Below are 230,686 nucleotides of genomic sequence, written 5' to 3' on the forward strand. Positions count from 1 at the left end.
GCCCGCACGCTGGCGGACCTAGCCAAACAGGAAAGAATTGGTACAGCACAAATTGCCGAAGCGTTGGCTTACCGGAATCTAGACAGACGCCAGGCAAGCGTTCATACACATTAAAAGCTCTTTACGCCCTCTAAATCTCGAATATACCGCCAGAGTGAATTCTCATTGCTACAGCGCCATCAGCTGTATATTGCACTGATATTTGACAGGTCAAAAACTATAGTTATCATGGTAACTATATTATACGCTGCTGAGTTAACCTTATGAATAATCACCTATTCATTATTGCCAGAATTTTCCCCAAGACAGAATTCTTTGCGCAAGCCAAACAGGCCATCTTATCCATAGTGCCAAATACTCTCGAAGAGGAGGGCTGCCTGCAGTTCGCAGTGCACCAGGATGGGGAATGCCTATTTTTATACGAGGAGTGGCGCAGCCAGGAAGACTTAGAAAAGCATTACACCATGCCCTATATCGCTCCGATATTCGAAGCCTATCAAGAGTGGCTAAAAGAGCCGGTGGAGATCAATAAGCTCAAGAGACTGGCCTAATGTTTTTCCTCAAAGATCTTCCCTCGCAACAAATGATTGAGGGATATGCCAAACGTTTTTCAGTAAAAGATCCCACAGCCGTTCAGGGCGCACTTACCATGATGCGGGATGCAAGCCTACTTTTACGAGAGCTGGAGAGCTATTTTACTGAGCACGGAACCTCCCAGCTGCGTTTCCTAGTAATGATTGTTATCGACCGGGAGCCACAAAGAGACAGCTTACTAGCTTCAGAAATTGCAGAACGAATTGATGTTTCTCGGCCGGTAATGACACGAACCTTGAAAAGTATGGTGGAAGATGAGCTTATCGCTATGGAAGCAGATTCCAGTGATGGCCGAGCAAAATGTATAACACTCACTAAGAATGGAAAAAAATTTTTACAGAAAATTTTGCCTGGGTATTTTAAGACAATTTCCAAATTTATGGAGGAACTGAAAAAATGAAGGGACCGATAGTACACGCCCTGTGCATATGGGCATTGGTTTATCCCATTGTTACTCTATTACTTCTGGGGATACAGGCACTGGAATTGCAAATTGCAATTGGTTTAAAGGCTTTAATAATGACCGCCATTCTGGTCCCACTAATGTATTTCTATCTTGTACCAAAGGTACATCGCTTGTTAGAAGCAAATTAAAAAAAAGGGCATATTAAAATGGAGAAAACATACCCCAGCTTGGCAATCAAGCTGGGTATTTTTTAACAAATCTAGAACCCCAAAAATATTACACCCGAATAAAATTTATTACCTATCATTAATTGAAATCATTGACTAACATTTTCCCCTGCTTCACGCCAATGTAAATCTTATCGAGAAAACCTAAATCCTCTAGAGGATTGCCCTCCAACACTAAGAAGCTACCCTCAGCACCTTCAGCAAAGGTGCCTAAATTTCGCTCCGGAAACATCCACTTCGGAGTATCCATGGTCAAGGATTTAAGTAATACTTCTCTCGGTGTAATATCTAGAGAGTCCAAGTAGCGCATTTCACGAAGTACCGTACCGGAAAAATTATCACTCCCCATTAATAAAGATACGCCAGCATTACGTAAACGGGTAAGATTATCTCTCTGAATCTTCTGTATCTCACTCAATTCACCTTCTGAGTATTTGTGTCCAGTGGGCACACTAGCTGTTGCAATCAACTTTGTACCCTGCTCAGCAGCTAAAGCTATAGCAGTATCGCTCAAAACATAGTCCTGAATATCGAAGCCTTCGTTTCTGGCAATTCTATATCCGGGCAAATGACCCAAAACATCGACACCGGCTTTTATCGCTACCATAGCATCGTGGGCTGTATCTACATGGGCTACCACTGGAATTCCAGATTGGTGAGCACGCTCGACAATAATCGGCACCAATTTCGGATTTAGGCCATTAACGCCAAGATACTTCTTATCTCCGTGGCGCTCTTCGAAATTCTCACTGCCAACGAGAACAATTTTGAGAAATCTTGGCGATTTTTTTATAATTCCAGGCCAAACTCGGTCAAGATCTGACAAACTGTCAACGATTAGCAAGCTACTTCTACCATCCTGAATCTCTTTCTCAGTGGGGTTTGATCGATCCTTAAAATAAAAAGCAATCGGGTGACCATCCGAAGCAGTCATGCAATCTGACGCATACAAAACATCCATGGTATCTATACTACTGAACTGCGCCTTAATTTTCTCACCAAAGCTGCACATCTGCACGCTATAAAAAACTCCAGATTTGATCTGCAGAGGCCCAAAATTCTTGATACCCCAAGGGTTTTGTAGATTGTGATTATGTCCTTCAGCATAAGGCGGCACTACATACTTTCCACTGGCATCAAAGGTATAATCAACTTTTTGTGGTTTGGTCTTAGTCAAAGAGCCATTCTCGTCAACAAACCAAGTAGCTTCCTTAAAATCCGTCCCATCAAACCATTTACCTCCCACCACGGCATATGTAGTTTCACAAAAAGCTTTCTGAGAAAAAATAATTAAAAACACCCCATATAAAAAACGACCAATAAAATTTACTGAAACACCTTCAAATGATTTTGCTTTAAACATTATTAACTGCTAACTCTATTCATATGAGAACAATTCGAATTAATTTATTTTAAATAACTCATATTATTTACAACAAAAAAAGCATTACTTCTAACTATTTACGTAGTTGTTGTTCAAATTTTTCCGAAGCTGCATCGGAATATCCTTTACAGCCCACTCTTACTTTTCTGGTAATAGTATCCTGGAATACCCACCCACTTGCAGCCGGGTGAGGCGTAATGAGTAAATCACAAGGTAAATCGCGCACACGGGCGAAGCTTGTGCGGAAGTCCTCAACGATATTGGGGTAGCGGCTATTATCAATCAGTTGATAACCCGGCGCTGTAAGGCTATCCACATAAGCGATATCTGTAGCTTTACCATCAACTGCATCTTCCCAGGTCCAGGCCATACTGCCCGGTGTATGACCTGGGATAAAATGTACACGTAAACGCAAATTTCCCAGAACCACTTGCTCGCCATCATGCAGAATACGGTCTGTCTTTACTGGGGGATATAAAAGTTCGTCGGCAAAGTGAATATCATTGGCACCACCGCGAGCCATCAGCACTGCCGACTCGGCATTGGTTACTATCTGGGCACCAGTAACGCGTTTTAGCTCGGCTAAGGAACCTACGTGGTCTGCATGGGCCTGACTATGTAAGATTAATTTGAGATCCGTGGGGGCGACTCCCAATCTCCGCATATTCTCCAATAAATGTTCAGCCGTCTGCTCCATGCCACCATCAATTAGAATCGATCCCTCTTTGCCTTTTAATAACAGTGAGGTAATTCCCTCTGTACCTATTTGCCAGGTATTATCTGCTATTTTAAGAGGCGCTACTGGCTGGCGCCAGGATTCTGGCACTTTGTAGTTTTCCAGTTGCGGCAATACTGAGAAATTTTCTGCCATCGTGGTACTGGCGTAAACTGTCATTACTATCGCGGCTAGTTTGGTTCTTATATTCATCAATTGCTCTCTATTTTCTTTACACCGGATATACATCTGGGTGCTCCATTAAGTAAGGTATTTTCTATCCATCTAGCAACTCGTTCAAAAACCTCTCTTCGGTGATTCACACCATCGGTATCTGTCATATAGTGATCGTAACCGGGATACTCCCAATAAGATAATTCACATCGCCCCGCGCTTGTATAAGCATCACGCGCTGCACGGCCGGAGCTGACAGGAGAGGACTTATCTTCTGTACCCTGAATCAATAAGACAGGGACATGGCTATCTAATAAGTCATTGACTGGTACCCGATCGACAACATCCGCCCACCAGCGCATAGAATTCCCCCCCCAGACTTCTACACTTTCAGGATTCGTCCGTGCGTAAGCGAGTTTGGCATCGACTTCTGTCGCTACGTGAGGAGGAACCAAGGACTTAAGTACCTCTGCAAAAGATTGCCCAAGCCCACTAGAGAAAACTACAGCCGCATCTGGATTTAATTTGGGGGCCAAACGGGCAACAACATCACCGCCCTCTGAGCCACCAAAGAGTACCAGCTTGCCATTCCACCAGTCAGAACCTTTTAACTCATCAACAATTTGCACAACATCCCGGGTGCGCTGCTCAACGGTATGGTTCGTCACATAAGCCTGTGAGCAATCTTTAAATTGGTCATTGGGCCCATCCGCATGGGTAACCCCGTATTTCTCTACCAATAGCACGGCAAATTTTGGGGCAATCTTCTTAACTTGTTGTACTGTCTTATTCTTAATGGCAGGAAGACAACCTGAGCCCTGAGCGATCAGTAACAAGCCGTGAGACTCGCTGTGGGCAGGAAATTCTAGAGACCAATAAAGGGTTGAGGTATCCGGACGTTTACTCGTATTTTTTATGAACTCCGCATGAGCCATTGGCAAACTGATTAACAGCAGAATATTTATAAGGACAACTTTTATTGCCTTTAATCGAAACAGATTCATCATAAAACACCTCCATTTGCTTTTGTTTCTTATGTTTATTGAGATTGCTGTTTATGACGCAAGTCCATTAAATAGGTTCCATTGAATAGCTTAAAGACTATCTATAATTTTAATTTAAACCACTTAATAGGATTTTCCGCCTATCTGCTCCCACCAGGTATCAAACGAGAGCCGATACAAACAGTGAGGCCGCAGGGGGCTGTTTTTCGGTACCAGTGGATGGTCAAAGATTGAGGCGTCACGACTCATACCCAGGCCATGCATCATTCTTTGTGAAGGAAGATTTTGTAATGCGGTACACCCCACTACCTCAGTAAGATTTAATTGTTCGAATGCTACTGCAAAGACAGCCTTGGCCGCTTCACTGGCATACCCCCGCCCCCAAAAATCCCTAATGAAGCGGCAACCAAGTACCACACTTGGAGAGAAAGGCAACTCAGCCGAAGCATGTTTAATACCAGCGAAACCAATAAATTGTCCATTCTCTTTCAATTCCACCGCCCAGTACCCCCACCCGTATTCATCGATATGTTCCTTAAGGGTATTTAGTAGTTTATTACTTTTAGTTCGGTTCAGAGTGCAGGGAAAGAACCGCATAACCCGAGTATCTGCATTTAAATGAGCAAAATCACCACGATCCTCTTCTCGCCATTGGCGAAGGACTAATCGCTTTGAATCAGGCTGAATCAATCTGGCCATTGTCTGAGTAGCTACGCGCTGAGAAAATTCCTGGTAACACCTATACCCTTAAGACCATTTTGAAGTAATGAAAGTCCAGTCAACTAAAAAATGATTAACTTAAATTTGGCGAACTTTTTCTGCCTTCATACAGCATCAAATGGACTAAAAGAAATGCAAACCGTTCTATAGGTGTATGTATTTCTTTCCAGCAGAACATACACACCCTAAGAAACATCTGATTGTGGGAAAATTTACCAGGGAATCACTCAATATTCATGATGCCCCTGGCTTTCAGAATGGTTCTCGATAAGGCGCGGCTTCGCAGGGAGGACCTTGAGGCCGCAAATGAATACGAAACTAATCAGGGGCCCCTTTTTCAGCAAAAGAGCCCCCAGAGTTGACAAATTATTTGATTGAATGCCCTCTAGACCATTCATCAGCATTGATACGATATAAACAATGTTTTAACAAAGGGCTTTCGGTTGGAACCTGCGGATGTTCAAAGACAAGAGAATCCCGCCGCATGCCCAGCCGCTCCATCACCCGCTGGGAGCGAAGATTCTGAAGCGGCGTAAAAGAAACAACTTCACTCAGGCTAAGAGTATTAAAAGCTACATCCAAAGATGCTTTTGCGGCTTCACTGGCATAACCTTTTCCCCAATAAGGGAAGGCCAAGCGCCAGCCAATCTCTACCGCCGGTGCGAAAGGCAAATCTTCAGTCACATTTTTCATGCCGACAAATCCGAGAAACTCTTCGGTCTCTCTCAGCTCCAAGGCCCAAAAGCCCCAGCCGTACTTCTCAATATGCGTAATACTGCGATCCACACCGGCGTCACTCTGCTGTCGCGTCAGCAATGAGGGGAAGAACTCCATCACCCTTGGGTCGGCATTCATTTCGGCAAATATAGGCTTATCTTCATCTCGCCACTGGCGCAGCTGCAAGCGTTCGGTCATGGGTTGTATTAATTCAGGCATGGAATATTCGCTATTCAATATTTTGCTTCTGCTGAAAACCTTTAGAAGGTGCAACCATAAAATCGCACTGTTCCAGCCATTTTCGCTGCCCTGGATAAGCCGCTTCCTCAAAACCCAATTTCTGGTAGAGAGTCCGTGCCGCTAGATTAGTACGCAGGACAAATAAAGAGCACTCGATTGCATCCAGGGCTCTGGCTCCTGTTTGTGCAAGCTGTACTACCAGCGCACGCCCTAATCCGGCTCCGCGATGTTTAGGAGTGACAATTAAGCGACTTAGGTGGCAGCGGCCCAGGTGTTGGTAATACTGCCCAAAAGCCAGCACATCACCGCTGCTGTCCTGAAGTGCGTAGCTGGGTAACTCCGGCCAACGGCAATCCTCCAAGAAGGACCTCCCCTCGAACGGAAACCTGAAATCAGGACCACCCCACTGTTGGCACTGCTCCCTATCAGGTAGCCAAGACATCAATGTTGGGAGTTGCCACTCTTCCATTGGCTTCAGCCTCAAATTTTCCATGGCAATTCCCCTTAAAATTACTTGCAACTCTTTGCCAGCCATCGATCTAACTGATCGGCAAAAGCTTTGCGGTCTGCCTGACTAAGGGCCGGTGGTCCGCCGGTATGTACGCCGCTGGAGCGCAGGGTATCCATAAAGTCCCGCATATTCAGACGCGCGCGGATATTGGCTTTGGTATAGCGCTCCCCACGGGGATTAAGGGCTTCAGCACCCTTGTCGATCACCTCTGCTGCCAGTGGGATATCGCTAGTAATAATCAGGTCCCCTGCCTCGCAGCGCTGCACTATCTCGTTATCCGCCACATCAAAACCGGCTGTCACTTGCACGGAGCGGATATAGCGCGACGGCGGCACCCGTACCGCTTGGTTGGCCACCAACGTCAGTTCTGTGGCTGTGCGCTCAGCGGCGCGAAACAGGATTTCCTTGATGGCTACCGGGCAGGCGTCAGCATCGACCCAGAGTTTTGTCATGGCTCTACAACCTCTTCGAGCGTATCGGGCGGTGCACCCTCATCGCATTTCTTGCAATTGAGCTGGAATCCCAGCATGGACTCGCGCCCTTGTTCAGTGATCACCCAGGGCCGGTTGGTCCAGGGAGGATTGTGGCGTACATGTTGAAAGTGGCCACAGGCGAGCTCCGCCACCCAGTGATCCTCTTCATCCAGGTGGTAGCCGGCGATGGGTTGTTGCATGGGGTTACACAAGCAGGGAGTAAGGCGCAGTTATAGCCAATCCCAAGGGCAAAGTATACGTGTGGCCGGTGGTTCGCACTGGTACTGGGATGATTCGAGCCAAGACTGCTAGAATCTCCCGCTTTTCCGCGACGCGAAGATGCAGCCCCATCTATGACCCAGCTCAATCCCCGCCAATCCGAAGCCGTGAAGTATGTCGATGGCCCCTGCCTGGTGCTGGCCGGTGCCGGCTCCGGCAAAACCAGCGTAATCACCCGCAAGATCGCCTACCTGATCGAGCAGTGTGGCTACGCCGCGCGCAATATCGCCGCCCTCACCTTCACCAACAAGGCGGCACGGGAGATGAAAGAGCGGGTCAGCAAACTGCTGGCGGGCCCGGATGGCAAGCGCTCCAAGGCGAGTCACGGTCTCACCGTATCCACCTTTCACAACCTTGGGCTGAATATCCTGCGTAAGGAATACCGCGCCGCCGGCTTCAAGCCCGGCTTCTCCATCTTCGATGCGGAAGACGCCCGCGCCCTGATCAAGGAGCTGATGCTCAGGGATGGCGACCTGGATACAGACCTCTTGGATCGGGTACAGAACCAGATCTCCAATTGGAAGAACGATATGCTCACCCCGCGCAGTGCCCTAGAGCAGGCACAGAGCCCCGGTGAGCAGGCCATCGCGGTTGCCTACGATCGCTACTGTGAAGCCCTCAAGGCCTACAATGCCGTCGACTTCGACGACCTGATCCTGCTGCCGGTACAGTTGTTCGACAAAGATCCAGAGTTGCTGCAACGCTGGCGCAAGAAGATTCGCTACCTGCTGGTGGACGAATATCAGGACACCAACAACTCCCAGTACCTGCTGGTGAAGCTGCTGGTGGGCGGGCGCGGCGGCCTCACAGTGGTGGGAGACGATGACCAGTCTATCTACGCCTGGCGCGGCGCGCGCCCGGAAAATATGAGTGCGCTGAAGACCGACTTCCCCAACCTTCGCCTGATCAAACTGGAGCAGAACTACCGCTCCACCAGCCGCATACTGAAAGTGGCCAACCACCTGATCGCCCACAACCCCCACGAATTCGACAAAGCATTGTGGTCCGATCGCGGCCTGGGTGAGGAGATCCGCGTGCTCAAAGTGGCCAATGAAAATGAGGAAGCGGAGCGGGTCGCCAACGAGATATTTCTGCAGAAGAGCCGTCGCGGCTGCAAGTTTATGGATTTTGCCGTGCTCTATCGCGGCAACCACCAAGCGCGCCTGATTGAAATGAAACTGCAGGAACATCAGGTTCCCTACCAGATGTCCGGCGGTACTTCCTTCTTCGCCCGCGCTGAAATCAAGGATGTGATGGCCTACCTGCGCCTGTTGGTGAATCCGGATGATGACAACGCATTCCTGCGCATTATCAATACCCCGCGTCGCCAAATAGGCACCAGCAGCCTGGAAGCCCTGGGCAACTACGCCAAGGGCCGCGAGATCTCTATGTTCAAAGCCTGCTCGGAATTCGGCTTTAAGGAGCATATTAACGAGCAGGGCTACGAGCGCCTGAATCGCTTTGCCGTGTGGCTCGAAGGGGTGCAGCGCAACTGTCGCGATACCACCACCAATGGTGCCCTGCGCGAGATGCTGGAGGATATCGACTACGCCGGCTGGCTCTCGCAAAACGCCAGTAGCGAGAAAGTGGCCGAAAAGCGCATGGAGAATGTGTTCTGGCTTCTGGAGAGCCTCAACAAGATTATGGAGGGCACGGACGATGAGCTGGAGCAGGATATCCGTCTGGAACAGGCCATCTCCAAACTGATCCTGCGGGATATGCTGGAGCGCCAGGAAGAAGAGGAAGCCACCGATAAGGTCAGCCTTATGACCCTGCACGCCGCCAAGGGCCTGGAATTCCCCCACGTGTTTATGATCGGTATGGAAGAGAACTTACTTCCCCACCGCAACAGTATTGAAGACGACAATATCGAAGAGGAGCGCCGCCTCACCTACGTAGGCATTACCCGCGCCCAACGCACCCTCACCATGACCCTAGCGGGCAAGCGCAAACAGTTCGGCGAAACCCAGGACACCACACCCAGCCGCTTTATTGACGAATTGCCGGAAGAAGATGTGTTGCTGGAAGGATTTGGTAAGGCGACGCCGGAGCAGAATCAGGCGAAGGGAGAGGAAACTTTGGGGTCTTTGTTGAGTATGTTTGATTGAGGCTGCAAATGCAGCCTCAACTTCAATGACTAAAAGCACTATTGGGAAATAATCACCATGGAGCCCGTTTTCTGATCAATTTCCACCACACTATTTGGAACATTCGTTATCCCAAACAAGCGATCTCCATATTCAGCAAAACCTGATATCAAAATTGATACATTTGTTCCTGCATATGGCTTCTTTACTAACTGACTAGTTTTCAGGTTATATTCAAAATACCCTGTGTACTTATCTCTCGGAATAAATAACAGCCGCTCTTTGTCTTCGCTGAGGAAAATATGCTGGATATGCGGAACATTTGACCACTGATCCTCACTGGCTAAAATTTTTCTATCCCCAGTATTTAAATCAACCTCATATAAAGTGGTAATTGCTCCAGTTTGATGTCCTAATGCATAAACAACCCCTGCATCAAAATTTGTTTCAATGTCACGCAGCCCATTCCAATCAGGACCAGAGCCAGCGCCCAAAAAACTACTAGATAAAATAGATTTTGTGCCCGTATTAACATCAACTTTAAGCAAATAATCCATATCATTAATAACAACAGCCGTTACGCCTTCAGGATCAACATCAATCGCATTTGATAATTTAATTACATTGCAACACCCAACGTCAGAACTAATAAAAACTTTTCTATCCCCAGTTGTAGCATCAACTTCTTTGAACGAATCATCGCCATAGTCAGCCACAAAAATTCGGCCACCACTTGTAATAGTTACATCTCTTAAATCAGAAAACTCCGGGCCAGATCCAGTATTTGGTCCGGATAAAATTTCTCGGTCTCCACTATCAATATTAATTGATAACAATTTTCCACCAAAATCAGACCATATCGAAGAGTCGTGAACAATTAGGCGATTTAAAAAAGTATCGTATCTGATAGTTTTCTCAGCATTACCTGCTAATGCTGGACCTTGACCACGATAGCCAGAGGATACTTGTTTAAGTGATTTTTCTTTTAGATTAATACTATATAAGTGGCCAGAACTGTAAGACAGTATATATGCCAAATCATTTTTATGATCAATTTGCAAACCAGAAGTTAGGAAATCTGCAAAAACATCTTCCTCTATCATCTGGTCAAAAATTTTTTCGATCTTTTGTTTAGCCAAATCAAAGCTATATAAATTCTCAGCCCCCTTAGGGGTCAATTCAGACTTGGCTAATAGATATAATTTTGATTCTCTGGAATGAGAGTCAACAGATATGACCTCTGTAATCTTTTCATCAGACTCATACAAGTTAGAAAGCAGCGTACGATCACCTGTATCCTTATTTACTTGAATTAGGTCAGAACCAGAAATTGCGTAAATTAACTGATTATTTACTACAATCAATGCATCAGGATTTAACTCAGGGCCAGCACCCTTATCAAAATTAGATACAGTTTCAAAAACTCCTGTACTCGGATCAAAGGATTGGATACGACCATCTGCCCAATAAAGCTTCCCTGATATAGGATCAATATCAAGAGCAGAAGTATAGGAGCTTCCTGCATAAAATTGCTGTAATACCTCTCCAGTCTGGTGAGATAACTCAACTAAATTATCGCCAGCCATTCCATATAATTTATTTCTCTCCGGATCAAATACCAGATGACTAACGGTCAATTCCAAGTTGGGGTACAATTCAAATTCAAATTTAGTGTCATCTATTTTGGTAAGCCTTGGCCCTGCAAATAAAATGCCACCGTTTACATCAATAGATAAGGCACGGAATGCTCGCTGAGAATTCCCCTGATGTGCATTAACAACTAAAGAGTCCAACTCTGTTTCATTTCCATCAACATCAACTACTATCACTGAAAATTCTGTATTTTTTCCTGTAATAGATACTGGTAGCTGCCAATTTTGAAAGTCATCAGATGTTTCCGCAAGTACTCCATTTACATATACAGCCTCAACACCCCGATTATCTGTAGCAGTTCCACGAATTATTAATAATGGCTCATATACCCATGTATCTTGTAATTTTGGAAATTCAATTTCTGCACTTGGAGCAACCTCATCCGCTCGGGTAGTGACCTCAAAACTATCACTGACACCACCTATTGTTAGCTCTGCGGACGCCTCTGCGCTCAAATCAGACGATGATAAAATACGAACCCGAAATTCATCTTCATTGGAGATTTTTCCTGCCGCGGCCGTAAACCCTCCATTATTAATTGAATACTCCCCGCCCTCTATTTCAATTGAAGTTTCGCTATTAATACCCTCAACAACGATCGCTTCTGAAACAACAAGCGTATTTCTTTTAGCATTAACAACATCTACAAAGGAGAATGCATCAGGTGTCGTGTCGGAGACTTCAGTCTTAGTGTCTGAATTACCTCCTCCCCCACCTCCTCCACCACTACAAGCGGCCAATACAAACGATAGAGCAGCAAAAGAGAAGAGTTTCCCCAGCTTCATGCGTAATTTCCTTGAGTTGTTGTATACATCTAACTTACAGGCAGGCGCGGATAATACAGAGTTATTACGTGAGTAGGGATTAAATGCCTAATTACGGCTTATTACAGTTACTATTGCAGCTTATCTGACACTGAATTTTCTTATAGTCATTTAAGACAAGTTATATCATTTGGCTTTATACGACATTCGATAAGCTTATTTGAAGGTCCAGGTGTTAGCTGGAAATGACCGAAAGAAAAAAGCCGATTAGAGGAAGGTAGGTTTTGCTTAGGAGAGAAATAAAAAAGGCCGCTTAAAATGCGGCCTTATCTATAGCGACTAAACAGCTTACTTACTGTTATCCACCATATAATCAACCGCAGCCTTCACTTCGTCATCGCTACAATCCATACACAGGCCCTTAGGCGGCATGGCATTAATACCATTGATGGCATTGGTGTAAAGAGTGTCCATGCCCTTGGCAATACGCGGTGCCCAGGCAGCGGTATCACCAAACTTAGGCGCGCCCGCTATACCGGCCGCGTGACAGGTAGTACAGCTCTTATTGTAGATATCTTCACCACTGCGGGCACCACCACTGGCAGCTTCCGGAGCAGCCGCTACTGCCGCCGCACACTCCTCGCCCTTCATACAGGTCTCACCCGCCGGAGCGATACGCTGCTCAATGTCCTGATCAACAGACTGGGCCACTGCCGCAGCCGCACTGACGGCCAGTGCCGCCACAATACCCAAAATGCTCTTCATGCTATTCCCCCAAAGGGCCGAAGTGAGTTGGCCCGTAGACTATCGATTTACTGCCGCAAACTTCCACGCCGCGCATTATAAGCACTGTGCCGCCCCCTGCCAAAGCCTGTGTAGAAGCGCCATAAGTCCTTTCACCCGCCCCCACCCTTCTGTATAATCCGCCTCCCATTGGCACAGATAGCCAAAACCGCCCGTAGCTCAGCTGGATAGAGCGTCGCCCTCCGGAGGCGAAGGTCAGAGGTTCGAATCCTCTCGGGCGGGCCATATACAAAGAAGCCCGCTTATGCGGGCTTCTTTGTATATGGCTCACTCCCAGGTTTTGTTCGAACTCAGGTTCGACTCGGAGGCAGCGAAGCTGCCGCAGAGCAGCGAGCCCAAAGGGCGAAGCTCATCCTCTCGCACACTCCCCGCTTATGCGGGCTTCTTTGTATATGGCTCACTCCCAGGCTTTGTTCGAACTCAGGTTCGACTCGGAGGCAGCAAAGCTGCCGTAGAGCAGCGAGCCCAAAGGGCGCAGCTAATCCTCACGCACACCACCCGCTTATGCGGGCTTTCTTGTATATGGCTCACTCCCAGGCTTCGTTCGAACTCAGGTTCGACTCGGAGGCAGCAAAGCTGCCGCAGAGCAGCGAGCCCAAAGGGCACAGCTAATCCTCACGCACACCGCTCTCTTATGCGGGCTTTCTTATATATGGCTCACTCCCAGGCTTTGTTCAAACTCAGGTTCGACTCGGAGGCAGCAAAGCTGCCGTAGAGCAGCGAGCCCAAAGGGCAAAGCTAATCCCCTCTGATTACATCAGCTTCAGACAAATTTTCTTAGATAGACATATATCGGCTCAGGCCAGCCAAAAAAGTCTATTAGCAGCCCTACCCCAACGGCACCCCCAAAGGCTCAATCACCACTTGCTCCCCAGCTTCTACACTGCCGCTATCCCGCGCTAAAACGATAAAGCAGTTAGCAACAGCCAGACCGGAAAGAATATGGCTCCCTTGGGTGCCAACCGGCTCCACCACCAATGCCCCACTTTCATCGCTGCGGTAAACTCCCCGCTGGAAATCGGTACGGCCGGGCTTTTTCTTTAGGGGTTTTAACAGTTTTGCCTGTAAGGTCTGCGGGCCAGTCCACTGATCGCCTTTCATCACACTCAGGGCCGGCACGGCCAGTTGGTAAAAAGTAACCAAAGCGGAAACCGGATTGCCGGGTAGGCCAAAGAAAGGGGTTCCCTGTAGGAAACCAAAAGCGAAAGGTTTACCTGGCTTCATCGCCACTTTCCAGAAGCCGATCTCTCCCAATTCTTCCAGCACTTCGCGGGTGTAATCCGCTTCGCCAACGGAGACACCACCGGAAGTAATAATGGCATCGGCCTCTTGGGAAGCACGTTGCAAGGCATTGGTGATGGCCTGTTTGTTATCGGGCAAAATACCCAAGTCCAAAATTTCCAGATCCAACTTATTGAGAGCAGCCAATAGAGCGATGCGGTTACTATCGTAGATATCGCCTTCACCTAGGGCTTCGCCGGGCTGACGCAGTTCATCGCCAGTAGAGAAAAGGGCAATGACTGGTTTGCGCACTACTGCCACTGTGCCAACACCGGCAGCGGCGAGCAGGGCAATATGGGGAACGCTGATGCGCTCTCCAGCCTTAAGCAGGCTAGCTCCTTCGGCCACATCTTCACCGCAGCGGCGAATATGATCTCCAGCGCGAACTTCACTGTTTATATGTATCGACTCTTCCTGGGCATCGACATTTTCCTGCATCACAATCGTATCCGCACCGACGGGTACTGCAGCTCCCGTCATAATGCGCACGCAAGTGCCCGGGTTCACCACACCGTCAAAAGGTGCACCGGCAAAAGATTTGCCGATCAGCTCTAACGGCAAGCCGCTGGCCAAGTCTTCAAAGCGCAGGGCGTAACCGTCCATCGCGGAGTTGTCGCAGGGCGGTAGGTTAACGGTGGAGAAAACATCCTCAGCCAATACTCGACCGGCGGCTTGTGCCAGGGGCAAAGTCTCAGTGCCACTGATTGGACTCAGTGCTTCGAGAAGTTTTTCGCGGGCACTTTCTATGGGCATCAGACCCGGTTGGCTACAGCAGTCGATAGTGGGCATAGAGAATTTCTCTTACTTCAGTCCTTTGCGGTGAGGGCAGATTGATCAGTGGTTTCGATCCTGGAAATCAGGGCGCCTTTGATTGACCATCCACACAGCGGCTTCCACACGGGAACGCATCCCCAATTTCTTTAATAAGTGTTTAACGTGCACCTTCACTGTTGCATCACTAATATCTAATTCGCGAGCAATTAATTTGTTGCTCAGGCCATCGGCGATTAATTGCAGTATCTGGTATTCACGGCTTGTGAGAGAGGAGAGGATATCCGCTCCCGAGTTATCCGGTTTGCGCAGTGCCGAGGCGAGAATTTCTGTGAGACGCTGGCTGATTGCAAGCTTGCCATGAGTAGCCAGAATAACTTGTTCAAGAATATCCTCGGGCTCCATATCCTTGAGCAGGTAGCCATCGGCACCGGCGCGGATACAAGACACCACGTCGGCATTATTATCAGAAACGGTGAGTATCACGATACGCGAGGAGACATCTGCAGCGCGCATTGCGCGCAGTGTGTCCAGCCCATCCATACCGCGCATATTCAGGTCCAGCAGAATAAGGTCCGGCTCGTGTTGCTTGGCCAGCACCAACGCTTCCTCTCCACTACTGGCCTCGGCCACCAGCTCCAGGCCGGGCTCCATTGCAAATAATTGTTTAAGGCCTTTGCGAAATAGCGGGTGGTCATCGACCATCATTACCGTAGCAGAAGAAATCATAGAGAGCCCCGCTTCAATTTGAAAATTGGTTTAAATCTGTACAGTGACTTTACCATAGCGTCCCACCTCGGCACTTACCCCCTAAGAGGTAGCTATTACTCCAGGGCAAAAGGGTTACTTCCTGTTGGTAATTGAGTAGGCTCAAACCCCGGCCCATAGTGGCTGTACGAATCATTTCGAGGAGGAGTGGCCGCCGTGTCTGACATCTACGAGTGGGCCCCGGAGGACAGCAAATTCTGGCAGTCCAAGGGCAAGAAAATCGCAAACCGGAATTTGTGGATATCCATTCCCAGTTTGCTGTGCGGCTTCGCCGTGTGGCTCTACTGGGGCATTATTACCGTTCAAATGCTCAACCTTGGCTTCCCCATTGCCAAAGCCGATCTGTTTACCCTAATGGCCATCGCCGGCCTCACCGGCGCTACCCTTCGAATACCCAGTAGTTTCTTTATTCGATTGTTCGGTGGGCGCAACACCATTGTATTTACCACAGCCCTGTTGATGATCCCCGCACTCGGCACCGGCATCGCCCTGCAGAGCAAGGAGACTCCACTGTGGGTATTCCAATTGCTGGCGCTGCTGTCTGGTATCGGCGGTGGTAACTTCGCCTCTTCCATGTCCAATATCAGCTTCTTTTTCCCCAAGGAAAAGCAGGGGTTGGCGCTTGGCCTGAATGCAGGCCTGGGTAACTTCGGTGTTACCACTATGCAGATCCTGGTACCGCTATTTATGACCTTCGGTGCCTTCGGCGCTGCTGGCGGCGACCCCATGATTCTGGTGAGCAGCTCTGGCTCACTGATAGGCAAGATACCGGCCGGTTCTGAAGCGTGGATTCAAAATGCCGGTTTTGTATGGTTGCTGTTCCTGATTCCGCTGGCCTTTGTGGGTTGGTTCGGCATGAACAACCTGCGCACCGACGAAGTCACCCCAGATGTGGGCAGCTCTATCGGCGCGATGATGAAGATGACCATGATGTTGGGAATCGGCCTCTTCACCGCAATCACAGGCCTGTGGCTGCTGCTTCCCGAAGCGGCCAATGGTTCAGGCTGGGGCGTGCCCAAGGAAATCGTGCTGGTGCTGGTAATCACTGCCACCGTGTTCGGTTTGAAACTGCTGCCCGGTGAGATCAGAACTAGCCTGCAACGCCAATACCGTATCTTCAACAACAAGCACACCTGGGTAATGAGTGTGATTTACACCATGACCTTCGGCAGCTTTATCGGTTTCGCGGCAGCCTTCCCCCTGGCTATCAAAGTGATCTTCGGGTACAGCCACGTGATGGTGGACGGGGTTATGACTCACGATACCATCAACAACAATGGCCCCAGCGCCCTGATGTACGCCTGGATGGGTCCGTTTATCGGCGCCCTGATTCGCCCGGTGGGTGGTTGGATCTCCGACCGTATCGGCGGAGCCCTGGTTACCCAAATCTGTGCCGCAATCATGGTGGCTAGTGCCCTGGGTGTGGCCTATTACATGAAAGCCGCCTACGGCTCAGCCACGCCGGAAGAGTTCTTCCTGCCCTTCTTCCTGCTGTTCCTGGTGCTGTTCGCCGCTACCGGTATCGGCAATGGCTCTACCTTCCGCACCATCGCCATGGTGTTCCCGAAAGAGCAGGCGGGTCCGGTATTGGGATGGACCTCAGCAGTTGCCGCCTACGGTGCCTTCTATATTCCCAAGGTCTTCGGCGAGCAGATCAAAGCCACTACCCCGGAATACGCCCTGGCAGGCATTGCCATCTTCTACGCGGTTTGCCTGGTGGTTAACTACTGGTTCTACCTGCGTAAAAACGGGGAGTTCTATAACCCTTAATTCAGTTTCACTCACGGGATACCGTTGCTTCGGGGAGGTTTTTACCTCCCCTTTTTTATGATGCACTGGTGGAGAAGCGATACCTTTTTCTACAGCCATTTCCCTCAGCCATTTTAAACCTCCATATTCCGCAGAAGTTTTCAGTACAAGATTATTCAAAGAGAAATAAGAGGCTTACAAACCAGCAAGACTACCGGCCTTAAACTGGGCAAAGTAGGTAGTGCCTTCACGCAGTTCTAGGCGCTCGCAGGAGAGACGGGAAATATCTGCGTAGAACACCTGATCAGCAGCAGCTAACTGTAGACGAATGCGGCCATCAGTAAGCTTCTGCTTTGCAACTAAGGTTATCGGCAGGCAATTGAGGATACTGGACAGGCCCGGCTTCTCTACACTGAGGCTGATATCTCCAGCTTCCAGCAGAAAAGCGGCGGTATCACCTTTGCGATAATGGCCTGCCACCCTATCTGCAAAGATGGAAATCCCACCTAAATCCAAAGTCAGCAAACCATCGCTTAGGGCTTCCACCCGCGCTTCAATCCGGCTGCGACAACTATCCCCTACGCCGTGGCTATCCAGGCGCTGGGCAACTTCAGGTAAAGGAAGTGGCGCGGACAAATTGGCAGAATCCATCCACAAACAGCGCTGGGCTAGCAGCTGGATTTCATCAAAGTCGTGACTGGTCCAGATTACCAGCGCCGGATATCGAGCCCAGAAATCCCGCAGGGTCGGCAATAGGCGCCGCAGTACTTGGGCGCAGTCAACCGCTGAAAGCGGCTCATCAAATAATTGCAGCGGCGCATTGTTAAAAAGCTGGCGTAATACAGCCACACGCTGCGCTTCTCCGCCAGACAATAGCTCTACCGGCTGATGGAGTAGCGGTTCAATACCAAAAGCCTTTAGCAGCCGACCACACTCTTCCTCGGGCAGTGGCTTGCGGCTGTAACGGCGGGCCAGTGCCAGGTTATCTGCCACCGACTGGCCGGCAAACAGTCGGCTATCCTGAAAGCCCAAAGAAAGCGTTCTCTTGTGGGTAGCCAGGGCGCGGCGTCCGCGCTGCCAAACTGTATTGGCAAACGTGATATTGCCACGGCAATGGCGCTGGCCAGCCAGGGCTGCCAACAATGTACTCTTGCCGCTGCCGGAGGGGCCGGTAAGACCAAAAATCCCAGAGGCAGGCAGCTCTAATTGCCAGGGAGCCGCAGCGTTAAGCGAAGTCACCAGCCCTGCAACACTCAGTCCGCTGGAATCAGAAGTGGTAGACGCAGTACCGAATAGGGGTAAGGTGATTTCCATTAGCCCAGCACCCCCATTACCGGTTTAGCCTGCTCGTTGTTTGATCCGCGCGGGGCCAAACTATGTCCCAGCCAACGGGCAGCGAGTAGCAGTACGGTAGTAATTCCCATCAACATCAAAGCCAGCCGGTGCGCCGCACCGTATTCCATCGCCTCCACATGCTGATAAAGAGCGATAGAAACCACCTGGGTCTCACCGGGAATAGCGCCACCAATCATCAACACTACCCCGAACTCACCCAGGGTATGGGCAAACGTTAAAGCGCAGGCACTCACAATAGCGGCGCGACTCGCCGGCAAAAGAACTTTTAATAATGCCGCCCAGGGCGGTATACCCAGTGCTGCGGCAGCCTGGGTCAGGCGCTGACCATTGGCATTAAACGCGGCCAACAGCGGCTGCACCATAAACGGCAGGGAATAAATCACTGACGCAAACACCAGGCCAGTGAAGGAAAACACCAAGGGGCCATCAAAAAGTTGTGACAACCACTGCCCGGGCGCATAGTTAGGGGAAAATAAAAGCAGTAAATAAAAACCCAACACCGTGGGTGGCAGTACCAGCGGCAGGGTAATTAATACCTCGATACCGTGGCGCCAGCGGCTCTGCCATTGACTCAATTTCCAGGCCAGGGGCACGCCGATAATAAACAGCAGTAAGGTAGTTAAGCCGGCCAATTTTAAAGTTAGCCACAGGGCCTGCCAGTCGGCAGCGGCGATATTCATAAGCCACTCCCTCCATCTCTACTTCGATATTGAGTTGGCAAAACACCGTAACCCAGGTGGTGCAGTTGCGCCTGCACTTCCCCTGAACGCAAATACTCAGCGAGGGACTGCGCCTCTTTAGGTCGACGGCTCTGGGTGGGAATCAGCAGCTGCTGTTCAATGGGTTTATACAAATGCTGCGGCAGCAGCCAGTAGTTGTCACGGCCGGCTGCTTGCATCTGGCTGGCGGCGACAAAGCCCAGCTGCGCATTGCCGGAATCCAGCATTAAATAGGCTTGGCCGGCATTGTGGGCCCGGGCTAATTGAGTTTGTTTTTTCTTCCACAAATCCAGGCTTTGCAGCGCCTGCCGGGCGGCAGTGCCGAAGGGTGCTACTTTCGGATCGGCTAATACAATTTTATCGGGCCAGGTTTGCAGTAGCTTTTCGATATTCGATTCCGATTTTGGGTGCCAGAGAGCCAGTAAACCCAGGGCGTAAGTCTGGCGACTGCTACCCAGTGCCCCACCTTGCTTTTCCAGCAGTTCGGGACGCTCACGATCGGCGGACAGGAATAAATCGAAGGGCGCGCGGTGCGCTATTTGTTGGTAGAGCACCCCAGTGCTGCCGCTACTGATTTGCACCACACAGACATGGCGACGCTCAAATTCCGGCAGCACTTCCTCCAGTGCCGGGCGGAAGCTGGCCGCTACCGCCACCCGCAAGGTGCAGTTATCCGCATTAACCGGTAGCGCGATGGCCACCAGTAAAGCGGATAGCAGCAGGCTCAGCCGGCAGACCACTTTTCCATCTCCGCAGCATCGCTGGCCCGGGCTTCAACCCAGCGCTCTGAAGGTTTACCGGACTCATCCGCAACCGCTTCGCGCTTCCAGAAAGGCGCCTCAGTTTTGAGGCGATCCATGATGTATTGGCAGGCGACAAAGGCAGCCTGGCGGTGGGGGCTGGTAACACCGACAAAAACAATTTCATCGTTGATCTGCATGGGGCCAACACGGTGGACGATAGTCACACGCCCCAGGGACCAGCGATCGCGGGCATCATTGATAATCCGCTGCAGGCTTTTTTCGGTCATGCCCGGATAGTGCTCCAGGGCCAGGCCGCAGACATCACTACCGGCATTGAAGTCCCGCACCGAACCCACAAACAGGGCGCAGGCACCATCGCCACTGTTGCCTTGCAGCGCAGTATATTCAGCCGCTACGTCGAGGGGCGTTTCACAGACTTCAATACGATCAACGGCTGTCATATTGGCACCACTAGCCGCCGGTAACCGGCGGGAAAAATGCAACTTCATCCCCGGCCTTCACCTGGGCTCCGGTTTCTGCCAGCTCCTGGTTCAGGGCCATACGAATATCATCCCTTTGCAGGTGCGAACTCCAGTCCGGGTGTTGGTCACATAGGGTTTTGCGAAGATCATCGAGACTGCCGGAAAAGTCCTCCAGGGTAGTCTCGCCCATGCCCAATTGCTGGCGCAGACGCGCAAAAAACAGAACCTTTACCATCGCTTTACACCTCTGAAATTTTTACGCCTTGTCCGCAGCATCGCCGCGCCAGTGGCCGCGCTTACCGCCGGTTTTTTGCAGCAGGCGGGTCGGGCCGATTTCCATCGCCGGGTCCACGGCTTTGCACATATCGTAAATGGTCAGCGCCGCTACCGAAGCCGCGGTTAACGCTTCCATTTCCACCCCGGTACGCCCGGCCAGGCGGCAGAAAGCGGTGATATGCACACTGTGTTTTTCCGGCTGCAATTCGAAATCCACCGCTACTTTGGTCAACGCCAGTGGATGGCACAGGGGAATTAAATCCGAGGTTTTCTTCGCGGCCTGGATGCCGGCGATACGAGCTACAGAAAGCACATCGCCTTTTTTGTGCGCCCCTTGGCTAAGCAGTGCAAAAGCCTCTGCACTCATACAAATGCTGCTCTCAGCCAGGGCGCTGCGGTCAGTGATGTCCTTCTCGGTAACATCCACCATGCTGGCTTCGCCGCGCTGGTTTAAATGGGTTAATTGGCTCACAAATTACCCCCGGCTCTCGCAGGGCGCGCTGGCAAAGCGCACATGAGGGATAAAGTTACAGGGCTTGTGCCGGGCATCCAGCTGCTCCAGCAATATGCCTTCCCAAGCCGTGCGGCAGGCTCCGGTGGAACCAGGCATACAACATATCAGTGTGCGATTCGCCAGGCCGGCGAGCGCGCGGGATTGCACGGTGGAGCTGCCGATATCCCCCAGGGAAATATGGCGGAACAGCTCGCCGAAGCCGTCGACGGTCTTGTCGAACAGCGGGCTCAGAGCTTCCGGCGTGGAGTCGCGATCGGTAAAACCGGTACCGCCGGTCACCAATACCACCTGCACTTTGGGATCGGCAATCCAGGCGGAGACCACCGCGCGCATCTGGTAAACATCGTCCGGGGTAATGCGCTTATCCGCGAGCTGATGGCCGGCAGTTTTGAGGGCTTCCACCAGGTACTGGCCAGAGGTATCAGTCTGCTCGTTGCGGGTATCGGATACGGTAAGTACCGCGATATTGAGCGGTACAAATTCTTTGCTAGCGTGTGCGGACATAATCAGTGGTCTCTCAAAAAACTGTTTTCTGGAGTTTTATCCGGCGTACTCAAGCCGAGATAATCTGCCGGCGTATTGATATTGCGATGCCAATCGCCGGCACTTTTTATGGGTATGGATTTGGCCCCCAGGTGACGCAGCAGCGCGCCGACAGAATTGCGCGCACTGCCCTCAACGGCACGGCGCAAATAATCCAGGCAGTCGCCATTTAAAGGCAGCCACAGGGGAAAAAAGAAGTTTTCAAAATAACAGGGCCGGCCACTTGCCTGCCCCTCTGTCAATAACTCTGCGAGGTGCTCCCGCCCAAGCAAGGGCATATCTACCGGGATTACCAGGGCCGCGTCAGCACCGGTTGCCAGGGCTACCGAATAAAGGCCGCCCAGTGGGCCCCGCTCTGGCACCAGGTCTTCAATCGCTCCAGGGCGGGCGCCGCTGGTGACGACTTTTGCCAGCGGAAGCTCACTCAACAATGCCTCAGCATGCTGCAAGAAATTGCCCTGTTGGGGGTGGGCCAGCAGGGCCTTGTCGCGGCCCATCCGGCTGGAGCGGCCGCCGGCCAGCACCACGCCGATTGTCGATTTACTAACAAGAGCCCTGGCCATAACCCTAGCCCCCCAGCATCGCCAGGTTGCGGGTAGCGCCGGTAAAACCTTCGTGCAGTTGGTGGCCTGCGGTTTTATCCACAATCAACTCACGGATATGGGCTGCCAGCGCTTCGCTATCGCCGGCGGCAATGATTTCGCGCATATCAAAGCCCTGGTCGGCAAACAGGCACAGGTGTAGCTTGCCCTGGGCCGATACCCGCAGGCGGTTGCAGCTTGCGCAGAAGTCTTTGCCGTAAGGGGTAATCAGGCCGATACGGCCGGCGTAATCCGGGTGGAAATACTCCCGCGCCGGACCGGCATCGCGGGTGCGGATCACCTGCTCCCAACCTTCCCGCAGCAACAGGGTTTCTATATCGCCACCGGAGACATGGTTGCTGGCGAAGAACTCGCGGTTATCGCCGGTGCGCATCAATTCAATAAAGCGCAGGGTCACCGGAGTCTCACGAACCCAGGCGAGGAAGTTATCCAGCTCGGCCAGGTTGTACTGGCGCATCAGCACTGCGTTGACCTTGGTATCGATACCCAAGGCCAGAGCACGATCCAGGCCTGCTAAGGCTTTATCCAGGCGATTGTGGCCGGTGATATGGTGGAATTGAGCCGGGTCGAGGCTGTCGATACTGACATTCACCTGATCCAAGCCGGCGCGGTGCCAGTCGTCTATCTGACTGGGCAGGCGGTAACCGTTGGTGGTAATGGCTAAGCGGCGAATCTTATCGCTAGCGCGCACGGCTTCGAGCAGCGGCACCAGATCTTTGCGCAGGGAGGGCTCTCCGCCGGTAAGGCGTACCTTTTCCGTACCCAGGGAAGCGAAAGCGCGCACCAATGTGCCCACCTCAGCCACTGAGAGAGGATTTTCCCCTTCCAGGGAACGTCCGCAACCGATGCCCTCGGGCAGGCAGTAGTTGCAGCGGTAATTGCAGATGTCCGTCACGGACAGGCGCAGGTAGTAAAACCTACGGCCAAAATTGTCTTGTAACATTAAACGCCTTTCCAATTTCGGGAGGCCGCGCAGTTTCCCGCTAGACCCTGGTGGCCGGTACGGCCACGGTCCCGGCACCTTGCAACGTCAATAAAAAACGGCGCTGTTTAGGTAGCGGGACTCGGTGTTTAAACTGATGTCAGTGTATCAAGCTGGTTAATTTATGCTTGGGGCAAAGGTGGTACTCCTTAGGTACTCACAGTGATGCCAACCGGTAAGGGAAATAACATCACAAAATAGAAATTCAGTAGGCAGAATGGCTAAAAACCGAAAAATACCCCTAAAGAAATTCTTCGGTTTTTATAAGTAAAACCCCGGCCAGAGCCGGGGCCTCGCTATGGAGCGGCTTTATTTAATTAAAAATTGGCAGTAACCATTAACCAGAACTTGTCGGTATCCACGTTGTGATCGTCAGCCTGGTAAGAGGCGTATTTCACCAGTGCAGAAATATCCTCTGTCAGCTTGCGGCCGTAGCTGATATTCCACTCATGGCCATAATTTGCGGAACCTTCATTCGCATCAAAATTGTGATAAGCCATATTCAACTTGCCACCCACAAGTTTCATAGCACCGCTGATATACATATCTTCAATGCCTTCGCCTGGAGTCACCAAGAACTGGTCGGTGAAACCTTGGAATTTATGCAGGGTAGCCAGCGGCGTTTTGAAACCAACGCCATTATCAGAACCCAGTACTTCATAACCGAGTTTTGCGGTTACCGGGCCCAGGTCTGCGCCAACTTCCGCCAGATAGTAGTCGGCATTGTAGTCGAAGGGGTTGTCCCCGGTATCGTCCTGGCGCGCATAGCTTAGATTAGCTTTTACAGGGCCAAAACTTCCTTTGTAATCCACCCCATAGGTGCGGCTGGAATTATTCACGAAATTTTCTAAATCCAGGCTGTAAACAAAACCGCTGACTTTATGGTTTTCGGCCACCGGGTAGCTGGCATGGAGTAGCTGGATATTGCCTTCAAATTCGGCGCCGGCGCTATCTTCACCAAAAACCCGGTTTACGTTGTACACGTAGCTGTAGTCCAGCTGCAGGCTGTCGGCGCTGCCATACTGATAGCGTATGCCGTCGTAAGTCTGCTCGTTCTGCCTCCAGCCAACACCGCCAACAAAGCGCTGGCCATCGAGGTTAATACGCTGGCGACCAGCAGTAATTATGGAATTTTCTCCGTTATAACGGATATAGGCCTGGTTAACCTCTGTGCCATCTGGATCGGCCACTACCGGGTAATTAGTTTTACCATTGACGGTGGAGTTGTAATTGTCGTTACCGACTGCAGTAACATCGTCCATCTCAAGAAAACCACTGAAGCCGCGGTAGCTGCCGCTGCGCCAGTTGAGGCGGGTTCTCAGAGTGGACGCGAGTGCATCCCCATTAATACCATCCTGGTCATAATCTTCCTGGTCGACGATCTCTACGCGATAACGCAGATTCAACCCGACTTCACCGGATTTAAGCGCGTCGACAAGAGTGGCATTTTCACCATCCTGCGCAGCGGCCTGCAATGCGACTGTGCTGCAGGCCCCCAACAGTAAAGCACCGAAAATTTTGGGAAATCTGGAAATGGTCATTACGCTTTTCCTTTGCAACAACGGAGTGACAGTGACAAATTACAATTTTTCAGACGTGGTTGAAACCACAGTTTTTCTCGGTAGAAAAAATAAATACTTCCTACCCTTTACACACACATAATTCCATTTTGGTAGTGGGCGCTACCTATCTGGCAAAGCCGCAGAGTTACTCGTATCCTCATGCAAAAAATTATTTTGCCTGGCAAAGGCCAAACGCTGTTGATATTGCTCCCTCTGGATTGCCAGATACATTACCAACATACAAACTGCCAGCACGCCGTAGAGCAACATAAATGCCGCACTGTGAATACCCACTAAATCCTGTGCGATACCAAACAGGACCGGCAGAGTAAAACCGCCCAGCGCACCGATTGTGGCTACAGTGCCACCGACACTGCCCATATGTGCCGGAAAATTATCGTGTAGCGCCTTGTAAACTGAAGCGCGACCAAACCCCTGGGCAATACCAATCACCAGCAACAGCAGGGTAAACAACTCAATGCCCACCTCGATATTTAGATGCACATCCCGTTCCACCCCGTGAATCGTCATACTGGTTGGGGGGTAACTGAGAAAAAACAGGCATACCAAGCAGGTCCAGAACACACTCCAATTCACCGTGCGCGCACCATAGCGATCTGCAAACCAGCCACCCAGCGCACGCAGCGAACTGGACAGGGCCACAAACAGCAGGGTCAGCGCCATCGCCACCTGGGTGCTGACTTCATACACCGCCAGGTAGTAATTCGGCAACCACAGTAAAAGTGCGAGAAAGCTGCCGAAGACAAAATAATAATAGAGCCCATAACGCCACACCTTGATCTGCATCAGTGGCCTTAGATGGTGCTGAATTTTTGCCTTGTTACGACTGCGCATATAGCGGGTTTCTTCAGGTGCACAAAATTCGAATAACACCACCATAAGCAAAATACCAACCGCATAAATCGGCCCAATCCATTCTCGCCCCAGCCAATTCTGGATCGCTGGCGCCAGGGCCAGGGTAATCGCCGCCCCGGCATTGCCTGCACCAAAAATGCCCATCGCGGTGCCCTGCTGCCTCCTTTCGAACCACGGAGTGATATAGCGAATACCCAACACAAAGGAGACCCCGGAAATCCCCAACCACAAACCGGCCAGTAGATGCTCACCGTAACTCTCGATATAGGGCAAGAGTAAAAGCACCGGCAGCAGCAATAGCATTTGCAGGAGGATAAGTTTTTTTGCCGAGAAATATTCCACCAACAAGCCGGCGGGAAAACGCAGTAACGCACCGCTCAGGATCGGCGCGGCCAGTAAGATGCCGTACTCTGTGGCTGAGAGGTCTAGCTGCCCGCGGACTTCCACTCCAAGCACCGCATAGAGTGTCCACACGGAAAAGTTCGCAGCAAACATGGCCGAAGCAAATATCAGCACACGCCCGGCGAGTTGCTGGGTATATTGCACCGCGGGCTTCTCCTATTTTTTCAGTTTTCGGGAAGGTTATTTGGTCACCACATCGGCTGCCCGATCAATACGCACCGGCTGCGCCGCCACGAACGGATTAAAAACAGCAGTATTGGTAAAGGCCACCTGCCAGCAAGATGCATAAAAACTCCGGTAATCACAATTACTCCCAAAAACTCTTCGCTCGCAAGCCGATTTTTTATGGCTACTCAACAAGGGGTAAACCTTATTCAATAGGCAGCAGCTCCCCTTAAAAGGCACTACCCCAAATGGGCTAACACTAAGCAGCAAAGCCTTTATTCAGTACCCAACTACCCCCTTTGTGCACTTTCCCTGTAGCGCTGCTCAAATACTATCGGCCATGACCCTATCCACCTCTAAATTTCTGAGAAGCCGGAGAAAATAGTCATGAGTCAATCCAGCGGCCTCAATTTATTTAATTGGGGCGATCCCAAAATAAAGACGCTGCACGTTACCTGGTTTGCGTTTTTCCTGACTTTCGTGGTGTGGTTCTCCCACGCTCCGCTGATGGTCTTTATCAAGGAAGCGTTCGACCTCACCAGCCAGCAGGTAAAAGCCCTATTAATCCTCAATGTGGCACTCACCATCCCCGCCCGAATCATTATCGGTATGCTGGTGGATAAATTGGGGCCGCGCCTGGTGTACAGCGGGCTGCTGATGACCTCATCTTTGATCTGTTTGGGCTTCGCCACCGCAGACAGTTATGAATCCTTGGCCCTGTTCCGCTTCCTGCTGGGATTTGTGGGTGCCGGCTTTGTCATTGGTATCCGCATGGTGGGTGAATGGTTCCCAGCCAAACAAGTTGGCCTGGCAGAAGGTATTTACGGCGGCTGGGGGAATTTCGGTTCTGCTGCCGGTGCCATGACCCTGCCCACCATCGCCCTGCTGTTCGGCGGTGAAGACGGCTGGCGCTATGCCCTGGGCCTCACCGGCATCATCGCCGGCCTGTACGGCATCATCTACTACCGCGTTGCCCGCAACACCCCTAAAGGCTCCACTTACTTCAAGCCGAAAAAGAGCGGCGGCCTGGAAGTGACCAGCAAGCGGGATTTCTACTTCTACCTGCTGATGAATGTGCCCATGTACCTGGCACTGGCAGCGCTGGCTTACAAACTGTCTCCCAGCGGCGTAGCCCTGCTGAGCCAGAATGCCACCTACGTGATGTGGGGACTGCTGGTAGTGCTGTTCGCCTTCCAGACCCGCATGATCTGGAATGTAAACAAAGACCACCTACGCGAAGGTGTGCCCGAGCTGGAGAAATACAACTTCAAGCAGGTAGCCATCCTCGACCTGGCCTACTTCGTCACCTTCGGCTCAGAGCTGGCCGTGGTTTCTATGCTGCCCCTGTTCTTCCTGGAAACCTTTGAAGGATTGAGCCCGGTGAAGGCCGGCCTGCTCGCCTCTGGCTTCGCCTTTATGAACCTGGTGGCTCGCCCAACCGGTGGATACTTCTCTGACAAACTGGGACGCCGCCGCAGCCTGATGTTCCTGATCGGCGGCCTGGCAGTGGGTTACTTTGTACTGAGCCAGATCAACGGCGGCTGGTGGATTCCCGCTGCGGTAGTGGCCACCATGTGCTGCTCTTTCTTCGTGCAGGCCGGTGAGGGTGCCGTATTCGCCGTCGTACCCCTGGTGAAGCGTCGCATGACCGGGCAGATCGCCGGTATGGCCGGAGCCTACGGCAACGTGGGTGCGGTTACTTTCCTTACCGCCCTGTCTTATGTCAGCTACAGCCAGTTCTTCCTGATTATCTGCGGCGCAGCAGCGGTGATCTTCTTCGCCTGCCTGTTCCTGGAAGAGCCCAAAGGCAATATCGCCGAAGTGCTACCGGATGGCACAGTGCAGCTGATCAGCGTGGAGTGATCGGAAAGGGTGATCTTAAAGCAGTTATCCAGCAACAAACGCAAAGGAGGGCCAATGGCCCTTCTTTGTTTTTCGCCGTTGGTCTGAGGGGACGAAAAGAGAGTGGAGAAAGCTGTGAGCGAAACCAATTCCGGGGTGCAAACAGAAACCGAGGCAAACCCCGAAGCCCAGACACCGCGATTGAGCCACGGCCTCTGTACCAGTGCCGGCATCAAACCGCAGAATGAAGATGCCGCAATCTATCACTGGCCAGCCAGCCCACACTTACAGGAATACCTGGGCGCAGTCGCCGCACTGGCAGACGGGGTCAGCTCTGCCGAAGCAGGCGCCCTCGCCAGCCACACCGCCACCGAGCAGTTTGTGCGGGACTATTACAAGGTGCCGGATACCTGGTCTGTCGCCCACGCCGGACAGAAAATCCTCGCCTCCATTAACAGCAAGCTATACCGCAAGAGCCACGACTTTCCCCAACAGGAAAAGGGCTTCCTCTGCACCTTCTCTGCCCTGATTTTTAAATCCCGCACCGCCCACTATTTTCATATCGGCGACAGCCGTATCTATCACCTGCGCGGTGACAACCTTAAATGCCTCACCCGAGACCACAACATCACCCTGGCCCACCGCCAACAGATGCTATCCCGCGCGCTGGGCATGGATACCGGCCTGCAAGTGGATTACGGCCAGCTCAGCCTGGCTAAGGACGATGTACTGCTGATTACCAGTGACGGCGTGCACGACTTTATCAAACAGGATTTACTGCGGGAGCTGTTGGCAGAGTCCCAACTAAGCGAACAGGAAACAGCGGAAACCCTGGTGCGCCTCGCCGAGGAAAACGGAAGTGACGATAACCTCTCCGCATTAGTGGTAAAGGTAAAAGCATTGCCACAAACCACCCTGGACGATTACAGCCGCCAGCTTACCCGCCTGCCCTTCCCGCCGGAGTTGGAACCGGGCATGGTATTGGATGGTTACCAGGTGGAACGGGAGCTGTTCTCCTCCCAGCGCAGCCAACTGTACCTGGTGCGCGACAGTGCCACCGGGGAAATCCTGGTAATGAAAACCCCCTCAGTAAATTACGAGGACGATATCCACTATATCGACCGCTTTATTCAGGAAGAGTGGATAGGCCTGCGTATTCGCAGCCCCCAGGTAGTGCGCCTGCACCGGCAGACCCGCCCGCGCACCGCGCTCTATTACCTGATGGAGTATGTGCAGGGCAGCACCCTGGAGCAATGGATCACCAATAACCGCTTTCCCAAACCCGCAGAGGCGTTTCGACTCCTTAAGGAGATTGCCACCGGACTACAGGCCTTCCACGATCAGGAAACCATTCACCAGGATTTGCGCCCGGCCAATATCATGATCGACGGCGACGGGCGGGTGAAAATTATCGACTTCGGCTCAGTCTATGTAGCCGGCAGTGCCGAGATTTTCCGCCCCCTGGAACACCCGGAAGCGCTAGGCACCGCCAGCTATTCCGACCCCCACTATATCCTCGGGCACAACAGCGGTATTCGCGGCGATGTCTATGCTCTCGCCACCATTGCCTACGAAATGTTTACCGGAGAACTGCCCTACGGCGAAGAAATCGAGAACTGCCGCTCCCACGCCGACTTCGAACGCCTGCGCTACCGCACCGCCAGCCAGTTTAATCCGGTAGTCCCCATATGGTTCGACCGCGCCCTGGAACGGGGATGCAGTATCGACCTGGAACAGCGCTATTCCACGCTGACTGAATTTATGCGCGACCTGGCCAACCCTAACCCCGATTACCTAAGGGAAGATCCTACTGAGAAAGGGGATGCGTCTTTGTTTTGGAAGATTCTTTGTGGGATTTGGGTGGCTACTTTATTGGCGGTGGCAGCGTTGTTTTCGTCAAGTGCTTAAGAGCAGGGATTTTCGGTGCAATAGTTCCTGTTTGCGAATATGCTGACCCAGAATAGCTATAGATTGTTATGGTTTAGCCGATGGTTTTGGACGGATAGCATCCATCACACTTTCTTTATGCTGTTTTTATCTACAGCACAGCATTTGACGATTTCTTTTGTTGTCAACGCCAAAGATTAAGAACAGCTTCGTATATCCATAGTAATGGATGCGCTAACTTATTGATTTTTAATGATTTGAGCCTTTATTCAAAAAAACAAAATATCGAGACATATTGTAATCAAAAAATATCTGCTTGATTAGTTCTGTGCCAATTCTGACTAAAAAGCTAATTTAAATTTTTCTTCTTTTTAGAGTGCTCCCCCGTTCTTCGAATATGTTAACAAGTGATATGCTGCTTCTTTTGCGTACTCTTTTTTAAGGCCAAGATATACCGACTTTTAAATTTAAGGGAGAAATGTTTTGTCAGATTTGATCGAGCTAGAAGACTTGGTACCGGCCATTAAGTCACCTTATAAAGTGACTAAGAGCATATTGGGCACCACAACAAAAGTAATGTCGGATAAGTTTGTGTGCTCTCCAAGAGAGCTCAATATATTATTCGACAAATTTAGGGAAAAAATTGGCTATTTTAAACCAACAAAGATTGGATTCCAATATCTTATAAGTTTTACTGATAAGACCCATTATGAAAATACCGACTTAACCTTGCTTGAATCAAACTTGGCAAGCAGCGGTAAAAGTACTGATAAGATTATTTTGAATTGGATTGTTGTACATGATCATGATGGGAATGAAAATGAACTTTCAATCACAGTACGAATATCAAACCCGATAAATCCTTTCGTAATGCTCCAAGCCATTTTATCTCAAACACCCGATGATATTGACAGCCTAGAAATGGAAACAGGCTCCGTATCTGTTTCGGTAAATGGGGCAACACAAACGGCTTCGGAAGAAATTTTTGAGCTAGTCGGTAGATGGGTAGATAGCTGCCCTCAACCACAAAGTATTACAAAAATTAACACATTGATAAATCAACACAAAAGTAAGATTGAAGCAATAAATACATGGATATTGCCTATATTTTACTCTATAGCTTGCTTCTTATTTCTTAGGCAGCTTCAATCTCAAGATGCAATTGCATATGCATTTATAATGCTTTGTGGTTTTATAGTTATTCGATCAATAACTGGGAAATTTAATGAAATGATTTATCGCTGGTGTAGAATGAGTCACCTGTTTAGTTTATTCATGCTTACGGGTGGTGATCAAAACCAGCAAACTAAGTTCTTAGCAGACGCGACGAACAGTACGGTAAAACTTGTTGCATCTGTGCTCGCCTCTTTTATGGTGAATGTAGCAGCAGGATTTTTTGTCGCAGAAACTTTAATTTCATAACAAGTAAAAGCACACGAAGTTAAACAGCTAATTAGCTATAGTTTTGACTTAGGTGCTTTAATTGTTCCATAGTCGCGACCAGGTTATCAACGACTCCCATTCCCCAATGCCCGTTCCTTTTGCAAACGTATATATATTTCTTCGCGGTGAACGGGTAGGGATTTCGGAGCACGTATCCCTATCTTCACCTGATTACCCTTGACGTCTAATACTGTGATTGAAACATTGGCTCCAATCCTTAAGTTTTCACCAGTCCGGCGCTTTAAAATCAACATAATTATTTCCTACTGATAGTCAAACCATGGGTAAACCTTCTCTGGTGGAAGGCTGCGAAAGTAAATTTTTGAGGAAATACGGGGTGGTGCACGGGAACGGTAGGCATAGAAGAAGAAAAGGCAGGCACAACGCTTCCACTGCTTGGGGAGTCGCTCCAAGCCGCTGAATGTACTCCACTTTATTGAAGACGAGCGGGTTTCTAGCGTATGATCCATATAGCCATCTTGATACTCTGATTATCAATTTGGTCAGCTGGCCCCTGGTGTTGCTGCACCTTGGGTCAGCGCCTTTTACTGTCTTTTACATCACGCTACCGTTCTCCTTTGAGAAGATGGTTCTTTAGAAAACTCTTAGATGTCTTGATTCTCTCGAATCCCTTTGGTCTTTGGCCATCGGCCTTCAAAAGGCCACTCAATTCCGGCCAAAATACCAATAAATATCAATCGATTTTACGCAGCTTTGACACTAAAACAAACTGAATAAATTCCAATAAGATCATTTTTGTGCCTATATTTTCGCTTATTTATGCTGACGAAAATCCAAGCTATTCATAAAAATAGCAACTTAAATTGGTACTCTTTACAGATCCTCTAGTTGAAAATAAAAAATAATAGATCGATCATTATCGACACACTTTCAGCGATGACAGCAACCCTTTCATCCGCTACATAAAGACTGCCTCAGGTACGATAGTTCTTATTTTTAATATATTTACCCAGAATATGCTGGGTGATAGGTTTTCTGGTTACGGCAAACTTAATTGTTGAGATATATATAAAATCGGTATAATGCAACATTCTTTTAAATACGTTGCTGGCTTCACAAGAGGTATCAAATATATGAATAAAATCATTGCAATACTGGCGTCCATCGCTATTACATCATGCGCTAGCAATTCTGATGTTACAAACTTTCAAAGCAAAGGAAACTTAGAAGCGTCTAAGCCAGCTGCCTGTGTGGATATTAACTCGCTCCAGGCCAGTCAAAATCCTGCTGATATATTTTCTGGCATGAAGAAATGCCTAAACTCTGGAAATTATTCAGATGCAGCAAAAATGTATTACGCTGCCATGACTTATGGAATTTATGATACCAAAAGAGTTAGTGACCAAACAGCACATCAAAGCATCATTGTTCTTCGCATGAATACATTAAGCGGCCTTTCGGAGGAACAGCTTTCTCTTCTCCAATCAGAAATAAATACAATCTTGGAAAGTAATGAGCAAGTATGTGAAGCTTTGCGCACACGGGGGCTACCGACATACCATCCAACATATATGATCCAGCATGGTATTGGTGCTTTTACAGGTAATCAAGCCAATAACGGCCTCATTGAAAACTTTGATAGTCAATCAGCCTGGTCTGAGGCTATTGATAAAACAGTTAAGTGTAAACAAAGCTAATAAATACATAGTATTTATTTTATTTAGGGGTAAATAATGAAAAAAACAGTATTTCTATTGATAATACTTTTCTGTCAATTAAGTTTTGCTGACGAATTGTTAAGTGAAGATGAGTTTGTTGAACGTTATATCAAGGCTGTTCAAAAAAAGGTTATGGGTATTAAAGCTGAGAAAAAAGATCAGCTAGAAGTCCACTTCGAAAACAATGATGGTGAAGAGCAGGTTTCTTTTTTAAATAACGCCTATATTTCTTATACTAATAGCCCTGAATCACTTGAAGATATTATTAAACAATATGCTGGAAGCTTAGAGGAGTTGTTCCAACCAAAAGAAATTAATTTTGGCAAGACACAAATATTCCCAGTCATCAAAAATAGAGATTATATTAGTCAAGTAGAGGCAATGTTTAGAGAAAAAGGTAGCGATGCTCCTTTTCCCTTTTACTTTGAACAGTTAAATGAAGAGCTTTATGTCCTCTATGTATTTGATACTGAAACCTCAATGAGATATATCTCTCAAAAAGATATAGATAAACTACAGATTAAAAACGAAGAGTTACGCACCCTAGCTAAGGAAAACTTACGGAACTCCATTGAATTGCAAATACAAGGCAATCCTGCCTCTTTTTCGATGTTACTGGCAGGTGGAAATTATGAAGCCTCACTCATACTTTATGACAGCCTATGGAATAAAGAACAGTTTCCCGTAAAGGGAGATATTGTTGTTTATATTCCATCTAGAGATTTGGTAATAGTAACTGGATCAGAAGATGCTGAAGGCCTAAAGCAAGTAAGAAACATAGTTTATGACCCTGAGAACGAGTGGCCTCATATAGTTTCAGAGAAAGGTTTTGTTCGCAAGGGTGATACTTGGGAAGTATTGAGCCTTTAACAAGCTGATGTAGTGGAATTAAATTAGCTTTCATCTTTTATTGCTTGGAAAGGTGAAAGCTTGTTTTTCCACTAGGAAAAGATGATATCTATATATGAATAATACATGGAAGTCTGCCAAAGAGGCATGGATAAAAAACGGTATTGAAGGTCAACTTAAGCTACTTGAAAACCGCAGGAAGCGCTCTGGGGAATGATCAAAATCATTTCTTTAAAATGGCAGCAGCGTTGGCTGAACCTTCGTTTCGCAGCTTTGCTGTTCCGTTTCGGACCATATTTACGATCTTATAAGTAAAGGGATGATCGTGGAAGACTCTAGATTTTGGTATCTGGTAGAAAGCGTAACAAAGCGAGTATCTGATATTGAGGAAGTTTTTGATAGATTAGTTGAGGATGTAAGCAAGCTCACTCCTAATGAAATTATTGCATTCAAAAAAAAGCAGTGCGAACTAAATGACCTCACATACCGTTGGGATATTTGGGCTGTGGCATATATCTTAAATGGTGGCTGTTCCGATGATGGTTTTACTTACTTCAGAGCTGGCTTGATACTTGGAGGACGCGAGAAGTTTGAAGCAGCACTAATAAATCCTGAATCTCTGGCCGATTGGCTACCTGAAGACTTCGAAGCTGAGGACTTCATGTATATAGCTAATGATGCCTACGAGAAGGTCACAGGAGAGGAGTTTCCTTATGACCGCCTTACTTCTGAAGGCAGAGATGATCCCTTTGGCGAAGCGTGGGATGAGGACGATTTACCCAAGCTATACCCAGCTTTGTGCGATAAGTATTTTTGATAGAAATACTTAATACTGAAAGATTTTTCCCATCCCTTGGGTATGTTGTTGCCATTTTGTTGGCACGAAGCTATCAATAAAAAGCAGCCGTTAAATGATGGATTTATGTGTAATTAGGAAAATCTTTCCATGAAATGGAGCAAGCTTAAATCTCTAGTTGAAGAAAAATTTTCTCCATCTTTAGATGGCCGCATTTCAATTTGCAGCACCAGATAAGGTAATTATACATTTTAATCAAACTTATTTTGACTACACTGTGAGCATCAAATGGAAAAGCGCAAAAAATTACTTTGGTTTAGCCTTCTTACTGTCTCTCTAATTGGAATCGGATTCATACTTGGCATGTTTGGCAGTGCCCTAAAGCCTCCAGCAAATGCTGGTGAACTATCTCCTAGTATTGATATAGCTGACCTGGAGCCGGGTGAAATACTTACTCGGGATGTAAATTATGAGGTGGGAGGGAAGTGGGGCTTTAGATACATAATTTATAAAAACTATGAGTCCGAAATCACAGTTTTTGGCGTTCCCCTCAGAGAAGGCATGGTAAATATGCCAGATATAAAGTGGTGGAGGTGGGGCACAGAATGTAGGAATTTTGGGCCGACCATGAAAAACGGTAAGGTAGTCCCACAAAGCCAGTTCAAATGTCATGATCACGAATTAAATACTTGGTTCGCCAAAGAAAATGTCTGGGATCTTGATGGTAATAACCTCGGCAAATATACAGAAGACATGGAAAGAGTAAGATTTTCAATAAAAGGTTTTGACCTTTTACTACATATGTATTATTAGAAAATAAATCTACCCAGTCTGTCATAGAGCTTTTTAATGTCTGACCCGCTTCATTATGCGAGAAGTACATTTAAAAACTAATATGGGAAGAACAAATTATTTAGTATATAGACTTAGTATCGCGATGCTATGTGGGTTCATCTCATATTTGCTGGTAGCGACCTTTCCAGCTCTTATTACCCTAGAACTAGCAAATTTTTATAGAACACTGGGGATGTATTTCCTTTATACAGCTGTTGCTCAATTAGCAGGGTTGTTATTTGTGATATTTGGGAGCAAACAATTACTGAATATCGCAAATATGGTTTTAACCTTGATCTGTTTTATACCTGTAATAATTTACTTTATAAAAATAGCTCCAGATGGTCTAAACCAATAAAATTGGTACGATCGAACCTTTTCTGCTGAACAATTGTCGCTTTGTTGCTATAGAACTTACTGTAGGCCTTGAGTATTCCATTGGGTAGGCAAAGGTACTATTATCCAAATAGATCCTGTTAACGGTTGTACATAATGAAAGCAAAATTACAAGAATTAATTAATGATAAACCCATAGAGCAAAGCTCTCATTATCTTCTGAGTCAAGAATTAGAGTTCGATTTTTTTAAGTCCATTTCAACATTCGCTATGGCATTTATAGGCGGTATTGTTACTCTCAAAACCGCTCTTGGTATTGATACACCCATTACTGAAGGATTCACTTTCTCTTTGGTCGTCGCCATAATATCAGCTCTATGTGCCTTTCACGCACAACATGAATTAATTAGTGACCTACGTAACGGTCGAACACCCAGTAAAGTAAAACAGCTGTTCAGGTTTTTTCCAGGACCTATCCTCCTTGGAGTGGCTATCGGATCGGCCTTTACCTATTTCGAAAGCTCATTGCACTAACAGTATTAACTTTATAATTTGTTTAAGCACTCTGGCCTCTAAACGAGTAATTAGGATAGGGGTACGGAGAATCTGCTGTATTCCCATCCCTTGAATTTGTGGTAGCTGCTATATTGGAACGAAACAATCAATTGCACAACAGCCGTGAACTGATGATTTCATGTGTAAGTAGGAATATCCCCCAATGAAATGGAGTAAGCTTAAATCCCTTGTTGAAGAAAAATTTTCTCCATCTTTGGGTGGCCGTATTTCAATCAACAGTACCAGATATGGAAACTGTTCATGTGGCCATGCCTGGTTGACTCTTGATAAGGCGGTAATAGCAAACTTCTGTACAATGGCCTTTTGGAATAGAGCGAATGGTAATTTCTATCGAAAAGATAACCGGTGGGTAACAGATTCCGATGTGCCTGAGCACGTAAGTGAAAAGCAGAAAATATCTTATGGTGAGATGGAATATGGAGAATTATCTCGACAAGATGCCTATCAAGCTTGCTGGGAATTCGTTCATACCCTCAAAATTGATGAAGCTATAAACTCCGAGAATCCATTGATTCAATCCCTAGCCACACTAGATAAGCGCTTAGGAAAACGTAGGCTTATAGAAATAGACACTTCGACTTTACACCCACTAGCAAAAAAATTGTTGGCCATAAGGTTGGAATCAGAGGGATTAAGGATTACGGTTTGCACATAAGACATATGTTTCAACGTTATTCTAAAGATTTCAATTCCCTTGTTACGCATGAAATAATTGTTGAATACTAGGATAGATGTGTGAAAAACCTAGGTTCATCCCAGGGTCTCGGATCTCATTTATAATGAGAGAATGACATTACTCGTAAACGCCCGATACTTACGATTGACAAGGATGTAATACGGTCCTTCACATAGGATCACCTTCTTAATTTGCTGTCGTTCATGAGTCTCTATGGTAGAGTTTCTAAAAAATGCTTAAGTTAAGACAGTTTGATAAGTCTGATATTGATTCACTAATGTTGTACCTTAATGATAATGAGGTAACGCAATATATAACAGATGCCATACCTCAACCTTATACGGTGAGTGATGCTCGTTGGTGGGTTGAAAATAGTGAGAATTCAAGCCTAATAAAAGCGATCGAGTACAATGGAGAGCTTGTAGGATGTATATCGGCTAAGGTAGGTGAATTTGAATATAGCTGCGGCGCTGAACTGGGTTACTGGATTGGAAGGAAATTCTGGAGCAGTGGAATTGCTACTGAGGCAGTTGGAGTCTTTACGGATATGCTTTTTAAATATACAGATCTCGTCCGGTTATTTGTTTCTGTAGTTTCCATGAATGGTGCATCTATTAGAGTCCTAGAGAAAAATGGCTATTTGTATGAAGGTACTCTTCGAAAAGCTTCATGTAAAAATGGCCAATACTTCGACGAATATTTATATTCAAAAATTAATGAATGAGGATACTTGAAGTCAAGATCAAAGGTTCATTATATGGCTCACCCCTTCACCACACGCTATACACTTTGACTGAGTTCTTGCATAAGTTTGCATGCTTCGATTGCCAGGTTGCCTTTAAGCGGCAAGCTATTGAGGATGCATCATCTGGCTCAGCACATCAGTCTGATTCGAACATCATCCATAAGTGTCCAAATCGCGGTCCTCTTTACTGCCACCCGGATACCAAAAGTTTAAGCTGACCCACTTGCGCATCACAGAGCGTTGACCCAAAGCCGCTATAATCAAACTCGCGGGATAGGCTCCGCCAAGTTTGTAATATTTTTTGCGAGCTGCATGACAGCTGGGTCAACCTTAGCGTTAGACAGTGGTAGATGTCTGTCCATGCGTTCGACCACAATCGGACGCGAACGGAGAAGAATCGAAAATGAATAGTGAACAGGCCGAAGCGTTTCTGGATGAGATGGCCAAAGCGGTATGTGATCCAAACGCTGATTCTAAGGTCACCGACCGCTACTTTACCGAAGACTTCGTGCAGGTTATCGACGACACAACGATTGGGCGATCGCAACTCGATTCGCGTATCAATTTGCTCCGAATGGAGTACTCGGCCGTCAGGTTCGATTACCTTTCCGTAATTGGTGAGGGCGATCGGATAGCTGATATGCATCTAGTGCGCGCGAAGGCGAAAGATGGCCAACAGCTCACAATCAAGGTAATCAGCCTGTACACGCTAAGAGACGGTCGGATCTCTCGCGCCGAATCCCTTAGCCGCCTTATCGAAGGGAATCCGGAGGACCTGCAATTACTCGTGCGTGGCGAGTGAGCCGATAGGCCGGCGCGGATCTCGGTTTCACTGGAGACGATAACGCAAACCGCCTCCGGGTATCGTTTTGGCGAAGTCCGCCGGCGTCCTCTCGAATTGCTTAATCATCTTAAGAGTCGCCCAGAGATTCATGGTCATCAAAGGCAACACCCAAGTGCAGACCGAGGTGCCGCTGTGTTCAACCATTTTTTATCCCCTCGATGGTAGTTAGTGGGTTGGGCCTTCTTATGAGTCAGCAGCCATGCTGACAGCTTCATATCAGCAGGTTACACAGATCTCCCCTGATAAGGGTGTGACTTTCACCACACAATTTCATCATTTACTCTACCCATTAGATCACATGGCTTCAGTGCCCTTGACCACCTCGCCTCTAGGCTAAGCATTAAGTGATGTTTCTATTCGGTAATTTGTAGTTTTTCAGTGGCCCCCTCCCCCTAAGATCTCACCATTTTGCAGTTGCCATTCACTGGTAGTTAGCATTTAATGGAGTGCCATTAAATGATGATCTTTCTACAGGGTAGTTTCACCCTATTAGTTCACGCCTATGCTGGGCGTACCAAGTGCATGCAATCTGATCTGCGGTTGCTGTCAGCTTTTTTGTCAAAACCCTGACAAAAAGATGCCAGTAGCCTCCGGCAATTGAGACGAGCGTATCTTTCATCGTAATTGGCGCTAATTATTATGCTCTTTAAGGGATCGTGTAAATGTAAGCGTTGGCGGGTTGAGGTTCAGTTAGCTGGACCGATCGAAGGTTTGAATCCGCGCATTTGCGATTGTAATTATTGCCAAGCCAACCCGTCACTTATTATTAGTGATCCGAATATGTCAGTGGTTTTCATTGGTGATGGGATTTTAACTAAACAAAATGGTGATCAGCTTGCTAATTTCTACCATTGTAAAGCTTGTAATGAACTGCTAGCCGTAGGCTGCAATATAAATGGTCGGCTTCGCGGAGCAATAAATTCCAATTTATTGCAAGACGTGAATCAACTTGGCAACCCTATTCAAATTCAGCCAAGACTGTTGAGTGCCGCTGAAAAGCTTGAACGTTGGGATAAGTTGTGGGGTGTTCTTAATGGGTTTTGAAACTTAAAATGTTAAGGCTTTCGGACGCTTTGGTCCGCAGCATGAGGCTTTATGAGTCAGGGAGAAAAAAACAGCGCCGATAACGCCTTGGCATTTATACAGGAACTGATATGACTAGGTCTGATAAGTTCTGGGATAGAAAAGCAGAGGAGTATGCTAGGAGCCCTATTTCTGACGAGGCAAGTTATCAGAAGAAGCTCTCAGATACCCAGAAATTCTTTACGCCTGATATGAATATTTTGGAGTTTGGTTGCGGAACAGGAACTACAGCGATTTGCCACGCTCCACATGTGCAACATATTGAAGCGGTAGATATCTCTGAAAATATGCTTGAGATTGGTCGAACTAAGGCCAGGGAAGCCTGCATCGATAATATTAGATTTACCAGAGGTACATTAACCGAATTCAATGCTGAGTCTGCAAGTTTTGATGCAGTATTGGGTTTAAATGTTATTCACTTATTACCAGATAGAAGAGATGTTTTGGCAGAAGCTGCTAGAATCCTCAAGCCTGGTGGCGTTTTCGTGAGTAGTACCGTTTGTATGGGTAATTCCTATATACGGTTTATTAAGCTCTTAGCACCTCTGGGAAAATTTATGGGCATAATGCCCGATGTCTTCATCCTAACAAAAGTAAAATTAGAGAAAGAAATTCAAGACGCTGGTTTTACCATTGAAGTTCTATGGCAGCATGGAATGCATAATATGGTAGTTTTCATTATTGCGCGTAAAATATGAATGATCTTTCTAAAACTTCGTTATGTCTCCAGAAATACAAACCATACTTAGATACTTAACAGTGAGGATACTCAAATGAAAACAAATGCAGTTTGTTGGTTTGAAATTTATGTAAATGATATGGTTCGTGCAAAGTCATTTTATGAAGCTGTTCTCAAGCAGGAGTTAACTCGACTAGACAATCCTGACGAAGTAAAAGACTTCCCTCAACCCGAGATGTGGGCATTCCCAATGAAACAAGAGCCGGGTGCAAGTGGAGCAATTTGTAAAATGGAGGGTGTTGAAGCTGGAGGTAATAGCACTCTAGCGTATTTTGATAGCGAAGATTGTTCTGTTGAACTGGCCAGAGTTGAGCCAGCAGGTGGGAAGGTAGTAGTGCCTAAAATGTCTATTGGAGAGCACGGTTTTATCGCAATAGCGCAAGATACCGAAGGAAATAATATCGGTTTTCATTCAATGAAATAGCTAGCTCTCACCAGCAATCATTAATTCACATAACTGGTTACTTAAATATCGTACATTGACTTCATCAAGGCACTAAGTTGTGCTCAAATTAAGCCGGCTTACCCTATAGATGAAATTAAAATTAGCGTGGAATAGCTAAGGCTAGCAATTTTGTGCAGTTAACGTTTTTGGCTAGCCTTACCAAAGTATCCCAATACCATCCCGCATCCAAAGTACAACTGACAAAGCCGTTACAGACTAAAGAACCATTTATCACAGTGCAAGAGGATGAGTTTTGAAAGGATTTATAATTCTGACCTCCACTTTATTTCTACTCACCAGCTCTATCGCTTTATCAAGTAGCATTAGTGTGCAAAAAGTTTCTGAACACCTACATATCTTGAGTGGAAAAGAGTACGGAACGAATATTGGCTTAATAGCAATTGAAAATGGATTGGTACTCATTGATCCTATGCCAGGAAATAATCAGTTAAGTGCGTTAGATCAAGAAATTCGGTCAATTTACGATAAGTCTATCTCCTTCATCTTAAACACACACGCGCATTCCGACCACACAGGTGGAAATGCGCACTTTAAAAAGCAAGGTGGAAAACTGATAGAGAGCAGCTTCAATTTAGATGAACTCACTCACATTAAAGTCAAGTCTCATACAACAATCGACAATATTTATTACCATAAGGAAAGTAATTCTATATTTGTCGGTGATGTATTCGATACCAGCTGGCACCCAACATTTTATGCTGGTGGAATTAAAGGTTTTAATGAAGCCATTGAGGCCATTTTAAATCTGGGTGATGATCAGAGCTTGATAATACCGGGGCATGGCGCTCCAGCAAACAAGCCATCTTTGCTTGAATTCAGGAAAAATACTTTTACATGGATAAATAAAATTCAAGAGCTTCATCAAAAGGGATTGGGTGTGGAACAAATAATGATTGATACACAAGTTAAGGATATTTTGGAAAAGTTCAATATAAATAATAAATCCCCATTCCTACCCCAAAAAGCTTATAAAAGATTTATAGAAAGAACTATTTCAGTGATTAATGAAGAAAAAAATAGATAACAAGGAGGCTTATTAGTATAAGCTCATTTTAACGCTATTCTTTTTATATCGGAGAAAGAACTACTACAGCAAGGCCTTATTGATTTATGAAAGTTGCAATTTCATTTTTACTACTTATTTTATCCACATTTTGTCATGCTGAAAACATCACTCCTTGCTCAGAAAATCTTCAGCGCATTGAGGGATATGACCCTAAATATCCAATTAGAGAGTACCGACGACCTGTAGATGGCTGGGTAGTGCTAACTGCCCTGCTTAATCCTGATGGAATTTTGCAAGATATTGAAATTTTAGAGTCAGAGCCGGATAACTTATTTGATCGATCTGCTGTAAAAGCAGTAAGAAGCTGGAAATTTGACTGGTCAGGAAGCTGGTGTAAATATAAGACTAGATTACGCTTTAAATTCAATGGCTAACGGTTTACGTCTAGGTTGCCCATCAATACACTAGTATAAACCATGAAAAGATATGGCTACAAATTTACCAAGGATGATGGTGGTCTTTCCAGATTAAGCGGACTTAGATTCTTTATCGGGCTGTGTGCTTTTTTCAGCACAATTACCAGCTTGATTTTCTCTGGTGAGAGCCAATTAAAGTTATATTTGGCATCACTCTTCGCTTTCTGGCTTGCGGCATTCTTGGCCGAAGTTGTCCCCAAAGTAAGATCCTACCCAGTTATATTTTCCGCAATAACGGCAAGTATTATTTTCTGGATTGATCCGAGAAATGTTTTTATAGTCCGTCAGTGTGAAAATTGGCAGTGTGTTGATGTTGAAAATTTGAACGGCAAAATAATATATTTAGGATTTTGTGGAATGGTCATAATCGCTGCGCTGTGGTCTTTGCGAAGACAGCCACACTAACGCATTTAAACATCATGCGACGCTTTGGTGCGGAAAGTACTAGCTGGATATGACACATCAATCAATTACATAGCTTAGGCACCCTATGATAGCCTATAATTTCTGGACGTAAGTTCAAACCAAATCTCTGTGCGACATATACCATCAATAACTGCTGCAAGCCTTATTCCTTCGATAGTACTTTTGTTACTGGCCGGTACGTTAGGATTTTCTAAAATAAACTCAGCCGGCCCAGCATTTATTTTGATTTTTTCAATTCCTATATCGCTAGCACACATGATGATTTATGTACCACTTGCATTAATAATAGAAAGATACTTTGGGCTAAATCTATTCAAGTGCATGTGTCTAGGCTTAATTGTTGGCTCTCTATATCCTGGATTTAATGACTGGCCGTACCCTGATGGCAGTTACATTGGTAAGGTTGAAGATACTTTAATCGGTATAGATGTAATAAAAGCAGTTAATGGCTATCCAACGCTTTGGGGTTGGTTAATTTATCTAAAGCATATACTTACAGTAGGCCTTCTATTTGGAGCTACTAGTGGTTTAGGTTATGGCCTCTTATATAGAAAAGATTAACAAGTGACTTTGTACCTGTACTGGATTAAGAATTCTAATTCAATTTACCCAGTCGCAATCGCATGCGAACGGTTGCGAATCTCTGTCACCTCAGTGGGCCTCCCCCGATAAATCCAAGCCAGAGATTTGAGCGGCCTGCACCATTTTTTGCAGGTAGTCGCTGGTCATCTGGCGGCGGCGTTTTTCGGTCAGGTATTCCTCGATTCGCTCCGAAACATATTCGAATTCCAGCGGGCGGCCCGGTTCGCAGTGTTCTACATATATCAGATGCACACCGTAGGGGGTCTCCACAGGTTCCGCTACCAAGCCGGTGCCCTGCTCGAACACTGCGCGCTCGAAGGACGCGACGGTGTCACCGCGCCCTACCTGGCCGAGGCTGCCACCGGCTTCGGCGGAGGAACAGGCGGAGTGGGATTGGGCTAACTGAGCGAAGGCCTGTAACGGATTGGCATCGTTGCGGATCTGCTTGAGCATATCCTCGGCAGCGGCGCGTGCTTTAGCACAGGCTTCAGAGTCATCCGGTGCGGCTGGGATCAGGATATGGCGCACTTCGGCGAGGGGATCGGAGCGAAATTTATGTGGATGGGCTTCGAAATAGGCGCGGCACTCGGCTTCACTGGCCGGGGGCACTTGCAACTCACCTTTCAATAGATCTGAAACGGCGTGATCGAAGGCCTCACTGTGCAGGTCTTCATCGGCAGCGCAAAGCCCCTGCCCTGCGGCCTTTTCCCGTAACAGCCAACCGATAACCAATGCCCGTGCAGCGCGGTAAATTGCTTGGCGCGGGGAGTTGGCGGTCTGGTATTGCATCTCCTGATAAATCAGGTCTGCGGGAATTTCACTACCGTTCACGGCCACGGCTTCAGCCAGTTCGAATTCGTGCCCGGCGGCGTCGGAAGCTAGTAATGCACTCATGACTCTTCTCCACACAAGGCCCACACTTGGCGGGCCTGGTTAACGATTGCTGGGATTAGCGCGCGGCTTTGGCGCGCACTACCTGGTAATTGCGGCGGAAGTACTGCACTGGAACACTCCATACGTGTACCAGGCGGCTGAAGGGGAACAGCAGGAACAGGGTCATACCGAGGAAAATATGCAGCTTGTAGATGATATTTACGTCGGCGATAGCCGCTGCGGCTGCGGAGCCATCGAGGGTGACAATGGACTGGGCCCAGGTCATCAGCTTGAGCATTTCGGCACCGTCCATATGGCCGGCGGAAACCAGGATACTGATCAGGCCGAGGATTAACTGGGCGTAAAGCATCAGCAGGATGGTCAGGTCCATTTTGGAAGTGGTGGCGCGCACTCGCGGATTGGTGAGGCGGCGCTTAATCAAAATGGTGAGGCCGATAAAGCAGATTACCCCGAAGAAACCACCGATAACCATTGCCATCATCTGCTTGGTGGAGGCTTCAATGCCGAGCAGGTGCCACACCGCTTTGGGCGTAAGCAGGCCGACAAAATGGCCCGCGAGAATGGCAATCACCCCTATATGGAACAGGTAACTGCCGATGCGCAATTGCTTGTGCTCCAACAACTGGCTGGAGCCGGTGCGCCAGGTGTATTGGTCGCGGTCATAGCGGATCAGGCTCCCCACCAGAAACACCGTGAGGGCAACAAAGGGATAGATGGCAAAGAGCAGCGTATTCAGATAGTTCATCTTGTTACTCCTGTGGTACGGGCTGGGCAGAATTCTGCGCGGCATCTTTGGCACTGAAGGCCCAGGTTAGGGGCTGGCCGTCGCGCAGCTGCGCAGCGCTGGGCCGCGCTATGGACTGGTCACAATTGTTGGCGCCGGTAAAGCTGACCACCTCTTCCTCCCAGATCTTGTCCAGCGCCTCGGGGGTATCGTCGCGCTCCTCATTGGCGACTTCCTCTTTGAGCGCGGTCAGGTCGACGAAGACTCCGGCCATCTGCAAGAGCGCATCCATCAACAGGTGATAGGGGCTCTCGCGCTTTGACAGGCGCGCGCTCAACAGGGCAATCACATGGGTGATATCGTGCACCCAACCGTAGGCCGCTTCACCTTGGGTGGCGCAGAACTCTAAGTAGGTGGGCAGGTAATCCGGCAGTTCGCGCTCATTCAGTTCCAGGCCGGCGGCTCGGTAGCGATTCATCAGATCCACCATGGCCTGGCCGCGATCGCGGGATTCGCCGTGGATATGCTCGAACAGGTGAAGGGACACAGCGCGGCCGCGCTCAAACAAACCGTCGTATTCACTCTGCCAATCGAGCGCATCCATACGCTCGTAATGAGAGATAAACGCCAGCAGCAAATCGCGCAGGGGCTTATCCAGATCTTCGGATTCCGCCACCCAGTTGGTTAACTCATCCAGATGCGCCACCAGCTCATCGGACGGGTAATCCAACAAGCGGGCGATCAGGTTTAATACTTTCATCGGTACTCTCCCCTCAGCCTCAGTCGACTACTTTGGCCGGTATCACTTCGCGCACTGCATTCTGCTTGCCACCGAAGATGTTGGTGCTGTCATTGCCGGTGCTGCAGCCGTTGCCGAAGCTAAAACCACAGGAGGACTTCATGTCGTAGGCGTTTTCGGCGTAAGCCTTGTGGCTTGAAGGCACCACGAAGCGGTCTTCGTAATTGGCCAGGGCCATATAGCGGTACATCTCTTCTACCTGGGCTACGGTCATCCCGGCCTCTTCCAGCAACTCGCGTTCCTGCACGCCGTCCACATGGATGCCGCGCATATAGGCGCGCATCACAATCATGCGTTCCAGGGCGCGGGCCACTGGCTTTTCGTCGCCGGCGGTGAGCAGGTTGGCCAGGTATTGCAGCGGGATACGCAGGGTGGAGAGATCGGGGATCTCGGCGCCGCGCCCCACGGTGACGGTTTCCACTTGGCCGGCCTGCACTGCGTTCTGGATCGGAGACAGTGGCGGCACGTACCAAACCATGGGCAGGGTGCGGTACTCCGGGTGCAGCGGCAGGGCGATCTGCCAGTCGATGGCCATCTTGTACACCGGGGATTTCTGCGCGGCTTCGAGCCAGGCTTCGGGGATACCCTCGGCGCGAGCAGCTTCCTGGACCTTGGGATCGCTGGGGTCGAGGAAAATATCGCACTGGGCCTGGTAGAGGGCTTTTTCGTCTTCTACTGCAGCGGCTTCTTCGATGCGGTCGGCATCATAGAGCAGCACCCCCAGGTAGCGGATACGGCCCACACAGGTCTCGGAACAGATGGTTGGCTGGCCCGCCTCAATACGCGGGTAACAGAAGATACACTTCTCGGATTTACCGGTTTTCCAGTTGTAGTAGATCTTTTTGTAGGGGCAGGCGGATACACACATGCGCCAGCCGCGGCATTTGTCCTGATCGATCAGGACGATGCCGTCCTCTTCGCGCTTGTAGATGGCACCGCTGGGGCAGGCAGAGACACAGGCCGGATTGAGGCAGTGCTCGCACAGGCGCGGCAGGTACATCATAAAGGTGTTTTCGAACTCACCGTAGATATCTGCCTGGACCTGTTCGAAGTTCTTATCCTTCTTACGCTTGTCAAATTCGGTACCGAGAATTTCTTCCCAATTGGGACCCCATTCGATCTTCTCCATACGCTCGCCGCTGATCAGTGAGCGCGGGCGGGCCACCGGCTGGTGCTTCTGCTCCGGTGCCTTGTGCAGGGTCTGGTAGTCGAAGTCGAACGGCTCGTAGTAGTCGTCGATTTCCGGCATATCCGGGTTGCCAAACAGGTTGGCCAGCACCCGGTGCTTGCTGCCGATCTTCGGCTGCAACTTGCCGTTTTTCTTGCGGGTCCAGCCACCGTTCCACTTGTCCTGGTTTTCCCACTCTTTGGGATAGCCGACACCGGGTTTGGTCTCGACATTGTTAAACCAGGCGTACTCGACCCCCTCGCGGGAGGTCCAGACGTTTTTACAGGTCACGGAGCAGGTGTGGCAGCCGATACACTTATCGAGGTTCAGCACCATGCCGATCTGGGCTCTAACTTTCATTGCTACACCTCCTCTCGGGTCGGCTCTTTGACGTCTTCGCCATCCAGCCAGTCGACCTTGTTCATTTTTCTCACCACCACAAACTCATCCCGGTTACAGCCCACAGTGCCGTAGTAGTTGAAGCCGTAGGACTGCTGGGCGTAGCCGCCGATCATATGGGTGGGTTTCATCACCGCGCGGGTTACAGAGTTGTGGATACCGCCGCGGGTGCCGGTGGTTTCCGCTCCCGGTGTATTCACGATGCGCTCCTGGGCGTGGTACATCATGGCCATGCCGTCTGGCACCCGCTGGGACACCACCGCACGGGCGGCAATGGCGCCGTTGACGTTGAAGATTTCGATCCAGTCGTTGTCTTCAATACCCGCCAGCTTGGCGTCGTTCTCACTCATCCACACAATGGGGCCACCGCGAGACAGGGTGAGCATCAGCAGGTTGTCGGAGTAGGTACTGTGGATGCCCCACTTCTGGTGCGGGGTAATCCAGTTCAGCAGGATCTCCTTGTTGCCGTTGGGCTTCTGGTTCAGCACCGGCTGTACGGTTTTCAGGTTGATGGGCGGCTTGTACACACACATGGTCTCACCGAAGTCGCGCATCCACTCGTGATCCTGGTAGAACTGCTGGCGGCCGGTGATGGTGCGCCAGGGGATCAGCTCGTGCACATTGGTGTAGCCGGCGTTGTAGCTCACATGCTCATCTTCCAGGCCGGACCAGGTGGGTGAGGAGATGATCTTGCGGGGCTGCGCCACGATATCGGCGAAGCGGATCTTCTCATCTTCCTTGGGCTTGGCCAGGTGGGTGTGATCGCGACCGGTGATCTTGCCCAGCGCTTCCCAGGCCTTCACCGCCACTTGGCCGTTGGTTTCAGGGGCCAGAGACAGGATCATCTCGGCGGCATCTACGGCGCTGTCGATACGGGCGCGGCCATCGCGGGCGCTTTCATCTTTCCAGGTGCGGTTGAGCTTCTTGAGGAAGTCCACCTCGTCATCGGTATTCCAGCTGATGCCCTTACCGCCGTTGCCGAGTTTTTCCAGCAATGGGCCGATAGAGGTAAAGCGGTTGTAGGTGTTGGGATAGTCGCGCTCCACCTCGATCATGCTCGGCGCGGTAACACCGGGAATCAGGTCGCACTCGCCCTTCCACCAGGCCTTCACCCCAAAGGGCTGGGCGATTTCGGTGGGGGTATCGTGGTGGATTGGCAGGGTTACCAGATCCTTCTCCACCCCCAGGTGGCCGTCGGTGAGTTCGGAGAATTTCTTCGCCACACCTTTGAAGATGTCCCAGTCGCTGCGCGCTTCCCAGGCCGGGTCCACCGCTTTGGTGAGCGGGTGGATAAAGGGGTGCATATCGGAGGTATTGAGATCGTCCTTCTCATACCAGGTGGCCGTTGGCAGCACGATGTCGGAGTAGAGACAGGTGGTGGACATACGGAAGTCCAGTGTCACCAGCAGATCGACTTTGCCCTCACTGGGTGTATCGTGCCAGGCCACATCTTCCGGCTTCTTACCGCCGGCTTCGCCCAGGTCCTTACCCATCAGGCCGTGCTTGGTGCCGAGCAGGTGGCGCAGCATGTACTCGTGGCCCTTACCGGAGGAACCGAGCAGGTTGGAGCGCCAAATGAACATGTTACGCGGGTAGTTCTGCGGATTATCCGGGTCCTGGTTGGCGAACTTGAGCGCGCCGCGCTTGAGCTGCTGCACCGTGTAATCCTTGGCGGACATACCCGCAGCGGCGGCATCTTTGGTCAGTTGCAGTGGGTTTATACCCAACTGTGGTGCGGAGGGCAGCCAGCCCATACGCTCGGCGCGGCTGTTGTAATCGATAATGGACGCCTGCCATTTGCTCTTGTCGGCTAATGGCGAAACCACTTCATCCATCTCCAACTTCTCGTAGCGCCACTGGCTGGCGTGGTTGTAGAAGAAGGAGGTGCCGTTCATATGGCGCGGCGGACGCTGCCAGTCGAGGCCGAAAGCGAGCGGGGTCCAGCCGGTTTGCGGGCGCAGCTTTTCCTGCCCCACATAGTGGGCCCAGCCACCGCCGCTCTGACCGATACAACCGCACATCATCAACATATTGATGAGGCCACGGTAGTTCATATCCATGTGGTACCAGTGGTTGAGGGCGGCACCCACAATCACCATGGAGCGTCCACGGGTTTTGTCGGCAGTGTTGGCGAACTCGCGTGCAACCTGGATAACGTTCTCGCGGCGACAGCCGGTGATTTTCTCCTGCCAGGCGGGAGTGTAGGGTTTGTCTTCGTCGTAGCTGTGCGCGCAGTTGGGGTCGTCGAGGCCGTGCTCCACGCCGTAGTTGGCCAGGGTCAGGTCGTAGACGCTGGCAACCTTGAGTACCTCGCCATCTTTGTTCTGCACAAACTTCACCGGCACCTTGTAATCGATCACATCGCTGTGGTCGGTGTGCTGGAAATAGTCGTGTTCATGGGTCTGGCCACCGAAGTAGGGGAAGGCCACCTGGGCGATTTCATCGGCGCAGTCTTTCAGGCTGAGTTTCAGCTTTACTTCTTCACCTGTAAGGCCATCGCGCTGTTCGATGTTCCACTTACCGCGCCCATCTTTCGCTGATGGCTCCCCCCAGCGATAACCTACGGAACCCTGAGGTGACACCAGCTGGCCATCGTGGTTGACGGCGATAGTCTTCCACTCCGGGTTGTTGTCCTGGCCGAGGTCATCTGCCAGATCGGAGGCGCGCAGGAAGCGGCCCTGTACCAGCTTGCCGTCGCGCTCTTCCAGGGTCACCAGCATCGGCATATCGGTGGTGGTGCGCACATATTCGGTGAAGTAGGCGCTGGGCTTATCGACGTGGAATTCTTTCAAAATCACGTGGCCGAAGGCCATCGCCAGGGCCGCATCGGTACCCTGACGCGGTGCCAGCCAGGTGTCGCCAAACTTGGAACACTCGGAGTAATCGGAGGTGATTACGCAGGTTTTGGCACCCTTGTAGCGGACTTCACTGAGGAAGTGCGCATCCGGGGTACGGGTCTGAGGCACATTGGAGCCCCATACGATCAGGTAGTTGGAGTTGTACCAGTCGGCGGACTCGGGCACGTCGGTCTGCTCGCCCCAAATCTGCGGAGAGGCGGGCGGCAGATCGCAGTACCAGTCGTAGAAACTCAGGCAGTTGCCGCCAATCAATGACAGGTAGCGGGCACCGGCGGCGTAGGAAACCATGGACATGGCGGGAATCGGCGAGAAGCCGGTTACCCGGTCGGGTCCGTATTTTTTGGTGGTGTAGACGTTGGCAGCGGCGATCAGCTCATTGGCTTCATCCCACTTAATCCGCACAAAGCCACCCATTCCCCGACGCTCTTTGTAGGACTTGGCCTTGGCCGGGTCCTCGACAATGCTGGCCCAGGCATCCACCGGATCGCTGTGTCTCAACTTGGCTTCGCGCCAGAGTTTTACCAGACGCTTGCGGATCTTCGGGTACTTGAGGCGGTTGGCCGAGTACATATACCAGGAGTAGCTGGCACCGCGCGGGCAACCTCGGGGCTCATGGTTGGGCAGGTCCGGGCGGGTGCGCGGGTAATCGGTCTGCTGGGTCTCCCAGGTGACCAGGCCGTCTTTGACGTAGATCTTCCAGCTGCAAGAGCCGGTGCAGTTCACCCCGTGGGTGGAGCGCACGATCTTGTCGAACTGCCAGCGGCGACGATAGCCGTCTTCCCAGCTACGGTCGTCATGGGTCTTTTCCCCGTGTCCACCGGAAAAAGGCTCTTTTTGTTTCTTCAGATATTTCAGTCGGTCCAGGAAATGGCTCATGCGGTACTCCCAGGGCATCGAAATGCGGTTAAAGCATCGGTTTAGCTGGGAATATAAAAGCGCTGTAAAAGAGGATCACCTGACCAAAAAGGGGTAGAAAAGCGCTGAGCTACCCATGAGTAGGTAAGAAAATGGCGCCAGTTGATGGTTGAGGTTGGGCGTAAGTCCCGTAATGACTTAGGCGGTATTTAAAACACAGGCAATAGGTTAAATTTTGTGCAAAACTGGCACTCTTTGGTGGTACTCACAAATTTGAGCGCTTGTAAGCGGCACAATAGAGGCTATCCAACAGCGGCCCGAGATCGAAGTGAACTGATATGTTGAATCGAATCCGACAGTCCATCGTCTATCGAATCGGCACCCTGATGCTGCTCACAGTGTTAGTCGCGCTGAGCTCCATGGTGGCCTCTTACATTATCTCTGACGCCGCGGAAAACGATGCCGCCGCAGTGAACCTGGCCGGTTCCCTGCGCGCTATGAGCTACCGGCTCGCAGCGACAGCACCCTCTGGTGATATGGAAGCCACCGCCACACTATCGAACGAAGTGACTTCGCGCCTGAGCCGGGTATTGAGTATTTCCGACTTCAGTGCCAGCGATAACCTGCGCGCGGCGCGCAACTACCGCAAGGTAATCGGCAGTTGGGAGGAAGAGATTCGACCGCTGTTGGAATCCATCGCCGCCGGTCGCACCAGCATGGATTCCCTGCAGTTGGCCACCCACCTGGAACCATTTATTCACGATGTAGACACCCTGGTACTGGACTATCAAACCATCGCCGAGGAAAAGATCAGCCTGCTGCGCCTGGTACAGGTGGCTTCCCTGTTCGCCATAGTGGCGCTTGTTTACCTGTCCATGTACATACTCCATCGCTCCGTGGAGCAACCTTTGAAGCAACTCATCAGCCGATCAATGAGCATCGCCCAGGGGAACTTCAACCAAAATCGCCTGGAGATCGACAGCGAAGACGAGTTGGGGGTTCTGGCGCGCACCATCAATTATATGAGCGACGAAATTCACGCAACCCATCGTGACCTGGCCCACCGCGTCGAACAAAAAACCGCCCAGCTACAGAAGAGCCACGAGGCACTGGATTTCCAATACCGACTGGCACGGCGTATCAGCGAGGGGCCCCTGGCCGGGTCCGAGCTGGGGCAATGGCTGGGCGAGTTCGCCAATGTCGCCGACTTGAACAACCTGGACCTGTGCCTGATGACACCCGAAGGCGAAGCCCCCTACGAACATCTGGTACAAGGGTTTGGCAACAGCCAGTGCAGCGGCAGTGACTGTCGGGTTTGCGTGAGCACCTGCGGTCCCTCCGATGAGGGCGAGTTCCGCGTGTACCGCTTTCCCCTGGAAGTGGATAAGCGCAATTACGGCGTATTGATGTGCACTCTGCCCAGAGGCAGCAGCCTCGATGAGGAACAGCAACAGCGCCTAGCCACCTTTGCCGACAGCGTCACCGCCGCCATCGCCATCAACGAGCGCGAGGCCCAAGAGCGCCGCGTTGCCCTTCTGGATGAGCGCGCGATCATCGCGCGGGAACTGCACGACTCCCTGGCCCAATCTCTGTCCTACCTGAAAATCCAAGTCACTAGGCTCAATCGCGCCAATCGAAGCGAGCAGGTAGATAAGTCCAAGGTGAAGGAGATTATTACCGAGCTAAAAGAGGGGTTGGACTCCTCCTATCGCCAGCTACGCGAACTGCTCACTACTTTCAGACTGCAGATAGGCCCTGGCGGCCTACGCAATATCCTCGAGCAATCCATCCTCGCTTATCGCGAGCAACACCCGCAGATCACTATTTTGCTCGACTATCACCTCAATGAAGTGCCGCTCACTCCCCACGAGGAAATCCATCTGCTGCAGCTGGTACGCGAAGCTACCCAGAATGCCGTATACCACTCTCAGGGCGATATGGTGCAAATCAGCATGATTCAGGCTAATAACCAATCGCTCAATGTGCGCATCCGCGACAACGGTGTGGGTATCAGCAACGCACCGGAAAAACGCAACCACTTCGGTATGTCAATCATGCAGGAGCGCGCCAGTAATCTGAATGGAAAATTGAATATTCAGCGGCGTACGCAGGGGGGCACAGAGGTACAATTTAACTTTATTCCCCTTTATGCCCGGGAGCGGGAATTGGTTTGGAAAGATGCGGGATAATAGCGCCCCATCCTCGATAACAGAGTCACTGGGTACGGATGAGCAATCACTGTATCCAGTATTTTAAATTTAGCGAAAATGCACGTTAATAATTTTTTTCGATAACCCCAATTTTTTTCTGGCTGCATCCTCCCTATACCCATCGCTTCTTATAAAGCCGGATAGTCCATTTCCACGAATTCCTTTATTCCCCAAGATACCCAATAAAAAATACTGTCTCCTAAATTGGCCCTAAACGGCCAGAACCAAGCACATATGCTACAAGTAGTTATCGCCAGCCATCCATGATCTACACCATTCTTCATAGTGAATATGAGCGCTATTAAGCGTCTGGCATTAAATTTCTCGTATAGGTAATAACAAGATCGACTCAATATAGAGGAGAGGTTTATGAAACTCAGTTCATTACCCAAAATCGCTTATTTAATAATGGCGATGTTTTTACTGGCCTATTCCACTTTCACCACTGCAGATAACCACAATAAAAAAGAAAAAGACTCACCAACTGCCAAACATGGATCTGGCGAGAAAGCCTGGTCCGATGCAGGAGATGACAAGCGGTTTACCATTTTTAAGGCTGACCTGACCACCGCTAACGAAAATATGCTCGGTAAAAAGGTAAATCCACAAACCCCTAAAGATGCGGGTGGCTTCTTTATTGGCGCCTACAACAACCAGACAAATATGCTGAGTTTTATGGTTGGCTACAGCGATCTATCACCCGGTGGGGTAGCGATGTCGCATTTCCATATGCAATGCTCTGGCGATGGGAAAGAGCCACCTATCTGCAAGCCCGGCAAAGCGAGCGGTCCGATTATCCAAACTATCTGTGGAATGCCGACAAACCCCGGCATGGTTCCCGATTGGCCCAAGACCAAAACCGATAAGGATAAACACGGACTGGAAAAGAAATGCTCCGAGGGCACCAGTGGATTTATTATGGGTAAATGGATGGTGGAAGAGCCTTATCGAAAAGCGCTAATGGATGGAAAGGTCTTTATTAATATGCACAGCAAACTAGACCCCAAGGGTGAAATCTCTGGATTGCTAATGAAAGGTAAATAGCATTCTTTACCATGCCTTTCAGACTCAGTTTCGATGATCCTATGGAGAACGGTGATGTCCAACTACACTACATCATTTTTTAGCCCAAGCTCCCGGGAAGATGCTTACAAGGCGGTAACCGAAAAAATGTCCCAGTGGTGGACACCGGTAAGCGCACCCTTCCTAAAGGTCGGTGACATCGCCAAAACCGGTTTCAAAGGTCAATCTTACTGGGTCTTTCGCGCCAAAATATTGAAGCCCGAGAAATTGATTGAGCTTGAATGTACTGAATCCAATATGGTTTCCGATAACGTAGATGACCCCGAGGAGTGGAAAGGCAGTACTCTGCGTTTCGAATTTTCTGAGGAGAATACGGGAACTCTGATTAAATTTACCCATATTGGTCTATCCCCAGAAATGAAATGTTGGGATATGTGTAAAAGTGGCTGGGATTATTACCTTTTTGGTAGTCTTAAGGACTTTTTAAGTGGGAACGGAGGTCGCCCAAATACTTATTGAAAAAAAACAACTTATAGACTTACTTTCTGAAAAAGACTTTCTTGGGTAAAAGTTAATCACAGCACTTTTTGAACTATTTACCTCATTACTACTAGAGTTTACATTAGCCTCTTCTAAAAAATTAAAAAAAGAATTCGCCTATTAAACACCTAGAAAAACAACTTTTGGCAACTTGCTACATTTACTGGCGATATATTCAAAAAAACACTCTACATTCCGACAATTGTTCAAGACTGCTTGCCTCTCTGAAATTTATTACCATCAAGGCGGAGTATTTATACTCAAAATAAAAATTACCCAAAAAAATAATTTTGAGCATAAACTGCATGGGAAACTTATTAATAAGCATTCGTAATGAATAGCTACCCCCATCTTAGATGTATGGGGATAGCCATAGACTAATATGGTCTCTTAGATTACAGATCTTTCAAGGGAAACCATAACGCCCTTAACTCTAAATCCGTAACTTCTACATCTTCGTGAAAATACCCACTAACTATTGGTAACCAATCATCATTAGTCACCAAGCGGTGGCACAGTTCATCCACTTCACAGATCACCCCATCATTATCGATATCGGTTCCGGCCATCACACCAAATCCTAACTCAGAAGTGGCATCTAATTGAGGGGACTTATAATGGTAGACACCCTGTTCTGGATCGAAAGTTGCCATTACCCGGCCTGCAGCTTCACCAGTTTTAATATCAACAAAATCGACATAAACGGCGCCGGCATTACCACCAGATTCCACATCTTCAGCGATAACCTGGACTGATATCCATAAATCAAAACGGGTTTCGGTAGAAGCAACAAAGCTCAAAATGCCAGAATAACGACCTGCCTCTAGGTTGTCAGTGTCTACAGTAATTTGATAACTGCCAAGACCATTTGAATCCTCACCTAGATAGCTCGCACTCAACCAAGAGACAGATGCATTAATCTCAGCAACCGAGACTCCAGGCATATCTGCCAGCAGTTCTACCTTCGCTTCTTTTTGGGTCCACAGTTCATGCTGATGACCACTTTTGATATACAAACGTCCAAGCTGTGGTGTAGCAAAGGCACGAGATTTTGCAGAAGCAACTGCAAGCTCAGCATTTATTTCACCATAACCAAATAGAGGGCTTGGTGTATTACCGTAGGAAACTCTAAAATCGGTTATCAATTTGTCAAAATCGTCAGGAGTCATTGACTCCCACTCCTCCTTCATCAAGGCAATAACACCGGACACATGGGGTGCAGCCATAGAAGTACCTTGCATACCTCCATAAATAAACTCGATTTCACCGCTCTCAGTTTCTTTCCCGAGAGTGCTTATCACGCCGCCATCGGATTTAGCTATTATCTTAGGATCAAAGGGCTCTGTTGGCTTGCGTCTATCAATTGGCATTAAACCGCCAGGGGCAGTCAAATCAATATTGCCCCCAAAATTGGAGTACCAAACAGGCTCACCGCCTTGTCGAGTGGCAGCCACTGTAACAACCCCATCGAGGTTAGCTGGTGAATAATTACTTACATCATCGCCGTTGTTACCTGCAGCTGCAACAACTATCACACCCGCTTCACGGGCTGCATACACTGCATCCTGCATCGTTTGAGAGTAACCTGCCCCTCCGAGACTCATGTTAATTACATCAGCTTTTCGATCCGGAACTTTACCAGAATCATTTGTGAGACCTGCAGCAAAATATATCCCTTGAGCAATGTCATAATCGCTAGCTCCCTCAGCGCCCAGCACCCGTACAGGCATTATTTTGGCTTCATGGGCAACGCCTGCAATACCAATACCGTTGTTAGTAGCTGCAGCGATTGTGCCCGCCACATGGGTACCGTGCCAGGAATCATTATCACTGTCTGGAGCATCACCTGGGTCTTCAGGGTTTGGATCAATACCATCTCCATCCACGGAATTATCAATATCACTGATCATATCGAAGCCAGCTACCAATTGACCCTGGAGGTCTGGATGACCTGATAAGATACCCGTGTCTAATACCGCAACGATTGCACCTCTTCCGGTTGACGTACTCCACGCGTCCTGTACAGCAATCTGTGAGTAATGCCACATCTTTGGATACAAGGGATCGCTGACTGATTGACGCTGACGAATCCGGTTCAGTTCAACATATTCAAATTGGCCACTAGCATTAAGACGCTTGAGATTATAAATGGTCTCCAATTTACGCTGTATTTCAGCTGAAACCTTTACGCCAGCAGTATTCGATAGCGAGGATACTCCCGCTGACTTAAATAAGCCAAACCCCTTCGCCGCCTGATTTGAATCCAGTAGCATTGGGCCATCATCCCTGGTAGTGTGCTTGACCGCGCCTGCCGCAGTAAGCTTCCCAATACCTGCTAATTTAGCCGTGGGCTTTAGACGAGCTATAAGTTCACCAGCGACAAATTTTTCGTTGGTACGGATTGAATTACCAACGCTATCAGCTATCGGAGCAGAGGATATTTGCATACGGTAAGCAGAAGCCCCGCCAAATGCCAATGCTGCTAAATAATAACTTCCATCTTCTGGGATTTTTAGGGATTCCGTTTCTTCAACACCATTTGAACTTATGAGCAAATTACCAGATTCATCTATCAACCAAAGATCGATATCTGCATCACCATTTTGCCAGTCCTGAATATGTAGAGAAACATTCTGATCCTTTTTTAACGAGGCAACATAGAAATCAAACTCATCCCGGTAGGCACTTGAACTCTTATCTTGAGAAGCAAATTGAGCAACAACAAAACCAACAACTTCACTAACCCCTGAAATTGCCTGTGCTTCTTTCATGGAGTTATTTGGTACAAGCTCGCTGTTAGGATCATTGGTATCGCTATCAGCATACTCACCTTTTGCAAGAGATATCTTTCCAAAAGCAACAAACTGGCCATCACTGACTAGCAAATTAGTTACATACTTATTGGTATTACCCGTCTGATCATCCACAGTTAGGCTGACGGTGTAATCTCCATACTCCTGGTATTCATGCTCGGGCTGGATACCCTCACCTGTCGTACCATCACCAAAATCCCACTTGTACAATAAGTCAGTACTTTCTGCATCAGTACTTTCTGAAGCATCGAATAAAACCAATGGTGATTCAAGATCTGGCTGGTTATATGCAAATTTTGCAACGGGCGGTGAATTTTTAAGGGCTGTAAACGTCAATTCGGAAGTGGCAGTCGCACCGTCATTATCCGTAATCGTCAGCTGAATCGTATACTCCTTGTCAATCCCGTCGTATGCATAAAAGGTATACTCAACTTCCTTCCCAGTAGCATCACTGCCATCACCAAAATTCCATTCGTAACTAGTAATACTGCCGTCCGCATCGCTTGAAGCAGATGCATCAAACTTAACCTGCGCAGGCGAAAGCCCAGACTGCGAAGACAAAGTAAAGCTTGCTACCGGTGCTTGGTTGGCTACTGGGACAGTCGTCCCATCACCTCCGGTTCCACTATCTCCATCACCCCCGCCACCGCCGCTACATGCCGCAGCCATAAGGGCAGCTACGCAAACAGTTAATTTTAAAATCTTAGACATCATTCAGATAAGTTCCTTTTATTTACACTTTCAACAAAGAGCAATGTCAACTCTCGTGTAGAAAACTTTACGTTATTACATCCCATGAACTAGTTGAGTGATTTCAGCTCTTCCATAAGGCGGCAATATACTAAACTATTTTTTATTTATGCAAAGACACATTAATCAACCAAAGCTGACGAGCAGCTCGTCCATAACCTGAATAATTTTTTTAATCGTCATCTTCGCTGTATCACTTGCTTATGTTTCCTACTAATTTAGAAAAAGAGCTTTCCAATTACCTTCACTAAACTTTCAGCTAAACGTTCGTTCCAGTTAGCTTTTGAATGACTGAAATATTGGTTAGCAAATGCGAGCTAGGTAAAACAGCCTCCGCTATCTAAGGCCATGGGTAGTATCAATTGATCCACCAAGTGCTCATACACCGGCACGCCTACAAAGCTGTATCTGCCGAATTACAAGATCGACAATGCGATCAGAATCTATCTGATGCTCTCCCATAACATAAAACACTTTAGTCAAATGCTGGGATAACAGTCACAGGGAGAGTACATTGCCTGTCCTTTAATAGCCTGATTTTCGGATATACAAACACTCAATGGGCCAATCAACCTTGGGTAGTTCACGCTAAAGTTCCCTCTTTAGCATTTCGCTACGAGCATAATTGCGTAATTTTTATGCAAAGAAAAGGTGTCATTGACAATCAAAGCTACCGCTAATATCAACTCAATAAACATCTGCAATTCATGTTTTGGAATGTGATGTTACAAGCCGCATGGAATCCATATTAGCCATTCATAAACATGGGACACTGGTGTGGTTTCAGAATGTTATGTAAGCGTTTCGCAGTTTCGATAAGCTCTTTCTCTTGGCCTTTAAGGCCGATCAGCTGTGCTCCGATCGGAAGCCCGTTTCCATCAAATCCTATTGGTAAGGTCACAACTGGATGACCCGTCAGTGAAATCGGCGTTGTAAAGGCTGCCATCGCATCAAAATAATTTACCGGTTGCTCATTGATGTACATAGGGAGGGCGTAATCACGCACACCATTGCGATCGCTGGTTGGTGCCATATGCTTAAACACCGAAGTCGCCGTAACGGGCAACACCCATACACTGTTATCAGCCAAAAAGGCATCAATAGCACCAGACAATATCTTTTTTTCGTCAATTGCATTGCTAAGGCGGCTTTTATTGTGGCGATAACCAAGCATGACATTCGCGATAAACTCTGGTGAACGGCGCGCACTTGCACGCCCAAGAATGCTGGCAAGAAAACGTACAGGCGCCGACATTAAAGCGCTTGTTTCAAACCCCATAATTTCACCAAATGCGCGACGTGCCCGTTTAAAATCGAAATCTTTTGGTTGAGCCTGTACTACGTGAACCCCAGATTCTTCCCATGCGTTTTTCGCATTTTCAAAACATTTAACGATGCTCTTACAAACTTCAATCCCGCCGCTATCGACACTCCAGTTGACCTTTGGCATTTTAAACTCTTTCTGCCCAACGTCTGGCTGGTTATTCATATGTGTCCATACCAGGTCCAAGTCATCGCAAGTTCTGGCAATCGGCCCCATGCGCGCAAAATGCTTCAGCGGTGCAGCCTGGTTTGGCATAGTCCCATCAATGGGAATGGCATCCTCGCTCGGCAAAAGGCTAAACACACCACAAAATGAGGCGGGGATACGCAAAGACCCACTCAAGTCTGTACCAATATCGACAAAGCTCATCCCCGCCACTATCGCAGCTGCGCCGCCACCACTACTCCCGCCCGGTGTGTATTCTAAATTCCAAGGGTTGTTAGTGGTGCCAAATAGGGTATTACTGCACTGAAAGTCCATCGAGAGGGGCGGGAGATTCGTTTTACCCATAACCTGTGCACCAGCATTCAGCAGTCGTTCCACGGCAGATGCGGTTTGGGTAGGGTGGAACCCCTTGAAACGTTCCGACCCGAATGTGCAGGCCATCCCTCGATAGTAAATTTGATCCTTCAGGGTGATGGGCAAACCCGCCAACGGACGCATGTTACTTGTAGGCTGGTTTTCATTAAGTGTTACAACGGCATTGATCACCGGGTTGAGGCGCTGTATACGTTCTAGCTGGTGGTGTATTACCTCTTTGGCCTGGATATCCCCTGCCGACAAGGCTGCACAAATCTGGGTGGCTGGGTATTGATGAAGTTGCATGGCTTAATCCCGAACAATTTTGTTCCGGACGAATTTAGCAAGTAAAGTGGAAACCTGCTGTTCCTATCATGCTTTTCTGAGTGGAATATAAATACGAGTGAGTTGTTTTGCTGGGTCGATGTAGTTCGGTGGTCCCGAATAAGCTTCGAACGGAAATTCATCACGTAGCCTATACGCTGTCTGAGCAAGCCAGTTGCGATAAATCTGGTTCCAAGTTTGGTAGAGGAATTTGTAATCCCCCCAGTGTTCAAAGACCGCCCATGTTCCAGCGTCGAACATGTGCCAATTATAGCTTTTGTTGTTGTTCGGGCGTTCTGAGTAGGCTCCACCGTACCAAACTGTAACGGTATCATCATTGAGCATCTGGGGGGTGTTAGGAAAACAGCTCATTAAGAATTGATCCGGTGGCACTGTCTCTTTGAGTAGCGCTAAAAAATATGCACCAATATCTAAATCACTCTTGTGGAAAAACTGGCCTTCATAGGTTCCTCTCGACTGCTGAAACCGGAAATAGAATGGTCGTAGAGTGACGATCTCGACTGGCTCAATCACCTGGCGCGGCGGCTGATTGATCAAATACGGGCGGCCCTGTTGCACCCCTGTTTCCGCGGCTTCGGGAGAATTGCGAAAAGCAGAGGGGCTTATTCCGAACTGTTTTTTGAATGCCCGAGAAAAAGCGCTATGGGTTTGAAAACCGCAATTTATTGCAAGCTGCAGTAAGTTGATGTTTGGAGTGTTGGTGAGTTCCAATGCTGCGGTCTCCAGACGGCGCACAGCAATATAGCGATTCACAGGTTCTCCCATATAAGCAAAAAACAATCGTTGAAAATGAAAAGGCGATAGATGGACATGATTAGCAATATCGGTGATTTTCAAATTTCTATGAAGATTTTTCTCAATTAACTGCGCTGCTTGAGTTACTTTATTTCTATTTTTATCTAACTTCTTCATCGGATTACTTTAGTAGCCCTTGAACCGATCTCTCATGAAAAATCTACAGCCAGTATTTATATCTTCGTCCAGCTTCTTTTCCTGCACCCATACGTATTAACGTCGACAAAAAATTCTATTTGGAAAAATCTAAAATGGTTTTTTTATTGTAGACACAGTGTTCAAAGCATAATTTGCTTACTCCACTGGTCAACAATAGCGGTGACAATACGATTTGAAAGGCCAGGCTTTTACGGCCTGCACGAATAGTTTTAATAAGAACCGGCATTCCCAGTCATAAGGACAAAGTAAGGGAAGTCCGCAAAATCTGTCTGCAGCCCTTCCCCTGAGCACCGTCTATCTTAGTCACTGCCTAAGTCCTTAAAACTCAAAGCTTACTTGATAGCTTGCTACCTTAAGCTGTTGGACGCAGCTTCACCAAATCATTAAGCACGCCTTCTAGGCCGCCATAAACTGATATTTTATCGATGCGTGTACTGACTTTTTCTAAGGATTCCAATTCTTTTAGACGCAGTAATGTAGGATTGTTATCCATCATCTTGGCAGTGTTATGCAGGGAACGCATAGCCTGGGTCTCTTCACGACGCTTTATTAAATTCGCTTCAGACTCCTTCTGAGCTTCCACTACCTGATTAAGAATCATCTTCATGTCGCCTGGTAAGATAATATCTTTCACTCCGACACTGACAATCTCGATACCATAATGCGCTAGTTTTTTATGGATAGCCGTTGCAATAACAATATTCAGTCGATCTTTATCTGCTAATAAGCTATCCAGAGTCTGGGTACCCACCGCTTCACGCAAACTTAGTTGTAATTCACGATAAATATGGTTTTTATAATCACTGAGCTTCAATGCCACCCGCTGTGGATCTGTAATCTTGAAACTGCCACTTAAGTTGATACGCAGGCTAACTCTATCTTTGGTTAGAATTTCCTGGCCACTCACTTCAATAGTTTGCAGGCGCATGTCTATCAATTTCACTGCGATAGAGCGATTGTATTTCCAAAATCCATAACGACCCGGCTGCAGCGCTTTCTCCAACTTTCCATTGACAACTAAAAGACCCACATGCTCATCGGGGACTTCGTTATAGCTTACTGCCTGAGCAGCGATGCGTATTTGGCTTGCGCAGGCACCGCGACCGAGAAGCCCCAGTACATTGTCATCAATGGTGTATTCCCTGGAAATATCCACAATACCTACACGAACGGTTTCCCCTCCTTTCCATACGGCCCGGTATGAACCAGGGGGAAGGATATCTACCAGGTTACCATCCCGATAGAAAAGTCCGACTTGTTGATCAGACAATTCGTAGGACTGCAAATATTCACCTAACACTTCGCTATAAGTATTCAGCAGGAATTTTGCTTTAATCGCATCAAAAACCACCTCAGTAATATCATAGGTCTCCACCCGTACATCACCTGAGAGCAGCCAAATACGGTGACGCCCTGGTGGCAGCACCCTTTCAAATCGGCTGCGGCGAAACAGTAGTGCTCGCTCGTTATCAGCCACATTGACAATCTTCCATATTTTAAAGAGAGACTTCATTTCTCCGATCTCTTATCATTTTATTCCTTTAGGGTGGGGCCCACTCGATCTCAGAGTGGCCCAACGCTTATACACAGAGGGTGCAAAATACAGCGGTTCTGCAAAGTTCTTCTTGCACCCATCCTGGGTAACGAAGCCAACATCCTTGGCCAAAATAGAATCAATGCAAATGCTGTAATCCACACGCACAGCGTAAACCCACGCAAGGCGACACTGCCGCCGGCGTGCCTTTATGGCTAGCTATTGCTGCAATTCCCAATAACCGAAACCATAAGGCACTGTAGGCCCCGGATAGATTTCAACAAAGAGGGCTTCTTTGTGGGGACTCGAACCCCAGGCTCTCGCCTTCCCTTAAGGTCGCTTTCCAGGCGACGTGACTTTGACAGGAATCGAACCTGTAACAAACCGATTTAACGGTTGCTTTACCAATTGAGCTACAAAGTAGGCGTTTGAAGATTGCCCCAGTGGGTACACCTACCGCCAGCGTCGGGGGTGCCAGGCCGGCATACAGAACCGGCTCCGCTGACTGGAACACAAACATTCAAACTTGATTGCGGAGAGCCTGCCCTTTAGGCATAACTTCCGACATTCCTCACTATTAAACGCCTTATCCCTGGCCTGTGCTAACTATCCTTTGACACAGACTACCTGCTTGAGGGTGTAAACGATTTCCACCAGGTCTTTTTGTGCTGCCATAACCTTCTCAATAGGTTTGTAGGCCGATGGGGTTTCGTCGATCACACCTTCATCTTTACGGCATTCCACGTCGACAGTAGCCGCGCGATGCTCTTCCAGGGATACCAGTTTTTTCGCCTTGGTGCGGGACATCACCCGCCCGGCACCATGGCTACAGCTGCAGAAGCTTTCCTCGTTTCCTAACCCCCGCACAATAAAAGACTTGGCCCCCATACTTCCGGGAATAATGCCCATTTCATCAACACGCGCCCTTACAGCGCCCTTGCGCGTTACCAGTACCTCCTTGCCATAGTGTTGTTCGCGGGAAACGTAATTGTGATGGCAGTTTACCGCCTCCATGCGCGCCTCAAAATCCATACCCAGTGCCTGCTTCACCGCGCCAATAGTACGTACCATCATGACTTCACGATTGATGCGAGCAAATTCCTGCGCCCATTCCACCGCCTGCACATAGTCATCGAAATGCTCGCTACCCTCGGGGAAATAGGCCAAGTCACTATCGGGCAAGTGGATATGCCAGCGTTCCATATCCCGCTTGGCCTTTTCGATAAAGTAGGTACCAATACGGTTACCCACACCACGAGAGCCACTGTGCAACATCAGCCACACGCTGCCTTGCTCATCCAGGCACATCTCAATAAAGTGATTACCACTGCCAAGCGTTCCCAAGTGTTTGATATTATTGGTATTTTTCAATACTGGGTGCTTCTCTTTCAGCGCCTCAAACTGCTCTGCCAACGGCGCCCAGCCGGCAAGTGCATCGTCCGGCGGATTCTCCCAGGCACCCTTATCCCGACCCCTACCCCGGTGTCGACCAGTGCGGCCGTGGGGCACGGCGCGCTCAATGGCACTGCGGACGCCCGCCAGGTTGTCTGGCAGCTGTGCTGCAGTGAGGCTGGTGCGGACTGCCATCATGCCACAGCCAATATCCACACCCACAGCTGCGGGGATTACCGCTCCCAGGGTGGGTACCACACTGCCAATGGTGGCGCCTTTGCCCAGGTGTACATCGGGCATTGCCGCCACCCACTTGTGGATAAAAGGCAACTGCGAAATATTTTTAAGCTGAGCCCTGGCTTCTTCTTCAAAGGGCACACCTAAGGTCCAGGACTTAATCGGTACCCCACCTGCCTGCATCACTTCATACGGCAATGGCTTCATCTCTCGCTCCTTTAAGAATCTCATGAAACCGCGTTACCACTTCACGCGCTTCTTTTGCCATTGATATAGCGAATTGAGTGCCAACTTTTGCAGAAACTTTCCAAATTTCTGTAACTCATTGTTTTTTATGAAAAAATTATTTTATAGGTAGCATTCTAAGCGATAGTTAGCCCAGTACGATGTTTATAAAATCTATCTTTTAAGATAGCTATTTATTATTTTAGATAGTATGAAAACAGTAGCTATCAGTATTCTCGGCACGACTAAAGACCGGCGCGGTAAAAGTGACAAGCGTTGGGACAAGTGGCGCCCCAATATCTCTATGTGCCAGCACGATGACCTGCTGATCGATCGGCTTGAGCTCCTTTTCGACAACCACTCGAAAAACCTGGCAGACCAGGTCACTGAGGACATTGCACGTATTTCCCCTGAAACCAACGTGGTCCATCACCGGGTCAACTTCAATGACCCCTGGGATTTCGAGAGTGTGTACAGCAACCTGCTGGATTTCGCCCGCGATTACGCTTTTAAGCCGGATCAGGAGCAATACCTGGTACATATCACAACTGGCACCCACGTGGCCCAGATCTGTCTCTACCTGCTCACAGAGGCCGGTTATTTCCCTGGGCGCCTGCTGCAAACTTCTCCTGCACAGAAAAACAGTAATTTGCCGGGTCAGTACCAGATTATCGATTTGGATCTATCCAAGTACGACCAGATTGCCTCACGTTTCCAGCGAGAACACCAGGAGGGCACCACCTATCTGAAAGGCGGCATTGAGACGAATAATCTCGCCTTTAATCAGATGATCGAGCAGTTGGAGCAGGTCTCTATTCGCTCCGATGCGCCCATTCTCATTACAGGACCGACGGGGGCAGGAAAATCCCAGCTGGCCCAGCGTGTCTATGAGTTACGTAAACAACGTGGAAAATTGGAAGGAGGCCTGGTAGCAGTAAACTGCGCCACCCTACGCGGTGAGAATGCCATGTCCGCCCTATTCGGCCACCGCAAAGGGACCTTTACCGGTGCCACCACACACCGCCCTGGGCTATTAATGGAGGCGGATAAGGGTCTGCTATTTCTGGATGAGATTGGCGAGTTGGGACTGGACGAACAGGCAATGCTACTGCGGGCCATAGAGCACAAGCGCTTTATGCCCTTTGGCTCAGATAAAGAAGTGAGCAGTCACTTTCAGCTGATCGCTGGCACCAACCGGGATCTAGTACAGCTCAGTCGCGAGGGTAAGTTTCGTGCAGACCTGCTGGCCCGTATCGACTTATGGACCTACCGCCTACCCTCTCTGCGTGAGCGTATTGAAGACCTGGAACCCAATATCGACTTTGAGCTTGAAGCCTTCTCCACAAAGTCTGGCCACCTGGTGAGCTTCAATAAAGCGGCGCGGGAGAGGTACCTGAACTTTGGCCGCTCGGTAGAGGCCAGCTGGTCAGCGAACTTTCGCGATCTTAACGCCAGTATCCTGCGCATGGGCACCCTCGCCGACGGCGGGCGTATCACGACCCAGGTAGTGGAGGAGGAAATTCACAGATTACAGATTAAGTGGCAAAGCCCACAGAGTAAGTCATCACTGCCCTTTGCCCGTATTGAAATGTTGTTGGGCCGTGACCGCATCGAACAGATGGATTACTACGAGCAGATCAAGCTGGCGGGACTGATTCAAGTTTGTGAGGAGTCCAACTCTATGGCGGCAGCCGGGCGCAAACTGTTTCAAGTGAGCCGCACAGCAAAAAAATCCAATAACGACTCTCACCGGATACGCCAACTTTTAGATAAATACGGTCTTAAATTCGACCAACTGAATAAAACATAGAGACCGCCTGGCACCATTTTTTGTTAGTCTCATTCCTAAACCCTGATGCTGGATCATGGAATGAGATCTATCTACTTTTTCCCGCTTATTTTTTTACTCAGTGCCTGCGAGCCAACTCAGTTTGCAGGCGGAACCGCCTTGCCAGATGGCTCGGTATACAAAGGCGATATGTTAAACGGCCTGTTTCATGGGCAGGGCCAACTCGAATGGCCCAATGGCAGCCTTTATCGTGGAAACTTTCGAGAAGGCCGCATGACGGGCGAAGGCGTATTAACCGGAAATGATGGTTGTACTTATGAAGGCGAGTTTCTCAATGGGGAGCCCCACGGCAAAGGTCGCTATACCTGCAATGGAACTGTGTGGATAGGCGAATTCCTTGAAGGGGAGCTAAAAAACGGTACGTTAAATTGGGATGACGGTGACATTTACAATGGCGAGTTTTTGGCTTTTGACCCTCACGGCGAAGGCAAACTCAGTACCGATGATGGCAGCCTTTATCAGGGCACTTTTGAAAACGGCTATTTAATACAAGGCAACTACTCGGATAGCGATGGCTATCGTTATACCGGCGGCTTCGAGTACGGCTCATACTCTGGCGAGGGTGAACTCACTCAGCCTGACGGCACTGTGATCCATGCCACATTCAGCTATGGGGAAGCTGAGGGGGAAGGTACACAAATTAGTAGGGATGCTGAAGGCAACATTATCGAGAAACCTGGCTATTTCTCCGAAGGTATTTATTACCCTAGCGAAGCTGCTTGGCGCGCACTGGCGAATATACCCGGCGCCCAAGCGGAAACCCGCCTCTATAGTGAGAGTGAACGCTTACGAAACGCTATAAACGCACTGCCCCCACAAAGACCCGGCATCCGTGATATTTACACACTACTAGTAGGTGGTGATGGCACCTCTCCGGTATTTGCAAGGGAGTTGGAGTGGGTGGCAGAACGCCTAGATGAAGCTTTTGATATCGACCAGCGACTGCTGCGCCTTAGTAACGGCGGGGGTTACGGTTTTCCCTTGGCCACTCGAACCAGTATCCAGGAAAGTCTAACAGCTCTAGATCAACTGATGGACCCCGAAGAAGATCTGCTTCTGGTGCACCTTGTAAGCCATGGTGCTCGCAATGGAGACTTCAAAATTGCCGAAGGTGAAATACCACTTAACGACCTATCTCTAAAAGATGGGCAACAGTGGCTAGACAATATTAACGCCCAGCACCAATGGATCATAATTTCGGCTTGCTTTTCCGGACAGTGGATAGAAGCTTTAAATACCCCCAACAGAGTAATCTTTACTTCAGCCGCTGCCGACCGTAGCTCCTTTGGTTGCAGTGACGACTCTCAGCGCACCTGGTTTAGCTCAGCCCTTTACGGTGAGGCCCTTAACCAAGGTGTGGACAATCCTGAAGCCTGGTTTGAAGCTACAAAATTAAAAGTAACCGAAATGGAGCAGGAGCAGGAAATTAGCAGAAGCCGTCACTCTCTGCCCCAGTATTCAGTGGGAGAGGACTTCCTGATGTGGTGGCAGGGGAAAGAGAAAGCAAATTAGATGGGTATTTCTTCGTCAGAAATAAGTTATTTCTTATTAGTTTGGCGGGAAATTTATAAATGCTACTTCCTGTAAAAAATATTCAGGCTTTATTAGCTAATAAATCTAACAGTAAGCGAAAGGAGGTATCTTTTTGGATTTCGCTAGCTTCTCTACAGAGTTATTACTTATCTTATTTTTCGTTGCTATTGTTGCCGGCCTACTCGATACATTAGCGGGTGGCGGCGGCCTGATAACCGTTCCGGCCTTAATCTTAAGCGGTATTCCACCACTATCTGCCTTAGGTACCAATAAATTACAAGGCAGTATCGGTACAGCAACAGCCACTTATATGATGATTAGGGGTAAAAAGGTAAGCTGGGATGGGGTTAGGAGGTTGATGCTATCCGCCTTTATTGGAGCAGCTATTGGAACCATAGCCGTACAACTTATCAATACTGACATCTTATCTTTTGTTATCCCTATAGTACTGTTATTTATTGCTATTTACTTTCTGATTTCTCCGGCTATAGCTCAGAATAATGATGAACCAAAACTATCTAGCAAGAAATATCAATATGGGGTAATTCCATTTATTGGATACTACGACGGCATGTTTGGGCCTGGGACTGGGTCATTTTTCACTTTGTCAGGCATTGCTTGCCGAGGACAAGATTTATTGACAGCCACCGCAATGGCAAAGCCTCTTAACTTCTCCACCAACGTAGCCTCTTTATTGGTATTTTTAGTTGCAGGGCAAGTGGTGTGGGTTATAGGTACCCTGATGATGGCTGGACAAGTCATAGGTGCATGGATAGGGTCACACTGCCTTTTTAAAATCAACCCCACCTATTTGAGAGGGGTAGTCGTACTGATGTGTAGTGGGATGCTAATAAAATACGCACACGCTATGGGATGGATAGGTTATATCTGAAAACAAGCTGCTTTACCGCTTGTATCAATAATTTGCCGGTTATACGCTGGCTTATTCTTGCAATCCCGCTCTAACAATGAAGAGCGGGATTGCAAAACAAGACACTTTAAGAGGCTTTCTGCTCCGCAATAAACCGTTGCATCTGCTCTTCCAACATGGAAAGCGGTAGGGCTCCATTTTTTAACAGTGCATCGTGGAAAGCACGCAGATCAAATTTTTCTCCCAACTCCTTTTCCGCTTGAGCGCGTAACTGGCGGATCTTAATTTCTCCCATTTTGTAAGAGAGGGCTTGGCCTGGCCAGGATATATAACGATCCACTTCTGCGCGTACATTCGCGGGAGATAGCGAGGTATTACTGGAGAGGAAATCGAGCGCCTGCTGGCGAGTCCAGCCCTGAGAGTGAATACCGGTATCAATCACCAAACGTGCCGCACGCCACATTTCATAGCTGAGACGACCAAAGTGTTCATAAGGCGTTGTATATAAGCCCATCTCCTTGCCAAGGCGCTCGGAGTAAAGCGCCCATCCCTCACCAAAAGCGCTTAAGTAAAGTTCTCGGCGGAAGTCCGGTACATTCTCCAGTTCCTGAGACAAAGCACCTTGCAAGTGATGACCGGGTACCGCCTCGTGTAAAGTCAGTGCAGGCAGTTCATATAAGGGGCGCTGATCCAGGCCGTGTGTATTCAGCCAATAGGCCCCACCACGGGTGCCACCGATAGCGGCAGGATTATAGGAGGCCGTGGTGTAGTTGGGCGCGATTTCGCTGGGTACCGGAACGACGCCATAGGGGGTGCGTGGCAGCAGATTAAAGAACTGTGGCAGCATATAGTCGATTCGCTTGGAGATATAGGCAGTCTCCTTTAGCAGCTCTTCCGGCGTTTTGGCATAGAACTGGGGGTCCGTACGCAGAAAGTGAGTAAATTCCGCAAAGCTACCTTTAAAACCAGATTCCTTTATTAACGCTTCCATTTCTGCACGAATACGCTTCACCTCGGCCAAACCTGTGCGGTGAATTTCCGCTGGATCCATATCCAAGGTGACGTAATAGCCGATGTTGTAGCGATAGTAATCCTTACCACCACGCAGCTGTTCAGCCCCAAGGGTCTCACTGGCGGCTTTCAGATAATCCCCTTCCAGGAAGTTTGCTACACGGTCAAAAGCCGGAATAGCCACCTGTGCAATAGCTTCTTTGCCGGCATTGCGCAGCCGCTGCTGCTCTTCAGTAGTAATTGCAGCAGGCATCTCCGCAAATGGCTTATACAAGCTGCTTTTAGTTGGGTCTTTATAAACCTGAGCTCGCACCGTAGGGGCTATGCCTTGCACCACTATTTTGGGCAAAACAAAACCTGTGCGAATACCCTCGCGCATATTGGCAATATTCTCATCAAAGAAGCGGCCAAACTCGCGGATACGAGCGATGTAATCCTCATAATCCGCGACGCTGGTCATCGCCAGGCCACTATGCGCATCCAGGGCCGTGCCGAAAAAACTAGAGAAGGTATTGAGCGGTATACGCTTCAAGAATAACTGATTGGCCTCGATGGAATTTTCCAGTACCCAGGCGAGCAACTCCCGATTAACCTTGTCCGAATCCGCTAACTCGCTAGCGTCTATCGTTTGCAAGCGCTGCAGCAATTTTTGCTCGGACTTCAACCGACGCGCTCTATCCTCAGCAGTCACCCCCGGCAACTGACGGTTATAGTCCGACACCCCCATACGTCCCGCAGTAATTGGATCCTCGCGCAGACGATACTGCCAGTGGTCTTCGATCACATCCTGGAGCTGTTCTGTTGCCGTTGTGGCCCAAGATACTGGGGTTAGTACACAAGTGGCCAAGATAACGCCAGATAGCCGCTTAAAGTGTTTTGCCAGGGCCTTGCCGGATTTCACGCTGCTCTCCATTTAATCGCTAAGTTTATGCTCATCGAAATTGATATTCGTTATGACCGGCCAACCTTAACATGAGTGACACACTGCAAGATTGTTTTCCGTGACTCTGAAACCGAGATAGTTCGTGACTTGAGGACGAGGTGGTTGAAGATTGATTACATAAAAGGGTGTGAATTGAGAGGGCTGTGGGAACCGCAGTGGCTGCAACTCCCACACTATTGGTGGCTAATCAGCCCCTGCGCGCATAAGAGCGAATAGCAAAGCCACCACTCAAACCGGCGGAATACATAGACTGATACCAGAAGGATTGGGTAAACCAATTAAAGAAAGAAGCGCGGGATTCAAACCAGAATTCGCCAAAGTTCGGATCAAAGAAAGCGATGTCTTGCGCTACCCAGGCAGCCATGGTGTGACCGGCGAAAGTGCCATCCAGGCTGATTTTTTTATAGCAGCCCGCTCCGCCCGTTTGATCGAGAATAATTTCCCGAGCCAAGGCATTGGGAGAGAACAAACCGCTCTGCCCATTGGCTCTACGCGGATTATTAATACCACGAATCGTATTACCACCACGCCCATTGGGGAAAGCCCCCCCAAAAATATTCTGACTGACAGGATACAGGTTTTGCACCCCCAACCAGGCTTCGGTAATCCGATCCTGATCATCGTGCATGCCTGCCTGTTGTAAAGTCATCACATGATAGAGATGGCGCTCATCGAGCGTGTTATTGGGGTATAACCAGCTCCACAAAGTACCGCCTTCAGAGTGATACTTCATCCAAAAAGCCGAGAGGGATTCACACACACCACCAGCAGTATCTTCATGCATGGTGATCAACCCCTTCACCGGATCGAAGCATTGGCTAAAGTCCTTGACAATTACTCCATTGTATCTGGGCACCGCCTGTTGCACGGGCTGTACACGTGTACCAGTTACGGTAAGAATGGTTTTGTCGACCCAAATAGGCATTTTTATTCTCTCACTTCTACTAGGTAAGAAAAGCGCTTTTAAAATCCCTTTTAAAAATTTAGTGGAATTTTTCTACGCCACTTATCAGATTGGGCCGGCATTGAAGCAGAAAAGTTTCAGCGCCAACAGGAAATAGAAAAGCTTTTTAAATCGACTCTGGCACTCTTTTTCCAGGCCGCATAAATGCTTATTTTGAAGGGAGGTTTTAAGTGGTGCTGGCCAAATTTTATTGGCTATAGTGGTATTTTTTTGTTCAACCACGATAAAAACAGATAGTAAGAGTCTAAAAATTACTGCTGAAATTTTAATTGGTAGGGCTTTCCCTCGGAATTACCATTTCTGCTAAGACCATATACAAAACCACCCAGTTTTTTAATTGCTTAAAAAGTATAAAGAAAAAATGGAGAGGGAAATTTTTGCAGAAAACTATTGAGAAATTTCAGTAGCCATACCCCTAAGAAACTGGATCTACACTAAAAAGAACTTATCAAACCAATATGGGGTTCACCCTCTCCAAAGTTCGCCTCAAGATAAGTGGGGCTAGCAAAGTGAGAATTATCACTCTGTTACATTTCATTCTCATTATCAGGTTTTAGCTTTATCAATACTCCGTAATAAAACTGGAGAAAAAGGAGACCCTTAGTGAAAAGCCTTTGTGTTGCAGCAGTGCAAATGGTCAGTGGCGAGAGCGTTACAAATAATCTCTCACAGGCCTACAAACTACTTGTGGAAGCTGCCGAGCACGGCGCGCAACTGATACTACTGCCGGAAAACTTTGCGCATTTCTCGGATAAAGGTAGTTTTTCCGTGGCCGAACCTTTTTGCATTTCTGGTAAAGCCAATGCAGACAGACAACCCATTCAACACGCACTTGCAAATTGGGCAAAGGAGCTGGGTATCTGGCTGGTCGCAGGCTCGATACCCTTACTGGAGCGAGCCGACGGTAGCCCTACTGAGGGGAAGTGCAGCCGCTCAGCGTGCCTGCTATTCGACGATCAAGGCGCTTTGCTGGCTCGCTACGACAAAATACATTTATTTGATGTGGAAGTTGAGGACGCTACCGGCAGCTATCGTGAATCCGCCAGTATTGAACCCGGCAACGAGCCCTGTGTGGCGACATCGCCCTGGGGGGCTCTGGGGCTCAGTATCTGTTTTGATCTGCGCTTTCCCGAACTCTACCGCCTGCTAGCCATAGCCGGTGCTGAGATTTTTTTTGTGCCTGCGGCATTTACCCACACCACAGGGCGGGCACACTGGATGACCCTGTTGCAAGCACGTGCGATTGAGAACGGCTGCTTTGTAATTGCCGCCAATCAGGGGGGGACCCACTCGGAGAAAAGACGTACCTGGGGACATTCCGCGATTATTGATCCCTGGGGTGAAATCCTGGCCGAAGCCGGCGAGGGTGAAGCATTCATCACTGCCACACTGGAAGCTGAAAAGTTGGCCAATATACGGCGGCAAATGCCATTACTTTCCATGCGTCGGCTTGGGGTCTAAATAAAAGGTATCTAAATAAAAAAGGGGCACCTAACGGTTGCCCCTTTTTTACGAAATAAACTGTGGCAAGAAGGTGATATTAAACCTTCTCCACTGTCTGCTCGATACGCCCAAAAATAGACTGACCTTCACCATCGAACATCTCGATAGCGATAGTGTTGCCGAAATCCATAAACGGTGTACTAGGCGAACCATTCTGGATGGTTTCGATCATGCGGATCTCAGCGATGCAGCTGTAGCCAACTCCACCCTCTGCTACCGGTTTGCCGGGACCGCCATCCAGCTTATTGGATACGGTACCGGAACCGATAATAGTACCCGCACAGAGTGGGCGGGTCTTCGCCGCGTGGGCGATCAACTGGCCAAAGTGGAAGGTCATATCCACACCAGCATTGGGCTCACCAAACTTCTCACCGTTCAATTGTGAGACCAGTGGCAGGTGCAACTTGCCCTCACGCCAGTTTTCACCCAGCTGCTCTGGAGTCACGCATACCGGTGAGAAAGCACTGGAGGGTTTGGACTGGTAGAAGCCAAAACCTTTAGCCAACTCCGCAGGAATCAATCCACGCAGGGAAACGTCATTCACCAACATTACCAATTTGATATGGGAGAGCGCATCCTCGGCGGATACTCCCATGGGTACATCGTCGGTGATTACGGCGATTTCCGCCTCGAAATCGATACCAAAGCCCTCACTTTGCGGCATGGTCACCGGCTCGCGCGGGGCCAGGAAGGTATCAGAGCCCCCCTGGTACATCAGCGGATCGCTGTAAAAGCTCTCAGGCACCTCGGCACCGCGAGCCTTGCGCACCAACTCAACATGGTTCACATAGGCACTGCCATCGGCCCAGTGATAGGCGCGCGGTAGAGGCGATGCACACAGGCTCTGCTCGAATGGCTCTCCGGCAATCTCGCCGTTGTGCAAACGCTCGTGCAGCTTCTCCAGCTCGCCACTGACGGCTGCCCAGTTGTCCAATGCACTCTGCATGGTGGGAGCGATATCGCCGGCCGGCACCATACGGGTAAGATCATCGCTAACAACAACCAGTTGGCCATCGCGGCCGGATTTAAGGCTGGCTAACTTCACTGTGCCTCCCCTTCAGTTTTTTCCACAAATTCTTCTTCCCCGTGCATCCAGGCGGCGTGCCTTGGGGCTTTTTTAGTACGCGACCACTCTTCCAACATATCCTCAGCAACCCGCTTCAGCTCTTTGTGCATACCAGGCTTGGCGGTATTGGCAGCCAGCTCAATGCGATGACCGTTGGGGTCGAAGAAGTAGATCGACTGGAAAATCGTGTGATTGGTAGGGCCGAGTACGTCGACCCCGGCCGCTTCCAATCGCGCTTTGGTCGCGAGCATTTCTTCCATGGACTCCACTTCGAAAGCGATATGCTGCACCCATTTGGGTGTGTTCTCATCGCGCCCCATCTCCGGGGAGTTGGGGATTTCGAAGAAGGCAAGCACATTCCCCATACCCGCGTCCATAAAGACATGCATGTAAGGGTCCGGCTCACCGGTTGAGGGTACCTCGTTTTCGGCAATGGCCAACTGGAAGTCCATGCCGAGAAGATCGCGGTAGAATTCCACTGTCTCCTTGGCGTCCCTACAGCGATAAGCCACGTGGTGAATGCGCTTAATGCCCATTGAAGCCTCCGTTATTATTCCTTTTCTTTAATGACGCCACGCTTGAGCTGGTCGCGCTCAATGGATTCAAACAGGGCTTTGAAGTTGCCCTCCCCGAACCCTTCGTCTTCCTTGCGCTGGATAAATTCAAAGAATACCGGGCCGAGCATATTGGCAGAGAAAATTTGCAGCAGCAGACGCGGCTGGCCGCCCTCAGTGGTGCCATCCAACAGGATGCCGCGGCTTTGGAATTCCTCGGTAGGTTCGCCGTGCCCTGGCAGGCGCTCTTCCAGCATTTCGTAGTAAGTGTCCGGCGGCGGGGTCATAAACTCCATACCGCGCTCTTTCAGGCGATCCCAGCAGGCAATTAAGTCATCACAAGCAAAGGCGATATGCTGGATACCCTCGCCGTTGTACTTCATCAGGAACTCTTCGATCTGGCCGCCACCACCAGCTGCTTCTTCGTTCAGCGGAATACGGATCTTGCCATCCGGTGCAGTCATCGCCTTGGACAGCAGGCCGGTGTATTCGCCTTTAATGTCGAAGTAACGGATCTCGCGGAAATTAAACAGATCTTCGTAGTACTTGGCCCAGTAATCCATGCGGCCGCGATACACGTTGTGGGTGAGGTGATCCAGAGTGTGGAAGCCGCAACCTTCCGGACGACGGTCAACGCCCTCTTCCCAGATAAAGTCGATATCGTAGATAGACTCACCATCTTCGTAGCGGTCGATCAGGTACAGGGTCGCACCGCCGATACCCTTGATAGCCGGCAGTTTCAGCTCCATCGGGCCTGTCTGTACATCTACCGGTTGAGCGCCCTTGCGCAAAGCTTCTTCGTAAGCAAACTTGGCATCTTTCACCCGGAAGGCCAGGCCACAGGCAGAGGGACCATGCTCCTGGGCATAGTAGTAGGCGTGGCTGTCGGGCTCGTAGTTTGTGACAAAGTTGATATCACCCTGGCGCCACAACTCCACAGCTTTAGAGCGGTGGCTGGCCACCTTAGTAAAGCCCATGGCGCTAAACACAGTCTCGAGAATGCCTTTCTCCGGCGCAGTGAATTCTACAAATTCGAAGCCATCCAAACCCATCGGGTTCTCAAATAAGTCGGCCATGCAGTCCTCCGTCTCTTATCATCGCGGCGCCATTTATCGGGGCTGCGCGCTGGTTAATTTCTAGCGCAAAGGAAGTTAGTTGCAGATGTAACTAATGTCAAGGGGGCCAGGAATACGTACCCAAAGGCAGCATTCAGTCACTAAATATGAGGAGATTATGCGTTCACGTGAATTGTAAAAAAGACCGCTAGATAAGCGATTCAGGTGAGTAAGAGAGGCGCAGCACAGGCTTGTACCGCACCCTCAGCAGCAGATGCTATTTACGAGCGCACTTGCCAGTATCGGTGCGGCACATATGCTCTTTATGAAACTTGCCGCTCATCTGGTCGCACTGGGATTTGGTAACATCCCCGGCGCAGGCACTTTCTGCATGCTGGCAGCACCCGGTTTCAGCAGTGCCCATACCGCCTTTGTCCATGGACTCTTCCTTTTTCCTCTGTTCACAAGCGGAGAGGGTCAGCACCAGCGCAGCCGCCAGTATTCCGATTGAAGCTTTGAATTGCATATAGGCCTCCTAACTAGCCGGCGAGTGGCCGGTGACATGGATATCGCGGAATCCGCCGCCCATGGCTCTGTGCGACCCGCGTAAACATACCCGACATCTCCACCAACTGAGCGGGCTTCGCACCGGGGCACAGAGCCTCTCAGCCATCCCGTAGATTTACCGGGCCATGCATTGACTGTAGCCCACACTGGCAGCGGAACCATCTGACTGGCGGGACACTTTCGATTTTTTACAGATATCGCGCCTACCTTTTCAGCAATTCACTGATTGTGACGCCGAGAGCCGGTACAATCGCTGACCGTTTGTCGGGCCATGCCCCAATCCGCCTGTATCTTTTGAGGACTGCCTATGCTTCTCGCCGCTCTCGCCATTATCGCCGGCTTTATTGTGCTGGTCTGGAGTGCTGACCGCTTCGTGGAAGGCGCCGCTGCCACAGCCAAGCACGCCGGTATGCCCACGCTGTTGATCGGCATGGTGATTGTCGGTTTCGGTACTTCTGCCCCTGAGATGGTAGTTTCAGCCATTGCCGCGCTGGATGGCAGCCCCGGCCTGGCCCTGGGCAACGCCTATGGTTCCAATATCACCAATACTGGCCTGATCCTTGGCCTCAGCGCCCTGATAATTCCCTTGAGCGTACATTCGAAAATTGTGCGCAAAGAGCTACCGCTATTAATGGCCATCACTCTTCTGAGTGGCGCCTTCCTATGGAATGACAAGCTGGAGCGCTGGGAATCAATCATTCTGTTACTGGGTTTCTTCGGCTTGATCGGTTGGAGTGTATTCTCCGCCCTGCGCGGCAAAGGCGATAATCTGGAAGGTGAGGTCGCTGAGGAGCTGGAAGAACACGCCATGCCCCTGGGCCGGGCTCTGTTCTGGGTAGTCGCCGGCTTGGTACTTCTGATTGTCAGCTCGCGGTTGTTGGTTTGGGGCGCAGTGACCATCGCCGAATCGCTGGGCGTTAGCGATCTGATTATCGGCCTTACTATTGTCGCCCTCGGTACTTCTCTACCAGAACTGGCAGCCACCATAGTAGCCGCGCGCAAAGGCGAACACGATATTGCGATAGGCAACGTGGTGGGTTCGAATATGTTCAATCTGCTGGCCGTGGTGGGGATTGCCGGCACTATCGCTCCCATGTCCAGTGTGCCACCGGAAGTACTCACCAGAGACTGGCCCATGGTGATCGGCTTGACCCTGGCCCTGTTTGTCTTCGCCTATGGCTTTCGTGGCCAGGGTCGAATCAACCGCTGGGAAGGCGGTGCTCTTTTGACAGCTTACCTTATCTACACTGGCTACCTCATCACCACCATTACTAAAGCCGCACTTTGACCGTACTTGGGGTGGCTTCACACCACCCCAAGTTTACCGCCTGAATTCGCCATAATTTGCCCCCAAAAAGCCCGTTCTTCCAGACCAGTGCCAGCTAGTATTGGCAGCACCTCAAGGGAAATAATGACGGAGATGCTTTTATGAGGCGGAGCTTTTTTGCCAAAGTTGGCATGTTGGGTTCTTTATTCGGCTTTGGAGCTATTTACCTATTAAATGCTTCCTGGTTGGCTCCAACACCCCAGGGCGAGCCCGTTCTTATTTCCCATCGCGGTGTCTACCAAACCTACAATCGCGATAATCTAGGGCGTGACGATTGTACGGCTATTCGCATATTCCAGCCTGAGCACCGCTATCTTGAAAACACCATTCCCTCCATGGAAGCAGCATTTGCGCATGGCGCGGATATTGTCGAACTCGATATCCATCCCACAACCGACGGTGAATTTGCCGTATTTCATGACTGGACTTTGGATTGCCGTACAAATGGAAGAGGCGTCACTCGGAAGCATGCCATCACTGACCTAAAGAAACTCGATATCGGCTATGGGTACACCTTCGATGGCGGAAAAAGCTTCCCTTTTCGCGGCCAGGGCATTGGCCTACTACCCACATTGAAAGAAGTTCTGCAACACTTCCCAGATCGACAATTCCTGATCAATATAAAAAGTAATGACCCCAATGAAGCAGACCTACTCAATAACTATTTACGCCAACACCAACTACTCTCCGATTCCCGCTTAATGGTCTACGGCGGCCCCCTCCCAATCGCAAGAATACGGGAGTTAAGGCCCAAAGCTTTGGCCTTCAGTAGGGACAGCGCAAAAGGTTGTGCACTGGGATATTTGCTGATTGGGTGGAGCGGCTATATCCCCGAGGCTTGCCGCAACAGTATTGTTATGGCACCCAATACCTGGCATTGGGCACTCTGGGGCTGGCCGAACCGATTTATCGACCGGGTAGCCCAAAGCGGCAGTTTAGTCATAGTGCTGGATCATCGAGATAAAAAGGGCGGCCTTACCGCTATCTACCGACCAGAGGATTTAAATTTCCTGCCTAAGAATTACAACGGTGTTATCTGGATTGAGAAAATTGAAGTCATTGGTCCACTGTTACAAGCCAGCCATGAATAAACACTAACGTTTTCGCCGCTGTTCTAATCGCGCCAGCTGTGCTTGTAACCGCTCTATCTCTTCAAGTAATTCCAGCGCCAGCGCAGCACCGGCAAGATTGACTCCAAGATCCCGCTCCAGCGTGTAGACACGACGAACCCTGCGCACGCAAATACCACTAAAGCGCCAGCGGGGTTTGCGCGCACGTGGCTCGATAATACCTTCCTCCACCAGTGCCAATATACGTTCAGCAGGAAGCTCACAGGCGCGGCACAATTCGCTCAAACTCAGTTCACTCTCTTCATCAAGCAGCACACCGGTGACCTGTTCGGCCTTTCTAACTCTCATTATCAGCTCCCCATGGATTGGCGCGGATTAAAGTCAAAGGCCTTACTGAATTGGCGATAGGCCTCGCGCTGAGCATCGCTAGTGGCAGAGGGGGTAACTATCTGCAGCACGATGTACATATCACCAGGTTGTTTGGCGGGGATTCCCCGCCCCTTGAGGCGAAGCTTCTTGCCGTTATCACTATTGGCAGGGATGGTAACTTTCAGGGGCCCGCTCGGTGTTGGTACCTGTACTTTGGCCCCCAAGGCCATCTCCCAAGGGGCCATGGGTAAGTCCAGATAAACCGTTGGGCCCTCGGTATGATAGAGACGGTGAGAGTTGAACATGATCTCGAGGTAAAGGTCACCGGGTTTACCGCCGCCAATGCCTGCTTCACCCTGCCCGGCCAGACGAATTTGCTGACCTTCAGTAATCCCTTTTGGAATCTTGACGTTTAGTGTGCGCTCCTGCAGTTGCGGGCGCCCATCCTCCCCCAACACCGTGTGTTTAAGGGTAATCTGCCGACTGCTGCCGCGATAACTGTCTTCCAGATCTATGGCGATTCGCGCATAGGTGTTTTCCCCCTGAGCACTGTACTGGCGCCGCTGCCTGCCGCCATAGCCATGACTAAATCCGCCTCGCCCAAATAAGCTCTCAAAGAAATCGCTGAAGGCCTCACTATCGGCATCGGTATAACCACCACCGTGAAACTCAAACCCCTGATCCCAATTAGGGGGCGGCCGGAAATCCTGGCCGGACTGGAAGCCACTACCTAACTGGTCATAGGCCGCACGTTTCTCTGGATCCTTAAGTACTTCGTAGGCCTCATTCACCTCTTTAAAGCGCTCCTCGGCATCCTTCTCACTACTGACATCGGGGTGGTATTTACGTGCCAACTTTCGATAGGCACGCTTGACCTCCGCCTGATCAGCGTTCCGCTCCAGACCGAGAATCTTGTAATAGTCCTTGTATTCCATGGCTTTAATAAAAGCCGATGATGAGAGGGTTCGCCACGTATTTAAAGTGAGAAAATCGACGCGAGTATTATCTGGTTAAGTAGATGTCCACTGGTAAATAGAAGCGCCGATAGAACAATCGGCGCCGTACTACTAACTTAATGCCCAGTTTCGTACCACATGTTGGCTGTTACATATTCGATACTTCCATCCTTGTAATGGATATAGGCCTGCGCCTCGTTGGATGAATAAGCTCTGACTGTCACACCGCATGACAGCCCAGAATTACAGCCTTTTACCCAATGGACCCGATCAATAGATTTAGAGATATTGGTAATACTCCAACTTCCAGAAGTGGAGCTTCCAAAACTGAAATCTATTCCATTACAGTGGGAAGTGCCATTACCCATTACATGGCCACCAGGCTTAACATTTAGTTGGCAAACAAGATTGGCAGAAAAAGCCGGTACAGCTAAAGAGGAGGCAAAAATCAAAGAACTCGCTAATAGAATTTTTTTGATAGTCATTTTCCTAACCTAGTTATTTTTATATATTAGTTGTCGCAGCAAACCAAATTAGCGACCTTAATCAGGTTAACATCCAGATTTTAATCTTCAAAGGCGCTTCCAGAATCCTAACGAAAAAAATTGAGAATCTTTTATCAATTTTATGCAATTTTTTTCCATTATTAATAGATCAGTTTATAAAACCCAGATACGGATGATTTAAATGACGATTCAGCCTTTAAAGACGACATCAAAAAAAGAGTATTGATGCGCCATTTCAATTAGCGACTTAAATAGCACATAAACATCAACTACTCAGCTAAAGGAAACAAAAATGAATCATGCTCCCAGAGTAACATCACTACAAAACTGGTAATTATCGCTCGGCAGAATAAGGATCTTCCGCGGTCAAATAGGCAAGAATATCTGCTTTCTTTTCTTGGGAATGTAACCACTCTCGAATTTCTTTTACTTTGTCATATAGCTCTTCGCCAAATCTGCTTCTATTAACCTCAGAAAAAGTCTCTTGTGCCCTAGTATGCCTAACCTTTTTCTGCCACTCATGGGTAACCAATGAGTTCAAAGAAGCAGCAAGCCCCTCAGCTCTCAGAAGCTCCCACTCTCCTTTATCCAGCCAAATACCACCAACTGTCGGGCTATAATCTAAACGGTGTTCACTAGCCGCAGTAATTTTTTATTTCTGCATAATCATGCCAGATGCCGGACATAAAATAGTTTTTTGGTACATTAAACCACTACTTCGTTCAGCACATCTTAGTTATTATCCCGGCAGGAATATAGACTGGATTAGGTGCCGGTAAATATAGAACTGGATAGAATTCCTTTATCTAATTTACTCGAAATTTCAACCAAGCTCTCACCACTTTTGCATGAAGCGCGTTTAACGTTAAGTTGAATAACAGGTATTCGTCCTTTAGAGGCATATCCTCACCCATACTGACAATGGGAGTTAATTACCCTACTCGATATCAGTCTATTCCTTTTTCGCCATATTCTGAATTTTGGATACTCCGCCTACAACTAAGATATTTTCTGAACTGGGCACTGCTCATAAGCACTTTTTAGAGGTGTTTGTAGTGTGAATCCCTTGTGAGTTAGTAGATCACCGATAGCTCTGATATCGATTTTAATCTTAAATTTTTTCTTGATCAGCATCTAAAGATGCTTATCTCGTTCAGAGTGAATAAGTCATCTTTATTTGATCTGGGTGTCTATGGATAATCGATTGCTTGATGATCCTCTCCTATTCTTCAGTGAGTAAGGAGCCCGTTCCAGGCTTTTGGCCAGGAGTTTTTGCTGAAATTTCTTTAGCACCATGAGCAAAATACGCTCGATACCATTTTCAATGATTTCAAAATAGACACTAACATTGTCGGCAACTTCTTTATGCGAGGAGTCATGTTGCCTAACCAAATGTCTTGCTTGCATTTTTCTTCTTTAGTAGAAACATAAAGAGTATGTGTGTATCTTCTTTTTCATACCCACACCACAAAATCACTAGATATCCGTCAGATTAACATTACTTGATACCAAGCATTCCTAAAGCCTACTTTTAAAAGAGATCTTAACGATCAAAATTAATCTCAACTTCTAAACATTAGAGGTATCGTTCCTCTTTACCATATAGTTTTTCAACAACCCCAAAATTATTCACTAAAAGAAGTTCTACTAAACTATTGATTAATATTATTTTTTTCTTATAATTTTGAGTATTCTAAGTTATTCAACATGCTGCTGGTTAGCACTCACTCCTGAAGTATAGAATCGTCGCGTAATTCAGGATATCGAATATAAAATCTCAAACTTAAGAAAAAAATTCCAAGGATAAGGTATGCATTGCTCTGGCTGCGGTAAAGACATTCCATTTTCCGGAGAGGTTTGCCCTTACTGTAATCGATCTAAATCTTACGACAAAAAATATCTATCATTAGCCCCATTTTTAGCACTTGTATTCGCACTTTTTGGTTATGGGTTGTTTGATTGGTGGGGTGTCATCATCGGGTTGATTGCTGGATACGTGTGTCCTGCATTTATCATAAGTGATAATGATAGTAACGGCCCCCATGAAAACCTTTCTCTGGAGAACTCAAAACGCGAACAAGTCTCATTGACATATGAAAAATCGAGGACAAGAAATGCTCACAAGGAGAGAAAATTAAAAACTTCTAACACAGGAGCTCACAAAGGAAGTCGCCGCAAGCTAGGCCAAAGAACAAATAAAAATAAGACATTAGAAGAGAAAGATATAAACTTAAATTATGATTCTGATTTAATTCACGTAGACCATATACTTGCAAGTGAAATCGACCGTGATGAAGAAGAACAAATAAAGATTTTTAAATTTCAACTTCAAGTAACCAATATAACAAATATTAACCTGAATGATCTAACCGTAGATATTGATTTTTATGGTAATGGTGAATTTTCAGGCCCAGAAAATTATCCAAGGCAAGAAACTCTCGCCCCTGATGAAACACACTTTTTCTCAACCTACATGAAATTCCCAATAAATACGGAAGTAATAGATTTGGATATTTCAGTTAAAAAGCAAAAAGAAATTAAGGATGATCATTCTGAACTGCCATTATTCGCTTGGATATTCATGTATATAGGTCTGTTTTATACTTTATTTAAAGGTTTTCACATTATCTTCGATTTACCCTTTAATTGATTTCATAATCTGCCAGAAAGCCGAGTATTTAGCACCATAGTAGGTATTACATATCAGTAATTTTCATTTTAAAAATGACCTAGATCAGGCTCCCGGTTCAGGTTGGGGTTAAGCTAAAATGGTTGAAACCAATACCCTTTGCCCCCAAATAGAGTAGAGATCTAAAATATATTGCTATTAATCCGGCGAGAATATGATTGAGTTTACTATACTTTATATTTGATCTTATTATGCTGAAAACAGCCAGTGACTCGTTAAGATGTTTTCTTACAATAGCTATATATACTCTATAATTTTTTCTTAAGCTATTTAGCATTGCTGTGGATATCAATCTTTAGATTATAATCAAAATATTAATCTGGGTTGAACTCTAGAAAATATGAAGGTAAAAAGAATACTTCTATTCACTTGGACTGAACTATTTCAACTAAAAAATAATTTTTCAGAGCACTCCTAATTCGCCAAGGGAAGAAGAATATATTATTCCCAGAATTAAAATACTCTACAAATAGCAATTATCGTTCGGCAGAATAAGGATCTTTCGCGGTCAAATAGGCAAAAATATCTGCTTTCTTTTCTTGGGAATGTAACCACTCTCGAATTTCTTTTACTTTGTCATATAGTTCTTCGCCAAATCTGCTTCTATAAACCTCAGAAAAAGTCTCTTGTGCCCTAGTATCCCTAACCTTTTTCTGCCACTCATGGGTAACCAATGAGTTCAAAGAAGCAGCAAGCCCCTCAGCTCTCAGAAGCTCCCACTCTCCCTTATCCAGCCAAATACCACCAACTGTAGGGCTATAATCTAAACGGTGTTCACTAGCCGCAGTAACTTTTAACTTCTGCATGATCATGCCTGTTACCGGACATAAAATAGCTTTCTTGGTATCTTCAGCCACGATTTCATTTAGCACAGCTATATTATCGGAAAACTTATACTCGGGATTTTTTCTTTTCCAAGTCAGATAGTCTTCAACCAGAATCCAGTTCCCACCACAACTTGAGCAGGTATGTGCACGAAACAACTGCTCAATGACAACTGGTTTGAGCACACCTTTTTTACAACTGGTACAGCGTTTCATAATTTCTTTTCCATAAAAAATAACCCAGATCTTTTTTAAAGACCTGGGTTGCGAGATTAGAGTTTTTATCAGATAAGTAACTAGTAAATAAAACTCGAATATCGTTTATCTACCAAATCTGAAAAATATTAACTCTCTGTCTCAACGGGTTTACTTAAGTTGCCAACACCCGCTTCTTTCAAGAGAGAATCCACTAAGGGGGCCATCGCACGGTGCTTCAGAGCACTGCCGACTAAAGCTTCCGGCAGGCTTTGGCCTTTAGCTTCCGACTCTCCATCCAGAATTCCACTGGAGGCACGACCATCCACACCATTTAAACCTTCGACAGAAATAATTTTCATGCCATCAATACTTTCCATCGGTTTAACACTTTCACGGATAATATTGGGCAGATTCTCATGCAGGCTCAGCACCTTCTTCAATGCAATCTGAGCTTCACTGAGACTGTTGTATGCCTCGTTCATCAGACGCTGACCTTCAGCATCCACGGCGTATTTCTCGCGATCTGCTTCAACCTTAATACGAATTGCCTCTGCCTCTGCAGAAGCCTGCAGGCGAAGTGCTTCGGCTTTATCTTCTGCAGCTGACTTCTCCGCTTCGGCCATTACTTTAATACCGGTAGCCTGACGCTCAGCCACTTTCTGGGCTTCGATAATCTCAATGCGCTTATCACGCTCTGCCACTTCTACGTCCTTGGCAGTGCGCACCTGCTCCTCCGCTTTTACCGCTTCAGCCAGTGCAACGTTGGCCTGCTGGTCTGCCTGGGACTGCTCTTTGGATTTTTCCGCAACGGCAATTGCCCGCTCTTGCTCCGCAATCTCTACAGATTTCTCTTTGGAGATACGCTGCTCATCGAGAATACGCTCGCGCTCAATTTCCTGCTCTTTCAGGCGGCGCTCCTTTTCAATCTCCAACAGTTTAGTCGCCTGCTCTGCAGCAATCTGGGATTGGCTAACTTCACGCTGGGCTTCAATTTCTGCCTGACGCGCAGCCCTGTCTTGTGCGGCCAGTTCACGAGCAATATCAGCTTTTTGTGCGGCTTCGCGATTTTCCAACTCGCGCTGTTGCTCCAAATGGGCGTAACGTTTTTCTTTATCGATTTCCAGTTTCTGGCGCTCGGCTTCGAGGTTTTTCTTCTCGATCTGCACCATAGTTTCCTGTTCGACGTCGTTCACTTCCTTGCGGCGCGCTTCAATAGAGCGGGTCATGCTGGCAAGGCCTTCGGCATCGAAGACATTATCCTGGTTAAAAAACTCTTTGTGGGTCTGGTCCAGACCGGTCAAAGAGACAGACTCCAGTTCCAGTCCATTCTTTAATAGATCCTCGGAAACTACTTGTTGTACTTTTTGCACAAACTGGCTGCGTTGCTCGTGTAATTCTGCCATTTCCATTTCGGCAGCCACAGAGCGTAGTGCGTCAACAAATTTACCCTCAATCATTTCCTTCAAGGCTTCGGGGTCCAGAGTGCGTAGGCCCAAAGTCTGTGCCGCATTGGCAATCGCCTCGGCATCGGGCTTCACGCGCAAATAGAATTCCGCGAGTACATCGACACGCATACGATCTTTGGTAATCAGCGCCTGGTGCTCTTTACGGGATACCGCAAGGCGCAGGGTATTCATATTTACCGGAATAATTTCGTGCAACACCGGTAATACCAGTGCACCACCATTCATAATGACTTTTTGCCCACCCATACCGGTACGCACAAAAGAACGCTCTTTAGAGGCACGGGTATAAAGCCTTGCAAAAATAGTCCCAATAACAATCAGGGCCACTAATATAGCCCCGGCAATAAATACCATAATCGGAAGGTTTCCTATCACTGCTAGATTCTCCATTTAGTTATTCTCCATAAGATGTATACTGCTGGGGCGAGTTACTCGAAAATGTGCTCCCAGCTCTTCAACCAGTAACACCTTATCCCCCTGATTAAATATTTCACTCTCATCCGGCTCCACCATTACATAGTGTGTGGTTCCGTATTCATCACTAAAACGCGCCTCTGCCGGTGAACCGGCTTCTGCTCTGCCGATCGTAATAATCGCTACACGGCCAATAAAGGAGTTTCTCTCAACCGCCTCAGATTCATCACCCACGGCAAAGCGTCGCATAATATTGCCAACAAAACGTACCTGGGGGAGAGCCAGGAAAAGGACTCCGACAGCAAGTAAACCACCCGGCAATAGATACCCAAAGAATGACTCCATGAGCATTTGGATTAATAAGCCCGTTACTCCAAAACCAACCAAAAAAGTAACTAACAGGATAAGTGCAGGCACTTCCCCAAAGCGTAACCATCCGAGTAGTTTAGTCATCCCCCCTGATAACCCTGTGTCTGGTACGTCAACATTAAAATCTGGTAGTACGTTATCCAGTAAGTCTGAAATACCAACACCAATCAATGTCATCACGCCTTCAAGAAGCGCTATCATAAACATTAAAAATAGCGCGCCAGTGAAGATCAGGTTTTGATCTTGCAACAAAAATATCATCAGCCCCCCGATTTAATTTTGGCTAAACGTTCTTTCACACGATTATTTCGTGCAAACTCCTCAAGCTCTGCTAACTTACTGGCATCTATTTCGGAATCAAATGTCGATATAGCTGTACTACCTATTGCTCGATTAAATGCATCTGTAGCTTGTTCTACCTGGGCTTTCGACTTTCTATCCCTACCATATTCATCAGTAACAACGCTACCTCTTGCATTTTTATTGACTGCAATAAATTCCTGTAATTGCTCACGCATTTCACGCTTCTTACCTTGCAGAGCAAGAATATAAGAACCTAGTTCCTTTATTTCTATCTCATTTTCACTGATCGCTTTCTCTAAAATTGGAAGCTGCACCTCAATATCCATTTGCTTGGCGATGGCGACTTCAGCCAAATCATCACGACCTTCATTTACAGCGATGGTAATTTGTTCAGCTAAACGTTTATGACGTGTTTTTTCTTCGTTTAACGTTCTACTATTTAGATATTTAGATGCTTCTGCTTTCCCTAGCTGATCTCGCACATCCTTAATCGCATCATCCACATCCCGGATTGCCTGTTCCATCACTGACTCTGGCGCAGCAGCTTCAACTGAGTCCACAACTGCATTCGCTGACACAGAGATTAAGCGTGAAATGCGCTTAATTAATCCTTCTCTCAAAATTTTCTTTCCTTTTATTATTTCAATTTTCACCAAAGCCAGACCAAGTCCCTCAAAATCTGACAAACTTTATTAAGTACTTACCACAACAGGCTGCTAAATTACCGCTTTTTTTCAACAGTAATTCTGCCGCTTGCTTAACCATAAAGCCCATTTGCGCAGATACTTATTCCGCAGTTTCACTTTCAAGGCGTTCACGAATTCTCACGGCGGAATCACAGTGAATGCTGCGTGGACTGCTCTGTTGTGACAACAGCAACATTTTTTCCAGGAAAGCCTCGACACTTGGCAACAAGTCTTTCTCCAATTCCGGTGCCATTGGCTCTTTACCGGCCACATTTTGGATAATGGCGGCACCTTCTGTGAGCAAGTCCATTACCGCCTCAATCAACAGACTCCGCTGGTTTTCCTCCAGATAACGAGCCTTCAACGGCAGCATGGCCTCTGCAGAGGAGAGATAGCTGCGGGAAAGACAATCCCCGCCAATAGACTCTCTCGCCATTGCAATAATTTCGCGTACTTTTTCACTTTGGGTGACCGCCCCATTGCGATCAATCGACATCAAATATGCATAATCTTCCGCCGATAGGCGTGCCGATATAGATTGTGTTTTATTGAGCATAATGATCCCTTGCTTGCCATGTATACAAAAGTACACACCACTATGTGTAGGGTCAATTAAAACTCGCATGACCTATTGGTACGACAGAACCAGCCGGTGTGGAAAAATAATCTTTTGTTGATTGTGCTATCTATAATTCAGGGGATTTTTGTAAGGAATTGTTCTGATTACCGCCAGTTGTTTTAAATTACACATCCTTACAGGGATAAATTCCCGCAAAAATATTTTTGATTTTCACACCCAGAAACAGGCTTTTGGCGACACACCCATAGTTCCATCGCCAACTGACGGATGTAATGTCGATAGAAAACCTGATTCTCAATGTCGATAGCTATAAAGCCAGCCACTACCTGCAATATCCACCAGGTACGGAATTTATTAGCAGCTATATCGAGTGCCGCGGCGGGGAATTTTCTGAAACGGTATTTTTTGGTTTACAAGCTTTTATTAAACAGTACCTACAAAGACCTATCACATTTGCCAATATCGAAGAGGCAGGAAAGCTACTCAAGGCCCACGGTTTGCCCTTTAATCGCGCGGGCTGGGAACATATCGTCAGTAAACATCGAGGGCTGCTGCCTTTAGAGATTTGTGCTGTAGAGGAAGGAGGCATTATTCCTTTACACAATGTTATGGCACAAATTGTTAACACCTGCCCATCCTGTTTCTGGTTGACCAGTTATCTTGAGACCGCACTGGTACGCGCTCTCTGGTATCCGTGTACTGTCGCCACACAGAGTCGGGAAATCAAAAAAATCATTGCACATTATTTACAGCAAACGGCCGACAGCCAAAATACCCTTCCCTTTCAATTACACGATTTCGGTGCGCGTGGGGCCAGTAGCTTGGAAAGTGCCACGTTGGGTGGTATGGCTCATTTAGTGAATTTTTACGGAACAGATACGCTCTCAGGAATATTAGGTGCGAGAAATTTTTACCATGCCAATATGCCTGGATTTTCTATTCCGGCTGCGGAGCATAGTACCATCACCGCCTGGGGCCGGGATGGGGAAGCATTGGCCTATCAGAACATTCTGCAACATTTTTCCGGAAAAAATAAAACCGTTGCTGTGGTCAGTGATAGCTATGATTTATGGCATGCAGTGGAAAATATCTGGGGTGGCCAATTAAAAAACACGATTCAAAACAGTGGTGGGACCTTGGTTATCCGCCCAGACTCCGGCAACCCTGTACAGATTGTTGTCGAGTGTATAGAGCGATTGATGCATATATTTGGGGCTCACACCAACAGCAAAGGTTACCGTGTTTTGCCTGAGTATATTCGTGTTATCCAAGGAGATAGCATCTCTCGCTTCACTATCCCCAAAATACTGCAGGCAATGCAGAAGCATAAGCAGAGTGCCGAGAATGTCGCTTTCGGTATGGGCGGCGGGCTGCTGCAAAAAGTCGACAGGGACTTAATGAGCTTTGCCATGAAAGCCAGTGCTATTCGCATCAACGGTATCTGGCGAGACATCTACAAGGACCCGCGCACAGGGCCAGAGAAAAAATCCAAGCGCGGACGCCTGGCCCTGATTCAATGCGAGAATGGCGACTTCAGAACCATTCGTCTGGAGGATGTAAATCAATACAAGAACTTTCTGAGACCAGTGTTTCGTAACGGCAATTTGCTTATAGAAACGACTTTTGCTGAGGTGCGCCAGCGCGCAGCCCTTTAGCAACTTGATTCATCCCCCTCCTCTTTCCGTAACCATTTGCCCCTAGCAAACCTCATTTCACCGAACCAACACTTTACAAAAGCAATCATGGCCTGTTACCTGTATATGTTTGTTGTCTGGACAAGGCGCCCGGCCGGGCCTCTTGTATGTATCGGGCACAATAACAATAAGCACACCCCCAAACGCTATGGGGGGATAAAGGTAGCCAATGGAAAGAAGAAAATTCCTCAAGATCGCCGGCGTCGGCTCCAGTGGTATTTTATTACCACTGCAGGGCATTCAGGTCAGCGCCGAGCAACTGCTCAATGAGGGCATGCACAGCTCGCACAAACGACACCTGGCAGATGTCGCCCTGAATACGGCGCGCAAAGCCGGTGCCAGTTATACCGATGTGCGCATCGGTCGCTATCTCAACCAGTACGTTATGACCCGCGAAACCAACGTGGAGAATATCGTCAATACCGAATCCCTCGGCGCCGGTATCCGGGTAATCGCCAATGGCACCTGGGGTTTCGCCGCCACCAACGATCTGACTGCCGACGGCGTTGCCCGCGCCGCACGCCAGGCGGTTGCCGTTGCCAAGGCCAACGCCAAATATCAGACCGAGCCCGTGCGCTTGGCACCGGTTAAAGGCGCAGGCGAGGTTTCCTGGCAGACACCGATCAAACAGAATGCCCTGCAGGTGCCCATCAGTGAGAAAGTCGATTTCCTGATGGATGTTAACAATGGGGCACTCAAAGCCGGAGCCAGCTATATTCGCTCTTCCCTGTATTTAGTCAATGAGCAGAAATACTTTGCTTCCAGCGACGGTTCCTATATCGACCAGGATATCCACCGCCTGTGGGCGCCCATGCAGGTGACCGCTGTGGATAAGAAAAGTGGGGCCTTCAAAACGCGCAATGGCCTCAGCGATCCAGTGGGAAGGGGTTATGAATACCTGGCTGGTCACAACAAAGACAAAATTCGCGGACAGACCACGCTCTACAAAGCCTCCTACGATATGGCCGAGGATGCCGTGCTCGCGGCCGAGCAGGCCAAAGCCAAGCTATCGGCCAAATCCATCGATCCGGGCAAGTACGACTTGGTACTGGAACCCTCGCACCTATGCCTGACCATCCATGAATCTGTGGGCCACCCATTAGAACTGGACCGCGTGCTGGGCTACGAAGCCAACTATGCCGGAACTTCCTTCGCCACTCTGGATAAGTGGCGCAGCGGTAAATTCCAGTACGGCAGCGACAAAGTCACCCTGTTTGCCGACAAGGTACAACCGGGCTCCCTCGGTGCCGTCGCCTATGACGACGAAGGGGTTAAAACCAAGCGTTGGGATCTGGTGAAAGATGGCATCCTGGTGAACTACCAGGCCACTCGCGATCAGGTACATATGATCGACCAAAAGGAATCCCACGGCTGCAGCTACGGCGATAGCTGGTCCAGCGTGCAATTCCAGCGCATGCCCAATGTCTCCCTGGCTCCGGGAGAAAAGAAGTACTCAGCCAAAGACATGATCCGCGATGTGGAAAAAGGCATTTACATCGTCGGGCGCGGCTCCTACTCCATTGATCAGCAGCGCTACAACTTCCAGTTCGGCGGACAGCTGTTCTATGAGATCAAAAACGGTGAGATCGTCGGCCAGGTTGAGGACGTTGCCTACCAGTCCAACACGCAGGAATTCTGGAATTCCTGCTCGGCGATATGCGACAGCAGCGACTACCGCCTGGGCGGAACCTTCTTCGATGGTAAGGGCCAACCCAGCCAGGTAAGTGCGGTATCCCACGGCTGCTCCACCACCCGTTTTGACCAAATTAATGTAATCAATACCAAGCGCAAGATTTCCTGAAGGGCGCACAAGAATAAGTAATTGGAGAAAAGGCAATGGCAATTCTGAGTAGAAGTGAAGCGAAGCGTATTCTCGATAAGGTTTTGAAATACAGCCGCGCCGATGAAGCCAGCGCACAGCTGGCCGGCAGCGAGACCGGCAACATTCGCTATGCGCGCAACAGTGTTTCCACCAGTGGCATCGTCAACGATATCGAGCTGGCGGTAGAGGCCCGTTTCGGCAAGAAATCCGGTGTAGCCACCATCAACGAATTCAGCGATGCCTCCCTGGAAAAAGTGATGCGTCGCGCGGAAGAGCTGGCCAAGCTGTCCCCAGAAAATCCGGAAGCCATGCCGATGCTGGGCCCACAGAAATATGTCAGCGTAGACGGCTTTGCCAAGTCCACCGCAGATATCACCCCAGACCAACGCGCCAAGGCGGCCGCAGATTCCATTATTGCAGCCAAGGAAAAGAAGGTGGTTGCCGCAGGTTATCTGGAAGATGAGCGTTCTTTTGCCGCAGTCGCCACCAGCAAGGGCCTGTTCGGCTACCACGCCTCCACTTCCGCCAACTTCACCGTAACCATGCGCACAGAGAATGGCCTGGGTTCCGGCTGGGCTGAAAGTGATGTTACCGATTTCGGTGCCATGAATACCGGCAGCACTTCCTCTGTCGCCATCGACAAGGCGGTCCTGTCCCAGGAAGCCCGCGCTCTGGAGCCAGGCAAGTACACCGTGATTCTGGAGCCCAATGCGGTGTCCGGCCTGGTGGGTTACATGATGAGCGGCTTCGATGCGCGCAGTGCCGACGAAGGCCGCAGCTTTATGAGCAAAAAGGGCGGCGGCAACCGCACCGGCGAGAAGATGTTCGACAAGCGCGTAAATTTCTACTCCGATCCCACCAGCCTCGATGTGCCGGCCCAACCCTGGACCGACGGTGACTTTATGCAGCTGGGGCGCACCGAATGGGTGAAAGACGGCGTAGTGAAAAACCTGGCGCGCAGCCGCTACTGGGCCGAGCAAAGCAAAGGCGAAGTGGTCCCCGAGCCCAAAAACCTGATTATGATCGGCGGCGATAAAACCACCGAAGAACTGATCAAAAATACCCGCCGCGGTATTTTGGTATCCCGCACCTGGTATATCCGTATGGTCGATCCGCAGTCCATGCTGCTCACCGGCCTCACCCGCGACGGCACCTTCTATATCGAAAACGGCAAGATTAAATACCCGGTGAAGAACTTCCGCTTCAACGAGAGCCCGGTAATCATGCTCAACAATATCGAAGATATGGGCGTCCCCCAGCGAGTGGGTATGTGGGGCATGTCCGCCATGATTCCCGCACTGAAAGTACGCGACTTTACTTTCAGCAGCCTTTCTGACGCCGTTTAACCGCCAGCACCACTTGAGGATAACGAAATGGATAGAAGAAAATTTCTCCAGCTCAGCGGTGCCGGCCTGGGTGTTTCCATGTTGCCGCTGTCCGGCAATCTGGTGGCCGAGAGCAAACTGACCCAAAGCGGTATTGATCTCTCGGTAAAAAAAGAATTTGCCGATGTCGCCCTGAATACCGCCACTAAACTCGGCGCCACTTATGCCGATGTGCGTATTGGTCGCTACCTGAATCAATACGTAATCACCCGCGAGATGAAAGTGCAGGACGTGGTGAACACCGAATCTATCGGCATGGGCATTCGGGTTATTGCTAATGGCACCTGGGGCTTTGCTGCCACCAATGACCTGACCGCCGATGGCGTCGCCCGCGCCACCCGTCAGGCAGTAGCCACGGCCAAGGCCAACTCCAAGTACCAGCAGGAGCCAGTACAACTGGCCCCGGTGAAAGGTCATGGCGAAGTCAGCTGGCAGACACCGATCCAGAAAAACGCTATGCAGATCCCCCTGGCCGACAAGGTGGATCTGTTGATGGATGTAAACAAGTCTGCCCTGGATGCCGGCGCCAGCTATATCAACTCCATGTTGTACCTGGTGAATGAGCAAAAGTATTTTGCCTCTACCGATGGCTCCTATATCGACCAGGATGTTCACCGTTTGTGGGCGCCCTTCTCGGTCACCGCGGTGGACAAGAAAACCGGTGGCTTCCGCACGCGCCAGGGCCTTAGCCAGCCGGTAGGACGCGGCTTTGAATACCTGGATGGCCGCGCCGAAGACAAGATCCAAGCGCAGACGGTGCTCTATCGCGATTCCTACGATATGGCCGAAGACGCACGCCTGGCGGCGCAACAAGCCAAGGAAAAGCTCACGGCTAAATCGGTCAAACCAGGCAAGTACGACCTGGTCCTGGACCCAAGCCACCTTTGGCTCACCATCCATGAATCCGTCGGCCACCCGCTGGAGCTGGACCGCGTGCTCGGCTACGAGGCCAACTTTGCCGGCACCTCTTTCGCCACTATCGATAAATGGCGCAGCGGCAAATTCCAATACGGCAGTGACAAGGTCAATCTGTTTGCCGATAAGGTACAGCCCGGCTCTCTCGGTGCCGTCGGCTACGATGATGAAGGCGTGAAGACCCGCAACTGGGATCTGGTAAAAGACGGTGTGCTGGTGAACTACCAGGCCACCCGCGACCAGGTACATATGCTGGGGCAAAAGAAATCCCACGGCTGCTGCTACGCAGATAGTTGGTCCAGCGTGCAATTCCAGCGCATGTCCAATGTTTCGCTGTTGCCTGGCAAGGAGGAGCTGAGCGTCGACGATATGATCAAGGATGTGGAGAAAGGCATTTATATTGTGGGTGCCGGTTCCTTCTCCATTGATCAGCAGCGCTACAACTTCCAGTTTGGTGGACAGCTGTTCTACGAGATTGAAGACGGCAAGATTACCGGCATGGTGGAGGACGTCGCTTACCAGTCCAACACCCAGGAATTCTGGAATGCCTGTTCGCAAGTCTGCGACAAAGATGATTACCGCCTGGGTGGTTCCTTCTTTGACGGTAAGGGACAGCCGATGCAAACCAGTGCCGTGTCCCACGGTAGTTCCACTGCACGCTTCGACGGTATCAATGTGATTAACACCAAGCGCAAGCTGGGCTAATCACTGATCCACGCAGGGGTCAGGCCGGAAAACCGGTATGGCCCTAGCGTTATGATTAAAGGAAAGCAGGCACTTCACTCAAGACGCGCTGTGAATACGTCCCTGTACGCTCGTAATCGGCATCCATGCCTCATACGGTCTTGAGTGAAGTACCTACTTTCCTTTCTAGCTAACAATAAACCAACGCAGTAACAGAGTTATCCCGTGTCCCTCACCCGCAAGGCTTTTCTTCAGCGCCTGATCCTGGGTAGCTGCGCCGCAGCGCTGCCTCTGGGCACACGCGCACAAAATACAGCACCGGGTAGTGCACAGGAGCACTACGATTTTTATTTCACCCGCTTGATGTACGAATCCGGTGACTGGGATGTGGATCAGCGCATGCCCTCCAACCTGCTCAATTCACTGGTGGAATACACCAATCTCAGGGTTGATCCCAAAGAGCACATAGTGCCGCTGGCCGATAAGAAAATGCTGCTGGCGCCTTTCTGCTACCTGGCCGGACACAAGCTGGTGCAATTCACTACGGAAGAGGCAAAGAATTTTCGCGATTACGTCAATCGCGGTGGCTTTGTATTTGTTGACGACTGCAACCACGATATCGACGGTCTCTTTGCCAAATCCTTCGAAGCGCAAATGGCCGAGCTGTTTGGCGAAGACTGCCTGCAAAAACTCCCGGACAATCACGACCTCTACCGCTGTTTCTTTCAATTCGATGAATTGCCGGTAACCAGCTTTGAATTAAATGGCTGGGGTGATGATCTGGTACACGACTACCTGAAAGCCATTGTTGTAAACGGCCGTATCGCCGTGCTCTACAGCAACAAAGATTTCGGCTGCGAATGGGACTACGACTACCGCAACAAACGCTGGCTCGCCATCGATAACACAAAATTTGCGGTGAACATTGTTATTTACGCACTGACGAGCTGATTATGCTGACCACCCTGGAAAATAGTATCGAACAACAACTGCACAGCCTCGACAATCTTCAACAGGAAATTGCGCGGGTGATTGTCGGCCAGAAACCTGTGGTGGAACAGATGCTGATCTGCCTGTTGGCCGGCGGCCACGCCCTACTCGAAGGGGTGCCGGGACTGGGTAAAACCCTGCTGGTAAAAACCCTCGCCGATGCCAGTGCGCTGGATTTTAAGCGGGTACAGTTCACCCCGGATTTAATGCCCGGAGATATTCTCGGCAGTGAGATCCTCGAAGAGGATCACAGCACCGGCAAGCGCTTTTTTAAATTCCAGCAGGGCCCGGTTTTCACCAATATCCTGCTCGCCGATGAAATTAACCGCACACCGCCGAAAACCCAGGCAGCCCTATTGGAATCCATGCAGGAAGGCTCGGTAACCGTGGGCGGTAAAACACTGAAATTGCCCGATCCTTATTTCGTACTGGCCACACAAAACCCCATCGAGCAGGCCGGCACCTATCCCCTGCCGGAAGCTCAGCTGGACCGCTTCCTGTTAAATATTCATATCGACTATCCCGATGAGCGGGATGAAGTTGAAATCCTGCGCTCCACCACCGGTGCCAGCAGGGTCAAACCCAGCCCCAGCCTGGATGCGGAGCAATTGCGCGAAATGCAGAAACTGGTGCGGGAAATTCATGTAAGCGACGATTTGTACCGCTACGTGGCGGCACTAGTGCGCGCTACCCGTATGGAAACCAGCGGCAGCGATACCCTGCAACAGTGGATCAAGTGGGGCGCCGGCCCTCGCGCGGGGCAGGCTCTGATTCTCGCCGCCAAGGCACGGGCCCTTTTGCAACGACGCCTCGCCGTCACCCGCGAGGATATCCGCAGCTTGTTACTGCCAGTGCTGCGCCACCGGGTGTTGCTCAGCTTCCAGGCCCAGGCCGATGGCGTGCAGATGCCACAGCTGATTGATGAATTACTGACGGCGGTGCCGGAACCGGGCCGGGACTGATCAGCGTGGAATACCTGTCCCCCAAAACCCTGGCCAGTTGTCGCGATCTGGTGTGGCTGTCGCGGCATGTCGCCGAGGGCGTAATGCTCGGTGTGCAACACAGCCAGCGCCGTGGCACCGGCCTGGAATTTCATCAATACCGAGGCTATCAAGCGGGTGATTCCATCCGCCATATCGACTGGAAACTGTTTGCCCGCAGTGATCGCTACTATGTGCGCGAGACCGAGCAGGAGAGCCGTATGCACGTATGCTTTGTGCTCGATACCAGCGCCTCCCTGAGCCAGGCAAGCTTTGTCGAGCCCAGCCTGAATAAACTGCATTACGCCAAGTGCTGGATTGCCAGCCTATGCTGGCTGCTCAACGCCCAGGGAGACAGCTATTCCCTATTGGCGTTTAACAGCCGTCGGACGGTTTATGTGCCCGAAGGCCAGGGCGAGAGCCACCAGCGTCAAATCGCTCTTCAGCTACAACAACTCGACGCCAGCGACCACTGGCCAGATCACACTCAACTGGCGCCACTGTGGCAATACTTTGAGCGGCCCTGTCAGGTGGTGTTACTGAGTGATTTTTTTCAACAGGGTAATGAGATCGGCGATTTTGCCGCACGCCTGCATGCCGCCGGCCGCCCCTGCCTGCCACTGCAATTGTTAATTGAGGCAGAACAGACTTTTCCTTTTGGCGGAGAGCTAAAGCTGCTCAATCCAGAAGTAAGCGCCAGTACTCCCGCTACTTTAGAAGTGGATGCCGAGCGGCAACGCCAGTCTTACCTGGATGCTTTTGCTCAAGCGCAGAGCGAGTTAAAAGCACGCTTTGCCACACAGGAGTGTTCACTGCAGACCGACCTTATCGAGCAGCCTGTGGAAAAGTCACTGCGGCAATTTATTCAACTGCACGGCAGGTTGTGCTGAGATGTTGTGGATAAATAACTTATTTCAATCCCCACAGTGGCTATGGCTATTCACAGCCCTGATTATCCCTGTCGCCATTCATTTGCTGCGCCGAAGTAATCCACAGCAGATCTCCTTTGCTGCGCTGCAATGGGTACAAAGATATTCACAGAGTCGCGCGCGCCGCCCTATTGTGGATAACAAGTGGTTGCTGCTATTGCGCCTGCTAATCGTCGCCCTGCTGGCAGGTTTATTGGCACAGCCGCTGATTAAACGGGAAATTTATCCCCAAAAGGGCGTGATACTGGTAGACCCCAGAATTGGGGCGGGCGAAGCGAATACATTTATCCACAATTCACTGCCGCAGCTTGTCGGGGAAGGTTATAAAGTGCTGTGGTTATCCCCAGAAACACCCTCAGTAACCTCACCACCACCACAAAATGTGGACCTGTGGAAAACTCTATCAGCACTATCACGCCGGGCGGATTTGCGCAGGGCTCATATCCTGTTGATAAACAACGGAGTTCCAGCATCCCACCAGGCACTAAGAGTCAGTCCCCATTGGCAGTGGCACGGCCTCAACAAAGCATCCACAGCTCCGAGCCAGGCATTACCGAGTATCGCTTTAATGGGCAAAGCGCCCAACTGGTGGGCGCCTGTGCTGGAAGACTGGCAAGGCAATATGCCGGGACTATCGGTGCATATTCAGGAACGAGAAGAGACACCCAGTGCCGAGCAGACAGATTGGCTGATCTACACAGGCCTCGCTCCCCTGCCACAAGCCGTGCTGGAATTTGTTACAGATGGGGGCCTGTTAATCACCGACAACAGTATCCCCCCTGCCGATAATCTCAACTTCGTTGCTGTGGATAACAGCCAGTCAGCTCAGGCGGCCTCAGTGGGACGGGGAAGTTGGCTGCGCTACGAAAGTGACTGGTATAGCGAGGCCTTTTATCGCCGCGCGGATTTACCTGAACGCTTATGGCAGCAGTGGTCTGGGCAAGACTGGGCTCTGCAACACCAAAATCGTGGCCACTGGTCTGCCAATAAAGTAGTGGCAGGCCTTCCTGTAGAAGACAGCGAGGTGGAAAACCGTCGTATTGAACAACTGCAACCCTGGTTAATTATCGCCCTACTGTTACTTCTGGCCTTTGAACGCCTAAATGCCCTATCTCGCCCCCCAGCCATCATGGCAATCGATAGTAATAGGGAGGCCGACCATGCATAAGCACCAGTCCACCCTTAACGCTGTGCGCAGGCGCTGGCAACTGACAGCCCTGCGGCCCTATCTCTGGCTTGCCACTGGCCTCAGCCTTCTGGCTAGCTTGGGCATTTTTGTATTCGGCTGGCCAGAGTGGCTATTGCTCGCCTGGCTCGGAATTATTGTTGTAGCAATTCTATTGGATCGCAGCTGGCGCCCAAGCCCTGAAAACCTATGTCGACAGTTGGATGGACAATATCCACAGCTGCAAGACAGCAGCCAGTTGCTTAGCCAACAGAAAACCAACCTAAGTCCATTGCAGCAATTACAGCGCACGCGTATCAAAACAGCGCTGCAACAACTGCTGGAAAGTGGCGACCGGTCGTCTTTCGGTCCAAAAAAACTCCGCAGTACCCTGACAAATGCATTCGGTGCCTGCCTGGGACTATTGTTATTTGTACTGGGCGATTCTCACTTCACCGGGGATAAAACTGAGACCACGCAACAAAATACAGCTATTCCCGTTGCCGATAAGCTCGCCATAACACGCGCGGCAACCCATATTCAGCCGCCCGCCTACACTGGGCTCACAGCCAACAACCAATCCCTACAAATCGATGTGCCGGAACAGTCTGCGGTCCAGTGGCAACTTGAATTGAATCAACCGGTGCAAGGGCTGGAAATGCTGGCCGAAACTGAGCGCTTCGCCTTTTCTCCACTAGGTGATCTACCCAGTAAAAAATGGCAATTACAACGCACGATCGCTAAAGCAGACTTTTACCAGCTCTCAGTGCAACTCGCGGAGAGCCAAATGCTATTGCCGGAAATTCATAATATTCGGGTGCAAAAAGACAGTGCCCCGGAGTTTACCTTTGAGGCACCCAGCTTGCGCGTCGATACCATTCAAGGGAGCGCTCAAAGTATTCCCGTGAAAGTAATCATTAATGATGATTACCAGGTGAGTTCTGCGGATTTATTGGTCACCCTCGCCAGCGGCACCGGGGAAAATTTACGCTTTCGCGAAGAGCGTATTGCTCTCACCAGTTTGCAATCCACTGCTTTATCAACAAGCCTCTCGGAAGATAAGAAAGCAGCTCGCTACGATTTCCTCCTGCCCATCCACCAGTTTTCCATGGAAGCGGGAGATGAACTCTACTGGTATCTGGAGGCCAGGGATAACCGCGAGCCCAGCGCCAACGTTGCCAAGAGCCAACACTTTATCTTGCGCTGGCCGCAAGAAGAGATTTTCGGGCTGAGTGACAGCGAGGGTATGGCGATTAAGATATTACCGGAGTACTTCCGCAGCCAACGCCAGCTGATTATTGACACCGAGGCCCTGCTAGCCGAGCGAGAGCAGCTGCATCCGCAGGAGTTTCGCAAACGCTCCGAGGGTTTAGCCTATGAACAGAATTTGCTGCGCATGCGCTACGGCCGCTTTCTCGGCGAAGAGGATTCGGAAGCGGAGCACTCTGGCGCAGAGAGCGAGAAGCACGATGATAAAGAGGAGTCCGAACACGGCCATAGCCACGATCATACAGAACAAGGTGAGCACCAGTCACATGGCGAAGAAAATGCCACTCCCTTTGCACAGCGAGACTCCCATTTCCAACAGGCAGAGCGCATAGCTGCTTCTGCCGGACACCGGCATGACAGCTCAGAGCATGCCACCCTGTTTGATCCCCAAACCAAGGAGCTACTGCGCAACGCGCTGAATGCTATGTGGAGTTCCTGGCGCGACCTGTCGGTTATAGAGCCCCAAGCCTCCCTGCCCCACCAGCACCGGGCTCTGCGGTTTATCAAGGAAGTACAGCAAGCTTCGCGTATTTACTTACAAAGAGTCGGCTTCGAGGCGCCCCCCATAGACGAAAGCCGCCGGCTTAGCGGTGAACGGGAAGACGTAGCGCCAGAAACCGTCGACAGTGCCTTTGAACAAAAACAAAGAGCACAGGTGCTCGCCCTAATGGCCCAGGTAAACGCTGGCGCCGAACTCGATACCGATCTGCTGGTGCAGATAAATGAGCTAGCCACAGAGCAATCATTAGATCTTGGCCTGGAGCTGTCGAAACAGCTGCGTTTATACCAGCAGCGCCACCAGAAACCGAATTGCATTGATTGCACAAACTCCCTAAATCAGCTGCTCTATCAGCTACTACCAGCACCGGAATCTGCACCTTCACTGCCTTTGCAAACTGAGGCCGACGGTCATTTCAGCCGTTGGCTACACCAGCAAGGGGAGAAATCATTGTGATTGATTTCTTGATACCCGGCCTGTGCCTGTTGGCCTGCTTAGCATCACTCGTACTATTGCGCCGCAGAGGTGCCAAGCCGTTCGACTATGGCCTGCAACTGGCGATTTGGTTGAGTGCCTGGATGCTCTGGCAGCCGCCGGCAATCATTCCCGCCGAGCGCAATATCTCTATCGACAGCAAACAACTGGCGAGCTCACATCCAATAAATCTCAATGGTGTGGAAAATATCTCCCTCAATGGGGAGCCACTCGGCCGCGACAAACTGCGAGACCTGGCACCAGTGCGCCTGGAGTTATCGAAGATCCAGGAATCTGATAACAGTTGGGAATTCGACTGGCAGCGGCGAATTACCCTGGGTGATCCTTTAAAGTTAAAGGTTCACAACAACCAGTCACTGACTGAAAACGTAAAAATTAGTCTGCTCAATCCCTACGGCCATATTGAAGACAGTCTTGAGCTGAAAGTAGGAGAAGCAATTCAGGCACAACTCACTGCCACCCCAAAAATCGCAGGCCCCCAGCTATACCGAGTACGGACGGAAAGCGAAGCCGGCGAAACCCATACAGATCCTTTACCCATCCTGGTGCGAGAACCGCTCCAACCCAAGTTGTTACTGTGGCTGACACGCCCCTCTTTTGAGACAGCCGCCCTCTCCCGCTGGCTGCGTCAATCCGGTGTAGCGGCACAGGTGATGACCCAGTTGGCACCTGAAATTAGTAGAAAAGAGACTCTCAACGGCCTTCCACTTACCGAGTCTGCGAATCTACTTACAAAGGAAAGTCCCTTCGATTTAGCCATTCTCGATAGCAGTTTGTGGGCACAACTCTCCTCTCAACAAAAGCATCAGCTCCGCGAGCTGGCCGCCACAAAGTCACTGTTATGGTTAGTCAGTGGCGATAGCTCTGAAGAGTTTCTCCAATACGCTGCAGCCCAATCCATGCCTCTGCAAAGGGGAGAAGCACCCCATTTACACTCCGGCTTTGGCTACCAAAAAACAGACAATCAGGAAACTCCCCCACTGCGTAACCTAGGCTTTATAGCCGTGCAGCCCAGCTCCAGTGACTTCTTACTGGATAATGAAGAAACTCCCCTTTTCTGGGGACGTTCCACCCAGACGCAGCACTTGGGTTTTATTCTATTTAGCGACAGCCACCGCTGGCTAACCAGTGGGTTTGCTACTGAATTCGCCAGCCTGTGGAAGTCGATAATTGATTACCAACTCAAGCATTTAGGTAGTCAGCCGCCAGTAACCCTCTCCAATAAGTTAGCGCGTGCAAAGGAGCGCACCACTCTATGCAGCCCACTTTTTTCTAATCAGAGACCAATATTATTAAGCTCTCAACCTGAGTCCCAACCCATTGACGGGATTGCTGTAAGTACTAATACCCAGGGCCAGTGTTACAGCTTCTGGCCACAGAGTTCTGGCTGGCATCAGCTTAAGACTGATATGGATGGGGAGCCGGTATTATACTTCTATGTCTTTGCTAAACAGGACTGGCCCAAGTGGCAACGGTCCCTAAATGCCAGGGAGACCCGACAAATGGCCGCCGCACGCTTGGGGCCAGTTGATAATCGTTATTCAGGCAAAATGCCTATTGAGCGCCAATGGCCGGCTTTGATTTTGCTGTTATTGGTCTGCACAAGCTGGTGGAGGGAGCGCAGAATTTTGAACAGACCCTTATCTTGAAGACTGCGCGGAGGGTTTATTACCCGGCTGCGCCTCCTGCTTGGGGAAAATCAGCTGGTCGACGGGATAACCCATCGCCTTAGCTTTCTGTAAAAACCGCTCCAGAACATCCTTGGGCATAGTCGGGGTGCGGGACAAGATCCACAGATAGGATTTGTTATAGCCGGAAACCATCGCATATTGATAATCGCCTGCCAGGGCAATCACGATATAGGAAGAATAAAAGGGCCCAAGGAAAGAAACTTTCAAGTGTCCTACATCTTTTGCACCAACAAACTCGGCCTTCCCTCTCGCCAATTGCCAATCATCACGCGCTTGTGAATAACCGGTATTCACCACTGCGACAGAACCATCGGGGTTGAGGCTGTAGTCCGCCGTTACCAGGGTTAGACCCCGCTCGAAAGAGTGGTCCAAGCGGGCTATCTCATACCAGTGGCCTAAATAGCGCTGCAGCTGGAAATTCTGTACGGGCTCAACCCCCTCCGGCACCCGTGTACAGGCGCCTAGCCACAGAAAGGAAAACAGTAGTATTCCCAGGGAAAACCGCTTCATCTAGCCACTCCCAGCAAATTCACCCTCGAATCAAAATAGAAGGCAAGGGTTTCACAAGGTCAGGATAGTTTCGAGCGTTTGTATTTCACCCATAAAAAAACCACCGCGTGGGTGGTTTTTCATCGCTGGACTGGCCAACTTATTTTTCGACGAAAGCGCGCTCAATCACATACTCGTGAGGCACGCCTGCGCGGGTCTCCTTGAATCCCCAGTCATCTAGGATATTGGTGAGATCCTTCAGCATTGCCGGGCTACCGCACAGCATAAAGCGATCTTCTTCAACATTCGGCTTGGGCACATCCAGATCTGTAAAAAGTTTTCCGGACAACATTAAGTCGGTCAGGCGGCCGGTATTACGATAAGGCTCACGGGTCACAGTAGGGTAGTAGAGCAGCTGCTCACGCACCATCTCACCAAAGTACTCATGCTCAGGTAGCTCATTCTCGATCTGCTCCTGATAGGCCAGCTCAGAGACATAGCGCACCCCGTGGGTAAGGATTACCTGGTCGAAACGCTCGTAGACAGTAGGATCTTTAATAATGCTCATGAAAGGTGCCAAACCGGTACCCGTAGACAGCAACCAAAGGCGCTTGCCAGGTAACAGGTGATCCGCAACCAAAGTACCGGTGGGCTTCTGGCTCACATAGATCTCATCACCCGGCACAATCTTCTGCAGACGAGAAGTCAGGGGTCCATCGGGTACCTTGATGCTGAAGAATTCGAGCTCATCTTCGTAGTTGGCACTGGCAATGGAGTAGGCACGCAGCAGTGGACGGCCGTTGTCCTGCTGCAGACCGATCATCGTGAAATGTCCGTTCTCAAAGCGAAAACCCGAATCTCGGGTGGTCTTAAAGCTAAACAGCGTGTCGTTCCAGTGATGGACATCCAACACCTTCTCTATATTCAATTTGGACATAAACTTAAAACCGGTTATTCCACGAATCTCTTGATAGTTGAATTTTAGCTCTGGAAGATCTATTGGCAAAGTGGGATATTTCGATATTCCTTATCTATTTTAACGATTAAGTGGAGAATTCCCTTTGCGCTATACCTTGCGCCAACTGGAGGTATTCCTGGCCTGTGCCCACCACGAGAATGTGAGCCGCGCGGCAGAGAGCCTGAGCATGTCCCAGTCTGCCGCCTCCACCGCCCTAAAAGAGTTCGAACAACAGTTTGAGCTGCGCTTATTCGAGCGCACCGGCAAGCGCCTGCGCCTGAATGAGCTGGGTAGGCAACTATGGCCCAAGGCGGAGGAACTGCTGGAACGGGCACAGGAATTAGAACAGAGCCTCGCCAGTCATCGCGATCTGGGGCGCCTAAAAATAGGGGCAACCCTAACTATTGGCAATTACCTGGCAGCGAATGTAATGGCGCGATACATGGAAGAGCAACCCGGCACACGAGTGGAGCTGGAAGTCGCCAATACCTCGGCAATTACAGAGCGGGTGCTCAACTTTGAGTTAGACCTTGGGCTTATTGAGGGTGAATTTAATCACCCAGATCTGGAAATGATTCCCTGGCGCAGTGATGAATTGGTCGTCTTTTGCGCCCCCTCTCATCCCCTCGCCAAACGCAAGCGCCTGACAGACAGAGATCTGCTCAAAGCCACCTGGATTACCCGGGAGCCCGGTTCCGGTACACGTCAGACTTTTGAGCGTGCAATGGTCGGACTACTACCAAAACTCCATATTTTGTTGGAGCTTCAACATACAGAGGCCATTAAGCGAGCGGTGGAAGCTGGGCTCGGTATCAGCTGCCTATCTAGAGTCTCTTTAGCTGATGCCCTGAAGCGGGGCTCATTAATCGAATTGCCGGTATCACAGAGAAATTTTCACAGAGAATTTTATTTCGCCCTACATCGACAAAAATATAGAAGTGCGGGGATTGAGCGATGGTTGGAGTTATGCCAATCCATCGAAATCAATTAAATGAACCCTCAATGAGATTTAGTTTTCCGAGCACTACGGTATCAACTGCTAAATTTTAGCTTTTGACGGCAATATACATTTGTCAGTGTCGAGAAATTTAAAGATGACTGATGGGTATAAAATGAATTTTGAGTTCCGTTATATTACTTTTCAGTGAAAAATCATCTGTCCTAAAGTTCGTTTAACCACTATTGTCAGGCTTTCTTATCTGGTAAATTATCGCGCATAAAAATTCGACAATTTATCAATTTGGCTACATCTGTATACTTCCTGGCAGTTGTAATATTTCTTTGAGGCAATATGAATATCAGCGGATTTAAAGTCGTACTAGCTGGTACAATTTTAAGTATCTCTTCTTTAGCAATGGCAAAAGATGTCATTAAGATCAATTCAGCAGCTCACTATCATGATGAGAAAGTAATTGCTGCCAATATACTTAGTGAATGCCCGAATCTCGGCTCGCAGTTTTCTAATTCGACCCATAAGTTTCTTAGTAAATATGGATACTATATCTCTTCAACGTCTGAACTAAATCCTCAGTCAGAGGGCTATATTCTCAAACTAAGTATTCTAAATGCCCTGAGTTCTGGTAACGCTTGGTTAGGACATAGAAAGTCGGTATCTATTGAGGCGGAACTTTACAATAATGGAAAATTAGTAGACAGTTTTACTAATACTAGAAATTCTAGCGGTGGATTTGGTGCAAATTTTAAAAACTCTTGCCAAGTACTCCAACGCTGTGTTCATACACTTGGTAATGATGTAGCGAAGTGGATGAAGAAAAACCACGAAATTTGATCCTAAAACTACCAACAGGATATTTAAATGAAAAATTTTAAGAAAATATTGTTCTCTGCGGCTTTTGCATTAACTCTCGCTGGCTGCACCAGTAATCCAGTCATGAATATCCAAGAAAGAAGTATTCCTGACCGCCTTGATGGTTCTGCACAAACTCAGGATACCATTAAAAAATCAATTATCGCGGGATGTATAGCAAGAAACTGGACTTGTCGTGAGGTCGCCCCTGGACAAATAATCGCTTCAATTAATGTTCGCAAACATCACGCTGAGGCAGATATCAAATACGATATGGATAATTATAGTATTACTTATAAAGATAGCGACCTGCTTGATTACAATGAAAAATACTATACTATCCACAGAAATTACAATCGCTGGGTACGTAACTTGAATGATGCGATTATTAAGCAGTTATCAATTTAAAGCTTAAGCATTCTCCCAATGATACCTATCATTGGGAGAATACGAGTATTTTTTAAAGTCTTATGCCAACATTTAAGACAAATGGCATATCTATACCATCATTTTCATCAAACAAATTAGCATTTGAAAAGTGCTTCCAAGATACCATTAGTACCAGATCCTCCTTTTTCCTCCAGTTAATTCTTGCGCCATAACCCACCTGCGCCTGAAAAGAAAAGTTGTTCTCTTGGCGTCGATCGCCTAAATAGTTACTGGATATATAACTGGGGCCCAATGCTCGAACAAAGAAAAAGGGTTGCCCCCAACTTCTTTGCCTTGGGTACAAATTTAACTGCGGGTAAATGGAAAAAGCCCTTATGCGTTTATTTTCATCCGCACTAGTACTAATTTCTGTGTAACTTACACCTATATCAATATGCTGCCGATAACTCTTTTCAAACGTTTTAAAGGAGTAGTCTAAGCCAAAGGTCTTGTTATTTTGTTTTGAATCCGGCTGTGGTCCACCACCAAAACTTAACAACAATTCGTCAGCTAATACTGGCTGAGCTAAGAAAATTATTGAAACTACAGCCAGTATCCACTTCATCTGCTATCCCTTATTTAAAGGTCACTCATCTATTAATTAAGAATTTTTTTAAATATTAATGAAGTATTAATTCCACCAAAGGCGAAATTATTACTCATGACATATTCTGTATCGATGTGCTTGCCGGGGCCTTGGATAAATTCCAAGTCCGCACAATCAGCATCAACTTCTGCCAAATTCATTGTGGGATGGAACCAACCATTGCGCATCATCTGGATACTTGTCCAAGCTTCCAAAGCGCCGCAGGCACCTAGAGTATGGCCGGTATAACTCTTGAGGGAACTGATAGGCACAGCACGACCAAACGCATTGCGAGTCGCATGGCTCTCGGCGATATCTCCTCGGTCCGTGGCAGTACCATGTGCGCTGACATAACCTATCTCACTAGCATCTACGCCAGATTGAGCTATAGCTTGCTCCAGAGCCACCTGCATAGTCCCCGACTGGGGTTGAGTAACATGGCTACCGTCAGAATTTGTACCAAAGCCAACAACTTCCGCATAAATTCTGGCTCCACGTGCAACAGCATGCTCATACTCCTCCAGAATCAGCGTGCCAGCACCTTCACCGATCACCAAACCATCCCGGTTTCTATCAAAGGGACGCGGGGTCGCTTCAGGAGTATCATTTTTTGTGGAGGTAGCATAAAGCGTATCGAAAACTGCTGCCTCAGTTGCACACAGCTCCTCTGCACCACCGGCGACCATAATAGTTTGGCTACCATTGCGGATCGCTTCATAGGCATACCCAATTCCCTGGCTGCCAGAAGTACAAGCAGAGCTGGTGGTGTAAACCCGCCCACACAAGCCAAAAAATACTCCGATATTGACCGCTGCCGTATGAGACATCATTTTTATATAGCTGGTGGCATTCAGCCCATCAGTACGATGATTTAGTAGCATATTGCCAAAATCAGCGATAGCAGCGGGAGTTCCCGCAGAGGAGCCATAGGCGACACCGACAGCTCCACTTTTGAGAATGGGGTCATCCAACAATCCCGCATCCTGAAGAGCAATTTCACTGGCGCGAACCGCCATTAATGAGACGCGCCCCATGCTGCGAACGCGTTTGCGATTGTAATGAGATGGCTTTTCAAAATCTTTTACTGGGGCACCAAGGCGAGTTTCAAGTCCCTCATACTTGTCCCAGTCCTCCATATAAACAATTCCGGAACGACGGCTCTGCAAAGACTCACTAACCGACTCCCAATCTTGGCCGATAGGAGATATTCCGGCCATTCCTGTAACAACAACACGCTTCATTAGCAGAGACCACCATTTACGGAAATAACTTGACGGGTAATGTAAGCAGCCCGCTCATGCATTAAAAAGGCTACAGTCGCTGCGACTTCTTCAGGCTTGCCCATTCTGCGGGCTGGAACCATTTTTAAAATGTCTTCAACCGGCAAATCTTCATCCAGCATATCGGTATCAATAAGACCCGGAGCAACACAATTAACGGTGATTTTTCGTTTCGCCAGCTCCAGTGCGAGCGCTTTACTCGCACCAATCAAACCAGCTTTAGACGCGGAATAGTTTACCTGTCCTCGATTTCCAGCGACGCCAGAGACCGAAGTCATCACAACTATTCGACCGGGAGCACGGCGTCTAACCATGGGCATAGTCAGGGGATGCAAGACGTTGTAGAAACCATCCAGATTTGTGTGAACGACTGAATCCCAATCCTCGGCAGGCATTGCGGGAAAAGCATTGTCAGCAGTTACACCTGCATTGCATACAACCCCATAGTAACAACCGTGTTCATCGACATCTTCTAGCAAAACATCTTTAGTTTGGTTCCGATCAGAAATATCAAACTGAAGAATTCTACTTTTACTTCCTAGCTTGGCAATTTCCTCTGCAACCTCTTCAGCTTGGTCACGGCGGCTACGGCAATGTAAAACGATATTATAACCATCTTCAGCTAACTGAAGGGCAATTGCCCGACCTATACCACGGCTTGAACCCGTAACTAAAATCCACTCAGACATTTAATTTCTACCCTTCAAATACTGTTCCACGTTGTCCGGTTGATATACATTTAACCGCGCGCTTTGCTCGATGGAGGGGCCCTTTATTACACACTCAAATGTCGCCATGCCATTCTCAGCCTGCAACAAACGCTGGACTTCAATCGTCAGTTCATCGCCACAGCGATAACTTTCAACATTTGACACAAATTTACGGGTACCCAATAAAAAGCCCAGGCGAACCTCTTCGCCCCGTTCCTTGGCGTGGTAACCGGAAAATGCCGCTATTGACTGGGCCATATACTCAATTCCCACATAGGCGGGAACACGACCATTGCGAGAAAAAATTCCATCATCTCGGACCCGCAATTTTGCCAGCAGTTGTTCCTCATCTACTGAAACTACTTCATCGAGAAGTGACATATTTCCACTGTGTGGAACCAATTCTCCAGCAGTATATTTTTGCATATATTTTACCTCTGACTGCCCATAATTACCGAGCAGTTACTCCCACCAAACGCGAAGGAGTTACTCATTACGTAGCGCAATCCTCCAGCAGCTTCTTGGCCCTGGCAAAGGTTCAGCCGCACAATCTCTGGATCATAATGCCCATCATACTGATGGGGGGGGAGTTGATCATTTTGCAGGGCAAGCCAGCAAAAGGCCGCTTCAAGTGCACCAGCAGCTCCCAATGTGTGCCCGGTTAAAGGTTTAGTGGAAGAGCAAGGCAGTTGGCTTCCAAACACCCTTTCAACGGCTAAAGCCTCCATAGAGTCATTTTGTGGTGTGCCCGTACCATGGAGATTTAGATAATCAATATCGGTTGCATCCAAGCTCGCATTTTCCAGTGCTCTGCGCATACAGGCCTCTGCACCGCGCCCCTCTGGATCTGGAGCCGACATATGGTGGGCATCAGACGTGGCAGCAACACCGGATAGAATCACAGGCCCAGGTTCTTTGGTCATCACAAATATTGCGCCAGCTTCCCCAAGATTAATACCATCCCGATTAACGCTGAAGGGGTTGGTCTGGCCCGCACTAAGTGCCCCCAGGCTATGAAAGCCACGAATCGTCATGCCACAAAGAGAATCCACACCACCAACAACCACAGCATCACAAACATTGGTAGAGAGAAGGCGCCGGGCACTGGCAAGGGCATTCGCACTGGATGAACACGCTGTAGAAACTGTAAGTTGTACGCCTTGCACACCCAGATACTTTGCGACAAAAGTACTAAGTCCTGCCATTTGCTGTTGAAGCCGGTAATTGTAACCAGTGTCTTTTTTACCACTGAGGTAAGATTCACCAGAATCGATCCCAGAAGTTGAAGTTCCCATAACTACTCCAACTCGGCTTGTACCATATCTTTCAACAAGACTACCGATCTCTGATTCGATTTGGCCCAGTGCAGCCAAAGCCAGCTGATTATTACGGCAGTGATAGGCTTGTAGCGAACTCGGTAATTCTGGCAACTTCTCCTGCACAATACCCAGGTTTCCCTGATAGTTTAATAATCGGTTTTCATCCGGTCGCATAAAAGAGCTATCACCGCTAAAAAGGGGTTTAGCTACCGATTCAGCAGAATTTCCCAGGGTACAGATGATGCCCATATGATTAAGATAGAAATTAGTCATACCTAAAAATTCCTGATGCTTAACCTGTAACCAAGTCGTTTGTGCTCAAGCTCAACCTGTGCTTCCCAAATATCATTAGTACTGTAGCGCGCCTCTGTACTTATTTCTCCATTGTGGAAGAGCTGACGGATATAATCCCCCTCAACTATGGACTCTTGCAACTTCCACCCAACAGGTAATTGTTTCTGCAGCTGAGTAACTGGCCAATATACAAACTGAATGTCTGCTAACAGTTTTTCAGGTGGCAGACTTGCCGCTCTACGCATGTAGTGATGAGTGCTGATCTCATTACCATCATATGCAATATCTAACAAACTCATACCTTCAGGGCTGAGAAGCGAAACCCTCATGTTCTCTGAAGAGAGCAAGGTGGCCGCAATCACTTCGTACACATTGTTTTGATAAACAATACGCAAATGTTGATTCATCTGACGCGGTTGCTCAGCTAAAAGAGGCGCCAAAGACCAGCCTTCAGACTTATCTTTTTCTACCCTAGGGGAAATACAACCCACCAGAGTAAAGATACTAAAATAAAGCACTAACCAGCGGAGCATATTTCCACCAGTGTATTCAATCTACGCTCTGCAGCAGCAACAAAAGGATTTTTCTTATCCCAGGCATAACCTGCCAATATTGAGCAAATCATTCCTTTAATTTCTTTTTGCTCAGTCTGATAAAAAATCACATCCTGAAAACGACCATCATACCAAGCCTTTACATACGTTTTAAAAACTTCAACACCCTGCTTTAAAGGCACAGAAAACTCTTTGTCCCAATCAACGCTCTCTCCAGAGAGTTGACGGTGTAAACATTCAGCGGCTAACTCTGCAGACTTCATTGCGATGGTAACGCCTGAAGAAAATACTGGATCAAGGAATTCACCAGCATTTCCCAAAAGAGCAAAGCCTGGACCTGCCAGCTTAGTTACATTGCTCGAATATCCACGAATACGTTGAATCTCGGTATCAAATTTTGCGTTGTATAAAGTTTTTGCCAGCTCTGGTGCGGCCGAAATAGCACCTTTCAGGATCTGTTCTGGATCCTGTCCCCAAGCCGCGATCTTTTCCTTCTCACCAACAACGCCAACAGAAGCTCTGCCATCGGCGAAAGGTATCAACCAATACCAAATATCTCTCTCATTGGGATTGACTGTGATAAGTATTTTATCTCTGTCAAAATTACTATCAGTAATATTGTCCTCTACATGTGTGAATACTGATTCACGTACAGGAAACTCTGACGGACGATTCAGGTCCAGTAATCTTGGTAGAACTCGTCCAAAACCACTTGCATCCAGAACAAAACGGCCCTGGAAAGCAAGCTCTTCACCATTGTGTTCTGCAATCAGTTCCGCACCATTTTCGGCAATATCAGCTGATACAATAGAATGACGATAATAAATTTTTACTCCCTGGCGCTCAGCTTCATCGGCCAGTATTTTGTCAAACTTGGCTCGCTGTACCTGGAAAGTTGTACCATGCCCTGGTGTGAATTTTTCACGAAAGTCAAATGAGGTACGGGCACCATCCCATTCAAAAGCAGCACCATTTTTAAATTGGAAGCCTGCGGATTTTACTGCCTCCAACATATCTGCGTTTTCAAGAGATTCCATACACTGTGCCAGCAAACTCTCGCCGATAGAGAAGCGAGGGAACATCTCTCGCTCAACGATCGATACACTCCAGCCATTTTTAGCCAACAAAACACCGGCTACAGCTCCAGCAGGTCCGGCACCAATAATAACAACGTCAGACTTAATTTCTTTCATTGGCTAATATCCCTTACCCCGTGTACAAAAAAATAGAAATGCCAACAACAAAGTTAATACTGTGCCCACAGCCAGGACTAACCCAAAATTTGCAATCGCCGGTGTGCCAGACAATGCTAGCAAACCAAACCCTAAAAAAGTTGTTAACCCAGCCATAGCTATCGCCAGCAGGGTATAATGCTGCTCTGCTTTCCGGCTCGTATGGCTAAATATTGCGTAATCTATACCAATTCCAAAGACAAGCAATAAAGCCGCAACATGAAATAGATTAATTGCTGATCCCTGTAAAATCACTATCGCCAGGGTGCCTAGTACTGCGCTGGATGGAAGTGCAACTATACTTAAGGCTTGTTTTATTCCTGTTTTAGTTGCCGTCACTAAAAATACAACAATGAATATTAATGGTAGTAATTGCAGCAACAGATCACGTTGTTGTGACATCACATTAGAGATACTTCTGGTAGTATCGACATAGGTTACTCCAGGCAGTAACTCTAAAGATGACAAATCTTCTGTTAAGCCATAAATACGAACCACAGAATAACAGTGATTATTTTCACAACCCAGCCATAGTCCTTTATATTGCCGACCTGCAACTGGCAACCATTCAGAGAAGTTAAAGGTATTGAATGGCTGTATTTTAGATTTTAACTGTTGATTAATATCTTGTGCAGAATAACCCAATTGCTGATAAAAAGACCTGACAGCATCCCCACTATAAAACTTCGACAATAACATCCAGTCAGCTTCTTGAACCTCTTCTGGAGGTATCCGGTTGGTTACCCCCTGAAAACCACTAATAATTTCCTTTTCTACTAAATAGTCCAGTTGATTTCTAAGTTCCCATTCCCGTGTTAATACTTGTTGCTCATCTTCACCAAAAACCAGAAAGTAACGGGAGTCTGGCCGGGATCTAATCAGAGAATTTAGATCTATTTCATCTTGTGTAAGAAATTCTGGAGGCTGGTAAAACAGTTTTAGGTTATCATTAAATTGAATTTTCTGAAGTGCCGCAGCTCCAAAAATCAACAGCCCAACCAATGGGAACAGGTAGTACCTAATATTGAGTTTAGGAAACTGACTGGAAAACGATAAAGGCCTATGCTTAATATTAATCCAGCCTGGAAATAACAGGATTACAGTCAACCAAGCCCCTATTAAACCACAGCCGACAAAAACCCCTATTTGTTGTAAAAGCGGAAAAGGTGTTAATGCAAGAGAGAAAAATGCCAAGCAGCTTGATATCAAGCCCAACAATAGCCCAGGTAAAATATCCTTATCTTTTGGCTTGCCAAGCCTCAATCTATTACAAATAAAGTGAAATGCGTAATCGATTGCCAATCCAGAAACCGTCGTACCAAATACAAAAGCCAGTATATGAATTTGGCCCAAAATGATAATGACGCCAGATATGCCACTGGCCACGCCACATAGAATTGCGAATGTACAAGCTAGTAGAGGTTTTAATGAGCGAAAGACAACAATACATAGACAGCAAATAGCAAGGATCGAAAGGGAGCCAATCAGGCGTATTTCATCCTGTGCCATAGCAGCAGCATACTCTGTATGCAGGGGGGCTCCAGCTACCAGCAGCGAATAACCATTTTTTTGAGCCCATTGCTTTAATTCTGACTGTAAAGAAAGAAGTGATATATCGCTCTCTCCAGTCAAATCAACTGGTGCGGCCAGCGTATAAAGCAGGGTAAAAACTTTATGTCCTTCTGTATGTACCGGAATTCCATCAAAGACTTGTGGAGTAACTCCAATATCAGCGGTAAAGTAATTGCGAAAAGTTGAGAAAGTATCTTTCTCCAAATCGATTCCAGCGCCGTCAGGCCCGTATAATTTACTCAATTGACGCTGTATAAGTTCCTCTGGCGTAGCGTCTAATAACGCCCTATCTTCAAGGCTGAGTAGCTGTTGGCGCAGAGGAAAGAGCAGCTCCCACTCCTCTTTATAGCTTTCAGAATCGGTCCAACGATATTCAACAGACTCTAAAGATTTAGCGGCCTTTAGTTTCTGCGCCAACTCTTGGGTATGCCTGGCCAGACGTTGTGATTCTTTTCCTTCAGAAACTAAAACCCAAATTAAACTTCCCTGTAATTGCTGACTGACTTTTTTCTGGATGCCAGCACTACTTACCGAGTCGGAGTTATTATCAGCTAATAACAAAATATCTGTTTGCAGCCAGCTGGATTGATAGCGTAATACAGTTATCCCAAGAATTACACTAACAAAGGAAAGCCAAATAACAACTCGACGTGACATGAGATTATTTCTGGTTATCTTCTGAGAATTCACTCAGTAGTTGACTGTTATTAGCTTCAACTGAATGTAAATTCATAATATCTATTTCAGTAATTGCCATGTTGGCTTCAGCTAGTACTATTTTCCGAATCTTTTTGTCTCCCACGACTTCTATCGATTCAATAACCTTTCTAAAAGCCTCTTGTTTGGGAATTAAGTTAATTCGCCATTGCTCTTCTGCGATCTGTGGTCCCACCGTAAAAGTCTGATCCAGTTCGCTAAAATCACCACTGATAATCTTTAATAGAGGATCAGCCACATGATTTCCTACAATATTGCTATTGACCCGATTTCCGGAATCAGCATCATCTAGCTTAAATATTCGATGGGATTCTATTGGATTCTCTATTCGCCAGCTTAATCCTAACTCTTCAGAAATAGCCAGGATGCCTGAAGAAACCAGAGGCCTGGGCAACTGGGGCAGCCTCTTTGTCTGGGAAAAAGTGCCAAGCATCTGTGGAGATGACACAATATTTTTCTCTATCTCCCGCAAAACCGCCTGCTGCTCTGAAGTCAAAGCAGAAGTTACTGTGGGAAATAGAAAGCAAATAAAAAATAAAACCAAGCGCTTGGCAGTCATCACTAATTTACCCCCAATTTTTCCAGCAAAATTGGAGGCGATGCAAACAGCATTTCGGCACTGCTTATTTCGACAGCTACCTGTACGGTATGTCCTTTTGTTAAGCGTACACCGGTATCTCTATCTGTTATCGTATAATTGATCTTAAATCGATTTTCATATTCAGAAACCTCAGCGCGAACAACAATCCACTGCTGAAATCGTAAAGGCTTTGCATATCGTACGCGCAAATCTATGACCGGCCAGGCAAAACCTGATTCCTTCATCTGTTGGTAGTTATATTCCAACTGATCAAACAATGCACATCGGGCTATTTCAAAGTACTTTGCATAATGCCCATGCCAAGCTATCTCCATCATATCCACATCGTGGAAAGGAATTTGTAGTTCAACTTGTGCCGTCCATTTTTCAGGGCGCATAGGTTTATTAGTTTTCATATAAGCGCCAATGTCTTTGCTGAATTAACGAAACGAATTTTCTCAATGGCTGTTCAAGCTCTCTATCTTCCTCCAGAAAAGAAAATTCATCTCCTATCTGCCTGATTGTGGTATTAAGAGCGGTAGATAATTTTTCCAAATCCACTCCTCCACTACGAACTCGAAGCTGAATGCCCTGCCAAGCAACCATCAGTGCCGCTGCGGTTGTTTGCTCCGTTAACTGTAATACCCTGATACAGTCCCTGGCAGCAATGGTGCCCATACTGACCTTATCCTGGTTATGACACTCCGTTGATCTGGAAAAAACGCTTGCGGGCATGGTCTGCTTTAGTGCTTCAGCAGTCCAGGCACTCACACCAATTTGAACAGCCTTAAAGCCATGGTTAATCGATCTTCGAGGCCCGGTTACACCTGATAGGTTTGCCGGGAGTCCATTATTGAACTTAACGTCTACCAGTTGGGCTATTTGTCGATCCAGTAAGTCAGAGAGGTTTGCTACCGCATTCTTCAGGCTATCCATGGCGAAGGCTATATGCCCACCATAGAAGTGCCCACCATGAAGCACCCTCTCGTTTTCACCATCGATGATCGGGTTATCATTGGCACTGTTTAGTTCGTTATGAATAAACTGCTGGAGCCAGGGCAGAGAGTCCTGTAATACACCCACTACGTGGGGAGCGCACCGAAGTGAATAGCGATCCTGCAATCGGCTATTTTGTCTTGGAGCAGCACCAACATTGAGATCGTCATGAATCCACTTTGCAATTTGGTTTTGACCGGGGTGAGGCTTCACTGCAAAAAGCGCGCTATCGAAATGATAGGCATTGCCATCCAGTGCAATGCTCATCATGGAGGTAATACGAGCACTCAGCTGTGCTAGATACTCTGCCCGTTTGTAGGCTAAGCACGCCAAGCCAGTCATTGCGGCGGTGCCATTCATTATTGCTAAACCCTCTTTTGGGTATAGCTTTAATGGCTCAATCTGTAATTCATCGAATACCTCAGCAGTATCTCTCTGGTGGCCTCGGTACCAAACTTTGCGCTCCCCGCACAAAACCGCAGCAACATAAGACAGTGGGGTCAAGTCGCCACTGGCTCCCACAGAACCCTCTTGGGGAATTACCGGAATAATGTCTTTCTGAAGTAACAAAACCAATTGCTGCAACAGCCGATATCGGACCCCTGAACTGCCCTTTGCAAGGCTGGCAATCCGAGCAGCAACAATCGCTCTACTTTGCTCAAGAGTAAAGACTTCCCCCATTCCACAACCGTGGAAGGTAAATAACCGATGAGGTAACTCTTCCACCAGGTCTGCTGGAATACTTTCGGTACAGGAATCACCATATCCAGTGGTTACTCCGTAGATCACACCTTCCTTCTGCCAAAGGCTATCCAGGAACTCGGCACCGCGATTTATCCTTGCGACAAAGCCCTCTTCATCAGATAGAGAGATATCGCCACGGCCAGCTGCAATGGTGTTTACCTGATCAATAGATAGATCTGTGCCATCAAAGACTATTTGGGTTCGTTGTAGTACTGCTGAATTCATTTTTGCTGATCCCAGAACGGGTAAAAGTTATACCATTGCAAAGGTGCTATATGACAATAGCGTTCCAACCGTCGTGCAAACTCCTCGACAAGAGAGCGAATATGCCCCTCTCTGTCACCGCGTTTCATCACAACGCGATCGCAGAGTTTTTCCATATAAATATCGTATCCGGAAGTACTGCGCAGGCAGAAAAGTGTGTACACCGGGCATTTGAGCAGCGCAGCAAGAATATAGGGCCCCTGGGGAAAAGGCGCTTTTCGCCCTAGGAATTCTGCCTCGCAGGTGCGCCCCATAGAGTTAATAGGTGTTCTATCGCCAACAATAACAACCAGCTCCCCGGCTTCAACAGCCTCGGAGAGTCGCATCGCTAAAGCGGGAGTTACTTCTGTCACCTGGATAAGCCGAACTTGACTCAGGGGGTTGAGCATCTTCATCATGCGGTTAAATTTCACCGCATGCTTTGTATGCACCAACACATTTACCCGTACCTTTGTCAGGCTGCCAAGTGCCCTGCAAACCTCCAGGTTCCCGAGGTGAGAGCCAATAATTAATCCACCCTGGCCACTAGCGGCCAACTGGTGAAGACCCGCTCTTTCTGGAAAATTTACCTGACTATCCGGGATACCCACAAACCAAGCTTCAAGCTTTTCTCTAGCACTGTTAGCAAAATTAAGGAAAATTTTAAATCCGGTTTTCCAATTCGGTTCTATTTCGCTAGATGGGTAGCGTTTAGTGAATAATTCCAAGTACTCCTGGATCGAATTGCGGCCACTCTGATTTTTTAGGTAATAGCATAAAACTACCGGGTGTACCGCAACTTTAAAGGCAATCGGACCCAACCAGTGATGCAACCAGAATAAGAACTTGATACCCAGGAAAAAGCCTTGTTCCCGGTATTTTGACCAGTGTAAATTACTCACGCTTTTCGTCCTACTGTCGAAATACGCAGAGTTCTGGCCAACATGCCAAAAAATAGACGGGTGTGCATTGCCGATATAAGGAAGTTATCCTCAAATCCCCTGAAATGGGAAACGCCATCTATTGGGTAGCTCACATTAACAGGTACCTGGCAGAGACCGCCTTTGCTCCAATACCACCGTACCAATATCTCTGGATCAAAATCCATTCGATCACCGGTATACTCGTGATCTAACAAATCTACAGTCCGAGATAAGGGATAACAACGCAGCCCACACATGGAATCCTTAATCTCCAGAGAAAGAGTATTAATCCAGATCCATACATGAGTTAGATAGCGTCCCCACAAACGAACTTTAGGTACTGATTTATCGTATTGCGGATAGCCACAAATCAGTGAATCAGGGCACTTTCTGCTTTTCTCTAGGAATTGAGGTATATCAGCGGGGCTGTGTTGACCATCGGCATCGACTTGAATTCCATGACTATATCCAAGCGCTTTCGCAGCTCGCAGACCACTTTTTACCGCAGCACCTTTTCCACCATTAGCCTGGCGAACAACCAAGTGAACCCGGGGACCGTAGCTCTGCTCTAACCGTTGCAGTTCAATTCTACAGGGTTCATCACAGCCATCATCTACCAGAATGTAAGGCAGGTTAAAGTCATCCAGAGATGCTAGCGTCTCTGCGATTGCCCCCTCATGATTATAAACGGGTATTACAAAACAAAAGTTAGACATGGCTGAAGCACAACCTACCACTGCTATATTCTAAATTGCCATCTTGAGTGTTCCGAAAAGAATAATTTAATTTGTTCTTTTCCTGGCTGAACTCCAAAGATAAAGTGACAGTATCACCGGGCATCATTAACTGCTTAAATTTAATCACTTCCATTTGGGTAAACGTACTGCCGGCTTTTACAAGTGGGCGGCCAAAATGCATAGCCCAATCCAGCTGTACCACCCCCGGCACTACCGGTGAGCCTTCAAAATGACCATCCAAGCAAGGCAAATCGTCATTAACCGTAAAATTAACTTCACGAGTATTATCTAATATTTCGCTGCTAATAATCTGTGGCACCATTGCTGCCGGAATTTCATCAAAAAGTTGCATTAGCAGGTCTCTCGTTATTTTTCCCTGTAAGTTAACGGGGATTTCATCAACAAAACGCCAAGAACGTGGCACAGCCACGCCATCAAGATCCTTGGCCAGGGTTTCTCTAAGTTTACGAACAAGAGAAGCCTTTCCTTTCTTTTGTAATAGTTCTTTCCCGGATTCCGTTAGTGTGGCAACAGCGGCAACTATTTTTCTTTTACGCTCCAGAACAAGTGCATTGGCTTTTACAATATATGAGCTACCAACTAATAGGGACTCAACTTGTGTAAGAGAAATTCTTTTCTCTTCAATCTTAACAATGCGATCAGCCCGCCCCTTAAGTTCAAACATACCGTCTGTACTTATTTGTACTTTGTCCTGACAAATAAACTCCTTGGGTAACCACGGAGAAGAGACTTTGAGTAATCCATCGCTGGTTTTTGCAATGTTCACTCCTTTTAGTGGACTCCAACTTTTCTGACGTAATTGATTACGCCAGGCAATTCCCCCGGTTTCAGTGCTTCCATAGACCTCTATAGGCTGGATTCCACACAACTGATCAATCGCCTTTGCGTCTACTTCCAGTAAAGGCCCCCCAGAAGAAAAGATATCTACCAAGGATTTTCCCAACGCCCATGGCCAGGAAGAAATACGGCGGCTTAACTGTGCAGGGCTTGCAACCCACACGGCAGGCCCCCACTTGTGGGCGTCTTGGAGTAATCCCACAATATCCACATAAGTCTTACTAACAAATCGACGCCCGCTGGCTAGTGGCCACAGTAATTTAAACAGTAAGCCATATATATGCTGATGGCTTACAGTTGCCAAAGTAGTTGTATTAGCTACCCGGGGTGACCACTTAAGATTATGGGCCTTAACCTCATTGAGCAGTTGATATAAGGTTTTATCAACGGTTTGTGGTTCACCACTGGTTCCTGATGTGAATAATTGAATACCAGCATCAAAACAACTGGGAACAGAAAGCTCCTCTCTACATTGATCCGGAATATTTATACTAAATGCCGAGCTATCTTCCCAGCTGCCCAGTAATAGGGTTTGCTCACCCAGTTTTTGCTGGGTAAATCGCTTATTATTTGCCGGTATAACAACGACTTCACAACAAGACATAGCAGCAAAAAAGAGCAGGCTAAACTCGTAACTATCTTCACAGAAAATGGCAGCTCTTTTGGACCCAGTTTCGTTTAGGGATTTTTTTAGCTTTCGCTCAATAAATGCCAATTCACGTTTAAATTGGGCAAAAGAAATTTCCCCACGACTTGAATAGCTAACTATTGCTTGGTCATTCGAGTAACCAAACACTTGTTCAAACTGTACTTTGTCCACGGCCTTAACTCACACCTTATTTTGGACACGACGACGCAGTAGCCATTCACCGCCCATCATAGTTCCCATTAGCACATATGAAACAAGGCCATTGTAAAGAGTCCAGATTTTCATATCGCCGTTTAAAACAGTTGCCAGTGCGAGGCTTCCATTAATTAAAAAGAATAGGCACCATGCCTTGGTAACCTTTCGTGTATATAGAATACCTTCAGGTGGTAAATCTGGAGTCGTAAGGCGAGCAAGCCGTTCTACTAATGTTTGCGGTTGACTCAAACTGTATAAAAACAGTGAAAATAGAATCAGGTTACAAAGTACTGGATACCAAAGAAGTCCACTTGAATCGCCCCTTAACCAGGAGACGCCAACAACAAAAGCCAAGGCCACGGCCATTAGCTTGGTACCAATCGCCTTATTCGCGCCGCCAAACAATACCCTTGAAACCGCAACAATCAATAGCAGTAACAGAATACTACTTAAAGACAAGTATTCTATGCCAAAATAAATTGCCACAGGGTACAGTGTCAGAATAATGACCAATATTAGCTGCGCGAATCGACTCACTTCTCCGCCATTACCTTTTCAATTGCACCAACTACATCTCCAACAGTTCTTACACTTTTGAATTCTTCAGGTGCAATTTTCTTTCCAGTAAGCTCTTTTAAACGAACTATCAGGTCAACCGCATCAATGCTATCTATATCCAGATCATCAGCAAGGTGGGCTTCTTCTGTTATATCCTCTTCATCAACCTCAAACATCTCAACAAGGATTTCGGTCAATTTTGGAAAAATTTCTTCTCTATCTTTCAACATACATATCTCTCTTACGCGCGGCTACCATTAACAAATTTTGCCAGGCTGTTCACACTAGCAAAATGTGATTTGGTATCTTCATTTTCCGCATCGATAGATATGTTATATTTCTTCTGCAATGCCAGACCTAGCTCAAGCGCATCAATGGAATCCAAACCTAGACCTTCCCCAAATAAAGGCTCATCTGCGATGATTTCCTCTGGAGTAATATCCTCTAGGTTTAGAACCTCAATAATCAGTGTCTTTAGCTCTTCAACCAAATCATTCACGCAGCACACTCCTCAGTATAAAATGCTTTTAATTCTTGGGTAACTTGCCTGGCTACCAATGGGCTTTCGCTTTTTTCTTTCATCTTGAGAATCTCCCAAGATTCAGAGACATCAAATTCAAAATGTGGCCGTGATAACGGAATGCTGTACCACGGGATATTTTTCATCAGCATTGGCGGGTTGCAGCGAATGGTAACCAGAGTCGGACTAATACCAGAACGAAGTGCCATATAGGCAGCCCCCCGCTGGAACTTGAATGGTTTCCCTGGCACAGAGCGGGTTCCTTCCGGAAATAAAACCACTGACTCCCCTTTTTTCAAAGATTTTGAGGCAAGCTCAATTATTTTTTCCGGGTCATCATTGGGAATATAACCCGCAGTCATTACAGCTCCACGCATAAAGGGATTTCGAAATAGACTCGCCTTTACAATACAGTTTGCATTAGGTATTCGAGATATAAGAAAAACGACATCAATAAGAGTGGGATGATTAGCCAGTATTAATTGGCCGGGCTCTTGCAGTTTACTCTCACCCTTGAAATCATAAGTATATATCCCTGTTTTGTGCATAAACCCAATAAACAAACGGAAGGCATGATGTATGATTAACCTAGCCTTACGCATACGTACATTTGCATTAGGGTATAAAATTCTGAGAGGTGGAAATAAAATAAATCGAAGGATCAGACCACCAAAACCAAATAGACTAAACGCAACGGCAGTGGCTATCAGCCTAAACCAATACTGATCATACCTCTTGCCAGACTCCAAATTAGTTTGCATTGATTAGTAACTCCCACCCTTTGGCAACAGGTACTTTTCCTGAGTTTTTAATAAGCGCGCTTATCAGAGGTAGCTGATAATCAGCCTCTTCAAATGCGGTTTTTAGTCTGACGCTCGAAGAATTTAGCAAAGTCACTCCAGTACCCTTACTTCCCTCAACTGGTAAGGTTAAGAGTAAAGCTGTAGCACAAACACCTGAGGGACTTTGGGTGCTAGGGTGATACATTTCTGGCAGGGGTTCCTCGCAAAATATCAGCAGTATTTCTTTTGCACCTTCCCGCAAAATACCGGTAGCTTCCATTAAACCTGCCAGTAATGGATAGTCACCACCCGCTAAAGCGAGAGCTGGAGATCGTACTTTATTCGCTATAGACAATTGGCCGGCGATCGCATTGTGTACTGATAAGCCAAACGCCGTAGGGGATAAATCTTCTTCCACAGCAACCCCCTGTAGAAGAGAGTAAGTTCTCATCGCCTCTCCGTGCACAGAGCAACACAGCAGGGGGATATCTCTCTGCTGCAGAAGTGGGTAAGCACTATTAAATACGGCTTTAGACAATGGGCTCAGGCGGCGCCTGAGCATCGCCGGAAGAAAGGAGACATCAGCCAGGGTATCTTCCTGCAGTTCTAACTCGCCACTGTGCCATCGATGCCAGTCCGCAGGTTCCGAAACCCCCGCATACCAAGCTCGCCAATCGGAAATTACAAATTCAATAGACAAACTACTCTTATGGAGCTTGGCTCCAACCCTCAATATCAAGCCTTAGTATCCAGCCAGCTCTACCATTGTTTTTAGGTGGCTTTTTGAGCTTTTCGTGACCGGCAACAGGGCGGGAATGGTACACAAAATGATCAATTCCCGCTAGCAAAAGAACCTTCAATTGGGACTGGTGAGTTTCTTTATTACACCTAAATACACGAGAACTATTCCTTAGGACATTTCTCGTATACTAGCGCCCTTAATTTCACTGGCATAAGGTCAACTTAAGACTTCGTGAGCCTCTAAAAATGATAAAGCTCTCACCAAGAATAAAATTCCCTTAAGGTGACAACTTAAAGGAAAAAACTCTAAAATTAAGAATGATCCTTAATTGCCCAATCCGGTATTTATGGTCTATTTCTGAGGCAATTCTGAAGATGTATGTACCCCATCTTTCCCTCAACCATTTACCATGAGAGCCGTTCTGCTATTCAGCTTTGTTAGTGATTACAATCTAAGTCTGAATCGATAGATAAGACTTTATGCTTTATTTTACTTGTTCTTCATTCAAAAATTGGCCTGAAGATTGGCAGGCGAACTCATCTTTCTTATTGAGTGGCACGGAACATTTACGTTTAAAAAACATTCGCAACCAGAATCGGAGGATGCAATTTTTAGCCGGGCGCCTACTCGCGAAAACCCTTATTGCTGAACGGTTCGGATATCCCGCTTCTGATCTAGAGATTGACCCTAAGAACCCTACAGTTGCCAATTTCTCAGGAACCCCTATTGTCAACCTCTCAATCAGCCATACGGCAGACTACCTTGCAGTCTCCATTGGAAAAATTCCGGTTGGTATTGACTGTGAAAGAGACCACCCCAAAAGAGATTGGCTGGCAATAGCCCAGAATTACTTTAGCTCCTATGAGGTGTCCTGGTTACAAAGCTTACCGATAGCCCTCTTAAAGCAAGAGTTTATAAAATCTTGGACCATAAAGGAGGCGCTTGCCAAGTGCAGTGGTGATCCACTCGGTAAGCTGCTTAAAGTCTCTTCACTGGTCGGCCAAGAAGAAAATTGGCCTGAACCCTACTCTGAATACCGATGTTGGAGTGGGCAGCCTGAAGAAGATATCTACCTTTCACTTGTAGTTAGGCCTAGGCCCAATTTTACTTCTAAAGAGGTAATAGGAACTTACCGCAATAGTTTTAAAGGCCCTGCAACTCGAGAAATTCGACTGAAAGCTTCATGACCTGGAGATTCCCCACTCAAATTAGCCAGGTATCGAGGGAATCTCCAATAACCACTAGCGCACGTTAACTACTGGCTAAACAGGTCCCCAAAGAAATCTCCCTCATACCATGAAGGCTTATCCTCAGCATCCGCCACTTCCCTGGCAATTAGATAATTAACTTCGGTGAACTGCCTGGCAGCTGCATAGCTCACCCCAGCATCAGGCGCATCTCCGGGTTTGTGATAGCTCTCTTTCAGGAATGCCACTTGTTTAGCGGTACCATCAATATTCGGATCCTGAGCTTCGCGCCCAGTAATTAGGTAAATAGAGGGCACACCGCGGCGAACGAAATTATAGTGATCACTACGAACAAAGATCACTTCTTCTGGCATGGGATCAGGGCTCAATTTTAAACCGCTGAGTTTTGCCGCATGCTCCGCAATCTGGCCAAGGGACGAATGCTCGGCACCAAAGGCAATAATATCGCGGAATGGGTAGAGCAGCATGGGCATATCCAGATTGATATTGGCCACGATGGACTGCAGAGGTACGGTAGGGTATTCGGCAAAGTAGTCCGAGCCGAGTAATCCCTTCTCTTCTCCGGTCACCGCAACAAACAATAGAGAGCGTCGTGGTGCTTGGCCAGACTCCGCAAACAACCGTGCGGTTTCCAGCATTACTGCGATTCCTGCAGCGTTATCTTGAGCGCCGTAATAAATCTGGCCATCTTCTTTTTTACCGATATGGTCCAGGTGTGCAGAGAAGACCACATATTCATTTTTAAGCACCGGGTCACTACCCGGTAATACGGCCACAACATTGGGGCTACGCACTTCCTCGTGCCTAGAGCTTGTACTCAGGGCAGCACGGTAAGGCAGCGAAAATCCACGGGGATTTTGACCTTTTTCCATAATGCTGAAGATAGCTGCGAGGCTCTGTTGGGTACCGTCGAAGAGTTTGCTCGCCGCATCGATATCAAGCAATACACCAGGATACAAACCGGGGATAGCGCTGCCCGGCTCGCCTTTTCGGTTTACCCAGTCGAAAGTCTCATCGTGACGATGCTCCGCATAGCGCACGAAGGGGCGGCGCTTCTCGCGCTCGGGGGTATAAATGGTGATATAACCCACCGCACCATGACGAGCAGCGGTCTCACCCTTGTTGCGGCTTGATGCATAGTGAGCCCCCACTTCACTGGGCAGACTCTTCGGGCGACCACTCAGTATCACTGCAATCTTACCCTTCACATCCAATCCGGCATAATCATCTAGGCCATAGTCCGGCGCTTCAATTCCGTAGCCAACAAACACCAGCTCGGCCTCCAAGCGTGCCTGCTCACTGGACGCAGAAGGCGAGGTGATAAAGTCCCCCCCGAAGGCAAAGCCGACCTCACCTTTGCTCCCCTTTAAAACAAAAGTCGGCTCAGTGCCATTCCAGCTGGCACTACGGAAAGGTACATCCTGGAAATACCCCTGCTCGCCAGCCGGAGCGAGCCCCATGGATTGGAACTGCGCGGCCACATATTGCGCTGCCTTGAGGTAACCTTCGCTGCCTGTGTCTCTTCCCGCCAATTCTGCAGAAGCCAGGTAATTCACATCCCGACTGATGTTGTCGATATTCGCGCTTGGGGCTGTGCTGGTGGAAACTGGCATACAGGCCACCAGCAGCAACGACAGCAGGCCGCTGAACAGGACTTTTCTTTTCATCGGATTACTACTTCTCGAATAAATCTTTGCGGTCTGCCAGACAGAACCAACACCGCACCAAAAAGGAGCGCAATCTTACCACGTTCAGACTTAGTGCAGAGCACCAAGATGTGAGTGATCACTTACTTGAAAGGGTTAATATATAGAATTCAGGCGGCCTTGTAGAGCCCAGGAAAGGCTCGGCTTATTGCTGCGGTCACTTCCTCATGGGCCCGATCCGCACAAAACTCTCCATGGGCTGCCAGAAAGTGTAGGAAGGGCAGCTGTAGCAGGCGCTCAAAATCCTCCTGCAGCCAACAGCGTTGGTCCCGGCCTTCAGGAGTCATCCGTGTTCGCCAGGCAGGCGGTACCTGCATCCCCGAGCGCATACCGGACAGTCGCAGCAGATTTCGGCCAAACCAGCTACAACCGCTCCACTTCCCCCAATACTGCAGAGCATCACAGCCCAGCAACAGGCCGTCATTGAAAGGCAGCCACCAGAATGCCTCTGGGTAACGGCTGTAACGCAGTTCCACGAAGCGACTGCCGGGTATTGGACAAACACCACCATCCCTCACCAATCTATCGGCACTAGGTGGATAAAAGTTCGAGCCGGTCTGCCGCCAAAAAGTCAGATCAAAATGGTCACGGTAATAAAGATCATCCTGGCCGTGATGGTAGCCAAGACGCACTGCATGAGCTATTCGGCCGAGATCCTGCAACTTCTCTTCTTGCGCTGGACGCAGGCGCATCGGGTTCACCAGTATCAGCTCTTCCTGCCAACGCACAATGGCCATGTTGCGGTTAATGGTAACCGCCGGAGCCAGTTTTACGGTCCCAGGGACGAAGAACAGGTCTGGTAGTAGTTGGCGAATCTCGCCGTGGGGCTGGGGTTCGGGGTAATTAATACGCACTGGCAAGCGCTCAGGTGTAATACACCCGATTACTGAGCCCGCGTAAAAGCTGTAAGGCTCGCTGCGCGCTCTCTTCAGGGACAAAGACATGATCGTGACGCAGGGCATTTACCATATTGGCCACTATGCCCGCATCAGCCAGCTCCCTGGCGACTGTAGCGGTAAGGCCCACCGCACTGAGACCGGAAAAGACCTGCAGGGTAATTTGTCTGAAGGGCCCGCTGGAAGCAATCCCATACTGCTGTGCCAAGCATCTGGGTAAGATCGCACTCATCCCCTCGCCTTCGCGGAAGATACACAGGCTTTGAGTCAAGACTTCTTCGAGCCGAGCATCCGACACCTGGCAAAACACGTAGGTTTCCTCATGTAACTTTGGGCACATATTTCTCAGGATATTTGCGAGGGAAACTTCTGCAGTCATATCCGGTTTGCCGTTGAAAAAACCTGCTGTGAAAATACTCAGCGAATGGTTACCAGTCAGAAACCACCTAGTGTAATTATCCAGAGGGAACATTTCCCACAGGTAAAACTACATGGCCATAAGACCTGCTTGATCATCACGTTCTATTAATGGATGACAACACCACTGTCTCAGAGGTTTTTTATTTTAATTTCGCTGACGGGTTTTCACCCTCTTTTTATTGGTTTTTTTCAGCTCCTCTCCTTCTAGCTCTGGCTCGCCCGGAGCTGGTGCAGTATTCACCTCTAAATCGGGGGAATCTTTCTTTTCCCAGCGTTGCAACATTCTATCAATCGCTTTTTCCAGACGCACACGTGGGAACTCGGGACAGGGAGCACCCTTGCCAGGATCATGCCAGGCAGATAATGGTGCAACAAAAACAATCAGAGATTTATGCAGGCGATCCCGACCGATACTCACTTCCGTCCAGGTAGTCTGCCAGGCAAATTTACCTCGCACTGAATAATCGCTCTCATAGGATTTCAAGGTGAGAAAATAGGGATATATTTTTCCTCTGCGGCAAATGATTCTACGACCGGTTTTTATATTGGCCATTTGGGTGAAAGGATCAAAATACCAGTGGATATCGTAGCCAAAAGCAAATTGCATTTTTCCGTCATGTGGGAGAAAAGCGTAGGAGCGGCCAGTACCATCGGGTTTGAGACTCCATACATGGCGGGCCTCCCCATCTCTGGAGATTAGCCAGGCACCCACCCACTGGCTGGCATTCAGCTTGGATTGAGCGTGCCAGCCTGCATTGCGCTGCTGTGTCTGTTCACTCTGTTTTTCTTTTTTTTTCTGCTCCTCCTTGGCAAAAGCTGAAAATGCTGTGAGCAAAAATACCAGAGTCAAAACCAAGGACTTTTGCATCACAGCTCTACTCCAATGTTCGGCGCTCCCCTCCCTGAGTGGAAAATTCCTGTTTTTGTTTCTTACTCGGCCCCAAAAATCAGCTGGCAATGTTAGGGCAGTTACTACCCGCTTTAGGCGTACTCCAGTCACTCAATCGGCGCTGGAAACTCAGTAACCCACCGCCAGCCTGCAGCCAGTGCCGCCCGTCTATTACGGCAAATAACAGAGTGGAGCGGCTCCAACCACGAAACGCCACCGAGACCACACCGCCCTTACAGCTAACGGAAGCACCGGTGCGGACCCGCACACGATCACCATCCAGTTGCCAGTTAATGGCAAAGCCATGGGTCAATCTGCCACCGGAGTTAAAGCCATAGGCATAACCGGAGCCATCGGCATTGAGTTGCCAAACCAGTTGGTCGTCACCTTCACTCACTACCAACCAGTTGCCAGCCCACCTTTGTTGAGCTGATTCCGCCGTTGCCATCGAGGGCAATAACAGGAACAGCATTAAGGCAATGGCACAACTCTGTCGTATGGCGACAAACACAAAATTCGAAGGGGGATTACGCAAATACTTCATGCGCTGCTCTACCGTAAGTGCTCCACGGTAAGAACCGCGGAAAGGGGTTGCTGTAAACGGCGGCTGGCGTCACCGCCAATTTTCCTAGCCGGTTACGGCCACAGGCCAAAAAAACCGGCGTGAAAAATCGCACAGGCGCTATTTTTCACATCCCTTGCTTAGTAAGGCTAGACGCTAAATCCCACAGTGGCATTAGAAGCATTAAAAATATTTATTGAGGCGCCACTATGGGGGAGTGGAATTAGAAAGGCTGTTAGATAGGGCTACGAGCAATCATTATTTTGAGTGAGCATCAGACAGGTTTTTATCCGCACGCCACACACGGTATTTCAATTGGACGCCCTCCGGCAAATACACCACCAGGGGCTGGCTACTTGAATAAGGCAGTATCAGGCCGTTACCGCGCACGCGGATAAAACGGCGCGATTCGGAATCGGACCCGCAAACTTTACTGGTACCTTTGGAGGGCTTTGGTTCTGCCAGCACATAATAGGGGTAACCCCAACCCGGTAGAACCTGGCGCTGTAAGGGCGCGCTATAACTGCGCAGGTTGCAATCGGCCAATGCATTCTTGCCTGGCACTAACTCAACCATAAAGCGGCTCTCATCGACCACCTTGGGCAACTCAATAACATGGCGCCGCTTACCCTCAACTTCTGCAGGAAAGGCATCTAGCGGTTCGGCCGCCTGAAGCGGCACCACACAACAGAGAATAAGAGCGGAGAATAAGGATCTTGCCACGGCGACTTCCTCACGGCTGATCAGCTGATTTGGCGCACAAACCCTTTAAAGTCTAGACTGCTTTCTCCAGCGCAGTCCCCACCAAAGTGACACCCCCAGTGCCAGTGCCAATGCGAAGAGCAATGCCGCCCATAAATAACTGATGTGCCCCCCCGGCATTGGTTCCAGGCGTGCTCTGGCTCTTCCCAGCAAGGTGCCTAAATTTTGAGTTGAAGCGATCACATCAGTATTGGGCGCGTTTGAGAGCACTTCTCGGCGCAATGTTTGCCATTGGGCTTGTAACTTGCCGTACAAAACCCGGTCGCTCATTTCAATGGATTGCTCTAGCGGCTTATAGCCCTCTCGATAGGCGAGCATCAATTTGTGATAAGCACCGGCATTGTCACCGCTTCGATAAGCGGTTTCCGCCAGGCTCAATAACCCCTCTGCGCGAGTAAGGGGGTGTTCGAGGGAGCGGATCAAGTGCGGGTGGCCCCGCCACCACAATAAGGCACTCCTAGCATCAGTGGGCAATTCAACCGGTCGGGTTACCGCCATACCCGGCAAACTGATCAGTGCTGGATAGCGCTCGGCAAGATCGGCGGAGGGTGGCAGCTGATTTTTTACGGCCAAAGCGGCCACCGTCACCGCGAGAGCCCAGCGCTGGCGACTATTTAAGTCGCCATCAACCCGCTCGCTATGCACGGTATCCACGTTAGGGTCGAGAGTATTGTAGAGGTCATAAAGACTGAAACTCGCCATCCGCCTAGCATCGCGCAGATCGGGCAGGGCTCCATCACCCTGGCCCCATCTACCGTGGCAGTTGGCGCAGCGCTGTTGGAAAAGGGGAGCAGCCAAGCTGGCTGAAGGCAGTAAGTGGGCTGGTGAACGCTGCATTTGATAGAGAGCCGCCAATCGGTCGGCTATCTCATTGGCGCGCCTTCGTACTTTTTCAGCATCCTCTCGTCGGCTCAAAGCCTCCTGTAACCCTGCCATACTGTTTTCCAGGGCTGAACGGCCCGGTTTATCTGGCAACTTCCGCACCAGATCCAGCGCCTGGGCAACATGGTCTTGCTGGAGTTGATAGAGACCTGTATCAATGACTTGGCCTTTATCAATGGCATCCCCGTAATCCACAGCGATATAGGAAAGCAGGTTGCTCGCGCGCGCGGCAAGCTTGTCATTTTCCGCGACCTGCTGCGCCCAAAGAGATTGAACTGAGAGGGCCAGCAAGAGTAGTAAAGTCCATGAATTTCGCAAAAATGACTTCCTGTTACTGGCAGATAACGAAAGGGGTGGTAGTCGTTAATTGTGGCAAACGCCTAGATACAAAAAACCCCGCACTGGGCGGGGTTTGTTTTCAGCTGGACTGTTAGCCTCGATCGGCGCGCTCCTTGGCGATCAAGTAATCCGCTACCTGCAGCATCAATTCCTGACCATTGCTCTTGCCCTTGTAACCCGGCAGAGAGGAGCTGATACGGTACTTACCAGCCACAACCACTTCAGGTGTACCAGTCATTTTATAGGCGCGCTGATTGGCGACACCCTGCTTGACCTTGCTGTTGATGGCGAAGGAGTTCATCAGCTTGGCCGCTTTGGCACCATCGGCGCCATGCTTGTTAAATAAGGCTTCAATAGCAGCCAGGTCGGGCTTAAAGTTGCGACCTTCACGAATCGCCAGCATTTGGCGCTGGTTGTAGATGGTGTTGAACAGCGGAGTGTGCATTTTTTCCAGAACACCCATGGCATCAGCCACGTAGAACAAGCGGGCGTGTACATCCATCACTGGCTGCCAGATAGCCGGCAGCTTCACCAAGGAGACATCACTGGGCATTTTTTCTTTCCAGCGCTCCAGGGTCGGTTCGAAATGAAAGCAATGGGCGCAGCCATACCAGAACATCTCGGTCACTTCGATTTTATTGGCGTTTTTTTGCGCTACCGCCTGTGGCAGCACTTGGTAGTGTTGGCCCGCCTTGAATTCACCGCCTTCTTGGGCGCAGGCGACTAGGCTGAACAACACAGCCAAAACCATCGTTATAGGGGCGAGAACTGCTCTCATAAGTCTTCTCCAGCTTGTACATTCGTGGTTCGAGCGCCTGATTTGGCGGCATACTGTCGGGCCACTGAGGACACAATAGACAGCGCAGATTATTTAAGTTCCCAGCGCCAGGCGCAAGGAAAGGTCGCAAAAGTGGCAATACTTTACCCAATTCCCGCCCACTTGAGCGAGCGTCGGGCACAAAAAAGGCCGGTGTGTGACCGGCCTCTCGTTACTGTGGCTAACCCTTTTAGTCGGTCAGACCAGCGATATAGTTGGCAACCGCCTTGATCTCTGCATCGGAGAGCTGCTTGGCAACGGTGCGCATGGTGCGAATCTCACCATCATTGGCACGAGTACCCGCACGGAAGGCTTTCAGCTGCGCTTCAATATACTCCGGATACTGACCGGACAGACGCGGATAACCCGCTGGCGCATTGCCCTGACCGGTGGGAGAGTGACAGCCCATGCAAGCCGGTACGCCAGTTTCTTTATTGCCTGCGCGGAACAGCTTGCGGCCAAGGATTAGGCTATCGACACTGTCACCGCTATTAAGCATCACCGGGAAGGCTGTGGAGCCAGTCAGCTGCATTGGCTGGGAGGCGAAGTAGGCGGCGATATCCTGCAGGTCTTGGTCGTTAAAGTTATCCAGCTGACCGATCATCTGCGGTATGTCGCGAATTTTGCTCTGAATGTCTTGGAGCTGCTTATGGAGGTACTTTTCACCGAGGCCAGCGATTTTGGGGAAAGCCGGTGACAGGCTGTTGCCATCAGCACCGTGACAGGCGGCGCACTGGGCGGCCTTAGCCTTGCCCGCAGCAGCATCGCCAGAAGCCATTGCAAAAGGTACGGCCCCCAAGCCGAAAACCAAACCGAGTGCCAGAGCAGTGTTCTTGATAATGCTGTTCATACGTCGTCCCGTTGCGCGCTGAAATATGGCGTTTCGTGTCGCCCCCGATAGTCCTGCGACGCGAAAACCGCGGCATTATATACTTGCGCGCCAAGCGAGTGTACTGAATCAGCAGACTTAAACGATGCCAATTAACAAATTTGAAGCCCAACCACAGAAACTGAACTATCGTTCCATACGATTTCTCACCAGCGCCCCTACTCTGGCACAGTGTCCTGAAGACATTGGCGCCGAGGTGGCCTTTGCCGGCCGCTCCAATGCGGGCAAGTCCAGCGCCATCAATGCCCTGACCAGCAACAACAAGCTGGCGCGCACCTCTAAAACCCCCGGGCGCACCCAGCTGATCAACTTTTTCAGCCTGTCAGAAGACCAGCGCCTAGTAGATTTGCCAGGCTATGGCTACGCCAAGGTAGCCCGTGCTATGAAAGACGAGTGGCAGCGCCATCTGGCCGAGTACCTGGAGCAGCGCACCTGCCTGCGCGGCCTGGTGTTATTAATGGACATACGCCAGCCTCTCAAGGAGTTCGATCTGCATATGCTCACCTGGGCGGTAGAGGCCGGACTGCCCGTGCATATCCTGCTTACCAAGGCCGATAAAATGAAAAATGGCCCGGCCAACAACGCCCTATTCGCCGTGGAGAAATCCCTCAAGGAGCAGGGGTTGAGTCGCGGCGTTACCCTACAGACCTTTTCTTCACTGAAAAAAACCGGCCTCGACAAGCTGGAGCGCAAGCTAAACACCTGGCTGGCGCCCCAGACCGATGCTGAAGTGCCAGCCGAGACTGAAAGCTAAAGCAAACTCTGGGGGAGACGGGATCCAGTTAAGCCTTTGCACGCGGTTCTGCTCAGTGAACATCTAGCCAAAGCCACCGGCCTGCAAGTCAAAGCGATGATCAAGGAGGTCGGGGGCTCCAAGATCACCCTGTCAGTTCTCGCCCGGCGAAATGTTCTCTCCCCCGGGCAACAGCGAACGCAGTAGCAACTCGCGCAGACGACGTCGCGCTTGGGGGGTCGCACAGTGCAGCGCCTCTGCGCAAAGGGCACGCTGTGCTAACAGATCTACCAGGGTATCCTCGCAAATAGCAACGGTGAGCAGATGCGAGGATTTTTCGACCTCTGCTGCCGTCTCCCCTTTAGTGCAACTGCAGGTTCGCCCCGTCATGGGATACGAGCTTTCCCCCGGCAAGTAAGGGTGCCGGCTCGTCGTCCCCATCCGTCGTATAGAGTGCGCTGATGCAGTCAGCGGCAAGCCGCTGTTTATCGCGATCTCCCAGTTGGCGGGCGAGAACAGTACTGGCTCCAACAAGGAGGTAGTGGTGGTGTTTTTCATCTCCCTGCTTCCGGTAAGCCTCCATTAATTGAGCGGCACATTCACTAAAACGTGTTGCAGATACGGCATAGCTGGGCCACTCGCTTGTGAGCAGCATTCCCGCCACATCAAACGCGCAACCCAGATAGGGAATCGCCTCACTATGATTTCCCTCTTCGCACAGCATCCTGCCGCGCTCCATCCAATCCAACCACGCCTGTTCCGCACGATCGTTATTCTCAATCAACCACTGGCGGTGGTTAGCACATAGGTAACGTAAATTCACGGTAACCCCCCTGTTAGGTTTAAATTAAAGATAATGAGAAACATTATCATTTGCAAGTGCGTTTGACTGAAAGTGGCAAATGAAAAAACTTTTGGGGAGTTGTTGAGATCAAGACATAAAAAAAGCCGGCAGATGGGGGCTGCCGGCTAGGGGTCAGTGCCCTTGGGGTGGGGCACTTGCCAGACGCACCCAGGGGGACGGGTACGTCTGAGGGTTCCTCTACATATGCAAACACCTTACATATTGAAAGGTTAGGCTGGCTCAGATTCGTTTCCCAGCCAGTAAACACCACGATCAGAGGTGCGCGAATACTATGCCCTTTAATCACTAATTTCCGGAAATAGGTTCCAAAGACACCAATAAATCAGCAGCTAATGAGAAAGGTCCAGAGAGGCGGAAAACAAATCCTTCTGCGCGCAGACAAAAAAAACCCCGGGTTTGGGGAATTCCGGGGTTAAAAAGCTGAACGCTTTGGGGTTAGGGAGCAACAATGATCTGTTTTATTCGATAGGACATTTGCCCCGTTTGTTCCCATTGCTTAAGTAAATAAATGTAAATGCGGCTCAGGGGCGGAAAAAATAACGCGTGACAGGGATGGAACGGATTTCAAAGGAGTATTTATGCGCCAACATTGCGTAAGACAGATGTGAAGCAGAGAGTTACTTTGTCGATAAGACTAATTTGCTGAAAAAATTAAAGTGTAAGCTCACTCACCGGACCACAATCATGCAGGCGCCTAATCGCTTCCGCCATCAATGGGGCGCAGTCGAGTAGATGGAAACTCTGTGGCAAATTTAACTGGGGTAAAGAGTTGGTCACTGCCACCGCCTCCAGGGGTAGTTGTGACAAGTTTGAGAAAGCATCGCCACTAAATTGGCCGTGGCTGGCCAGTGCCAGGATACGCTGCGCCCCGCCTCCATGGGCAGCTTCCACCGCCCGGCAGAGTGTTGCACCACTGGCGATAAGATCATCCACAACCAACACAACCGCCCCCTGCACTTCCCCCACCAAGGTACCCCCGCTGATTTTTTCTCCACTGCGATACTTCTCGACGAAAGCGCAACCTACTGGGCGCCCCAGACGCTCGCTCAGCGCCTCGCGCAAGGCCTCCGCGCGCTTTATCCCGCCCTCATCCGGCGATAAAACCGATAGTGGTCGCGGCTCCGCCAACAGCTGACTCAGCGCAAACTCCAGTAACAGCGATTCCGACAGCAAATGTAAGGTGCGGCAGCGAAAAGCATTCTCGAACGCAGCCAGGTTGTGGGCATCAAGAGTCACGACCACCTGAGTCCCCACGGCCTCAAACAAACTGGCCAGATAGCGAGTCGGCAGTGGATCGTGTAATTTGGTGCGCCGGTCTTTGCGTCCGTAGCAAAGGTAGGGCATTACTGCGGTAATACGTGCCGCCCCGGCATCGCGCAGGGCGCCAATGAAGAACAAACAACGCAGCAGTTTTTCATCGACACTACTGCAATGGTCCCTGTATAGGGATTGCACCAGGAAGACATCCGCCCCCTCGACATCATCCAATGGGCGCACTTTATGCTCACCATCGGCAAAGCATCGCTCTTCGTGGCGAGCTAATGGTTCACCCAGGGCTGCAGCCACACGACCAGCAAAATCGGCGCCGGCATCCAGGCTAAATAGTTTCAGTCTACTCATAGTAAACTCGCACGAAACCAGCGCTCGGTCATGCGCACTACTTCATCCATGGCACCGGGTTCCTCAAATAAATGACCGGCGTGGGGTATCAAGTGCAAGCGGGGCTCATTGACCATATGATTTAGGGCCTCTTTATTCAATTCCAGCACCTGCTTGTCATCACCGCCTACCAACAACAGCGTGGGTGCCTTAACCAGGGGTAGATCGGAACCGGCCAGGTCCGGTCTGCCGCCCCGTGAAACCACCGCACCCACCAGGGACGGACGCTCGGCGGCGGCAATCAACGCTGCCGCAGCCCCAGTGCTGGCGCCGAATAGTCCGATGTGCAGAGTCCGTGTAGTTTCCCCATGTGCGGCCCAATCGATCACTTCCACCAGGCGCCGGGCACTCAGGTCGATGTCAAATCGGTATTCGCTGGTAGCCTCATCTGCACGGGTTTCCTCTTTGCTGAGCAGATCAAATAAAAGTGTGGCAAATCCATCATCGTTCAGACGTCGAGCCACGGCGATATTGCGCGGACTGTTGCGGTTACTACCGCTGCCATGGGCAAAGATCACCAGCGCACGCGCCTCCTGGGGCAGCGTGAGAGAAGCCTGGAGAGTTTTGTGCTCCGCTGCCAACGCTATAGTTTTGTTCTGCATTGATGGCCCTCTCGGTAACCAGGGGACAAGGGCAGTTAATAATCCTAGCCGCCCAGACGTTATGGCAAACGAATGAAATCTTTGTAGTGCTCAGACTAGACCAGATGAACGCCAGCGGGCCTGCGGGAATTACTTGTGTCGCTTAATCCATGAAAAAGCGAGAGCTGTAGAAGGGTTTAATTTGAAGGCAAAAAAAATGCCCCGGACTTGGGGGAGTTCCGGGGCAAACATCTGACTTCCTTGGGGGATGATGACGCATTCCAACGATCTTGCCTTATTAGAGGGGATGTCGCCGGAACAGTTCCACGATTTCGCGCAAAGAATGCAAAAACGCCGACTAAAACACACTTATTGGCACTTTTTTCATCAAAAAGACGCCTATTAAGCCATCTTGTACCGGCGTATCTCATTGAACTGGCTCTTTTACTTAATGGATGAACCAGTCGCTTAAATTGAGAAACTCAATGCGCTTCATCCCAGCTCTTGCCGCGCCCCAGATCCACAATCAAAGGCACATGCAATTGGGCAGCGCCCTGCATAATCTCCTGTACACCACTGGCCACTGTCTCAACCTCATCCTTAGGCACTTCGAGTACCAGTTCATCGTGTACCTGCATAATCAGTTTTGTCGACAGCTGCTGCTCTTTCAGCCAGGCATCCACGGCTATCATGGCGCGCTTGATAATATCTGCGGCGGTTCCCTGCATTGGCGCGTTGATCGCGGTACGCTCGGCCGCCTGGCGTTGCATGCCGTTGCGCGAGTTGATCTCCGGCAGATACAAGCGGCGACCAAACAGGGTCTCTACGTAGCCCTTTTCCGCCGCCTGCTTGCGGGTATCCTCCATATAGCGCAACACACCGGGATAGCGTTCGAAATAGCGGTCGATATAAGTCTGCGCATCGGCGCGTGGGATATCCAATTGCTTGGCCAAACCAAACGCTGACATACCGTAGATCAGGCCAAAGTTGATGGCTTTGGCACGGCGGCGCTGTTCATCACTGACTTCATCCAGCGCCACTTCAAAGACCTCTGCAGCAGTGGCGCGGTGAATGTCGGCTCCGTGGGCGAAGGCATCCACTAAACCCTTGTCCCCAGACAAGTGCGCCATGATGCGCAGCTCAATTTGTGAATAGTCCGCCGCAATAATTTCACTACCGCCATTAATGCGCGGGTCCGCAGTAAAGGCACGGCGGATACGACGCCCTTCCTCAGTGCGGATGGGAATGTTCTGTAAGTTGGGGTCACTGGAGGACAGCCGACCGGTGGCCGCCACCGCCTGGTGGTAAGAGGTATGCACCCGCCCGCTGCTGGGGTCGATCATTTTCGGCAGCTTGTCGGTATAGGTATTCTTCAATTTGGCCAAACCGCGATACTGCATAATCAGCGCGGGCAGCTCGTGATTGTGGGCCAGTTCCTGCAGTACCGCTTCCGCAGTAGATGGCGCCCCCTTGGGCGTTTTCTTGATCACCGGGATCTGCAGTTTCTCAAACAGAATAACTCCCAGCTGCTTGGTGGAACCCAGGTTGAATTCCTCACCGGCCACCTCATAGGCCTTTTGCTCCAACGCGCGCATCTTCAGTTCGAGTTCGGCACTCTGCTCGGCGAGCATTTTCGCATCGATATAGGCACCGTTACGCTCCATACGTGCGAGTACCGGCAGCAGTGGCATCTCGATTTCATCGAGTACCTTTTGCAGAGTCGGCTCCCTCTGTAGGCGTGCGCCCAACTCATTGTGCAGACGCAAAGTGATATCCGCATCTTCAGCAGCATAGGGACCGGCTTTATCCAGCTCGATTTGGTTGAAGGTAAGCTGTTTGGCGCCTTTACCGGCAATATCCTCAAAATGAACCGTGTGCTCTCCCAGGTATTTTAGTGCCAGGCTGTCCATATCGTGGCGGCTGCCGGTGCTGTCCAGTACATAGGACTCCAACATCGTATCCCGTGCGATACCACGCAGCTCAATGCCGTAGTTGGCCAGGATATGACTGTCGTATTTGAGGTTTTGCCCCACCTTTTTCTGCTTTTCGTCTTCCAACAGAGGTTTCAGCTTGGCGAGAATCTCATCGAAGGGCAGCTGCTCAGGTGCGCCCATATAGTCGTGGGCCAGAGGCACATAAGCGGCTCGATAGGGCTCGACTGCGAAAGACACCCCCACCAGTTTTGCCTGCATATAGTTAAGGCTGGTGGTCTCAGTATCGAAAGCAAAGATCTCAGATGCCTTGAGCTGTTCAAGCCAGGCGTCGAATTCTGTCATCTCGGTGACGATGACATAATCCCGCTCAACCGCCTCAGCCATGGCCTCTTCAGACTCTTCACTGGTCAGCTCTTCCAGCCAGCCGCGAAATTCATTTTGGGTGAACAGCTCTATCAAGGCATCGGTATTGGGATCCGCATTATGAAGATCCTGTGGGTGATAAGGCATCTCCACATCGGTCTTGATGGTAGCCAGTTTGTAGGAGAGTTCTGCCGCCTCGCGGTGTTCGGCCATTTTCTTGCCGAGAGTCTTGGCGCCGCGGAATCCCAACGGTGCAATGGCGTCCAGGTCTGCGTAGATATTTTCGAGGCTGCCGAGATTTTGCAGCAACGCCAGCGCCGTCTTTTCCCCTACTCCGGGGACACCGGGAATATTGTCGGATTTATCCCCCATCAAGGCGAGGAAGTCGATAATCAACTCCGGCCCAACGCCGAACTTCTTCACAACCCCTTCGCTATCCATCTCCGTGTTGGACATGGTATTGACCAGAGTGACGCCGGGGCGCACCAATTGCGCCATGTCTTTATCACCGGTGGAGATAATCACTTCCTGGCCCTTACGCTGGGCTTCCAGGGCCAGGGTGCCGATCACATCGTCCGCCTCGACCCCATCTACCACCAGGCGCGGTAACCCCATGGCATCGATAATGTCGTGGATCGGCTGAATTTGCTCGCGCAGATCGTCCGGCATGGGAGGGCGATGGGACTTGTATTCGGCAAACATCTCATCGCGGAAGGTTTTTCCCTTCGCATCAAACACCACTACCACTGGGCTTTGCGGATGCTCCTTCAAGTGGCGGCGCAGCATGCTGATCACACCACGCACGGCGCCGGTGGGTTTGCCCTGGCTGGTGGTCAACGGCGGAAGAGCGTGAAAGGCGCGGTACAGATAGGAGGAGCCATCCACCAGGATCAGCGGGGCGGCAGGGGTGCTTTGTTTACTCATAAATCTCGGGATTCTGTTATTTGTCCTGTCGGGCGCTCGCGGCGCTGGATTGGCCGATAGGATACCCCCCTTTGCACAGTTTTTCCGCTCGCTAGCACCAGGCAGAACATTTACCGCCACCACAGCCCCTGCGGCAAAGCCAACTCATCTCGACGCTGGGTTACTAACAATCGACGCAGCAATCTCACCAAATGCTCAGGCTTGTCTAGTCTTGCCGGTAGCGACTTTCATTAATCGCCAACTCCCCGGAAACAAATGCCAATGGCCGCCCACAGGCGGCACGGGGCCTTTTATTTCCGCAAAAAAGTTACCCACAGATGTACAGGAAGGATTCTTATTATGAGAGGAGTGATGTACGCCGCACTGCTATTTACCGCCTCATTTCTAGCAACGCCAGTAGCCGCGGTATCTGCCTGCCAAACGGAAAAGTCCCAGCAAACGGTCTCCGCTACAGCTGATTATCCACAGATACCAAGTCACGAGCTGATGCTGGAAGAAGCCACCAGGGAACAGAGTGAAGCGTTATTTCAACGCCAGATGCGTCAACTGGAAAAGATGCAGCGCAAGGCCGAGAGAGATTCAGCGCGCGCAGAAAAACTTCTGCAATTCAAAAATAAATCCGGTAATGCCGGTTAAGCGGCTCTAATAAGGTATGGTTACAAGGTATGGCCCGCGTCTCTACTGTCGGGCCATCTTTTTTCCCCAAGTCGACATCACATTGCCTGGGGCCCAGTTTACTCCTCTGCTTCATCTACACCGCTGTCGGGTATTTCACTAAGACAGCTGCGCGCCTGTACCAACAGTGACTCGATCAAGTCGCGATAGCTGGCATCGGGCCCCAGCTGTTCGCCGAGGGGGTCCAGAGCGACATATTCCAGCCCCAAATGCTCTGCCACTTGCCGGTCCCGAGTATTTTCTGGGACTTCTCCAAACAGGCAACCTCGCCCCATCCCACTGAGGCCTAACATGGCGCGTGCACCACGACCACCACCGCTGCCATTGCTTAGAGCACGGGTATTCACCCCAGCGGAGCCAAAGAAATGCCCATAAGCATCATGGGTCACCACTATGGGTACATCGCGGTAGGCCCACAGGGCCCGGTCCAGCACTTTCTGAAGGCTGGCCATAGATTGGGAAAAGTCGCGGGCGCGACTGCGATACAGCTCAGCCTGTTGCGGCTGCAATTGTGCCAGGCGCTCAGCAATCAGGGCCCCAGCCAATGCCGCATTGCGCGGACGCAGCCACAGGTGGGGATCGGCTGCATTGGCCCCCTGGTACTCAAATTCAGTTGCGCCCAATAACTGCAATTGCCTTTCTTCGGGTAGCGAATTCACCTGCCCGGCCAGCAGCCCCTCCATCTGCGGCCCCAACCAAATCATCAATAAGGCGCGCTCCAGACGTGCCCGCTCCGCAACACTGGGGGCGTAATGGTGGGGGTCGGCCCCCTGGATTAATATTTTCACCGGCAGGTTATCACCGGCAATTTCCCGTGCGATCAGTGCCAGCGGGCGCACGCTCACCACCAGCTCTGTGCGCTCCATGGGCTGCGATTTACCACAGGCCAGCAGGCTGAGGCAGAACAACATCAGGGCGGAAAAGTAGAAAACACGCGAAGAGGGAGACATGAGAGACATTTGGCGACGCAAAACTGAGATATAATCACAACCGGCTTCGTGCCGCCAGCCCGACTGGTGACAGACTCTCCTTTTGAGTCCTCGCTTGGAGGCCACAAACATACGGTTTTTCACGCCCGTCCCGGAGATTTTGTCCTGAACCCTTCCCCGCCGCTAATTACCGCCGACCGTGTCGCGCTACAACTCGCCGGCCGGCAATTACTCCGGGATATCTCCGTGGAGTTAATTCAGAGGGAGATTGTCACCCTGATCGGCCCCAATGGCGCCGGCAAGACCACCCTGCTGCGACTATTACTGGGGCTGACCAAACCCACAAGTGGCACCGTCTGGCGCCAACCGGGCTTGCGAATCGGTTATATGCCCCAGCGCTTACACATAGACAACTCGATGCCCATGTCCGTGCAGCGCTTCCTACAAATGGGCCAGCCGGGAATAAAGACTACTCAAGCACAGGCTGCACTGGATAGAGTGGGTGCCGGGCAGCTGTTACAAGCCAGCCTGGCAAACCTCTCTGGCGGGGAGATGCAGAGAGTACTACTCGCTCGCGCCGCCTCCCGCAAACCGCAATTACTGGTACTAGATGAGCCCACCCAGGGCGTCGATGTTGGTGGGCAGAGTGAGTTGTATCAGTTGATAGCCACCCTTCGCGATGAGCTGGGCTGCGGGGTGTTGCTGGTGTCTCACGATTTACATCTGGTGATGGCCGCCACCGACAGGGTGCTGTGTCTCAATCAACACATCTGCTGTCACGGACACCCGGAGCAGGTGAGCAAAGATCCCGCCTACCTGGCGCTCTTTGGCGATACCGTGGCTCCCTATACCCACCAGCATAACCATCAGCACAAACTGAGTGGCGATATTGCCGGAGAGTGCAACCACTCTGGTACAAAGTCGAACGGCAAAAATAGAGAGCAACAATAAGTGGTCGAATTCGGCGAATTACTGCACAGCCAATTTCTCTGGTACGCCCTGGGTGCCGGTCTGCTAGTCGCATTAGTTAGCGGCCCACTGGGCTGTTTTGCCGTCTGGCGGCGCATGGCTTACTTCGGTGACACACTGGCACACTCAGCCTTGCTCGGTGTCACCCTCGGCTTTGTACTACACATCATGCCCACCCTCGCCGTTGGCGCAACCTGCTGTTTGCTGGCAATTCTACTGGTGTACCTGCAGCGCAGGCAGAAGTTAGCCGTGGATACTCTATTGGGGATTCTCTCCCACTCGATGCTCGCTCTCGGAATCGTGACTGTCAGCCTGTTCGAAATTAAGGTGGACCTACTCTCCCTGTTACTCGGCGACTTACTCGCCGTAGGCAGCCAAGATCTGGTGCTGATGTCTGTTACTGCCGTGGGCATCCTCACTCTGCTTTATTGGCTATGGGAAAAATTATTAGCCTTCACTCTGCACGAGGAGCTGGCCTCGGTGGAAGGTGTACCGGTAGAGAGAATACGCATGGCGCTAATGCTGATGCTAGCCCTACTAATTGCCATTGCCATGAAAGTGGTTGGTGTGTTGCTGATCACCGCCTTGCTGATTATTCCCGCTGCTGCCGCGCGCAGGCTCTCCCGCACTCCAGAGCAAATGGCGCTGCTGGCATCCCTGATCGGCTGCCTCGCCGTAGTGCTCGGCTTGCTCGCCTCTATTTTATGGGACACCCCAGCCGGGCCCTCTATTGTCCTGGCAGCGGCTGTGTTTTTTCTCTGTAGCCAACTACGTCCGCTTCAAAATTACTAGCGTTCCTTTTGACAGTCTTTAAGCTCTGCCACAGCTTCTAATACACTGCCTTTAGCAGTTTTGGCGTTTATTTCATCCAAAAAAAGCGACTCACTTCACCCATTTATCCACAGGGTCTTTGCCCAGCTCTGAGCTAATTGTTTCAGTTTTCCGCCATTGCTAGTGTTGCTCGACGACCAGCCAATTTGGGCCAGTCATGGACTATGACAATAAAAAAGTTGAGCAATAAACATGGAAAAATTCACTCTCCGTCGCAATGTGTTGGCCTCTGCCATTTTGGCCGCGGCCGCTTCAACAACTCCACAGGCTCTCTTCGCTGCCGAGGAAGGTGCTATTGAAGAGGTCTCCGTTGTCGGCTCCCGCATCAGCCGCAACTCTGAATTTGAAAATGCTACCCCGATCCAGGTAATGGACCGCGAGAGCATCGAGAAATCCGGTTATACCAACCTACAGCAACTGTTTGAGAAAAACCCCGCCGCCGGTAACGGCACTTTCTCCACCCGCGGCAACAACCAGGATTCCACCGCTAACGGTGCAGCTGCGGTGAGTTTGCGTGGTATGGGGGCTGATGCAACTCTGGTGCTAGTTAATGGTCGCCGTGTCGCTATCAGTGCCTTTGCCGAAGGGATAACCACCAACTTCGTCGATATCAACAGTGTTCCGTTGGCCGCCGTTGAGCGTGTGGAAGTCTTGAAGGATGGTGCCTCCGCCATTTACGGCTCTGATGCGGTAGCCGGTGTAGTCAATCTAGTGCTACGCAAAGATTTCGAGGGCACTGAAGTTTCTATGGACTACGGCAGTGCAGATGGCTATGACGAACAGTCTTTCTCTGCTGTGTGGGGTATCAATGGGGAAAACTCCAATTTCACCGTTATTTTTGACCACCACAAAAATAGTCGCTTAGATAGTACCGAACGCAGTAGTTTAGGTACCGCTAACCAATCCAGCCGAGGTGGTATGGACTTTCGCTCAGCCCGTGGATTTCCCGGAAGTTTCATTCTACCAATGGCTGACAAAACAACAAAAGATCCCAGTTGTCCCGAAGATCGCATAGCTGTCAACAAATCTGGCAGCGTGTGTAAGTATGATTATGGCCCCTGGACTTTGATTACACCCGAAGCGGAACGCACTGGATTATTAATGCTGGGTCATAAGCAGTTAAATGACAACATAGAGTTTTTTAGCGAAATAGCAGTTCAGCATAATACTTCTGTAGCTCAAGGTGCTCCTACGCCTCTGGATGCAGATGCGGGCCTCTATGTACCCGCAGACCACCCTAATAACCCCTTTGGAGAAGATGTCGATATCGCCTTTTACCGCACTGTAGATGCTGGGGCACGCCAATGGGATATAGAAACTGACAACTTGCGCGGTGTATTCGGGCTACGTGGTTCTATCGCAGATTGGGACTGGGAGACATCCATACAACGCTCCCGTAGCGAGTCCAAACAAACCGGGAGCAAATCCCAGGGCTGGGTACGCACCGACCTGCTGCAAGAGCAGATTAATGCGGGTAATTATAATCCCTTTGGTGGAGTACAAAATCCTGATTCAGTGATTGATGCCATCACCACCAACCTAGTACGTCAGGGCAAGTCTGAACTGACCAGCTACGATTTCACAATCAATGGCAATTTATTCGAAACATCCAGCGGTACCATTGCTATGGCAGCTGGCTTGGAATATCGTGAAGAAAAAGCTTCCGACATCCCCGATGATCAATTCCAGCGTGGGCTCATTTTTGGCACTGAGTCCGTATCCGCCAGTGCCAGCCGTGATATCTCCTCGGCTTATGTCGAAGTAGCCATCCCCCTTCCCGCTAGGTTCGACCTCACACTGGCGGCCCGCTACGATGATTACAGCGACTTTGGCAACACCACTAACCCAATGGCCAAGCTGTTGTGGACTGCCACTGATCAATTATCTCTTAGAGCATCCTGGGGCACCGGCTTCCGAGCACCGTCACTCGCTCAAATAGGTCTTGGTGACTCGCAAGAATCCGTATTCTTTGCAGATACCTATGGCTGTGAAGCTAATGATATTAATAGTGAAGATTGTATTGAACTCGATTACACAATTATCTACTCAGAAAACCCAGACCTCGATGCAGAAGAGTCCGAGTCCTACAATATAGGTGCCGTTTACGAGCCTATTGATGGTCTGCAGCTATCTCTGGACTACTGGAATATTACTCAGGAGGGTAAGATTGATGAAGTTCCATTTGGTTACATCTATAACCTTAATTGTAACGATCAAAACAGCACAATCTGCCGACGCAATACTCCACTCCAAGGCCAATCTTTAGGATCACTACAGTCTATTCGCAGCGGTTTTACCAATATCGGAGAGCAGGAAGTATCGGGGGTAGACTTAAGTGTTGTATACAGTGGACTTGAGATAGCAGGCGGTGAGTTAGGACTTCGCTTAGATTATTCCTATCTGGCGGAGTTTGAGAGAGTAGAACTTAACTCAGAAGGCAGTTCCTTCCTTACCCGAGATCTAGCCGGAGAGTACGAATATCCACAGCATCGCTGGAACGCTACCGCTGACTGGACCTTCGGTACCTTCGGCTTTAGTACAGGACTGAGCTATATAGGTGAATTTGAGGATACGCCGGATATCGACTTCGATGGTACTCTTGACTATGACACTAATAGTTCCCGTACTGTAGACTCCTTCCTGACCATGAATTTACAGGCACGCTATACCGGTTTCGAAAATATGATTTTGAGTCTTGGCGCGGATAATGTCTTTGATGAAGAACCACCCTTCGCTATTGGTGATGGCGATACAGATCTTTATGGTTATGTAGAATCACAGCATGATCCACGCGGACGCTTTATCTACGGAAAAATGACTTATAGCTTCTAATCAAAGGGCTTTCGCAAACAAAAAGGGAAGCCATTGGCTTCCCTTTTTATCTTATAGATTTTTTGAAATTATTTAATAGACTTATTCTTCTTCGATCGATCTCCAACTGGCTCATAACCCGCCTTATGGAATTCATAGATAGTCAGTCCTACCCCTATTAATATACAGATAGATACGCCAATTCCTATTATCAAAATTAATGTATCAGACATAGCCTTTATCTTCTTGCCAGAAGGGCTGATACTTTAAAGTAGATGCCAAAACTTAAAATACTGGGCACCCATAAGGCAGTAAAAATACCCTGTTCCTTATAGCCGTTAAACCATAAGTACCCAGATAAAAAAAATGAGATCAGAACAGCCAATAAAATAAAGAAATCAGATGCCTTCAACATTGATTTAACCGCCAAATTTAATCATAGTCCCAAAACCCTACCGCAGCTAATAACAACCCTGATATTGTAATCATCGCGGGAATACCTATCCCTTGAATCCCAAAATATTGAATCATTGATGGAACAATATTTAGCACACTTGCCAATCCCCAAAGAAAAAATGGCATAGCAATTAAAAGACCAAACCAACCAAGAAAAAGCCTTGCTTTCCTCAGCCGATGAAACATACAAATTAATCTCTTCAAAAGACCTGTGTTCAGGTTCGACAGTAAAATTTATAAAATTGCTAAAAGCATAGCTCACCAACTTGAGGCCAATGTCTAAATCAGTGCCTTTGTGAAGTCGCATACTCTTCATTACTTTGCCAGATTCTCAGTAGATTACCCCCGAGGATCTTTTTGATGTCTTCTTCACTATAACCTCGCTCAAGTAAACCAAAAACAAGGTTTGGATATTCTGAAACGTCTTTCAATCCAACAGGTAAACTGTCACCAACACCATCAAAATCTGAGCCTATTCCAATATGGTCAACACCAACTAAATCGCGAATATGATCAAAGTGATCAAGTACATCACTTAAATCGGCATAGACAAACATATCCTGATGCAATGTTTCTGTATATTTTTCAACTTCCGGACTATGTATATCTAAGTTATTTTCTTTAATATATTTTTTAGTCAGCCGACTAATTGAGTTATAGGAATCTCTAGATTTAGCACTAATAAACGTTGAGCCAAAATTGACCATAATCAACCCTCCCTGCTTTGCAAGCGCAGTTAACATTGCATCACTCATATTGCGCTCAAAACCTGGGGTGAAATGTCTCGCTGAGGAATGTGAGGCGATTACAGGAACTGATGAAATTTCCATTACCTGCCAAAAGGCCTCATCAGAAATATGGGACACGTCAATCATAATACCTAGTGCATTCATCCCTCTCACTAGTTCCTTACCAAACTCACTCAATCCTTTCCACGGCCTTGACTTATCATAGGAAGAATCCGAGATATGATTACTCTTAGAGTGGGTTAGGGTAATATAGCGAACCCCGCGGTTATAAAAATGCCTTAAATTATCTAAGCTTCCGTCAACACCTGCACCATTTTCCATGCCCAGAGCAAGTGAAATTTTACCCTGCTCAACTTGAGCTTTTAATTCTTTTAAAGATTTAGGAATCGCAAATTTTTCGGGATGCATTTCTACCAATGTCTCGATATTAGTAATCAGCTGGTCTGCATAATCCTTAGCAGTTCCATCAATTTCCTTTTCAGCAGGTATGTAGATCGACATAAAAGGAGCGTTTAAACCACCTTTGATGGCCCTATGATAATCAAAGTCTCCACCTTCTACGCTGGAACCAACATCAACATTTTCTTTCGACAACCTATATGGAACATCTATATGACCATCCACTAACATATTTTCCAGTACAAGTTTTTTCGCAAGTGCATGGTGATTTTCAACATTCCACTCATCACAAGCCGACAAGAATATCAAAATAAAAGCCAAGCATTTTTTCATAAGAATCTCCCAATCAAATAGTAAACGTGAATAAGATCTGCGGTAAAAACTTGAACATTATCAGTACGCTTCAACGTATATCTTGGATAGATTATTATCACTTTTCAGTTTTAAGCCGGAAGAGGATAAGGGAGTAATAACATATGAAATACATTGACCGCCCAGTGAGCCATCACACAAAGCCAAAAATTTCTACGTAAATACCAGAGAATTGCATAACAAAAAGAGGCTAAACCAAGTAGAATAACTGCTGAAGTATCTGCAGACCACCCAACATGAAGCATGGTAAAAATAACTGTGACTATTGGAACAGAAAGCCATCGCCACTCAGCAAGGGATTCTTCTAATCCTCTTTGTAACACCCAGCGAAAAAAGCCTTCCTCACTAATACATACGACTAAAAGATTGATAACTGCTGCTATTAATATTGTATTAGATATTTTTACCGAAGGACCATACAAAACCAACCCAATAGTGATTGGAATAGCAATAGTAATTATTAAAAAAAATAAATCGATAGGTCGTACGGTTTGTTTTTGACGAAGCATAAAAGCGAGTAAGCCAATAGCAACTAATGCTTTACCACTATTGAAACTCGCATATATCAAATTCCCTGCACTATCTGAGTAGGGAGTTAAAATTTGAATTCGCTCACTACCAGGAATGATATTAAAGCCGGCCAACAGCATAAGGGCAAGACAAACAAAATATAAAGCCGTACGCCTCCACCCTCGGCATATTTCAAGTGTGGTTAAAGCGATCCAGGTAAGAGGTGCAAGAAAGCCAGCCCAGCCAAAAGGAATAATACATAAGGATAAGATAAGTGGTGCACCCCAAGGGACTTTAGAAACATCCGTTGAGTGAACCTTGTCAAGGCTTTTCAACTGCACTTTACTTCCTTACATCTAAGCATACACAGGTCAAAGAGTAATTTATGAGAATACTCCAATATGTAAATTAACCATTAAAAGTGGCACGAATTGAACGATAGGTTAATTTCATTTTTGCCGGATCCAGTGGGGCTCTAAAGAAAGCATGGTAATGTCCAAGGGGATTTATTAATACAACTTGAGAACCATGATCCATCGTATAATCATTATTTTCTAGAATAACTTTATTAAAAGGAACATTAAGTTGACTAGCAAAACGCTTTATTTCTATGAAATTACCAGTAACACCGAGAAAATCATTATTAAAATATCGAACATAATCATGTAAAATTAGTGGTTTATCTCTGGCAGGATCAACCGAAACTAAAATAACATCGGTATCTGCACGAATATCTTCATCAAGGATTTTATAAAAACTATTGAGACTCGACAGAGTTGTAGGGCAAACATCGGGACAATGGGTAAATCCAAAGAATATGAAAGTCCATTGGCCTTTCATATTTTTTGTTTCAAATGCACTGCCTGTATCAGCGATTAACTGAAAATTATCTAAAATTCTTGCTCGCTGTAATTTCACGGCACCATTTATGCGAAGCTCAGAATCACTTAATATCCTTGGTTGACTTAACTTATGAACAAAGCCAACCAAAACTGCCACAATAAACATCAGTAAAACGGTAATCGTTATACGAACACCACGCTTTTGTCGTTGCATGAATTTAGGCTCAGCCATCTTATGAATATTAGTCATTTTTTACACCCATATTAAATAGTGGTCCAACAACATAATGCAAAATAAAGCCATCAGATAAATAATAGAATACTTAAAGGTTTCAATTCCCGCATTGGGGTCTCGACCCCGTAGCATTACCAAACTCCAATATATAAACCCAAGACCTAGCACCACCGCCCCAAGAAGATATAACCAACCTAACATTGCAGTCGCAAAAGGAAGTAAGCTGACTGCAAATAAAATAAATGTATAAAGTAAAATATGCAGATTTGTGTATGGCACACCGTGAGTAACTGGAAGCATAGGAACTTTTGCTCTGGCGTAATCCTCTTTCCTATGCACTGCTAGTGCCCAAAAGTGCGGAGGTGTCCAGGCAAATATGATCAGTACCAGTAACAGGGCATGTGGATGAATTTCATTAGTTACCGCTGTCCATCCGAGTAGTGGCGGTGCTGCACCAGCGAGTCCGCCAATGACAATATTCTGAGGTGTGGCATGCTTTAAAAACATAGTGTAAATAACAGCGTAACCAATCAGAGATATCAGTGTTAACCAAGCGGTTAATACATTCACAAATACCATTAACACTGCCATACCAAGAATACCCAGCAACAGAGAAAATAGTATGGCCTTGCGTGGCTCAACTCTTCCTCTTGCGACTGGGCGATTGCTAGTACGCGCCATTTTTGTATCAATGTAACGATCAACCAGATGATTAATCGCTGCAGCGCTACCAGCACAAAGGGCAATACCTAAATTACCCAATATTAAAATTTCTAACGGAACCATTCCTGGAACAGCTAACAACATACCAATCAGAGATGTAAGAATCATCAGCATGACTACTCTGGGTTTAGTCAGTTCATAATAATCACGCCAGTTAGTGAAGCTCAATTTAGCAGTTTGTATAGCCATAATATTCTTCTTCTCTAATTCTTCCTTGATAAGACATAGATCATTACAACTCGGCAGCCAATTCTGAATCTTTTATAATTCTATTTTTTTTAGAATTATTTTCTCGTACTTCAATAGAGCCAGCCGAGTAAATACGATAACAGAAAGTTAAAATACCTAATAATAGAAATGCGGCACCGGCATTATGAGCAACAGCAATTGATAGTGGTAAAAACATAATTACATTTGCGACACCCAAACTTACCTGCACCCCTATCAAAGCAATCAATATAAGGGCCCAACGATACTCACCAGCTTTCCAGGAAAAAAATGAAAGGCTAAGGACTAGTCCAGTCACGATTAAAGCGCCGATACGATGAATAAAGTGAATAGCCGTACGTGCATCACTTTCCAAAGCACCACCTAAATAATTTGGCCCAATTTGTTGGAGGATATTAAACCCTTCCTTAAAATCAGCTTTAGGAAGCCACTCTCCATGACACGTGGGGAAGTCTGGACAGGCAAGTGCAGCATAATTTGAACTCGTCCAGCCTCCCAAGGCTATCTGAACAACTACTGCTATAGCAGTCAAAACGGCAAGTGGTAATAAATTATGAAGTTTACGGTAATTTTTAAATTGACCTGATAATTTTTCATATCTCATTCTTTCTACGAGTAACCACAGCATAGATAATGTTGCCATTCCTCCTAGTAAGTGCGCAGTGACAACCTGAGGCCATAACTTCAAGGTGACAGTCCACATACCGAAAGCCGCTTGCAAAGTAATCAGGGCCATCAAAAAATGTATCTGTTTAAAAGTGCGTTGTTTAGGATTACGCCAGGATATGTAAACAAGTGAAGCGACTAATAAAAGCAGGATGCCTGCAAAGTATCTATGCACCATTTCAGGCCAAGTTTTGCTAGTATCTACAGGCGTATCTGGAAATGCATAGTTAGCCGCTTGAATTTCATGATTTTTATCTGGCCAAGTAAGATGGCCGTAACAACCAGGCCAATCGGGGCAGCCCAACCCAGCATCAACAAGCCTAGTAAATGCTCCTAAAGTAACAACAATTATGGCTAAGACACATCCAGCCAATGTTAACTTCAAACGCCAACCAAATTGCTCTTTTATAGGTTGCTTTATTTTCTTTTTTTCTGACGATTCCATGTCACTCTCCATTATTTTTCATAGGAGTACTTCAACAGGCGTTTGATATCTTTCAATAGTTGATTACCACTATGTTGGTTGTCATAGATCATCATTGCGAATCCTTCCTGATCTATTAATATTGCTTTAACATCATCAATTTTTTTATGGTCGGTCAGTTCATGTAGCGTATTTACGCTATTGTCATTCAATCTGAAAATCTTTAGACGAGGATGTTCTAACTGTAGTTTTTCTTTTTTTTCTTCAGTCATGGAATGATGAGTTGCAAGAAGCCTCTCAACTCGGCTGGCTTTCTCACCCAATCGGATATGTACTTGGCGACTGGTATATAATAGTTTTTCACAGTCCTCACCACAGTCTGAAGGACTTATAATGAGATATCTCCACTTTTTGTGTCCCCCCCCAATTAACTGTGTCTCCTCTTCAAGTGAAGATATTTTTAAATCATTAAAATTAATCGGTGGTTGAAGTAACTCACCTTGATTAGTTGTTCCATCAGGTATTCCCACTCCCGTATAAAACACTATATAAGCTGCAACAATCGGTAGAAATACCGATGCTGCAATAGAAAACATCTGTATTTTTTTTGAAGAAGAATTTGTTTTTATTTCTACATTTTCTTGCAGAGTGGAGGACCCTTCTCTTCCTTCCATTATCATACCCCTAATTATTTATTTTATTTACTTTTATAAAATTGGTAGCAGTAAAAAGCCAAAGAAAAAATAAAGCTGTAGCCATAGCAAACCATTGAATCGCATAAGCGATATGTCGATCCACGCTGCTATTTACTAATTGCCAATCAGTTATGAATGCTGATTCTGAGTCAGCACTTAACCTAACGATCCAGTTGTTATTACTGAGCGTCATATTCTGAACAATTTCTTTATTAACAATCTGTATTCTACGATTTATTATTTTTTCTTTAGTCTCTATAGATTTTAAGTTTTCAACCGGGTATAAAAACCCATTGATTTTTATCTTATCTTTAGGGTAATTAACTTCAGGCATTACATCCCGGCTAGCTGAAAATGGAATCCAGCCTCGATTTATTAGCCATCTCTGTTCACCAGATATAAAGACTTGAAGAACCTCATACCCTACCTTTCCAGTGCGAGTTCGATTATCCAATAAGAGATATTCATCAGAATAATTTCCATCTAATTTTACAGGCAGGAATCTTTTTAAATTCGTAACTAAATGTAGATTTTCTGGTTGGGATGACAATCTTGAATTGATTTCTAAATCTATGATTCTCTTATCATCAGCTCTACCGAGCTGCCAAAATCCCAACAACACAAAAACTGGAATAAACCCAAAAGAAAACAGGGTGATCGACCAGTTACGAATCAATGATACACTGGTATTATCTGAAGAAACTGATGGTATCTCTACTGTCATGTGCTACTACATAAAATAATGGAAAATAATTATATGTGGCTCAAAATCGTTATAGTCGTTCTTTTTCTCGCGATACTGGTGAGCCTATCCAGTGCTTTATTTTTTCTACTGCGAGATATGGGTGCTCCCCAGTCTAAACGTACTCTTTATGCTTTAGGTATACGGATTTCTCTTGCCGCACTTCTTCTATTAGCCATCTGGTATGGCTTCGAAAGCGGTATTTTGGCTAATACTGCTCCCTGGACAGATAAATATTAGTTTATATCGCCTCAAGTTAATTCAACCTGAGGCGAATCCTATGTACTTATAAATTATGCACCTAGCACATATACAAAAATAAATAAGCCAACCCAGACAACATCTACAAAATGCCAGTACCAGCTTGCTGCTTCAAAGCCAAAATGATCATTAGGTTTGAAATGATGTGCGATTACAGAACGTAACAACATTATGAGCAGCATTATCGTTCCCAGAGTTACATGAGCTCCATGGAAACCCGTCAACATGAAAAAAGTTGTGCCATAAATCCCTGACTCTAAAGTGAGTCCAAGATGTTGATAGGCTTCATAGTATTCTTGCGCCTGAAGATATAAAAATATGAAACCTAGTAGAACAGTTCCTCCCAACCACAGATTAAATTTCCCACGCTCACCTTTTTTAAGAAACACATGAGCGAAATGTACGGTAACGCTGGAAGATAAAAGAATTATTGTATTCCAAAGAGGTAAATGCCATGGATCAATAACATCTTTAGGTCCTATAAATTGTGCTGTATCGCCATGAGCTGCTGCATCCGGAGTCACATAGAGAGGCCAAGTATTCTCAAACCCCTCCCACAACATGTTGGATATTCCATTATCGCCTTCTCCAGCTAACCAAGGAACAGAGAAATTTCTTATGTAGTATAGGGCCCCAAAAAATGCAGCAAAAAACATAACCTCAGAGAAAATAAACCATCCCATTCCCCAGACATAAGATCTCTTTAACTGTTCACTGTTCAGACCAGCCATATTTTCTCTGATTACCGCTGCAAACCAGAACCATAAGACTGCTGCCAAAGCCAGCGCACCGGTAAAGAAAATATAGGAGCTACCACCATTGATCCAATTCGCAGCACCAAAGGCAATTAAAAACAAACCTATAGTGGCAAATATCGGCAGCTTGGATTGTTCTGGAACATAATAACTGCTTTCACTAGCCATGAATTTTATCCCTCTCGCTCGGGCTCGTTATTTTTTTCGATATTTTTAGAAGTTCTTTCCGTAACATCGAACAGCGTGTAGGAAAGGGTTATGGTATTTACACTGTTAGGAATCTCGGGATCAACGATAAATCGCAATGGTAACTCTGCCTGTTCACCCGCTTTTAAAATTTGCTGATTGAAGCAAAAACATTCAGTTTTGTGAAAGTATTCCGCGGCTTTAAAAGGAACCAAGCTGGGAATGGCCTGACCGATCATATCCCTTCCAGTAGGATTAAAAGCGATAAAAACGGTATCCATAACCTCACCTGGATGGACTTCCACCGACATTACACTGGGAGAAAACTTCCAAGGCATATTGTCGTTATTACTCGCAATAAACTGAACGGTGATAGACCTGCTGGTATCGATAGCAGCAGGGACCGCTTCGTAACGCCCGCCAGTTTTACCATTCAAACCAGTAATCTCGCAAAAAGCATCATAAAGTGGTGGCATCACGAATATGGCGAACACCAGCATGCTGGCGGCAAGCGCCAGCAATTTCGCAGAAACTTTCGTATTTTCGCTAAATTTCATCGGCACAAGAACCAGAAATTAACGAATAACCGGAGGGGTACTAAAGGTGTGATAGGGAGCCGGTGATGGCACCGTCCATTCCAACCCCTCCGGGTTATCCCATACTTTATCAGTGGCTTTTTTACCACCCATGACTGTACGTACCACATTAAAGAGGAATACCACCTGAGCCGCACCGAAAAGAAATGCCCCCATACTGGCCATCTGATTAAAGTCAGCGAATTGTAGTGCGTAGTCTGGAATTCTTCTGGGCATACCCGCCAGACCGACAAAATGCATCGGGAAAAAGGTTAAATTTAATCCGATGAAAGCTAACCAGAAATGCACTTTCCCCATAGTTTCGTTGTACATATTCCCTGTCCACTTAGGCAACCAGTAATAAACCCCTGCCGTAATGGAAAAAATAGCCCCAGGAACCAGTACGTAATGGAAATGGGCAACTACAAAGTAGGTATCATGATACTGGAAATCCGCTGGAGCAATGGCCAACATCAATCCTGAGAATCCGCCAATGGCAAACAGAATAATAAAAGCTATAGCGAACAACATGGGGGTTTCAAATGTCATGGAGCCTCTAAACATGGTAGAAACCCAATTAAAAATTTTCACACCCGTGGGTACTGAAATCAGCATGGTGGCATACATAAAGAACAGCTCGCCGGCTATAGGCATACCCACTGTAAACATATGGTGAGCCCACACAATCATGCTGAGGAATGCAATGGCAGCTGTGGCATAAACCATAGAACTATATCCAAATAGTGGTTTACGCGTAAAAGTGGGAATGATCGCCGAAATAATACCGAAAGCAGGCAAGATCATGATGTATACCTCTGGGTGCCCAAAGAACCAGAAAACATGCTGGAATAGAACTGGGTCACCACCACCTGCAGCACTGAAGAAACTGGTACCAAAGTGGATATCCATCAGCATCATCGTCACTACACCAGCTAGTACTGGCATCACTGCGATTAGAAGATAAGCAGTGATCAACCAGGTCCAGACGAAAAGTGGCATTTTCATTAAAGTCATGCCTGGAGCACGCATATTCAGAATGGTCGCTATGATATTAATGGCTCCCATAATGGAAGATGCACCCAGAATATGAATGGAAAATATAAAAAACGTGACGCTCGGTGGTGCATATTCTGTCGACAAGGGGGCATAGAATGTCCAACCAAAGTTAGGTGCTCCCCCCTCCATAAATAAGGTCGATGCCAACATTGCAAAACCGAAAGGTAAAATCCAAAAGCTCCAATTATTCATCCGTGGTAATGCCATATCCGGAGCGCCGATCATCATCGGTACCATCCAGTTTGCTAGCCCGACAAATGCCGGCATTACCGCCCCAAAGACCATGATTAACCCATGCATGGTCGTCATTTGATTAAAAAATTCTGGCTGTACGATTTGTAGTCCAGGCTCGAAAAGCTCAGCTCGTATAATGAGTGCCATACAGCCACCCAGGAAAAACATTGCAAAGCTGAACCAAAGATACAAAGTACCAATATCTTTGTGATTTGTGGTATATAGCCAGCGTTTCAAGCCAGATTGAGGTCCGTGTGCCATGTTAAAATCCCCTAGCGCTTACTGCTTATTCTTAAAATTAAGGATATCAACGGGCTGAACCGTATCGCCCATTTCATTACCAAAGGCATTGCGTTGATAAGTTATCACTGCGGCTATATCCACCTCAGATAACTGTTCTCCAAATGCTTGCATGGCAGGGTTTACCTGTGATCCATCAATGACTATGTCAAGATGGGTATTCAGGGGACCTGTCGCAATTTTTGATCCGGCAATCGCTGGAAATACGCCGGGAACCCCTTTTCCATTTGGCTGATGACAGGCTGCACACATGCTGTTGTAGACTTTTTCCCCTTGTGCAAAAAGCTCATCAAAAGTAAAAGTTTTTCCCGTGAGCTCGCGCATTTTTACTGCAGAAGCAACTCGCCCATCCAGCCAAGCGTTGTACTCTTCTTGGGGAACAGCTTTTACCACGATCGGCATAAATCCATGATCTTTGCCACAGAGTTCTGCACATTGCCCACGATAAATTCCAGGCTCTTCAATACGTGTCCAGGATTCATTAATGAAACCTGGGATAGCATCTTTTTTTACAGCTAAGTCAGGTACCCACCAAGCATGAATCACATCATTGGCAGTAATTAAGAATCGAATTTTTTTCTTAATAGGAACAACTAAGGGTTCATCAACTTCCAATAGGTAGTTTGGGCTTTTTGTCTGTTCGTTATTAATTTGGCTGCGTGGAGTTGAGAGATTTGAGAAAAAAGTAACATCCGAACCAATGTAGTCGTATTTCCACTTCCACTGATACCCCGTAATCATGATATCTAGATCCGCTTTATCGGTATCATAGATCTCATAGAGGGTTTTGGTCGCAGGAATAGCCATGAGAATCAGAATGACAGTGGGAATTATTGTCCACACCAGCTCCACAGCTGTACTTTCATGAAACTGTGCAGCCTTGTACCCCTTACTCTTACGATGACGCCACATACTGTAAAACATGACACCAAATACAAGAGCACCAATGGCTACACAAATCCAGAAAATCAGCATGTGTAATTCATAGGTCGTTTGGGCAACTTCTGTCACCCCTTTGGGCATATTGACCCCCCAGCGCTCAACAGCCTGCTCTTCCGCCAGTACGGATTGGACAGATAGCGAAGCGGCCAGCAAGGCGAACAGCCGATCAAAGCCTCTCAACATCGCCTACAGATCTCCGTGGTTGCGGGTTTCCTTCGAAAACCCGAATTTTATTTTTGGCCGCCGGCCTTCACGGATAGCTGAAATAGCCCTGTCTATATACTGTTACAGGGTTAAATCCACTCAATAATTTTGGACATACTGTAGCAACACAAGACTACATACACTGGACGAGGTGACATCCCCGCATTACTGCCGTCAGTGCAACTTGTTATTTTAGTAAAAAAATTTTTACTTCAGATGTCGTCGCCCGGAAGGTACAACCAACAACCTGTGTTTCTTTATTTGTCGCAACTACTGCAGGTACAACAGGAACATATTGTCAATGAAAAGTCAATCAGGCCTTATAGCGATAAATTATGCTCAAACCAGCTTCCTGCATAGGAAATTTCAAATAAATTTAATCATTATTTGATGATATAACTCCTATTTTGCAATAAGCTCAAGTTCTGTTGTCCCGGGACGATTAATTTGTATTAAAAAGATTATTTGCGTTGTGCATTCACACAGACTTTCCACTTCAGTACCACTTTATTGCTTGTATAAAATTGCTCTCCTTTAATGCTCCCTTCTGTCCAATCCTGTCTTCAACAATCATCAAATTGAACAATAAGGTATAATCGACAGCTTAGTGACAGATGATTTATATGCCAAAACGATACTAATCCCTCTTAAAATACATCAGACAAAACTCCAAATTGATACGTTTTTTTTCTTACAGTTATTAATCATAAGTAGCCCCTATGAAGTACCTAACAATTGATTCAAGAAGCATGAGTCGGGTTTGGAATCTTGCCTGGCCTATGATTCTTAGTAATATTTCAGTTCCTTTACTTGGGGCAGTAGATACCGCAATTCTCGGTCACCTTTCTTCGGCCGTTTACCTCTCTGGAGTAGCCATTGGCGCAAGTGTTATGACAATGCTGCTTTGGGCCTTCGGTTTTCTTCGCATGGGCACCACTGGTGTCGTTGCACGCAGTCAGGATGGTGGTGTTGAATGGTTGCTAAGAGCAATACTATTGGCAATGGCATTAGGGATACTACTTCAGATTATTACCTATCCTTTGCTGGACAATATTGTTGGTTGGATGAATGCCAGTAGTGCAGCCAGCCCGCATGCAGTGGCTTATTTACAGATTCGTCTGATAAGTGCTCCTCTTGCACTAGTTAACTTTGCCATACTAGGTTTCTTTATAGGCCGACAGGATAGCCGGGCTCCACTATATATTTTGCTAGCAGCAAATATACTCAATATACTTTTGGATTTTCTTTTTATTCTCGGTCTTGGTTTAGGGGCAAAAGGCGCTGCGATAGCCACAGTTTGTGCTGATACTTTCGCCTTATTGATGGGATTGTTTTTACTTAAGCGTGTTAATCCTAAAATTTGGAAAGCATTAAAAAAGTGTCTTCAAACCCCTCAATTTCAGCCATGGATAGAGTGGAAGCCTTGGCTTGAGTTACTGCAAATCAATACAGATTTATTTATTCGAACCTGCTTGCTGTTATTAACATTTACATTCTTTACTGCTCAAGGGGCCGCCCAAGGAGACTCCACCCTTGCAGCCAATGCAATATTATTACAACTATTAATGATGACTTCTTACGCGCTGGATGGCTTTGCCCATGCAACTGAGGCATTAGTAGGTGAATCAATAGGAAAAAAATCAAAAAAACTATTTCAGGAAATAGTTAATGCCGCAGGCATTTGGGCTTTAGGAAGTGCACTCTTTATTACTCTATTGTTGATATTTTGTCAGCCAATAATAATAAAGTTGTTTACAGATCTCTCTAGTGTGATCCAGCAAGTAAATAACGTTTATTGGTGGCTTTGCGCTCTGCCGCTATTAGCCGTATGGAGTTACCAACTTGATGGTGTTTTTATTGGCGCCGGAAAAAGCCGACAAATGCGCAATACTATGTTTATAGCTACTATTCTAATTTTTTTCCCAAGCTGGTGGTTAACTCGAGATTGGGGAAACCATGGCATATGGTTTAGTCTTTTTTTGTGGATTGGCGCACGATCTTTAGGGCTTGTTGCTTACTTTCGATACTACACTGTAACCGACACATGGATTAAGAAATAATTTAATACTTTTATAAATTAAGTTTTAGAGGGTTTCTGGCTTGTAATAAGCTAAATTATTCAGCTGAATAGAGAATAGAGAATAGAGAATAGAGAATAGAGAATAGAGAATAGAGAATAGAGAATAGAGTAGTATGATACTGAATTTATATCGGGGATGATGTACAAAAATTGATTAGATTGAAAACCATTAGAAATCAATGTCTAAAAATTTTTCCGAAGTTTTGTTGATCTATGAAACTCATGGTTTCAGGAAATAAAAACAATAATCTCAGGATGACAAATATTGAGCGGGAACAATAATGTATTAATGCCCGCTCACAATTTTTAAAATCCCGAAGCTCTTATCTGCTTACTGACCAAAATCTGAGTGTAGTTGGAAAAGAACTCACTTTCTCCTTGTAAAATAGCTCGATTCAAAATATCAATTTTGCTTCTTAGAGAGCCATCATAAAAATAAAGACTGCCACTACGCACAGTGTAAGCTTTCGGATTTTCGGCCATCAACTTATAAAAGGTTGATAATCTTTCAAGATATACATTGACATTATTAAGTGAAAAATTTCCTTTCTGATAATAGTCCAGAACTTCTGTATTTATTTGTTTTTGAATAAATTCTTTTTCTTCATCAGAAAATCTATAAACTTTCATCTGAGTACTTATATCACTGCGTAAATCTTTCAAATATCTATCCGCTGCCTGTGCTGACTCTCTCAGTGCACCAATAGTTTTCTTACGTTTTCTCAGTGACTTTCTACTTTTAAACGTAGCAGCATCTGACATTTCAAATGAAGCGAGGTCGGCTAGCGGTCTGAAAATAGTAATATGTTGTAAATTGCTATTTCTTGTTAATTTATTACAGATATCGACAGCATACTCCCATTTCTTAAAGGATTTACCCTCTAAGATCTTTTCCGGTAGTCCTTCGACACTCTCATCAAGTGATCGCTGCTGTTGCAGAACAAAGCCTGGATTCTTGTGCCAATCATTTGCCTGTAAACGAAATAGGCTGAGAAGTCCTTGGTTGACGCAACTGGCCAATAGATGTGAGGTCTGCTCCAGTTGCTGTTTCTGAATTTTTCGATAATGATTTAGGCCGTACAAGCCAGCAATAATTGCAATGGCAAGCACGGCTATAACTACAATTGCCTTTTTCACTACTTATTTTTTTTGGTAGGTTGAATAAATTTTACCGGTTCTTCACTCGCCTCTTTTCTCTGCCCAGTACTAACCCGGGTTAATAGCTCAGAAGGCGCGGACTGCAGGCGTATTTCATCTTTAAATCCGCAGGAAACACACTCACGAAAATTTTTTCCATCCTCCTGGTAATTGACTATACGATCCATCTCGCTACAGCGTGGGCAAACAGCGCCAGCAATAAATCGTTTTTTGGATTTTTTGGAATGCCCACCGGAATTTTCCTGATCGACCATAGTTACTGCTCAACATGCATGACTTAACGGCCTTTTCAGGCCGGGCTGATATTTAATTCAAGCTGCTCAATACCTGAGTGACGCAATAGTGCATCAACATCGGGTCTTCTACCTCGGAATTCTACAAACAGGTCTAAAGCATCCCGGCTGCCACCCTGTTCGAGGATAGAATGCAAAAAACTCTCGCCAGTAGCACTGTCAAAAATACCCTTTTCTTCAAATAGTGAAAATGCGTCTGCTGAGAGTACCTCTGCCCACTTATAGCTGTAATATCCTGCAGCGTAGCCACCGGCAAAAATATGGCTAAAACCATGCTGGAAGCGATTTTCCTTAGCCACGGGAACTACAGCCACCTCGGTGCGTACCTCTGACATTAGCTGCTGAATTTTCTGCGTATCCATCACTTCTTCACTGGCGTGAAGTCGAAAATCAAAAATTGCAAACTCCAGTTGTCGCACAGTGAACATAGCGGACTGGAAATTCTTTGCCGCAAGCATTTTTTCTAGTAATTCTGCAGGCAACGGCTCTCCAGTTTGGTAATGAGAAGAGATCATGGCGATCGCCTCAGGTTGCCAACACCAATTTTCCAGGAACTGGCTAGGCATTTCTACCGCATCCCAGGCCACACCATTGATACCCGAAACCGCCGCTATAGCAATTTGCGTTAGCATGTGATGCAGGCCATGGCCAAACTCGTGAAACAAGGTAGTGACTTCGTAATGTGTTAGCAGAGAGGGCATATCTCCCGCTGCGGGGCTAAAGTTACACACCAAATAAGCGATGGGCAGCTGCAAGCCCTCTTCACCTTGGCGACGTGTGGCAACAGTATCCATCCAGGCACCCCCACGCTTTTTCTCTCGCGCGAAGGCATCCAGATAAAAACCCGCAATACGTTCACCATTGCGATAAAGCCAGAAAAACTGTACATCTTTATGCCAGGTTTCCACTGAAGTGTCTTCCTGAACAGCAACTCCAAAGAGCTTTTCCACTACGGCGAATAAACCTTCCAGAACCTTGGCATAAGGGAAGTAAGGGCGCAGCTCTTCCTGGCTAATGGCATAACGCTGCTGCTTGAGTTTTTCCGCAACCCAAGCAATATCCCAAGGTTGAAGCTCTTCTAACTTATACTCTTCGCTGGCAAATACGCGTAATTCAGCCATTTCCCGCTCAGCTGCGGGCTTGGCTCTCTTCGCCAGGTCATTGAGAAACTCCAATACGCCTTCGCAATCTGGCGCCATTTTACTAGCCAGAGACAACTCGGCGTAATTAGCCATTCCCAATAGCTGGGCCTGCTCTGCGCGAAGTGCCAAGATAGATTCCATCACTTCTGAATTGTCGAACTCTCCAGCGTTGGGCCCAACCTCAGAGGCACGGCTCACAAATGCGGTATGCACCAACCGGCGCAACTCTCGGTTCTCCGCATGAGTCATTACCGCCAAATAGCTCGGACCCTCTAGGGTGATCAACCAACCACTTTTGCCTTTTGTGTTTGCTGCACTTTTCGCCGCCGCTATAGCGGTTTCCGGCAAGCCAGTTAAATCTGCCTCATCTTCCGTATGCCAGGTCCAGGCATTGGTAGCATCCAAAACATTGTTGGCGAACTGGCTGGAAAGTTCAGCCAGGCGCTTGCTATTGCCTGCAAAGCGCTCCCGAGCTTCACCCTCCAGGCCGACCCCGCTTAATTCGAAATCCCGTAAACCCAACTCTACAGATTTCTTTTGCGGCTGCGGCCAGCTCACAAATTCCGGCGAGGCCGCCAGCTGTTGATACACCTCGTACAATTCGCGGTTTTGCCCCTGCTCAGTCCAATAGGCAGTTACCTGAGCAAGCGCCGCTTCATAGGGCGCTCGCCATTCACCACTCAGTACACTGTTGAGATGACTGATCGGAGAGAAGGCCCGGTTGAGTTGATCCTGAACCTGTTCAAGTGGCTGCAAGGTGCTCTCCCAGCCAGGGTTCTCTAAGCCTCTTTGTAACTGCCCTTGGCAGTCTCCGATGAGTTTTGCAATTGCAGGCTCAACCTGCTCGGGCTGCAGCTGGGTGAACGGTGGCAGTAGAGGGATATTCAACAATGGATTGGACATACGGGACCCTGTGCTCGAAATAGGATACAGCTATGATAGAGGATTCATTGTACAGGAGCCTCTTTATGTCCCCACTGCGCAGCCACAACGATTCTGCGAGCGAGAAATCCCCGCAACTTGGCCATCGTGTTTTTGTTGACCCACAGTCAGCTGTGATTGGCGATGTCACGCTGGGTGATGATTGCTCCGTATGGCCCATGGCGGTGGTGCGCGGGGATATGCATCGGATTCAGATAGGTGCCCGCACCAGTGTCCAAGACGGTGCAGTATTACATATCACCCATGCGGGGCCGTTTAATCCCGAGGGGTGGCCCCTGACAATCGGCGAAGACGTCACAATTGGCCACAAGGCCTGTCTGCATGGCTGTAGCATCGGCAACCGGATTTTGATCGGTATCGGCGCCATAGTACTCGACGGTGCGGTTATAGAAGACGAGGTCGTTTTAGCAGCCGGCGCGTTGGTACCACCAGGAAAAACCCTGGAGAGCGGTTATCTCTATGTGGGTTCCCCCTGCCGCAAAGCCCGCCCGTTATCCGACAAGGAAAAGGCGTTTTTTAGCTACTCTGCGCAAAATTATGTGAATCTGAAGGATCAATATCTCCGCCAGGATATTGAATAACTCATCGCCGGACGATTCGACACTCATGCTCAATCTGAATACTGATCAATTGCATACTTTTGTACGCGCCTGCGAGCTGGACTCTTTCTCCGCTGTTGCCCGCGAACAGGGGCGTGCTCAATCCTCGGTAAGTGCCTGTATTCAGAATCTTGAGCTGGACCTGGGACTCGCCCTTTTCGACCGTAGCGGAAAATTCCCACACCCCACAGCTGCGGCCATGGCCCTATTGCCGCTTGCCCGCCAAGCGCTGGGGCAGCTGCAGCGTTTTCAGCAGGCCGCGGACTCCTACCAGCGCGGCGAGGAACCCGTGCTGCGTATCCTGTTTGAGGAGTTGGTGATGCCCGATCGCCTCAACGATGTACTGGCAAGCTTCAGCCAGCGTTTTGCCCACACCCAGCTGCAACTGCGCAGTTCCAGTCATCATCAGGCAGTGCAAAGTATCGCCAAAGGCGAAGCCGATTTTGCGTTTGTGACAAGCGGTGGCAGCTACCCGGGCGCACTAGAGTTCAACACACTCGGACGCCAACAAATTCTCTGCCTGGCCACACCGGACCATCCACTGGCGCATCAGCAGCCTAGCTCTCTGCGTGAGGCCGCGCGCCACCGGCAAATAATCGCAGCCATGGAGGAGGGCCAACAACGCTGGCAGCTCTCGTCGCAGGTCTGGGTCTGCGACTCCCTGCTACAGGCCCTGGATCTGGCCTGCAAAGGCATAGGCTGGGTCAACGCGCCCTATGAGTTGGCTCGCCCTTTCCTCAAAAGTGGAAAACTGGTGGAGCTGAAACTCACCAGCGCACTGAGCGCCTGGAGCCTGGATGTCGACCTGCTGTGGTCGGCAAAAACAGCTCAAGGCAAAGCCGGCCTTTGGTTCGCCCGGGAAGCTCGGCGTCTGTACGGTAATTATTACAGCCCACCTATCGATAAGTCCGATGGTTATTAATTTTTATCTAACATCAATACCGATAAAACTTGGCAGCGGGACCGAGGAGGTCCGACTTTCTATCACCGGCAATAGGAGCCATAGAGATGACAGAACAGCAGCAGCTGCAAGAAATGGATGCCTTCTCCAAGAAATATCGCTACGACATGGAGTATCTAAAAGAGTTTTTACGCTCGTCTCCAGAGGGCTTTGAAAAATTTGTACAGTTCCAGCCCCTGTCGATGCACCGGGAATTCTTACCGCTGGAGGTTTTTTGGGTGAGCAAACTGGCCGCCATGCAGGTGGCGGACTGCGGTGCCTGCCTGCAATTGAATGTGCGCATGGCGTTGGAAGCTAATGTCGCTCCGCAACTGGTAAAGGCCTGCATTCAGGGCGGCAGTAATTTACCGGAGCATCTCAAGGATATTTTTGACTTTGCCACCGCGCTGGCCAGTTACAAAAATATTGATCCACTGTTGGACCAGCGTATCTCTGAGCAGCTGGATAAAAAACAGCGAATCGAGCTGGGCGTCAGCGTCGCCACCGCCTCTGTATATCCCACCATCAAGAGAGCTATGGGCCACACCCAGAGCTGTAGCCTTATCGAAATTGAGTTTGAGGCCTGATCGGAGCAGCCGCCGCAGTCACTTGCGGCGGCGCCTAACTGGCCTCAGTTACTTTACTTACCCTGTAGTCGCAGCAGCGCGGATGCGGCAATACCGCCAATAGCACAGGCGAGAACGATCACTAGCGGAGTCATAGTTCCCAGCACAAAAGCGCCATAGTCATAGCCACGCTGGGGCAGGAGGTAGAACAGCAAGAAAGCGGCAGGTAGCAGTGATAATAAAGCACCGCGCAATAGCCAAGCATTGCGCCAGGGGAGCAAGAACAACAGACCGCAGAGCCCGCCCCAAACGATACGCTGGTATAGATAAGCGTTACTGAGGTGCGGTGCCAAGTCTACCCCCAACCAGCGGGTAAACCCGTAGCTGCCCATAGCCCATAGACCCAGGGCATAACAAAGGCCGCCGAAACAACCCACCGCAAAGCACATAGAAAGATTACGCAACCACTCGCGCACAGCCAGCATCCTCTTAATTTTTGTTGTTATAACTTCAGCCGCATTAATCAGGCTGTTAGTGTTCGCCGCAACTGCGCCAGCACCGGCTCAACACGGGGCTTCACCCCGCGCCATAAATAGAAGGCTTCCGCGGCCTGTCCCACCAGCATGCCGAGACCATCAGCTGCTTCAACCCCCAGTTCACGGGCCCAGTGTACAAAAGGCGTCGGCTTTGCACCGTAGACCATGTCATAGGCCCGACCAGTACTTGTAAAAAGGTGTTCAGGCAGGGGGGGCAACTGGTTACCCAGGCTCGCCGAACTGGCATTGATAACCAGATCAAAACCTCCACACAGCTGATCCAGTCCGCCTGCAGTCATAGCCCCATAGTGGGAAAACTCATCTGCCAACTGACAGGCTTTAGCGGAGGTGCGGTTAGCGATATGTAGCTGCGAGGGATGCTCAGCCAGCAGCGGCAATAGGGCTCCGCGGGCGGCGCCACCGGCCCCCAGAAGTAACACCCGCTTATCCTGAATTGTCCAACCCAGATTGTTGCGGATATCTGAAACCAAGCCGGCGCCATCGGTATTGTCGCCCAGCAGATTTCCACTCTCTCCGTATACCAGGGTGTTCACCGCACCGGCAGCGGCCGCGCGCTCGGTAAGCGCATCAGCCAGCTCGCAAGCTTCAAGCTTAAATGGCACTGTCACATTGAGGCCGCGCCCACCCTCGGCAAAAAAGGTTTGTGCCGACTCAGTAAAACGATCGAGAGGGGCAAGTAGCTTTTCGTATACCAGGTCCTCACCGGCCTGGGCGGCAAAGGCGGTGTGAATTTGTGGAGACAGGGAGTGGTCGACGGGATTGCCTACCACTGCATAGCGGTCACTCACGACTGGGCCCTCTTGCGCGCCCTGACCGCCTCGCGGATCTTGGCACTTTCATCGACGAGTACTAAAGCGTCGACTTTAAGGCCCTGCTCGGTATCAGTGAGCAGGTAACGTGTGTGTGAACTGTAGAGTTCGAGGGTCTTATCGTCTTCTTCTCTGTGATGTAACAGGGTCCAGCGTACACTGGCCAAGCTGCTGTAATCATTCAATTCGATGATTTCAGTGACAGTGCCGAGTATCTGGCATACCTCCAGGCGCTTATAAGCGTTGAGCAGCTTCTCAACCTGCTGCACGAAGGCGCCGCGATCTACCGCCAGTTTGTTGCCATCTTCACGGTAATAATGCAGAGGAAAACGGTAATAGTCCGCTATCTGTTCCGCATCCCCGGTCTCAAAGTGACGCCTGTAATCCAAAAATAGCGAGTTGATGGCTTCCAATCGCGTTTGTTGCACAGCGAACCTCCGTAGTGCGTGACCTGGGGTTATACCCAGTCCCTATGCGGCAGAAAATCCGTGTAGAGTTTTTCCTCCGCCGAACCTGCTTCTGGGTGCCAGTCGTATTTCCAACTCACCAGCGAGGGCAATGACATAAGGATAGATTCGGTGCGCCCACCGCTCTGCAGGCCAAACAAGGTGCCGCGATCGAATACCAGGTTAAATTCCACATAACGGCCGCGGCGGTAAAGCTGGAAATCCCGCTCGCGTTCGCCGTAAGACGTATCCTTGCGCTTTTGAATAATGGGCAGATAAGCATCCAAATAACTATCACCCACGGCGCGAGTTAGGGCAAAGGCGTTTTCAAAACCACCTTCGTTAAAATCATCGAAGAAAAGGCCGCCTACTCCGCGGGCCTCATCGCGATGCTTCAGGTAAAAATACTTGTCACACCACTGCTTGAAGCGCGGATAGATCTCTTCACCAAAGGGCGCACAGGCGCTCTTTGCAGTATTGTGCCAATGCACCACATCCTCTTCGAAACCGTAGTAAGGAGTGAGGTCATAGCCCCCACCAAACCACCAGATCGGCTCGGCGCCAGGCTTTTTGGCCACGAACAGGCGCACGTTGGCATGACTTGTGGGTACATAGGGGTTGCGCGGGTGGATCACCAAAGAAACCCCCATCGCTTCGAAAGAGCAGCCAGCCAACTCTGGGCGGCTGGCCGTGGCAGAGGGCGGCAGGCCGTCACCATAGACGTGCGAGAAATTGACCCCACCTTTCTCGATTAAATTTCCCTCTTCCAACACCCGGGTTCTACCGCCCCCGCCGCCGGGCCTCTCCCAGGCGTCTTCGTGAAACTCCAGGCCGTCCTCGCTACCCAGCGCGCTGCAGATTCGATCCTGTAGATCCAGCAGGTAGCCCTTTACTTCCTTGGTATCAATATCACTCATTGGGAAACACTAACTCGTTTTAAAGAATTCATCCGCCCGCACGCAACTGCTCTCCGCTGAGCAGGTCGCGAATCTCACTAGGGGAATTTCGGCCCCCGGTGGAACCACCGCCGACAAAGTCGAGGGCATCACCAAAATAGCGAAGTACCTGGTACTTGTGCCGGGCAGGTTGACACCCCGCCGGATTGGCAGAAGTGGATACGATAGCACCGCCAAAAGCCCTTGTTAACGCAGCGGTGAAAGAGTGGTCGGTGTGACGCAGGGCCACTGCGGGATGGGCGCCACAGACCCAATAGGGTATGCGGTCGCGATGGGGCACCAGCCAGGTCACGGGTCCGGGCCAGGTTTCCCGCATCTTTTCGCGCTGCTCAGCGCTGAGTGGGTCGAGCAGCTGACTAAAACTTTCCTCCTCACCGGAAACCAGGATCAGACCCTTTTCCAGTGGGCGGTTCTTCAGTCGCAGCAGGCGCCTTACGGCCTGCAGATTATTTGGATCACAGGCGAGGCCCCACACGGACTCGGTAGGGTGCGCGATAACACCACCCGCCGCAAGAGCACGGGCAGCCTTCTGTACAGCAAGCGGAGAGTACCTCATGACAGTATCGCTGCTACTTCGCTTCGCACTGCTGGATGTCTAACTTCTCCAGTACACCGAAGGCGGCTTTCATAACTGGCAGATCGGGGCTGGCCCCCAACAGGATCGCTACAAAAGGCTTGCTCATTTCAACTCTCTCAACTGTCAAAGTGGGGACAAGCGCCAAAATCTAGCGGATTGCGCAGCCGTGCACAAGGTGTTGCCTTCAGCATTTCAAAACAGAGGCAACTTTGTGCTTATGGTACAAATAGCTTCATATCTTGTCTTGTAATATGGCGTCTTAATTTAAGTATCTTGATACCACCAAGCCCATCGAGAGAATGGGCGTCTATATTCTTTATTACGAGTTACTGGCTCAATATTCTCTATTCCCAGAGCATCAAATTTTTTCTTATAATGTGTTTGATCATACCTTGTGTCTGACAGAATTAATGCCTGCTGAAAATTCTTACGATAACCTCGACTCCCAAACTTGAATCGCGCAAGCCCCAGAAGGTAATGAAAGCGATGATCGTTTTTTTCTAGTGAAATTGCATTCTTAATGTTTCGGATTGCCGAGACGTAATCTTTTTTCGAGTAAGCTGCCTGAGCACTGGCATACCAGTAATAAGGGTTTTGTTCACGGTAACTTTGTAACTGTTTAGAGAGAATCTGAGCGGACTCCAAATCTCCCCTCTCCCTGAGCGCCCTTTCCATATTATTCAGTGCAACCATATTATGGCTATCCAGCTCTAGAGAGACTTTGTAAGTGTTGATCGCCAGATTTCGATAGCCTGCAGATCGATAAATTGCACCTAGATTACTCCATAGATTTGAGGAATCAGGCGACAATAATAATGCCTTACGAATATAGAGAAAGGCCTGTTTGAAGTTCCTATCTGAAAGGAAGTCTACTGATAAATTACTATAGAATTTAGAAAATGCTTCCGAGTCATCTAACACCTCCCCATGATAATCTGATTCGTAGTCAATAAAATTAAAATCCAAAATCTGTTTTTTACTTCCTAGGTCTGAAATAGTATTGATGTGTTGATAAACATAGGTCTGCTGATCCTCCAAGTATCGAGTTTCTGGAATAAATACCTGATTAAAGTTTATTTCTATTCCGAGCTCCCTAACCATGGCAACCATAAAAGCACTAAAGGCCATACAGTTACCCCTCTTTTCTAAAAACACTTCAGAAGCACTTAAAGTGGCATTAGCCTCATAAAAGAGAGAGAAATCAACCTCCTGTAACTTTAGCAAAAAATTATTTAACCGATCAGTATCGTCTTTACCTTTTATTTCATCTAAAAACATTTCCATTTCGGAATTTATTGCCAAAATATCAACTTCTGGCAGATCATTAATTTTTACAGGCTCTCCAATTAAAATAGAACCAGATAAAAGCTGCTTTTTAGAAAACTCTGAAGGTGGTAACAAATCGACAATAGATGGTTGAACTGAACAAGCTGACAGCCAAACAGTGAAAAATGAGAGGGCAGTTATTTTTTTTATCATCCAATCCATAAGCTTATCTTCTTTTTTTTAAAAAGTAAGAAATACATTTTTACCATAATTGTCAGGTAATTAAAGCTTTACGAAATAGAAAGTATTTTTATTTTTTTCCTAAAGATAACTCTACGCCCTCAGCATAACTAGAGTCGACCTGGGAAAAAAGTACCAATTGTCGCTGTACTATCTCATCCGGAACTCCGGCCATGGCTCTGGCAATATTGCCAAAGAGTCTCTGTTTTTCGGCGTCATCGAAGAGATTGAAAAGCGTCCGCACTTGGCCGTAATCATCGTTGCCCTCGCGATGATCGTAGCGATCGGCAGCACCGGAAAGCTTTAGTGGCGGCTCCTTGGCACTGGGGTCTTGCTGCGGGCCGTTGAAACTGTTGGGGTCGTAATAGGCATCGGGATTGCCTGTGCGAATCCCGCTGGTATTCATCTCCCCGTCTCGATAGTAGTTATGCACTGGGCATTGGGGTGCATTTACCGGAAGACTCTCATAGTGAGTACCCAAACGGTGGCGATGGGCATCGGCATAGGAAAACACTCGCGCCTGTAGCATTTTATCTGGGGAGAAACTAATGCCCGGTACTACGTTTGAGGGAGAGAATGCTGCCTGTTCCAGTTCGGCAAAATAATCATCGGGGTTGCGATTCAACTCCATTTCGCCAATCTCAATCAGCGGGTAATCCCCATGTGGCCACACTTTGGTGAGATCGAAAGGGTTGTAATTTGTCTTGGCAGCATCGGCCTCGGGCATTACTTGTAGCTGTAGACTCCACTTGGGATAGTCACCCTTCTCAATCGCACCAAACAGGGCTTCCTGATAACTCTCGCGAGTGCGGCCAATCACTGACTCCGCTTCGGCATCGGTATGAAATTTGTGCCCCTGACATGTCTTGAAATGGAACTTCACCCAGAAGCGCTCGCCGGCACTGTTCCACAGAGAGTAGGTGTGGGAGCCGTAACCATTCATATGCATAGGTGAAATTGGCAGGCCGCGATCTGAAAACAGGATCGTAACTTGGTGCAGGCTCTCTGGAGATAGCGACCAAAAATCCCACATGGCTGTAGGGGAGCGTAAGTGCGTGCGGGGATGACGTTTTTGCGTGTGGATAAAATCGGGAAACTTATAGGGGTCGCGTACGAAGAAGACCGGGGTGTTATTGCCCACCAGATCCCAGTTGCCGTCTTCTGTATAAAACTTGAGGGCAAAGCCGCGCACATCGCGCTCGGCATCCGCCGCCCCCAACTCTCCGGCTACAGTGGAAAAGCGGGCTATCATTGGTGTTTCAGCACCGGGCTGCAATACCTTGGCGCAGGTGTACTTGGCAATATCTCCGCTAATCCGCAGAGTACCGTAAGCTCCCCAGCCCTTGGCATGTACCGTGCGTTCGGGAATCCGCTCACGGTTTTGATGAGCGAGCTTCTCCAGCAGTTGATAATCCTGCATCAATAGGGGGCCACGTGGTCCGGCGCTAAGGCTGTTTTGGTTATCCGCGATGGGTGCGCCAGCATCCGTGGTGAGCTTGGAATTATTCGCCATGACTTGCCTCCTGTGTTCGAGTCCACAGAGTATTAACGCAGCGCTTTGACTTCGCGAATCGCTCGGCGGCTGGTCCTTCAGGGGAGGATTCAGGTGGCCACGCCTTCTTTCTGGAGACAGCAGGCTGCTCCCTGAGCCGTCAATTGATAACCACCGGGCAGCTGCTCCAATAGCTCTAGCAACTCCATTTGCAATAGCAGCGCCATCAGTTCACCCGCCGGCTCCCCAGTATCCACAGCCAACTGCTCGATACTGCGAGGCCCTCCCTGCAGGGCTAATAACACTGACAGCTGCTGATTATCCAGCGGGGTATTGCTTAGGGGCTCACTATCCGCAGGCTCCGCTAACAGCCCCCCCAGCTGCCCGGCGATATCTGCGCTGGTCTCCACCAATGTTGCCCCCTCGCGAATCAGGTGGTGACAGCCCCTGGCCATCGGGTTGTGGATGGAGCCGGGGATAGCGAAAACCTCTCGATTTTGCTCCAACGCCAGCCGCGCAGTGATTAGCGACCCCGATCGCATCGCAGCCTCCACTAGCAGCACTCCCATAGAGAGCCCACTGATAATCCGGTTGCGACGCGGGAAGTTTTTCGCCTCAGCGCTACTGCCGAGTGGCAGTTCACTGACAATGGCGCCACCCGCGCTCAGGATTTCTTCCGCCAAGGCGCGGTTCTGACGCGGATAGACGGAGTCGACACCGCTGCCCAGCACCGCAATCGTGGCTCCCTGTCCCCGCAAAGCACCCTGGTGCGCGGCTGCATCTACCCCCAGTGCTAGCCCCGAAGTGATGGCAAAACCGGATCCGGCGAGCTCCATGGCAAAACTGCGAGCATTATCCAGGCCAGAAGTCGTGGCGCGACGCGCACCAACAATAGCGATTTGGGGCAAGGTGAGAGCAGCAGCTTCGCCCCGCACATAGAGTATTGGCGGTGGTCGCGAGATCTCTGCGAGCAAATTCGGGAAACCTGCATCACCGTGGTACAGCAGCTGCACGCCGATTTGTGCACAGCGGGCGCGCTCGGCTGCCACCCACTCCAACAATTCGCTCTGCAGGCCAAGACGACAACAATCACGCCACTGGGATTGGGCCCGCGGCGGTAGTTTGCTCAACAAAGTTGGGGGGAATTGCAGTAAGGCCCGATCGGGGCTGCCAAAGTGCTCTAGCAGCTGCCAGTAGCGGGCGGGCCCCAGGCCCTCTAAACGCAGCAGGGCCATGCTGGCGGTCAACGCATCCATGCGGGCTCACTATTTTTGTCTGTTTTACAGGAGAGGTTGTATTCAGATTTGCGGCGCTCCAAACAGCAAGAGGCGCCGCTCGATTTCAATACTTATTTAGGGATTGCGCACCGAGTCCATCACCGCCAAGGGGCGATCAGCTTCGAGAATAAGCGCCAGGCTCATCTTTTCAAAAGTGCGGAAAACCATCATCTCACCTGCGCGCTCATCGGGCAGCTTCACGCTGTCTCCGGCGATACGATCGCGCACTACAGAACCGCGCTTATAAACTGCCATCACATTGCCAGGCACTATGCCATCGCGCTCACCCAGATTGAGGATAACTACGTCGAATTTACCAATCTGAGTCACCCCCTCATCGACACCAACAATCAAGCCATTCACTGTCACGGCCGGGGCACTGGGGTGAAAGAGTGCATCGATAGAACGCTCTTCCACTGGCATCAAATGATCCTCGAGACGGATCTCGCGGGCGGTGCTGGCCACGCCCAGGGTGGCGACGGAGAATCCAGGGCGGTTATCCGGGTCCAGCTGTAGCAAATCCACTTCACCTATCCCAAGAGCCTGGCGTCCTAGAGTCTCATTGCTGACGGGGTCCACATACACCGGGCCCGGGCGGTAGAGACCGTAGGAGGCCAGGGGCACTTCGAAATCACCGCGTGCGTAGATGGTATCGCCGGCACCCATCAAAATGTGGTTATCGGAACCGGACACAATATAGGGCGTACCCTCGAAGGCATTGGGCTCGACGATACGGGTGCGCGAGAGGAAGGCATTGATGGCATCAAGGGGAATCGCCGGAATCGCATCCTCCACGGCTTCGCGACGTATCTGCGGCGTTAAGCGATTACCATTAACACCGGGAGACAATTGATAAGCCCGCGGGCCGCGCTGCAGCTGCAGTTGCGGCTGGCCATCCACATACACCAGGCGCAGGCTGTCGCCGGGGTAGATCAAGTGGGGGTTCTCAACCTGAGGGTTTACTTGCCAGATCTCCGGCCAATACCAGGGCTGTACCAGAAACTCACTGGAGATATCCCAGAGGGTATCGCCCTTTTGCACAACATAGGCATCCGGATGGCTGGGGTTCAGGCGCACCTGATCCTGCGCTTGGGTGCCAAGGGCGACCGCCAACATCGAGACGGCGGCCAGGATTATTTTTTTCATGGAAGCATTCCTATGCTCTTTATCGCTATAATTCTCAGCGCCGAACCACCCTTCTACAGGAAATGTGGCCGGCCCCGGGCGCAAGACGCCAGCGAAAATCGGGGTCCACTCGGTAAATATTGAGCGCGATCATAATGTTATCAGCGCACGTTCAACGAATACTAGAAGTTTGTCACAGGTGTTATGGCTAAACTCGAGATACTGGAATTTCCCGATCCGCGCCTGCGTGAGATCGCCAAACCCGTCGCAGAAGTTACCGACGCGCACCGTCAACTGCTGGACGACATGTTCGAAACCATGTACGCCGCACCTGGCATAGGCCTCGCCGCCACCCAGGTCAATGTGCATGAGCGCGTCGTGGTGGTGGATATTTCCGAAGACAGCAGCGAGCCGTACGGATTTATCAACCCTGAGATCGAAGTACTGGACCCGGAGATCCACCAGTACGACGAGGGTTGCCTGTCGGTACCCGGTTTCTACGAGACGGTAGAACGCCCGCGCAGGGTGCGAGTCAAGGCGCTGGATCGCAACGGCGAACCTTTTGCCATAGAGGCAGAGGGGCTGCTGGCAGTGTGTATCCAGCACGAAGTTGACCACCTGGATGGCAAACTGTTCGTGGATTACATCTCCCCACTCAAGCGCAACCGCATTCGCTCCAAGCTGGAAAAGTCCCAGCGCCGACGCGCCTGATCTATAAAAACTGGCCGCCGGCAGGCCCGGCGCCATCTCCATCCCTCGATCTGAGAATCCGCCAGTGAATATCATTTTTGCCGGCACGCCGGACTTTGCCGCCGTGCATCTGCAGGCGCTGCTCGACAGCGACCACACTGTCATCGCCGTTTACACCCAACCGGACAGGCCGGCGGGGCGCGGTAAGAAACTGCTGGCCAGCCCGGTCAAGCAGCTGGCCCTCTCCCACGATATCCCCGTGTATCAACCTCAGAGCCTGCGCGACCAGGCAGCGCAGGAAGAGCTGGCGGCACTCGGCGCCGATATCATGGTGGTGGTGGCCTATGGACTGATCCTGCCGCAAGCAGTGCTGGACACCCCGCAACTGGGCTGTATCAACGTACACGCCTCCCTGCTGCCGCGCTGGCGCGGCGCCGCTCCCATTCAGCGCGCCGTCGAGGCGGGAGACAGCCACAGCGGTGTGGCAATCATGCAAATGGAAGCCGGGCTTGATACGGGTCCGGTACTGGTGGAGCGCCGCTGTGACATTACTGAGCAAGATACGGGAGGCAGCCTGCACGACAAGCTCGCCGAACTCGGTGGCCAGGCTCTGATTGAAGCCCTAGCGCAGCTGGCCTCAGGCGCCGCCAAGCCGGTGACTCAAGATGATGCTACAGCCAATTACGCTAATAAAATCAGTAAAGAGGAAGCGCGCATCGACTGGCAGCGCCCGGCGCAAGAATTGCAGCGCCAGATCCGCGCCTTCAATCCCTTCCCGGTGTGTTGGACTACCTATAGCGAAAGTAAAGGCGAACAACGCCTGCGTATCTACAGCGCCAGCCTTGAACGCGGCTGCCACAGCAATACGCCCGGTACCATTCTAGCCAGCGATGACGAGGGTATTCTGGTCGCCTGTGGTCGCGAAGCCCTGCGTCTGCAAGTACTTCAGCTACCCGGTAAAAAAGCGCTGCCCGCAGCGGAAATTTTGAAAGGCTACCGGGCGCTGTTCACTCCCGGCACACAATTGGGATCACTATGAATAGAGATGTACGCGCCGAAGCAGCCCGAGTAGTAGCCGCACTGCTGGAAGCGCAAGGTTCACTGGCACGCCTGCTACCTAAAGCCGAAGACAAGGTTGAGGAGCGCGACCGCGCCCTGCTCCGCGAGCTGTGCTACGGCAGTGCCCGCACCGCCCCGCGCCTGCAACTGATCGCTACCAAGCTACTGCGCAAAACCCCCAGCGATAGCCTGGTGAGCGCGCTGATCCTGCTGGGCCTGTATCAACTGGAATACACCCGCATCCCCGATCACGCTGCTATCTCTGCCACGGTCAATGCCGCCCGCAGTCTCAAGCTGGATCGCGCCACTGGCCTTATCAACGGCGTACTGCGCAACGCTTTACGCGAACGCGAGCGTTTGCAGCGAAAGTTGTCCGGCAACCCCCAGTTCAGCTCTATGCACCCCGCCTGGATGCAACAGGCGATCAAAGCCGCCTGGCCAACGCAAGCGTCGGAGATTTTTCGCGCTAACAATACCAATCCCCCCATGACCTTGAGGGTCAACAGCGCGCGCATTTCCCGCGAGGATTACCTGCAGCAGCTCGACGAGACCGGCCTGTCCGCCGAGGCCTGTACCCTCTCTCCGGTTGGCATCACCCTGCTCGAAGCAGTACCTGTGGGAATTCTGCCCGGTTTTGCCGAGGGCTTGGTGAGTGTGCAAGATGAATCCGCCCAGCTGGCAGCGCAACTGCTGGCACCCTGTGAAGGCGAGCGGGTGCTGGATGCCTGTGCCGCGCCGGGAGGCAAAAGCTGCCATCTATTGGAGCAGCAGCCCGCTATAGAATTGAGTGCCCTGGATATCGAGGAGGAGCGACTCGATCGGGTGCAGGAAAACCTCGAACGTTGCGGCCTCTCCGCACAGTTAATTTGCGCCGATGCGGCTGCGCCGGATGCCTGGTGGGATGGACAGCAGTACGACCGTATTCTGCTCGATGCACCCTGCTCTGCCACCGGGGTGATTCGCCGCAACCCGGATATCAAACTGCTGCGCCGTGCCGAGGATATCGCCGAGTTGGCCAGGCTGCAGGCGGAAATTCTGCGCGCCACCTGGGCAATGCTCAAACCCGGTGGCAGTCTGCTATACGCCACCTGTTCAGTGTTACCGGCCGAAAATAGTGAAGTTGTCGCCGCCTTCGTTGCGGAGACCGACGATGCGAGCGACAATACTCCGCAACTGCTGCACGGTAAGTCCTGGGGTGAAAAACAAGTTGCTGGAATGCAACTGTTACCCCATAACGGTGGCGGCGACGGTTTCTACTACGCTCTGCTCAGCAAGGCCGAATAACAGCAGCGCTAGCCGCGAGTCTCATCCGATATGAAAATTGTCATTCTCGGCGCCGGCCAGGTGGGCGGCTCACTGGCGGAGGCTCTGGCCTCCGAGCGCAATGATATTGTGCTGGTGGACAGCGACGAAAAAACTCTGCGCGAGTTGCGTGATCGCATTGACATTGGCGTGGTTAACGGCCACGCCTCCCATCCCGACGTGCTGATGAATGCCGGCATTGAGGATGCCGATATTCTGGTGGCGGTCACCAATAACGATGAAACCAATATGGCAGCCTGCCAGATTGCCCATTCATTGTTCCGTGTGCCCACCAAGATCGCACGCGTGCGCGCCTCTTCTTATCTGCAGTACCCCGAGTTATTCGACAACCAGGCGATTCCCATCGACGTTTTGATCAGCCCCGAGCAGCTGGTCTCCGAATATATCGCACGCCTGATGGAACACCCCGGCGCGCTGCAGGTGCTGGATTTCGCCGGCGGTCGCGTGCAGCTGGTCACTGTATTGGCAGTTCAGGGCGGTCCTCTGGTAGGCCATCAGCTGCGCTATCTGCGCGAGCACATGCCCAAGGTGGATACCCGTGTGGCGGCCATCTACCGACGCAACCGGCCGATCATTCCCCAGGGAGACACGGTGCTCGAGGCCGGCGACGAGGTATTTTTTATCGCCGCACGCGCCGATATCCGTGCGGTAATGAGTGAGTTGCGCCGCCTGGAACACGGTTATAAGCGCGTGGTAATTGCCGGTGGTGGCAATATTGGCCTGCGGCTCGCAACCAAATTGGAAAACCGCTACTCGGTTAAAATTATTGAGCGCAGCCATGAACGCTGCGTATTTTTATCCGAGGAGCTGTCCCACACCATTATCTTGCACGGCAGCGCCTCGGACCAAGAGCTGTTGCTGGAAGAAAATATTGAGGACACCGATGTTTTCCTCGCACTCACCAACGATGACGAAGCTAACATCATGTCATCGCTACTGGCCAAACGCCTGGGCGCGCGCAAGGTGATGACCCTGATCAACAACCGCGCCTACGTGGACCTGGTGCAAGGCGGGGAAATCGATATTGCCATTTCGCCCCAGCAAAATACTATCGGCAGCCTGCTCACCCATGTGCGCCGCGGCGATATGGTTAATGTGCACTCCCTGCGTCGCGGTGCCGCCGAGGCGATCGAAGTTGTCGCCCACGGCGACGAGCGCACCTCCAAGGTGGTGGGAAAGAAAATCGAGGATATCGATCTGCCCGAGGGCGCCTCCATCGGTGCCATAGTGCGCGAAACAGAAAATGGCAGCGAAGTTTTGATGGCGCACGACGATGTAATTGTGCAAAGCGACGATCACGTGATTGTATTCCTGGTGGATCGCCGCCAGACACGCCATGTGGAGCAGTTGTTCCAGGTTGGCTTCGGCTTTTTCTAAATCATATTTTTTATTGAATAGTCCGGCGATTACAAACACCGCCGTCCATATATATAAAGTAACAACAGATAACAGGCTGACAGGCGCCAATGCGAATTGCGGTAATTGCGCGAGTTTTCGGAATTCTCCTCACTGTGTTCAGCCTGACACTGCTGCCACCGATCGCCGTGTCCCTGTGGTATGAGGACCATACCCACAACGCCTTCGTTATTGCCTTTGTGATCACTCTGGTGACCGGCTTGTTTATGTGGCTGCCGGTGCACGACCTGCGCCAAGACCTGCGCACCCGCGACGGCTTTGTGGTGACTTCGCTATTCTGGCTAATCCTCGGCAGCTTCGGCTCCCTGCCGTTTATTATCAGTCCGCAGCCGGATCTAAGTATTACCGATTCGATTTTTGAGTCGATTTCCGGGCTCACCACCACCGGCGCCACCGTAATTACCGGCCTGGACTCCCTGCCTCCAGCCATCCTCTACTACCGCCAGCAGCTGCAGTGGTTTGGTGGTATCGGTGTAATTGTTATTGCACTGGCAATCCTGCCCATGCTCGGCATCGGTGGTATGCAGCTGTACAAAGCGGAAATACCCGGCCCAGTGAAAGATACCAAGCTGACACCGCGCATCGCCGAGACGGCGCGGGCACTGATCGTAATTTATGTAATCCTGACCATTCTGTGCGGCATCGGTTACTGGTGGGCGGGCATGACCGTGTTCGATGCCGTGGGACACGCTTTCTCCACCGTGGCTAACGGCGGCTTTTCCACCCACGATGCCAGTATGGGCTTCTACGCTCACAACCGGGCCATTATGGTGATCTGCATTATTTTCATGTTCACCGCGGCAATTAACTTTGGCCTGCATTTTTATGCCTTCCGCAATAAAACCCTCAAGCACTACTGGCGCGATTCCGAATTTCGTTTCTACGTAATGCTGATTTTGGGGGCCGGCCTGTTGATCAGCTGTTATCTGTGGATTCTGAATATCTTCTCACCAGGCAACAGCCTGCTACACGGTTTCTTCCAGGTGGTTTCTATTAGTACCACTGCCGGCTTTGCCTCTGAAAACTTTTCCGCCTGGCCGGTATTCCTTCCCTACGCATTGCTTCTTCTGGGTATTCTCGGCGCCTGTGCCGGCTCTACCTCTGGTGGTATCAAGGCGGTACGCGGCATGTTGATTATGAAATCCGGTATGCGCGAATTGAATCGACTGGTGCACTCCAATGCGGTGATACCCATTAAAATCAACCGCAAGATCGTACCCGATCGGGTAACCGATGCAGTGTGGGGCTTTTTTGCCGTCTATGTGCTGTCGTTTTTTATTCTCTCGATTATTGTGATTGCCACCGGCGAAGATTTCGTCACCTCTGTGACAACGGTGGCCTCCTGCCTGAGTAATATCGGCCCGGCTCTGGGTGAGGCCGCATCTCACTACGGTTCAGTCAATGAGGTGGCCAAGTGGTTTCTGATCCTCGCCATGCTGATGGGACGCCTGGAAATTTTCACCCTGCTGGTGCTCCTAACTCCCGCCTTTTGGCGCCACTAATTTGGCGCCAACGCCGCAAGTCAGATCGAATAGCAATATTTTTTAGTTTCTGCCACAGTTGTTCTTTACAGGAAGTAATCAATAAGAACATGGCTGTATGAGCAGAAACACCAGTGAGCTGCTCGGTCAGTTGAAAATTGACCGGGATACGGCTCCCAATGATTTACCGTCATCGCCCCGAAAAACCCTGCTGGCGGCTTCCACCGGTGCAGTCGCCGGCCTGCTAGTTGGTTTTTTTGGCGCCTCCCTCTTGGCCGAAGACCCACCCGCAAGCCCTAACACAATCCCAACTCCCGCCAACACACACACTACGCCATCTGCCCCCTCCAGCGCACACCTGGAGACGGTGTTGAATGCCTCCGGATATATCACCGCGCGACGCATGGCTACGGTGTCAGCAGAGGTGATGGGACTGATCAGCAGTGTAGATGTCGAGGAGGGTATGCAGGTACAGGAAGGTCAAGTACTAGCCCGCCTCGACGACGTCAAAGCGCGCGTCAGCCTGGCATTTGCCCGTGCGCAGATTCAGGTACTGCAAGCCCAGGAAGCCAGTATTCTCGCCAAGCTAAAAGAAGCAGAGCGTCAGTACCGGCGTTTCGCTGGGTTGCGTGAAAAAAACTACTCCAGCAAAGCACAACTCACCCAGAGTGAGGCCACTGTTGAAGGCTTGAGAGCCGATTTAAACAGCGCTCGGGCAAATATTGAGGTGGCTAAACTGGAAGCCGAGCGACAGCGGGAGCGCTTGGAGGATCACACGATACGCGCGCCCTTTGCGGGAATCGTTACACAAAAAAATGCTCAGCCCGGAGAAATTGTCGCACCCAGCTCCGCCGGAGGCGGTTTCACCCGCACCGGTATCTGTACCATTGTGGATATGAACTCCCTGGAAATTGAAGTGGATGTCAACGAGGCATTTATCGGCCGGGTCTCCACGGGTCAAAGGGTAAACGCGAATCTTGACGCCTACCCGGAGTGGGATATTCCCGCCACGGTGGTGGCAATTATTCCAACCGCCGATCGCGCCAAAGCTACGGTGCGTGTGCGTATCGGTATCGATCAAAAAGACGCCCGTATCCTACCGGATATGGGGGTGAAGGTCGGCTTCCTGGCCGGGGAGGAAGTCGCTCTTTAACGGCACAGACTACGGCTCTAATTATTCATTAAAAAAGGAAATTACAGATGTCTGAAGATGTGTTGTTTCAGTTAAAAAATGTCGGCAAGAGTTTTATCAAAGGTAAAGAGAAAATCTCTATTTTTGACGATCTCAATATGAGTATTGAGCGAGGAGATTTTGTCGCCATTATGGGGCCTTCCGGCTCCGGAAAAACCACTCTGTTAAATATGCTCGGCGGTGTCGATCAACCCACCAGCGGGGAAATTTGGTTTGATGGTACCCGCATAGACTCCCTCAATGAGAGCGCCCTAACCCGTTGGCGCGCGCAGAATATTGGTTTTATTTTCCAGTTCTACAACCTGATGCCGATGCTCAATGCCCAACGCAATGTAGAACTGCCGCTACTGTTAACCAAGCTCTCCAAGGCACAGCGACGCAAAAATGTCGAAACCGCCCTCGCTTTGGTGGGCTTGAGCGATCGCGCCAAACATATGTCCAGTGAAATGTCCGGCGGCCAGCAACAGCGGGTGGCCATCGCCCGCGCAATTGTTTCCGATCCTAAACTCATTCTGTGTGACGAGCCCACCGGTGATCTCGACCGCGCTACCGCCGATGAAATCCTGGAGATGCTGCAACTACTCAACCGCGATCACGGCAAGACCATCGTCATGGTTACCCACGACCCGGCCGCAGCCAAATACGCAAAACGCATCCTGCATCTCGACAAGGGACAATTTGTGCAGAGGGAAATAGTGGCATGAACGATCTCTATTTAATTTATAAAAACATGACGAGGAAACCTCTGCGGTTATTTCTCACCTGCTTTGCAATTTTTATCGCTTTTTTAATTTTTGGCGCAGTGACCAGTTTGAAATCTGCACTCAATTCCAGTGTGGAGTTATCCGCTGATAATCGCCTGGTAGTTTTTAACCGGATTAATTTCACCCAATCTCTACCCATCTCTTATTTCCAAAAAGTCGCTGCGGTCGAGGGAGTAAAAGATGTCACCCACCTGAACTGGTTTGGCGGTTATTATCAGGAACAAAGTAGGCAAATTGTCTCGCTGGCAGTGGACCCCGAATCCTATTTACGCGTTTACGAAGAAATAGTGATTCCGGATGAGCAAAAACAGGCTTGGTTTAACAATCGTCAGGGCGCACTGATAGGTGAGAAACTCGCGCAAATATATGGCTGGAAAATTGGTGACCGGATTCCTATCTCCTCAAATATATTCACCCATAAAGATGGTGGCTATACCTGGGAGTTTGTAGTCTCAGGAATTTTTAAAGGGGATACCGAGCAGTACGATACTCGCCAAATGTTATTCCATTATAAATACTTCATGGAAACTCAGACATTTGGCAATGACTGGATAGGATGGATGGCACTCACTACTGACGATCCCTCTCTCAATGAGAAAGTAGCCAAAACCATTGATGACAGTTTTGCCAATTCGCAAAGTGAAACCGATACCAGTACGGAAAAATCCTTTAACAAAGCTTTTATCGAGCAAATTGGAAATATCGGTTTGATTATTTTCTCGGTGGTTTTCACCGCGTTTTTCACCATTCTGATTGTGGTTGGCAATACCATGGCCTTGGCGATTCGCGAGCGTACCGGCGAGATTGCTGTACTCAAAACCCTGGGCTTTTCCAGCGCACGCATTTTTCGCATGGTGCTATCAGAATCCCTGTTGATCGCATTTATCGGCGGTCTCTCTGGACTCGCTGCGGCCTGGCTGTTAGTTGAAGGAATAAAAACCTTTCTCGCCCGTTTCCTGCCCAACTTGATTCTCGATGGCGATATCGCTTTGCAAGCGCTGTTTTTTATGCTGCTGCTGGGAATTATTACCGGCTTGCTACCGGCTTTTAACGCGCTGCGACTGAATATTGTCTCGGCATTTAATCGTCAGCCCTAAATACATCAGATCGAGTTCCTCACAACTGTAGGTGCCCGATTGATCAAGCCCAACCGGAGGAAAGCCAATGGGCTCTCTAATTGCACAAATTATTTCAGTGACCCTGATGAACCTGGGCAGCCTGCGCCGGCGCCTGTGGATGTCACTGGCGATGGTACTGGCCTCGGCGGTGGTGGTGGCAATACTGCTGGCATTTCTCGCCATGGCCAAAGGCTTCGAAGAAACTATGCGCGGCGCCGGTTCCAACCAAATCGCCATCCTGATGCGCGAGGGTTCCTCCACCGAGCTCAACTCGGTGATCCTGCAGGATCAGGTCAACCTGGTTAGCGAATCTGCAGGAGTCGCCCGGGACGCCAACGGCCCACAGGTTTCACCGGAACTCTATGTCATTGTGGATGGTATCAAAAAGTCCAGTGGTACCGAGGCCAATATCCCCCTGCGCGGACTCAACCAAACCGGTATGGCCATGCGCACCAACATGCACTTAACCGAAGGCCGTATGTTTGTTCCTGGAACCAATGAAATGATTGTCGGCGAGGGTGTCCTGCGGGAATTCAGCGGTTTCGAGATTGGCAAGGAAGTGCGCTTTGGTAAAAACCTGTGGACAGTTGTCGGAGTTTTTTCCACAGGGGGTAATATTTTTGAAAGTGAGCTGTGGGCAGATATCAAAACAATCCAGAGCCATTACAACCGCGGCAGCAGTTATCAATCCATTCGCTTGCAACTGGACAATGATGACGGCCTGGCATCGGTCAAGGAAACCATTGCGCGGGAACCGCGCCTTAATCTCGAAGCGCAGACCGAGCGAGAATACTTCGCCAGTCAGGGTAAACAACTGCAGTACATCGCCACCTTTGGCTGGATTATCAGTGCGGTGATGGCCCTCGGTGCCCTGGCTGGAGCACTCAATACTATGTACACCTCAGTGGCGGACCGTGCCAAGGAAATTGCCACCCTGCGCGCCCTCGGCTTCAGTAATTTTTCCGCTTTCTGCGGCACGATTGCTGAAGCGATGGTACTGGCGGTGGCCGGTGGACTACTGGGGTCATTGGCCGCCTACTTGTTCTTCGACGGCCTAAATACCTCAACCCTGGGCGGCAGTTTTACCCAGGTGGTGTTCAGTTTTGAGATGTCCCCAGACCTGTTCGTGCAGGGCGCCGTGTTGGCGCTGGTAATCGGCTTTGTCAGTGGTTTTTTCCCCGCCTGGCGCGCCGCGCGTATGCCGGTAATTGTGGCATTTCGCCACGCGACGTAAATTTTACCTAGATGCCGATAGACATAGGGGCCGCTCAGGCCCCTATGTTTGTTTGCGGTAAATTTTACTCTTGCCTTCCGGCTGTCTGCGAAAGCGCTTGTATTCCCACTGATACTGCTCCGGCGCCTGGGCGATGCAGGCCTCCACACCGCGGTTCATTGCCGCCAGGGATACTTTTTGCTCTTCGCTGTAAATCGCTTTTTCTGCGGGGACAAAAACCAGCTCAAAACCGCCTTCTACACGCTTGCCAAACCCAAAAACCACATGGCACTTGGTGCGCTGTATCAGATTGTGCACCAGGGTCATCGTCAGGGCCGGGCGCCCAAAAAACGGGGCAAAGTCACCGCCCATATCCGGTTCCTGGTCGGGAAGAATCAGGGCTAAATCTCCCGCTTTCAATGATTTAAGCAGCGCGCGTACACCGTGCACATTGGTGGGCACCATCTTGCCGCCGGTTACTTCGCGCCCGCTGCGAATCACCGGGTCCAGGGCTTCTATTTTAGGAGGCTGGTAAAGTACAGCACAGGGGGACAAGGTACCTACATACAGGCCGAATATTTCCCAGTTGCCAGTATGTGGCATTAACACAATGGTGCCGCGCCCATCGGTCTCACCGGCGTTGAGTAACTGCTGATTGCGCACACGAACAATGGCATTTTCATTTTTTGCCCAGGGCGTATTCCACAGTGACGCCATCTCAAAACCCGCCATGGCCGTGTTGATCACACTCTCCCTCGCCAGCTTTTCACGCTGTTTGGGGTCCATTGCCGGATAGCAGAGTTTGAGATTAATGCGGCTCAGGCGCAGGCCTTCGGAACGAGTCCATACAGCCATTTTGCCAGCAAACCAACCTAATCGCCGCGACCAGTGCAACGGCAATTTGCCGATGATTTTCAGTGCCCCTACAGCAAGGCGCCCCTTAATATCCACTCACTACTTCCTATACAAAAACCACTTTAAAGTGGTCGTGTTGCCCAAGTATGGCCATTGAAACCTCTTGACGCGGCTATAGCGCTTTAAGCGCAGCAGTCGCTGCCGCTATAATTGCGTCCCTTTGCCCACAGCAGATACTGATCCGGAGATAGCGGTGTCCAAGCAATACGATCTCAGTACCTTCCAGGGACTTATTTTTGCCCTACAGGATTATTGGGCGCGCCAAGGGTGCGTCATTCTACAGCCTCTGGATATGGAAGTGGGCGCCGGCACCTTTCATCCGGCCACTTTCCTGCGCGCCATAGGCCCGGAAAACTGGAACGCGGCTTATGTACAGCCCTGCCGCCGCCCCACCGATGGCCGCTACGGCGAGAACCCCAACCGCCTTCAGCACTACTACCAATACCAGGTAGTGATGAAGCCATCCCCGGACAATATCCAGGAATTGTACCTCGATAGCCTACGCGCCATGGGCGTAGACCCGGCTATCCACGATATCCGCTTTGTGGAAGATAACTGGGAATCCCCAACCCTGGGCGCCTGGGGCCTCGGCTGGGAAGTTTGGCTGAACGGTATGGAAGTCACCCAGTTTACCTACTTCCAGCAGGTGGGCGGCCTCGAGTGCTACCCGGTTACCGGCGAAATCACCTACGGTCTCGAGCGTATCGCCATGTACTTGCAGGGGGTCGAGTCTATCTACGATTTAGTGTGGACCCGCAACCCGGACGGCAGTCCCGTCACTTACGGCGACGTTTTCCATCAGAACGAAGTGGAAATGTCCCACTACAACTTTGAACACGCCGATGTGGAGTTCCTGTTCGCCACCTTCGATCACTGCGAGCGCGAGAGCACACGCCTGATTGAGCTGGGCCTGCCGCTGCCCGCTTACGAGCAAGTTATGAAGGCCTCCCACGCCTTCAATCTGCTGGATGCGCGCCACGCCATCTCAGTGACCGAGCGCCAGCGCTATATCCTGCGCGTACGCACCCTGGCCCGCGCCGTGGCACAGGCTTACTACGATGCGCGCCGCGCCTTAGGCTTCCCCATGGCAGATGAAGCACTGCGAGCAGATATTTTGGCGGAAGACATCGAGCAAGAGGAGAAGCAGTAATGGCTCAGGATTTTCTGGTAGAACTGGGCACCGAAGAGCTGCCACCCAAGGCGTTACACAAATTGATGAGCGCTTTCGCCGATGGTATTACCCAAGGCCTCAAAGGCGCCGAGTTATCTTTTGGCGAAGTGAAAGCCTACGCAGCCCCCCGCCGCCTGGCTGTAGCGGTATTCGGTTTGGCAGATAAGCAGCAAGACAAACAAATTGAAAAGCTGGGCCCGGCCGTCAAAGCCGCCTTCGATAAAGAAGGCAAGCCCAGCAAGGCCGCAGAGGGTTTCGCCCGCAGCAACGGCGTAACCGTTGAAGAGCTGGGACGCAAATTGACCGACAAAGGCGAGCGCCTGGCCTTTATCAGTGAACAGAAAGGCGCTGAAACTGAATCCCTGTTGGCTGGTATTGTCGAAAAGGCACTGGCTCAGCTTCCTATTCCCAAGCGCATGCGCTGGGGTGCGCGCCGCGAAGAGTTTGTGCGCCCGGTGCACTGGCTCGTCATGCTGTTTGGCAACAAGGTCGTAGATGGTGAAGTACTCGGCTTGAAAGCCGGAAAAACCAGCCGTGGTCATCGCTTCCACTGCAATCGGGAACTGGAGATCCACTCCGCCCACGACTATGCACAAGTTCTGCGCGAACCCGGCTACGTCATGGCAGATTTCGCCGAGCGCCGCGAAGCCATTCGCGCTCAAGTTATTGCCGAAGCCAATAACGTCAATGGTGAAGCGGTCATCGACGACGACCTGCTCGACGAAGTCACTGCGCTGGTGGAGTGGCCTGTCGCCCTTACCGGCCGCTTCGAAGAGCGCTTCCTGGAAGTGCCCGCTGAAGCCCTGATCTCCTCCATGAAGGAGCACCAGAAGTATTTCCACGTAGTCGATGAAGATGGCCAATTGCTGCCGTTCTTTATCACTGTGTCCAATATCGAGAGCCAGGATGCCGCCCAGGTTATCCACGGCAATGAGCGCGTAATCCGGCCGCGCCTGGCGGATGCTGCCTTCTTCTTTGAGACCGACAAGAAGACCAGCCTGGAATCACGCCGTGAGAAACTGCGCCAAATCGTATTCCAGCAGCACTTAGGTAGCGTCTACGACAAGACTGAACGGGTAGCTGCCCTAGCCCGCACCATCGCTGAGAAAACCGGAAGCAACGGCGACTGGGCCGAGCGCGCCGGCCGCCTGTGTAAATCGGACCTGGTTACCGAGATGGTGTTCGAGTTTGCCGATATGCAGGGCATCGCCGGCTACTACTACGCCGAAAACGACGGCGAGCCGTTGGATGTGGCCAAGGCCATGTACGAGCAGTATATGCCCAAGTTTGCCGGTGACGAGCTGCCCGCCAGCGACACCGGTACTGTAATTGCCCTGGCAGATCGCCTGGATACTTTGGTCGGCATCTTCGGCATAGGCCAACCCCCCAGCGGCTCCCGCGACCCCTTCGCCCTGCGCCGCGCCAGCCTGGGCATCATCCGCATCCTCGTTGAAAAGCGCCTCGATCTGGACCTGCGAAAATTGCTGGAATTGGCCCGCGACAACTACCCGCGCACCGCCCTGGGTGAATACGACAAGGTGGTAGAGCAGACCCTGCAATACGTACTGGAGCGCTTCCGCGCCCGCTACGAGGATCAGGGCATTGCCGCAGAGGTATTTATGTCGGTTGCCGCGCGCAAGCTGTCGCGCCCGCTGGATATCGACAACCGTGTGCACGCGGTTAACGCCTTCAGCCAACTACCGGAGTCCGGCGCCCTGGCAGCAGCGAACAAACGCGTTTCCAATATCCTCGCCAAGCTGGATGGCACAGTGCCCAGCAGTGTCGATGAAGCACTATTGCAGGAGGAAGCGGAGAAAGCCCTGTTCGCCGCTGTACAGGTTGCCCGCACAGAAGTTGAACCGCTGTATAGCGATGCGCTTTTCGCCGAAGGGCTCGCCGGCCTGGCGGGCCTGCGTGAAACCGTGGACAACTTCTTCGACCATGTGATGGTAATGAGTGACGACGAGCAACTGCGCAACAACCGCCTGGCCCTACTGGCCCAGCTGCGTGCACTGTTCCTCGAAGTTGCCGACATCTCCCTGTTGGTTCCAGCCAAGTAATAGCGACTTGAAGCGGGGCTCTGCGCCCCGCCTCAACGAAACAGGCGAATCGACATGGCAATAATTCTTCTTGGCCGCGATGGGGTCATTAATCAAAACCGCAACCAGTTCGTAAAATCCGCAAACGAATGGCAGCCCCTGCCCGGCAGTATTGAAGCACTGGCTGCGCTCAGTCAGGCTGGCCACCAACTGGTGATTGCCACCAACCAGAGCGGCCTGGCCCTGGGCCAGTTTGACTTGGATGACTTGGAGGCGATACACGCCAAGATGCGTTCCCAGGTAGAGGATGCAGGCGGTGAAATTGCCGCGATTTTCTACTGCCCCCATGGGCCCGAAGACAACTGCCGTTGCCGCAAGCCCCAGGCGGGCCTGCTGGATGCCATCGAAGCGGAATTCGACACCAGCTTGCATGGCTGCTATCTGCTCGGTGATAAACTGGCCGATTTACAGCTGGCCTTGGTCAAGGGGTGTAAGCCGGTACTACTAAAAACCGGTGCAGGCGCAGAAACCCTGCAACAGCTAGTAGAGAGCCCCGATCCGCGTCTGGCGGAAACCGCTGTGTTTGCCGACTTAGCCAGTTTCAGCCTGTTTCTAGTGGGCCCCTGAGCCCACTGATCTCTCTTTTACAGCCCTCCAAATTTAATGAGCTTTTCCAATCTCGCGGAAAAGCGTCATCAGAAACCCTCTCCACTACTGCGCCACCTCGCATTTGTGACTTACGTTTTTTTCTTTCTCGCCAGTTAGCAAAAATAGTACAAAACAATGACTATGACGCCAGTTTATTGAGTCCTGCGACACATTACTTTAAAAGCGAGTCACAGGTCGGGTGGCTTTATCCCAGTGAAAGCGCGCTCTGCCAGACCAAGGATGGCTTGTTGGGTGTCAGTGACATTGGATAAACAGCGCACTTTCTCTCCCACCTCTACCCGCCTGTTAAAATAAAAAATGGGACAACTCAATGAAAAGAAAAATAATTTCCTCGCTTATTGCGGGCCTGCTGTGCTCTGGCAGTAGTTTCGCAGCCTCAGTAGCAGACACACTCACCCCCGAAATCCAAAAGAATAAAAAGGTCTATATCGTACAGCTCGATGGCGAGCCACTCTCCACCTACAGCGGCACAGTCGCGGGCCTCTCCAGCGCTAAGTCCAATGTACGTCGCAAGGCTGACCCGCGCAGTAGTAGCTATCGCCACTACTCCGATTTTCTCAAAACACGTCGTCAACAGGTGCTTTCCGCGGTGCCCGGCGCACGCAAAGTGCATGAATACAAGGCGGCCTTTAACGGCTTTGCCGCAGTTATGAGTGAAAAAGATGCCGAAGCACTGCGTAGCCATAAAGATGTGAAAGGCGTCTGGGAAGATCGCCTGCTGAAAATGCATACCGATTCCACTGCAGACTTCCTCGGCCTGACAAATACACCCAGTCCCTGGCTCTGGGGAATCACCGGTGAGGATGTGGTCGTGGGTGTAATCGACTCGGGTATTCATCCAGAACACCCGAGCCTGATGGATGTTCCAACGCCACGGCAGGGTAATCGTGGCGTCAATATTTCCTATGGTCCAGTGCCTGAATCCTTTTTCGGTGAGGGCTGTGAGTTTGGTAACACAGACTTTAACCCCGGTGACGCCGCCTTTACCTGCAATAACAAACTGATCAAGGCCAAGTCTTTTTCAGACGCCTTCCTCTCCAACAAGACTCTGGCGGATTACGAGTTTCTCTCTGCACGGGATGCGGACGGACACGGCACCCACACCGCCACCACTGCCGCAGGGAACTACGGTGTAGTGACCCCAGATGGGAAAACCCTGACCGGTATGGCGCCGCGTGCCCGTATCGCGGCCTATAAGGTGTGCTGGGATGCCCCAGACCCGGACGATAGCGGCTGCTCCTCGGCAGACTCCATGGCTGCTATTGACGAAGCCGTGGCCGACGGTGTGGATGTCATCAACTTCTCAGTGGGTGGCTCCAGTACCGTTTTTACCGGTGCTGATGAGATCGCCTTCCTGTTTGCCGCCGATGCGGGCGTTTTTGTTGCCACTTCTGCCGGCAATGATGGCCCAGGCCCACAAACAATGGGCACGCCTTCCGGTGTCCCCTGGATTACCGCAGTGGCGGCTGCCGAAGACGACCAGAGCTTTGGCACGGCCCTGCAGGTGGATGCCCCTGAAGCGGTTGTGGGCACCTACGATGCCCGTGAAGGCAACGGCCCGATCACTATGGAAGATGCAGGTCTACTATCGGCACCTGTTGTTGTGGGTGCCCCTCTGGAGGCCTGCTCCGCACTCACCAACTCCGAGGCCATTGAAGGCAAAATCGCGCTGGTGAAGCGTGGGGGATGCTCCTTCAGTACTAAATACAACAATGCTGCAGACGCCGGCGCAGTGGCCATTGTTGTCTATAACGACGGCAGTGCTGTAGACCGTATGGATCCGATCGTTATGTCGGCACCGGATACTACGATCCCCGGTGTGATGATTCGCCATGCGGATGGCGCCATGCTGGTTGAGAATTCGGGGGTCACGGGCACCCTGGATCCAGAGCTGAAGATTTCCCGCGAAGACCGCATCGCCAGCTTTTCTTCCCGCGGCCACAACGTAGGTGCGACGGATATTATCAAGCCGGATGTGGCAGCACCGGGCGTAGGCATTCTCGCCGGTACTTCACCGGTGCTGAGTGGCGGCAACCTATTCGCCGCCAAAAATGGCACCTCCATGGCCAGCCCCCATGTCGCCGGTATTATGGCCCTGTTAAAACAGGCTCATCCGGACTGGAGCCCGGCCATGGCCAAATCCGCACTGATGAGTACAGCGCGCACCGACCTGCAAAAGTCCTTCGGACCCAAAGCCGCTGATCCCTTCGATATTGGTGCAGGCGCTATAGTGCCCGCCGCGGCTTTCGACCCCGGTCTAGTCTACGATGCCGGTTTCAACGACTATCTAGCCTTTCTCTGTGGCGCAGAAAATCAGCCGCAGATTATCGAGGCCAGCACCTGCGAGGGACTGGTTTCCGCTGGTTATTCCTTGGATTCCAGTGATCTCAACCTGCCATCAATCGGCATCGGCGAATTGGTTGGCACGCAAACTATCAAGCGCCGTGTCACCAGCGTCGGCCGCGGCCAGAGATGGTATTGGGCTTCTGTAGAGGCACCCGCAGGTGTCGAGGTCAGTGTTAACCCTAGGACTCTACGCCTTAGAGAAGGAGATAGCGCCGAGTTTGAAGTTACCTTTACGGTTACCGAAGAAGCGGCCATGAACGAGTGGGTATTTGGCGAATTAAGCTGGAAATCCGTTGGTTTACGCCAGGAAGTACGCAGTCCTATCGCTGTACGCCCGGTTCCACTATCCACAACTCAGAAGATCAGTGCCGATGGCAGTGATGGTGCAGTAAACCTGCCCGTGCAGTTTGGTTATAACGGCAACTATCAAGTGGATATCAACGGCTTGGCGGAAGGCGTACCTTTCCCTGGTAGCGTTGAGGATGGAGAAAACCAGCTGATTTTCTTCGATATTCCGGAGGGTACAAAGCTTGCCCGCGTAGCCTTATTTGATGCGGATGTGGGCGATGGTAGTGGCAGCGACGACTTGGATTTACAAGTCTACGGCCCCGGCCCCGACTTCCCAGAGGTGGGCACCAGCGGTTCACCGACTTCCGCTGAATCTGTCGATTTAGTCAATCCCTCCTCAGGTCAGTATGCGGTATTCGTAGTGGACTACGCCTCTGCTGAGGGCCCTACGCCATTTACCCTATTTAACTTTAACCTGAGTGGAGACAACGGCAATACCCAGCTCACAGCTCCGCCGCAGGCACAAATAAATAGTAGTGGCACTATCAATCTGGAGTGGCTGGATCTCTCCCCTGGTACCCGAGCCTTGGGAATTCTCAGCCACGGTAACGGTGAGACCGTATTTGCCGAAACCGAAGTTATGGTGAATACCCAGTAAGGAATATCACCCTCCGCTAAATAGCGGAGGGTGTTTTTAGCCGATGGTCGGCCAGGACAAATAGTATAAATGGCTTTTTCTCAGTGTTTTTTCTTACTCGATAACCAAAAAAACGTAAATATCCTCTGATTAGTTTTTCTATTTCTACTCACTATTTATCTTTTTCTTAGCATTTACATCTAAGTAACCTTCCCAACCTAAAGGAACCTTCCTCTCCGCAATCGTCAACTCCAGCAAACGCCCAAATATATCCTCAGCATTATCACTGTTACTCATCAGTAAAACACCCGTGCCAGCCTTAGGATAAATCAGAGAGTAATGCTGAAAACCTTCGCCATGGCCCTCTTTAAACGCTGCCCAACCATGCTCAGTATGGAAAAGTCCCCAACCCAATCCATAGCTCAACTGAATAGAATCGTATGCATCAGTAAACCTATGAACTCCAGGGCCAAATTGAGTTTCGCTTTTAATTCTTACTTGGGGGTGAAATATTTCTCGATAGGCATTACTACTTAAATTCTTTCTATGTAAAATTCCCTGCAGGAATCTTATGTAATCTGTGGGATTTGTCTCTAGGGTACTGGGTGCTCTGGGCGAATTATCCTTGTCCCGAGGATAGGTGCTCCCATCTGAACGATGACCCAAAGCATATTTATTTTCGAAGGACGCTTGCCATGTATAACTGGAATGAGTCATACCATAGGGGCCGAATACAATTTCTCGTGCCAATTTCTCCAAAGGTTTTCCGGTAATTTTTTCCAGCACAAACTGTAGCAGTACCATTCCTTCACCCGAATAGCTATAACGCTCTCCTGGATCAAAATGTAATTTCAGTTTGTTATCTGGCTCAATCCACCTCCAGTTTGGCAATCCAGTGGTGTGTGACAGGCACATTCGCGCTGTGATTTTTTTATAACGAGGATCATTGCGGAGATGGGTAAAATTTTGATGCCAGTGTTTACCAGAATTTTTCCAAATTGGTTCTTCTAGGTAGGATTGCAGAGGCCTATCCAAATCAATTATCCCCTGTTCAACCAGCGCCATGACCAATACTGAAAAAACAGCTTTACTCAATGAGGCTCCATAGATTTCAGTGTCTATATCTAACTTTTCTTTTTCTGGAAAATTGGCAAAACCAAGTGCTTCAGAAAATACCACCTCATGTCGGTTAAATATAGCGACAACCAGACCGGGAATTTTATTTTCTTTTCTCAGGTTTTCAATTTTCTCAATTAATTTATCCTGAGAAATAGTACTACCGTCCAGGCGCTCTATATCACCTTGTCGATCTCCTTTTTGAGCGAGGGCCGGAAGTGTGATGACCACACAAAAAATTATAAAAATTTTACGCATCTAATTACCTATTTTTAAACGAAAAGAATCTTTCTTATTCCGTAAAATATTAGATGCGCAAAAAGTATGACCTAGATGCAGTAAACCTCGAGAAGAGTTAAAAATTTATTTGACTATTTTTAAATGGAATTTAAATACTGGCGATTTTCTTTATTTAAAATATTAGTATTAGTGAAATCGCCGACGAAACTCACTGGGAAGTATGCCTTTATGTCTTCGAAACGTGCGTCTCAATTGCTCCTGGGATTGAAAGCCACAGAGGCAGGCTATTTTTTCCTGCGACAGGTTTTGTTCAGACAATAACTGGCAGGCTTTTTCCACACGGATATTTTCGACAAAGCGCGCTGGGGTCACTCCCAGCTCCTTGAGAAAGCAGCGGGAAAAATTACGGGGACTCATAGCAGATTCCTGTGCCAATTTTTCTACTGTGAGAGACTGATTCAAATTTTGGTAAATCCACTCCACAAGTCTGGCAAAGCGATCACTCTGTTGCTGATTCATCAAGTGGCTGCTGTATTGCCGCTGGCCGCCATCTCGCTTAAGATAGAGGACCATTAGTTTGGCGATTGCCAGTGCCAAACTACGCCCGTGATCTTCCTCGACTAACGCCAGAGCGAGATCAATACCCGCGGTAATACCGGCCGAGGTATAAATATGATCATCACATACATAAATCGCATCAGGGTCTACTTCAATATCGGCAAACTGCCGTAGCTCATCCACATTTGCCCAATGGGTAGTTGCTTTATGACCAGCCAGCACCCCAGCCTTAGCCAAAATCAAAGCACCATTACAAATTGAGCCCATCCGTTTAACCACCTGTTTTTGTTCACACAGCCAGTCGAGAATATCTGTTTGGGAATAGAGGGCTTTATAACTTCCAGGCGGCCCACCACTCATCAACAGGGTGTGGATATCTTTCACCTCACGATATCCACAATCCGCATACAGCTTTACACCCGTGCCCATCTGTACCAGCCCGGATTCTTCAGCCAATAACTGGATTTTGTAAAAGTCAGAAGGGTAACGCCCCTCCTCACGGAGGAGATGATTGGCCAGAGCAAAAACCTCCAGTGGCCCAGTCACATCCAAGCTGGAAGCGCCCGGATAGATAAACATGGCAATTTGAATAGACTGGTCCTGAGTCAATTTCATTGATAGAGTTTTCCACAACGCCAACAAGGCACAATTTTATCTTGGCGGTAAATTCTGCCGATTAATTCGCACTTTACCAACCATTTCTGCTAAATACCCATCCTCCTGCAGAGGTTGTGACTACATTTATTGTCGAGAATACATTATGTTTGTAAGTGCTCACATCTTTAGTGAGCTACTCTGCTTACTTAATATCTGAATTCCTCTGGGTTATCCACAAGATGACCCAGTAGCTAGTTATTCACACTTTTACTCGTACTTTGCTCTTTGATCACTGCACATCGATCCTGTTTATCCACAAAGACTCGAAATCCTTGACCTATCCCCCGAGCCAAGCACAATTGCCTCCGCGAATCACCCCAGCTTACGGAGACCCCAATTGGCGGAATTAATATTGAATCGCGGCGCAGAGCGCCGTTTAAAGCGCGGCCACCTGTGGATATACAGTAATGAGGTGGACACCAAGCGCTCCCCGCTGAAAGGCTTGGAAGCGGGGAGCCAGTGCCAGGTTCTGGATAGTCAGGGTAAACTTCTGGGCACAGCCTGGGTCAACCCCAGTCAATTAATCTGCGCCCGCCTATTGAGCCACAAGAACAATTTTTCCGAAGACGACATTGGTGAGCGCTTGCAAACCGCATTGCTACAGCGGCAACGCTACTTCGACCACCCCAGCTACCGTATGGTTTACGGAGATTCCGATGCCCTACCGGGGCTGGTCGTTGATCGCTTTAACGATCATCTAGTCGTACAAGTCAGCAACTGGGGCATGGATCGCTACCAACAGGTGGTTGTGGATAAGTTAATCGAGCTGACTCAATCTACAGGAATTTTACTGCGCAATGATCACCAGGGCCGTGCAGTTGAGGATATGCCCCTCATTAACCAGATTGCTTACGGAGAAGTGCCAGAACTAGTGCCCTTTGAGGAAAATGGCGTTCCGCTTTTGGCGCCAGTTCACCAGGGGCAAAAAACCGGTTGGTTCTACGATCACCGCGAAAACCGCCGCCTCTTGAATCGCTGGGTCCGGGGAAAACGCGTGTTGGACCTTTTCTCCTATGCGGGCGGCTGGGGAATCCAGGCTCTGGCCAACGGCGCCAGTCACGCGGTTTGTGTAGATGCCTCGCAGCAGGCCCTGGACTGGTGTCAATTGAATGCACAGCACAACGGTTTTGCCGACAGACTGGATACCGTGCAAGGTAAGGCGCTAGAAGTTCTGAAGGCCATGGTGGCCGAGGGCGAGAAGTTTGATGTCATAGTGCTCGACCCTCCCGCGTTTATTAAAAGACGCAAAGATCACAAGGCCGGCCTTGCCGCTTACCGCCACATAAACGAACTGGCTATGCGTTTATTGTCGAAGGGTGGCTTGTTAGTAAGTGCTTCCTGTTCTATGCATCTTCAATCGGAGGAACTGCTCGATTGTGTACGCGGTGCGGCGCACCGATTGGGCCGTAGAGCTTCAATACTCGCCAGCGGTGGCCAGGGCGCAGACCATCCAATACATCCGGCAATTCCTGAGACCAACTACCTTAAGGCTCACTTTGCCCACCTGGGCGGCAGCCGCTGGTAGCGTGCATCTATTCGCTATAAAAGAAACCCCGGCGAAAGCCGGGGTTTCTAATTGAGTGCTCTGCCACTCTGTGGGATTAGAAAACGTATTTCATACCCAGTGTGGCGGTGCGCGGCCGGTTGGCGCGAGCACCATCGGGACTACGGCTGATTATCACCTGCTCATCAAACAGGTTATCCACTTTCAGGTAGCCGGTCAGGTCTGTGCTTAAATCGTAGTGCGCAGCGGCATCCACAACCCACAGAGACTCTGTGTAATCGAATTTATCGGTATTCCCCCGGTTACAACCGGTATTCACACACATCTCGTCCTGGTAAGCCGCGGTCAGGTTTAAACGCCAGGCTGCACCGCTGTCGAGGCCGGCGGATACGGCAAAAACATTTTCCGGCAGATATTCGAGATTATCGCCGGCAAGCAGGTCATTGCCATCACTATCTTCACTGATTTCTGCATCAGTAAAGGTATAGGTTGCCCGCACCGGTAGTATCCAACCATTTGTGAGCACCCACTCACTTCCAAAGGTGGCTTCCAGCCCTTTGATTTCTGCTTCACCCAACTGGTAGGTACCACTCTCGGCACCATTGGGGCATTTCACCGCCACCGAGCAGTTTTGCACAGCATTTTCATAGTCACTGTAGAAGGCGATCAATTCGGCGTTCAGGCTGCCGTTATCGAAGCGAGCACCCCATTCATAGTTTGTGGATAACTCCGGCCCCTGGCCATCGGCTGCACCTGCGCCTGGAGGGGCGAAGCCACGGTGCACACCTGCCAGCAGGCTCCACTGTTCGCTTGCCTGGTAAACAAGTCCCAAACCTGGCAGCCATTCATCCACCTGATTGGTGCGGTAACTGCCCTTCTCGGACCGCTCGGCGTCGTTATAACGCTGCTGCTCTGTCTCTATATCTTCGTAGCGAAGAACAGCAGTGAGAGTCAGCTTATCGTTCAGCTGGATATCGTCGTAGATAAAGAACGAAGTTGCATCGGCTTCTTCGATTCGGTTATTGCTGCTTTCTTTAACGATATCGGGAATATCTGTGCTCAGATACACCAATTTGCCATCAACCTGCTCATAATTTTCCACAGGCTGGAATCTATCCACTTCGTCCTGATGCTGGCGTACTCCAAAGGTCAACTCATGACTAACGGAAGCGGTGTTAAAGTGCCAATCAGCACTAATCTGCAGGCCCTTGGCCTCGTACTCACGGTTGTTGTGCTTAACACCGAAGGTGTAATCCTCAGTGCCATCCAATACCGCCTGTGGGTCTAGAACTCCATCAACACTGCCGCCGGTATTAACAGCATCTATCAAGTCACCCTCGCTGACCTTAAACCAGTCGCGCTTAAACTTGTTGTAGTAAGCCTGGGTATGCAGGGTAAAACTGTCACTCAGTTCGATGCTGTGGTTCAGCTGGATAGTGCTGTGGCGATTCTGCATTTCATCCAGGGCGCTGATACCGTATCGACGGTTCGGATCTTTCTTAAAGTCGGCATCCGTTAGGCCCAGATAACTCATGCCAGACTCCTCTTCGGAGTACTGCAGCTTGATATCCAACTGCTGGCGGTAAGTCGCATCCGCATTGGATTGCAGGCGACCTTTCAGCAGATAGTCTTCTTTGGCGATATCTGCACTGCCAGATCGATCAATTTCGCGGAAACCGTCGGCATACTGTTGCTGGGTCTCCAGTAGCCAGCCGGTATTTTCTGTGCTGGTGCCATAGTGTGCGTGCACACGGGTCTCACCGTATTCACCGGCTTCCAGCTGCACCATCCCCTGGCTGGAAGTGGGAATGGGGGTACTCAACATATTTACCGCACCACCCACGGTGAATGGGCCGTATTGCAACGCAGCGGGGCCCTTCACTACTTCAATGGCATCCATGCGGCCGGCACTCGGGAAATAATACGCTTCCGGTGCCGAGTAGGGTGCTGGAGCCACCAGGACTCCATCTTCCATCAGGGAAATTTTGGCGGAGCGCCCACCCTGGGCACCGCGAATTCCAATATTCGGGCGCAGGCCGTAGCCATCCTCTTCAAGGATGTAGACCCCCGGAACCGAGCGCATCATACGGTTGATATCCACAAACTCGAATTTTGCCAGCTCTTCGGCATCAACCAGGTGCGCGGAGCCCGGCAGCTTGGAGACAGAATCGGAGTTACCAATAACGGATACGCTCTCTAAACGTTCCTCAGCGAGGCTGGGAGCTGCGGCAGCAACCGCCAGGGCAATAGCCATTGGCGACAGGAAAAATCTCTTCATGAACCCTCCAATGAATCTAAGTAATTTGTAATTGTTTTTGTTAATAAGAATGATTGTATTTTACCACTTAGAAGGGTGGGATATGACAGAACATTTTTTTGTTTTTTGGCGCCTTTACGAGGAAAAAACCTCTTTGTTTTTAGTTTCTATCCTAATAACTGGATGTTTCCTAGGATCTACTCTTTGAGCTGACTAGCATTGGGCCCATGTATCCACTTTGGGAATGCCCATGATACGAATGGCAGAACTCAAAGAGTTGGATAGGCTGGAACAGCTCTGGCTACACGCTGTAACAAATTCACACCCTTCGCTGCCCCGTCAGTTCTGGCTGCAGCGCCGTAGTGAATTTCGTAGAGACTGCCGCCGATCCAACCAATGCCTGGTCTTTACCGGACGCCACAGCGCCGTTGCAGAGGCTTTTATTACCCTGGTGGACAGGGATAACATCGCCCACCTCTGTGTTAGCCCACTGTTCACCGGCTGTGGTATTGGCGCCACCTTACTTCAGGCTGTCGCCGGGGGATGTAAACAACTCCAGGCTCAAGTATTTCGTGAAAACCTGCGCACGCGTTATTTCCTGCAAAAACATGGGTTTGTAGAAACACAGCGTGGATACAATGCCGAATATGGCCAGCATCAGATTTTTATGTCCTGTGGAGGTCTTAGCCCCTGAATTCATAACCTAAAATCCGAGGTTCAACCCATTACTTATAACCGAAGCTTATTGATTCACTCCTTTTTATTGTTTCTACGCGACAAGCTATCCGGGTAGCATGACTTCCATTCTAGTTTTCCAATGCGCTGATTTTTATGGGACACAACGCTTCCAGTAATGCCCTGCAGTCTTCGAGAGGCCGCTTCTTTCATCACAATGCCAACCTGGCAGTATTGAATCAGACTTTTGCTGAGGCTAAACCCAGCGAAATCATGCAATTCACCATGGAAAAGGCCCAGAACCCGGTAGTCTTTACTAACTTCCGCCCCCTTGCTGTGGCCTTTCTGCATCTTGTGAGCAGAGCCAAGCCGGATATTCCGGTGATCTGGGTGGATCACGGTTACAACACTCCTGAGACCTATCGCCATATTGAAAATGTGGTAAAACAGCTGGGCCTCAATCTGCGTACCTACTCTCCAAAGATGTCCGCGGCCCACTACAACGCTGTATACGGTGGTATTCCAGCCCTGGATACTCCCGAGCACGACTTCTTTTCGCGTACGGTCAAGCTCGAGCCGTTTAACCGCGCCATGCAGGAATTGAAACCGGATGTGTGGTTAAACGGCATTCGTCACGATCAGAATGCACACCGTAAAAACCTGGATGTTTTTACCCAGGGGAATCACGGCACCATTCGCGTAGCGCCAATGTTTCATTTGAAAGAGATTGATGTAGAAGAGTACGTTTACGAAAACGAACTGCCGGACAATGATGTGTATTTCGATCCGACCAAGGGTGAAGAACATCGCGAGTGCGGGTTATTACTGGAGAAATAAATTCATAGATCGGCGGGGGAATTTTTTCTCCGCCTTTTTTCTAAAAACTTTCTTTTTCCCTTAGTTTTTCTTCCGCGATCAAATAGTTCTTATTTATGCAGATCTAGTAATTCATAATTTTGGCTTTTGTCAGATTTCTCTGCAAAAAATATTTTTTTCTTTGCTTTTTTCCCATTCCCTTCTGCTTGCTGATAGCAGAAACAGAAGGGCTTATAAAACTATATTCTTAATATTCAGCCAACTAAGCAGCGGCCTCACCGGTAAGATGCCGGCCTTTTTCCAAATGATTTTTTAGGTCCTCCAACATTTTACCAAACTGTGTGCCCGTCATTTTTTTCACTACCGGGCTCAGTACGCCACCAATGGCACCCAGCTCCATGTTCGCAGTGAAGCTCACCCTTGTCCCATTTTCGGATAAAGCCTCTAATTTAAACTGCGATAAACTTTTCTTCACCGGAAATCCTGGCGGTGTGTTCTTGGTTTCTACAGACACATCCAGCTCATGCTTTTTATCATCAAATCTTGTGATGGTTTCATCGGCGACAAGACCATTGGGGCCTTTATTTGTCATTACACAGACACGCCCTTTTACACTGGCATTGCCAACCGGTGTACCCTCTTTGGCAAAGGAATGCGGTATCAGCGTCATCCATTGGTAAGCGGTATCAAAATCCACAGCAAGCACTTTCCAGACCTCCTCAATCGGGCGGTCTATGGCAACTTCTCTCTTAACTTGAACGATTTTCATTGGATTCTCCCAGGATGTTCGGTGCAATAAATATTGACGGGAGACAGATTAGCTGGACACTATTTGCAACGGAATATAACAAAATAGGACACTGTGTTGCATAAAGGATCCATTGAATGGACTGATATTCAGTTCTTTATTGCGGTTGCCAGGAGTCATAGTGCCCGCAGCGTTGCTGAAGACCTTGGAGTAAGCCACTCCACTGTATCCCGCCGTATTGACGCTCTTGAAGAGAGGCTTCAAGCCAGACTGTTTTACCGTAACTCCAAAGGTTATCAACTAACCGAAGATGGAGAAGCCATGCTCGGTTATGCCAAATCCGCAGAGCAGTACCTCGACGCGGCACAGAAGCACTTGCAGGGTGGTAGCCATCGGCTCTCTGGTGAAATACGCGTTACCATGCCTGATGTCGTGGCCTCCCATCTTGTGATTCCGCACCTCAATGAGTTCACCAACGCCTACCCACAGATAAACGTACAGCTCCTAGTTACCAGCCAGGTGCTCAGCCTCGAGAAACACGAGGCGGATGTGGCTTTGAGAATCCTGCCCAAAGATGCAGAGGTACCCGAAAGGTTTATTGCCCGTAAGCTTACCAACCTACCTAGCTGCTGTTACGGCTCGCCAGCCTATATTGCGGAATCACTACCAGAGCACGGCCGCTGGCTCGGCTGGAGCAGTGAGGATGGCAGGGTGAACTGGGCCCAAAACACCCCTTATCCGGATTTGCCCTATCAACATCAGATCAGCCATGGCCTGATACAGCTAGAAGCCGTCAGAAGTGGACTGGGCTTAGCCAGGCTTCCCTGCTTTCTCGCCGATGGGGTTAATGGTGTTATTCGCTTACCCGGCGCGGAGCCCTCCAGCCTGCACGATCTGTGGCTGGTCTCTACACCGGAACACCGCAATGTGCTGCGCTTTAAAGTCTTTCGAGAGTTTGTTGTGAGTCTATTCAGGCGCCTTGAGGATAAGTTGGAAGGCAAGCTGGCGGGGTGATTTCGATCGATATTTGCCTGGAGCGGTATAAAACCGCCCCAGGCAATCCATCTATTTTTAAGCGCAAGAGCGTCTGGAAGACTTAAACATCCAGGTTTTCCACTGCCAGGGCATTGGTCTCGATAAAGTCGCGACGTGGCTCTACCTGATCCCCCATCAGGGTGGTAAAGATCTGGTCAGCCGCAATGGCATCCTCCACAGTGACCTGCAGCATACGACGGCTCTCTGGGTCCATGGTGGTTTCCCAAAGCTGCTCCGGGTTCATCTCACCTAGCCCCTTATAGCGCTGGATACCGTAGCCTCTGCGGCTCTCGCCCATCAGCCAGTCCATCACTTCAGGGAAGCTGCCAACAGGGTGCTGCTTCTCGCCGCGTTGGATAAAGGCACCCTCTTCCAATAGACCCACCATTTTCTCACCCAGAGCGCAGATAGACGCATACTCGGCGGAATCAAAGAACTCGTGGTTAATCAGGTAGTCACTGCCGACACCGTGGGCCACGATATGGATATGGGGCAGGAATAGGCCGCGCTCGGTGTTCTCCTGAACCGTCACTTCGTGACGACGGGTTCCACCGCTCTCTTCGTCACCGAGTTTCTCCTGTAGCTTCTCACTCCAAGCCGCGACTTTCTCCTGGGACTGCAGGTCTTCCTGAGACAAGCTGGGCAGGTAGATCATGCTGCGCAGCACCTCTTCTGGATACAGGCGGGACAGACGATCAATAGTAGCCAGCACACTGCGATACTCGCCCACCAGGCTTTCCAGGGAAGCGCCAGATAGTCCAGGGGCATCCGGGTTCACAAATAATGTGGCGCCTTCCAGGGCGGCGTTGGTAAGGAACTGAGTCAGAGCACCCTCATCTTTTAGGTACTGCTCCTGCTTACCCTTGGAAATCTTATACAGTGGCGGCTGGGCGATGTAGATATGGCCCCGCTCGATCAGCTCCGGCATCTGACGGAAGAAGAAGGTGAGCAACAGGGTGCGGATATGGGCTCCATCCACATCGGCATCGGTCATGATGATGATGCTGTGGTAACGCAGCTTGTCCGGGTTGAACTCGCTCTTACCGATGCCACAGCCCAGTGCGGTGATCAAGGTGCCCACTTCGGCACTGGAAAGCATTTTGTCGAAGCGCGCTTTTTCCACATTGAGGATTTTGCCCTTAAGCGGCAGGATCGCCTGGGTACGACGATCGCGGCCCTGCTTAGCAGAACCACCGGCAGAGTCACCCTCCACCAGGTAGATTTCCGACAAGGCTGGGTCTTTCTGCTGGCAGTCTGCCAGTTTTCCGGGCAGACCAGCGATATCCAAGGCACCCTTACGGCGGGTCATCTCACGCGCCTTACGCGCCGCCTCACGGGCTTTCGCCGCATCGATCATCTTGGTAACGACGGACTTGGCTTCCTGGGGATTCTCCAACAGGTAGTCGTTGAAGTGGTGCCCCATCTCCTGCTCAACAGCGGGCTTCACCTCAGAGGAAACCAGCTTGTCTTTGGTCTGCGAGGAGAATTTCGGGTCCGGTACCTTCACAGAGATAATCGCGGTAAGGCCTTCACGGGCATCGTCACCGGTGGTGTTGACCTTATCTTTTTTGCCCAGGCCCTCGCGCTCAATATAGGTGTTCAAACCGCGAGTCAGTGCCGCGCGGAAGCCTGCCAGGTGGGTGCCACCATCGCGCTGGGGGATATTGTTGGTGTAGCAGAAAATGCTTTCCTGGAAACTGTCATTCCACTGTAGCGCCACTTCTACGGCGATGCCGTCATCGCGCTGGCTCTGGAAGTGCAACACCTTGTTGATGGGAGTTTTGTTTTGGTTAAGAAACTCCACGAAGGCACTCAAGCCACCTTCGTATTCGTAGACCTCCTCTTTGCCACTACGCTCGTCCTTCAAGACAATACGTACACCGGAATTGAGGAAGGACAGCTCGCGCAAGCGCTTGGCCAGTACATCGAAATGGAATTCGATATTGCTGAAGGTATCTGCAGAGGGCTTGAAGTGCACGGTGGTGCCGGTGGTATCGCTATCTCCCACCACCTCCAGTGGAGCCTGGGGCACACCGTGATGATAGGTTTGTTCATGGATCTTACCCCCACGGCGAATAGTCAGCTTCAACTCTTTTGACAGCGCATTTACTACTGACACACCCACGCCATGCAGACCACCGGATACCTTATAGGTATTGTCATCGAACTTACCACCGGCGTGCAGCACGGTCATAATTACTTCTGCAGCAGAAACCCCCTCTTCTGGGTGGATTTCTGTTGGAATACCACGGCCGTTATCTGAGACGGAAATCGATTCATCCGGATGGATGGTTACGCGAATCTCATCGCAATGGCCTGCTAGTGCTTCATCGATGGAGTTGTCGACCACCTCGAACACCATGTGGTGCAGGCCGGTGCCATCGTCGGTATCACCGATATACATTCCGGGGCGCTTGCGCACCGCATCCAGGCCTTTGAGTACCTTGATACTGCTCGAGTCATAGCTTTGCTGCTCTGACATTTATTCGCTCCATTCAACTTATTATGCAGCCGATGCATCGGCGCTGATATTCCCATGTTCCACGTGGAACACTTTTGGGCAATTCCAAGGGGCTTCCAATTGTCGCCAGGGGCGGCTTGTAGTGCCCTCATCTATTCCGGTTACCAGTACCTGGCTGGCACAACGACCAACCCACTGGGCAAAAACATGCTGATTGTGATCATCCAGCTCTGCTGGAAGGTCGTCCACAAGAAATACCGGTTTCTCTCGGTGACGGCAAACCAACTGCGCCATAGCCGTGCGTACGGCGCATACCAGCATCTTCTGCTGGCCACGGGATAAAACATTGTGTGCAGGCTCACCTGCAACGGTAAAACGGAGATCTGCTCTGTGAGGCCCAGTGCGGGTATGTCCCTGACTGAGATCACTATCCCGAGACTCTCTAAGCGCCTCGGCCAGTTCAACCTCTTTTCGCCAACCGCGTCGATAACTCATATCCACCCGATTTAGCAGGCTGGGAGGTAACTCTTCCAGTAGCGTTGTTACGGCCGCACGCAATTGCTCGAATTGGCCGCGACGCAGGGTATCCACCTGTTCGCCACTTTGGGACAACTGATGCTCCCAAATCCCGATCGCGTCCGGATCGATTTTACCACGTCGCAACAAGGCATTTCGCTGCTTCAGTGCGATTTGATAGTTTTTCCATTGCTGAGCAAAGTGATGTTCCACGTGGAACACTGTCCAATCCAGAAGTCGCCTGCGCACTCCAGGGCCACCATCCAGGGCGGAGAAACTATCGCTGTTAATCAGTTGTAAGGGGAGACAGTTAGCAAGCTGTGAACTGGACTCAGCCGCCGCCTGGTTGATACGCACACGGCCTCCGCCATCAGCTAGGCGCTCGACCCCAAGATTGAAGCCCGTATCCAGCTGGGTAAAAACCGTGAGCCCTGAATGATCATGGCGGATAACCGATTTGTGCTGGCGAGACCGAAAAGAGCGGCCTGTAGCCAACATATGAACAGCTTCAAGAATGGAAGTCTTGCCACTGCCATTGACGCCACAGAACAGGTTAACCCCAGTGTCCAAAAGCAGATCGGCGTGAGAGATATTTCGAAAATTAGAAATCAGAAGGCGGGTCAGCGCCATAGACCCCTCGCCCCGCTGGCTGGGAAAATTTCAGCGGCAATATTCAGAAAAAATAAAGGGACCGCCTGTTGATAATACAGTGCGGTCCCTTCTCGATTGTGAGCCAAATGCTTACTAACCAGGGCTTACAGACGCATCGGCATAATCACGTAGAGGGCATCTCCATCCTCAGGTTGCTGCAGTAAAGCACTGCTATTGGCATCCGCCAGACTGATGCGAATCTGGTCGCTGTGAATAGCACCAGTAACATCGAGCAAATAGGAAACGTTAAAGCCTATTTCCATGGGCTCCCCCACGTAATCGACCATCATTTGCTCTTCGGCCTCCTCCTGCTCGGGGTTATTGGCTACAATCTGCAGCAAACCCTCGGAGACCTGCAAACGTACCCCACGATATTTTTCATTGGAAAGAATCGCTGCTCGTGAGAAAGCCTGACGCAGGCCCTGACGGTCGGCATAGACCACGTTGCCGGCACCACGTGGTAGAACGCGCTCATAATCCGGGAACTTGCCATCCACCAGCTTAGAGGTAAAGGTGAACTGGCCACTCATCACACGGATATGGTTGTTGCCCAGTACTACCTGCGCCTGCACGTCGCTATCTTCCAGCAAACGCCCCAATTCCAATACGCCCTTGCGCGGTACAATCGCCTGAATGGGTGCCGATACATTCAAGCCCGGAGCATCGCGGTCGCACAGTGCCAGGCGGTGACCGTCAGTGGCGACTGCGCGCAGCTGCTGTGGGCGGCACTCCAGCAGTAGGCCATTCAGGTAATAGCGCACGTCCTGCTGGGCCATGGCAAAGCTGGTTGCCTCGATCAGACGGCGAATCTCGCGCTGAGAAATATCGAATCGAGTCTGGGCACTGGCTTCCTCCTGATTGGGGAAGTCCGCTGCGGGTAAAGTGGATAACTGAAAACGGCTGCGGCCACTGCGCAATACCAGGCGCTCGCCATCGCGCTCAAATTTTAATTCAGCGCCATCCGGCAATGAGCGACAGATATCCAGCAGCTTGCGTGCTGGAACAGTTACTTCACCTTCCATTTCCACGCCATCCACCGGCAAGCGGCCGACAATTTCCACTTCGAGATCAGTACCAGTCAGGGACAACTCCTGACCTTGTAATTGCATCAATACATTGGCCAGGACCGGCAGGGTCTGGCGTTTCTCAACGACACCGGCTACCAGTTGTAGGGGCTTCAGCAGGGCGTCCCGGCTCACATTGAATTTCATCGGTAGTTTCGCCTTGTTTGTCAGTTATTCGATTAAGTGGTCAACGACCGTGTCAGTAACTTTACGTCCTCGCGGATATCCGCATCAGACTCCTGCAATTCGCGAATTTTGCGGCAGGCATGCAAGACCGTAGTGTGGTCACGCCCGCCAAAGGCATCGCCAATCTCTGGCAAACTGTGGTTGGTCAACTCTTTAGCCAGAGACATAGCCACCTGACGCGGACGCGCGACAGAGCGGCTGCGGCGCTTGGACAACAGGTCGGCCACCTTGATCTTGTAGTACTCGGCCACCACGCGTTGAATATTGTCCACACTCACCAAACGATCCTGCAAGGCGAGTAGATCCTTGAGGGCCTCGCGCACCAATACATCGTCAATGGCACGGCCGGTAAATTGGGAGTTGGCTATCACACGGCGCAGGGCGCCTTCTAGCTCGCGTACATTGGAGCGGATACGCTGCGCGATAAAGAAAGCGGAATCGTGGGGTAACTCTACACCGAACTGCTCCGCTTTCTTCATTAATATGGCTACCCGCGTCTCCAGTTCAGGCGGTTCCACAGCCACGGTCAGGCCCCAACCAAAGCGGGACTTGAGACGTTCTTCAAGGCCGTCGATCTCCTTGGGATAGCGGTCGCAAGTGAGGATAATCTGTTGGCCACCCTCGAGAAGCGCATTAAAGGTATGGAAAAACTCCTCCTGAGAGCGCTCCTTACCAGCAAAGAACTGAATATCGTCAATCAGCAGCGCATCCACAGAACGGTAATAGCGCTTAAAATCGCTGATGGCGTTGAGCTGTAGAGCCTTCACCATATCCGCGACAAAACGTTCAGAGTGCAGGTAGACCACTTTGGCATTGGGATTGCGCTCTAACAACGCATTGCCCACCGCATGCATAAGGTGCGTTTTACCCAGGCCCACACCACCATAAATAAAGAGCGGATTGTAGGCGCCACCAGGGTTGTCGGAGATTTGCTGCGCAGCAGCCAAGCCCAACTGGTTGGATTTGCCTTCAACAAAAGATTTAAAAGTGAAGTTTCGATTGAGGGAGCTGCCGTGCTTAATGGCACCCTCAACCTCAACCTGCCGCGCGGGTTGTTCCGGGATAGAACGCACCATGTCGTTCATTACCGCAGGACGAATATCGGATACCGCCTGCTCCCCCTTGCTGACCTGTCTGGAGTTGGTCTCCTCTTCCAGTATTGAATGAGGATTTACACCAGGGCCACCACCAAAGCCGCCACCATTCAGCGGCTGATTGGGAACAGGAGCCTGTGGCTCCGCATGGCTCATAAACCCCTGAGAGACAGAGGGAGAAACCACACCAGGCGTTGTGGAAAAATCCACCGAACCCGATGAAACAGAAGGTGCTGGGGAAGTTGTAGGTGCTATCGGTGGCGGCATAGCACTGGCAACCGGAGCCGTAGGGGGCACGGGAGCCGGTACAGGTGCCGCTTCCATTGCAGCGCGACTACGCTGAAAACGCGCGGGGCGACGAGCAGTGATCTCCAGCCCTACTTGAAGTGGCTGTCCAGGAGAGAACTGGTGGACCAGCTCGCGGATACGATGAAGGAATTTACCGCCAACCCAGTCCAGTACAAAGCGATTTGGTGCAACCAGTCGCAACTCGCCCTCTGCACACGCGGGATTGACGCGCAGCGGTCTGATCCAGGTATTGAACTGCTGAGATGGCAGCTCATCCTGCAAACAGCTCGCGCACTGCTTCCAAACGGATTCAGTCAAGAAACCCCCCAAAACCCCAAAATGGTAAGACCACGGAGACAACGGCATGAAAGGACTGGAGTGCCCTAGCCGTCAAATAAGATCGGCGCAGTATACCTTTCCATCGATGGGTTATCCACAAGAAAGCGTGGCGCTGTTGAAAAAATTGCGCAAAAATGTCCATGCAATCAGGTATTTGCGTAACAATTAGACAATTGAAGCCTACGCCTTTGGAACTTTATCCACAGTCGCCTGTGTATATCTTGGGGTCAATCGGTGGGCATCACGAAATACATCAGGTAGCTCAAGGGCTTGTCTAGTAGCCGTTATTTGGCATCAGTGATTTAGTGGTAAACAAGCCGAATATCTCCCGTCTGTGCGTTGCTTTCACTGTTGCCTTTCTATACAATCCGCGGCCTTCGCAGCGCGTAGCTCCGTCTGCGCCGGCTCTGTGCCGGACCGGAGCCCAGGCCGCGGCCGGGGATGGTCCCGAGAAATCTTGAACACAAAGTCTCAGGTAGCAAGACTATGAAACGCACATTTCAACCCAGCAACTTGAAGCGCAAACGCACTCACGGTTTCCGCGCTCGTATGGCAACCAAAAACGGCCGTAAAATCCTGGCCCGCCGCCGCGCTAAAGGCCGCAAAGTACTGTCTGCATAATATCTCTTCTTTTTAGAGATTCTCCCTATGCAGCAGGTGCGCAGCAGCTTTGGATTTGCCAAGACTCTGCGCCTGCTTAATGCGGCGCAGTATCGCAAGGTTTTCAATGAAAACGTTGTGCGCGCCGCGCATCCCCACCTCCTGATCCTCGCATGCCCCAGTGATTCTGAGCATCCGCGCCTCGGCTTGGTAATTGCCAAAAAGCATGTGCGCAACGCCTCCGACCGCAATCGAATCAAGCGAATTACCCGAGAAACCTTCCGCTTGCAGCAACACCAGTTGCCGCCGCTGGATGCTGTAGTATTGGCTCGCCCGGGGGTTGCAGATCTGGATAAGGCCGCACTGGCGAAGACACTAAACAAGCTCTGGCGCAAGCTGGCCAAGCGCGCGCAACAGCCACAATCGAAGTCATGAAGTGGCTACTGATCAAGCTGATACACGTCTACCGCTATCTGGCCAGCCCATGGGTAGGTAACCAGTGCCGCTTTTACCCAACCTGCTCGCGATACTCCGAAGAGGCGATTGAAACTCACGGAGCCTTAAAGGGGGGTTATTTAACTGCGCGCCGCCTTATAAAATGCCACCCCTGGCACCCTGGTGGACTGGACCCGGTTCCCCCCACCAAACACAAGAACACGCTCTAGGTATTAAGATGGATTGGCAACGCTATACGCTGCTAGGTGGAATTCTCGCGGTTCTCCTCGCACTTATCTTCCAGTGGAATGCATTTCAAGAGCAGCACACTCCTGAACTCGACCGCGAAACCATAGTTCACAACGATATACAGAGCGGCAGCCAAATCCCGGCGCAGACCAGCGAAAACGGCAATGGCGATGTACCCCAACTGGAGTCCCAAGCGCCAGCAGAGACAGGCACCGATAGCGGCCAACGCACGCTCATCAATGTTACCACCGACGTCTTTGATCTGCTCATTGATCCTCGTGGCGGTGATATCGTAAAAGTGGCCCTGCGACAGTTCCAGGAAAAGCTGGATACGCCTGACCAGCCCTTAATCCTGTTAAACCAGACTCGCTATCACACCTATATCGCCCAGAGTGGTCTGATCGGTAACAACGGTACCGATAGCGCCGCTGGCCGCCCCCTGTTTAAGGTTGAAAAGACCAACTACGCCATGGTGGAAGGGCAGGATCAGCTGATTGTGGACCTGACCCTGCAGCAAGAAGGTGCAAATATCACCAAACGCTACACCTTCAAGCGTGGTGACTACCTCGTTCAGGTGGCCTACCTGGTAGATAACACCAGCTCCAAGCCCTGGTCCGCCGCCATGTTTGGCCAGATCAAGCGCGATGCCAGTGAGCCGGTGACCGATACCGGTTTTGGTATGTCACCCTTCCTCGGTGCCGCTCTTCACACCAACGAAGAAAATTACTTCAAGCAGGATTTTGAGGAAATCGCCGAGAAACCCACCCGCACCACAGTGGAAGGCGGCTGGGTAGCCATGGTGCAGCACTATTTCCTTAGCGCCTGGATTCCCCCACAGGATGAACGCAACACTTTTGAGCTGCGCGAATTGTCCAACGGACTCTTCCGTATGGGCTTCACCGCCCAGCCGGTACAAATCCCCGCCGCGACTCAGGGCGAGCTGAGCGCTTCCTTCTATGCCGGCCCCAAGGATGTCTACCGCCTAGAAGAGATCTCACCCTACCTAGACCTGACCGTGGATTACGGCTGGCTGTGGTGGATTGCCAAGCCGCTGTTCCGCGTACTGCACTTTATCCAGGAGCATATTGTCAGTAACTGGGGCTGGGCGATTATCCTGCTCACCGTCTTTATCAAGACACTGCTGCTGCCGCTGTCCGCCGCAGGCACCAAGTCTATGGCGCGCATGCGCAAGTTTGCTCCACAGATGAAAAAACTGCAGGAGCAGTACAAGGACAATCGTCAGAAGTTGGCGGAAGAGACCATGAAGCTCTACCGCCGCGAGAAGATCAATCCCATGGGGGGCTGCCTGCCGATCCTACTGCAGATGCCGGTGTTTATCGCCCTCTACTGGATGCTCACCGAAACCGTAGAGCTGCGCCACGCGCCCTGGATCTTCTGGATTCACGACCTGTCGGCAAAGGACCCTTATTTCATCCTGCCGGTACTGATGGGCCTGTCCATGTGGTTTATGCAGAAGCTAAACCCGGCGCCCACCGACCCGACCCAGGCCCGTATCATGCAGCTGATGCCGGTGATGATGACGGTGTTCTTCCTGTGGTTCCCGGCTGGCCTGGTCCTGTACTGGATCGCAAACAACCTGATCACCATCGGTCAAACCTGGTATATCAACAAGCAGGTGGATGCCGGAAAATACTGATCAAGTATCCACAGATCACAAACAACAAGGGCCGCAACTGCGGCCCTTTTCCGTTATGTCGAGTACACTCAGCCGATGACACAACAAAGCCTTAATCGTGACACCATCGCCGCCGTCGCCACCGCACCAGGGCGCGGTGGTATCGGTGTAATCCGCCTCTCTGGCCCCAAAGCCCTGTCCATTGCCCAGCAAATCTGCGGGGATAAACTGCTCAAAGCGCGTTATGCCCATTACCGAAATTTTTTCCACAGTGAGCAACTGATCGACCAGGGACTCGCCCTATTCTTCCCAGGCCCCAACTCATTTACCGGAGAAGACGTGGTGGAACTGCAGGGCCACGGTGGCCCGGTCATTCTCGATCAACTGCTGAAGGCAACGATCGAACTGGGAGCCCGCCAGGCACGTCCCGGGGAGTTTTCTGAACGCGCCTTCCTCAACGACAAAATGGATCTCACCCAAGCCGAAGCGATCGCCGATCTGATTGATGCCGGTAGTGCCCAAGCGGCGCGCAACGCCATGCGTTCACTACAGGGCGCTTTTTCCGACAAAATTGAAGACCTTGTAGAAAGCCTTATCCACCTGCGTATCTATGTGGAAGCCGCCATCGATTTTCCCGAAGAGGAGATCGACTTTCTCGCCGATGGCAAGGTGGCTGCGGATATCCAGGCCCTACTGGCACAAATGGCTGGCGTAGAAGCCCAAGCGCGCCAGGGCGCCATTATGCGCGAGGGTATGCGGGTGGCCATTGCCGGGCGCCCCAATGCCGGCAAGTCGAGTCTGCTCAATGCCCTCGCGGGTCGCAATACCGCCATCGTCACCGATATCGCCGGCACCACCCGCGATATCTTGCGGGAAGATATCCACATTGACGGCATGCCCCTGCAGTTCGCCGATACCGCCGGCCTGCGGGATGCGCCAGATAAAGTAGAGCAAATAGGCATCGAGCGCGCCTGGGAGGAGATTCACCAGGCGGATCGCGTGCTCCTGGTAATGGATGCAGAGCAACTTCACTCACTGGACCCGGCAGAGGCCTGGCCGGAATTTACCAACCAGCTTCAGGACTTAGACAAGCTCACACTGGTACTGAACAAAATTGATCTCAGCGATTACAGTGCCGGTCTCCAAGCTCACACTGAAGGAGTGCCGGTTATAGCCATCAGCGCCAAGACCGGTGCGGGCCTCGAAGCACTGAAGGAGCATTTGAAACAGTCTATCGGCTTCAGTGGTGCTGCCGAAGGCACTTTTAGTGCGCGTAGACGCCATTTAGAGGCTCTTGAGCGCGCCCGCGCCTTTATTGAGCAAGGTTCCCAGCAGCTCCACAGTCATGGTGCCGGTGAGTTACTCGCGGAAGACTTACGCCAAGCCCAACAGGCGTTGGGAGAAATCACCGGTGCAATGAGTGCGGACGAGCTGCTCGGGAAAATTTTCGGCAGCTTTTGTATCGGAAAATAAGAAGGTGTGGAGTTCCACGCACTTATCCAATTGGGGGCGCTAGTAAATAGCGTCCTCTTCTCTTCCCTATAGTACCTCCCCACTCTCCTTCTTCTTATTCTCCTTCTGGCACAAGTTCCACACCTCTTGCTCACAGGAAGAGCTCAGATCTATCCTAGGCTGTTAAAAAAGTTCTATTTAATCCCCAGCTTTCCCGCATATTTTCCACGAAAAAGGTGAGAAATAAGCTTGAGATAGCTGTTTAAATGGCTCTTAAGGGAAAGAAGTTATACATGTCCACGGGGATTTCCAGTGGATAATCTTATTGGCAGTTATCTCACCATTAACCCACACCCATTCAATGGGTATATGCACAGATTTATACATTGCGTTTGACTACTCACAGGTATCCCCCAGTAAGTCTGGGTAAAGCACCACAGACACTAGTCAAAAAAAACTGACTGTGGGCAAAAGAGGGGATAAGCACCTGCAAAATAGAATAATCGTATGATGATAACTTCCTAATAAGAGTAGATAGGGCAAAGTTGTCCCAAGTTTTCACAGCCTCATACCCCGGTTACCCCTGTGTCCACCAAGGGTTTGTCGGCAGGGTTTTCATCTTTGTAACTTGTTGTTTTTAAAGGTTTTTTTGTGCTTATACCGAGTTGCGGCAGGTCTAATAAAAACAACAAAAATAAAAAAATACTCTTTAAGATATACATATATTCATTAGTAAGAGCATTTAAGAAAGCAAGACAGAGTTTTGAAATTCATCCGATCAGAATTTGATATTCAGGAAGGAGAGAGAAAGACAAAGGCAGAGCTTTCCTAAACGGCTTGAATAAAGCTAATTGCTGAGGACACTTACTGACTATAAAATGTGCGCCCCAAGTTGTAACCAGTAGCAGCCATTATGGAATTCCCTAAGACCTATGATGTGATCGTGATCGGCGGAGGCCATGCAGGTACCGAAGCCTCACTGGCAGCGGCACGTATGGGCGCTTCCACTCTGCTACTGACCCACAATATCGAGACCCTCGGGCAAATGTCCTGCAACCCGGCCATTGGCGGTATTGGCAAGAGTCATCTCGTGAATGAGGTCGATGCCCTCGGTGGCGCTATGGCAACGGCAACAGACCTGGGCGGAATTCAGTTCCGGGTCCTCAATGCCCGCAAAGGTCCTGCAGTAAGGGCAACTCGTGCCCAGGCCGATAGAGCCCTATATCGCGCCGCGATCCGTTCGATCCTGGAAGCACAGGAAAACCTGGAGATCTTCCAACAAGCGGCAGATGACCTGATTGTCGAAGGTGAACGCGTTGTGGGCGTTGTCACCAACGCAGGAGTACGCTTTCGCGCAAAGACAGTGGTACTGACCGCCGGGACTTTCCTCGGTGGGCGTATCCACATCGGCTTGGATAACCACGCCGGCGGCCGCGCCGGAGACCCACCCTCGATTGCCTTGGCAGATCGTCTGCGCGAACTGCCTTTCCGTGTTGACCGCCTCAAAACCGGCACCCCTCCTCGTATTGATGCCCGCTCAGTAGATTTCAGTGAGTTGGAGGAGCAGTGGGGAGACAGTCCCACACCGGTGATGTCTTACTTGGGCAGCCGCGATCAGCACCCGCGCCAGGTCTGCTGCTGGATTACCCACACCAATGCCCGCACTCATGAAATTATCCAAGGGGGGCTCGATCGCTCGCCCATGTATTCCGGTGTGATTGAGGGGATTGGCCCGCGCTATTGCCCCTCCATTGAGGACAAGGTGCACCGCTTTGCGGACAAAGACAGCCACCAGGTGTTTATCGAGCCCGAGGGGCTGACTACCAACGAGCTGTACCCCAATGGTATTTCCACCAGTCTGCCCTTCGATGTGCAGATTGAGCTGGTGCACTCCATCAAAGGTTTTGAAAAGGCGCATATAACCCGCCCGGGCTATGCGATTGAGTACGACTTCTTCGATCCGCGCGATCTTTTGCCCTCCCTGCAGACCAAATTTATCCAGGGGCTCTACTTTGCCGGCCAGATCAATGGCACTACCGGCTACGAAGAAGCGGCCGCCCAGGGACTCCTGGCTGGCGCCAACGCCGCCCTACAGGCCCAAGAGCGCGAAGCCTGGTCCCCGCGTCGGGATGAAGCCTACCTGGGCGTGCTTGTAGATGATTTGATCACCAGTGGCACCAAAGAGCCCTACCGCATGTTTACCAGCCGCGCGGAATATCGCTTGCTGCTCCGTGAGGACAATGCTGACCTGCGCCTGACCGAAAAAGGTCGCGAATTGGGCCTGGTCGACGATACCCGCTGGGCAGCGTTCAGTGAAAAGCGCGAGGCGATCGCCCGGGAAAGCCAGCGACTACAAGATACCTGGGTGCACCCAAAGACACCCCAGGCCGCCTCCGTAGAAACCAAACTGCCGCAGCCATTGGCGCGGGAATACAGCCTGATGGACCTGCTGCGCCGTCCGGAACTGGGCTATCAGGATGTGGCGGGCCTCAAAGGGGAAGCGGTAACCGACGAGCAGGTTGCCGAACAGGTGGAAATCTCGGCCAAATACGCCGGCTATATCGATCGCCAGCGCGAGGAAATTGAGCGCTTGCAGGCCTACGAAGATACCCCTATCCCGGCGGACTTCGACTACAGCGATATTTCCGGTCTGTCCAATGAGGTCAAGCAAAAACTGGGAGAGACCCGCCCGGATACCCTGGCGCGGGCCTCGCGGATACCGGGCGTGACGCCCGCATCCATATCCCTGCTGCTGATCCAGTTGAAAAAGCGCGGGCTGCTGAAGCGCAAAAAAGCGGTATAAATCGGTTTTCCACAGGGTATCCCGCGAGGCCCTGCGGGGTTTGAGTTTCGCGGGACTACTGGGGGATAGACCCATTTCTCACTCAATGGAACAGTTTCGTCCGCGCCTGTTAGAGGCGGCGGCACAGATGTCGGTGGCACTCAGTGACCGACAGCAGGATCAGCTACTGGAATACCTGGCGCTTTTAGCCCGCTGGAACAGTGCCTACAACCTGTCTGCCATACGCGACCCGGAGCAGATGCTGGAGCGCCATATTATCGACAGCCTCAGTGTGGTAAATCTCTGTGGCGAAGGGGCTTTAATCGATGTGGGTAGCGGTGGCGGCCTGCCGGGAATCCCCCTGGCAATTGTGCATCCGGAGCGCGCCATCACCCTGCTCGACAGCAATGGCAAGAAGACCCGCTTCCTGTTCCAAGTGGCCAGCACCCTGCCCCTGCCCAATATCAAGGTAGTCAATGAGCGGGTAGAAGCCTTTGTGCCAGAACAGCCTTTTGCCGGTGTGGTGTCCCGCGCCTTTGCCTCCATCGAGGATATGGTCAATGGCAGTGAGCACATGTTGGCACCTAAGGGGCGTTTTTATGCCATGAAGGGCAAGCTGCCTGAGGATGAGTTGAGCGCTCTGCCAAAAGGCATTAAGGTCGAGCAGGTGCACCGTTTGTCGGTGCCCGGCTGCGACGGTGAGCGACATATGATTCAGCTCTGTCGCACAGAATAAGATGATAGTTTGGTGGGCCTGTCGCCCGCCCAATCCTACTCCCCTTTCGTGGGACACAATAGCCGCTGCCCGAAGCTGAGTCAGCGTGGGGGCAAACGCACCCGGAAACAACAAAGGACAAGAATCTTGAGCAAGATATTTGCTGTGGCCAACCAGAAAGGCGGGGTTGGTAAGACCACTACCTGCGTCAACCTGGCCGCATCTTTGGTTGCCAACAAGCGGCGCGTATTGCTGATCGACCTGGACCCCCAGGGCAATGCCACCATGGGCAGTGGTGTGGATAAAAGCGACCTGGAGGTATCCGGTTACGATGTGTTGGCCGCTGAATTACCCGTAGAGCAAGCCATTGTATCCACAGAAAGCGGTTTTGATTTGATCCCTGGCAACGGTGACCTGTCTGCGGCAGAGGTGGAGTTGCTGAATCTGGAGGGGCGCGAATCTCGTCTGAGCCGCGCTCTGGCGGTAGTGAGCAACCGTTACGATTACGTGATTATCGACTGTCCACCGTCGCTAAATATGCTGACGGTAAACGCCCTCTGTGCGGCTCACGGCGTGCTGATTCCCATGCAGTGCGAATACTATGCCCTGGAGGGACTGTCAGCCTTGGTGGATACGATCACCCAGATCCAGCAGACCGCTAATCCGGACCTGAAAATCGAAGGCATCTTGCGTACCATGTACGATCCGCGCAACAGTCTTACCAGCGAAGTATCGGCGCAGTTGCAGGAGTATTTTGGCGATAGCCTGTATCGAACTTGTATTCCGCGCAATGTGCGCTTGGCGGAAGCGCCCAGTTTTGGCAAACCGGCGTTGGATTACGATCGCCACTCCAAGGGCGCTATCGCCTACCTGGCATTGGCTTGTGAAATCAATCGCCGCCATCCCGCCAATCAATCTACCAAAAAGAAAAACCGCCCTATGGCGGAAGCGGTATAAGGGGTAATAACTATGGCCGCCAAACGCAAAGGACTGGGCCGGGGCTTATCCCACCTGATCAGCAATAAAAACAGCACCGCGATCGCCGAGGCTACCGGTGAGGCCGAAACCGAAACTGCCGTGGTCGACGGTGAGTTGAAAGAATTGCCGATCGAGTTTTTGCAGCGCGGTCGCTACCAGCCGCGCCGAGATTTTCCACAGGAGTCCCTGCAGGAACTGGCGGACTCGATTCGCGCCCAGGGTATTATGCAGCCGATCGTCGTACGCGGTATCGGCGAGCAAAGCTACGAGATTATTGCCGGTGAGCGGCGTTGGCGTGCCGCCCAACTGGCAGGATTGGAGAAAGTGCCGGCGCTGGTGCGCAGCGTTTCCGATGAAGCCGCCATCGCCATGGCATTGATCGAGAATATCCAGCGTGAAGACCTGAATCCGGTGGAAGAGGCTGTGGCCCTTAAGCGACTGCAGGATGAATTCAAGCTGACTCAGCAGGAAGTGGCCGATGCGGTGGGTAAATCCCGAACTGCCGTGACCAACTTACTGCGCTTATTGAGCCTCAGTGAAGAGGTGCGCACTTTCCTTGAGCGCGGTGACCTGGAGCTGGGCCACGCCAAGGCCTTGCTCGGTCTCTCCGGTGCCACCCAGCGTTCCGCCGCACGTCAGGTTGTCGAGCGCAGCCTCACCGTGCGCCAGACGGAAGCGTTGGTGCGTCGCCTGCAACAGCCGGCCACGCCGAAGCAGGAGAAGCCCAAGCCCGACCCCAATATCCGCCGCCTTACCGAGCGTCTGGCGGAAAAGGTCGGAGTGCCGGTCTCTATCGATCACAACGAAAAGGGCAATGGTCGCCTGGTGCTGAAATTTACCACCTTGGAAGAGCTGGACGGAATCCTTGCCCACCTCGGTTACGCCGAGGATTAAAGCCGTGGCGAAATGCGCGTCCTAGTGGCGCGCGCAATAACTGTTGGCAATTACTCACTGCGCCGAGTAATTCCGCGCAAAACCTCCCGAAAATCAAATAAGTTGGCGACATTTGCCGGTTGAATCGACGATGCTGTTGCAGCATAATTCGCACGCCCAAATTTTGGGCGGACAGCGCACAGAAGTCGGCTTATCCCGTCTATGAGAAAACCCCCGGTATTACGAATTGCCGCGGTACAGCTTCTGCTGATATCGGTGGCCAGTGCGGTACTGCACTTGAGTGGCAAACCGGTGACGGCGCTTTCCGTATTTATCGGCGGTGCCCTATGTGCACTGCCCGGAGCATATTTCGGCAGGCGCGCCTTTCGCGATAGCGGTGCGCGCGCGGCCCATCGCGTGGTAGGCAATTTCTACCGCGCGGAAACCGGCAAATTTATATTGACCATGGCGGGTTTTGCGGCAGTTTTTGCCACCGTCAAGCCGTTGAATGCGGCAGCGCTTTTTATCAGCTACGTCCTCTGTGTGATCGTGCAGTGGATTATGGTGGCGCGCATGGTCCGCTAGCCGGTGGATAAGAAAAAAAGAATTCTTACTTTTACGATTGTTGAGGAACTATGGCGGGCGAAGCTCTAACTGCGACGGGGTATATCCAACACCACCTGCAAAATATGACTTACGGCAAGCTGCCGGCCGGGTACACCCGCGCCGATGGTTCTGTGCTTAGTGAGTCCACCTGGACTATGGCGCATTCCTCTCAGGAAGCCGCGGATATGGGCTTTTGGGCCCTACATGTGGATACCCTGGGTTGGTCTATCGGCCTCGGTCTGATTTTCTGTTTCCTGTTTGCCCGCGCTGCCAAAAAGGCCAGTGTGGACAAGCCCACCGGTTTCCAGAGTTTTGTGGAGCTGGTCACCGAGTTTATCGACAAGCTGGTTAAGGAAACCTTCCCTCACCGCAACACCATGGTTGCCCCGATGGCGCTGACCATTTTTGTGTGGGTGTTCCTGATGAACCTGATGGACCTGGTGCCGGTGGACTGGCTACCGATGGCTGCCGCCAAGATTTCCGGTAACGATCACCTCTTCTTTAAAGTGGTTCCGACTACCGACCCGAACGCCACTCTGGGTATGGCCCTGGCGGTGTTTGCGCTGATGATTTTCTTCAGTATTCGCGAAAAAGGTGCCATCGGTTTCCTGAAAGAGCTGACTCTGCACCCTTTCCATACCGGCAAGCTGTTCTTTGACATCCTGCTGATCCCGGTCAACTTCCTGCTGGAGGCAGTATCCCTGATCGCGAAGCCGATCTCCCTGGGCCTGCGTCTGTTCGGAAACCTCTACGCCGGTGAAATGATCTTTATCCTGATCGCGATTGTCTTTGGCGTTGGCGTTCTCGGCTTTATTGGTGCGGGTCTCCTGCACATGGGCTGGGCGATCTTCCACGTACTGGTAATCGTGCTGCAGGCGTTCGTATTCATGGTATTGAGCACCGTGTACATGGCGATGGCACACCATCGCGACGATGAGCACGAGCACGATCAATAAGTTTTTAACCCTTTTTTCGACCTTTACAACAACTCTTTAACTTTGATTTGGAGAACACAATGGAAGCATTAGGTCTGGTTTACATCGCAAGTGCACTGCTGATCGGTCTGGGCGCCCTGGGCACCGCTATCGGTTTCGGTACTCTGGGTGGCAAGCTGCTGGAAGGTTCCGCTCGTCAGCCTGAACAGGCTCCGGCTCTGCAGGGCAAAATGTTCCTGATGGCTGGTCTGCTTGACGCGGTTCCGATGATCGGTGTTGGTATCGCTATGTACCTGATCTTCGCCGTAGCTCCTGGTCTGGTTTAATTACGCCGTTCCAATTGCCCTTAACCCTATTTAAAGAGCAAGAGGTGTCGGTGTGAATATCAACCTGACTCTAATCGGCCAGTCGATTACTTTCCTGTTTTTCGTCTGGTTTTGCTGGAAGTTTGTTTGGCCGCCGCTTTTGGGCGTGATGAAAGAGCGTGAGCAGAAGATCGCAGATGGTCTCGCTGACGCCGAGCACGCGCAGAAAGATCTGGAACTGGCCAAGCGCAAAGCTGCCGAGCAGCTGAAAGAAGCCAAAGATCAGGCGAGCGAGATTATCGATGGCGCCAACAAGCGCGCTAATCAGATTATCGATGAAGCAAAGCAGGCTGCGCATGCCGAGGGCGATCGCCTGAAAGCTGCGGCTAAAGCTGAGATCGACCAGGAAGTGAATCGCGCTAAAGAGCAACTGCGCAGCCGTGTGGCAGACCTGTCTGTCCTGGGTGCGGAGAAGATTCTCGCGGTCAATATCGACGCTAAGGCGCACGACGACCTGATCGACAAACTGGCAGCCGAGCTGTAAGCGAGGAACCCCATGGCGGAACTCAGCACACTGGCCCGGCCCTACGCTAAAGCTGCATTTGCTTATGCGCAGCAAGCCTCCCACTTAGGTGGTTGGAGCGCTGCGCTGGAAACTGCGGCGGCGGTCAGCCAGAACGAAAAAGTGCGTGAGCTGCTGGATAACCCACAGCTCACCAGTGAAGAGCGCGCAGATAAATTCCTGTCGATCTGTTCAGACGAGCTCGGCGAGCACGGAAAAAATTTCATCCGGTTGCTGGCGGAAAACCACCGCCTGCAGCTGCTGCCGGAAATTTCCGAGCTGTTCGAAGAGCTGAAAGCGCAGGCGGAAGCCACCCTCGAGGTGGAAGTTGTTTCCGCGCACGCCCTGAGCGATGCACAGGCGCAAGCACTGGGCCAAAAGCTCAGGGCGAAGTTTGAACGCGAAATACATCTGCACAGCTCGGTGGACGAGAGCCTGCTGGGCGGCGCGATCATCCGCGCCGGTGATACAGTCATCGACGGTTCCGTACGCGGCCGTCTGGCCAAGCTCGCCGAGGCGATGAACTCCTAAATTACTCTCCCCGTCGGCGTCAGCCGGCGGGGGACTTGAGGAACAGAGCATGCAGCAACTGAATCCCTCTGAGATCAGTGAAATCATCAAGAGCCGCATCGAAAATCTCGATGTGAGCACTGAAGCCCAAAATGAGGGCACCATTGTTTCCGTATCCGACGGCATCATCCGCATCCACGGCCTGGCCGACGTGATGTACGGTGAGATGATCGAGTTCGAAGGCGGCGTTTACGGTATGGCGCTGAACCTGGAGCGCGACTCCGTTGGTGCTGTAATCCTGGGCGACTACAAATCTCTGGCCGAAGGTCAGAAGTGTCGTTGTACCGGCCGTATCCTGGAAACCCCGGTTGGTCCGGAACTGCTCGGCCGCGTTGTAGACGCGCTGGGTAACCCGATCGACGGCAAGGGTCCACTGAACAACAAGCTGACCGACGCGGTAGAAAAAGTAGCGCCTGGCGTTATTGCCCGCCAGTCCGTTGATCAGCCTGTACAAACCGGCTTGAAAGCGGTTGATACCATGATCCCGATTGGCCGTGGCCAGCGTGAGCTGATCATCGGTGACCGCCAGATCGGTAAGACTGCTGTGGCGATCGACGCCATCATCAACCAGAAAGGCACCGGCGTTAAGTGTATCTACGTTGCCGTGGGCCAGAAGCAGTCCTCTATTGCCAACGTAGTGCGCAAGCTCGAAGAGCACGGCGCTATGGACCACACCATCGTAGTGGCCGCTGGCGCCGCCGATCCGGCAGCGATGCAGTTCCTGGCTCCTTACGTCGGCTGTACCATGGGTGAGTACTTCCGCGACCGCGGTGAAGATGCCCTGATCGTATACGATGACCTGACCAAGCAGGCTTGGGCCTACCGTCAGATCTCCCTGCTGCTGAAGCGTCCGCCTGGACGTGAAGCCTACCCCGGTGACGTTTTCTACTTGCACTCCCGTCTGCTGGAGCGCGCTGCGCGTGTAAATGCCGACTACGTAGAGAAGTTCACCAATGGTGAAGTGAAAGGCAAGACCGGCTCTCTGACCGCCCTGCCGATCATCGAAACCCAGGCCGGTGACGTATCCGCGTTCGTACCGACCAACGTGATTTCCATTACCGACGGCCAGATCTTCCTCGAGACCGATCTGTTCAACTCCGGTATCCGCCCTGCGATCAACCCGGGTATCTCCGTATCCCGTGTAGGTGGTGCAGCGCAGACCAAGGTGATCAAGAAATTGTCCGGTGGTATCCGTACCGCTCTGGCTCAGTACCGCGAATTGGCGGCATTCTCCCAGTTTGCCTCTGATCTGGACGAAGCTACCAAGGCCCAGCTGGATCACGGTGAGCGTGTAACCGAGCTGATGAAGCAGAAACAGTACTCTCCGCTGTCTATCGCGGACATGGCTGTTTCCGTTTACGCCGCAGACAAGGGTTACCTGAAAGAAGTAGAAGTTGCCAAGGTTCTCGATTTCGAAGCCGCCCTGCTCGCTTACATGAACAGCGAACACGCAGAGCTGATGGAGAAAGTGAACGCGACTGGTAACTACAACGACGAAATCGACGCAGCTTTCAAAGCCGCTATCGAGAAGTTCGTCGCTACTAGCAGCTGGTAAGAACTCCCTGGAGAGCGCGAAAGAGCGGCGTGTCCGCTCTTTCGGAATCTAACTTCCAGCGAACAAGGTAAATCACTATGGCAGGCGGAAAAGAAGTACGCACAAAAATTGCCAGCATCAAGAGCACGCAGAAGATTACTGCCGCAATGGAAATGGTTGCAGCCAGTAAGATGCGTAGAGCTCAGGATCGCATGGCACTGGGGCGTCCCTACGCCCAGCGCATACGCGCAGTGATCGGCCACGTCGCCAACGCTTCGGCCGAGTACCAGCATATTTACCTGCAGGAGCGCGAGGCCAAGCGGGTCGGTTTTATCCTGGTATCCACTGACCGCGGACTCTGTGGTGGCCTGAACATCAACATGTTCAAGGCGGCTATTCGCGAGATGCAGGCGTGGTCCGAAAAAGGCGTTGACGTAGAAGTCTGCGCGGTAGGTAACAAGGCGGCCAGTTTCTTTAACGCCATCGGCAGCAAGGTTGTCGCAGCAGTTCGCGACCTGGGCGATGCGCCCCAGGCCAACAAGCTGATTGGCTCAGTAAAGGTAATGCTGGACCGTTACGCAGAAGGCGATATCGATCGCCTGTTCCTGGTATCCAACGAGTTTATCAACACCATGTCACAGAAGCCGCGGGTCGAGCAATTGCTGCCGCTGCCGAAAGACGAAGATGAAAAACTCATGCACGAGTGGGACTACCTCTACGAGCCGGATCCGGTTGAATTGCTGGATGGATTGCTGGCTCGCTATATCGAGTCTCAGGTATACCAGGCAGTAGTTGAAAACAAAGCCTGTGAGCAGGCAGCGCGTATGATCGCGATGAAGAGCGCCACCGATAACGCCGGTGAGCTGATCGATCAGTTGCAGCTTGTCTACAACAAGGCGCGCCAGGCGGCCATTACCCAGGAACTGTCCGAAATTGTCGGCGGTGCGGCGGCGGTTTAATCCGCTGCCCCTAGCAGTAATGGTCAGCCTAGAAAGAATTTAAAGCTGAGGATCCGGAAATGAGTAACGGGCAAATTGTGCAAGTGATCGGAGCGGTCATCGACGTGGAATTCCCACGCGATTCTGTTCCGAATGTATACGACGCACTGGTGGTTGAGGACAAGAACCTCACCATGGAAGTGCAGCAGCAGTTGGGTGACGGCGTGGTACGCGCTATTGCCATGGGTTCATCCGAAGGTATCAGCCGCGGTCTGCCCGTGCGCAATACCGGCGCTCCGGTTTCTGTACCGGTAGGCCTGGAAACCCTCGGTCGCATCATGGACGTGCTCGGCAACCCGATTGACGAGTGTGGCCCTATCGGTGAAAAAGAGCGCTCCTCTATCCACCGCGCTGCACCGACCTACGAAGAGCAGTCCAGCTCTACCGAACTGCTGGAAACCGGCATCAAGGTAATCGACCTGGTTTGCCCGTTCGCCAAGGGTGGTAAGGTTGGTCTGTTCGGTGGTGCCGGTGTAGGTAAAACCGTAAACATGATGGAACTGATCAACAACATCGCTACCGAGCACTCCGGTCTGTCCGTGTTTGCAGGTGTTGGTGAGCGTACTCGTGAAGGTAACGACTTCTACTACGAGATGGCTGAATCCGGCGTTGTTGACCTGGAAAACAAAGCCAACTCCAAAGTGGCGATGGTTTACGGCCAGATGAATGAGCCGCCCGGCAACCGTCTGCGCGTAGCCCTGACCGGCCTGACCATGGCGGAAAAATTCCGTGATGAAGGCAAAGACGTACTGTTGTTCGTCGACAACATCTACCGTTACACCCTGGCCGGTACCGAAGTATCCGCACTGCTGGGCCGTATGCCTTCTGCGGTAGGTTACCAGCCGACCCTGGCGGAAGAGATGGGCGTTCTGCAGGAGCGTATTACCTCCACCAAGACTGGCTCTATCACCTCTATCCAGGCGGTATACGTACCGGCGGATGACTTAACTGACCCGTCTCCGGCGACCACCTTCGCGCACTTGGACTCCACTGTAGTACTGAGCCGTGACATTGCCGCTAAAGGTATCTACCCGGCTGTTGACCCGCTGGATTCCACCTCTCGTCAGCTGGACCCGCAGGTAATCGGTCAGGAGCACTACGAAGTGGCTCGTGGCGTACAGTCTGTATTGCAGCGCTATAAAGAGCTGAAGGACATCATCGCGATCCTGGGTATGGACGAACTGTCTGAAGAAGACAAGCAGATCGTAGCCCGCGCCCGTAAGATCGAGCGTTTCCTATCCCAGCCTTTCCACGTTGCGGAAATCTTCACTGGTGCACCAGGTAAATATGTTTCCCTGAAAGAAACCATCCGTGGCTTCCAGGGCATCCTGAACGGTGAGTATGACCACATGCCTGAACAGGCCTTCTACATGGTGGGAACCATCGACGAAGCTGTGGAAAAAGCCAACAAGACCAAAGGCTAAGCCAGAGAGGCATATACTATGGCCATGACAGTACATTGTGACATTGTCAGCGCCGAGCAGTCTCTCTTCTCCGGACTGGTGCAGATGGTGATTGTGAGTGGTATCGAAGGTGAGCTGGGTCTCTCCTACGGCCATGCGCAACTGCTTACCGCCCTGAAGCCCGGTCCGGTACGCATCATCAAGCCCGGTGGTGAAGAGGAAGTACTGTTCGTCAGCGGTGGCTACGCCGAAGTGCAGCCGAACATGGTTACCATCCTCGCGGATGTAGCCGAGCGTGAAATTGACGAGGAAGCCGCGCAGAAGGCCCGCGAAGAAGCGGAACACGCCCTGCACAAAGCGCCTTCTGAAGTTGATTATGCGCGTATCTCAGCCCAGCTGGCCGAAGCCGAGGCGCGTCTGCGCACTCTGCAGGCAATCCGCAAGGCGGCCGGCAAGTAAGTAACGCATTGCATTAGTGTAAAGCGCCTACTTCAAGGCGATAAAAAAGCAGCTTCGGCTGCTTTTTTTGCATCTTGAATAATCCCCTCTGTAATTCTCCTTATCCTTGTTTCTCTTCTCCGTGCCTTTTCTATACTGGATATTGGCTTAATTAACCAAATGTATTCATTCAATTTAAAGTGGCGCTGATTTATGGTTTTCAGTAAGTTGTATCAGGCCTCATTTCGAAAAATTTCGATTTTTCTGACATTTTTTTTGTTGTTCTTGGGTGTAAATAGCCACTCTCAATTTTATGGTGGCCCTACTCCCGCCGAATATCTCAGTAACACCAAGCCTTTATATATTCCCGGTAATATTTTTGTCACAGGAATAGTTCCGCAAAGAAATCGAGTGCCAAGTCATCTGAAAGAATTTGGTGTTTATCACTCCGGCTGGGATAAGGATGATATTCCCGAAGTTGCAAAATTTTCCACATTCGTTGATGTTTGGTGTTTCGACAAGGATTTGATGGAGATTGCCAGGAAGCATGGGTTGAAAATCTGGGTGGCTTTGGCCCCTATTTTTTTTAAGGATTTTGGGAAAAACAAACATGAGAATTATCGGGAACGGTGGGAAAAAAGTAGAAAAGATTTACTCCTTTTTAAGGATATTATTTATGCCTTTGATCCCTTGGATGAACCCTTCCAGAGATCTCAGTTACCTGACAAGGAGTTGAAAAATTATCTTGAAGAAATTGGAGAGCTGGTAAGAAAAGATTTTCCAAATGCAAAGTTGGCAATTACTTTTACTCATAATACAGTGAGTCAAGCAAGATTTCAGTTGATCGTTCCTGAAAATTATAATTTGTTTGGAGTGGACCATTATTTTGGTGTTGATTTTCAAGATGAGATAGTTGAAAAATTGATGTTTAAAACTCAGCATATGAATGCCAAGTACTATCTTATCCCTAGAGCATTCAAAACTACAAATAACTTTTATCCACTCATATCTCAGAATGAATTGATTATTCGAGCAAGGCAGGCTTACAATTTTGCCATTGCGAACCAGAAAGTTGAGGTGCTTTTTCCATTTCATTGGAAAGAAATTTCGGTAGCAGAGGGTGATTATATGGGGATAGAATTCATGCCAGCTTTGCGTCGAGAATATGAAAAGATCGGTCGGGCTATCTCCAAGAATCGACAGAGGATTAGTCGATGATAAAGAATCCTGATCACGTAACCATCGCTGTCACCAATTTGGAAAAAAGTCAAAAATTCTTTGAATTATTAGATTTTGAATTGGAGATTACTGATGTTATTTCAGGAGAGAAAATCTCTAAATACCTGGAGGTCCCCAATGTTCAGGCAGACCATTTAACAATGGTTTTGAAGAATTCTGATCCTAGATTTGAAATTCAGTTGTTACACTTCCGTTCGCCAAAGATATTTTCTGATTCCAATATATTAAATCTGGCAAGACCTGGCTATAACCATCTTTGCTTGAGGGTTGATGATATCGAGTTGTCTGTGGATTACTTGAAGAAAAATGGGGTTCATATTCGTGGTCAGGTTATAGAGTATTTGAGCAGAAAGCTGGTATACATTGAGGGTCCTGAATACATCACGATAGAGTTGGCTGAATGGCTGTGATGAAAAATTAGCCTTATCACCTTTTTACAAGATTAATTTTTTACAAGTTTATTCTAATCCCACAGCAAGAACTTCCCTACTGGCGTAAAAATCTCTCGAAAAATAATAGTATTAAAATAAACTATTCTCTCCGTTTTCAGGGAGAAAATCATGTCAGATAATTTGATTTTATATACTAACCCCCAGTCCCGTGGATGCATAGTACGCTGGATGCTAGAAGAATTGGGCTTATCTTATCGTACAGAGGTACTTGAGTACGGTGAACCTATGAAGACCACCGAATATCTTGCTATCAATCCAATGGGTAAGGTACCTACTCTGGTTCATGGCGGGAGAATTATTACAGAAGCTTCAGCTATATGTGTTTACTTGGCGGAAGTGTTCCCTGAGTCAGAATTGGCGCCAATGAATGACGATGAGAGAGCGAGCTTTTATCGCTGGATGTTTTTTGCGGCTGGCCCTATGGAATCTGCCATTGTGAATAAATATATCTTTGGGGAAGAGGCAGGTGCAGACAAGCAGCTGATGCTCGGTTACGGTTCCTATCAGTTGGCATTAGACACACTTTCTAAGGTGATTAAGTCCGGCCCCTATATTCTCGGTGAGCGTTTTACTGCAGCGGATGTTTATATAGGCGCCCAGTTAGAATGGGGGCTGCAGTTTGGCACTATAGAGAAGAGAATAGAGTTTCAGGAGTATGTTGAGCGCTTATCTAAACGTGAAGCTTTCCAGCGAGCGCATGCATTGGATAAAGCTCTAATAGAAGAGGTTAATGAAGTTTAGTTATCACTTTTTGAGATTACTATGTAAAGCCTCGCTATGCGAGGCTTTTTAATGGATGAGCGTTAAAGTCTGGAGACAAGTATTGGGTGTATTTGAACTTCATCGGTAATTATGTAGAGTGAATAATTACCCCATATTTTTTATGATTTTTTTGATTTAATGGCGAGGCTAGTTAGGGCCTTGTTCAAGTCCAAAGCAGCTATCCTGAATGCTGTGTCGCATCTTCCCATGATGTAATTTTTTTCATCTCCCATTCTGATTTTCTATGAGTATCAATAGCGATAGACCCAAGAGTGAGCGGGTGGTTTTGTGTGAACAGATGGATGCCAGCCTGCATGAATATGAACGTGAGAGTCGCTCTCTGTTGTGGTCATCTATTGCTGCGGGATTGGAAATTGGTTTTAGTTTTTTCTTGATGATGGTGCTGTTTAGCAGTTTTCATGAAGAGCTGGATAAATCGGCGTTACACCTTGTGTTGTCGATGAGTTACCCGGTTGGCTTTATTTTGGTCATTATAGGGCGCACAGATCTTTTTACCGAACATACGACATTGGCAATTTTACCAGTTGCTGATAGAAGGCAGCGTTTGCGTGATCTGGGGCGTATCTGGGGATTCATTTATCTCGGCAATATGATTGGCACTTTTTTATTTGCGTTGATACTAGTGGGTTATGCTTCAGTCAGTCAAAACATTGTCTCAGCAGGTTTTGATTACTATGGTCAAAAGCTGATTAGTGCGAATAATAGTGCGTTATTTCTTGGTGCAATTTTGGCTGGGTGGCTAATGGGTTTACTCGGTTGGCTGGTTTCATCCAGTACTGACACCATTAGTCGAATAATGGTTATTGCAATAGTGACCTTTGTAATCGGTCTGGGCAGTCTGCCGCATTGCGTAGCAGGGGCCGTAGCAATATTTAGTGCCTGGATAGGTGGTGATGGCTCGGTAGGTTTGATGGAAGTACTGCGCTTTCAAATCTTAGCCACGTTGGGTAATACCTTTGGTGGGGCCGTATTTGTGGGTCTTTTGAAATATGGCTATATCACCAATAATTTGCCCTAGCCGAAAACTCTCTGTAGTAGGGTTATAAGAGATAGGTAATTGGGCGCTTTGATAGTTCTCCGCGCCCTAGAAGTTGTATCCGGCGGAAGCCACCGGATTCAAAACGAAGACTCTGGGAATTAATGTACCCAGTGGTGGCGTTCCATTTTCTCTTGTACCGCCTCTGCCGTAGGAGCGGGCATAGCGCTGATAGGCAGGCGTTCATGGAAAAATGCCAAGCGTTCGCTAGCACCGACTTCGTTCATGGTTTCTGCCTCGAACACACGGCCATTAATTACCGTGTAGGTAATGTTCTCTGACAGGCGTAGGTTATCCAAGGGGTTGCCGTCAACCACGATCAGGTCAGCCAGCTTACCAGCCTCAATGCTGCCGATATCACCGTCCATACCCAAGTAGCGGGCACCATCGATGGTACCGGCGCGGAAGGCTTCCCAGGGGGTAAAGCCGCCCTGCTCCATCATCCACATCTCCCAGTGCGCTCCAAGTCCTTCGCGCTGGCCGTGGGCGCCGATATGTACGGTGACACCTTCGTCGCGCAGCTGCTTGGCCTGACGGGCCACATTAAAGTGGTTGTAGTGGGCATCCGGCGCAGTGGGGCGACGGATAGAGCGGGGGTTAACGATAAAATCGGGGGTAAAGCGGGTCAAGCGCTCGTTCTTCCATACTTCGGTGCGGTCATACCAGTACTCCTCACCCCAGAGGCCGCCGTAGGCCACAACGAAGGTCGGTGTATAACCCACTTGGGTTTGGCTCCACAGTTGCTCCACATCGCCGTAGACATTGGCGATCGGCAGTGAGTGCTCGATACCGGTGTGCCCGTCCACAATCATGTTCATATTGTGCTGGTACTTACCGCCGCCCTCGGGCACTACCATAAT

The 230,686-nt window shown here is 49.7% G+C and carries 218 protein-coding genes, 2 tRNA genes, 1 pseudogene and 1 riboswitch (2 of these 222 only partly in view); of the genes and pseudogenes, 99 read left to right on the forward strand and 122 right to left on the reverse strand.

Going from position 1 to position 230,686, the window contains the following annotated elements:
* From ACJJIC_RS02025 to ACJJIC_RS20965, 4 genes are all read left to right on the forward strand, one after another.
* A protein-coding gene (locus ACJJIC_RS02025) for a YifB family Mg chelatase-like AAA ATPase (RefSeq protein WP_445357855.1) crosses the window boundary here: on the forward strand, positions 1–114 show its final stretch. It extends 1,383 nt beyond the left edge of the window; the window shows 114 of its 1,497 coding nt (coding positions 1,384–1,497); the start codon falls outside the window, past its left edge; the stop codon is at positions 112–114.
* 149 nt (positions 115–263) lie between these two features.
* Positions 264–551, forward strand: coding sequence for a putative quinol monooxygenase (locus ACJJIC_RS02030; protein ID WP_444887763.1), 288 nt, complete (start codon positions 264–266; stop codon positions 549–551).
* Positions 551–994 carry a MarR family winged helix-turn-helix transcriptional regulator gene (locus tag ACJJIC_RS02035; RefSeq protein WP_444887762.1) on the forward strand — a complete coding sequence of 148 codons (444 nt, stop codon included), beginning with the start codon at positions 551–553 and terminating at the stop codon, positions 992–994. Before ACJJIC_RS02030 ends, ACJJIC_RS02035 begins: the two co-directional genes overlap by 1 nt.
* Positions 991–1,188: a putative antibiotic biosynthesis monooxygenase gene (locus ACJJIC_RS20965; RefSeq protein WP_507011916.1), complete on the forward strand. Its 198-nt coding sequence runs from the start codon at positions 991–993 to the stop codon at positions 1,186–1,188. The genes ACJJIC_RS02035 and ACJJIC_RS20965 overlap by 4 nt, the downstream gene beginning before the upstream one ends.
* A gap of 118 nt (positions 1,189–1,306) precedes the next feature.
* Here the strand turns inward: ACJJIC_RS20965 and ACJJIC_RS02040 are convergent, their stop codons facing one another.
* The 8 genes from ACJJIC_RS02040 to ACJJIC_RS02075 form a co-directional block, all read right to left on the reverse strand.
* Positions 1,307–2,590 carry an amidohydrolase family protein gene (locus tag ACJJIC_RS02040; RefSeq protein ID WP_445357856.1) on the reverse strand — a complete coding sequence of 428 codons (1,284 nt, stop codon included), beginning with the start codon at positions 2,588–2,590 and terminating at the stop codon, positions 1,307–1,309.
* 94 nt (positions 2,591–2,684) lie between these two features.
* The gene (bla, locus tag ACJJIC_RS02045; protein ID WP_445357873.1) at positions 2,685–3,533 is read right to left on the reverse strand and encodes a subclass B3 metallo-beta-lactamase; all 849 of its coding nucleotides are present in this window, start codon (positions 3,531–3,533) and stop codon (positions 2,685–2,687) included.
* A 5-nt stretch (positions 3,534–3,538) separates the two neighbouring features.
* Complete coding sequence (locus ACJJIC_RS02050; RefSeq protein ID WP_445357857.1) at positions 3,539–4,507, reverse strand: alpha/beta hydrolase family protein; 969 nt, start codon at positions 4,505–4,507, stop codon at positions 3,539–3,541.
* Positions 4,508–4,627: 120 nt separating this feature from the next.
* Entirely contained in the window at positions 4,628–5,203 is a 576-nt protein-coding gene (locus ACJJIC_RS02055) for a GNAT family N-acetyltransferase (protein ID WP_445357858.1), read from the reverse strand.
* A 387-nt stretch (positions 5,204–5,590) separates the two neighbouring features.
* The gene (locus ACJJIC_RS02060; protein WP_444908478.1) at positions 5,591–6,160 is read right to left on the reverse strand and encodes a GNAT family N-acetyltransferase; all 570 of its coding nucleotides are present in this window, start codon (positions 6,158–6,160) and stop codon (positions 5,591–5,593) included.
* Between the two features lie 10 nt (positions 6,161–6,170).
* Positions 6,171–6,674 carry a GNAT family N-acetyltransferase gene (locus tag ACJJIC_RS02065; RefSeq protein ID WP_444908477.1) on the reverse strand — a complete coding sequence of 168 codons (504 nt, stop codon included), beginning with the start codon at positions 6,672–6,674 and terminating at the stop codon, positions 6,171–6,173.
* 17 nt (positions 6,675–6,691) lie between these two features.
* On the reverse strand, positions 6,692–7,144 hold the full coding sequence (locus ACJJIC_RS02070) for a YaiI/YqxD family protein (RefSeq protein WP_445357859.1): 453 nt from the start codon (positions 7,142–7,144) through the stop codon (positions 6,692–6,694).
* Positions 7,141–7,365: a DUF3565 domain-containing protein gene (locus tag ACJJIC_RS02075; protein ID WP_445357860.1), complete on the reverse strand. Its 225-nt coding sequence runs from the start codon at positions 7,363–7,365 to the stop codon at positions 7,141–7,143. Before ACJJIC_RS02075 ends, ACJJIC_RS02070 begins: the two co-directional genes overlap by 4 nt.
* 153 nt (positions 7,366–7,518) lie before the next feature.
* Here ACJJIC_RS02075 and rep point away from each other — a divergent pair, with 153 nt between their 5' ends.
* A complete protein-coding gene (rep, locus tag ACJJIC_RS02080; RefSeq protein ID WP_445357861.1) occupies positions 7,519–9,552 on the forward strand; it encodes a DNA helicase Rep in 2,034 nt (677 codons plus the stop codon).
* 38 nt (positions 9,553–9,590) lie between these two features.
* Here the strand turns inward: rep and ACJJIC_RS02085 are convergent, their stop codons facing one another.
* Complete coding sequence (locus ACJJIC_RS02085; protein WP_445357862.1) at positions 9,591–11,969, reverse strand: NHL repeat-containing protein; 2,379 nt, start codon at positions 11,967–11,969, stop codon at positions 9,591–9,593.
* Between the two features lie 327 nt (positions 11,970–12,296).
* On the reverse strand, positions 12,297–12,713 hold the full coding sequence (locus tag ACJJIC_RS02090) for a c-type cytochrome (protein WP_445356343.1): 417 nt from the start codon (positions 12,711–12,713) through the stop codon (positions 12,297–12,299).
* 187 nt (positions 12,714–12,900) lie between these two features.
* Between ACJJIC_RS02090 and ACJJIC_RS02095 the strand changes: the two genes are divergently transcribed.
* Positions 12,901–12,977 (forward strand) — tRNA-Arg (locus ACJJIC_RS02095).
* 603 nt (positions 12,978–13,580) lie between these two features.
* On the opposite strand, the gene moeA is transcribed toward ACJJIC_RS02095, so the two are convergent.
* Positions 13,581–14,822 carry a molybdopterin molybdotransferase MoeA gene (gene moeA, locus ACJJIC_RS02100; protein WP_445356344.1) on the reverse strand — a complete coding sequence of 414 codons (1,242 nt, stop codon included), beginning with the start codon at positions 14,820–14,822 and terminating at the stop codon, positions 13,581–13,583.
* Positions 14,823–14,867: 45 nt separating this feature from the next.
* A complete protein-coding gene (gene narL / locus ACJJIC_RS02105) occupies positions 14,868–15,533 on the reverse strand; it encodes a two-component system response regulator NarL (RefSeq protein WP_252084129.1) in 666 nt (221 codons plus the stop codon).
* 195 nt (positions 15,534–15,728) lie between these two features.
* On the opposite strand from narL, the gene ACJJIC_RS02110 reads away from it, so the two are divergent.
* Positions 15,729–17,342 (forward strand): MFS transporter, encoded by a 1,614-nt coding sequence (locus ACJJIC_RS02110; RefSeq protein WP_445356345.1) that lies wholly within the window; start codon positions 15,729–15,731, stop codon positions 17,340–17,342.
* A gap of 174 nt (positions 17,343–17,516) precedes the next feature.
* Here ACJJIC_RS02110 and ACJJIC_RS02115 read toward each other — a convergent pair whose 3' ends face one another.
* The 11 genes from ACJJIC_RS02115 to ACJJIC_RS02165 all read right to left on the reverse strand — a co-directional run bounded on the left by ACJJIC_RS02115 (position 17,517) and on the right by ACJJIC_RS02165 (position 26,522).
* Positions 17,517–18,635 carry an ATP-binding cassette domain-containing protein gene (locus ACJJIC_RS02115; protein ID WP_445356346.1) on the reverse strand — a complete coding sequence of 373 codons (1,119 nt, stop codon included), beginning with the start codon at positions 18,633–18,635 and terminating at the stop codon, positions 17,517–17,519.
* Positions 18,635–19,357, reverse strand: a complete 723-nt coding sequence (gene modB / locus ACJJIC_RS02120; protein WP_445356347.1) for a molybdate ABC transporter permease subunit — start codon at positions 19,355–19,357, stop codon at positions 18,635–18,637. Before modB ends, ACJJIC_RS02115 begins: the two co-directional genes overlap by 1 nt.
* Positions 19,354–20,136 carry a molybdate ABC transporter substrate-binding protein gene (modA, locus tag ACJJIC_RS02125; RefSeq protein ID WP_445356348.1) on the reverse strand — a complete coding sequence of 261 codons (783 nt, stop codon included), beginning with the start codon at positions 20,134–20,136 and terminating at the stop codon, positions 19,354–19,356. The genes modB and modA overlap by 4 nt, the downstream gene beginning before the upstream one ends.
* A complete protein-coding gene (gene moaE, locus ACJJIC_RS02130) occupies positions 20,121–20,600 on the reverse strand; it encodes a molybdopterin synthase catalytic subunit MoaE (RefSeq protein WP_445357874.1) in 480 nt (159 codons plus the stop codon). Before moaE ends, modA begins: the two co-directional genes overlap by 16 nt.
* Positions 20,601–20,610: 10 nt before the next feature.
* Entirely contained in the window at positions 20,611–20,856 is a 246-nt protein-coding gene (moaD, locus tag ACJJIC_RS02135; RefSeq protein ID WP_445356349.1) for a molybdopterin converting factor subunit 1, read from the reverse strand.
* Between the two features lie 21 nt (positions 20,857–20,877).
* Complete coding sequence (gene moaC, locus ACJJIC_RS02140; protein ID WP_282951931.1) at positions 20,878–21,369, reverse strand: cyclic pyranopterin monophosphate synthase MoaC; 492 nt, start codon at positions 21,367–21,369, stop codon at positions 20,878–20,880.
* 3 nt (positions 21,370–21,372) lie between these two features.
* Positions 21,373–21,915, reverse strand: a complete 543-nt coding sequence (moaB, locus tag ACJJIC_RS02145) for a molybdenum cofactor biosynthesis protein B (RefSeq protein WP_108731355.1) — start codon at positions 21,913–21,915, stop codon at positions 21,373–21,375.
* A gap of 2 nt (positions 21,916–21,917) precedes the next feature.
* Positions 21,918–22,517: a molybdenum cofactor guanylyltransferase gene (gene mobA, locus ACJJIC_RS02150; protein ID WP_444908467.1), complete on the reverse strand. Its 600-nt coding sequence runs from the start codon at positions 22,515–22,517 to the stop codon at positions 21,918–21,920.
* A 4-nt stretch (positions 22,518–22,521) separates the two neighbouring features.
* Positions 22,522–23,499 (reverse strand): GTP 3',8-cyclase MoaA, encoded by a 978-nt coding sequence (gene moaA, locus ACJJIC_RS02155; RefSeq protein ID WP_444887742.1) that lies wholly within the window; start codon positions 23,497–23,499, stop codon positions 22,522–22,524.
* Positions 23,488–23,638: riboswitch (molybdenum cofactor riboswitch) on the reverse strand. (Overlaps the previous gene by 12 nt.)
* Before the next feature lie 217 nt (positions 23,639–23,855).
* The gene (locus ACJJIC_RS02160) at positions 23,856–25,079 is read right to left on the reverse strand and encodes an alginate export family protein (protein WP_444899322.1); all 1,224 of its coding nucleotides are present in this window, start codon (positions 25,077–25,079) and stop codon (positions 23,856–23,858) included.
* 141 nt (positions 25,080–25,220) lie between these two features.
* A complete protein-coding gene (locus tag ACJJIC_RS02165; RefSeq protein WP_444908466.1) occupies positions 25,221–26,522 on the reverse strand; it encodes an MFS transporter in 1,302 nt (433 codons plus the stop codon).
* Between the two features lie 408 nt (positions 26,523–26,930).
* On the opposite strand from ACJJIC_RS02165, the gene ACJJIC_RS02170 reads away from it, so the two are divergent.
* The 3 genes from ACJJIC_RS02170 to ACJJIC_RS02180 all read left to right on the forward strand — a co-directional run bounded on the left by ACJJIC_RS02170 (position 26,931) and on the right by ACJJIC_RS02180 (position 31,694).
* Positions 26,931–28,406, forward strand: a complete 1,476-nt coding sequence (locus tag ACJJIC_RS02170) for a NarK family nitrate/nitrite MFS transporter (RefSeq protein WP_444908465.1) — start codon at positions 26,931–26,933, stop codon at positions 28,404–28,406.
* A 114-nt stretch (positions 28,407–28,520) separates the two neighbouring features.
* The gene (locus ACJJIC_RS02175; protein WP_445356350.1) at positions 28,521–30,293 is read left to right on the forward strand and encodes a bifunctional protein-serine/threonine kinase/phosphatase; all 1,773 of its coding nucleotides are present in this window, start codon (positions 28,521–28,523) and stop codon (positions 30,291–30,293) included.
* Between the two features lie 462 nt (positions 30,294–30,755).
* Positions 30,756–31,694 (forward strand): hypothetical protein, encoded by a 939-nt coding sequence (locus ACJJIC_RS02180; RefSeq protein WP_445356351.1) that lies wholly within the window; start codon positions 30,756–30,758, stop codon positions 31,692–31,694.
* Between the two features lie 86 nt (positions 31,695–31,780).
* Here the strand turns inward: ACJJIC_RS02180 and csrA are convergent, their stop codons facing one another.
* Positions 31,781–31,969, reverse strand: coding sequence for a carbon storage regulator CsrA (gene csrA / locus ACJJIC_RS02185; protein ID WP_445356352.1), 189 nt, complete (start codon positions 31,967–31,969; stop codon positions 31,781–31,783).
* A gap of 9 nt (positions 31,970–31,978) precedes the next feature.
* The gene (locus tag ACJJIC_RS02190) at positions 31,979–32,185 is read right to left on the reverse strand and encodes a hypothetical protein (RefSeq protein WP_445356353.1); all 207 of its coding nucleotides are present in this window, start codon (positions 32,183–32,185) and stop codon (positions 31,979–31,981) included.
* A 624-nt stretch (positions 32,186–32,809) separates the two neighbouring features.
* On the opposite strand from ACJJIC_RS02190, the gene ACJJIC_RS02195 reads away from it, so the two are divergent.
* The 16 genes and pseudogenes from ACJJIC_RS02195 to ACJJIC_RS02270 all read left to right on the forward strand — a co-directional run bounded on the left by ACJJIC_RS02195 (position 32,810) and on the right by ACJJIC_RS02270 (position 43,807).
* Positions 32,810–33,373, forward strand: coding sequence for a hypothetical protein (locus ACJJIC_RS02195; protein WP_445356354.1), 564 nt, complete (start codon positions 32,810–32,812; stop codon positions 33,371–33,373).
* Between the two features lie 36 nt (positions 33,374–33,409).
* Positions 33,410–34,264: a DUF1444 family protein gene (locus ACJJIC_RS02200; protein ID WP_445356355.1), complete on the forward strand. Its 855-nt coding sequence runs from the start codon at positions 33,410–33,412 to the stop codon at positions 34,262–34,264.
* A 304-nt stretch (positions 34,265–34,568) separates the two neighbouring features.
* On the forward strand, positions 34,569–35,060 hold the full coding sequence (locus ACJJIC_RS02205; protein ID WP_445356356.1) for a DUF4240 domain-containing protein: 492 nt from the start codon (positions 34,569–34,571) through the stop codon (positions 35,058–35,060).
* A gap of 129 nt (positions 35,061–35,189) precedes the next feature.
* Positions 35,190–35,270 (forward strand): annotated as a pseudogene (locus ACJJIC_RS02210) (SF0329 family protein); the annotation flags it as partial.
* Positions 35,271–35,327: 57 nt separating this feature from the next.
* Positions 35,328–35,852 carry a hypothetical protein gene (locus ACJJIC_RS02215; protein ID WP_445356357.1) on the forward strand — a complete coding sequence of 175 codons (525 nt, stop codon included), beginning with the start codon at positions 35,328–35,330 and terminating at the stop codon, positions 35,850–35,852.
* A 513-nt stretch (positions 35,853–36,365) separates the two neighbouring features.
* The gene (locus ACJJIC_RS02220) at positions 36,366–36,743 is read left to right on the forward strand and encodes a hypothetical protein (protein ID WP_445356358.1); all 378 of its coding nucleotides are present in this window, start codon (positions 36,366–36,368) and stop codon (positions 36,741–36,743) included.
* A gap of 184 nt (positions 36,744–36,927) precedes the next feature.
* Positions 36,928–37,440 carry an SF0329 family protein gene (locus tag ACJJIC_RS02225; protein WP_445356359.1) on the forward strand — a complete coding sequence of 171 codons (513 nt, stop codon included), beginning with the start codon at positions 36,928–36,930 and terminating at the stop codon, positions 37,438–37,440.
* 253 nt (positions 37,441–37,693) lie between these two features.
* A complete protein-coding gene (locus ACJJIC_RS02230; RefSeq protein ID WP_445356360.1) occupies positions 37,694–38,185 on the forward strand; it encodes a GNAT family N-acetyltransferase in 492 nt (163 codons plus the stop codon).
* Positions 38,186–38,609: 424 nt separating this feature from the next.
* Entirely contained in the window at positions 38,610–39,008 is a 399-nt protein-coding gene (locus ACJJIC_RS02235; RefSeq protein WP_445356361.1) for a nuclear transport factor 2 family protein, read from the forward strand.
* Between the two features lie 753 nt (positions 39,009–39,761).
* Entirely contained in the window at positions 39,762–40,094 is a 333-nt protein-coding gene (locus tag ACJJIC_RS02240; RefSeq protein WP_445359699.1) for a hypothetical protein, read from the forward strand.
* Between the two features lie 110 nt (positions 40,095–40,204).
* A complete protein-coding gene (locus ACJJIC_RS02245; protein ID WP_445356363.1) occupies positions 40,205–40,831 on the forward strand; it encodes a class I SAM-dependent methyltransferase in 627 nt (208 codons plus the stop codon).
* 75 nt (positions 40,832–40,906) lie between these two features.
* Entirely contained in the window at positions 40,907–41,296 is a 390-nt protein-coding gene (locus ACJJIC_RS02250) for a VOC family protein (protein ID WP_444891625.1), read from the forward strand.
* A 274-nt stretch (positions 41,297–41,570) separates the two neighbouring features.
* Entirely contained in the window at positions 41,571–42,362 is a 792-nt protein-coding gene (locus tag ACJJIC_RS02255; protein ID WP_445356364.1) for an MBL fold metallo-hydrolase, read from the forward strand.
* An 86-nt stretch (positions 42,363–42,448) separates the two neighbouring features.
* Positions 42,449–42,778 (forward strand): energy transducer TonB, encoded by a 330-nt coding sequence (locus ACJJIC_RS02260; protein ID WP_445356365.1) that lies wholly within the window; start codon positions 42,449–42,451, stop codon positions 42,776–42,778.
* A gap of 42 nt (positions 42,779–42,820) precedes the next feature.
* Positions 42,821–43,225 (forward strand): hypothetical protein, encoded by a 405-nt coding sequence (locus ACJJIC_RS02265; RefSeq protein WP_445356366.1) that lies wholly within the window; start codon positions 42,821–42,823, stop codon positions 43,223–43,225.
* Between the two features lie 183 nt (positions 43,226–43,408).
* On the forward strand, positions 43,409–43,807 hold the full coding sequence (locus tag ACJJIC_RS02270) for a hypothetical protein (RefSeq protein WP_444910957.1): 399 nt from the start codon (positions 43,409–43,411) through the stop codon (positions 43,805–43,807).
* A gap of 90 nt (positions 43,808–43,897) precedes the next feature.
* Here ACJJIC_RS02270 and ACJJIC_RS02275 read toward each other — a convergent pair whose 3' ends face one another.
* From ACJJIC_RS02275 to ACJJIC_RS02295, 5 genes are read right to left on the reverse strand one after another with little or no spacing between them, the layout of a single operon-like run.
* A complete protein-coding gene (locus ACJJIC_RS02275) occupies positions 43,898–44,722 on the reverse strand; it encodes a peptidylprolyl isomerase (RefSeq protein WP_445356368.1) in 825 nt (274 codons plus the stop codon).
* A 55-nt stretch (positions 44,723–44,777) separates the two neighbouring features.
* Positions 44,778–45,467, reverse strand: coding sequence for a respiratory nitrate reductase subunit gamma (gene narI, locus ACJJIC_RS02280; protein WP_252084097.1), 690 nt, complete (start codon positions 45,465–45,467; stop codon positions 44,778–44,780).
* 4 nt (positions 45,468–45,471) lie between these two features.
* Entirely contained in the window at positions 45,472–46,206 is a 735-nt protein-coding gene (narJ, locus tag ACJJIC_RS02285) for a nitrate reductase molybdenum cofactor assembly chaperone (protein ID WP_445356369.1), read from the reverse strand.
* Between the two features lie 19 nt (positions 46,207–46,225).
* Positions 46,226–47,773, reverse strand: a complete 1,548-nt coding sequence (gene narH, locus ACJJIC_RS02290) for a nitrate reductase subunit beta (RefSeq protein ID WP_252084095.1) — start codon at positions 47,771–47,773, stop codon at positions 46,226–46,228.
* A gap of 2 nt (positions 47,774–47,775) precedes the next feature.
* A complete protein-coding gene (locus ACJJIC_RS02295; RefSeq protein WP_445356370.1) occupies positions 47,776–51,546 on the reverse strand; it encodes a nitrate reductase subunit alpha in 3,771 nt (1,256 codons plus the stop codon).
* A gap of 317 nt (positions 51,547–51,863) precedes the next feature.
* Between ACJJIC_RS02295 and ACJJIC_RS02300 the strand changes: the two genes are divergently transcribed.
* The 3 genes from ACJJIC_RS02300 (at position 51,864) to ACJJIC_RS02310 (ending at position 55,277) form a co-directional block, all read left to right on the forward strand.
* Positions 51,864–53,714 (forward strand): histidine kinase, encoded by a 1,851-nt coding sequence (locus ACJJIC_RS02300; protein ID WP_445356371.1) that lies wholly within the window; start codon positions 51,864–51,866, stop codon positions 53,712–53,714.
* Positions 53,715–54,104: 390 nt separating this feature from the next.
* Positions 54,105–54,779, forward strand: coding sequence for a CHRD domain-containing protein (locus ACJJIC_RS02305; RefSeq protein WP_445356372.1), 675 nt, complete (start codon positions 54,105–54,107; stop codon positions 54,777–54,779).
* A gap of 54 nt (positions 54,780–54,833) precedes the next feature.
* Positions 54,834–55,277 carry an SRPBCC family protein gene (locus ACJJIC_RS02310; RefSeq protein ID WP_444903585.1) on the forward strand — a complete coding sequence of 148 codons (444 nt, stop codon included), beginning with the start codon at positions 54,834–54,836 and terminating at the stop codon, positions 55,275–55,277.
* A 416-nt stretch (positions 55,278–55,693) separates the two neighbouring features.
* Here ACJJIC_RS02310 and ACJJIC_RS02315 read toward each other — a convergent pair whose 3' ends face one another.
* The 6 genes from ACJJIC_RS02315 to ACJJIC_RS02340 form a co-directional block, all read right to left on the reverse strand.
* Positions 55,694–58,825, reverse strand: coding sequence for a S8 family serine peptidase (locus ACJJIC_RS02315; protein ID WP_445356373.1), 3,132 nt, complete (start codon positions 58,823–58,825; stop codon positions 55,694–55,696).
* 784 nt (positions 58,826–59,609) lie between these two features.
* Positions 59,610–61,010: an amidase gene (locus tag ACJJIC_RS02320; RefSeq protein WP_445356374.1), complete on the reverse strand. Its 1,401-nt coding sequence runs from the start codon at positions 61,008–61,010 to the stop codon at positions 59,610–59,612.
* A 66-nt stretch (positions 61,011–61,076) separates the two neighbouring features.
* Positions 61,077–61,961 carry a helix-turn-helix domain-containing protein gene (locus ACJJIC_RS02325; protein ID WP_445356375.1) on the reverse strand — a complete coding sequence of 295 codons (885 nt, stop codon included), beginning with the start codon at positions 61,959–61,961 and terminating at the stop codon, positions 61,077–61,079.
* A gap of 394 nt (positions 61,962–62,355) precedes the next feature.
* Entirely contained in the window at positions 62,356–63,516 is a 1,161-nt protein-coding gene (locus ACJJIC_RS02330; protein WP_252084088.1) for a slipin family protein, read from the reverse strand.
* Between the two features lie 374 nt (positions 63,517–63,890).
* Positions 63,891–63,959 (reverse strand) — tRNA-OTHER (locus tag ACJJIC_RS02335).
* A 184-nt stretch (positions 63,960–64,143) separates the two neighbouring features.
* On the reverse strand, positions 64,144–65,373 hold the full coding sequence (locus ACJJIC_RS02340; RefSeq protein ID WP_445356376.1) for an RtcB family protein: 1,230 nt from the start codon (positions 65,371–65,373) through the stop codon (positions 64,144–64,146).
* Between the two features lie 229 nt (positions 65,374–65,602).
* On the opposite strand from ACJJIC_RS02340, the gene rtcR reads away from it, so the two are divergent.
* The 3 genes from rtcR (at position 65,603) to ACJJIC_RS02355 (ending at position 69,665) form a co-directional block, all read left to right on the forward strand.
* On the forward strand, positions 65,603–67,201 hold the full coding sequence (gene rtcR, locus ACJJIC_RS02345) for an RNA repair transcriptional activator RtcR (RefSeq protein WP_445356377.1): 1,599 nt from the start codon (positions 65,603–65,605) through the stop codon (positions 67,199–67,201).
* 60 nt (positions 67,202–67,261) lie between these two features.
* Complete coding sequence (locus ACJJIC_RS02350) at positions 67,262–68,752, forward strand: C13 family peptidase (protein WP_444910948.1); 1,491 nt, start codon at positions 67,262–67,264, stop codon at positions 68,750–68,752.
* 133 nt (positions 68,753–68,885) lie between these two features.
* Positions 68,886–69,665, forward strand: coding sequence for a TSUP family transporter (locus tag ACJJIC_RS02355; RefSeq protein ID WP_444910947.1), 780 nt, complete (start codon positions 68,886–68,888; stop codon positions 69,663–69,665).
* 106 nt (positions 69,666–69,771) lie between these two features.
* On the opposite strand, the gene ACJJIC_RS02360 is transcribed toward ACJJIC_RS02355, so the two are convergent.
* Both ACJJIC_RS02360 and ACJJIC_RS02365 read right to left on the reverse strand, forming a co-directional pair.
* Entirely contained in the window at positions 69,772–71,556 is a 1,785-nt protein-coding gene (locus tag ACJJIC_RS02360) for a DUF885 domain-containing protein (RefSeq protein ID WP_445356378.1), read from the reverse strand.
* A 229-nt stretch (positions 71,557–71,785) separates the two neighbouring features.
* A complete protein-coding gene (locus ACJJIC_RS02365) occupies positions 71,786–72,523 on the reverse strand; it encodes a YopT-type cysteine protease domain-containing protein (protein WP_252084082.1) in 738 nt (245 codons plus the stop codon).
* A gap of 642 nt (positions 72,524–73,165) precedes the next feature.
* On the opposite strand from ACJJIC_RS02365, the gene ACJJIC_RS02370 reads away from it, so the two are divergent.
* Positions 73,166–74,023, forward strand: a complete 858-nt coding sequence (locus tag ACJJIC_RS02370; RefSeq protein WP_445356379.1) for a carbon-nitrogen hydrolase family protein — start codon at positions 73,166–73,168, stop codon at positions 74,021–74,023.
* Between the two features lie 79 nt (positions 74,024–74,102).
* Here ACJJIC_RS02370 and ACJJIC_RS02375 read toward each other — a convergent pair whose 3' ends face one another.
* The 4 genes from ACJJIC_RS02375 to ACJJIC_RS02390 all read right to left on the reverse strand — a co-directional run bounded on the left by ACJJIC_RS02375 (position 74,103) and on the right by ACJJIC_RS02390 (position 77,266).
* Positions 74,103–75,110 carry a fumarylacetoacetate hydrolase family protein gene (locus ACJJIC_RS02375; RefSeq protein WP_444923744.1) on the reverse strand — a complete coding sequence of 336 codons (1,008 nt, stop codon included), beginning with the start codon at positions 75,108–75,110 and terminating at the stop codon, positions 74,103–74,105.
* On the reverse strand, positions 75,107–75,667 hold the full coding sequence (locus tag ACJJIC_RS02380) for a VOC family protein (protein ID WP_444887698.1): 561 nt from the start codon (positions 75,665–75,667) through the stop codon (positions 75,107–75,109). Before ACJJIC_RS02380 ends, ACJJIC_RS02375 begins: the two co-directional genes overlap by 4 nt.
* A gap of 14 nt (positions 75,668–75,681) precedes the next feature.
* Positions 75,682–76,761 carry a 4-hydroxyphenylpyruvate dioxygenase gene (gene hppD / locus ACJJIC_RS02385; RefSeq protein ID WP_444887697.1) on the reverse strand — a complete coding sequence of 360 codons (1,080 nt, stop codon included), beginning with the start codon at positions 76,759–76,761 and terminating at the stop codon, positions 75,682–75,684.
* Positions 76,762–77,017: 256 nt separating this feature from the next.
* Positions 77,018–77,266 (reverse strand): hypothetical protein, encoded by a 249-nt coding sequence (locus ACJJIC_RS02390; RefSeq protein ID WP_252084077.1) that lies wholly within the window; start codon positions 77,264–77,266, stop codon positions 77,018–77,020.
* A gap of 348 nt (positions 77,267–77,614) precedes the next feature.
* Between ACJJIC_RS02390 and ACJJIC_RS02395 the strand changes: the two genes are divergently transcribed.
* Complete coding sequence (locus ACJJIC_RS02395) at positions 77,615–78,595, forward strand: calcium/sodium antiporter (RefSeq protein WP_252084076.1); 981 nt, start codon at positions 77,615–77,617, stop codon at positions 78,593–78,595.
* 140 nt (positions 78,596–78,735) lie between these two features.
* Entirely contained in the window at positions 78,736–79,725 is a 990-nt protein-coding gene (locus tag ACJJIC_RS02400) for a glycerophosphodiester phosphodiesterase family protein (RefSeq protein WP_444910942.1), read from the forward strand.
* 3 nt (positions 79,726–79,728) lie between these two features.
* Here the strand turns inward: ACJJIC_RS02400 and ACJJIC_RS02405 are convergent, their stop codons facing one another.
* The 5 genes from ACJJIC_RS02405 to ACJJIC_RS02425 all read right to left on the reverse strand — a co-directional run bounded on the left by ACJJIC_RS02405 (position 79,729) and on the right by ACJJIC_RS02425 (position 82,942).
* Positions 79,729–80,052 carry a chaperone modulator CbpM gene (locus ACJJIC_RS02405; RefSeq protein WP_252084074.1) on the reverse strand — a complete coding sequence of 108 codons (324 nt, stop codon included), beginning with the start codon at positions 80,050–80,052 and terminating at the stop codon, positions 79,729–79,731.
* 2 nt (positions 80,053–80,054) lie between these two features.
* The gene (locus ACJJIC_RS02410) at positions 80,055–81,008 is read right to left on the reverse strand and encodes a DnaJ C-terminal domain-containing protein (protein ID WP_445356380.1); all 954 of its coding nucleotides are present in this window, start codon (positions 81,006–81,008) and stop codon (positions 80,055–80,057) included.
* 137 nt (positions 81,009–81,145) lie between these two features.
* On the reverse strand, positions 81,146–81,514 hold the full coding sequence (locus tag ACJJIC_RS02415; RefSeq protein WP_444891645.1) for a hypothetical protein: 369 nt from the start codon (positions 81,512–81,514) through the stop codon (positions 81,146–81,148).
* Positions 81,515–82,534: 1,020 nt separating this feature from the next.
* The gene (locus ACJJIC_RS02420; protein ID WP_444910940.1) at positions 82,535–82,669 is read right to left on the reverse strand and encodes a winged helix-turn-helix domain-containing protein; all 135 of its coding nucleotides are present in this window, start codon (positions 82,667–82,669) and stop codon (positions 82,535–82,537) included.
* Between the two features lie 39 nt (positions 82,670–82,708).
* Positions 82,709–82,942 (reverse strand): hypothetical protein, encoded by a 234-nt coding sequence (locus tag ACJJIC_RS02425; RefSeq protein WP_444910939.1) that lies wholly within the window; start codon positions 82,940–82,942, stop codon positions 82,709–82,711.
* Positions 82,943–83,345: 403 nt separating this feature from the next.
* Between ACJJIC_RS02425 and ACJJIC_RS02430 the strand changes: the two genes are divergently transcribed.
* Entirely contained in the window at positions 83,346–84,185 is an 840-nt protein-coding gene (locus tag ACJJIC_RS02430) for a hypothetical protein (protein ID WP_444910938.1), read from the forward strand.
* Positions 84,186–84,700: 515 nt separating this feature from the next.
* Here the strand turns inward: ACJJIC_RS02430 and ACJJIC_RS02435 are convergent.
* The 5 genes from ACJJIC_RS02435 to ACJJIC_RS02455 form a co-directional block, all read right to left on the reverse strand.
* Entirely contained in the window at positions 84,701–85,264 is a 564-nt protein-coding gene (locus tag ACJJIC_RS02435; protein ID WP_444910937.1) for a TFIIB-type zinc ribbon-containing protein, read from the reverse strand.
* A 128-nt stretch (positions 85,265–85,392) separates the two neighbouring features.
* Positions 85,393–87,102, reverse strand: coding sequence for a flotillin family protein (locus ACJJIC_RS02440; RefSeq protein WP_444891647.1), 1,710 nt, complete (start codon positions 87,100–87,102; stop codon positions 85,393–85,395).
* Positions 87,103–87,756: a YqiJ family protein gene (locus ACJJIC_RS02445; protein ID WP_444910936.1), complete on the reverse strand. Its 654-nt coding sequence runs from the start codon at positions 87,754–87,756 to the stop codon at positions 87,103–87,105.
* Positions 87,756–88,484 (reverse strand): PspA/IM30 family protein, encoded by a 729-nt coding sequence (locus ACJJIC_RS02450; protein ID WP_444910935.1) that lies wholly within the window; start codon positions 88,482–88,484, stop codon positions 87,756–87,758. The genes ACJJIC_RS02445 and ACJJIC_RS02450 overlap by 1 nt, the downstream gene beginning before the upstream one ends.
* A 100-nt stretch (positions 88,485–88,584) precedes the next feature.
* Complete coding sequence (locus tag ACJJIC_RS02455; protein WP_444910934.1) at positions 88,585–89,040, reverse strand: hypothetical protein; 456 nt, start codon at positions 89,038–89,040, stop codon at positions 88,585–88,587.
* Positions 89,041–89,336: 296 nt separating this feature from the next.
* On the opposite strand from ACJJIC_RS02455, the gene ACJJIC_RS02460 reads away from it, so the two are divergent.
* From ACJJIC_RS02460 to ACJJIC_RS02505, 10 genes are all read left to right on the forward strand, one after another.
* Positions 89,337–90,719: a nicotinate phosphoribosyltransferase gene (locus ACJJIC_RS02460; protein ID WP_445356381.1), complete on the forward strand. Its 1,383-nt coding sequence runs from the start codon at positions 89,337–89,339 to the stop codon at positions 90,717–90,719.
* Between the two features lie 208 nt (positions 90,720–90,927).
* Positions 90,928–92,559, forward strand: a complete 1,632-nt coding sequence (locus ACJJIC_RS02465) for a TldD/PmbA family protein (RefSeq protein ID WP_445356382.1) — start codon at positions 90,928–90,930, stop codon at positions 92,557–92,559.
* Positions 92,560–92,594: 35 nt separating this feature from the next.
* A complete protein-coding gene (locus ACJJIC_RS02470; RefSeq protein ID WP_444883341.1) occupies positions 92,595–93,926 on the forward strand; it encodes a TldD/PmbA family protein in 1,332 nt (443 codons plus the stop codon).
* Between the two features lie 27 nt (positions 93,927–93,953).
* Positions 93,954–95,585: a TldD/PmbA family protein gene (locus ACJJIC_RS02475; protein ID WP_252084063.1), complete on the forward strand. Its 1,632-nt coding sequence runs from the start codon at positions 93,954–93,956 to the stop codon at positions 95,583–95,585.
* Positions 95,586–95,789: 204 nt separating this feature from the next.
* On the forward strand, positions 95,790–96,515 hold the full coding sequence (locus ACJJIC_RS02480; protein ID WP_282930459.1) for a DUF4159 domain-containing protein: 726 nt from the start codon (positions 95,790–95,792) through the stop codon (positions 96,513–96,515).
* Between the two features lie 2 nt (positions 96,516–96,517).
* Positions 96,518–97,516: an AAA family ATPase gene (locus ACJJIC_RS02485; RefSeq protein ID WP_413663963.1), complete on the forward strand. Its 999-nt coding sequence runs from the start codon at positions 96,518–96,520 to the stop codon at positions 97,514–97,516.
* Between the two features lie 5 nt (positions 97,517–97,521).
* Positions 97,522–98,424 (forward strand): DUF58 domain-containing protein, encoded by a 903-nt coding sequence (locus ACJJIC_RS02490; protein WP_445356383.1) that lies wholly within the window; start codon positions 97,522–97,524, stop codon positions 98,422–98,424.
* Position 98,425: 1 nt separating this feature from the next.
* Positions 98,426–99,631, forward strand: coding sequence for an N-terminal double-transmembrane domain-containing protein (locus tag ACJJIC_RS02495; protein WP_445356384.1), 1,206 nt, complete (start codon positions 98,426–98,428; stop codon positions 99,629–99,631).
* Complete coding sequence (locus ACJJIC_RS02500) at positions 99,624–101,852, forward strand: hypothetical protein (RefSeq protein ID WP_445356385.1); 2,229 nt, start codon at positions 99,624–99,626, stop codon at positions 101,850–101,852. Before ACJJIC_RS02495 ends, ACJJIC_RS02500 begins: the two co-directional genes overlap by 8 nt.
* A complete protein-coding gene (locus ACJJIC_RS02505) occupies positions 101,849–103,540 on the forward strand; it encodes a hypothetical protein (RefSeq protein ID WP_445356386.1) in 1,692 nt (563 codons plus the stop codon). Before ACJJIC_RS02500 ends, ACJJIC_RS02505 begins: the two co-directional genes overlap by 4 nt.
* On the opposite strand, the gene ACJJIC_RS02510 is transcribed toward ACJJIC_RS02505, so the two are convergent.
* Entirely contained in the window at positions 103,532–104,092 is a 561-nt protein-coding gene (locus ACJJIC_RS02510; RefSeq protein WP_444910928.1) for a lipocalin family protein, read from the reverse strand. The genes ACJJIC_RS02505 and ACJJIC_RS02510 overlap by 9 nt on opposite strands.
* 139 nt (positions 104,093–104,231) lie before the next feature.
* The gene (locus tag ACJJIC_RS02515; protein ID WP_444899372.1) at positions 104,232–105,008 is read right to left on the reverse strand and encodes a ferredoxin--NADP reductase; all 777 of its coding nucleotides are present in this window, start codon (positions 105,006–105,008) and stop codon (positions 104,232–104,234) included.
* A 124-nt stretch (positions 105,009–105,132) separates the two neighbouring features.
* On the opposite strand from ACJJIC_RS02515, the gene ACJJIC_RS02520 reads away from it, so the two are divergent.
* The 3 genes from ACJJIC_RS02520 (at position 105,133) to ACJJIC_RS02530 (ending at position 107,244) form a co-directional block, all read left to right on the forward strand.
* The gene (locus ACJJIC_RS02520) at positions 105,133–106,020 is read left to right on the forward strand and encodes a LysR family transcriptional regulator (RefSeq protein WP_252084054.1); all 888 of its coding nucleotides are present in this window, start codon (positions 105,133–105,135) and stop codon (positions 106,018–106,020) included.
* 300 nt (positions 106,021–106,320) lie between these two features.
* Entirely contained in the window at positions 106,321–106,818 is a 498-nt protein-coding gene (locus tag ACJJIC_RS02525; protein ID WP_445356387.1) for a hypothetical protein, read from the forward strand.
* Between the two features lie 27 nt (positions 106,819–106,845).
* Complete coding sequence (locus ACJJIC_RS02530; protein WP_444883332.1) at positions 106,846–107,244, forward strand: ApeA family protein; 399 nt, start codon at positions 106,846–106,848, stop codon at positions 107,242–107,244.
* Positions 107,245–107,296: 52 nt separating this feature from the next.
* On the opposite strand, the gene ACJJIC_RS02535 is transcribed toward ACJJIC_RS02530, so the two are convergent.
* From ACJJIC_RS02535 to ACJJIC_RS02625, 19 genes are read right to left on the reverse strand one after another with little or no spacing between them, the layout of a single operon-like run.
* The gene (locus tag ACJJIC_RS02535; RefSeq protein ID WP_445356388.1) at positions 107,297–107,830 is read right to left on the reverse strand and encodes an acyloxyacyl hydrolase; all 534 of its coding nucleotides are present in this window, start codon (positions 107,828–107,830) and stop codon (positions 107,297–107,299) included.
* Between the two features lie 32 nt (positions 107,831–107,862).
* Positions 107,863–109,092 carry a beta-ketoacyl-ACP synthase gene (locus tag ACJJIC_RS02540; RefSeq protein WP_445356389.1) on the reverse strand — a complete coding sequence of 410 codons (1,230 nt, stop codon included), beginning with the start codon at positions 109,090–109,092 and terminating at the stop codon, positions 107,863–107,865.
* Positions 109,092–109,820: a 3-oxoacyl-ACP reductase FabG gene (fabG, locus tag ACJJIC_RS02545; RefSeq protein WP_444883329.1), complete on the reverse strand. Its 729-nt coding sequence runs from the start codon at positions 109,818–109,820 to the stop codon at positions 109,092–109,094. The genes ACJJIC_RS02540 and fabG overlap by 1 nt, the downstream gene beginning before the upstream one ends.
* Positions 109,821–110,267, reverse strand: a complete 447-nt coding sequence (locus tag ACJJIC_RS02550) for a hotdog family protein (RefSeq protein WP_444887675.1) — start codon at positions 110,265–110,267, stop codon at positions 109,821–109,823.
* Between the two features lie 5 nt (positions 110,268–110,272).
* Positions 110,273–111,433, reverse strand: coding sequence for a beta-ketoacyl-ACP synthase (locus ACJJIC_RS02555; protein WP_444899377.1), 1,161 nt, complete (start codon positions 111,431–111,433; stop codon positions 110,273–110,275).
* A gap of 2 nt (positions 111,434–111,435) precedes the next feature.
* Positions 111,436–111,987, reverse strand: coding sequence for an ApeN family LolB-like membrane protein (locus ACJJIC_RS02560; RefSeq protein ID WP_444883326.1), 552 nt, complete (start codon positions 111,985–111,987; stop codon positions 111,436–111,438).
* Positions 111,972–113,201, reverse strand: a complete 1,230-nt coding sequence (locus tag ACJJIC_RS02565; protein ID WP_445356390.1) for an NAD(P)/FAD-dependent oxidoreductase — start codon at positions 113,199–113,201, stop codon at positions 111,972–111,974. Before ACJJIC_RS02565 ends, ACJJIC_RS02560 begins: the two co-directional genes overlap by 16 nt.
* A 3-nt stretch (positions 113,202–113,204) precedes the next feature.
* Positions 113,205–115,469: an MMPL family transporter gene (locus ACJJIC_RS02570; RefSeq protein WP_445356391.1), complete on the reverse strand. Its 2,265-nt coding sequence runs from the start codon at positions 115,467–115,469 to the stop codon at positions 113,205–113,207.
* Positions 115,470–115,473: 4 nt separating this feature from the next.
* A complete protein-coding gene (locus ACJJIC_RS02575) occupies positions 115,474–116,088 on the reverse strand; it encodes a LolA family protein (protein ID WP_445359700.1) in 615 nt (204 codons plus the stop codon).
* Between the two features lie 2 nt (positions 116,089–116,090).
* Positions 116,091–116,525: an acyl-CoA thioesterase gene (locus ACJJIC_RS02580; RefSeq protein WP_445356393.1), complete on the reverse strand. Its 435-nt coding sequence runs from the start codon at positions 116,523–116,525 to the stop codon at positions 116,091–116,093.
* Positions 116,515–118,074, reverse strand: coding sequence for an HAL/PAL/TAL family ammonia-lyase (locus ACJJIC_RS02585; protein ID WP_445356394.1), 1,560 nt, complete (start codon positions 118,072–118,074; stop codon positions 116,515–116,517). Before ACJJIC_RS02585 ends, ACJJIC_RS02580 begins: the two co-directional genes overlap by 11 nt.
* On the reverse strand, positions 118,071–118,994 hold the full coding sequence (locus ACJJIC_RS02590; RefSeq protein WP_445356395.1) for a lysophospholipid acyltransferase family protein: 924 nt from the start codon (positions 118,992–118,994) through the stop codon (positions 118,071–118,073). The genes ACJJIC_RS02585 and ACJJIC_RS02590 overlap by 4 nt, the downstream gene beginning before the upstream one ends.
* Positions 118,991–119,731, reverse strand: coding sequence for a glycosyltransferase family 2 protein (locus tag ACJJIC_RS02595; protein ID WP_445356396.1), 741 nt, complete (start codon positions 119,729–119,731; stop codon positions 118,991–118,993). Before ACJJIC_RS02595 ends, ACJJIC_RS02590 begins: the two co-directional genes overlap by 4 nt.
* Positions 119,724–121,430 carry an ApeI family dehydratase gene (locus ACJJIC_RS02600; RefSeq protein ID WP_445356397.1) on the reverse strand — a complete coding sequence of 569 codons (1,707 nt, stop codon included), beginning with the start codon at positions 121,428–121,430 and terminating at the stop codon, positions 119,724–119,726. Before ACJJIC_RS02600 ends, ACJJIC_RS02595 begins: the two co-directional genes overlap by 8 nt.
* A gap of 9 nt (positions 121,431–121,439) precedes the next feature.
* Positions 121,440–121,991 carry a COG4648 family protein gene (locus ACJJIC_RS02605; RefSeq protein ID WP_445356398.1) on the reverse strand — a complete coding sequence of 184 codons (552 nt, stop codon included), beginning with the start codon at positions 121,989–121,991 and terminating at the stop codon, positions 121,440–121,442.
* Positions 121,988–122,242 carry an acyl carrier protein gene (locus ACJJIC_RS02610; RefSeq protein WP_444903546.1) on the reverse strand — a complete coding sequence of 85 codons (255 nt, stop codon included), beginning with the start codon at positions 122,240–122,242 and terminating at the stop codon, positions 121,988–121,990. The genes ACJJIC_RS02605 and ACJJIC_RS02610 overlap by 4 nt, the downstream gene beginning before the upstream one ends.
* Positions 122,243–122,253: 11 nt before the next feature.
* Complete coding sequence (locus ACJJIC_RS02615) at positions 122,254–122,511, reverse strand: ApeE family acyl carrier protein (protein WP_444883316.1); 258 nt, start codon at positions 122,509–122,511, stop codon at positions 122,254–122,256.
* Positions 122,508–123,293, reverse strand: coding sequence for a lysophospholipid acyltransferase family protein (locus tag ACJJIC_RS02620; RefSeq protein WP_445356399.1), 786 nt, complete (start codon positions 123,291–123,293; stop codon positions 122,508–122,510). The genes ACJJIC_RS02615 and ACJJIC_RS02620 overlap by 4 nt, the downstream gene beginning before the upstream one ends.
* The gene (locus ACJJIC_RS02625) at positions 123,283–124,014 is read right to left on the reverse strand and encodes a beta-ketoacyl synthase chain length factor (protein WP_445356400.1); all 732 of its coding nucleotides are present in this window, start codon (positions 124,012–124,014) and stop codon (positions 123,283–123,285) included. The genes ACJJIC_RS02620 and ACJJIC_RS02625 overlap by 11 nt, the downstream gene beginning before the upstream one ends.
* 521 nt (positions 124,015–124,535) lie before the next feature.
* On the opposite strand from ACJJIC_RS02625, the gene ACJJIC_RS02630 reads away from it, so the two are divergent.
* On the forward strand, positions 124,536–125,243 hold the full coding sequence (locus ACJJIC_RS02630) for a 4'-phosphopantetheinyl transferase family protein (RefSeq protein ID WP_445356401.1): 708 nt from the start codon (positions 124,536–124,538) through the stop codon (positions 125,241–125,243).
* Between the two features lie 68 nt (positions 125,244–125,311).
* On the opposite strand, the gene ACJJIC_RS02635 is transcribed toward ACJJIC_RS02630, so the two are convergent.
* The 9 genes from ACJJIC_RS02635 to ACJJIC_RS02675 all read right to left on the reverse strand — a co-directional run bounded on the left by ACJJIC_RS02635 (position 125,312) and on the right by ACJJIC_RS02675 (position 133,387).
* Positions 125,312–126,931 (reverse strand): M28 family metallopeptidase, encoded by a 1,620-nt coding sequence (locus ACJJIC_RS02635; protein WP_445356402.1) that lies wholly within the window; start codon positions 126,929–126,931, stop codon positions 125,312–125,314.
* A 149-nt stretch (positions 126,932–127,080) separates the two neighbouring features.
* Positions 127,081–127,824 (reverse strand): hypothetical protein, encoded by a 744-nt coding sequence (locus tag ACJJIC_RS02640; protein WP_445356403.1) that lies wholly within the window; start codon positions 127,822–127,824, stop codon positions 127,081–127,083.
* 10 nt (positions 127,825–127,834) lie between these two features.
* On the reverse strand, positions 127,835–128,245 hold the full coding sequence (locus ACJJIC_RS02645; RefSeq protein ID WP_444883311.1) for an ACT domain-containing protein: 411 nt from the start codon (positions 128,243–128,245) through the stop codon (positions 127,835–127,837).
* 186 nt (positions 128,246–128,431) lie between these two features.
* The gene (locus ACJJIC_RS02650) at positions 128,432–129,157 is read right to left on the reverse strand and encodes a hypothetical protein (protein WP_444903542.1); all 726 of its coding nucleotides are present in this window, start codon (positions 129,155–129,157) and stop codon (positions 128,432–128,434) included.
* 76 nt (positions 129,158–129,233) lie between these two features.
* Complete coding sequence (locus ACJJIC_RS02655) at positions 129,234–129,719, reverse strand: hypothetical protein (protein ID WP_444887657.1); 486 nt, start codon at positions 129,717–129,719, stop codon at positions 129,234–129,236.
* 276 nt (positions 129,720–129,995) lie between these two features.
* Positions 129,996–130,460, reverse strand: a complete 465-nt coding sequence (locus ACJJIC_RS02660; protein WP_444887656.1) for an ecotin family protein — start codon at positions 130,458–130,460, stop codon at positions 129,996–129,998.
* A 45-nt stretch (positions 130,461–130,505) separates the two neighbouring features.
* Entirely contained in the window at positions 130,506–131,699 is a 1,194-nt protein-coding gene (locus ACJJIC_RS02665) for a c-type cytochrome (protein ID WP_445356404.1), read from the reverse strand.
* Positions 131,700–131,811: 112 nt separating this feature from the next.
* Positions 131,812–132,498 (reverse strand): thiol:disulfide interchange protein DsbA/DsbL, encoded by a 687-nt coding sequence (locus ACJJIC_RS02670; RefSeq protein WP_252084024.1) that lies wholly within the window; start codon positions 132,496–132,498, stop codon positions 131,812–131,814.
* Positions 132,499–132,727: 229 nt separating this feature from the next.
* Complete coding sequence (locus ACJJIC_RS02675) at positions 132,728–133,387, reverse strand: c-type cytochrome (RefSeq protein WP_445356405.1); 660 nt, start codon at positions 133,385–133,387, stop codon at positions 132,728–132,730.
* Positions 133,388–133,511: 124 nt separating this feature from the next.
* On the opposite strand from ACJJIC_RS02675, the gene yihA reads away from it, so the two are divergent.
* The gene (gene yihA, locus ACJJIC_RS02680) at positions 133,512–134,180 is read left to right on the forward strand and encodes a ribosome biogenesis GTP-binding protein YihA/YsxC (RefSeq protein WP_445356406.1); all 669 of its coding nucleotides are present in this window, start codon (positions 133,512–133,514) and stop codon (positions 134,178–134,180) included.
* A 132-nt stretch (positions 134,181–134,312) separates the two neighbouring features.
* Here the strand turns inward: yihA and ACJJIC_RS02685 are convergent, their stop codons facing one another.
* The 5 genes from ACJJIC_RS02685 to polA all read right to left on the reverse strand — a co-directional run bounded on the left by ACJJIC_RS02685 (position 134,313) and on the right by polA (position 140,485).
* Positions 134,313–134,549, reverse strand: a complete 237-nt coding sequence (locus ACJJIC_RS02685; RefSeq protein WP_445356407.1) for a hypothetical protein — start codon at positions 134,547–134,549, stop codon at positions 134,313–134,315.
* A complete protein-coding gene (locus tag ACJJIC_RS02690; RefSeq protein WP_445356408.1) occupies positions 134,521–134,982 on the reverse strand; it encodes a hypothetical protein in 462 nt (153 codons plus the stop codon). The genes ACJJIC_RS02685 and ACJJIC_RS02690 overlap by 29 nt, the downstream gene beginning before the upstream one ends.
* Before the next feature lie 693 nt (positions 134,983–135,675).
* Complete coding sequence (locus ACJJIC_RS02695; RefSeq protein WP_252084020.1) at positions 135,676–136,644, reverse strand: ribose-phosphate diphosphokinase; 969 nt, start codon at positions 136,642–136,644, stop codon at positions 135,676–135,678.
* Positions 136,641–137,285, reverse strand: coding sequence for a dienelactone hydrolase family protein (locus ACJJIC_RS02700; RefSeq protein ID WP_444883305.1), 645 nt, complete (start codon positions 137,283–137,285; stop codon positions 136,641–136,643). Before ACJJIC_RS02700 ends, ACJJIC_RS02695 begins: the two co-directional genes overlap by 4 nt.
* A 461-nt stretch (positions 137,286–137,746) precedes the next feature.
* Positions 137,747–140,485, reverse strand: a complete 2,739-nt coding sequence (polA, locus tag ACJJIC_RS02705) for a DNA polymerase I (RefSeq protein ID WP_445356409.1) — start codon at positions 140,483–140,485, stop codon at positions 137,747–137,749.
* A 339-nt stretch (positions 140,486–140,824) separates the two neighbouring features.
* On the opposite strand from polA, the gene ACJJIC_RS02710 reads away from it, so the two are divergent.
* Positions 140,825–141,121 carry a hypothetical protein gene (locus ACJJIC_RS02710; RefSeq protein ID WP_444891684.1) on the forward strand — a complete coding sequence of 99 codons (297 nt, stop codon included), beginning with the start codon at positions 140,825–140,827 and terminating at the stop codon, positions 141,119–141,121.
* 98 nt (positions 141,122–141,219) lie between these two features.
* Here the strand turns inward: ACJJIC_RS02710 and ACJJIC_RS02715 are convergent, their stop codons facing one another.
* Positions 141,220–142,119, reverse strand: a complete 900-nt coding sequence (locus ACJJIC_RS02715; RefSeq protein ID WP_445356410.1) for a metal ABC transporter substrate-binding protein — start codon at positions 142,117–142,119, stop codon at positions 141,220–141,222.
* A 135-nt stretch (positions 142,120–142,254) separates the two neighbouring features.
* Here ACJJIC_RS02715 and znuC point away from each other — a divergent pair, with 135 nt between their 5' ends.
* The 3 genes from znuC (at position 142,255) to ACJJIC_RS02730 (ending at position 146,721) form a co-directional block, all read left to right on the forward strand.
* Positions 142,255–143,040 (forward strand): zinc ABC transporter ATP-binding protein ZnuC, encoded by a 786-nt coding sequence (gene znuC / locus ACJJIC_RS02720; protein WP_252086047.1) that lies wholly within the window; start codon positions 142,255–142,257, stop codon positions 143,038–143,040.
* Positions 143,041–143,850 (forward strand): zinc ABC transporter permease subunit ZnuB, encoded by an 810-nt coding sequence (gene znuB / locus ACJJIC_RS02725; RefSeq protein ID WP_252084015.1) that lies wholly within the window; start codon positions 143,041–143,043, stop codon positions 143,848–143,850.
* Between the two features lie 231 nt (positions 143,851–144,081).
* On the forward strand, positions 144,082–146,721 hold the full coding sequence (locus ACJJIC_RS02730) for a TonB-dependent receptor (protein ID WP_445356411.1): 2,640 nt from the start codon (positions 144,082–144,084) through the stop codon (positions 146,719–146,721).
* A gap of 411 nt (positions 146,722–147,132) precedes the next feature.
* Here the strand turns inward: ACJJIC_RS02730 and ACJJIC_RS02735 are convergent, their stop codons facing one another.
* The 8 genes from ACJJIC_RS02735 to ACJJIC_RS02770 form a co-directional block, all read right to left on the reverse strand.
* On the reverse strand, positions 147,133–147,342 hold the full coding sequence (locus ACJJIC_RS02735; RefSeq protein WP_444888955.1) for a hypothetical protein: 210 nt from the start codon (positions 147,340–147,342) through the stop codon (positions 147,133–147,135).
* 98 nt (positions 147,343–147,440) lie between these two features.
* A complete protein-coding gene (locus tag ACJJIC_RS02740) occupies positions 147,441–148,637 on the reverse strand; it encodes a dipeptidase (RefSeq protein ID WP_445356412.1) in 1,197 nt (398 codons plus the stop codon).
* Positions 148,638–148,747: 110 nt separating this feature from the next.
* On the reverse strand, positions 148,748–149,527 hold the full coding sequence (locus ACJJIC_RS02745; protein WP_445356413.1) for a CPBP family intramembrane glutamic endopeptidase: 780 nt from the start codon (positions 149,525–149,527) through the stop codon (positions 148,748–148,750).
* A gap of 67 nt (positions 149,528–149,594) precedes the next feature.
* Entirely contained in the window at positions 149,595–150,278 is a 684-nt protein-coding gene (locus ACJJIC_RS02750) for an SCO family protein (protein ID WP_445356414.1), read from the reverse strand.
* A 3-nt stretch (positions 150,279–150,281) separates the two neighbouring features.
* Positions 150,282–151,175, reverse strand: a complete 894-nt coding sequence (gene cyoE, locus ACJJIC_RS02755) for a heme o synthase (RefSeq protein ID WP_445356415.1) — start codon at positions 151,173–151,175, stop codon at positions 150,282–150,284.
* Positions 151,176–151,218: 43 nt separating this feature from the next.
* A complete protein-coding gene (locus ACJJIC_RS02760; RefSeq protein ID WP_445356416.1) occupies positions 151,219–152,325 on the reverse strand; it encodes a COX15/CtaA family protein in 1,107 nt (368 codons plus the stop codon).
* An 11-nt stretch (positions 152,326–152,336) separates the two neighbouring features.
* Entirely contained in the window at positions 152,337–152,978 is a 642-nt protein-coding gene (locus tag ACJJIC_RS02765; protein ID WP_445356417.1) for a redox-active disulfide-containing membrane protein, read from the reverse strand.
* A gap of 10 nt (positions 152,979–152,988) precedes the next feature.
* Positions 152,989–153,723, reverse strand: a complete 735-nt coding sequence (locus ACJJIC_RS02770; protein WP_445356418.1) for an SURF1 family protein — start codon at positions 153,721–153,723, stop codon at positions 152,989–152,991.
* A gap of 33 nt (positions 153,724–153,756) precedes the next feature.
* On the opposite strand from ACJJIC_RS02770, the gene ACJJIC_RS02775 reads away from it, so the two are divergent.
* Positions 153,757–153,981: a DUF2909 domain-containing protein gene (locus ACJJIC_RS02775; protein WP_252086046.1), complete on the forward strand. Its 225-nt coding sequence runs from the start codon at positions 153,757–153,759 to the stop codon at positions 153,979–153,981.
* Positions 153,982–154,034: 53 nt separating this feature from the next.
* Here ACJJIC_RS02775 and ACJJIC_RS02780 read toward each other — a convergent pair whose 3' ends face one another.
* The 4 genes from ACJJIC_RS02780 to coxB are packed head-to-tail and all read right to left on the reverse strand — an operon-like array spanning position 154,035 to position 158,233.
* Positions 154,035–154,925 (reverse strand): cytochrome c oxidase subunit 3, encoded by an 891-nt coding sequence (locus ACJJIC_RS02780; protein ID WP_252084005.1) that lies wholly within the window; start codon positions 154,923–154,925, stop codon positions 154,035–154,037.
* A gap of 5 nt (positions 154,926–154,930) precedes the next feature.
* The gene (locus ACJJIC_RS02785) at positions 154,931–155,500 is read right to left on the reverse strand and encodes a cytochrome c oxidase assembly protein (RefSeq protein WP_445356419.1); all 570 of its coding nucleotides are present in this window, start codon (positions 155,498–155,500) and stop codon (positions 154,931–154,933) included.
* Between the two features lie 18 nt (positions 155,501–155,518).
* Positions 155,519–157,069: a cytochrome c oxidase subunit I gene (gene ctaD, locus ACJJIC_RS02790; protein WP_444883290.1), complete on the reverse strand. Its 1,551-nt coding sequence runs from the start codon at positions 157,067–157,069 to the stop codon at positions 155,519–155,521.
* Between the two features lie 18 nt (positions 157,070–157,087).
* Complete coding sequence (gene coxB / locus ACJJIC_RS02795; RefSeq protein ID WP_445356420.1) at positions 157,088–158,233, reverse strand: cytochrome c oxidase subunit II; 1,146 nt, start codon at positions 158,231–158,233, stop codon at positions 157,088–157,090.
* Positions 158,234–158,973: 740 nt separating this feature from the next.
* Here coxB and ACJJIC_RS02800 point away from each other — a divergent pair.
* The gene (locus tag ACJJIC_RS02800) at positions 158,974–160,314 is read left to right on the forward strand and encodes an MATE family efflux transporter (RefSeq protein ID WP_444883288.1); all 1,341 of its coding nucleotides are present in this window, start codon (positions 158,974–158,976) and stop codon (positions 160,312–160,314) included.
* A 326-nt stretch (positions 160,315–160,640) separates the two neighbouring features.
* Here ACJJIC_RS02800 and ACJJIC_RS02805 read toward each other — a convergent pair whose 3' ends face one another.
* The 3 genes from ACJJIC_RS02805 to ACJJIC_RS02815 are packed head-to-tail and all read right to left on the reverse strand — an operon-like array spanning position 160,641 to position 163,830.
* Positions 160,641–161,471, reverse strand: coding sequence for a hypothetical protein (locus ACJJIC_RS02805; protein WP_445356421.1), 831 nt, complete (start codon positions 161,469–161,471; stop codon positions 160,641–160,643).
* Positions 161,471–161,746, reverse strand: coding sequence for a YheV family putative zinc ribbon protein (locus ACJJIC_RS02810; protein WP_444883286.1), 276 nt, complete (start codon positions 161,744–161,746; stop codon positions 161,471–161,473). Before ACJJIC_RS02810 ends, ACJJIC_RS02805 begins: the two co-directional genes overlap by 1 nt.
* A gap of 35 nt (positions 161,747–161,781) precedes the next feature.
* On the reverse strand, positions 161,782–163,830 hold the full coding sequence (locus ACJJIC_RS02815; protein ID WP_445356422.1) for a M3 family metallopeptidase: 2,049 nt from the start codon (positions 163,828–163,830) through the stop codon (positions 161,782–161,784).
* A gap of 65 nt (positions 163,831–163,895) precedes the next feature.
* Here ACJJIC_RS02815 and ACJJIC_RS02820 point away from each other — a divergent pair, with 65 nt between their 5' ends.
* The 3 genes from ACJJIC_RS02820 to ACJJIC_RS02830 all read left to right on the forward strand — a co-directional run bounded on the left by ACJJIC_RS02820 (position 163,896) and on the right by ACJJIC_RS02830 (position 165,995).
* On the forward strand, positions 163,896–164,450 hold the full coding sequence (locus ACJJIC_RS02820; RefSeq protein ID WP_444887638.1) for a gamma carbonic anhydrase family protein: 555 nt from the start codon (positions 163,896–163,898) through the stop codon (positions 164,448–164,450).
* A gap of 25 nt (positions 164,451–164,475) precedes the next feature.
* Positions 164,476–165,390 (forward strand): LysR family transcriptional regulator, encoded by a 915-nt coding sequence (locus ACJJIC_RS02825; protein ID WP_444883283.1) that lies wholly within the window; start codon positions 164,476–164,478, stop codon positions 165,388–165,390.
* A gap of 86 nt (positions 165,391–165,476) precedes the next feature.
* Complete coding sequence (locus tag ACJJIC_RS02830) at positions 165,477–165,995, forward strand: hypothetical protein (RefSeq protein ID WP_445356423.1); 519 nt, start codon at positions 165,477–165,479, stop codon at positions 165,993–165,995.
* A 53-nt stretch (positions 165,996–166,048) separates the two neighbouring features.
* On the opposite strand, the gene ACJJIC_RS02835 is transcribed toward ACJJIC_RS02830, so the two are convergent.
* From ACJJIC_RS02835 to ACJJIC_RS02875, 9 genes are all read right to left on the reverse strand, one after another.
* Complete coding sequence (locus ACJJIC_RS02835) at positions 166,049–166,459, reverse strand: hypothetical protein (RefSeq protein WP_252083994.1); 411 nt, start codon at positions 166,457–166,459, stop codon at positions 166,049–166,051.
* 38 nt (positions 166,460–166,497) lie between these two features.
* Complete coding sequence (gene aroE, locus ACJJIC_RS02840; protein WP_445356424.1) at positions 166,498–167,319, reverse strand: shikimate dehydrogenase; 822 nt, start codon at positions 167,317–167,319, stop codon at positions 166,498–166,500.
* On the reverse strand, positions 167,316–167,768 hold the full coding sequence (locus ACJJIC_RS02845; protein WP_444888969.1) for a DUF6841 family protein: 453 nt from the start codon (positions 167,766–167,768) through the stop codon (positions 167,316–167,318). Before ACJJIC_RS02845 ends, aroE begins: the two co-directional genes overlap by 4 nt.
* 29 nt (positions 167,769–167,797) lie before the next feature.
* Entirely contained in the window at positions 167,798–168,703 is a 906-nt protein-coding gene (gene hemF, locus ACJJIC_RS02850) for an oxygen-dependent coproporphyrinogen oxidase (RefSeq protein WP_444883280.1), read from the reverse strand.
* Between the two features lie 28 nt (positions 168,704–168,731).
* Entirely contained in the window at positions 168,732–169,298 is a 567-nt protein-coding gene (tsaC, locus tag ACJJIC_RS02855; RefSeq protein WP_444883279.1) for an L-threonylcarbamoyladenylate synthase type 1 TsaC, read from the reverse strand.
* A gap of 285 nt (positions 169,299–169,583) precedes the next feature.
* Complete coding sequence (locus tag ACJJIC_RS02860) at positions 169,584–170,807, reverse strand: transglutaminase domain-containing protein (protein WP_444910898.1); 1,224 nt, start codon at positions 170,805–170,807, stop codon at positions 169,584–169,586.
* A gap of 88 nt (positions 170,808–170,895) precedes the next feature.
* Complete coding sequence (locus tag ACJJIC_RS02865; RefSeq protein ID WP_445356425.1) at positions 170,896–172,338, reverse strand: catalase; 1,443 nt, start codon at positions 172,336–172,338, stop codon at positions 170,896–170,898.
* A gap of 89 nt (positions 172,339–172,427) precedes the next feature.
* Positions 172,428–173,573: a DNA-processing protein DprA gene (gene dprA, locus ACJJIC_RS02870; protein ID WP_444883277.1), complete on the reverse strand. Its 1,146-nt coding sequence runs from the start codon at positions 173,571–173,573 to the stop codon at positions 172,428–172,430.
* Between the two features lie 96 nt (positions 173,574–173,669).
* A complete protein-coding gene (locus ACJJIC_RS02875; RefSeq protein ID WP_444910896.1) occupies positions 173,670–174,740 on the reverse strand; it encodes a LysM peptidoglycan-binding domain-containing protein in 1,071 nt (356 codons plus the stop codon).
* Between the two features lie 183 nt (positions 174,741–174,923).
* Between ACJJIC_RS02875 and def the strand changes: the two genes are divergently transcribed.
* From def to ACJJIC_RS02920, 9 genes are all read left to right on the forward strand, one after another.
* Positions 174,924–175,430, forward strand: a complete 507-nt coding sequence (gene def / locus ACJJIC_RS02880; RefSeq protein WP_444887632.1) for a peptide deformylase — start codon at positions 174,924–174,926, stop codon at positions 175,428–175,430.
* Positions 175,431–175,494: 64 nt separating this feature from the next.
* A complete protein-coding gene (gene fmt, locus ACJJIC_RS02885; RefSeq protein WP_445356426.1) occupies positions 175,495–176,448 on the forward strand; it encodes a methionyl-tRNA formyltransferase in 954 nt (317 codons plus the stop codon).
* The gene (gene rsmB, locus ACJJIC_RS02890) at positions 176,445–177,752 is read left to right on the forward strand and encodes a 16S rRNA (cytosine(967)-C(5))-methyltransferase RsmB (protein WP_445356427.1); all 1,308 of its coding nucleotides are present in this window, start codon (positions 176,445–176,447) and stop codon (positions 177,750–177,752) included. Before fmt ends, rsmB begins: the two co-directional genes overlap by 4 nt.
* A gap of 30 nt (positions 177,753–177,782) precedes the next feature.
* Entirely contained in the window at positions 177,783–179,168 is a 1,386-nt protein-coding gene (gene trkA / locus ACJJIC_RS02895; RefSeq protein ID WP_252083983.1) for a Trk system potassium transporter TrkA, read from the forward strand.
* Positions 179,169–179,257: 89 nt separating this feature from the next.
* Positions 179,258–180,709 (forward strand): TrkH family potassium uptake protein, encoded by a 1,452-nt coding sequence (locus tag ACJJIC_RS02900; RefSeq protein ID WP_252083982.1) that lies wholly within the window; start codon positions 179,258–179,260, stop codon positions 180,707–180,709.
* 97 nt (positions 180,710–180,806) lie between these two features.
* Positions 180,807–181,841: an efflux RND transporter periplasmic adaptor subunit gene (locus tag ACJJIC_RS02905; RefSeq protein ID WP_445356428.1), complete on the forward strand. Its 1,035-nt coding sequence runs from the start codon at positions 180,807–180,809 to the stop codon at positions 181,839–181,841.
* Between the two features lie 47 nt (positions 181,842–181,888).
* Complete coding sequence (locus tag ACJJIC_RS02910) at positions 181,889–182,584, forward strand: ABC transporter ATP-binding protein (protein ID WP_445356429.1); 696 nt, start codon at positions 181,889–181,891, stop codon at positions 182,582–182,584.
* The gene (locus tag ACJJIC_RS02915) at positions 182,581–183,741 is read left to right on the forward strand and encodes an ABC transporter permease (protein WP_445356430.1); all 1,161 of its coding nucleotides are present in this window, start codon (positions 182,581–182,583) and stop codon (positions 183,739–183,741) included. Before ACJJIC_RS02910 ends, ACJJIC_RS02915 begins: the two co-directional genes overlap by 4 nt.
* Before the next feature lie 67 nt (positions 183,742–183,808).
* Positions 183,809–184,996, forward strand: a complete 1,188-nt coding sequence (locus ACJJIC_RS02920) for an ABC transporter permease (RefSeq protein WP_444887627.1) — start codon at positions 183,809–183,811, stop codon at positions 184,994–184,996.
* A 42-nt stretch (positions 184,997–185,038) separates the two neighbouring features.
* Here the strand turns inward: ACJJIC_RS02920 and ACJJIC_RS02925 are convergent, their stop codons facing one another.
* Positions 185,039–185,926, reverse strand: a complete 888-nt coding sequence (locus ACJJIC_RS02925; protein ID WP_444923787.1) for a lysophospholipid acyltransferase family protein — start codon at positions 185,924–185,926, stop codon at positions 185,039–185,041.
* A gap of 157 nt (positions 185,927–186,083) precedes the next feature.
* On the opposite strand from ACJJIC_RS02925, the gene glyQ reads away from it, so the two are divergent.
* From glyQ to ACJJIC_RS02945, 4 genes are all read left to right on the forward strand, one after another.
* Positions 186,084–187,040: a glycine--tRNA ligase subunit alpha gene (gene glyQ, locus ACJJIC_RS02930; RefSeq protein ID WP_444883267.1), complete on the forward strand. Its 957-nt coding sequence runs from the start codon at positions 186,084–186,086 to the stop codon at positions 187,038–187,040.
* Entirely contained in the window at positions 187,040–189,121 is a 2,082-nt protein-coding gene (glyS, locus tag ACJJIC_RS02935) for a glycine--tRNA ligase subunit beta (protein WP_445356431.1), read from the forward strand. The genes glyQ and glyS overlap by 1 nt, the downstream gene beginning before the upstream one ends.
* Before the next feature lie 54 nt (positions 189,122–189,175).
* Positions 189,176–189,727 carry a D-glycero-beta-D-manno-heptose 1,7-bisphosphate 7-phosphatase gene (gmhB, locus tag ACJJIC_RS02940; RefSeq protein ID WP_444910891.1) on the forward strand — a complete coding sequence of 184 codons (552 nt, stop codon included), beginning with the start codon at positions 189,176–189,178 and terminating at the stop codon, positions 189,725–189,727.
* A gap of 352 nt (positions 189,728–190,079) precedes the next feature.
* Positions 190,080–193,061, forward strand: coding sequence for a S8 family serine peptidase (locus ACJJIC_RS02945; RefSeq protein ID WP_445356432.1), 2,982 nt, complete (start codon positions 190,080–190,082; stop codon positions 193,059–193,061).
* A gap of 144 nt (positions 193,062–193,205) precedes the next feature.
* On the opposite strand, the gene ACJJIC_RS02950 is transcribed toward ACJJIC_RS02945, so the two are convergent.
* On the reverse strand, positions 193,206–194,414 hold the full coding sequence (locus tag ACJJIC_RS02950) for a serine hydrolase domain-containing protein (protein ID WP_445356433.1): 1,209 nt from the start codon (positions 194,412–194,414) through the stop codon (positions 193,206–193,208).
* Between the two features lie 168 nt (positions 194,415–194,582).
* Entirely contained in the window at positions 194,583–195,569 is a 987-nt protein-coding gene (locus ACJJIC_RS02955) for a GlxA family transcriptional regulator (protein WP_444883263.1), read from the reverse strand.
* A 379-nt stretch (positions 195,570–195,948) separates the two neighbouring features.
* On the opposite strand from ACJJIC_RS02955, the gene ACJJIC_RS02960 reads away from it, so the two are divergent.
* A complete protein-coding gene (locus tag ACJJIC_RS02960) occupies positions 195,949–197,136 on the forward strand; it encodes a class I SAM-dependent rRNA methyltransferase (protein ID WP_445356434.1) in 1,188 nt (395 codons plus the stop codon).
* Positions 197,137–197,212: 76 nt separating this feature from the next.
* On the opposite strand, the gene ACJJIC_RS02965 is transcribed toward ACJJIC_RS02960, so the two are convergent.
* Positions 197,213–199,393: a TonB-dependent receptor family protein gene (locus ACJJIC_RS02965; RefSeq protein ID WP_445356435.1), complete on the reverse strand. Its 2,181-nt coding sequence runs from the start codon at positions 199,391–199,393 to the stop codon at positions 197,213–197,215.
* 229 nt (positions 199,394–199,622) lie between these two features.
* Here ACJJIC_RS02965 and ACJJIC_RS02970 point away from each other — a divergent pair, with 229 nt between their 5' ends.
* Positions 199,623–200,066 (forward strand): GNAT family N-acetyltransferase, encoded by a 444-nt coding sequence (locus ACJJIC_RS02970; RefSeq protein WP_444883260.1) that lies wholly within the window; start codon positions 199,623–199,625, stop codon positions 200,064–200,066.
* A gap of 137 nt (positions 200,067–200,203) precedes the next feature.
* Complete coding sequence (locus ACJJIC_RS02975) at positions 200,204–200,884, forward strand: phosphoadenosine phosphosulfate reductase domain-containing protein (RefSeq protein WP_444883259.1); 681 nt, start codon at positions 200,204–200,206, stop codon at positions 200,882–200,884.
* A 241-nt stretch (positions 200,885–201,125) separates the two neighbouring features.
* Here ACJJIC_RS02975 and ACJJIC_RS02980 read toward each other — a convergent pair whose 3' ends face one another.
* Positions 201,126–201,632 (reverse strand): SRPBCC family protein, encoded by a 507-nt coding sequence (locus tag ACJJIC_RS02980; RefSeq protein ID WP_444883258.1) that lies wholly within the window; start codon positions 201,630–201,632, stop codon positions 201,126–201,128.
* 96 nt (positions 201,633–201,728) lie between these two features.
* Between ACJJIC_RS02980 and ACJJIC_RS02985 the strand changes: the two genes are divergently transcribed.
* Complete coding sequence (locus tag ACJJIC_RS02985; protein WP_444887622.1) at positions 201,729–202,625, forward strand: LysR family transcriptional regulator; 897 nt, start codon at positions 201,729–201,731, stop codon at positions 202,623–202,625.
* Between the two features lie 82 nt (positions 202,626–202,707).
* Here ACJJIC_RS02985 and gyrB read toward each other — a convergent pair whose 3' ends face one another.
* From gyrB to dnaA, 4 genes are all read right to left on the reverse strand, one after another.
* Positions 202,708–205,128, reverse strand: a complete 2,421-nt coding sequence (gyrB, locus tag ACJJIC_RS02990; protein WP_444887621.1) for a DNA topoisomerase (ATP-hydrolyzing) subunit B — start codon at positions 205,126–205,128, stop codon at positions 202,708–202,710.
* Between the two features lie 21 nt (positions 205,129–205,149).
* Positions 205,150–206,253 carry a DNA replication/repair protein RecF gene (recF, locus tag ACJJIC_RS02995; RefSeq protein ID WP_445356436.1) on the reverse strand — a complete coding sequence of 368 codons (1,104 nt, stop codon included), beginning with the start codon at positions 206,251–206,253 and terminating at the stop codon, positions 205,150–205,152.
* 125 nt (positions 206,254–206,378) lie between these two features.
* The gene (gene dnaN / locus ACJJIC_RS03000; RefSeq protein ID WP_252083962.1) at positions 206,379–207,485 is read right to left on the reverse strand and encodes a DNA polymerase III subunit beta; all 1,107 of its coding nucleotides are present in this window, start codon (positions 207,483–207,485) and stop codon (positions 206,379–206,381) included.
* 32 nt (positions 207,486–207,517) lie between these two features.
* A complete protein-coding gene (gene dnaA / locus ACJJIC_RS03005; RefSeq protein ID WP_445356437.1) occupies positions 207,518–209,224 on the reverse strand; it encodes a chromosomal replication initiator protein DnaA in 1,707 nt (568 codons plus the stop codon).
* A gap of 507 nt (positions 209,225–209,731) precedes the next feature.
* Between dnaA and rpmH the strand changes: the two genes are divergently transcribed.
* The 22 genes from rpmH (at position 209,732) to ACJJIC_RS03115 (ending at position 229,808) form a co-directional block, all read left to right on the forward strand.
* The gene (gene rpmH / locus ACJJIC_RS03010; protein WP_020413885.1) at positions 209,732–209,866 is read left to right on the forward strand and encodes a 50S ribosomal protein L34; all 135 of its coding nucleotides are present in this window, start codon (positions 209,732–209,734) and stop codon (positions 209,864–209,866) included.
* 27 nt (positions 209,867–209,893) lie between these two features.
* Positions 209,894–210,280 carry a ribonuclease P protein component gene (gene rnpA, locus ACJJIC_RS03015; protein ID WP_020413886.1) on the forward strand — a complete coding sequence of 129 codons (387 nt, stop codon included), beginning with the start codon at positions 209,894–209,896 and terminating at the stop codon, positions 210,278–210,280.
* The gene (gene yidD, locus ACJJIC_RS03020) at positions 210,277–210,510 is read left to right on the forward strand and encodes a membrane protein insertion efficiency factor YidD (RefSeq protein WP_083922742.1); all 234 of its coding nucleotides are present in this window, start codon (positions 210,277–210,279) and stop codon (positions 210,508–210,510) included. The genes rnpA and yidD overlap by 4 nt, the downstream gene beginning before the upstream one ends.
* Before the next feature lie 8 nt (positions 210,511–210,518).
* Positions 210,519–212,186 carry a membrane protein insertase YidC gene (gene yidC, locus ACJJIC_RS03025; protein ID WP_444883253.1) on the forward strand — a complete coding sequence of 556 codons (1,668 nt, stop codon included), beginning with the start codon at positions 210,519–210,521 and terminating at the stop codon, positions 212,184–212,186.
* A 75-nt stretch (positions 212,187–212,261) separates the two neighbouring features.
* Positions 212,262–213,638 (forward strand): tRNA uridine-5-carboxymethylaminomethyl(34) synthesis GTPase MnmE, encoded by a 1,377-nt coding sequence (gene mnmE, locus ACJJIC_RS03030; RefSeq protein WP_445356438.1) that lies wholly within the window; start codon positions 212,262–212,264, stop codon positions 213,636–213,638.
* Between the two features lie 892 nt (positions 213,639–214,530).
* Positions 214,531–216,420, forward strand: a complete 1,890-nt coding sequence (gene mnmG, locus ACJJIC_RS03035; RefSeq protein WP_445356439.1) for a tRNA uridine-5-carboxymethylaminomethyl(34) synthesis enzyme MnmG — start codon at positions 214,531–214,533, stop codon at positions 216,418–216,420.
* Positions 216,421–216,505: 85 nt separating this feature from the next.
* Positions 216,506–217,135 (forward strand): 16S rRNA (guanine(527)-N(7))-methyltransferase RsmG, encoded by a 630-nt coding sequence (rsmG, locus tag ACJJIC_RS03040; RefSeq protein WP_444910876.1) that lies wholly within the window; start codon positions 216,506–216,508, stop codon positions 217,133–217,135.
* 126 nt (positions 217,136–217,261) lie between these two features.
* The gene (locus ACJJIC_RS03045; RefSeq protein ID WP_444910875.1) at positions 217,262–218,071 is read left to right on the forward strand and encodes a ParA family protein; all 810 of its coding nucleotides are present in this window, start codon (positions 217,262–217,264) and stop codon (positions 218,069–218,071) included.
* Positions 218,072–218,083: 12 nt separating this feature from the next.
* Positions 218,084–218,986, forward strand: coding sequence for a ParB/RepB/Spo0J family partition protein (locus tag ACJJIC_RS03050; RefSeq protein ID WP_444887614.1), 903 nt, complete (start codon positions 218,084–218,086; stop codon positions 218,984–218,986).
* A 201-nt stretch (positions 218,987–219,187) separates the two neighbouring features.
* Complete coding sequence (locus tag ACJJIC_RS03055; RefSeq protein WP_252083953.1) at positions 219,188–219,550, forward strand: ATP synthase subunit I; 363 nt, start codon at positions 219,188–219,190, stop codon at positions 219,548–219,550.
* Between the two features lie 50 nt (positions 219,551–219,600).
* Complete coding sequence (atpB, locus tag ACJJIC_RS03060) at positions 219,601–220,527, forward strand: F0F1 ATP synthase subunit A (protein WP_252083952.1); 927 nt, start codon at positions 219,601–219,603, stop codon at positions 220,525–220,527.
* Positions 220,528–220,586: 59 nt separating this feature from the next.
* Positions 220,587–220,832: a F0F1 ATP synthase subunit C gene (gene atpE / locus ACJJIC_RS03065; protein WP_020413895.1), complete on the forward strand. Its 246-nt coding sequence runs from the start codon at positions 220,587–220,589 to the stop codon at positions 220,830–220,832.
* Between the two features lie 52 nt (positions 220,833–220,884).
* Positions 220,885–221,355 carry a F0F1 ATP synthase subunit B gene (locus tag ACJJIC_RS03070; protein ID WP_252083951.1) on the forward strand — a complete coding sequence of 157 codons (471 nt, stop codon included), beginning with the start codon at positions 220,885–220,887 and terminating at the stop codon, positions 221,353–221,355.
* 12 nt (positions 221,356–221,367) lie between these two features.
* The gene (locus ACJJIC_RS03075; protein ID WP_252083950.1) at positions 221,368–221,904 is read left to right on the forward strand and encodes a F0F1 ATP synthase subunit delta; all 537 of its coding nucleotides are present in this window, start codon (positions 221,368–221,370) and stop codon (positions 221,902–221,904) included.
* A gap of 49 nt (positions 221,905–221,953) precedes the next feature.
* The gene (gene atpA, locus ACJJIC_RS03080) at positions 221,954–223,498 is read left to right on the forward strand and encodes a F0F1 ATP synthase subunit alpha (protein ID WP_152455988.1); all 1,545 of its coding nucleotides are present in this window, start codon (positions 221,954–221,956) and stop codon (positions 223,496–223,498) included.
* A 77-nt stretch (positions 223,499–223,575) separates the two neighbouring features.
* On the forward strand, positions 223,576–224,436 hold the full coding sequence (gene atpG, locus ACJJIC_RS03085; RefSeq protein ID WP_252083949.1) for a F0F1 ATP synthase subunit gamma: 861 nt from the start codon (positions 223,576–223,578) through the stop codon (positions 224,434–224,436).
* 59 nt (positions 224,437–224,495) lie between these two features.
* Positions 224,496–225,899 carry a F0F1 ATP synthase subunit beta gene (gene atpD, locus ACJJIC_RS03090; protein WP_252083948.1) on the forward strand — a complete coding sequence of 468 codons (1,404 nt, stop codon included), beginning with the start codon at positions 224,496–224,498 and terminating at the stop codon, positions 225,897–225,899.
* A gap of 18 nt (positions 225,900–225,917) precedes the next feature.
* Positions 225,918–226,337, forward strand: coding sequence for a F0F1 ATP synthase subunit epsilon (locus ACJJIC_RS03095; RefSeq protein WP_020413901.1), 420 nt, complete (start codon positions 225,918–225,920; stop codon positions 226,335–226,337).
* A 192-nt stretch (positions 226,338–226,529) separates the two neighbouring features.
* Positions 226,530–227,534: a hypothetical protein gene (locus tag ACJJIC_RS03100; protein WP_444910874.1), complete on the forward strand. Its 1,005-nt coding sequence runs from the start codon at positions 226,530–226,532 to the stop codon at positions 227,532–227,534.
* The gene (locus tag ACJJIC_RS03105; RefSeq protein WP_444910873.1) at positions 227,531–227,965 is read left to right on the forward strand and encodes a VOC family protein; all 435 of its coding nucleotides are present in this window, start codon (positions 227,531–227,533) and stop codon (positions 227,963–227,965) included. The genes ACJJIC_RS03100 and ACJJIC_RS03105 overlap by 4 nt, the downstream gene beginning before the upstream one ends.
* A 150-nt stretch (positions 227,966–228,115) precedes the next feature.
* A complete protein-coding gene (locus ACJJIC_RS03110) occupies positions 228,116–228,748 on the forward strand; it encodes a glutathione S-transferase family protein (protein ID WP_444910872.1) in 633 nt (210 codons plus the stop codon).
* 319 nt (positions 228,749–229,067) lie between these two features.
* Complete coding sequence (locus ACJJIC_RS03115) at positions 229,068–229,808, forward strand: formate/nitrite transporter family protein (RefSeq protein WP_444903494.1); 741 nt, start codon at positions 229,068–229,070, stop codon at positions 229,806–229,808.
* A 119-nt stretch (positions 229,809–229,927) separates the two neighbouring features.
* On the opposite strand, the gene ACJJIC_RS03120 is transcribed toward ACJJIC_RS03115, so the two are convergent.
* Positions 229,928–230,686 carry the 3' portion of an amidohydrolase family protein gene (locus ACJJIC_RS03120; RefSeq protein WP_445356440.1) on the reverse strand. Its footprint extends 2,580 nt past the window's final position, so the window shows 759 of its 3,339 coding nt (coding positions 2,581–3,339); its start codon lies off the right edge, out of view — the gene reads right to left on this strand; the stop codon is at positions 229,928–229,930.

This window comes from Microbulbifer mixtoriginis (SeqCode), from assembly GCF_052468275.1.

What these genes read in the sequence shown, in the direction of transcription:
- rep (WP_445357861.1), top strand. Translation starts at nt 7,519, where the DNA reads ATGACCCAGCTCAATCCCCGCCAATCCGAAGCCGTGAAGTATGTCGAT.
- ACJJIC_RS02530 (WP_444883332.1), top strand. Translation starts at nt 106,846, where the DNA reads ATGAAAAATTTTAAGAAAATATTGTTCTCTGCGGCTTTTGCATTAACT.
- ACJJIC_RS02320 (WP_445356374.1), bottom strand. Translation starts at nt 61,010, where the DNA reads ATGCAACTTCATCAATACCCAGCCACCCAGATTTGTGCAGCCTTGTCG.
- ACJJIC_RS02485 (WP_413663963.1), top strand. Translation starts at nt 96,518, where the DNA reads ATGCTGACCACCCTGGAAAATAGTATCGAACAACAACTGCACAGCCTC.
- ACJJIC_RS02780 (WP_252084005.1), bottom strand. Translation starts at nt 154,925, where the DNA reads ATGGCTAGTGAAAGCAGTTATTATGTTCCAGAACAATCCAAGCTGCCG.
- ACJJIC_RS02405 (WP_252084074.1), bottom strand. Translation starts at nt 80,052, where the DNA reads ATGAGAGTTAGAAAGGCCGAACAGGTCACCGGTGTGCTGCTTGATGAA.
- ACJJIC_RS02865 (WP_445356425.1), bottom strand. Translation starts at nt 172,338, where the DNA reads ATGGCGAATAATTCCAAGCTCACCACGGATGCTGGCGCACCCATCGCG.
- ACJJIC_RS02565 (WP_445356390.1), bottom strand. Translation starts at nt 113,201, where the DNA reads ATGAAAGAAATTAAGTCTGACGTTGTTATTATTGGTGCCGGACCTGCT.
- ACJJIC_RS02060 (WP_444908478.1), bottom strand. Translation starts at nt 6,160, where the DNA reads ATGCCTGAATTAATACAACCCATGACCGAACGCTTGCAGCTGCGCCAG.
- ACJJIC_RS02820 (WP_444887638.1), top strand. Translation starts at nt 163,896, where the DNA reads ATGTCCCCACTGCGCAGCCACAACGATTCTGCGAGCGAGAAATCCCCG.
- ACJJIC_RS02830 (WP_445356423.1), top strand. Translation starts at nt 165,477, where the DNA reads ATGACAGAACAGCAGCAGCTGCAAGAAATGGATGCCTTCTCCAAGAAA.
- ACJJIC_RS02295 (WP_445356370.1), bottom strand. Translation starts at nt 51,546, where the DNA reads ATGAGCCATTTCCTGGACCGACTGAAATATCTGAAGAAACAAAAAGAG.
- ACJJIC_RS02760 (WP_445356416.1), bottom strand. Translation starts at nt 152,325, where the DNA reads ATGGAATCGTCAGAAAAAAAGAAAATAAAGCAACCTATAAAAGAGCAA.
- rsmG (WP_444910876.1), top strand. Translation starts at nt 216,506, where the DNA reads ATGGAACAGTTTCGTCCGCGCCTGTTAGAGGCGGCGGCACAGATGTCG.
- dnaN (WP_252083962.1), bottom strand. Translation starts at nt 207,485, where the DNA reads ATGAAATTCAATGTGAGCCGGGACGCCCTGCTGAAGCCCCTACAACTG.
- ACJJIC_RS02050 (WP_445357857.1), bottom strand. Translation starts at nt 4,507, where the DNA reads ATGATGAATCTGTTTCGATTAAAGGCAATAAAAGTTGTCCTTATAAAT.
- atpD (WP_252083948.1), top strand. Translation starts at nt 224,496, where the DNA reads ATGAGTAACGGGCAAATTGTGCAAGTGATCGGAGCGGTCATCGACGTG.
- ACJJIC_RS02395 (WP_252084076.1), top strand. Translation starts at nt 77,615, where the DNA reads ATGCTTCTCGCCGCTCTCGCCATTATCGCCGGCTTTATTGTGCTGGTC.
- ACJJIC_RS02300 (WP_445356371.1), top strand. Translation starts at nt 51,864, where the DNA reads ATGTTGAATCGAATCCGACAGTCCATCGTCTATCGAATCGGCACCCTG.
- ACJJIC_RS02070 (WP_445357859.1), bottom strand. Translation starts at nt 7,144, where the DNA reads ATGACAAAACTCTGGGTCGATGCTGACGCCTGCCCGGTAGCCATCAAG.
- ACJJIC_RS02920 (WP_444887627.1), top strand. Translation starts at nt 183,809, where the DNA reads ATGGGCTCTCTAATTGCACAAATTATTTCAGTGACCCTGATGAACCTG.
- ACJJIC_RS02220 (WP_445356358.1), top strand. Translation starts at nt 36,366, where the DNA reads ATGAAAGCAAAATTACAAGAATTAATTAATGATAAACCCATAGAGCAA.
- ACJJIC_RS02415 (WP_444891645.1), bottom strand. Translation starts at nt 81,514, where the DNA reads ATGACTATCAAAAAAATTCTATTAGCGAGTTCTTTGATTTTTGCCTCC.
- ACJJIC_RS02455 (WP_444910934.1), bottom strand. Translation starts at nt 89,040, where the DNA reads ATGCTCAATAAAACACAATCTATATCGGCACGCCTATCGGCGGAAGAT.
- ACJJIC_RS02305 (WP_445356372.1), top strand. Translation starts at nt 54,105, where the DNA reads ATGAAACTCAGTTCATTACCCAAAATCGCTTATTTAATAATGGCGATG.
- ACJJIC_RS02740 (WP_445356412.1), bottom strand. Translation starts at nt 148,637, where the DNA reads ATGAAAAAATGCTTGGCTTTTATTTTGATATTCTTGTCGGCTTGTGAT.
- ACJJIC_RS02555 (WP_444899377.1), bottom strand. Translation starts at nt 111,433, where the DNA reads ATGACTAATTTCTATCTTAATCATATGGGCATCATCTGTACCCTGGGA.
- moaD (WP_445356349.1), bottom strand. Translation starts at nt 20,856, where the DNA reads ATGGTAAAGGTTCTGTTTTTTGCGCGTCTGCGCCAGCAATTGGGCATG.
- ACJJIC_RS02445 (WP_444910936.1), bottom strand. Translation starts at nt 87,756, where the DNA reads ATGATATTTTTGTTGCAAGATCAAAACCTGATCTTCACTGGCGCGCTA.
- ACJJIC_RS02065 (WP_444908477.1), bottom strand. Translation starts at nt 6,674, where the DNA reads ATGGAAAATTTGAGGCTGAAGCCAATGGAAGAGTGGCAACTCCCAACA.
- ACJJIC_RS02230 (WP_445356360.1), top strand. Translation starts at nt 37,694, where the DNA reads ATGCTTAAGTTAAGACAGTTTGATAAGTCTGATATTGATTCACTAATG.
- ACJJIC_RS02670 (WP_252084024.1), bottom strand. Translation starts at nt 132,498, where the DNA reads ATGAGAGCAGTTCTCGCCCCTATAACGATGGTTTTGGCTGTGTTGTTC.
- ACJJIC_RS02525 (WP_445356387.1), top strand. Translation starts at nt 106,321, where the DNA reads ATGAATATCAGCGGATTTAAAGTCGTACTAGCTGGTACAATTTTAAGT.
- ACJJIC_RS02510 (WP_444910928.1), bottom strand. Translation starts at nt 104,092, where the DNA reads ATGAAGCGGTTTTCCCTGGGAATACTACTGTTTTCCTTTCTGTGGCTA.
- ACJJIC_RS02470 (WP_444883341.1), top strand. Translation starts at nt 92,595, where the DNA reads ATGGCAATTCTGAGTAGAAGTGAAGCGAAGCGTATTCTCGATAAGGTT.
- ACJJIC_RS02835 (WP_252083994.1), bottom strand. Translation starts at nt 166,459, where the DNA reads ATGCTGGCTGTGCGCGAGTGGTTGCGTAATCTTTCTATGTGCTTTGCG.
- atpA (WP_152455988.1), top strand. Translation starts at nt 221,954, where the DNA reads ATGCAGCAACTGAATCCCTCTGAGATCAGTGAAATCATCAAGAGCCGC.
- ACJJIC_RS02810 (WP_444883286.1), bottom strand. Translation starts at nt 161,746, where the DNA reads ATGGTCGATCAGGAAAATTCCGGTGGGCATTCCAAAAAATCCAAAAAA.
- yidC (WP_444883253.1), top strand. Translation starts at nt 210,519, where the DNA reads ATGGATTGGCAACGCTATACGCTGCTAGGTGGAATTCTCGCGGTTCTC.
- ACJJIC_RS02085 (WP_445357862.1), bottom strand. Translation starts at nt 11,969, where the DNA reads ATGAAGCTGGGGAAACTCTTCTCTTTTGCTGCTCTATCGTTTGTATTG.
- mnmE (WP_445356438.1), top strand. Translation starts at nt 212,262, where the DNA reads ATGACACAACAAAGCCTTAATCGTGACACCATCGCCGCCGTCGCCACC.
- ACJJIC_RS02245 (WP_445356363.1), top strand. Translation starts at nt 40,205, where the DNA reads ATGACTAGGTCTGATAAGTTCTGGGATAGAAAAGCAGAGGAGTATGCT.
- ACJJIC_RS02950 (WP_445356433.1), bottom strand. Translation starts at nt 194,414, where the DNA reads ATGCGTAAAATTTTTATAATTTTTTGTGTGGTCATCACACTTCCGGCC.
- ACJJIC_RS03115 (WP_444903494.1), top strand. Translation starts at nt 229,068, where the DNA reads ATGGATGCCAGCCTGCATGAATATGAACGTGAGAGTCGCTCTCTGTTG.
- ACJJIC_RS02325 (WP_445356375.1), bottom strand. Translation starts at nt 61,961, where the DNA reads ATGAAGAAGTTAGATAAAAATAGAAATAAAGTAACTCAAGCAGCGCAG.
- ACJJIC_RS02495 (WP_445356384.1), top strand. Translation starts at nt 98,426, where the DNA reads ATGTTGTGGATAAATAACTTATTTCAATCCCCACAGTGGCTATGGCTA.
- mobA (WP_444908467.1), bottom strand. Translation starts at nt 22,517, where the DNA reads ATGGCCAGGGCTCTTGTTAGTAAATCGACAATCGGCGTGGTGCTGGCC.
- ACJJIC_RS02365 (WP_252084082.1), bottom strand. Translation starts at nt 72,523, where the DNA reads ATGCCTATTTGGGTCGACAAAACCATTCTTACCGTAACTGGTACACGT.
- ACJJIC_RS02945 (WP_445356432.1), top strand. Translation starts at nt 190,080, where the DNA reads ATGAAAAGAAAAATAATTTCCTCGCTTATTGCGGGCCTGCTGTGCTCT.
- moaA (WP_444887742.1), bottom strand. Translation starts at nt 23,499, where the DNA reads ATGTTACAAGACAATTTTGGCCGTAGGTTTTACTACCTGCGCCTGTCC.
- hppD (WP_444887697.1), bottom strand. Translation starts at nt 76,761, where the DNA reads ATGGCCGACTTATTTGAGAACCCGATGGGTTTGGATGGCTTCGAATTT.
- ACJJIC_RS02735 (WP_444888955.1), bottom strand. Translation starts at nt 147,342, where the DNA reads ATGTTTCATCGGCTGAGGAAAGCAAGGCTTTTTCTTGGTTGGTTTGGT.
- ACJJIC_RS02195 (WP_445356354.1), top strand. Translation starts at nt 32,810, where the DNA reads ATGAATAAAATCATTGCAATACTGGCGTCCATCGCTATTACATCATGC.
- ACJJIC_RS02265 (WP_445356366.1), top strand. Translation starts at nt 42,821, where the DNA reads ATGAAAAGATATGGCTACAAATTTACCAAGGATGATGGTGGTCTTTCC.
- ACJJIC_RS02575 (WP_445359700.1), bottom strand. Translation starts at nt 116,088, where the DNA reads ATGACTGCCAAGCGCTTGGTTTTATTTTTTATTTGCTTTCTATTTCCC.
- def (WP_444887632.1), top strand. Translation starts at nt 174,924, where the DNA reads ATGGCTAAACTCGAGATACTGGAATTTCCCGATCCGCGCCTGCGTGAG.
- ACJJIC_RS02620 (WP_445356399.1), bottom strand. Translation starts at nt 123,293, where the DNA reads ATGCAAACTAATTTGGAGTCTGGCAAGAGGTATGATCAGTATTGGTTT.
- ACJJIC_RS02730 (WP_445356411.1), top strand. Translation starts at nt 144,082, where the DNA reads ATGGAAAAATTCACTCTCCGTCGCAATGTGTTGGCCTCTGCCATTTTG.
- ACJJIC_RS02875 (WP_444910896.1), bottom strand. Translation starts at nt 174,740, where the DNA reads ATGAAAAAAATAATCCTGGCCGCCGTCTCGATGTTGGCGGTCGCCCTT.
- yihA (WP_445356406.1), top strand. Translation starts at nt 133,512, where the DNA reads ATGCCAATTAACAAATTTGAAGCCCAACCACAGAAACTGAACTATCGT.
- fabG (WP_444883329.1), bottom strand. Translation starts at nt 109,820, where the DNA reads ATGTCTGAGTGGATTTTAGTTACGGGTTCAAGCCGTGGTATAGGTCGG.
- ACJJIC_RS02435 (WP_444910937.1), bottom strand. Translation starts at nt 85,264, where the DNA reads ATGAAACGCTGTACCAGTTGTAAAAAAGGTGTGCTCAAACCAGTTGTC.
- tsaC (WP_444883279.1), bottom strand. Translation starts at nt 169,298, where the DNA reads ATGAGGTACTCTCCGCTTGCTGTACAGAAGGCTGCCCGTGCTCTTGCG.
- ACJJIC_RS02635 (WP_445356402.1), bottom strand. Translation starts at nt 126,931, where the DNA reads ATGAAAAGAAAAGTCCTGTTCAGCGGCCTGCTGTCGTTGCTGCTGGTG.
- ACJJIC_RS02200 (WP_445356355.1), top strand. Translation starts at nt 33,410, where the DNA reads ATGAAAAAAACAGTATTTCTATTGATAATACTTTTCTGTCAATTAAGT.
- ACJJIC_RS02030 (WP_444887763.1), top strand. Translation starts at nt 264, where the DNA reads ATGAATAATCACCTATTCATTATTGCCAGAATTTTCCCCAAGACAGAA.
- ACJJIC_RS02675 (WP_445356405.1), bottom strand. Translation starts at nt 133,387, where the DNA reads ATGAACAGCATTATCAAGAACACTGCTCTGGCACTCGGTTTGGTTTTC.
- moaB (WP_108731355.1), bottom strand. Translation starts at nt 21,915, where the DNA reads ATGTCCGCACACGCTAGCAAAGAATTTGTACCGCTCAATATCGCGGTA.
- ACJJIC_RS02275 (WP_445356368.1), bottom strand. Translation starts at nt 44,722, where the DNA reads ATGAGTGCATTACTAGCTTCCGACGCCGCCGGGCACGAATTCGAACTG.
- ACJJIC_RS02215 (WP_445356357.1), top strand. Translation starts at nt 35,328, where the DNA reads ATGGAAAAGCGCAAAAAATTACTTTGGTTTAGCCTTCTTACTGTCTCT.
- narH (WP_252084095.1), bottom strand. Translation starts at nt 47,773, where the DNA reads ATGAAAGTTAGAGCCCAGATCGGCATGGTGCTGAACCTCGATAAGTGT.
- ACJJIC_RS03055 (WP_252083953.1), top strand. Translation starts at nt 219,188, where the DNA reads ATGAGAAAACCCCCGGTATTACGAATTGCCGCGGTACAGCTTCTGCTG.
- gyrB (WP_444887621.1), bottom strand. Translation starts at nt 205,128, where the DNA reads ATGTCAGAGCAGCAAAGCTATGACTCGAGCAGTATCAAGGTACTCAAA.
- ACJJIC_RS02585 (WP_445356394.1), bottom strand. Translation starts at nt 118,074, where the DNA reads ATGAATTCAGCAGTACTACAACGAACCCAAATAGTCTTTGATGGCACA.
- ACJJIC_RS02250 (WP_444891625.1), top strand. Translation starts at nt 40,907, where the DNA reads ATGAAAACAAATGCAGTTTGTTGGTTTGAAATTTATGTAAATGATATG.
- ACJJIC_RS02560 (WP_444883326.1), bottom strand. Translation starts at nt 111,987, where the DNA reads ATGCTCCGCTGGTTAGTGCTTTATTTTAGTATCTTTACTCTGGTGGGT.
- ACJJIC_RS02980 (WP_444883258.1), bottom strand. Translation starts at nt 201,632, where the DNA reads ATGAAAATCGTTCAAGTTAAGAGAGAAGTTGCCATAGACCGCCCGATT.
- ACJJIC_RS02700 (WP_444883305.1), bottom strand. Translation starts at nt 137,285, where the DNA reads ATGCAGAACAAAACTATAGCGTTGGCAGCGGAGCACAAAACTCTCCAG.
- ACJJIC_RS02955 (WP_444883263.1), bottom strand. Translation starts at nt 195,569, where the DNA reads ATGAAATTGACTCAGGACCAGTCTATTCAAATTGCCATGTTTATCTAT.
- ACJJIC_RS02035 (WP_444887762.1), top strand. Translation starts at nt 551, where the DNA reads ATGTTTTTCCTCAAAGATCTTCCCTCGCAACAAATGATTGAGGGATAT.
- ACJJIC_RS02055 (WP_445357858.1), bottom strand. Translation starts at nt 5,203, where the DNA reads ATGGCCAGATTGATTCAGCCTGATTCAAAGCGATTAGTCCTTCGCCAA.
- ACJJIC_RS02595 (WP_445356396.1), bottom strand. Translation starts at nt 119,731, where the DNA reads ATGTCTAACTTTTGTTTTGTAATACCCGTTTATAATCATGAGGGGGCA.
- ACJJIC_RS02260 (WP_445356365.1), top strand. Translation starts at nt 42,449, where the DNA reads ATGAAAGTTGCAATTTCATTTTTACTACTTATTTTATCCACATTTTGT.
- ACJJIC_RS02965 (WP_445356435.1), bottom strand. Translation starts at nt 199,393, where the DNA reads ATGAAGAGATTTTTCCTGTCGCCAATGGCTATTGCCCTGGCGGTTGCT.
- ACJJIC_RS02770 (WP_445356418.1), bottom strand. Translation starts at nt 153,723, where the DNA reads ATGACAGTAGAGATACCATCAGTTTCTTCAGATAATACCAGTGTATCA.
- polA (WP_445356409.1), bottom strand. Translation starts at nt 140,485, where the DNA reads ATGAGTAAACAAAGCACCCCTGCCGCCCCGCTGATCCTGGTGGATGGC.
- ACJJIC_RS02570 (WP_445356391.1), bottom strand. Translation starts at nt 115,469, where the DNA reads ATGTCACGTCGAGTTGTTATTTGGCTTTCCTTTGTTAGTGTAATTCTT.
- ACJJIC_RS20965 (WP_507011916.1), top strand. Translation starts at nt 991, where the DNA reads ATGAAGGGACCGATAGTACACGCCCTGTGCATATGGGCATTGGTTTAT.
- modB (WP_445356347.1), bottom strand. Translation starts at nt 19,357, where the DNA reads ATGAATATCGCCGCTGCCGACTGGCAGGCCCTGTGGCTAACTTTAAAA.
- ACJJIC_RS02515 (WP_444899372.1), bottom strand. Translation starts at nt 105,008, where the DNA reads ATGTCCAAATTGAATATAGAGAAGGTGTTGGATGTCCATCACTGGAAC.
- ACJJIC_RS02380 (WP_444887698.1), bottom strand. Translation starts at nt 75,667, where the DNA reads ATGGGCATTAAGCGCATTCACCACGTGGCTTATCGCTGTAGGGACGCC.
- ACJJIC_RS03095 (WP_020413901.1), top strand. Translation starts at nt 225,918, where the DNA reads ATGGCCATGACAGTACATTGTGACATTGTCAGCGCCGAGCAGTCTCTC.
- ACJJIC_RS03075 (WP_252083950.1), top strand. Translation starts at nt 221,368, where the DNA reads ATGGCGGAACTCAGCACACTGGCCCGGCCCTACGCTAAAGCTGCATTT.
- ACJJIC_RS02975 (WP_444883259.1), top strand. Translation starts at nt 200,204, where the DNA reads ATGGGACACAACGCTTCCAGTAATGCCCTGCAGTCTTCGAGAGGCCGC.
- ACJJIC_RS02715 (WP_445356410.1), bottom strand. Translation starts at nt 142,119, where the DNA reads ATGTCTCTCATGTCTCCCTCTTCGCGTGTTTTCTACTTTTCCGCCCTG.
- ctaD (WP_444883290.1), bottom strand. Translation starts at nt 157,069, where the DNA reads ATGGCACACGGACCTCAATCTGGCTTGAAACGCTGGCTATATACCACA.
- ACJJIC_RS02400 (WP_444910942.1), top strand. Translation starts at nt 78,736, where the DNA reads ATGAGGCGGAGCTTTTTTGCCAAAGTTGGCATGTTGGGTTCTTTATTC.
- ACJJIC_RS02410 (WP_445356380.1), bottom strand. Translation starts at nt 81,008, where the DNA reads ATGGAATACAAGGACTATTACAAGATTCTCGGTCTGGAGCGGAACGCT.
- moeA (WP_445356344.1), bottom strand. Translation starts at nt 14,822, where the DNA reads ATGCCCACTATCGACTGCTGTAGCCAACCGGGTCTGATGCCCATAGAA.
- ACJJIC_RS02860 (WP_444910898.1), bottom strand. Translation starts at nt 170,807, where the DNA reads ATGGATTGGATGATAAAAAAAATAACTGCCCTCTCATTTTTCACTGTT.
- ACJJIC_RS02235 (WP_445356361.1), top strand. Translation starts at nt 38,610, where the DNA reads ATGAATAGTGAACAGGCCGAAGCGTTTCTGGATGAGATGGCCAAAGCG.
- ACJJIC_RS02710 (WP_444891684.1), top strand. Translation starts at nt 140,825, where the DNA reads ATGAGAGGAGTGATGTACGCCGCACTGCTATTTACCGCCTCATTTCTA.
- ACJJIC_RS02390 (WP_252084077.1), bottom strand. Translation starts at nt 77,266, where the DNA reads ATGCAATTCAAAGCTTCAATCGGAATACTGGCGGCTGCGCTGGTGCTG.
- ACJJIC_RS02330 (WP_252084088.1), bottom strand. Translation starts at nt 63,516, where the DNA reads ATGAAGTCTCTCTTTAAAATATGGAAGATTGTCAATGTGGCTGATAAC.
- trkA (WP_252083983.1), top strand. Translation starts at nt 177,783, where the DNA reads ATGAAAATTGTCATTCTCGGCGCCGGCCAGGTGGGCGGCTCACTGGCG.
- ACJJIC_RS02475 (WP_252084063.1), top strand. Translation starts at nt 93,954, where the DNA reads ATGGATAGAAGAAAATTTCTCCAGCTCAGCGGTGCCGGCCTGGGTGTT.
- ACJJIC_RS02170 (WP_444908465.1), top strand. Translation starts at nt 26,931, where the DNA reads ATGAGTCAATCCAGCGGCCTCAATTTATTTAATTGGGGCGATCCCAAA.
- glyS (WP_445356431.1), top strand. Translation starts at nt 187,040, where the DNA reads ATGGCTCAGGATTTTCTGGTAGAACTGGGCACCGAAGAGCTGCCACCC.
- ACJJIC_RS03105 (WP_444910873.1), top strand. Translation starts at nt 227,531, where the DNA reads ATGATAAAGAATCCTGATCACGTAACCATCGCTGTCACCAATTTGGAA.
- ACJJIC_RS02540 (WP_445356389.1), bottom strand. Translation starts at nt 109,092, where the DNA reads ATGAAGCGTGTTGTTGTTACAGGAATGGCCGGAATATCTCCTATCGGC.
- ACJJIC_RS02775 (WP_252086046.1), top strand. Translation starts at nt 153,757, where the DNA reads ATGTGGCTCAAAATCGTTATAGTCGTTCTTTTTCTCGCGATACTGGTG.
- ACJJIC_RS02695 (WP_252084020.1), bottom strand. Translation starts at nt 136,644, where the DNA reads ATGAGTAGACTGAAACTATTTAGCCTGGATGCCGGCGCCGATTTTGCT.
- ACJJIC_RS02900 (WP_252083982.1), top strand. Translation starts at nt 179,258, where the DNA reads ATGCGAATTGCGGTAATTGCGCGAGTTTTCGGAATTCTCCTCACTGTG.
- ACJJIC_RS02075 (WP_445357860.1), bottom strand. Translation starts at nt 7,365, where the DNA reads ATGCAACAACCCATCGCCGGCTACCACCTGGATGAAGAGGATCACTGG.
- ACJJIC_RS02440 (WP_444891647.1), bottom strand. Translation starts at nt 87,102, where the DNA reads ATGGAGAATCTAGCAGTGATAGGAAACCTTCCGATTATGGTATTTATT.
- yidD (WP_083922742.1), top strand. Translation starts at nt 210,277, where the DNA reads ATGAAGTGGCTACTGATCAAGCTGATACACGTCTACCGCTATCTGGCC.
- ACJJIC_RS02350 (WP_444910948.1), top strand. Translation starts at nt 67,262, where the DNA reads ATGAGATCTATCTACTTTTTCCCGCTTATTTTTTTACTCAGTGCCTGC.
- dprA (WP_444883277.1), bottom strand. Translation starts at nt 173,573, where the DNA reads ATGGATGCGTTGACCGCCAGCATGGCCCTGCTGCGTTTAGAGGGCCTG.
- ACJJIC_RS02500 (WP_445356385.1), top strand. Translation starts at nt 99,624, where the DNA reads ATGCATAAGCACCAGTCCACCCTTAACGCTGTGCGCAGGCGCTGGCAA.
- ACJJIC_RS02315 (WP_445356373.1), bottom strand. Translation starts at nt 58,825, where the DNA reads ATGATGTCTAAGATTTTAAAATTAACTGTTTGCGTAGCTGCCCTTATG.
- ACJJIC_RS02465 (WP_445356382.1), top strand. Translation starts at nt 90,928, where the DNA reads ATGGAAAGAAGAAAATTCCTCAAGATCGCCGGCGTCGGCTCCAGTGGT.
- ACJJIC_RS02425 (WP_444910939.1), bottom strand. Translation starts at nt 82,942, where the DNA reads ATGCAAGCAAGACATTTGGTTAGGCAACATGACTCCTCGCATAAAGAA.
- recF (WP_445356436.1), bottom strand. Translation starts at nt 206,253, where the DNA reads ATGGCGCTGACCCGCCTTCTGATTTCTAATTTTCGAAATATCTCTCAC.
- ACJJIC_RS02825 (WP_444883283.1), top strand. Translation starts at nt 164,476, where the DNA reads ATGCTCAATCTGAATACTGATCAATTGCATACTTTTGTACGCGCCTGC.
- cyoE (WP_445356415.1), bottom strand. Translation starts at nt 151,175, where the DNA reads ATGGCTATACAAACTGCTAAATTGAGCTTCACTAACTGGCGTGATTAT.
- atpB (WP_252083952.1), top strand. Translation starts at nt 219,601, where the DNA reads ATGGCGGGCGAAGCTCTAACTGCGACGGGGTATATCCAACACCACCTG.
- coxB (WP_445356420.1), bottom strand. Translation starts at nt 158,233, where the DNA reads ATGTTGAGAGGCTTTGATCGGCTGTTCGCCTTGCTGGCCGCTTCGCTA.
- ACJJIC_RS02905 (WP_445356428.1), top strand. Translation starts at nt 180,807, where the DNA reads ATGAGCAGAAACACCAGTGAGCTGCTCGGTCAGTTGAAAATTGACCGG.
- ACJJIC_RS02815 (WP_445356422.1), bottom strand. Translation starts at nt 163,830, where the DNA reads ATGTCCAATCCATTGTTGAATATCCCTCTACTGCCACCGTTCACCCAG.
- ACJJIC_RS02580 (WP_445356393.1), bottom strand. Translation starts at nt 116,525, where the DNA reads ATGAAAACTAATAAACCTATGCGCCCTGAAAAATGGACGGCACAAGTT.
- gmhB (WP_444910891.1), top strand. Translation starts at nt 189,176, where the DNA reads ATGGCAATAATTCTTCTTGGCCGCGATGGGGTCATTAATCAAAACCGC.
- rnpA (WP_020413886.1), top strand. Translation starts at nt 209,894, where the DNA reads ATGCAGCAGGTGCGCAGCAGCTTTGGATTTGCCAAGACTCTGCGCCTG.
- ACJJIC_RS02460 (WP_445356381.1), top strand. Translation starts at nt 89,337, where the DNA reads ATGTCGATAGAAAACCTGATTCTCAATGTCGATAGCTATAAAGCCAGC.
- ACJJIC_RS02190 (WP_445356353.1), bottom strand. Translation starts at nt 32,185, where the DNA reads ATGGATCATACGCTAGAAACCCGCTCGTCTTCAATAAAGTGGAGTACA.
- ACJJIC_RS02550 (WP_444887675.1), bottom strand. Translation starts at nt 110,267, where the DNA reads ATGCAAAAATATACTGCTGGAGAATTGGTTCCACACAGTGGAAATATG.
- ACJJIC_RS03050 (WP_444887614.1), top strand. Translation starts at nt 218,084, where the DNA reads ATGGCCGCCAAACGCAAAGGACTGGGCCGGGGCTTATCCCACCTGATC.
- ACJJIC_RS02765 (WP_445356417.1), bottom strand. Translation starts at nt 152,978, where the DNA reads ATGGAAGGAAGAGAAGGGTCCTCCACTCTGCAAGAAAATGTAGAAATA.
- ACJJIC_RS02750 (WP_445356414.1), bottom strand. Translation starts at nt 150,278, where the DNA reads ATGACTAATATTCATAAGATGGCTGAGCCTAAATTCATGCAACGACAA.
- atpE (WP_020413895.1), top strand. Translation starts at nt 220,587, where the DNA reads ATGGAAGCATTAGGTCTGGTTTACATCGCAAGTGCACTGCTGATCGGT.
- ACJJIC_RS02420 (WP_444910940.1), bottom strand. Translation starts at nt 82,669, where the DNA reads ATGCTGATCAAGAAAAAATTTAAGATTAAAATCGATATCAGAGCTATC.
- hemF (WP_444883280.1), bottom strand. Translation starts at nt 168,703, where the DNA reads ATGAGTGATATTGATACCAAGGAAGTAAAGGGCTACCTGCTGGATCTA.
- ACJJIC_RS02685 (WP_445356407.1), bottom strand. Translation starts at nt 134,549, where the DNA reads ATGACGGGGCGAACCTGCAGTTGCACTAAAGGGGAGACGGCAGCAGAG.
- ACJJIC_RS02430 (WP_444910938.1), top strand. Translation starts at nt 83,346, where the DNA reads ATGCATTGCTCTGGCTGCGGTAAAGACATTCCATTTTCCGGAGAGGTT.
- ACJJIC_RS02610 (WP_444903546.1), bottom strand. Translation starts at nt 122,242, where the DNA reads ATGTTGAAAGATAGAGAAGAAATTTTTCCAAAATTGACCGAAATCCTT.
- ACJJIC_RS02535 (WP_445356388.1), bottom strand. Translation starts at nt 107,830, where the DNA reads ATGAAGTGGATACTGGCTGTAGTTTCAATAATTTTCTTAGCTCAGCCA.
- ACJJIC_RS02115 (WP_445356346.1), bottom strand. Translation starts at nt 18,635, where the DNA reads ATGGAAATCACCTTACCCCTATTCGGTACTGCGTCTACCACTTCTGAT.
- ACJJIC_RS02310 (WP_444903585.1), top strand. Translation starts at nt 54,834, where the DNA reads ATGTCCAACTACACTACATCATTTTTTAGCCCAAGCTCCCGGGAAGAT.
- ACJJIC_RS03100 (WP_444910874.1), top strand. Translation starts at nt 226,530, where the DNA reads ATGGTTTTCAGTAAGTTGTATCAGGCCTCATTTCGAAAAATTTCGATT.
- ACJJIC_RS02915 (WP_445356430.1), top strand. Translation starts at nt 182,581, where the DNA reads ATGAACGATCTCTATTTAATTTATAAAAACATGACGAGGAAACCTCTG.
- narL (WP_252084129.1), bottom strand. Translation starts at nt 15,533, where the DNA reads ATGATTTCTTCTGCTACGGTAATGATGGTCGATGACCACCCGCTATTT.
- ACJJIC_RS02160 (WP_444899322.1), bottom strand. Translation starts at nt 25,079, where the DNA reads ATGACCATTTCCAGATTTCCCAAAATTTTCGGTGCTTTACTGTTGGGG.
- ACJJIC_RS02645 (WP_444883311.1), bottom strand. Translation starts at nt 128,245, where the DNA reads ATGACTGCAGAAGTTTCCCTCGCAAATATCCTGAGAAATATGTGCCCA.
- ACJJIC_RS02785 (WP_445356419.1), bottom strand. Translation starts at nt 155,500, where the DNA reads ATGAAATTTAGCGAAAATACGAAAGTTTCTGCGAAATTGCTGGCGCTT.
- ACJJIC_RS02630 (WP_445356401.1), top strand. Translation starts at nt 124,536, where the DNA reads ATGCTTTATTTTACTTGTTCTTCATTCAAAAATTGGCCTGAAGATTGG.
- rpmH (WP_020413885.1), top strand. Translation starts at nt 209,732, where the DNA reads ATGAAACGCACATTTCAACCCAGCAACTTGAAGCGCAAACGCACTCAC.
- ACJJIC_RS03110 (WP_444910872.1), top strand. Translation starts at nt 228,116, where the DNA reads ATGTCAGATAATTTGATTTTATATACTAACCCCCAGTCCCGTGGATGC.
- rsmB (WP_445356427.1), top strand. Translation starts at nt 176,445, where the DNA reads ATGAATAGAGATGTACGCGCCGAAGCAGCCCGAGTAGTAGCCGCACTG.
- moaE (WP_445357874.1), bottom strand. Translation starts at nt 20,600, where the DNA reads ATGACAGCCGTTGATCGTATTGAAGTCTGTGAAACGCCCCTCGACGTA.
- mnmG (WP_445356439.1), top strand. Translation starts at nt 214,531, where the DNA reads ATGGAATTCCCTAAGACCTATGATGTGATCGTGATCGGCGGAGGCCAT.
- ACJJIC_RS02910 (WP_445356429.1), top strand. Translation starts at nt 181,889, where the DNA reads ATGTCTGAAGATGTGTTGTTTCAGTTAAAAAATGTCGGCAAGAGTTTT.
- csrA (WP_445356352.1), bottom strand. Translation starts at nt 31,969, where the DNA reads ATGTTGATTTTAAAGCGCCGGACTGGTGAAAACTTAAGGATTGGAGCC.
- ACJJIC_RS02970 (WP_444883260.1), top strand. Translation starts at nt 199,623, where the DNA reads ATGATACGAATGGCAGAACTCAAAGAGTTGGATAGGCTGGAACAGCTC.
- ACJJIC_RS02655 (WP_444887657.1), bottom strand. Translation starts at nt 129,719, where the DNA reads ATGAAGTATTTGCGTAATCCCCCTTCGAATTTTGTGTTTGTCGCCATA.
- ACJJIC_RS02225 (WP_445356359.1), top strand. Translation starts at nt 36,928, where the DNA reads ATGAAATGGAGTAAGCTTAAATCCCTTGTTGAAGAAAAATTTTCTCCA.
- ACJJIC_RS02090 (WP_445356343.1), bottom strand. Translation starts at nt 12,713, where the DNA reads ATGAAGAGCATTTTGGGTATTGTGGCGGCACTGGCCGTCAGTGCGGCT.
- atpG (WP_252083949.1), top strand. Translation starts at nt 223,576, where the DNA reads ATGGCAGGCGGAAAAGAAGTACGCACAAAAATTGCCAGCATCAAGAGC.
- ACJJIC_RS02340 (WP_445356376.1), bottom strand. Translation starts at nt 65,373, where the DNA reads ATGAAGCCATTGCCGTATGAAGTGATGCAGGCAGGTGGGGTACCGATT.
- rtcR (WP_445356377.1), top strand. Translation starts at nt 65,603, where the DNA reads ATGAAAACAGTAGCTATCAGTATTCTCGGCACGACTAAAGACCGGCGC.
- narI (WP_252084097.1), bottom strand. Translation starts at nt 45,467, where the DNA reads ATGAACTATCTGAATACGCTGCTCTTTGCCATCTATCCCTTTGTTGCC.
- ACJJIC_RS02800 (WP_444883288.1), top strand. Translation starts at nt 158,974, where the DNA reads ATGAAGTACCTAACAATTGATTCAAGAAGCATGAGTCGGGTTTGGAAT.
- narJ (WP_445356369.1), bottom strand. Translation starts at nt 46,206, where the DNA reads ATGAAAGTATTAAACCTGATCGCCCGCTTGTTGGATTACCCGTCCGAT.
- ACJJIC_RS02040 (WP_445357856.1), bottom strand. Translation starts at nt 2,590, where the DNA reads ATGTTTAAAGCAAAATCATTTGAAGGTGTTTCAGTAAATTTTATTGGT.